General features: G+C 67.2%; 210 protein-coding genes, 5 tRNA genes and 2 pseudogenes (1 of these 217 running past the window's edge). 110 read left to right on the top strand and 107 right to left on the bottom strand.

What is annotated here, in order from left to right:
- The first annotated feature begins 38 nt into the window (after window positions 1–38).
- The 3 genes from ACNQVK_RS22830 to ACNQVK_RS22820 all read left to right on the top strand — a co-directional run bounded on the left by ACNQVK_RS22830 (window position 39) and on the right by ACNQVK_RS22820 (window position 5,192).
- A complete protein-coding gene (locus ACNQVK_RS22830; protein WP_418031334.1) occupies window positions 39–1,457 on the top strand; it encodes an ABC1 kinase family protein in 1,419 nt (472 codons plus the stop codon).
- A complete protein-coding gene (locus tag ACNQVK_RS22825) occupies window positions 1,444–2,625 on the top strand; it encodes a cytochrome P450 (protein WP_418031333.1) in 1,182 nt (393 codons plus the stop codon). Before ACNQVK_RS22830 ends, ACNQVK_RS22825 begins: the two co-directional genes overlap by 14 nt.
- A gap of 149 nt (window positions 2,626–2,774) precedes the next feature.
- Window positions 2,775–5,192, top strand: a complete 2,418-nt coding sequence (locus ACNQVK_RS22820; protein ID WP_418031332.1) for a M4 family metallopeptidase — start codon at window positions 2,775–2,777, stop codon at window positions 5,190–5,192.
- Between the two features lie 5 nt (window positions 5,193–5,197).
- Here the strand turns inward: ACNQVK_RS22820 and ACNQVK_RS22815 are convergent.
- Window positions 5,198–5,270 (bottom strand) — tRNA-Gly (locus ACNQVK_RS22815).
- A gap of 171 nt (window positions 5,271–5,441) precedes the next feature.
- Here ACNQVK_RS22815 and ACNQVK_RS22810 point away from each other — a divergent pair.
- Window positions 5,442–7,160 carry a serine/threonine-protein kinase gene (locus tag ACNQVK_RS22810; RefSeq protein ID WP_418031331.1) on the top strand — a complete coding sequence of 573 codons (1,719 nt, stop codon included), beginning with the start codon at window positions 5,442–5,444 and terminating at the stop codon, window positions 7,158–7,160.
- A 157-nt stretch (window positions 7,161–7,317) separates the two neighbouring features.
- Here the strand turns inward: ACNQVK_RS22810 and ACNQVK_RS22805 are convergent.
- The 4 genes from ACNQVK_RS22805 to ACNQVK_RS22790 form a co-directional block, all read right to left on the bottom strand.
- Window positions 7,318–7,392 (bottom strand) — tRNA-Val (locus tag ACNQVK_RS22805).
- A gap of 17 nt (window positions 7,393–7,409) precedes the next feature.
- Window positions 7,410–7,483, bottom strand: a tRNA-Cys gene (locus tag ACNQVK_RS22800).
- 31 nt (window positions 7,484–7,514) lie between these two features.
- Window positions 7,515–7,587, bottom strand: a tRNA-Gly gene (locus ACNQVK_RS22795).
- 109 nt (window positions 7,588–7,696) lie between these two features.
- Window positions 7,697–8,107 carry a hypothetical protein gene (locus ACNQVK_RS22790; protein ID WP_205263483.1) on the bottom strand — a complete coding sequence of 137 codons (411 nt, stop codon included), beginning with the start codon at window positions 8,105–8,107 and terminating at the stop codon, window positions 7,697–7,699.
- A 211-nt stretch (window positions 8,108–8,318) separates the two neighbouring features.
- Here ACNQVK_RS22790 and ACNQVK_RS22785 point away from each other — a divergent pair.
- A tRNA-Val gene (locus ACNQVK_RS22785) sits at window positions 8,319–8,393 on the top strand.
- Window positions 8,394–8,498: 105 nt separating this feature from the next.
- Window positions 8,499–10,886 carry a Tex family protein gene (locus tag ACNQVK_RS22780; RefSeq protein ID WP_418031330.1) on the top strand — a complete coding sequence of 796 codons (2,388 nt, stop codon included), beginning with the start codon at window positions 8,499–8,501 and terminating at the stop codon, window positions 10,884–10,886.
- A 3-nt stretch (window positions 10,887–10,889) separates the two neighbouring features.
- Here the strand turns inward: ACNQVK_RS22780 and ACNQVK_RS22775 are convergent, their stop codons facing one another.
- On the bottom strand, window positions 10,890–11,606 hold the full coding sequence (locus tag ACNQVK_RS22775) for a TVP38/TMEM64 family protein (protein WP_418031329.1): 717 nt from the start codon (window positions 11,604–11,606) through the stop codon (window positions 10,890–10,892).
- A 90-nt stretch (window positions 11,607–11,696) separates the two neighbouring features.
- Here ACNQVK_RS22775 and ACNQVK_RS22770 point away from each other — a divergent pair, with 90 nt between their 5' ends.
- On the top strand, window positions 11,697–12,101 hold the full coding sequence (locus ACNQVK_RS22770) for a DUF302 domain-containing protein (RefSeq protein ID WP_418031328.1): 405 nt from the start codon (window positions 11,697–11,699) through the stop codon (window positions 12,099–12,101).
- Between the two features lie 8 nt (window positions 12,102–12,109).
- Here ACNQVK_RS22770 and ACNQVK_RS22765 read toward each other — a convergent pair whose 3' ends face one another.
- Window positions 12,110–12,466, bottom strand: coding sequence for a MerR family transcriptional regulator (locus ACNQVK_RS22765; RefSeq protein ID WP_418031327.1), 357 nt, complete (start codon window positions 12,464–12,466; stop codon window positions 12,110–12,112).
- 59 nt (window positions 12,467–12,525) lie between these two features.
- On the opposite strand from ACNQVK_RS22765, the gene ACNQVK_RS22760 reads away from it, so the two are divergent.
- The gene (locus ACNQVK_RS22760; RefSeq protein WP_418031326.1) at window positions 12,526–13,395 is read left to right on the top strand and encodes a polysaccharide deacetylase family protein; all 870 of its coding nucleotides are present in this window, start codon (window positions 12,526–12,528) and stop codon (window positions 13,393–13,395) included.
- A gap of 82 nt (window positions 13,396–13,477) precedes the next feature.
- Window positions 13,478–14,782 carry a cytochrome P450 gene (locus ACNQVK_RS22755; protein WP_418031325.1) on the top strand — a complete coding sequence of 435 codons (1,305 nt, stop codon included), beginning with the start codon at window positions 13,478–13,480 and terminating at the stop codon, window positions 14,780–14,782.
- Here the strand turns inward: ACNQVK_RS22755 and ACNQVK_RS22750 are convergent.
- The 8 genes from ACNQVK_RS22750 to ACNQVK_RS22715 all read right to left on the bottom strand — a co-directional run bounded on the left by ACNQVK_RS22750 (window position 14,772) and on the right by ACNQVK_RS22715 (window position 25,396).
- On the bottom strand, window positions 14,772–16,181 hold the full coding sequence (locus ACNQVK_RS22750; protein ID WP_418031324.1) for an LLM class flavin-dependent oxidoreductase: 1,410 nt from the start codon (window positions 16,179–16,181) through the stop codon (window positions 14,772–14,774). The genes ACNQVK_RS22755 and ACNQVK_RS22750 overlap by 11 nt on opposite strands.
- Window positions 16,182–16,268: 87 nt before the next feature.
- Window positions 16,269–17,564 (bottom strand): NtaA/DmoA family FMN-dependent monooxygenase, encoded by a 1,296-nt coding sequence (locus ACNQVK_RS22745; protein WP_418031323.1) that lies wholly within the window; start codon window positions 17,562–17,564, stop codon window positions 16,269–16,271.
- Between the two features lie 37 nt (window positions 17,565–17,601).
- Entirely contained in the window at window positions 17,602–19,227 is a 1,626-nt protein-coding gene (locus tag ACNQVK_RS22740; protein WP_418031322.1) for an ABC transporter ATP-binding protein, read from the bottom strand.
- A 15-nt stretch (window positions 19,228–19,242) separates the two neighbouring features.
- Window positions 19,243–20,046, bottom strand: coding sequence for an ABC transporter permease (locus tag ACNQVK_RS22735; RefSeq protein WP_418031321.1), 804 nt, complete (start codon window positions 20,044–20,046; stop codon window positions 19,243–19,245).
- A 65-nt stretch (window positions 20,047–20,111) separates the two neighbouring features.
- Complete coding sequence (locus ACNQVK_RS22730; protein ID WP_418031320.1) at window positions 20,112–21,080, bottom strand: ABC transporter permease; 969 nt, start codon at window positions 21,078–21,080, stop codon at window positions 20,112–20,114.
- Window positions 21,081–21,100: 20 nt separating this feature from the next.
- Entirely contained in the window at window positions 21,101–22,693 is a 1,593-nt protein-coding gene (locus ACNQVK_RS22725) for an ABC transporter substrate-binding protein (RefSeq protein WP_418031319.1), read from the bottom strand.
- A gap of 95 nt (window positions 22,694–22,788) precedes the next feature.
- On the bottom strand, window positions 22,789–24,024 hold the full coding sequence (locus tag ACNQVK_RS22720; RefSeq protein WP_418031318.1) for an acyl-CoA dehydrogenase family protein: 1,236 nt from the start codon (window positions 24,022–24,024) through the stop codon (window positions 22,789–22,791).
- Between the two features lie 31 nt (window positions 24,025–24,055).
- Window positions 24,056–25,396, bottom strand: a complete 1,341-nt coding sequence (locus ACNQVK_RS22715) for an NtaA/DmoA family FMN-dependent monooxygenase (RefSeq protein ID WP_418031317.1) — start codon at window positions 25,394–25,396, stop codon at window positions 24,056–24,058.
- A gap of 165 nt (window positions 25,397–25,561) precedes the next feature.
- Between ACNQVK_RS22715 and ACNQVK_RS22710 the strand changes: the two genes are divergently transcribed.
- A complete protein-coding gene (locus tag ACNQVK_RS22710) occupies window positions 25,562–25,984 on the top strand; it encodes a nitroreductase family deazaflavin-dependent oxidoreductase (RefSeq protein ID WP_418031316.1) in 423 nt (140 codons plus the stop codon).
- Between the two features lie 21 nt (window positions 25,985–26,005).
- On the opposite strand, the gene ACNQVK_RS22705 is transcribed toward ACNQVK_RS22710, so the two are convergent.
- From ACNQVK_RS22705 to ACNQVK_RS22690, 4 genes are read right to left on the bottom strand one after another with little or no spacing between them, the layout of a single operon-like run.
- Window positions 26,006–27,682 (bottom strand): dipeptide ABC transporter ATP-binding protein, encoded by a 1,677-nt coding sequence (locus ACNQVK_RS22705; RefSeq protein ID WP_418031315.1) that lies wholly within the window; start codon window positions 27,680–27,682, stop codon window positions 26,006–26,008.
- Between the two features lie 13 nt (window positions 27,683–27,695).
- A complete protein-coding gene (locus ACNQVK_RS22700) occupies window positions 27,696–28,553 on the bottom strand; it encodes an ABC transporter permease (RefSeq protein ID WP_418031314.1) in 858 nt (285 codons plus the stop codon).
- Entirely contained in the window at window positions 28,550–29,581 is a 1,032-nt protein-coding gene (locus tag ACNQVK_RS22695) for an ABC transporter permease (RefSeq protein WP_418031313.1), read from the bottom strand. The genes ACNQVK_RS22700 and ACNQVK_RS22695 overlap by 4 nt, the downstream gene beginning before the upstream one ends.
- Window positions 29,578–31,209, bottom strand: a complete 1,632-nt coding sequence (locus tag ACNQVK_RS22690) for an ABC transporter substrate-binding protein (protein ID WP_418031312.1) — start codon at window positions 31,207–31,209, stop codon at window positions 29,578–29,580. Before ACNQVK_RS22690 ends, ACNQVK_RS22695 begins: the two co-directional genes overlap by 4 nt.
- A 244-nt stretch (window positions 31,210–31,453) precedes the next feature.
- On the opposite strand from ACNQVK_RS22690, the gene ACNQVK_RS22685 reads away from it, so the two are divergent.
- Entirely contained in the window at window positions 31,454–32,740 is a 1,287-nt protein-coding gene (locus ACNQVK_RS22685; protein ID WP_418031311.1) for an NtaA/DmoA family FMN-dependent monooxygenase, read from the top strand.
- 4 nt (window positions 32,741–32,744) lie between these two features.
- Here the strand turns inward: ACNQVK_RS22685 and ACNQVK_RS22680 are convergent, their stop codons facing one another.
- Window positions 32,745–33,563: an ABC transporter permease gene (locus ACNQVK_RS22680; RefSeq protein WP_418031310.1), complete on the bottom strand. Its 819-nt coding sequence runs from the start codon at window positions 33,561–33,563 to the stop codon at window positions 32,745–32,747.
- On the bottom strand, window positions 33,556–34,302 hold the full coding sequence (locus ACNQVK_RS22675; protein ID WP_418031309.1) for an ABC transporter ATP-binding protein: 747 nt from the start codon (window positions 34,300–34,302) through the stop codon (window positions 33,556–33,558). The genes ACNQVK_RS22680 and ACNQVK_RS22675 overlap by 8 nt, the downstream gene beginning before the upstream one ends.
- Window positions 34,303–34,408: 106 nt before the next feature.
- Here ACNQVK_RS22675 and ACNQVK_RS22670 point away from each other — a divergent pair, with 106 nt between their 5' ends.
- From ACNQVK_RS22670 to ACNQVK_RS22660, 3 genes are read left to right on the top strand one after another with little or no spacing between them, the layout of a single operon-like run.
- Window positions 34,409–36,013 carry a rhodanese-like domain-containing protein gene (locus tag ACNQVK_RS22670; protein WP_418031308.1) on the top strand — a complete coding sequence of 535 codons (1,605 nt, stop codon included), beginning with the start codon at window positions 34,409–34,411 and terminating at the stop codon, window positions 36,011–36,013.
- 14 nt (window positions 36,014–36,027) lie between these two features.
- A complete protein-coding gene (locus ACNQVK_RS22665; RefSeq protein WP_418031307.1) occupies window positions 36,028–37,242 on the top strand; it encodes an acyl-CoA dehydrogenase family protein in 1,215 nt (404 codons plus the stop codon).
- Window positions 37,242–38,573 (top strand): NtaA/DmoA family FMN-dependent monooxygenase, encoded by a 1,332-nt coding sequence (locus ACNQVK_RS22660; RefSeq protein ID WP_418031306.1) that lies wholly within the window; start codon window positions 37,242–37,244, stop codon window positions 38,571–38,573. Before ACNQVK_RS22665 ends, ACNQVK_RS22660 begins: the two co-directional genes overlap by 1 nt.
- 11 nt (window positions 38,574–38,584) lie before the next feature.
- Here ACNQVK_RS22660 and ACNQVK_RS22655 read toward each other — a convergent pair whose 3' ends face one another.
- The 6 genes from ACNQVK_RS22655 to ACNQVK_RS22630 all read right to left on the bottom strand — a co-directional run bounded on the left by ACNQVK_RS22655 (window position 38,585) and on the right by ACNQVK_RS22630 (window position 44,226).
- Window positions 38,585–39,499 carry a 2-hydroxyacid dehydrogenase gene (locus ACNQVK_RS22655; protein WP_418031305.1) on the bottom strand — a complete coding sequence of 305 codons (915 nt, stop codon included), beginning with the start codon at window positions 39,497–39,499 and terminating at the stop codon, window positions 38,585–38,587.
- 4 nt (window positions 39,500–39,503) lie between these two features.
- Complete coding sequence (locus tag ACNQVK_RS22650; protein WP_418031304.1) at window positions 39,504–40,265, bottom strand: DUF1684 domain-containing protein; 762 nt, start codon at window positions 40,263–40,265, stop codon at window positions 39,504–39,506.
- Window positions 40,262–41,335, bottom strand: coding sequence for an LLM class flavin-dependent oxidoreductase (locus ACNQVK_RS22645; protein WP_418031303.1), 1,074 nt, complete (start codon window positions 41,333–41,335; stop codon window positions 40,262–40,264). Before ACNQVK_RS22645 ends, ACNQVK_RS22650 begins: the two co-directional genes overlap by 4 nt.
- A gap of 219 nt (window positions 41,336–41,554) precedes the next feature.
- The gene (locus tag ACNQVK_RS22640; protein ID WP_418031301.1) at window positions 41,555–42,394 is read right to left on the bottom strand and encodes an ABC transporter permease; all 840 of its coding nucleotides are present in this window, start codon (window positions 42,392–42,394) and stop codon (window positions 41,555–41,557) included.
- Window positions 42,375–43,238, bottom strand: coding sequence for an ABC transporter ATP-binding protein (locus ACNQVK_RS22635; protein WP_418031299.1), 864 nt, complete (start codon window positions 43,236–43,238; stop codon window positions 42,375–42,377). The genes ACNQVK_RS22640 and ACNQVK_RS22635 overlap by 20 nt, the downstream gene beginning before the upstream one ends.
- A 25-nt stretch (window positions 43,239–43,263) precedes the next feature.
- A complete protein-coding gene (locus ACNQVK_RS22630) occupies window positions 43,264–44,226 on the bottom strand; it encodes an ABC transporter substrate-binding protein (protein ID WP_418034266.1) in 963 nt (320 codons plus the stop codon).
- 315 nt (window positions 44,227–44,541) lie between these two features.
- Here ACNQVK_RS22630 and ACNQVK_RS22625 point away from each other — a divergent pair, with 315 nt between their 5' ends.
- Entirely contained in the window at window positions 44,542–44,952 is a 411-nt protein-coding gene (locus tag ACNQVK_RS22625) for a Dabb family protein (protein ID WP_418031298.1), read from the top strand.
- A 10-nt stretch (window positions 44,953–44,962) separates the two neighbouring features.
- On the opposite strand, the gene ACNQVK_RS22620 is transcribed toward ACNQVK_RS22625, so the two are convergent.
- The 16 genes from ACNQVK_RS22620 to ACNQVK_RS22545 form a co-directional block, all read right to left on the bottom strand.
- Complete coding sequence (locus ACNQVK_RS22620) at window positions 44,963–45,760, bottom strand: SDR family NAD(P)-dependent oxidoreductase (RefSeq protein ID WP_418031297.1); 798 nt, start codon at window positions 45,758–45,760, stop codon at window positions 44,963–44,965.
- A gap of 35 nt (window positions 45,761–45,795) precedes the next feature.
- The gene (locus ACNQVK_RS22615) at window positions 45,796–47,211 is read right to left on the bottom strand and encodes an NtaA/DmoA family FMN-dependent monooxygenase (protein WP_418031296.1); all 1,416 of its coding nucleotides are present in this window, start codon (window positions 47,209–47,211) and stop codon (window positions 45,796–45,798) included.
- A complete protein-coding gene (locus ACNQVK_RS22610; RefSeq protein ID WP_418031295.1) occupies window positions 47,100–48,311 on the bottom strand; it encodes an acyl-CoA dehydrogenase family protein in 1,212 nt (403 codons plus the stop codon). The genes ACNQVK_RS22615 and ACNQVK_RS22610 overlap by 112 nt, the downstream gene beginning before the upstream one ends.
- A gap of 31 nt (window positions 48,312–48,342) precedes the next feature.
- The gene (locus ACNQVK_RS22605) at window positions 48,343–49,260 is read right to left on the bottom strand and encodes a MetQ/NlpA family ABC transporter substrate-binding protein (RefSeq protein ID WP_418031294.1); all 918 of its coding nucleotides are present in this window, start codon (window positions 49,258–49,260) and stop codon (window positions 48,343–48,345) included.
- Window positions 49,261–49,268: 8 nt separating this feature from the next.
- Complete coding sequence (locus ACNQVK_RS22600) at window positions 49,269–50,798, bottom strand: copper resistance protein CopC (RefSeq protein WP_418031293.1); 1,530 nt, start codon at window positions 50,796–50,798, stop codon at window positions 49,269–49,271.
- A gap of 4 nt (window positions 50,799–50,802) precedes the next feature.
- Entirely contained in the window at window positions 50,803–51,492 is a 690-nt protein-coding gene (locus ACNQVK_RS22595; protein ID WP_418031292.1) for a YcnI family protein, read from the bottom strand.
- Window positions 51,493–51,497: 5 nt separating this feature from the next.
- Window positions 51,498–52,595, bottom strand: coding sequence for an LLM class flavin-dependent oxidoreductase (locus ACNQVK_RS22590; RefSeq protein ID WP_418031291.1), 1,098 nt, complete (start codon window positions 52,593–52,595; stop codon window positions 51,498–51,500).
- Window positions 52,596–52,607: 12 nt separating this feature from the next.
- Window positions 52,608–53,480: an ABC transporter permease gene (locus ACNQVK_RS22585; RefSeq protein ID WP_418031290.1), complete on the bottom strand. Its 873-nt coding sequence runs from the start codon at window positions 53,478–53,480 to the stop codon at window positions 52,608–52,610.
- The gene (locus ACNQVK_RS22580) at window positions 53,467–54,309 is read right to left on the bottom strand and encodes an ABC transporter ATP-binding protein (protein WP_418031289.1); all 843 of its coding nucleotides are present in this window, start codon (window positions 54,307–54,309) and stop codon (window positions 53,467–53,469) included. Before ACNQVK_RS22580 ends, ACNQVK_RS22585 begins: the two co-directional genes overlap by 14 nt.
- A gap of 1 nt (window position 54,310) precedes the next feature.
- Window positions 54,311–55,420, bottom strand: a complete 1,110-nt coding sequence (locus tag ACNQVK_RS22575; protein ID WP_418031288.1) for an ABC transporter substrate-binding protein — start codon at window positions 55,418–55,420, stop codon at window positions 54,311–54,313.
- A 145-nt stretch (window positions 55,421–55,565) separates the two neighbouring features.
- Window positions 55,566–56,573, bottom strand: coding sequence for a ketopantoate reductase family protein (locus ACNQVK_RS22570; RefSeq protein ID WP_418031287.1), 1,008 nt, complete (start codon window positions 56,571–56,573; stop codon window positions 55,566–55,568).
- A 24-nt stretch (window positions 56,574–56,597) separates the two neighbouring features.
- Entirely contained in the window at window positions 56,598–57,704 is a 1,107-nt protein-coding gene (locus tag ACNQVK_RS22565) for an LLM class flavin-dependent oxidoreductase (protein WP_418031286.1), read from the bottom strand.
- Window positions 57,701–59,065: an NAD(P)-binding domain-containing protein gene (locus tag ACNQVK_RS22560; protein ID WP_418031285.1), complete on the bottom strand. Its 1,365-nt coding sequence runs from the start codon at window positions 59,063–59,065 to the stop codon at window positions 57,701–57,703. Before ACNQVK_RS22560 ends, ACNQVK_RS22565 begins: the two co-directional genes overlap by 4 nt.
- Window positions 59,062–60,402: an LLM class flavin-dependent oxidoreductase gene (locus ACNQVK_RS22555; RefSeq protein WP_409552121.1), complete on the bottom strand. Its 1,341-nt coding sequence runs from the start codon at window positions 60,400–60,402 to the stop codon at window positions 59,062–59,064. Before ACNQVK_RS22555 ends, ACNQVK_RS22560 begins: the two co-directional genes overlap by 4 nt.
- Before the next feature lie 126 nt (window positions 60,403–60,528).
- The gene (locus ACNQVK_RS22550) at window positions 60,529–61,461 is read right to left on the bottom strand and encodes a LysR family transcriptional regulator (RefSeq protein ID WP_409552120.1); all 933 of its coding nucleotides are present in this window, start codon (window positions 61,459–61,461) and stop codon (window positions 60,529–60,531) included.
- A gap of 326 nt (window positions 61,462–61,787) precedes the next feature.
- The gene (locus ACNQVK_RS22545; protein ID WP_418031284.1) at window positions 61,788–62,729 is read right to left on the bottom strand and encodes an aldo/keto reductase; all 942 of its coding nucleotides are present in this window, start codon (window positions 62,727–62,729) and stop codon (window positions 61,788–61,790) included.
- A 249-nt stretch (window positions 62,730–62,978) separates the two neighbouring features.
- On the opposite strand from ACNQVK_RS22545, the gene ACNQVK_RS22540 reads away from it, so the two are divergent.
- Genes ACNQVK_RS22540 through ACNQVK_RS22530 form a run of 3 tightly spaced genes read left to right on the top strand, consistent with a single transcriptional unit; the run spans window position 62,979 to window position 65,762 of the window.
- A complete protein-coding gene (locus ACNQVK_RS22540; RefSeq protein WP_418031283.1) occupies window positions 62,979–63,932 on the top strand; it encodes a TauD/TfdA dioxygenase family protein in 954 nt (317 codons plus the stop codon).
- Window positions 63,933–63,948: 16 nt separating this feature from the next.
- Window positions 63,949–64,968 (top strand): aldo/keto reductase, encoded by a 1,020-nt coding sequence (locus ACNQVK_RS22535; RefSeq protein ID WP_418031282.1) that lies wholly within the window; start codon window positions 63,949–63,951, stop codon window positions 64,966–64,968.
- Window positions 64,965–65,762, top strand: a complete 798-nt coding sequence (locus tag ACNQVK_RS22530; protein ID WP_418031281.1) for an NADPH-dependent oxidoreductase — start codon at window positions 64,965–64,967, stop codon at window positions 65,760–65,762. Before ACNQVK_RS22535 ends, ACNQVK_RS22530 begins: the two co-directional genes overlap by 4 nt.
- 66 nt (window positions 65,763–65,828) lie before the next feature.
- Here the strand turns inward: ACNQVK_RS22530 and ACNQVK_RS22525 are convergent, their stop codons facing one another.
- From ACNQVK_RS22525 to ACNQVK_RS22505, 5 genes are read right to left on the bottom strand one after another with little or no spacing between them, the layout of a single operon-like run.
- Complete coding sequence (locus tag ACNQVK_RS22525; RefSeq protein ID WP_418031280.1) at window positions 65,829–67,043, bottom strand: acyl-CoA dehydrogenase; 1,215 nt, start codon at window positions 67,041–67,043, stop codon at window positions 65,829–65,831.
- A gap of 5 nt (window positions 67,044–67,048) precedes the next feature.
- Window positions 67,049–68,677, bottom strand: coding sequence for an ABC transporter substrate-binding protein (locus ACNQVK_RS22520; RefSeq protein WP_418031279.1), 1,629 nt, complete (start codon window positions 68,675–68,677; stop codon window positions 67,049–67,051).
- Window positions 68,677–70,275 carry a dipeptide ABC transporter ATP-binding protein gene (locus ACNQVK_RS22515; protein WP_418031278.1) on the bottom strand — a complete coding sequence of 533 codons (1,599 nt, stop codon included), beginning with the start codon at window positions 70,273–70,275 and terminating at the stop codon, window positions 68,677–68,679. The genes ACNQVK_RS22520 and ACNQVK_RS22515 overlap by 1 nt, the downstream gene beginning before the upstream one ends.
- Window positions 70,276–70,277: 2 nt before the next feature.
- A complete protein-coding gene (locus tag ACNQVK_RS22510; protein WP_418031277.1) occupies window positions 70,278–71,126 on the bottom strand; it encodes an ABC transporter permease in 849 nt (282 codons plus the stop codon).
- Complete coding sequence (locus ACNQVK_RS22505) at window positions 71,123–72,082, bottom strand: ABC transporter permease (RefSeq protein WP_418031276.1); 960 nt, start codon at window positions 72,080–72,082, stop codon at window positions 71,123–71,125. Before ACNQVK_RS22505 ends, ACNQVK_RS22510 begins: the two co-directional genes overlap by 4 nt.
- A gap of 163 nt (window positions 72,083–72,245) precedes the next feature.
- Here ACNQVK_RS22505 and ACNQVK_RS22500 point away from each other — a divergent pair, with 163 nt between their 5' ends.
- From ACNQVK_RS22500 to ACNQVK_RS22490, 3 genes are read left to right on the top strand one after another with little or no spacing between them, the layout of a single operon-like run.
- Complete coding sequence (locus ACNQVK_RS22500) at window positions 72,246–73,205, top strand: LLM class flavin-dependent oxidoreductase (RefSeq protein WP_418031275.1); 960 nt, start codon at window positions 72,246–72,248, stop codon at window positions 73,203–73,205.
- Window positions 73,206–73,237: 32 nt separating this feature from the next.
- The gene (locus ACNQVK_RS22495; RefSeq protein ID WP_418034264.1) at window positions 73,238–74,512 is read left to right on the top strand and encodes an NtaA/DmoA family FMN-dependent monooxygenase; all 1,275 of its coding nucleotides are present in this window, start codon (window positions 73,238–73,240) and stop codon (window positions 74,510–74,512) included.
- 11 nt (window positions 74,513–74,523) lie between these two features.
- Window positions 74,524–75,324 (top strand): SDR family NAD(P)-dependent oxidoreductase, encoded by an 801-nt coding sequence (locus tag ACNQVK_RS22490; RefSeq protein WP_418031274.1) that lies wholly within the window; start codon window positions 74,524–74,526, stop codon window positions 75,322–75,324.
- A gap of 6 nt (window positions 75,325–75,330) precedes the next feature.
- Here the strand turns inward: ACNQVK_RS22490 and ACNQVK_RS22485 are convergent, their stop codons facing one another.
- From ACNQVK_RS22485 to ACNQVK_RS22475, 3 genes are all read right to left on the bottom strand, one after another.
- Entirely contained in the window at window positions 75,331–76,398 is a 1,068-nt protein-coding gene (locus ACNQVK_RS22485) for a dihydrodipicolinate reductase (protein ID WP_418031273.1), read from the bottom strand.
- Window positions 76,399–76,408: 10 nt separating this feature from the next.
- Window positions 76,409–78,898 (bottom strand): glycogen/starch/alpha-glucan phosphorylase, encoded by a 2,490-nt coding sequence (locus ACNQVK_RS22480; RefSeq protein WP_418031272.1) that lies wholly within the window; start codon window positions 78,896–78,898, stop codon window positions 76,409–76,411.
- Between the two features lie 82 nt (window positions 78,899–78,980).
- A complete protein-coding gene (locus tag ACNQVK_RS22475; RefSeq protein ID WP_418031271.1) occupies window positions 78,981–79,478 on the bottom strand; it encodes a DUF1990 domain-containing protein in 498 nt (165 codons plus the stop codon).
- 31 nt (window positions 79,479–79,509) lie between these two features.
- Between ACNQVK_RS22475 and ACNQVK_RS22470 the strand changes: the two genes are divergently transcribed.
- The 13 genes from ACNQVK_RS22470 to ACNQVK_RS22410 all read left to right on the top strand — a co-directional run bounded on the left by ACNQVK_RS22470 (window position 79,510) and on the right by ACNQVK_RS22410 (window position 92,228).
- A complete protein-coding gene (locus ACNQVK_RS22470; protein WP_211154095.1) occupies window positions 79,510–80,142 on the top strand; it encodes a PaaI family thioesterase in 633 nt (210 codons plus the stop codon).
- Window positions 80,139–80,570: a TIGR02611 family protein gene (locus tag ACNQVK_RS22465; RefSeq protein ID WP_418031270.1), complete on the top strand. Its 432-nt coding sequence runs from the start codon at window positions 80,139–80,141 to the stop codon at window positions 80,568–80,570. Before ACNQVK_RS22470 ends, ACNQVK_RS22465 begins: the two co-directional genes overlap by 4 nt.
- Window positions 80,571–80,631: 61 nt before the next feature.
- Window positions 80,632–82,686: a threonine--tRNA ligase gene (gene thrS / locus ACNQVK_RS22460; protein ID WP_418031269.1), complete on the top strand. Its 2,055-nt coding sequence runs from the start codon at window positions 80,632–80,634 to the stop codon at window positions 82,684–82,686.
- The gene (locus ACNQVK_RS22455; RefSeq protein WP_418031268.1) at window positions 82,683–83,300 is read left to right on the top strand and encodes an HIT family protein; all 618 of its coding nucleotides are present in this window, start codon (window positions 82,683–82,685) and stop codon (window positions 83,298–83,300) included. Before thrS ends, ACNQVK_RS22455 begins: the two co-directional genes overlap by 4 nt.
- Window positions 83,297–83,944, top strand: coding sequence for a phosphatidylinositol phosphate synthase (gene pgsA / locus ACNQVK_RS22450; RefSeq protein ID WP_044519450.1), 648 nt, complete (start codon window positions 83,297–83,299; stop codon window positions 83,942–83,944). The genes ACNQVK_RS22455 and pgsA overlap by 4 nt, the downstream gene beginning before the upstream one ends.
- A complete protein-coding gene (locus tag ACNQVK_RS22445; protein ID WP_418031267.1) occupies window positions 83,941–84,852 on the top strand; it encodes a phosphatidylinositol mannoside acyltransferase in 912 nt (303 codons plus the stop codon). The genes pgsA and ACNQVK_RS22445 overlap by 4 nt, the downstream gene beginning before the upstream one ends.
- Before the next feature lie 34 nt (window positions 84,853–84,886).
- On the top strand, window positions 84,887–86,011 hold the full coding sequence (locus ACNQVK_RS22440) for a glycosyltransferase family 4 protein (RefSeq protein ID WP_418031266.1): 1,125 nt from the start codon (window positions 84,887–84,889) through the stop codon (window positions 86,009–86,011).
- 2 nt (window positions 86,012–86,013) lie between these two features.
- The gene (locus ACNQVK_RS22435; protein WP_418031265.1) at window positions 86,014–87,072 is read left to right on the top strand and encodes an NUDIX hydrolase; all 1,059 of its coding nucleotides are present in this window, start codon (window positions 86,014–86,016) and stop codon (window positions 87,070–87,072) included.
- A gap of 64 nt (window positions 87,073–87,136) precedes the next feature.
- Window positions 87,137–88,048 carry a pyridoxal 5'-phosphate synthase lyase subunit PdxS gene (gene pdxS, locus ACNQVK_RS22430; protein ID WP_418031264.1) on the top strand — a complete coding sequence of 304 codons (912 nt, stop codon included), beginning with the start codon at window positions 87,137–87,139 and terminating at the stop codon, window positions 88,046–88,048.
- A 9-nt stretch (window positions 88,049–88,057) separates the two neighbouring features.
- On the top strand, window positions 88,058–88,906 hold the full coding sequence (gene tesB, locus ACNQVK_RS22425; protein WP_418031263.1) for an acyl-CoA thioesterase II: 849 nt from the start codon (window positions 88,058–88,060) through the stop codon (window positions 88,904–88,906).
- The gene (gene pdxT / locus ACNQVK_RS22420) at window positions 88,903–89,481 is read left to right on the top strand and encodes a pyridoxal 5'-phosphate synthase glutaminase subunit PdxT (RefSeq protein WP_418031262.1); all 579 of its coding nucleotides are present in this window, start codon (window positions 88,903–88,905) and stop codon (window positions 89,479–89,481) included. Before tesB ends, pdxT begins: the two co-directional genes overlap by 4 nt.
- Window positions 89,482–89,498: 17 nt before the next feature.
- Entirely contained in the window at window positions 89,499–90,254 is a 756-nt protein-coding gene (locus ACNQVK_RS22415; protein WP_418031261.1) for a hypothetical protein, read from the top strand.
- 129 nt (window positions 90,255–90,383) lie between these two features.
- The gene (locus ACNQVK_RS22410) at window positions 90,384–92,228 is read left to right on the top strand and encodes an ArnT family glycosyltransferase (protein WP_418034262.1); all 1,845 of its coding nucleotides are present in this window, start codon (window positions 90,384–90,386) and stop codon (window positions 92,226–92,228) included.
- Here ACNQVK_RS22410 and ACNQVK_RS22405 read toward each other — a convergent pair.
- The 5 genes from ACNQVK_RS22405 to ACNQVK_RS22385 are packed head-to-tail and all read right to left on the bottom strand — an operon-like array spanning window position 92,218 to window position 96,453.
- A complete protein-coding gene (locus tag ACNQVK_RS22405) occupies window positions 92,218–93,081 on the bottom strand; it encodes an SDR family NAD(P)-dependent oxidoreductase (protein WP_418031260.1) in 864 nt (287 codons plus the stop codon). The two genes, ACNQVK_RS22410 and ACNQVK_RS22405, sit on opposite strands and share 11 nt — an antisense overlap.
- Window positions 93,078–93,968, bottom strand: coding sequence for an NAD(P)-dependent oxidoreductase (locus ACNQVK_RS22400; RefSeq protein ID WP_418031259.1), 891 nt, complete (start codon window positions 93,966–93,968; stop codon window positions 93,078–93,080). The genes ACNQVK_RS22405 and ACNQVK_RS22400 overlap by 4 nt, the downstream gene beginning before the upstream one ends.
- Window positions 93,965–94,351 (bottom strand): carboxymuconolactone decarboxylase family protein, encoded by a 387-nt coding sequence (locus ACNQVK_RS22395; protein WP_418031258.1) that lies wholly within the window; start codon window positions 94,349–94,351, stop codon window positions 93,965–93,967. The genes ACNQVK_RS22400 and ACNQVK_RS22395 overlap by 4 nt, the downstream gene beginning before the upstream one ends.
- Before the next feature lie 45 nt (window positions 94,352–94,396).
- On the bottom strand, window positions 94,397–95,815 hold the full coding sequence (locus ACNQVK_RS22390; protein ID WP_418031256.1) for an aldehyde dehydrogenase family protein: 1,419 nt from the start codon (window positions 95,813–95,815) through the stop codon (window positions 94,397–94,399).
- A complete protein-coding gene (locus ACNQVK_RS22385; RefSeq protein WP_418031255.1) occupies window positions 95,812–96,453 on the bottom strand; it encodes a TetR/AcrR family transcriptional regulator in 642 nt (213 codons plus the stop codon). The genes ACNQVK_RS22390 and ACNQVK_RS22385 overlap by 4 nt, the downstream gene beginning before the upstream one ends.
- A 76-nt stretch (window positions 96,454–96,529) precedes the next feature.
- Here ACNQVK_RS22385 and ACNQVK_RS22380 point away from each other — a divergent pair, with 76 nt between their 5' ends.
- The 6 genes from ACNQVK_RS22380 to ACNQVK_RS22355 are packed head-to-tail and all read left to right on the top strand — an operon-like array spanning window position 96,530 to window position 100,883.
- Window positions 96,530–97,711, top strand: a complete 1,182-nt coding sequence (locus tag ACNQVK_RS22380; RefSeq protein ID WP_418031254.1) for a hypothetical protein — start codon at window positions 96,530–96,532, stop codon at window positions 97,709–97,711.
- On the top strand, window positions 97,654–97,866 hold the full coding sequence (locus ACNQVK_RS22375) for a hypothetical protein (protein WP_418031253.1): 213 nt from the start codon (window positions 97,654–97,656) through the stop codon (window positions 97,864–97,866). The genes ACNQVK_RS22380 and ACNQVK_RS22375 overlap by 58 nt, the downstream gene beginning before the upstream one ends.
- Window positions 97,863–99,299 carry an acyl-CoA reductase gene (locus tag ACNQVK_RS22370; RefSeq protein WP_418031251.1) on the top strand — a complete coding sequence of 479 codons (1,437 nt, stop codon included), beginning with the start codon at window positions 97,863–97,865 and terminating at the stop codon, window positions 99,297–99,299. Before ACNQVK_RS22375 ends, ACNQVK_RS22370 begins: the two co-directional genes overlap by 4 nt.
- Window positions 99,300–99,353: 54 nt before the next feature.
- Window positions 99,354–100,109, top strand: coding sequence for a YebC/PmpR family DNA-binding transcriptional regulator (locus ACNQVK_RS22365; protein ID WP_418031250.1), 756 nt, complete (start codon window positions 99,354–99,356; stop codon window positions 100,107–100,109).
- Window positions 100,110–100,112: 3 nt separating this feature from the next.
- Window positions 100,113–100,532 (top strand): MarR family winged helix-turn-helix transcriptional regulator, encoded by a 420-nt coding sequence (locus ACNQVK_RS22360; RefSeq protein WP_418034260.1) that lies wholly within the window; start codon window positions 100,113–100,115, stop codon window positions 100,530–100,532.
- A gap of 21 nt (window positions 100,533–100,553) precedes the next feature.
- Window positions 100,554–100,883: a rhodanese-like domain-containing protein gene (locus ACNQVK_RS22355; protein ID WP_044518029.1), complete on the top strand. Its 330-nt coding sequence runs from the start codon at window positions 100,554–100,556 to the stop codon at window positions 100,881–100,883.
- A gap of 12 nt (window positions 100,884–100,895) precedes the next feature.
- Here the strand turns inward: ACNQVK_RS22355 and ACNQVK_RS22350 are convergent, their stop codons facing one another.
- The gene (locus ACNQVK_RS22350; protein WP_418031249.1) at window positions 100,896–101,546 is read right to left on the bottom strand and encodes an SDR family oxidoreductase; all 651 of its coding nucleotides are present in this window, start codon (window positions 101,544–101,546) and stop codon (window positions 100,896–100,898) included.
- A gap of 37 nt (window positions 101,547–101,583) precedes the next feature.
- The gene (locus tag ACNQVK_RS22345) at window positions 101,584–102,417 is read right to left on the bottom strand and encodes an alpha/beta fold hydrolase (RefSeq protein ID WP_418031248.1); all 834 of its coding nucleotides are present in this window, start codon (window positions 102,415–102,417) and stop codon (window positions 101,584–101,586) included.
- 68 nt (window positions 102,418–102,485) lie between these two features.
- Between ACNQVK_RS22345 and ACNQVK_RS22340 the strand changes: the two genes are divergently transcribed.
- The 6 genes from ACNQVK_RS22340 to ACNQVK_RS22315 all read left to right on the top strand — a co-directional run bounded on the left by ACNQVK_RS22340 (window position 102,486) and on the right by ACNQVK_RS22315 (window position 106,170).
- A complete protein-coding gene (locus tag ACNQVK_RS22340; RefSeq protein ID WP_418031247.1) occupies window positions 102,486–103,088 on the top strand; it encodes a TetR/AcrR family transcriptional regulator in 603 nt (200 codons plus the stop codon).
- Between the two features lie 37 nt (window positions 103,089–103,125).
- Entirely contained in the window at window positions 103,126–103,494 is a 369-nt protein-coding gene (locus tag ACNQVK_RS22335; RefSeq protein WP_418031246.1) for a hypothetical protein, read from the top strand.
- Between the two features lie 75 nt (window positions 103,495–103,569).
- Window positions 103,570–104,139, top strand: a complete 570-nt coding sequence (ruvC, locus tag ACNQVK_RS22330) for a crossover junction endodeoxyribonuclease RuvC (protein WP_044518035.1) — start codon at window positions 103,570–103,572, stop codon at window positions 104,137–104,139.
- On the top strand, window positions 104,136–104,723 hold the full coding sequence (ruvA, locus tag ACNQVK_RS22325; protein WP_418031245.1) for a Holliday junction branch migration protein RuvA: 588 nt from the start codon (window positions 104,136–104,138) through the stop codon (window positions 104,721–104,723). The genes ruvC and ruvA overlap by 4 nt, the downstream gene beginning before the upstream one ends.
- Window positions 104,723–105,778 (top strand): Holliday junction branch migration DNA helicase RuvB, encoded by a 1,056-nt coding sequence (ruvB, locus tag ACNQVK_RS22320; protein WP_418031244.1) that lies wholly within the window; start codon window positions 104,723–104,725, stop codon window positions 105,776–105,778. The genes ruvA and ruvB overlap by 1 nt, the downstream gene beginning before the upstream one ends.
- 5 nt (window positions 105,779–105,783) lie before the next feature.
- Window positions 105,784–106,170, top strand: a complete 387-nt coding sequence (locus tag ACNQVK_RS22315) for a DUF1304 domain-containing protein (protein ID WP_418031243.1) — start codon at window positions 105,784–105,786, stop codon at window positions 106,168–106,170.
- On the opposite strand, the gene ACNQVK_RS22310 is transcribed toward ACNQVK_RS22315, so the two are convergent.
- The 5 genes and pseudogenes from ACNQVK_RS22310 to ACNQVK_RS22290 form a co-directional block, all read right to left on the bottom strand.
- Window positions 106,167–107,435, bottom strand: a complete 1,269-nt coding sequence (locus ACNQVK_RS22310) for an HNH endonuclease (RefSeq protein WP_418031242.1) — start codon at window positions 107,433–107,435, stop codon at window positions 106,167–106,169. The genes ACNQVK_RS22315 and ACNQVK_RS22310 overlap by 4 nt on opposite strands.
- Window positions 107,436–107,471: 36 nt before the next feature.
- Window positions 107,472–107,933 (bottom strand): SRPBCC family protein, encoded by a 462-nt coding sequence (locus ACNQVK_RS22305; RefSeq protein WP_418031241.1) that lies wholly within the window; start codon window positions 107,931–107,933, stop codon window positions 107,472–107,474.
- Between the two features lie 84 nt (window positions 107,934–108,017).
- The gene (car, locus tag ACNQVK_RS22300) at window positions 108,018–111,485 is read right to left on the bottom strand and encodes a carboxylic acid reductase (protein ID WP_418031240.1); all 3,468 of its coding nucleotides are present in this window, start codon (window positions 111,483–111,485) and stop codon (window positions 108,018–108,020) included.
- 174 nt (window positions 111,486–111,659) lie between these two features.
- A pseudogene (car, locus tag ACNQVK_RS22295) lies at window positions 111,660–115,150 on the bottom strand (carboxylic acid reductase).
- A gap of 170 nt (window positions 115,151–115,320) precedes the next feature.
- Entirely contained in the window at window positions 115,321–115,956 is a 636-nt protein-coding gene (locus ACNQVK_RS22290) for a maleylpyruvate isomerase N-terminal domain-containing protein (RefSeq protein ID WP_418031239.1), read from the bottom strand.
- A 67-nt stretch (window positions 115,957–116,023) separates the two neighbouring features.
- Between ACNQVK_RS22290 and ACNQVK_RS22285 the strand changes: the two genes are divergently transcribed.
- On the top strand, window positions 116,024–116,635 hold the full coding sequence (locus tag ACNQVK_RS22285) for a hypothetical protein (RefSeq protein WP_418031237.1): 612 nt from the start codon (window positions 116,024–116,026) through the stop codon (window positions 116,633–116,635).
- 4 nt (window positions 116,636–116,639) lie between these two features.
- On the opposite strand, the gene gabT is transcribed toward ACNQVK_RS22285, so the two are convergent.
- Window positions 116,640–117,980 carry a 4-aminobutyrate--2-oxoglutarate transaminase gene (gene gabT, locus ACNQVK_RS22280; protein WP_418031236.1) on the bottom strand — a complete coding sequence of 447 codons (1,341 nt, stop codon included), beginning with the start codon at window positions 117,978–117,980 and terminating at the stop codon, window positions 116,640–116,642.
- Between the two features lie 160 nt (window positions 117,981–118,140).
- Here gabT and yajC point away from each other — a divergent pair, with 160 nt between their 5' ends.
- From yajC to ACNQVK_RS22250, 6 genes are all read left to right on the top strand, one after another.
- The gene (yajC, locus tag ACNQVK_RS22275) at window positions 118,141–118,494 is read left to right on the top strand and encodes a preprotein translocase subunit YajC (RefSeq protein ID WP_409552074.1); all 354 of its coding nucleotides are present in this window, start codon (window positions 118,141–118,143) and stop codon (window positions 118,492–118,494) included.
- Between the two features lie 72 nt (window positions 118,495–118,566).
- Complete coding sequence (gene secD / locus ACNQVK_RS22270) at window positions 118,567–120,414, top strand: protein translocase subunit SecD (protein ID WP_418031235.1); 1,848 nt, start codon at window positions 118,567–118,569, stop codon at window positions 120,412–120,414.
- A 4-nt stretch (window positions 120,415–120,418) separates the two neighbouring features.
- Window positions 120,419–121,705, top strand: coding sequence for a protein translocase subunit SecF (gene secF / locus ACNQVK_RS22265; RefSeq protein WP_418031234.1), 1,287 nt, complete (start codon window positions 120,419–120,421; stop codon window positions 121,703–121,705).
- Window positions 121,706–121,710: 5 nt separating this feature from the next.
- Window positions 121,711–123,378: an ABC transporter substrate-binding protein gene (locus ACNQVK_RS22260; protein ID WP_418031233.1), complete on the top strand. Its 1,668-nt coding sequence runs from the start codon at window positions 121,711–121,713 to the stop codon at window positions 123,376–123,378.
- A complete protein-coding gene (locus ACNQVK_RS22255) occupies window positions 123,333–123,911 on the top strand; it encodes an adenine phosphoribosyltransferase (RefSeq protein ID WP_418031232.1) in 579 nt (192 codons plus the stop codon). The genes ACNQVK_RS22260 and ACNQVK_RS22255 overlap by 46 nt, the downstream gene beginning before the upstream one ends.
- Window positions 123,912–123,954: 43 nt before the next feature.
- Window positions 123,955–126,306, top strand: a complete 2,352-nt coding sequence (locus tag ACNQVK_RS22250; protein WP_418031231.1) for a RelA/SpoT family protein — start codon at window positions 123,955–123,957, stop codon at window positions 126,304–126,306.
- Here ACNQVK_RS22250 and ACNQVK_RS22245 read toward each other — a convergent pair.
- From ACNQVK_RS22245 to ACNQVK_RS22215, 7 genes are all read right to left on the bottom strand, one after another.
- Window positions 126,290–127,015, bottom strand: coding sequence for a hypothetical protein (locus tag ACNQVK_RS22245; protein WP_418031230.1), 726 nt, complete (start codon window positions 127,013–127,015; stop codon window positions 126,290–126,292). The genes ACNQVK_RS22250 and ACNQVK_RS22245 overlap by 17 nt on opposite strands.
- A gap of 5 nt (window positions 127,016–127,020) precedes the next feature.
- Window positions 127,021–127,386, bottom strand: coding sequence for a DsrE family protein (locus ACNQVK_RS22240; protein WP_418031229.1), 366 nt, complete (start codon window positions 127,384–127,386; stop codon window positions 127,021–127,023).
- Between the two features lie 80 nt (window positions 127,387–127,466).
- Window positions 127,467–127,928, bottom strand: coding sequence for a LuxR C-terminal-related transcriptional regulator (locus ACNQVK_RS22235; protein WP_418031228.1), 462 nt, complete (start codon window positions 127,926–127,928; stop codon window positions 127,467–127,469).
- Window positions 127,877–129,064, bottom strand: coding sequence for an HD domain-containing protein (locus ACNQVK_RS22230; RefSeq protein WP_418031227.1), 1,188 nt, complete (start codon window positions 129,062–129,064; stop codon window positions 127,877–127,879). Before ACNQVK_RS22230 ends, ACNQVK_RS22235 begins: the two co-directional genes overlap by 52 nt.
- Window positions 129,061–130,155: a SecDF P1 head subdomain-containing protein gene (locus tag ACNQVK_RS22225; protein WP_418031226.1), complete on the bottom strand. Its 1,095-nt coding sequence runs from the start codon at window positions 130,153–130,155 to the stop codon at window positions 129,061–129,063. Before ACNQVK_RS22225 ends, ACNQVK_RS22230 begins: the two co-directional genes overlap by 4 nt.
- A gap of 58 nt (window positions 130,156–130,213) precedes the next feature.
- Complete coding sequence (locus tag ACNQVK_RS22220) at window positions 130,214–131,185, bottom strand: peptidylprolyl isomerase (RefSeq protein WP_418031225.1); 972 nt, start codon at window positions 131,183–131,185, stop codon at window positions 130,214–130,216.
- 13 nt (window positions 131,186–131,198) lie between these two features.
- Window positions 131,199–132,074 (bottom strand): peptidylprolyl isomerase, encoded by an 876-nt coding sequence (locus tag ACNQVK_RS22215; protein ID WP_418031224.1) that lies wholly within the window; start codon window positions 132,072–132,074, stop codon window positions 131,199–131,201.
- 120 nt (window positions 132,075–132,194) lie between these two features.
- On the opposite strand from ACNQVK_RS22215, the gene ACNQVK_RS22210 reads away from it, so the two are divergent.
- Together ACNQVK_RS22210 and hisS are read left to right on the top strand one after the other, a co-directional pair.
- On the top strand, window positions 132,195–132,884 hold the full coding sequence (locus ACNQVK_RS22210) for an MBL fold metallo-hydrolase (protein ID WP_418031223.1): 690 nt from the start codon (window positions 132,195–132,197) through the stop codon (window positions 132,882–132,884).
- Entirely contained in the window at window positions 132,881–134,146 is a 1,266-nt protein-coding gene (hisS, locus tag ACNQVK_RS22205; protein ID WP_418031222.1) for a histidine--tRNA ligase, read from the top strand. Before ACNQVK_RS22210 ends, hisS begins: the two co-directional genes overlap by 4 nt.
- A gap of 15 nt (window positions 134,147–134,161) precedes the next feature.
- Here hisS and ACNQVK_RS22200 read toward each other — a convergent pair whose 3' ends face one another.
- From ACNQVK_RS22200 to urtA, 6 genes are read right to left on the bottom strand one after another with little or no spacing between them, the layout of a single operon-like run.
- The gene (locus ACNQVK_RS22200) at window positions 134,162–134,704 is read right to left on the bottom strand and encodes a hypothetical protein (RefSeq protein ID WP_418031221.1); all 543 of its coding nucleotides are present in this window, start codon (window positions 134,702–134,704) and stop codon (window positions 134,162–134,164) included.
- A 59-nt stretch (window positions 134,705–134,763) separates the two neighbouring features.
- Window positions 134,764–135,456 (bottom strand): urea ABC transporter ATP-binding subunit UrtE, encoded by a 693-nt coding sequence (gene urtE, locus ACNQVK_RS22195; RefSeq protein ID WP_044518067.1) that lies wholly within the window; start codon window positions 135,454–135,456, stop codon window positions 134,764–134,766.
- Window positions 135,456–136,211, bottom strand: coding sequence for an urea ABC transporter ATP-binding protein UrtD (urtD, locus tag ACNQVK_RS22190; RefSeq protein WP_418034259.1), 756 nt, complete (start codon window positions 136,209–136,211; stop codon window positions 135,456–135,458). The genes urtE and urtD overlap by 1 nt, the downstream gene beginning before the upstream one ends.
- Before the next feature lie 56 nt (window positions 136,212–136,267).
- Entirely contained in the window at window positions 136,268–137,395 is a 1,128-nt protein-coding gene (gene urtC / locus ACNQVK_RS22185) for an urea ABC transporter permease subunit UrtC (RefSeq protein WP_418031220.1), read from the bottom strand.
- Window positions 137,392–138,276, bottom strand: a complete 885-nt coding sequence (gene urtB / locus ACNQVK_RS22180) for an urea ABC transporter permease subunit UrtB (protein WP_090425456.1) — start codon at window positions 138,274–138,276, stop codon at window positions 137,392–137,394. Before urtB ends, urtC begins: the two co-directional genes overlap by 4 nt.
- 32 nt (window positions 138,277–138,308) lie before the next feature.
- A complete protein-coding gene (urtA, locus tag ACNQVK_RS22175; protein ID WP_124711952.1) occupies window positions 138,309–139,577 on the bottom strand; it encodes an urea ABC transporter substrate-binding protein in 1,269 nt (422 codons plus the stop codon).
- 235 nt (window positions 139,578–139,812) lie between these two features.
- Here urtA and ACNQVK_RS22170 point away from each other — a divergent pair, with 235 nt between their 5' ends.
- Window positions 139,813–140,247, top strand: coding sequence for a hypothetical protein (locus ACNQVK_RS22170; protein ID WP_036444621.1), 435 nt, complete (start codon window positions 139,813–139,815; stop codon window positions 140,245–140,247).
- A 177-nt stretch (window positions 140,248–140,424) separates the two neighbouring features.
- On the opposite strand, the gene ACNQVK_RS22165 is transcribed toward ACNQVK_RS22170, so the two are convergent.
- Window positions 140,425–141,243, bottom strand: coding sequence for an alpha/beta fold hydrolase (locus ACNQVK_RS22165; protein ID WP_418031217.1), 819 nt, complete (start codon window positions 141,241–141,243; stop codon window positions 140,425–140,427).
- Between the two features lie 171 nt (window positions 141,244–141,414).
- Here ACNQVK_RS22165 and ACNQVK_RS22160 point away from each other — a divergent pair, with 171 nt between their 5' ends.
- Window positions 141,415–142,425, top strand: coding sequence for an Rv2578c family radical SAM protein (locus ACNQVK_RS22160; protein ID WP_418034258.1), 1,011 nt, complete (start codon window positions 141,415–141,417; stop codon window positions 142,423–142,425).
- Window positions 142,426–142,443: 18 nt separating this feature from the next.
- Here ACNQVK_RS22160 and ACNQVK_RS22155 read toward each other — a convergent pair whose 3' ends face one another.
- On the bottom strand, window positions 142,444–142,911 hold the full coding sequence (locus ACNQVK_RS22155) for a MarR family winged helix-turn-helix transcriptional regulator (protein ID WP_044518078.1): 468 nt from the start codon (window positions 142,909–142,911) through the stop codon (window positions 142,444–142,446).
- A gap of 78 nt (window positions 142,912–142,989) precedes the next feature.
- Between ACNQVK_RS22155 and ACNQVK_RS22150 the strand changes: the two genes are divergently transcribed.
- Window positions 142,990–144,273 (top strand): multidrug effflux MFS transporter, encoded by a 1,284-nt coding sequence (locus ACNQVK_RS22150; protein ID WP_418031216.1) that lies wholly within the window; start codon window positions 142,990–142,992, stop codon window positions 144,271–144,273.
- On the opposite strand, the gene ACNQVK_RS22145 is transcribed toward ACNQVK_RS22150, so the two are convergent.
- The 6 genes from ACNQVK_RS22145 to ACNQVK_RS22120 form a co-directional block, all read right to left on the bottom strand.
- The gene (locus ACNQVK_RS22145) at window positions 144,270–145,163 is read right to left on the bottom strand and encodes a haloalkane dehalogenase (protein WP_418031215.1); all 894 of its coding nucleotides are present in this window, start codon (window positions 145,161–145,163) and stop codon (window positions 144,270–144,272) included. The two genes, ACNQVK_RS22150 and ACNQVK_RS22145, sit on opposite strands and share 4 nt — an antisense overlap.
- Window positions 145,150–145,767 carry a TetR/AcrR family transcriptional regulator gene (locus tag ACNQVK_RS22140; RefSeq protein WP_418031214.1) on the bottom strand — a complete coding sequence of 206 codons (618 nt, stop codon included), beginning with the start codon at window positions 145,765–145,767 and terminating at the stop codon, window positions 145,150–145,152. The genes ACNQVK_RS22145 and ACNQVK_RS22140 overlap by 14 nt, the downstream gene beginning before the upstream one ends.
- Before the next feature lie 64 nt (window positions 145,768–145,831).
- Complete coding sequence (locus tag ACNQVK_RS22135; RefSeq protein ID WP_418031213.1) at window positions 145,832–147,097, bottom strand: acyl-CoA dehydrogenase family protein; 1,266 nt, start codon at window positions 147,095–147,097, stop codon at window positions 145,832–145,834.
- The gene (locus tag ACNQVK_RS22130) at window positions 147,094–148,254 is read right to left on the bottom strand and encodes an acyl-CoA dehydrogenase family protein (protein WP_418031212.1); all 1,161 of its coding nucleotides are present in this window, start codon (window positions 148,252–148,254) and stop codon (window positions 147,094–147,096) included. The genes ACNQVK_RS22135 and ACNQVK_RS22130 overlap by 4 nt, the downstream gene beginning before the upstream one ends.
- A gap of 38 nt (window positions 148,255–148,292) precedes the next feature.
- Window positions 148,293–149,522: an amidohydrolase family protein gene (locus ACNQVK_RS22125; RefSeq protein ID WP_418031211.1), complete on the bottom strand. Its 1,230-nt coding sequence runs from the start codon at window positions 149,520–149,522 to the stop codon at window positions 148,293–148,295.
- Window positions 149,523–149,634: 112 nt separating this feature from the next.
- Entirely contained in the window at window positions 149,635–150,273 is a 639-nt protein-coding gene (locus tag ACNQVK_RS22120; RefSeq protein ID WP_418031210.1) for a TetR/AcrR family transcriptional regulator, read from the bottom strand.
- A gap of 76 nt (window positions 150,274–150,349) precedes the next feature.
- Here ACNQVK_RS22120 and ACNQVK_RS22115 point away from each other — a divergent pair, with 76 nt between their 5' ends.
- Both ACNQVK_RS22115 and ACNQVK_RS22110 read left to right on the top strand, forming a co-directional pair.
- Entirely contained in the window at window positions 150,350–151,186 is an 837-nt protein-coding gene (locus tag ACNQVK_RS22115; protein WP_418031209.1) for an LLM class flavin-dependent oxidoreductase, read from the top strand.
- 14 nt (window positions 151,187–151,200) lie between these two features.
- Window positions 151,201–152,109 (top strand): acyl-CoA thioesterase, encoded by a 909-nt coding sequence (locus ACNQVK_RS22110; RefSeq protein ID WP_418031208.1) that lies wholly within the window; start codon window positions 151,201–151,203, stop codon window positions 152,107–152,109.
- 14 nt (window positions 152,110–152,123) lie between these two features.
- On the opposite strand, the gene ACNQVK_RS22105 is transcribed toward ACNQVK_RS22110, so the two are convergent.
- The 8 genes from ACNQVK_RS22105 to ACNQVK_RS22070 form a co-directional block, all read right to left on the bottom strand.
- Complete coding sequence (locus ACNQVK_RS22105; RefSeq protein ID WP_418031207.1) at window positions 152,124–152,981, bottom strand: mycofactocin-coupled SDR family oxidoreductase; 858 nt, start codon at window positions 152,979–152,981, stop codon at window positions 152,124–152,126.
- The gene (locus ACNQVK_RS22100) at window positions 152,978–154,537 is read right to left on the bottom strand and encodes a flavin-containing monooxygenase (RefSeq protein WP_418031206.1); all 1,560 of its coding nucleotides are present in this window, start codon (window positions 154,535–154,537) and stop codon (window positions 152,978–152,980) included. Before ACNQVK_RS22100 ends, ACNQVK_RS22105 begins: the two co-directional genes overlap by 4 nt.
- Window positions 154,537–155,124 (bottom strand): TetR/AcrR family transcriptional regulator, encoded by a 588-nt coding sequence (locus ACNQVK_RS22095; RefSeq protein WP_418031205.1) that lies wholly within the window; start codon window positions 155,122–155,124, stop codon window positions 154,537–154,539. The genes ACNQVK_RS22100 and ACNQVK_RS22095 overlap by 1 nt, the downstream gene beginning before the upstream one ends.
- 32 nt (window positions 155,125–155,156) lie before the next feature.
- Window positions 155,157–155,603, bottom strand: a complete 447-nt coding sequence (locus tag ACNQVK_RS22090) for an SRPBCC family protein (RefSeq protein WP_418031204.1) — start codon at window positions 155,601–155,603, stop codon at window positions 155,157–155,159.
- Entirely contained in the window at window positions 155,603–156,484 is an 882-nt protein-coding gene (locus tag ACNQVK_RS22085) for an RNA polymerase sigma-70 factor (RefSeq protein WP_418034257.1), read from the bottom strand. Before ACNQVK_RS22085 ends, ACNQVK_RS22090 begins: the two co-directional genes overlap by 1 nt.
- 83 nt (window positions 156,485–156,567) lie before the next feature.
- Window positions 156,568–157,095, bottom strand: coding sequence for a DinB family protein (locus tag ACNQVK_RS22080; RefSeq protein WP_418031203.1), 528 nt, complete (start codon window positions 157,093–157,095; stop codon window positions 156,568–156,570).
- Window positions 157,096–157,116: 21 nt separating this feature from the next.
- The gene (locus ACNQVK_RS22075; protein WP_418031202.1) at window positions 157,117–158,751 is read right to left on the bottom strand and encodes a DUF885 domain-containing protein; all 1,635 of its coding nucleotides are present in this window, start codon (window positions 158,749–158,751) and stop codon (window positions 157,117–157,119) included.
- Window positions 158,744–159,634: a neutral zinc metallopeptidase gene (locus ACNQVK_RS22070; RefSeq protein WP_418031201.1), complete on the bottom strand. Its 891-nt coding sequence runs from the start codon at window positions 159,632–159,634 to the stop codon at window positions 158,744–158,746. Before ACNQVK_RS22070 ends, ACNQVK_RS22075 begins: the two co-directional genes overlap by 8 nt.
- A 74-nt stretch (window positions 159,635–159,708) precedes the next feature.
- Here ACNQVK_RS22070 and ACNQVK_RS22065 point away from each other — a divergent pair, with 74 nt between their 5' ends.
- Entirely contained in the window at window positions 159,709–161,184 is a 1,476-nt protein-coding gene (locus tag ACNQVK_RS22065; RefSeq protein WP_418031200.1) for a carboxylesterase/lipase family protein, read from the top strand.
- Between the two features lie 4 nt (window positions 161,185–161,188).
- Here ACNQVK_RS22065 and ACNQVK_RS22060 read toward each other — a convergent pair whose 3' ends face one another.
- Together ACNQVK_RS22060 and ACNQVK_RS22055 are read right to left on the bottom strand one after the other, a co-directional pair.
- Window positions 161,189–161,692: an SRPBCC family protein gene (locus ACNQVK_RS22060; RefSeq protein ID WP_418031199.1), complete on the bottom strand. Its 504-nt coding sequence runs from the start codon at window positions 161,690–161,692 to the stop codon at window positions 161,189–161,191.
- Window positions 161,693–161,728: 36 nt separating this feature from the next.
- Window positions 161,729–162,658 carry an oxidoreductase gene (locus ACNQVK_RS22055; RefSeq protein WP_418031198.1) on the bottom strand — a complete coding sequence of 310 codons (930 nt, stop codon included), beginning with the start codon at window positions 162,656–162,658 and terminating at the stop codon, window positions 161,729–161,731.
- A gap of 86 nt (window positions 162,659–162,744) precedes the next feature.
- Here ACNQVK_RS22055 and aspS point away from each other — a divergent pair, with 86 nt between their 5' ends.
- Window positions 162,745–164,520, top strand: a complete 1,776-nt coding sequence (gene aspS, locus ACNQVK_RS22050; RefSeq protein ID WP_418031197.1) for an aspartate--tRNA ligase — start codon at window positions 162,745–162,747, stop codon at window positions 164,518–164,520.
- Window positions 164,517–164,978, top strand: coding sequence for a nitroreductase family deazaflavin-dependent oxidoreductase (locus tag ACNQVK_RS22045; protein WP_044518111.1), 462 nt, complete (start codon window positions 164,517–164,519; stop codon window positions 164,976–164,978). The genes aspS and ACNQVK_RS22045 overlap by 4 nt, the downstream gene beginning before the upstream one ends.
- 64 nt (window positions 164,979–165,042) lie before the next feature.
- Here the strand turns inward: ACNQVK_RS22045 and ACNQVK_RS22040 are convergent, their stop codons facing one another.
- Window positions 165,043–166,227: a thiolase family protein gene (locus ACNQVK_RS22040; protein WP_418031196.1), complete on the bottom strand. Its 1,185-nt coding sequence runs from the start codon at window positions 166,225–166,227 to the stop codon at window positions 165,043–165,045.
- A 97-nt stretch (window positions 166,228–166,324) separates the two neighbouring features.
- Between ACNQVK_RS22040 and ACNQVK_RS22035 the strand changes: the two genes are divergently transcribed.
- Complete coding sequence (locus ACNQVK_RS22035) at window positions 166,325–166,795, top strand: winged helix-turn-helix transcriptional regulator (RefSeq protein ID WP_418031195.1); 471 nt, start codon at window positions 166,325–166,327, stop codon at window positions 166,793–166,795.
- A 90-nt stretch (window positions 166,796–166,885) separates the two neighbouring features.
- Window positions 166,886–167,815: a DUF389 domain-containing protein gene (locus ACNQVK_RS22030; RefSeq protein WP_418031194.1), complete on the top strand. Its 930-nt coding sequence runs from the start codon at window positions 166,886–166,888 to the stop codon at window positions 167,813–167,815.
- Here ACNQVK_RS22030 and ACNQVK_RS22025 read toward each other — a convergent pair.
- Window positions 167,802–168,542 (bottom strand): GAP family protein, encoded by a 741-nt coding sequence (locus ACNQVK_RS22025; RefSeq protein ID WP_418031193.1) that lies wholly within the window; start codon window positions 168,540–168,542, stop codon window positions 167,802–167,804. The genes ACNQVK_RS22030 and ACNQVK_RS22025 overlap by 14 nt on opposite strands.
- Window positions 168,543–168,671: 129 nt before the next feature.
- Here ACNQVK_RS22025 and ACNQVK_RS22020 point away from each other — a divergent pair, with 129 nt between their 5' ends.
- Genes ACNQVK_RS22020 through ACNQVK_RS22005 form a run of 4 tightly spaced genes read left to right on the top strand, consistent with a single transcriptional unit; the run spans window position 168,672 to window position 176,599 of the window.
- Window positions 168,672–171,977, top strand: coding sequence for a DUF2126 domain-containing protein (locus ACNQVK_RS22020; protein ID WP_418031192.1), 3,306 nt, complete (start codon window positions 168,672–168,674; stop codon window positions 171,975–171,977).
- Window positions 171,977–174,667, top strand: a complete 2,691-nt coding sequence (locus tag ACNQVK_RS22015) for a circularly permuted type 2 ATP-grasp protein (RefSeq protein WP_418031191.1) — start codon at window positions 171,977–171,979, stop codon at window positions 174,665–174,667. The genes ACNQVK_RS22020 and ACNQVK_RS22015 overlap by 1 nt, the downstream gene beginning before the upstream one ends.
- Complete coding sequence (locus ACNQVK_RS22010; protein ID WP_418031190.1) at window positions 174,664–175,581, top strand: transglutaminase family protein; 918 nt, start codon at window positions 174,664–174,666, stop codon at window positions 175,579–175,581. The genes ACNQVK_RS22015 and ACNQVK_RS22010 overlap by 4 nt, the downstream gene beginning before the upstream one ends.
- Entirely contained in the window at window positions 175,574–176,599 is a 1,026-nt protein-coding gene (locus tag ACNQVK_RS22005) for a zinc-binding metallopeptidase family protein (protein WP_418031189.1), read from the top strand. The genes ACNQVK_RS22010 and ACNQVK_RS22005 overlap by 8 nt, the downstream gene beginning before the upstream one ends.
- Before the next feature lie 12 nt (window positions 176,600–176,611).
- Here the strand turns inward: ACNQVK_RS22005 and ACNQVK_RS22000 are convergent, their stop codons facing one another.
- Window positions 176,612–177,223, bottom strand: coding sequence for a TetR/AcrR family transcriptional regulator (locus ACNQVK_RS22000; protein WP_418031188.1), 612 nt, complete (start codon window positions 177,221–177,223; stop codon window positions 176,612–176,614).
- A 96-nt stretch (window positions 177,224–177,319) separates the two neighbouring features.
- Between ACNQVK_RS22000 and ACNQVK_RS21995 the strand changes: the two genes are divergently transcribed.
- Both ACNQVK_RS21995 and ACNQVK_RS21990 read left to right on the top strand, forming a co-directional pair.
- Window positions 177,320–177,973: an FMN-dependent NADH-azoreductase gene (locus tag ACNQVK_RS21995; protein WP_418031187.1), complete on the top strand. Its 654-nt coding sequence runs from the start codon at window positions 177,320–177,322 to the stop codon at window positions 177,971–177,973.
- Window positions 177,970–178,290, top strand: coding sequence for a DMT family transporter (locus ACNQVK_RS21990; RefSeq protein WP_044518127.1), 321 nt, complete (start codon window positions 177,970–177,972; stop codon window positions 178,288–178,290). Before ACNQVK_RS21995 ends, ACNQVK_RS21990 begins: the two co-directional genes overlap by 4 nt.
- Here ACNQVK_RS21990 and ACNQVK_RS21985 read toward each other — a convergent pair.
- The gene (locus ACNQVK_RS21985; protein WP_418031186.1) at window positions 178,274–178,864 is read right to left on the bottom strand and encodes a hypothetical protein; all 591 of its coding nucleotides are present in this window, start codon (window positions 178,862–178,864) and stop codon (window positions 178,274–178,276) included. The genes ACNQVK_RS21990 and ACNQVK_RS21985 overlap by 17 nt on opposite strands.
- A gap of 57 nt (window positions 178,865–178,921) precedes the next feature.
- On the opposite strand from ACNQVK_RS21985, the gene ACNQVK_RS21980 reads away from it, so the two are divergent.
- Together ACNQVK_RS21980 and ACNQVK_RS21975 are read left to right on the top strand one after the other, a co-directional pair.
- Complete coding sequence (locus tag ACNQVK_RS21980; RefSeq protein ID WP_418031185.1) at window positions 178,922–179,755, top strand: DUF3097 domain-containing protein; 834 nt, start codon at window positions 178,922–178,924, stop codon at window positions 179,753–179,755.
- 30 nt (window positions 179,756–179,785) lie between these two features.
- Window positions 179,786–181,117, top strand: a complete 1,332-nt coding sequence (locus ACNQVK_RS21975) for a replication-associated recombination protein A (RefSeq protein ID WP_418031184.1) — start codon at window positions 179,786–179,788, stop codon at window positions 181,115–181,117.
- A 72-nt stretch (window positions 181,118–181,189) separates the two neighbouring features.
- Here ACNQVK_RS21975 and ACNQVK_RS21970 read toward each other — a convergent pair whose 3' ends face one another.
- Together ACNQVK_RS21970 and ACNQVK_RS21965 are read right to left on the bottom strand one after the other, a co-directional pair.
- Window positions 181,190–181,498 carry a GlsB/YeaQ/YmgE family stress response membrane protein gene (locus ACNQVK_RS21970; RefSeq protein ID WP_044518133.1) on the bottom strand — a complete coding sequence of 103 codons (309 nt, stop codon included), beginning with the start codon at window positions 181,496–181,498 and terminating at the stop codon, window positions 181,190–181,192.
- 106 nt (window positions 181,499–181,604) lie between these two features.
- Window positions 181,605–182,225 carry an antibiotic biosynthesis monooxygenase gene (locus tag ACNQVK_RS21965; RefSeq protein ID WP_418031183.1) on the bottom strand — a complete coding sequence of 207 codons (621 nt, stop codon included), beginning with the start codon at window positions 182,223–182,225 and terminating at the stop codon, window positions 181,605–181,607.
- 128 nt (window positions 182,226–182,353) lie between these two features.
- Between ACNQVK_RS21965 and ACNQVK_RS21960 the strand changes: the two genes are divergently transcribed.
- The 5 genes from ACNQVK_RS21960 to ACNQVK_RS21940 all read left to right on the top strand — a co-directional run bounded on the left by ACNQVK_RS21960 (window position 182,354) and on the right by ACNQVK_RS21940 (window position 188,129).
- Window positions 182,354–182,743, top strand: a complete 390-nt coding sequence (locus tag ACNQVK_RS21960) for a secondary thiamine-phosphate synthase enzyme YjbQ (RefSeq protein WP_170856270.1) — start codon at window positions 182,354–182,356, stop codon at window positions 182,741–182,743.
- 109 nt (window positions 182,744–182,852) lie between these two features.
- Entirely contained in the window at window positions 182,853–185,543 is a 2,691-nt protein-coding gene (alaS, locus tag ACNQVK_RS21955) for an alanine--tRNA ligase (protein WP_418031182.1), read from the top strand.
- Window positions 185,544–185,547: 4 nt separating this feature from the next.
- On the top strand, window positions 185,548–186,066 hold the full coding sequence (gene ruvX / locus ACNQVK_RS21950) for a Holliday junction resolvase RuvX (RefSeq protein ID WP_276125604.1): 519 nt from the start codon (window positions 185,548–185,550) through the stop codon (window positions 186,064–186,066).
- Entirely contained in the window at window positions 186,059–187,303 is a 1,245-nt protein-coding gene (locus ACNQVK_RS21945) for an endolytic transglycosylase MltG (RefSeq protein WP_418031181.1), read from the top strand. Before ruvX ends, ACNQVK_RS21945 begins: the two co-directional genes overlap by 8 nt.
- Window positions 187,293–188,129, top strand: coding sequence for a shikimate dehydrogenase (locus tag ACNQVK_RS21940; RefSeq protein ID WP_418031180.1), 837 nt, complete (start codon window positions 187,293–187,295; stop codon window positions 188,127–188,129). The genes ACNQVK_RS21945 and ACNQVK_RS21940 overlap by 11 nt, the downstream gene beginning before the upstream one ends.
- A 4-nt stretch (window positions 188,130–188,133) precedes the next feature.
- On the opposite strand, the gene ACNQVK_RS21935 is transcribed toward ACNQVK_RS21940, so the two are convergent.
- Window positions 188,134–189,114 carry an NAD-dependent epimerase/dehydratase family protein gene (locus tag ACNQVK_RS21935; protein ID WP_418031179.1) on the bottom strand — a complete coding sequence of 327 codons (981 nt, stop codon included), beginning with the start codon at window positions 189,112–189,114 and terminating at the stop codon, window positions 188,134–188,136.
- Between the two features lie 69 nt (window positions 189,115–189,183).
- Here ACNQVK_RS21935 and ACNQVK_RS21930 point away from each other — a divergent pair, with 69 nt between their 5' ends.
- The 5 genes and pseudogenes from ACNQVK_RS21930 to aroB all read left to right on the top strand — a co-directional run bounded on the left by ACNQVK_RS21930 (window position 189,184) and on the right by aroB (window position 193,581).
- Window positions 189,184–190,062: an LLM class flavin-dependent oxidoreductase gene (locus ACNQVK_RS21930; RefSeq protein WP_418031178.1), complete on the top strand. Its 879-nt coding sequence runs from the start codon at window positions 189,184–189,186 to the stop codon at window positions 190,060–190,062.
- A gap of 50 nt (window positions 190,063–190,112) precedes the next feature.
- The gene (locus ACNQVK_RS21925; protein ID WP_418031177.1) at window positions 190,113–190,538 is read left to right on the top strand and encodes an A24 family peptidase; all 426 of its coding nucleotides are present in this window, start codon (window positions 190,113–190,115) and stop codon (window positions 190,536–190,538) included.
- A gap of 46 nt (window positions 190,539–190,584) precedes the next feature.
- Window positions 190,585–191,784 carry a chorismate synthase gene (gene aroC / locus ACNQVK_RS21920; RefSeq protein ID WP_418034256.1) on the top strand — a complete coding sequence of 400 codons (1,200 nt, stop codon included), beginning with the start codon at window positions 190,585–190,587 and terminating at the stop codon, window positions 191,782–191,784.
- Window positions 191,784–192,290: pseudogene (locus ACNQVK_RS21915) on the top strand (shikimate kinase); the annotation flags it as partial. The gene aroC and the pseudogene ACNQVK_RS21915, both read left to right, overlap by 1 nt.
- 211 nt (window positions 192,291–192,501) lie before the next feature.
- Window positions 192,502–193,581 (top strand): 3-dehydroquinate synthase, encoded by a 1,080-nt coding sequence (gene aroB / locus ACNQVK_RS21910; RefSeq protein ID WP_418031176.1) that lies wholly within the window; start codon window positions 192,502–192,504, stop codon window positions 193,579–193,581.
- A gap of 52 nt (window positions 193,582–193,633) precedes the next feature.
- Here aroB and ACNQVK_RS21905 read toward each other — a convergent pair whose 3' ends face one another.
- Window positions 193,634–194,200, bottom strand: coding sequence for a B-4DMT family transporter (locus tag ACNQVK_RS21905; RefSeq protein WP_418031175.1), 567 nt, complete (start codon window positions 194,198–194,200; stop codon window positions 193,634–193,636).
- Between the two features lie 33 nt (window positions 194,201–194,233).
- Between ACNQVK_RS21905 and ACNQVK_RS21900 the strand changes: the two genes are divergently transcribed.
- The 4 genes from ACNQVK_RS21900 (at window position 194,234) to ACNQVK_RS21885 (ending at window position 198,741) form a co-directional block, all read left to right on the top strand.
- On the top strand, window positions 194,234–195,319 hold the full coding sequence (locus ACNQVK_RS21900) for a M24 family metallopeptidase (RefSeq protein ID WP_418031173.1): 1,086 nt from the start codon (window positions 194,234–194,236) through the stop codon (window positions 195,317–195,319).
- Window positions 195,320–195,343: 24 nt separating this feature from the next.
- Window positions 195,344–195,907 (top strand): elongation factor P, encoded by a 564-nt coding sequence (gene efp / locus ACNQVK_RS21895; protein WP_044518154.1) that lies wholly within the window; start codon window positions 195,344–195,346, stop codon window positions 195,905–195,907.
- Between the two features lie 2 nt (window positions 195,908–195,909).
- A complete protein-coding gene (nusB, locus tag ACNQVK_RS21890; protein WP_044518156.1) occupies window positions 195,910–196,398 on the top strand; it encodes a transcription antitermination factor NusB in 489 nt (162 codons plus the stop codon).
- Window positions 196,399–196,491: 93 nt separating this feature from the next.
- Window positions 196,492–198,741 (top strand): molybdopterin-dependent oxidoreductase, encoded by a 2,250-nt coding sequence (locus tag ACNQVK_RS21885; protein ID WP_418031172.1) that lies wholly within the window; start codon window positions 196,492–196,494, stop codon window positions 198,739–198,741.
- An 8-nt stretch (window positions 198,742–198,749) separates the two neighbouring features.
- Here the strand turns inward: ACNQVK_RS21885 and ACNQVK_RS21880 are convergent, their stop codons facing one another.
- Window positions 198,750–200,192 (bottom strand): DUF222 domain-containing protein, encoded by a 1,443-nt coding sequence (locus ACNQVK_RS21880; protein ID WP_418031171.1) that lies wholly within the window; start codon window positions 200,190–200,192, stop codon window positions 198,750–198,752.
- A 267-nt stretch (window positions 200,193–200,459) separates the two neighbouring features.
- On the opposite strand from ACNQVK_RS21880, the gene ACNQVK_RS21875 reads away from it, so the two are divergent.
- From ACNQVK_RS21875 to ACNQVK_RS21835, 9 genes are all read left to right on the top strand, one after another.
- Window positions 200,460–201,215: a GntR family transcriptional regulator gene (locus ACNQVK_RS21875; protein WP_418031170.1), complete on the top strand. Its 756-nt coding sequence runs from the start codon at window positions 200,460–200,462 to the stop codon at window positions 201,213–201,215.
- 13 nt (window positions 201,216–201,228) lie between these two features.
- The gene (locus tag ACNQVK_RS21870) at window positions 201,229–201,456 is read left to right on the top strand and encodes a 4Fe-4S dicluster domain-containing protein (RefSeq protein ID WP_003880761.1); all 228 of its coding nucleotides are present in this window, start codon (window positions 201,229–201,231) and stop codon (window positions 201,454–201,456) included.
- Window positions 201,457–201,466: 10 nt separating this feature from the next.
- Entirely contained in the window at window positions 201,467–202,897 is a 1,431-nt protein-coding gene (locus tag ACNQVK_RS21865) for an ABC transporter substrate-binding protein (RefSeq protein WP_418031169.1), read from the top strand.
- The gene (locus tag ACNQVK_RS21860) at window positions 202,894–203,757 is read left to right on the top strand and encodes an ABC transporter permease (protein WP_418031168.1); all 864 of its coding nucleotides are present in this window, start codon (window positions 202,894–202,896) and stop codon (window positions 203,755–203,757) included. Before ACNQVK_RS21865 ends, ACNQVK_RS21860 begins: the two co-directional genes overlap by 4 nt.
- Window positions 203,758–203,819: 62 nt before the next feature.
- Complete coding sequence (locus tag ACNQVK_RS21855; protein WP_418034255.1) at window positions 203,820–204,566, top strand: ABC transporter ATP-binding protein; 747 nt, start codon at window positions 203,820–203,822, stop codon at window positions 204,564–204,566.
- Window positions 204,563–207,250, top strand: coding sequence for a fumarate reductase/succinate dehydrogenase flavoprotein subunit (locus ACNQVK_RS21850; RefSeq protein WP_418031167.1), 2,688 nt, complete (start codon window positions 204,563–204,565; stop codon window positions 207,248–207,250). Before ACNQVK_RS21855 ends, ACNQVK_RS21850 begins: the two co-directional genes overlap by 4 nt.
- Window positions 207,251–207,314: 64 nt before the next feature.
- Window positions 207,315–207,809 (top strand): DinB family protein, encoded by a 495-nt coding sequence (locus ACNQVK_RS21845; protein ID WP_418031166.1) that lies wholly within the window; start codon window positions 207,315–207,317, stop codon window positions 207,807–207,809.
- 87 nt (window positions 207,810–207,896) lie between these two features.
- Window positions 207,897–210,503, top strand: a complete 2,607-nt coding sequence (locus ACNQVK_RS21840; RefSeq protein ID WP_418031165.1) for a LuxR C-terminal-related transcriptional regulator — start codon at window positions 207,897–207,899, stop codon at window positions 210,501–210,503.
- Window positions 210,504–210,558: 55 nt separating this feature from the next.
- A complete protein-coding gene (locus ACNQVK_RS21835) occupies window positions 210,559–210,750 on the top strand; it encodes a hypothetical protein (RefSeq protein ID WP_044519471.1) in 192 nt (63 codons plus the stop codon).
- Between the two features lies 1 nt (window position 210,751).
- On the opposite strand, the gene ACNQVK_RS21830 is transcribed toward ACNQVK_RS21835, so the two are convergent.
- The gene (locus tag ACNQVK_RS21830) at window positions 210,752–211,954 is read right to left on the bottom strand and encodes a serine hydrolase domain-containing protein (RefSeq protein WP_418031164.1); all 1,203 of its coding nucleotides are present in this window, start codon (window positions 211,952–211,954) and stop codon (window positions 210,752–210,754) included.
- Between the two features lie 38 nt (window positions 211,955–211,992).
- Window positions 211,993–213,078 carry an AraC family transcriptional regulator ligand-binding domain-containing protein gene (locus ACNQVK_RS21825; protein ID WP_418031163.1) on the bottom strand — a complete coding sequence of 362 codons (1,086 nt, stop codon included), beginning with the start codon at window positions 213,076–213,078 and terminating at the stop codon, window positions 211,993–211,995.
- A gap of 177 nt (window positions 213,079–213,255) precedes the next feature.
- Between ACNQVK_RS21825 and ACNQVK_RS21820 the strand changes: the two genes are divergently transcribed.
- From ACNQVK_RS21820 to pyrF, 12 genes are all read left to right on the top strand, one after another.
- Window positions 213,256–214,383: an NDMA-dependent alcohol dehydrogenase gene (locus ACNQVK_RS21820; protein WP_409552006.1), complete on the top strand. Its 1,128-nt coding sequence runs from the start codon at window positions 213,256–213,258 to the stop codon at window positions 214,381–214,383.
- Between the two features lie 19 nt (window positions 214,384–214,402).
- Window positions 214,403–215,815 (top strand): aldehyde dehydrogenase family protein, encoded by a 1,413-nt coding sequence (locus ACNQVK_RS21815; RefSeq protein WP_418031162.1) that lies wholly within the window; start codon window positions 214,403–214,405, stop codon window positions 215,813–215,815.
- Between the two features lie 24 nt (window positions 215,816–215,839).
- Entirely contained in the window at window positions 215,840–216,799 is a 960-nt protein-coding gene (locus ACNQVK_RS21810) for an alpha/beta hydrolase (protein WP_418031161.1), read from the top strand.
- Window positions 216,800–216,802: 3 nt separating this feature from the next.
- Window positions 216,803–218,410 (top strand): flavin-containing monooxygenase, encoded by a 1,608-nt coding sequence (locus ACNQVK_RS21805; RefSeq protein ID WP_418031160.1) that lies wholly within the window; start codon window positions 216,803–216,805, stop codon window positions 218,408–218,410.
- A gap of 53 nt (window positions 218,411–218,463) precedes the next feature.
- On the top strand, window positions 218,464–219,798 hold the full coding sequence (locus ACNQVK_RS21800; RefSeq protein WP_418031159.1) for an MFS transporter: 1,335 nt from the start codon (window positions 218,464–218,466) through the stop codon (window positions 219,796–219,798).
- Window positions 219,799–219,899: 101 nt separating this feature from the next.
- The gene (gene pyrR / locus ACNQVK_RS21795; RefSeq protein ID WP_418031158.1) at window positions 219,900–220,457 is read left to right on the top strand and encodes a bifunctional pyr operon transcriptional regulator/uracil phosphoribosyltransferase PyrR; all 558 of its coding nucleotides are present in this window, start codon (window positions 219,900–219,902) and stop codon (window positions 220,455–220,457) included.
- The gene (locus ACNQVK_RS21790) at window positions 220,454–221,410 is read left to right on the top strand and encodes an aspartate carbamoyltransferase catalytic subunit (RefSeq protein WP_418031157.1); all 957 of its coding nucleotides are present in this window, start codon (window positions 220,454–220,456) and stop codon (window positions 221,408–221,410) included. Before pyrR ends, ACNQVK_RS21790 begins: the two co-directional genes overlap by 4 nt.
- A complete protein-coding gene (locus ACNQVK_RS21785; RefSeq protein ID WP_418031156.1) occupies window positions 221,407–222,741 on the top strand; it encodes a dihydroorotase in 1,335 nt (444 codons plus the stop codon). Before ACNQVK_RS21790 ends, ACNQVK_RS21785 begins: the two co-directional genes overlap by 4 nt.
- Window positions 222,738–223,238 carry a hypothetical protein gene (locus ACNQVK_RS21780; protein WP_044518183.1) on the top strand — a complete coding sequence of 167 codons (501 nt, stop codon included), beginning with the start codon at window positions 222,738–222,740 and terminating at the stop codon, window positions 223,236–223,238. The genes ACNQVK_RS21785 and ACNQVK_RS21780 overlap by 4 nt, the downstream gene beginning before the upstream one ends.
- On the top strand, window positions 223,235–224,371 hold the full coding sequence (gene carA / locus ACNQVK_RS21775) for a glutamine-hydrolyzing carbamoyl-phosphate synthase small subunit (RefSeq protein ID WP_418031155.1): 1,137 nt from the start codon (window positions 223,235–223,237) through the stop codon (window positions 224,369–224,371). Before ACNQVK_RS21780 ends, carA begins: the two co-directional genes overlap by 4 nt.
- Entirely contained in the window at window positions 224,372–227,725 is a 3,354-nt protein-coding gene (gene carB / locus ACNQVK_RS21770) for a carbamoyl-phosphate synthase large subunit (protein ID WP_418031154.1), read from the top strand.
- A 2-nt stretch (window positions 227,726–227,727) separates the two neighbouring features.
- Window positions 227,728–228,540 carry an orotidine-5'-phosphate decarboxylase gene (pyrF, locus tag ACNQVK_RS21765; RefSeq protein ID WP_418031153.1) on the top strand — a complete coding sequence of 271 codons (813 nt, stop codon included), beginning with the start codon at window positions 227,728–227,730 and terminating at the stop codon, window positions 228,538–228,540.
- Window positions 228,541–228,714: 174 nt separating this feature from the next.
- Here the strand turns inward: pyrF and ACNQVK_RS21760 are convergent, their stop codons facing one another.
- Window positions 228,715–229,272, bottom strand: coding sequence for a hypothetical protein (locus tag ACNQVK_RS21760; protein ID WP_418031152.1), 558 nt, complete (start codon window positions 229,270–229,272; stop codon window positions 228,715–228,717).
- Between the two features lie 500 nt (window positions 229,273–229,772).
- Between ACNQVK_RS21760 and mihF the strand changes: the two genes are divergently transcribed.
- Together mihF and gmk are read left to right on the top strand one after the other, a co-directional pair.
- Window positions 229,773–230,087 carry an integration host factor, actinobacterial type gene (mihF, locus tag ACNQVK_RS21755; RefSeq protein ID WP_003880790.1) on the top strand — a complete coding sequence of 105 codons (315 nt, stop codon included), beginning with the start codon at window positions 229,773–229,775 and terminating at the stop codon, window positions 230,085–230,087.
- 11 nt (window positions 230,088–230,098) lie between these two features.
- Window positions 230,099–230,686 carry the 5' portion of a guanylate kinase gene (gene gmk / locus ACNQVK_RS21750; RefSeq protein ID WP_418031151.1) on the top strand. It continues 6 nt past the right edge of the window, so 588 of the gene's 594 nt are visible here — the first part of the coding sequence; its start codon is at window positions 230,099–230,101; its stop codon lies off the right edge, out of view.

Raw genomic sequence — 230,686 nt, 5'->3', positions numbered from 1 at the left:
TTGCCAAGTGAACACTTTATCAGGGTGAGGAGGGGGCGATGGCCGATTCGGATCGAGCTGTCCCGCGGGGTCGGGTTCGTCGCACGATGCCGCTGGCCGGGTTCACCGCGCGGGCCGCCGGGGGGCGGGTCGTGGCGGCATTGCGCAAGCAGGCCGGCGACGCCGCAGCAGTCGACCGTTTCCATGAGCGCACGGCTGAGCGCTACGCCGATCTGCTCGGGCACTCCAAGGGTGTCCTGATGAAAGCCGGGCAGATGGTGTCGATGGTCGACCCCAGTGCTGTCGGTTTCGGCGAATTGTCGCCCTATCAGCGGGCTCTGGTCCGGTTGCAGGGGGATGCCCCGCCGATGGGGCCGCGACTGGCGCACGAGGTGGTGCACGCCGAACTGGGACGTCCGGTAACAGAGGTGTTCACCGAGTTCTCAGATGAGCCGATGGCTGCCGCCTCGATCGGCCAGGTGCATCGGGCCACGATGCCCGACGGGCGCCGGGTCGCCGTCAAGGTTCAGTACCCCGGTGTGGCGCAGGCGATCCGTGACGATCTGGCGAATACCGAACTGCTTACCACCTTCGTTCGCTTCATGAACTCGACCGTGCCGGGCTCGATACCGGATCTGCGCCGGGCCAGCCAGGAACTCACCGAGCGGATCTCCGAGGAACTCGACTACCGGCACGAGGCCGCCAACATCGCGGCGTTCAGCGAGCTCTACGGGGATCACCCATTCATCCGCGTCCCCGAGGTGGTCGCCGAAGCCTCGGCCGACCGGGTGCTGACCATGACTTATGTCGAGGGTATGGACTGGGCCGAGGCGCTGGATGCCGACCAGGATCTGAAAAACACCTGGGCCGAGGTGATCTCACGGATGCTGACCGGCTCCTACCGGCACGCGAACCTGTTTCACGCCGATCCGCATCCCGGCAACTACCGATTCGGGCCGGACGGCACCGTGGGATTCGTCGACTTCGGGTGCGTCAAGGTGCTGTCCGAACCGCGCCGTTGGGAGATCGTGCGAATGGCCCGGGCGGTCCTCGAAGGGCGCAAGGATGAGCTCCGTGAAGTGATGGCCGAATCCGGCTTTCTCACAAAGGATTCCACGCTGACCGCCGACGAGGCCTACGGTTGGTGGTCGACACTGATGTACGAGTTGCTGGGGCCCCAGCCCGCGAACTACACGCAGGAAGCCTCCGAGCGCACGGTCCGGTCCCTGATCGATGTGCGCTCCAACAACCACCCGATTCGCCGCATGTCGGTTCCACCTGACTTCGTCTTCTTCTCCCGGCTCAACCTGTCGATGAACGCGATCTTCACCGCGTTGGGGGCGACGTTCCAGGCCCGTGCGTCCTTGGAGGATATGGACGGTCGGGCCGAACCGGTCTCGGACCTGGGCAAGCAGCACATCGCCTGGGTGCGCGAACGGGGGTTGCCGTTCGGGATGGATCGACATGACCCGCAGTGAGGTTTCGGCACCGCGCCTGCCGTGGGGTGCGGCCGATCCGTATCCGTTCTACGAAGACCGCCGACGCGGCGGTGACGTCGTGTGGGACGACATCGCCCAGGCGTGGCTGGTTCTCGGCTACGAGGCGGCCCGACAGGTGCTCGGCGGTGCCGAGTGGACGAGCGACCCGATGGCCAACCCAGCCGCGCGCGCCGGGATGGATCCGATCAACCTGCAATTCTCCGGGCAGTCCATGTTGGTTACCGATGGTCCGAACCACCGAAGGCTGCGCGGGTCGGTGCGGGATGTGTTCACCCGCTCTTTTATCGGTCGGCTGGCCGAAGGGGTGGAGGCGATTGCCGACGCCGTGATCGGCGGGCCACCTGCGAACACCGAGTTCGACTTCATGTCAGAGATCGCGCTGCCGCTCCCGATGGGAGTGATCGCGGAGTGGCTACATTTGGCACCTGGAACCGCGGACCTGCTGGCTACCTTGTCTCCGACGATCATTCGGATGCTGGGCACTCTGGCAGACAACGAGGAGACCCGCGCGGGCACTGCGGCGGCGGCCGAATTGATGGGGGAGTTCCTTCCGCTGGCGGCTGATCGCAGGCAGCATCCCGGAGACGATCTGCTCAGCTTCATCGCCGGCGACCCGGACCTTGAGCTCGAAGATGTGGTCATCACCGCGATCCTCATCGCGGTGGCCGGACACGAAACCACCGCCAATCTATTGGGCGCCGGCCTTGTTCGTCTTCTGGACGAGCGTGCCGACGGTACCCGCCTGGCCGACGAGATCGACCCCGCCGACCCTGCAGTGATGACCGAACTGCTGAGGCTGGACAGCCCGGTGCAGGCGGCGCTGCGGACCGCGACACGCGACGCCAGGGTGGGCGAGGTGGATATCGCCGAGGGCGCGACGGCGCTCGTGGTGGTGGCAGCAGCCAACCGTGACCCGTCGGTGTTCAAGAACCCCGGTACGTTTCAGCTCGGCCGCACCGGACCCGCACCCCTCACTTTTGGGTACGGCGCACATCACTGCCTGGGTGCCAGCCTGGCCAGACTCGAGATCGCCACCGCACTGCCCAAGATCCTTGCCCGCCGGCCGATGTTGGTCGGTGCACCTCTTTGGCGTGACACCCCGGCGATTCGCGGCGCGGTCAGCATCCCGGCCTTGTTTGCGGTCTAGGCGAGCGGGCGGCCACATCCATCACTCCAGCCCGTCGCCGCTCGTCAATCGTGAGGCGGATTGTTGACGCAGCTGATAATTTGCTGCTGGCACGCCGCGAGGCGCGGGACAACTGAGCCCTGGCCAACGGGTATGACCAGGGGGTCCAGATGGCTCGGCATCGTCGTCACCGCACCGATCCATGGGTGCACTGGCTGCGCGTCGGCGCGGTGGCCGCTGGCGTGAGCGCGGCACTGGGCACCGGCTCGGCGATCGCGTCGGCCGCTCCCTCGGAGACGACCGACGCCGGGGCGCACGCCGACAGCAGCCGCGCGGCATCCGACGGCTTGGCATCTCGCCCAGGTCCGCGACAGCGCCATCGTGACGTCCGAGCCGCACTCAGCGACATCGCCTCGCGGGTGAACAACCGGGAGATCCGCGTTCGCCGAACCCTCGACGAGGCCGTTGCCGCGCTAAGCACCCCGTTCGATCCTCCGAACGCGAGCGCGCGGGATGCCCGCACGCGTGCCAAGACGCGGGCGGTCCTCATCGCCGCGCCAAAGCGCCGGCTGACTCCGCCCGCCGGGACAGCGGCTACCGTCACCCGGTCTGCTCAGCAGGCCAGGACAGTCCTCGAATCGCCATCGACCGCCCAAGCACCCGCGCCGGTCGTTCACGCCCTGGTGGCGGCGCTGCCGCCGGTGCGCCCGGTGGCCGATCTCCCTGCCCCGCAGACGCTGACGCGCAGCGTCATCAGCCCTGTGTGGTCGCGACTGGGCTTCGCCGGGACCCGTACGCCGAGCCCCGCGGTTCCGGTCAGCGACCTCGTCGCGTCGATCTGGGTGGCCGTGCGGGAGGCCGGCGGCCAGCGAACCGCCCGGACCGACACGAATCAGGTGGTTTCCGCTGCGCCGCCCAGCGGTGCGACGCCCTCCCTCGACGACGTGACAGGGCGCCCGGGCGTCACCGCCAGTGTCGGCGACGACGGCGCCGTCCGCGTCATCAGCGGGACATTCACCGATACCAAGGTAAACGATGCCGACGGCGCTGCCCAGGTGCTCAACGATATGTCCGGATTGATCGGCGCCCCAGCGGGATTCGCTGATCCCGGCAACATCACTGTGCAGCAGGTCGATACCGCGAGCGGCTACTCCCGGACCATCTATCGGGTTCATCACAGCGTCGACGGCATCCAGGTGGCCGGCAGCGACGTCGTCCTGGTGACAGATTCCGATGGCAAAGTGACCGGGCTGTTCAACTACTACGACGCCCGCGCCGACGCCATGGTCACCACCCCGGACCGCCGCGTCGACACCGAGACCGAAGCCGCGGCAGCAGCACTCGCCGCATACGCCGGAACGCCGAATTCGCCGCTGTACCTGCTGGCCGCGGCTCCTCTGGTCGCCGCCGGGGTGGTGAACCCCGAGTTGGTCATCGACGCCACCGACGACACCGCTGGACCGCAACTGGTGTGGAAGGTCTCGATCGACCCGCCCGACACCGATCTCACCGGAGCTCCAACGGTGGATCCCGGTTCGACGTACTACATCTCGGCGGGCGGCGCCGAAGCCGGCACCGTCACCCGCACCACGTCGAACGCCCAGCCGCTGGCCATCGGTTCGCCGACCAGTACCACCGCCGACGATGTGCTCGGCAACATCCGCGACATCGGGATCACCCGGCTCTCACTGGTGATCTTCGATCTGGACAGCCTCAACGACGTCGAACGCGACATCTCGACCTACGAGACGGCGTACCTGCTGGTGTTCGTCGGCCCGCCACTGACTCCGGGCATCCCGGTGTTCCGCGGCCTCCTCGGGTGGGACACATCGGCGGTGTCGGCCCACGCCAACATGGCCACGGTCTACGACTACTACGCGACCCAGCTAGGCGTGACGTCCTTCGACGACGACGGCGCCGCGATCGTGGTGAGCACGGAATACAACCCGCACGAGACTCTGGCCGACTACACCGACGGATACGAGAACGCGTTCTGGGATTCGTCCGGTCAGCAGTTCGCGTTCGGCGACTCCGGCGACTTCGAGGCCGCGGTGGACGTTGTCGGCCACGAGTACACCCACGCGGTGATGGAGCATCAGGGCGGCACGCTCGATTACGGCGAATCCGGCGCCCTCAACGAGGCCTACGCCGACATCATGGGCGTGCTGATCGAGGGCAAGGCCCGCGACGACGAGGGGCGCTGGCTGATCGGCGAGGATTCCAGCGCCGGTGCGATCCGCAGCCTGGCTGACCCGGAGTCGACGCCCGGGTACCTCTCGGACTACGACGATCTCTACACGGGCGACGCCGACGAGGGCGGCGAACACTACAACAGCACGATCTTCAGCCACGCCGCGTACCGGATGATGACCGACGAACGGACCGCGGATGTCACCGATCAGCAGTGGGCCGAGCTCTACTACGTCTCGATGACGATGCTCGACGACGGCGCGAAATTCTCCGACGGGCGCGCCGCGATCGTGGCCACAGCCCATGACCAAGGCTTCAGTGAGGACGAGATCGCGGCGATCGAGGATGCCTTCGACTACGTGCACATCGATGCGGGAGGCACGGTCGTGTCGGTGTGACCTTGAGCGGATGACGGGATTCGAACCCGCGACCCTCACCTTGGCAAGGTGATGCGCTACCAACTGCGCTACATCCGCGCGCCACGAGCGAGATCGTCGCCCGTCGCGAAGGCGAACACTAGCCGACCGATGCGTGCAGACACAAATCGCTCGTTCTGACTTGCATTGTGGGGCAACGTAAACAATCTGCGCCGGCGAACTGGCGGATACCGGCTATCGGCGTCACCGGGTAGTTCGTAGGATTCGTGGATGCCGCTCAACGTCGGTGAGACGTTCAACGTGTTCCGGATCGCCCGACTGCTGGGCTCAGGCGGGACGGGCGAGATCTACCTCGCTCAGCATCCCCGGCGTCCCGGCCGTGACGCGCTGACGGTGCTGCGCGAGGACTGGTCCGCCGAACCCGGGTACCGGGAGCGGTTCGCCCGGGAGGCGGATGTGGCCGCGAGGTTGTGGCATCCCAGCATCGCCAGGGTCCGTGACCGCGGGGAAAGCGACGGTCAGCTCTGGATATCGACGGACTTCGTCGACGGCACGGATCTAGCGGGTCTCCTCGATCAGCGATACCCCAACGGCCTGCCGCGCGAACAGGTTTTCACAATCATCGTCGCGGTTGCCGGTGCGCTCGACTACGCACACAAACATGGCGTGCTGCATCGCGACGTCAGACCGGCCAACATCATCGTCGCCGACGGCGATGGTGATGCGGTGCCGCGCGCAGTTCTCACCGACCTCGGTATCGCTCGCAATGACGAGGCCGTGGACAGGCCCGGCTATGCGGCGCCGGAACAACTGGTGGGGGAGGACGTCGACGGCCGCGCGGACCAGTACGCCCTGGCCTGCACCGCGTACCACCTGCTGACCGGGGTGCAGCTGTTCGAGCACTCCAATCCCGCTGTCGTGGTGAGCCGCCACGTCAATTCGAAGCCGCCGCTGTTGGCTGACACACGGCCCGAGTTGGCCGGCCTCGACCCGGTGCTGGCCAAGGCCCTCGCCAAGAACCCGGCTGACCGGTTCGTCAGCTGCGGCGCCTTCGCGCACGCCCTGGCCGATGAAACCCCGATGCCCGCATTGACTTTGGCGCCGCCGCCGGCCGCACCGGAATCCGCTCAACCGACCGCCGGGTACCGGTTACCCGTAGCGGCGATCGCCGCGGTTGGCCTGGTCGCCAGTGTCGGTCTGTGGCAGCTGTGGCCATCCGCTGACGCCGCGGCGAGCGAGCAGCCGAGCCAACCGCCGAGCGCCGTCACTGCGAGCGTCACGAACGCGGCGGTCACTCCAGCGCCCAGCGGGCCGGTCTTTGACGGTCTCTACCGCCTCGACTACGACAACCCCCACGCAACCCTCAACGGCAACCCCTGGCCGGCGGCGGGCAACCAAATCGCCAGCTATTGGTGGGCATTCCGATCGAACTGCAAACCCACGGGATGTGCGGCGACGTCGACGCGCATGGACGCCACCAACCATGCCGTGCCCTCCCTGGAGGGCGGCGGCATGACAGCCGTGTTCCGGTTCATCAACAATTCTTGGCAGGGCGAGCCGGGGAGAGGTTCACTGCCCTGCGAGGCGCCGATCGTCGGGCAGGCGCAGGCGATGGACACGGCGTTGGCGTTGACGCCGCAGCCGGACGGCGGACTGGCCGGCGCTCAGACCACCACCATCCAATCCAACGAGTGCGGGCTGCAAGGTGCGGTGATCACCGTGCCCGTTCTCGCCACCCGGCTCGAAGACGTGCCGCCGGGGAGCCCGGTCGTCGACCCTGCCACGGTCGCGGACCCGCTGCCGCCCGCTCCTGTGCTGCCCCCGCCGCCGCTCGGGCCTCCCGCACCTCCGCCGCCGCCGCCGGCTCCGCTGGTGCCCCCGCCGCCGTCGATCGGCACGGTCGTGCCAAACCCCGTCCCGCCAGCCGCTCCACTGGCACCGCCACCGCCACCGCCACCGGCGCCCGTGCCGCCTCCTGGTATCAATTGACGATTCGAGCGGCGTCACCGAAAAGTGCCACCCGGCAGCCACTTACGTATGCCGAGCCCGCTGCGGCGGGTTCGGCGTAGCCGAGTAAGGCGTCGCGTCAGTCCTCGAACAACAGAAAAGGCCCGGTTCGAAAACCGGGCCTGAGCTGTTCTTTACGTGGTGCGCGATACTGGGATTGAACCAGTGACCTCTTCCGTGTCAGGGAAGCGCTCTCCCGCTGAGCTAATCGCGCGGGTCGAAACTCTTTCTTGGAGGTGGAGACGGGAATCGAACCCGTGTGCACGGCTTTGCAGGCCGTTGCCTCACCACTCGGCCACTCCACCACTGGGGTTGATGCCACAAATCGCACCTTCGAGCGGATGACGGGATTCGAACCCGCGACCCTCACCTTGGCAAGGTGATGCGCTACCAACTGCGCTACATCCGCGCGCCACGAGCGAGATCGTCGCCCGTCGCGATGCAGAACATTAGTCCACCGACGTGCGCGGACACAAATCCCCATTACGCGGGGGCAAAGTGCAGCTGAAAACCGTGTTTCAGAACAGGTGATAGGCCTCACGGGAGAGGACGAATCCGTGCCGGGTCTTCGTGTCGCGGCATGTGATCCCCGTCGCAGCGCTTTCGCAGCGCAGCGCCCCGGCGGTGATCGAGTCGCGGTCTCCCAGTTGGGTGCTCGCGCGAGGGGTGTCGCCGCCGGCGCAGATGAACTCGGCGGGCCGGCCCTGGCGCAGGGTGATCCCGTGGCCGTAATCGAACGCGCAACTGGCCGGTCGCAGCGGCGGGGCCCAGCTACGTTCGGAGATGTCGCAGCGCGCTGTCGTGGTGTCGAGGTAACACCGCACGTTTCCCGAGGGGGAGGTGAACGCCGTCGGCTCCTTGACCTGCCGGTTCACCACATCGGAGATGCTGCGGATGCTGGGCGTTACGGCAGGGGCTCGATCTGTCATCGGGGCCGGGGTGCTGTGGCAGCCGGAAAATAGCGCGCTAGCAGCAAAAACCGCGCCGCCGACCCCTGGCCAGCGGACCCGCAGGTGAACCATGACGGGTGACCATACGCCCACGTCGGCGTGCATATTTGGCAAATCAAACAAGTCGATCCGGCGGATACCGATTCGGGTCTGGCCGGGTATGCGTGCTAGTGTTCGACGTCGTTCCCACGGTCTCGTAGCTCAGTGGGAGAGCGTCCGCCTCACACGCGGAAGGTCGCTGGTTCGAACCCAGCCGGGACCACCATCACCACCAACGGCTTCGGAGATATCCGGGGCCGTTTTTTCGTGGCGGGACACACACTTCACCGTGACCGGGTGTTGCCAGTCCGATTCGGTAGGGTCCTCCGACGTGACTCAGAGCGTGACCGTCGGAACCATCAAATCCGTAACCGCCCGTCTGGCCGAGGAACTCGGCGTGGCCGAGAGGCAGGTAACCGCAACCGTCCAGCTGCTGGACGAGGGCTCGACGGTCCCGTTCATCGCCCGGTACCGCAAGGAGGTCACCGGCAGCCTCGACGACGGCCAGCTGCGCACGCTGGAGGAGCGCCTGGGCTACCTGCGTGAGCTCGACCAGCGTCGTGAGGCCGTGCTGGCCTCCATCGAGGAGCAGGGCAAGCTCACCGACGAGCTGCGGGCAGCCCTGATGGCCGCCGAGACCAAGGCCCGGGTCGAGGACATCTACCTGCCCTACAAGCCCAAGCGGCGCACCAAGGCCCAGATCGCCAAGGAGGCCGGTCTGGAACCGCTCGCGGTCCGGCTGCTGGCCGATCCGACGCTGGTGCCCGACGAGGTCGCCGGTGAATTCCTCAACGACGATGTCGCCGATGCCGCCGCCGCGCTCGAAGGTGCTCGCCACATCATCATCGAGCGGGCCTCCGAGGACGCCGAGCTGGTCGGCGCGACCCGAGAGAAGTTCTGGTCCGACGGTTCGCTGCGCACCGGCCCGTGGTCGGAGGAAGCCGCGAAAAGCCCTGCCGCTCAGAAGTTCCGCGATTACTTCGAGTTCAGCGAGCCGTTGGAGAACATGCCATCGCACCGGGTGCTCGCGGTGCTGCGCGGCGAGAAGGAACAGGCGCTGTCACTGAACTTCGACGGCGGCGAGGATGAGCTGTACCAGGCGATGATCGCCCAGTCACTCGGCATCGACATGTCCGTCAAGGCGCCGGCCACCCCCTGGTTGGCCACCACCGTGCGGCTGGCCTGGCGCGCCAAGCTGATGATCTCGGCCGCCGTCGACGCGCGAATCCGGCTGCGTCAGCGTGCCGAGGACGAGGCGGTCGCGGTGTTCGCCCGCAATCTCAAGGACCTGCTCCTGGCCGCCCCGGCCGGCACCCGCGCCACCCTCGGCCTGGACCCGGGCTTCCGCACCGGGGTCAAGGTCGCCGTCGTCGACGCCACCGGCAAGGTCGTCGATACCTGCGCGATCTTCCCGCACCAGCCGCAGAAGCAGTGGGACCAGTCGAAAGCCGTCCTGGCGGCCCTGATCGCCCGGCACAACGTCGAGCTGATCGCCGTGGGCAACGGCACCGCCTCGCGTGAGACCGATGCCCTGGCCAGCGAGCTGATCGCCGACATCCGGTCGGCCGGGGCCAAGGCGCCGGTGACGGCCATGGTCAGCGAGGCCGGTGCCTCGGTGTACTCGGCCTCCGAGTACGCGGCCCGGGAGATGCCGAACCTCGACGTGACGCTGCGCGGCGCGGTCTCGATCGCGCGCCGGCTGCAGGATCCGCTGGCCGAGCTGGTCAAGATCGATCCCAAGTCGATCGGCGTCGGGCAGTACCAGCACGACGTGACGCCGGGCTCGCTGGCGCGCAGCCTCGACGCGGTGGTCGAAGACGCGGTGAACGCGGTCGGTGTGGACCTCAACACCGCCTCGGTGCCACTGCTGGCCCGGGTGTCCGGGGTTACCGAATCACTGGCCGAAGCCATCGTGGCGCACCGCGAGAGCGCGGGCGCGTTCCGGAGCCGAAAGGCGCTGCTGGACGTTCCGCGCCTGGGTCCCAAGGCCTTCGAACAGTGCGCGGGCTTCCTGCGGATCCGGGACGGGGAGGACCCGCTGGACGCTTCCGGGGTGCACCCCGAGTCCTACCCGGTGGTGCGGCGCATCCTGGACCGCTCCGGCGTGACGCTGGCCGAGCTGATCGGTGACGAGCGCACCCTGCGGGGGCTCAAGCCCGCCGACTTCGCCGACGAACGGTTCGGCGTCCCGACGGTGACCGACATCCTGGGCGAACTGGAGAAGCCGGGCCGCGACCCGCGCCCGGCGTTCTCCACCGCCACCTTCGCCGCCGGCGTCGAGAAGGTCGCCGACCTGAAGGTGGGCATGGTGTTGGAGGGCGTGGTGACCAATGTGGCCGCCTTCGGTGCCTTCGTCGACGTGGGCGTGCACCAGGACGGTCTCGTGCACGTCTCGGCGATGGCTGACCGGTTCATCTCCGACCCGCACGAGGTGGTGAAGTCCGGCCAGGTCGTCAAAGTCAAGGTCGTCGACGTCGATGTGGAACGGCAGCGGATCGGACTGACCCTGCGGCTCAACGACACCCCCCAGCGTGAGCAGGGCAAGCGGCCGGACCGGGGCGGTCAGGGTGGCCAGAACCGTCGTGACGGCGGCGGCAACCAGGGTCGTGGCGGGGACCGGCGAAACCAGAACCGCGGCAACAACTCCGGTCGCCGGGAGTCCAACCAGCCCATGGGCTCGATGGCCGAGGCGCTGCGCAACGCGGGTTTCGGAAAGTAGCGGTCAGGAGGACTGCTCCGGGGCCTGACCGGCCTCGGAGTGGTGGCGGCGCCAGGACCGGTAGCCGCGGTGGGCGGCGAACGCGCCGATGACGGCGGTGACGCACCACACCCCGATCGCCGTGTAGGCCAGCGGGGCCGACAGATCGCCGATCGACGCACCCAGCGCGGTGTAGACGAACGCGCGCGGCACGGAGCCGATGAACGCACCGGCCGCCATCTGCCACAACGGCACCCCGAACGCTCCGAAGGCATAGGACGCCAGGGCGTCGGACAGGCCGGGCACGAAACGCTGCCCGACCACCGCCCACAGGCCGCCCCGCTGGATCTGGTGGTCCAGCCGGTCGGCCCGCTGTGCCCCGAGCAGGGCCCGGGCACTGTCGCGGCCCGCGCGCCGGCCGATCAGGCTGGCCACCACCGCGGTGCCCACCGTCGCGCCCAAAGTCACGAAGGTGCCCAACACCGGCCCGAACAACACCCCGCTGCCCGCGGCCAGGATCGGACCCGGCACGAACAGCGCGCCGAGGCAGGCCGACACCACGACATACGCCAGCGGTGCGGCGGGACCCGTCGAGGTGACCAGGCTGCGGATCTCGTCGACATTGATGACCCGCGCGACGGCCACCAGATAGAACAGGCCGAACAGAAACGCCGCGAAGGCGACGAGCCGCAGGATGTGCGGTCGCCGGTTGGTGGCGGGCGGATCGTCGTCGTCAGTCATGGCGCCCACGATTGTTCCCTACCGTGCGACGCCTCGGCGCGTAGCGTGAGGTCAATCGTGGTTGCGACGACGGGACGAAAGGAATGAGAGATGGACATCGCGTTGGTGGCCACCACAAGGGGTCCGTTCGACGAGGCGGTCGCTCGCACGCGAGATGCGCTGGCCGATCAGGGGTTCGGTGTGTTGACCGAGATCGACATCCGGGCGACGCTCAACGCCAAACTCGGCGGTGGTGCCGGTGACGAGGTCGGCGACTACCTGATCCTGGGTGCGTGCAACCCTCAGTTCGCCCAGCAGGCGCTCAACGCGTTCCCGCCGATCGGCGTGCTGCTGCCGTGCAACGTGGTGTTGCGCACCGGTCGCGGCGATGGCGCGGTGGTCGTCGTCGAGGCGATGAACCCCAACCTGATGGCCGAGGTGACCGACGAACCCGCGCTGGTCGATATCGCAGCCGAGGTCGGCCGGCGCCTGCAGGCAGCGCTCGACAGTCTGTAGTAGCTGCGTCAGCTCGACGCCGCGTCGATCACGCCGTCGAGGATCTCGCGTGAGGTCGACAGGTCGCGGATGGCCTGTTCGAGCCGGTCGCGTTCGGCCGAAAGCTCGGTGAGCAGGCGGGGCGTGGCCTGAGGTGCGGGTCCGCCGTCGGCGTCGCGCATACAGGGAAGCAGCGTCGAGATGGTGCGGCTGTGCAAGCCGGCCGCGTAGAGCTCCTGGATGCGGATCACCCGGTCGACGGCCTTCTCCGCATATTCGCGTTGCCCACCGGGTGTGCGGTCGGACACCAGCAGGCCCTGCTGTTCGTAGTAGCGCAGCGACCGCTGGCTGACCCCGGTGCGGCGTGCGAGTTCGCCTATACGCATATGCCAGTTATACCCACGCGGCTTGACCCTGACATTGATGTCACCTCCTACCGTTCGTCATGACCACGTTGCAGCCACCGTTCACTTACAGCCCGATCACCGAACGCGCGCCGATCCATTGGCCCGGCGGCGCGCGAGTCGCGGTGTACATCGGGCTCAACGTCGAGCACTTCCTCCCCGATCGACCCTCGACGAGCATCTGGCCGGGTACCGCGGAGCTGACTCCCGATGCGCTCAACTACGGCTGGCGGGATTACGGCGCCCGAGTGGGGATCTGGCGCACGATCGAGGCTCTCGACCGGCACGGCATCCGTCCCAGTGTGCTGCTCAATTCGGCTGTCATCAGGCACCATCCGCAGATCGTGGCCGCCGGTGTGGAACGGAACTGGACGTGGCTGGCGCACGGGCAGACCAACTCGATCCTGCACACCGGGTTCGAGGTCGACGAGGAGCGCCGGATTCTCGCCGAGATCGCCGACGACATCGCCGGCGCGACGGGCCGGCGCCCACGCGGGTGGATGGGCCCCGGCCTGACCGAAACGGCGCACACTCCGGAACTGTTGGCCGAGATCGGTTTTCACTATGTCCTCGACTGGACCAACGATGACCAGCCCTACCCGCTGACCGTTCCCGGCATGCTCAGTGTGCCGTACTCGGTGGAACTCAACGACCTCCTGATCTTCGGAAAGGGCTTCACCGGAAGCGAGTTCGTGCAGATGGTGATCGACCAGTACGAGCAGCTGCGTGCGGATTCGGCCGAGAGCGGCCGGGTGATGGCGTTGGCGTTGCACCCGTTCGTGATCGGGCAACCGTTCCGGCACAAGTACCTCGAGCAGGTTCTGGAGTATCTTGCCGCGCAACCTGATGCGTGGTTGACGACCAGCGACGAGATCGCGGCGGCCCGGCGAACTGATTGCGAACGCCAATAGCTGCAGCACTATTGGGCTCACAATGCTGGACCGTTGCTGTGATGGGTGTCACACTGCGGGTAGGACGTCGGGGAGGACCACGATGACAGCAATCACCGGCATCGCCCACCGCAGCAATGGCGCAGCGCCACCGTCGGTGCCACTTGCCGACATCGACCTGGGAACGCTCGACTTCTGGGGGCGTGACGACGACGCGCGTGACGGGGCTTTCGCCACACTTCGTCACGATGCGCCCGTCTCATTTTTCGGAGTGGCGGACTTCGCCGGATTCCCCGCCGGCGCCGGGCACTGGGCACTGACCCGCTACGAGGACGTGCACTTCGCCAGCCGGCACCCCGAGCTGTTCAGCTCAAGTCCGACCAGCACATCGCTCAACGAGGTCCCCGCCGATATCGCCGAGTTCTTCGGGTCGATGATCACGCTGGACGACCCTCGCCACACCCGGCTGCGGTGCATCGTCAACCGGGCGTTCACGCCCAAGGTGATCGCGCGGATCGAGCAGAGCGTGCGGGACCGTGCGCATCGCCTGGTGGCGGAGATGGTCGACGCACATCCGGATGGCACCGCGGACTTCGTCGACGAGGTGGCTTCGCCACTGCCACTACAGATCATCTGCGACATGATGGGCGTTCCCGAAGAAGACCGGGCCAAGCTCTTCCACTGGACCTCGGTGCTGATGGGGGCCGGCGACGACGAGGTGTCCACTGCCGAGTACGGCGAGTATCTGCAGGTGGCCACCGAACTCGCCGGTTATGGCGTCGCCCTGGCCGAACAGCGCCGCGAGCATCCCGCCAACGACCTGACAACCAGCCTGATCGAGGCCGAAGTCGACGGAGAACGACTGTCGTCCAATGAGATCGCGTCGTTCTTCATCCTGCTGACGGCAGCGGGCAACGACACGACCCGCAATGCGATCAGCCACGGGATGGTGGCGCTGAGCCGCTATCCCGACGAACGTGCCACGTGGTGGGACGACTTCGACCGGGTGACGCCGACTGCCGTCGAGGAGATCGTGCGGTGGGCGTCACCGATCATCTTCATGCGGCGCACGCTCACCGAGGACGTGGAGCGCAGCGGCGTTCAGATGAAAGCGGGCGACAAGGTCTCGATGTGGTACAACTCGGCCAATCGGGACGAGCAGACCTTCGCCGACCCATGGCGGTTCGACGTGTTGCGAGACCCCAATCCGCATGTCGGATACGGGGGCGGCGGAGTGCACTTCTGCCTGGGAGCCAACCTCGCTCGCCGGGAGATCCGGGTGGCCTTCGACGAACTGCGTCGCCAGGTTCCCGACATCGTGGCGATCGGTGAACCGGCAATCCTGCGTTCGGCGTTCGTGCACGGTGTCAAACATCTGCCGGTTGCGTGGACCGCGGCTACGCGCTGACCGCGTTTGACGAGCGTCCCGCCTGCGCCGAGCCGAACTTGCCCCGCCAATGCCGGGCCGGATGCCGCTCGGGCAGGGCCGGGCCCTCGCCGAAGAGCTTGTCCCGCAAGGTTCCTGGTGTGTATTCGGTCTGGGCCAGGCCGCGGGCCTGCAGTTCGGGCACCACGTGGTCGATGAAATCCTCGAAGGTGCCCGGTGTGGTGATGTAGCGGATGTTCACCCCGTCGACCCCGGCGTCCTGCCACTCTTCGAGCGCATCGGCGATCTGCTCGGGAGTGCCGACGATCCGGGTGGACTCCTGCTGCTGTCGGACCAGGTCGGCGATGGTCGGATTGGTGCCCGGGGGCGCCGCGGCGATGAGCGCCTCGATGGTGCTGCGGGTGCCCTGAATGGTCGGGGCCAGATCACCGATGGGGGTGTGGTGGTCAAGCCCGCCCAGATCCACGCCGATGCCGCCACTGCGGTGCGCGATCAGACCGTCGACGCTCAGGTATTCGTCGAGTTCGGTCGCCCGCGTCCGCGCCTCGGCCTCGGTGGATCCGACCACGAACGACAGGCCCTGGAAGAACTTGATGTCCTCGCGCCGGCGCCCGGCCGCCACGGCACGGTCACGGGTGTCGTCGATGACAACGGCGGCGCCCTTGGGCGAGGCCGCGTTGATGAACACGCCCTCGGCGTGGCGCGCGGCGAATGTCCGTCCGGCGGTGGAGGTGCCGGCCTGGAAGATCACCGGTGTGCGTTGCGGCGACGGGAAACTCAGATGGGGTCCCTCCACCCGGTAGCGCTTGCCTGCGTGATGAATCTTGTGCACCTTGTCCGGGTCGGCGTGGATGCCGCTCCGCCGGTCCCGCACCAGCGCTCCGTCCTCCCACGATCCTTCCCACAGCTTGTAGACGACCTCGGTGTACTCCTCGGCCCACTGGTAGCGCTCGTCGTGTTCCTCGCGTTCGGTCAGCCCGAAATTGCGCGCCGAGTTCTGCAGCGCGCTGGTGACGACGTTCCAGCCGATGCGTCCCTTCGATGCGTGATCGAGGGTGGAGATCTTGCGGGCGAACGAGAACGGATGGTCCTGCAGCACCGAACTCGTGATCACCAGGCCGAGGTGTTCGGTGGACAGGGCGAGGGCCGAGACGATCGCGGACGGATCGTGATTGGGGATCTGCAGGCCTTCGCGCAGATAGGTATCCCACCCGCCGCGGTAGTCGTCGTAGAGGCCGACGACGTCGGCGAAGAACACCGAGTCGAACTTGCCCCGTTCGAGCAACTTGACCAGATCGACCCAGACATCGAGCTGATCGAATTCGAGGCTGCGGGTCTGTGGGTTTCGCCACGACCCGTAGGAGACGTGAGTGGCGGTGTTCATGGTGAACGCGTTGAGGATCAGCCGCGGGCGGGTCATGGTGCCGACCCTAGAAACAGCCGTTGACGGGAACAACCGTTTACCTCACTCAGCGTGAAACCACACGGTGATGTGGTGTCTTTGAGCTCAGCCGGCGAGGTGATCGCGCAACGTCGACCCGGTGTACTCGCGGCGAAAAATGCCGCGCCGCTGCAGGATCGGCACTACATGGTCCACGAACGCTGTCAGCCCGTCCGGTAGCCGATCGATGTTCAGGTTGAATCCGTCGGCGGCGCGTTCACGGAACCACAACTCCAGATTGTCTGCGATGGATTCGGGTGAGCCCACCAGATAGCGATGCCCGCCCGGATTGCGGGTCAACAGGTCGCGTACCGTCAGGTTCTCATTTTGCGATTGTGCGACAAGAGCTCTGGCGAACGCGGGGCTCACCGATCTGGCGGCGCGCGGGGCGTCGAGGACAGCGGCGGGAACCGGTTTGTCGAGGATCAGCATCTCGGGGTCTGCGCCGATACGTTGAGCCAGCAGCTCACGTTCGGAGACCACATCGACGTGGGCGTCGATCTCGGCCTTACGGGCCAGTGCTTCGGTCTCCGTGCCGGCCGTCACCACGTACAAGCCGGGCAGAATCTTCAGGTCGTCGGGGGAGCGGCCCTTCTTGCGCGCGCGCCGTTTGGCGTCTCGGGCGAACTGACTTGCTGACCGGATGTCTTGCTGGACTGTGAAGATCGCATCCGCCCATTGACCGGCCATGGCGCGCAACTGTTCGGAGTCGCCGGCCTGCACGATGACCGGACGCCCCTGGGGCGTCGGCGGAAGCACGAACGGGCCGGTCACCGAGAAGAACTCTCCGGTGTGGTCGATCGGATGGACCTTGTCGGCATCCAGGTAGATGCCTGCCAGCGGGTCTCGACGCATGGCGCCGGGTTCGAAGCTCTCCCACAAGGCGTGCACCACCTGTACCGCTTCGTGCGCCTTGCGGTAGCGGTCGTCGTGGCCGATCGCGGCCACCTGCGAATAGTTCGCCTGCGCTGCGGGATTCAGGCTGGTGACGATGTTCCAGCCTGCACGTCCGCCACTGATGTGGTCCAGGCTCGACACTTGTCGCGCGATGGTGAACGGTTCGGTGAACAGCGCGTTCACCGTGGCGATCAACCCGATTCGCTCGGTTGCCTGTGACAGCGCGGTGAACAAGACGATCGGGTCGAATGCGCGCCACGGCCGGCGGTACGCCTCGCCCTCCAACGCCAGACTGTCGGCGAGGAACAGCGAGTCGAACAGACCACGTTCGGCGATGCCGGCGATCTCGCGATAGTGCGAGATGTCGACGGGGTCGACGACATCGGCCTGTGAACGCCAGGCGTGATCGTGGCGACCGGTGGCCAGCAGGTTCAGGTTGAGGTGGAGATGACCGGGTTCGGTCATCGGGCGGAGCGGTCTGTGACAACACGGCCGTGCCGTTTCATGAGGCCAGGGCCAACTGGGCGAGACGGCGGCCGGGCACCGCGTCGATGAGGGTTCGGGTGTAGGGCGACGTGGGCGAGGAGAACACGGTCGCGGTATCGCCGGTTTCCACCACCTGTCCTGACTTCAGTACGACGACGCGGTGCGACACCTGCTGCACCACCGACAGGTCATGTGAGATGAACAGATACGTCAGCCCGAGGCTGTCCTGTAGTTCGAGCAGCAGACGCAGGATCTGCTCCTGCGTCACGACATCGAGTGCTGACAGCGGTTCGTCGAGCAGGATGATCTCTGGTTGCACCACAAGCGCCCTGGCGATCGCAACCCGTTGACGTTCGCCACCTGAGAGTTCGCCGGTGCGCCGTGCGAGTTTCTCGCGGGTGAGGTGGACGTTGTCGAGCACCGCGGCGACCCGCTGTGCGCGACCGGCGCGGTCTCCCAGATGGTAGGAGTGCAGGGGGCTTTCGAGGATCTCGCTCACCGTCCAGCGCGGATCCAACGCGGAATCGGGGTTCTGGTACACGAATTGGATGTTCTTCCAGTGTGAACGGCGTGCCCGGTGATCGAGTTTGGTGACGTCGCGACCGAGCACCTCGACCGACCCGCGCGTGGGCTTGGTCAGGCCGATGATCAACTTGGCGGTCGTCGACTTGCCCGATCCCGATTCGCCGACCAGCGCCACTGTCTCGCCGCGCCGGACCACCAGGCTCACGTCGTCGACCGCGGTGTGCCGGTTGCGGCGGCTGATCCGGAAATCCTTGGACACGTCGGTGACGCGGATGACCTCCTCGGCCTCCGACCGCTCGGGTGCCGCGGACGGGCGCGACACGGTCGAGATACGGCGCATCAGGGTGGCTGTGTAATCCGACTTGGGCCGGTCGATGATGTCATCGACCGGGGCGTCCTCGACGATTGTGCCGTTGCGCATCACCACCACTCGCGATGCGTGGTCGGTGGCGACACCGATGTCGTGGGTGACGAACAGGACAGTGGTGCCGTGTTCGGCCACCAGGCGGTCGAACACCCGCAGGATCTGACTCTGCACCGTCACGTCGAGGGCCGACGTCGGCTCGTCGGCCACGAGCAGTGCGGGGTTCAGCCCGAACGCGATCGCGATGAGCACCCGTTGGCGCATGCCGCCCGAGAGTTCCCCGGGGTACTGGTTCAGGCGGCGCTCGGGATGGTCGATCTCCACCTGTTCGAGCAAGTCGATGCAGCGCTGCCTGCGCTCACGTCGGCTGGGCTTCTCTCCCTTGAGGTCGAAGATCTCGCCGATCTGGGATCCGATGGTGCGCACCGGATTCAGTGACGCACCAGGGTCTTGGGGAACCAATCCGACGGTCGTGCCTCTGATACGACTCCACTCACGCTCGGTCAGGCCGAGGGTGCTGCTGCCGCGGAGGGTGAGCCTTGTGGCGCTCACCGTCGCCGTGGCGGGCAGCAATCCGATCACGGTGTTGGCCAGTGTCGTTTTTCCTGAACCTGATTCGCCGACGACGGCGACGAACTCACCCGCGGACAGGCTCAGGTCGATGTGGTCGAGAGCGACCTTGGGCTCGGCGACAGCGCTATCGCCCGGATACGTCACAGTGAGGTCGGACAATTCGAGCAGGGGTTCAGACATGTCGGATACTCCTGGTCAGATGTTGTTGGACTTCAGGACGCGTCTGCTGACCACGCCGAGAGCGACGATGACCACGAGGATGACCGCGCCGGGCAGGGAGGTCAGCCACCAGGCGGTGGCGAGATAGCTGCGTCCCTCGGCGACCAGCAGGCCCCACTCCGGTGTGGGCGGCGGGGCGCTGTACCCGAGGTAGCCCAGCGCCGAGATCGCGAGAATCGCGGCACTCAGGTCGATGACGGCCAGAGCCACCACCGCACCGACGGCGTTGGGGACGATGTGACGCCGGATCACCGACCATCGGCTCTCGCCCGACAGGAACGCCGCTTCCACATAGTCGAGTGCTCGCACCCGCATCACCTCGGCGCGAAACACCCTGGCGAATATGGCGATCGATCCGATGCCGACACCGATGCCTACCGACAGTGGGCCGGCGCCGTAGGCCGTGACGATCCACACCGACACCAGGAACCCGGGCAGCGACAACAGCACGTCGCTGAACCGCATTCCGACGGCGTCGGCGAACGGTCCCGCAACGCCCGCGATGATGCCGACAATGCTGCCGACGACCAGACCGACGGCCACCGCCAGGCCCGCGGTGAGGATCGTGTGCGAGGTGCCATAGATGACGCGGGTCAGCACGTCCCGGCCGAGATGATCGGTGCCGAACCAGTGTGCCCAGCTTGGCGGCTGGAACTTCTCCAGGCGATTGCCGTTGAGCGGGTCCTGGTTGGTGAACAGTCCAGGAGCAATGGCCCATACGGCGACGAGGATCAGTATCGCGCCGGATAGGCGCGCCGACCACGGCGCCGCTGTGATCACCGAGAGGGACTTGGTCCATACGGCTTTCGGTTGAAGTGTATGTGGGGGAGACGAGACATCGGCAGTCACGCGAACCTTCCCAACCGGGTGTTGAAGCCCTGTCGCTGCAATTTGGTGACGCGGGGGTCGAGGATCGGGTAGATCAGGTCCACCAGGAGGTTGACCCCGACGATGACGAAGGTCGTGAGCAGCACCAGGCCCTGAATCAGGGAAATGTCCTGGTTGGACACCGCCTGCAACAGCACGGTGCCCAAGCCGGACCGCGAGAACACGGTCTCGGTGACCACCGAACCGCCGAGTAGTGCGCCGATGGTGGTCGCCGTGACCGTCAGTGCGGGACCGGCTGCGTTCTTCAGCACGTGTTTGCGTACCACCCAGGCCGGGCTGCCGCCCTTGGCGCGTGCGGTGTTGATGTGCGGAAGGGCAAGCGTCGCTTCGGCATTCTTCAGCAGCACCTGCGCGATCGGTGCTGAGATCGGCACGGCGAGGACCACCGCGGGAACCAGGAGCGAGGCAAGGGATCCATCCGGGAACAACGAGAACAAGCCGAGCTGAACCGAGAAGATCTGCAGGATGACCAGCCCCAGCCAGAATGTCGGAACGGCACTGAACAGTGGGGGAATGCTGCGGATGAAGGTCCGCAGCCAGCCGAACCGGGTGGTCGAGGACACCAGCAGAATCCCCAGCGCGAACACGAGCGCCAGTACGGTGGCTGTCGCGGCCAGCTTGAGCGTCTCGCCGATCACGCTGCCGATCCGGTCGGTGACCGACTGCCCACTGGACAGTGAGAACCCGAACTGGCCGTGCAGCAGCTGATCGAGTTGTGAGAAGTACTGCACGTAGACCGGCCGGTCATAGCCATAGAACTCCTTGACCTGCGCGACGATGTCCGGGTTGAAGTAACCGTCGCCTTTCGCGACGAATATCGACACCGGGTCGGTAGGCAGGATGCTGACACCCCAGAAGATCACGGTGAAAGCCAGCAGTAGTACCAGGACTGACTGGCCGATTCGGGCGGCGGCGTATTTGATCACGGCTGGGTATCCCTGTGCGGTCAGTTCTTCCAGGCGCTCTGGAACAGCGGCTCGGTGTAGTTGGTGAACTCGACGTGCACGTTCGGCGCGGCGGCGTGCACCTGCACCTCATCCCAGAGGATCAATGCCAGCTGGTCCTCGATGACCTTCTTCTGGATCCGCCCGACGGCGTCCTTGACCTGGGCCGCATCGGTCGCCCGCAGCTCCTCTTTGGACAGGGAGATGAGCTCATCGTCCTTGGCGAACGTCAAGTTGCCGTTATCGCGTCCGAACAACAGGCCCAGGCCGTTGTTGTATCCGGTGCGGGTGCCCAGCAAGGGAGTCGATCCGTCGGCGTTGGCGGCGTTGAACAACGTGGTGTCACCGGCCCGGTTTTGTAGTGCGACGCCGAGTTTCCGCCAACCCGATTCGATGAACTCGAACGCCGGCCGGAACACCACACTCTGGTTGGATGCGGCGAGGGTGAGGTTGAGCTTCTTGCCGTCTTTCTCGCGGATGCCGTCGTTACCGACCTTCCAGCCGGCCTCATCGAGCAGGCTCGCCGCCTTCTCAGGGTCGTAGTCGAGGCCGGCGCTTTCGTCGGAGAACAGCGGGTCATCGTGTCCGAGAACGGAATCGGCGGCGTGATAGCTGGGTGACAGCACGGTGTCGACCACGGCTTGGCGGTCGATGCCAAGTTGCAGGGCGCGGCGCACCCGCTGGTCACTCACCAGATCGTTGTTGATCCTGAAGCCGACGATGTTGGCGGTCAGCACCGGTGCTGCGACGGGGATCACCTGGAGGCCGCCCTGATGCAGCACCGGTTCGTCGGTCGGCTGGATTCCGCGGGCCAGGTCGACCTGTTTGGACTGCACGGCGCCGGCCCGCAGGCCGGGCTCGCCGATGACCCGTACGACGAGTTTGTCGAGGTAGGCCGCGCCCTGGTTGGGTGAGGACGTCGGTGGCCAGGCGTAGTCCGGGCGCTTCTTGAGGACCACTTCCTGGTCGGGTGTCTGCGATTCGTAGATGAAAGGCCCTGAGCCGACGACGTTCTCGATCTTGGCCTGGCCGTCGTAGTCGAGTGCCAACGTCTTCAATCCGCGGATCGCGGCCCGACCGTTGGCCGCGACCCGGTAGAAATTGCTGTTGGGCTCGCTGAGGAAAACCGTGATGGTGTTGCCGTTCACCGCGCTGTGGTCGTAACCGACGAAATCGCTGAACGGTGGGATCTTCTTGCTCGGATCTCCCTTGCCGAGTTGGTCGAAATTCGCCTTCACCACATCGGCAGTCAGCGGTGTCCCGTCACTGAACGTGACGCCGTCGCGGATTGCGAAGGTGTATTGCGTGGCGTCCTCGTTGCGGGAGAACTCACCCGCCAGCCAGCCCTGCACCTCGCCGGTCTTGGGATCGAGATAGACGAGTCGGTCGACCACCTGGAACAGCAGGTTGGCGGTCGTGTAATTGGTGCTCAATGCATCGGTGACGAACTGGACGTCGGAGAAGGTCAGCGTTCCACCAGGAGTCGGCCCGCCGGTGGGGCCGGAACTTGCCGCGTGTTGCTGTTTTGAGGAGCAGCCGGCCAGCAGCAGGGCCACCAGCACGGCACCGGCCATCAGTTTGTACCCTCGGCGCATGGCCATCCTTCGCTGTGTGGATCGCGGTGACGATCGGTTGTATTGAGGGGAAGCGAAATTCGCATCAGTGAACACCGGGACCGGGTATCGGCTGCTCATCCGGAGATGTTCGTGGTCGTCGCAGCGCGCTCACGGTCATAGTTGGACTTCGGGGTGGTTCCGTTCAGAATGAAGTCCCCGATGATCCTCGGTTTGTAGACGACCGGGTTGTGGGAGGCCAGGGTTCGCGCATTCCGCCAGTGCCGGTCCAGACTTGTGCCCTCACGGATCGTCGATGCTCCGCCGGCGTTGAAGATCCGGGCACCGGCGTCGAGCACCGCCTCGATGATCGTGACCTGCGCCGCCGACACGTCGATGAAGTTCCGCGCATAGTCCTCCTCGGCATCCAACCCGGCCGCGGCCACCTGGTTCGCGCGTTCCAGGCTCGCGGCGACCGAGACCAGCAGCGAATCGGCGGTCTGCGCGTGGCGGTAGAGGTGGCCGAGGACGGCAAGCACCTCGGGATCGTCGGTGGGGCGTTCTGACAGTGCATGCAGGTTGGTGCGGACACGTGACCTGATCAACGCGGCCGCGTCGTCGACGACATTGCGTGCGATGCCGGCGAGGTTGGCCAGGTGCACGAGTTGCACGAATGCCTGAATCGAGCGCAGATGCTCTTTGGAACGGCCCAGATCGCCGTTGTCCTGAACCGGAACTGTATCGAAATGCGTTGTACCGCTTCCGGTAAGGCGCTGCCCGATTCCGTCCCAGTCGTCGTCGTGGGTGACGCCCGCGTCGCGGGCTGCCACGATCGCGAAGGTGACCTTGCCGTCATTGGCGGTGTCACCGGGGTCGTCCACGGTTGCCGCTACGCGGATGTAGTCGGCGTAGAGGGCTCCGGTCGAGTAGTACTTCACTCCAGAGATCACCGGGCGGCCGCCGACCCGGTGCAGCCGGGTCGTGGGCAGGAAGTCTGGGCTCTCGGCCGCCGGTTCGGATTGTGCATTGCCGAAGATCGCGCCGTTGGCAATTCGGCGTAACCAGCGCGTCCGGAGTTCGGCCGACGGGGATTGCCGGAGAATCTCGACCGTGGTGAAATGGCCGCGCAGAATCTGTGGCACGTTGGAATCGGCCCGGCCCGCCTCGGCGAGCAGCTCGAACAGCGTCGGTAGGTCGACGCCGAACCCGCCGTGCTCGACCGGAACACGCAACCGCCCGAAACCGGCCGCGGCGAGCGCCTGAATCTCCTCGTGGACCGATTCATGGGTTTGATGCCGCTCGCCGGCCTTGCCCGCCAATTGATCGAAGATCCGGCGGAACTGGGCCAAGCTGGACTGAAATGCTGCGGACACGTGTGCCTTTCGGTGGTCTGCCGGTGCCGGGTCAGGCGACGACGGATGCGCCGGTTGCGGGCCGGGGATCGCGCAAACCGAGTCGTTCGCGGATCGTGGAGCCGTCGTAGGCGGTGGGAAAGGCGCCTGATGCCTGCAAGAGCGGAATCACGTCGCGGTTGAACTCTGCGATGCCCTCCGGCAGCACCGGGATATGGATGTTGAAGCCGTCGACAGCGCCCTCGCTCCACCACTCCAGAATGGTTGCCGCCACCTCTTCGGGAGTGCCGATCGCCAGCCGGTGCCCGCCCTCGACGCGCCGCACCAATTGTCGTGGGGTGACTTCCTCGGCGGCGGTCAGCTCTGCGAACGACCGTACGAAGCCCACGGGCCGGGTCTGATCTTCGTTGTAGGAGAACAGATTCGGATCGAGCGGTCGGTCCGGGTCGAGGCGGTCTGGGATGTCGAACAGCGCTGCGCGCTTGAAGAAGTCCGCGATCAGGCCGTCCTCGCCGTTGAATCCGTGAAGGGCTTCGTGCTTGCGGTAGGCCTCCTCGCGGGTGTCGCCGACGATCACGGTCAGCCCGGGCATCAGGCGGATCTCGTCGTGACCCCGACCGTGGTGGGTGGCCCGGGCGCGCAGCTGAGCCCGGTAATCGAAAGCCGCTTGTTTGTGCAGCAGCGAGGCGTAGACGATGTCGGCGTGTTTGGCGGCGAGATCGACTCCAGCCTGTGATGCACCGGCTTGGGAGATCACCGGGTGGCCCTGGGGCCCGATCGGCACGTTCAACGGGCCCGCCACGTCGAAGAACTCGCCGTGATGATCGATGCGGCGGGCGGTCGTCTCATTCCACACCAAATCGGACGGTGCCGGGCCCTGCGGAGTATCCCAACTGAGCCAAAGCTCTTTGACCACTTCAAGGAATTCGTCGGCCCGGCGGTATCGCTCGTTCCGCGCCGGCAGCGGGGCTGCAGAGAAGTTCGCCGCGATGTCCGGGTTGAAACTGGACACCACATTCCAGATCACCCGTCCGCCGGAGATGTGGTCCAGGGTCGCGAGGCGGCGTGCGAGGTTGTAGGGGGAGTTGTAGGACGAGGAGGCAGTGAGCAGGAACCCGATATCGGGTACCGTCGCGGCGATCGCCGAGAACAACACCGTCGGGTCGAAGCTGTGCAGCGGACGCGCGGAATTGTCCCGCTGTAGCGCGGGATGGTCGGAGACGAAGACGATGTCGAAGACACCGTCGTGCGCCAATTGGGCCGAGCGCAGGTAGTGATCCCAATCGCTGAACCGATTCCACCTCGTCCCGGGCCAGGTCCAGGACCGGGCGGCGGATCCGGTGCTGTTGACGGCGACGCTCAAGAACAATCGCCGGTGCTCGGACGTGGTCACGATCCGAGTGTCTCGGCCTGCCCGACATCGAACAACGTGGTGGGGCTACGTGAACCGTTGACAACAACTTAAGAGTGCGTGAGGCGCCGGCTTTTCACGGAATCTATGGCGTCATCGGTTGGTTGGTAGCAAGGGACTCATCAAGACAAGCAAGGAACTGTTGACATGGCAGACGCTATCGACTTCGACGAGATGAACCGCACCGTGATCCGTGAGTTCCACGAGTCAGGCGGCAAGGCAGGCGGCGTGTTCGAGGGCAAGCCTCTGGTGCTGGTCCACCACACCGGCGCCAAGTCCGGAACTGAACGGATCGCGCCTCTCGTGCCGTTGCTGGATGGTGACCGGATCTTCATTTTCGCCAGCAAGGGCGGTGCCGACACGAACCCGGACTGGTACCACAATCTGGTGGCCCATCCCGATACCGTCGTCGAGCTCGGGACCGAGAGCTTCCCCGTAACCGCCCGGGTGCTCGCCGGGGCAGAGCGCGACGATGTCTATGCCAGGCAGACTGTGGTGCAGCCCCAGTTCGGTGATTATCAACGCAAGACGAAACGCCTGATCCCGGTCATCGAGTTGCAGCGCCCCTGAGCCAAACCAACGCGACCCTACCTACGACGTCAGCTGCGCGAGCTGGTTACGCAGCCGGTGCCCGGGGGCGGCGTCGAGCAGCGCGCGAGTGTACTCAGAACCAGGCTCGTCGAAGATCCTTTCAGTGGGCCCTGTTTCGACGACCCTGCCGCGTCGCATCACCGCGACGTGATCGGAGATCGAGCGCACCAGATCGAGGTCGTGGGAGATGAACAGGTACGTCAGTTGGAGCTCTCGCTGGACGTCGTGCAGCAGGTCGAGAATGCGGCGCTGGGTTACGACATCGAGCGCGGACAGCGCTTCGTCGAGCACCACGATGGGAGATCGAGGTGCCAGCGCCCGGGCGATCGCCACCCGTTGCTGCTGGCCGCCGGACAGCTCACGGGGTTTACGGGTCGCAAAGGAGCCCGCCAGACCCACCTGATCTAGCAGTTCGGCGACCCGTCGCCGGCGGTCAGTGCGATCACCCAGTCCGAACGACCGCAGCGGCTCGTCGATGATCTGTTCGACGGTGAGCCGTGGATCCAACGCAACCTGTGGGTTCTGTTGCACCAGCTGGATTTTTCGCCATACGTCGCGTCTGGCCTGTCGCCGCAGGCCGGTGGTGTTCGTGCCCTCGATGCTTACCTGACCAGAGTCCGGGCGGGTGAGCCCGAGGATCAGGCGGGCCGTGGTGGATTTTCCCGATCCGGACTCGCCGACCAGCGCGAAGGTGCTGTTGCGGGTGAGGTTGAAGGTGACGTCGTCGACGGCCTTGAAATGCCCGTTGGGGCCGTGGGTGAAGACCTTCGCCAGACCCTTCACCTCGACGACGGGATCCGCAGGCGCGGCGGCAGCGCGGGAAACCCGTGCACCGCGATCGCCGAGACCGAAAGCGCTGCTGATGAGTTGGCGGGTGTAGCCGTGTTCCGGCCGCAACACCAGGTCGTCGATCGGTCCGTTGTCGAGTACCTCGCCGTTGCGCATCACGATCGCCCTGGTGGCGTGATCAGAGGCCACCGCGAGGTTGTGTGTCACGAACAGGACGGCCACTCCCGTCTGCCCGGTGAGCCGGTCGAAGACCTCGAGCACCTGCTTCTGCACGGTGACGTCGAGAGCCGACGTGGGTTCGTCGGCGATCAGGAGTGTGGGGTGCAGCCCGAATGCGACGGCGATGAGTACCCGTTGCTTCATGCCCCCCGACAGTTCATGGGGGTACTGGCGCAGGCGCTGCTCGGGGTGATCGATGCCGACCACATCGAGCAGCTCGACAGCCTTGGCCCGTAATTCATCCCGCGACAACCGCTTTCCACCGGGATGCAGCCGGAAGACCTCCATGAGCTGGCGGCCGATCGGCTGCACGGGATCCAGCGATGTCGCCGGATCCTGGGGGACCAGCGCGACCACCTTGCCCCGGAGCTTGACCACCTCCCGTTCGCTCATCCTGGTGAGCTCATGGCCTGCCACCCGGATGGATCCGCTGTCGATCCGTGCACTGCTGGGCAGCAGGCCGATGGCGGCCTTGCTCAAAGTCGATTTGCCCGAACCGGATTCACCGATCACAGCGACGACTTCGCCGGGCCGGATGGTGAGGTTGACTCCGCGCACCGCGGCCTGGGCACCTCCGCGGTACGAGACGGTCAGGTTCTGGATCTCGAGCACCGGAGGGGTGGCGGACTGGGCGGTGTCCTCGGCGGCGGCCGGCAGGGTGGTGGTCATCGAATACTCCTCGTCAGATCCTGAAGCGGCGCTGTAGCAGCCGGCCGGCGCGGGACACCGCCAGCACCGCGATCAACACGACGATCCCGGGCAGGGTCGTCAGCCACCAGGCGTTGGCGAGGTAGTCCCGGCCCTCCGAGAGCAGGGTGCCCCACTCCGGTGTGGGTGGTGGTGCGCCATAACCGAGGAATCCCAGGCCCGCGATGTTGAGAATCGTCGCCCCGAGTTCGGTGGGAATCAGGGCCACGATGGGTCCCGCCGAGTTCGGCAGGACATGACGGAACAGCACCGCTGTCGGCCCTGCCCCGGAAACCCGTGCGGCGTCGATATATTCGAGCTGGACCACGCGTAGTGCCTCCCCGCGGGCCACCCGTGCGAAAGGGGCCACGGCGGCGATGCCGACACCGATGGCGACATGGGTGGTCCCGGGACCGAATGCCGCGACGATGCACAGCGCCAGCAGGAATCCCGGCAGTGCCAGCAGGACGTCGACCAGTCGCATGATGACCGCGTCGACGGCTCCACGGAGCACGCCTGCGGTCACGCCGAGGAGCGTGCCGACGACGAGCCCGATCGAGGTCCCGATCACGGCGCCGTACACCGTGTTGCGGGTGCCGTGCACCACGCGGGTGAACGTGTCCCTACCGGCTCGGTCGGTACCGAACCAGTGGTCGAGGCTCGGCGGCAGGAACCTCCGGGCGCCCTCACCGATGAGTGGGTCGTGGCTGGTGAACCACGACGGGAAGAGCGTCCAGAGCGCGACGGACACGAGCACCAACACGGCCAGGGTAGTGGCAATACCACTGGGGTTGAACCGAATCCGGTCGGGGTTCGCCGGTCGCGGTACCGATGGGGTGAGCGTTGTCGTCATGATCGTGCCTCACCGGTGCTCAGCAGAATCCGCCGGTCCAGCGCGGGGTAGAGCAGGTCGATCAGCAGGTTCACCACGACGTAGACCCCTGCGATGATCAGAATGAAGCCCTGCACCAGCGAAACATCCTGCTGGGACACCGCGGTCTGCAGTACGCGCCCGATTCCTGCCCTGGCGAACACGGTTTCGGTGACCACGGTGCCGCCCACCAGGGTGCCCAGCACCGTGCCCGCCACCGTCAACCCGGGACCCGCGGCGTTACGGACCACATGTCGCCAGAACACCCAGTGCTTGCCTGCGCCTTTCGCGCGCACCACGTCGATGAAGTCGCTTTCCAGCACGGTGTCCACGCTTTTGAGCAACACCTGTGCCATCGCGGCCGACAGCGGCAGCCCCAGTACCAGTGAGGGCACCAGAATCGACCAGAACGTGCCGTCGGGGAATGCCGAGATCCAGCCGAGCCGGAACGACAGGACGTTCAGCACCACGATGCCCACCCAGAACACCGGGGCCGCGGCGAACAGCGGAGGCAGAACCACGACCGATGAGCGCAACCAGCGCCGGTTCGCCAGCGCCGCGGTCGACACGATCGTCCCGGCGATGAGTACGGCGACGACGAACGCGGTGAACGCCAGTCGCAACGTGGGCAGTGCGGCGTCGCCGATCGCCTGTGTCACTGTCTGGCCGGTGCTCATCGAGTAGCCGAGGCCTCCGCGCGCTACCTGGCTCAACTCGATGAAGTACCGCTGCAGGACACCGTGGTCGTAGCCGTAGTACAGCTTCATCTGCGCCACGGTCTGCGGGTCGATCACCCCGGTGTCGTCCGCGGCGAACATCTCGATCGGGTTGGACGGCAACAGGGTGATCGCGATGAATGTCAGGGTGTAGGCCAACCACAGCACCACCACGGCCTGCGTGACGCGACCGGCGAGGTACTGGACGACCCGGCGCGACCCGGGAGTACCCCAGCCGGCAAGCGTGCCCCGGCCGCGGCCGAATGCCGTCCGAACGTCCGGAATCGCCGTCATCCGGCTTTCCAGGCGTTGTAGAAGTCCGGATATGTCTGTGTCTGGAACGTCACGTGCACCTTGGGCGAGGCCCCGAACGTCTGCGCCTCTTCGAAGTAAGCGATGACATAGGACCCTTTGACCAGAGCCTTCTGTTGTTCGGCCTGAACAGCTTTGAACTCGGCATCGTCGCGGGCCTCGAGCTCACGGGTGTAGAGCGCGGTGAGCTCCGGCGCAGATCCGAGCAATGCGACGTTGCCCTCACCGCCGAAGCTCTGTCCTAGCGAGATGATCGAAGTTCGGCTGACCATGATCGGGACATTCACGTCATTGTTCGCCGCGGCGGCGAACGACGGATCGTTGCGCACGTCCAGCACGATGCCGAGTTCCTTGCGCCACTGCTGCGCGATGTACTCCCAGGCGGGGCCCAGCGCCACCTGCTGGGCACTTTGCGGAACCGTCAGATGAAGCTGCTTGCCGCCCTTTTCGCGGATTCCGTCGGAACTCTGCTGCCAGCCTGCCTGCTCCAACAGATCGCGGGCCTTGTCCGGGTCATAGGAGAACTCTCCGGCCACATCGATCACGTTGGCGTTGTTGACATTCAGTATCGAGATCGGTGGGGGATAGCTCGGCGTGAGCGCGTCGCGGGTCAGGCCCTCCCGGTCGATGCCCAGCACCAGTGCTCGGCGCACCAGGGGATCGCTGGTGAACTCGTTGTCGACCCGAAGGCCCGCGTAGTTCGATGTGCCCAGCGGTGGACGGTAGAGCAGCAGCTGATACCCCGCGGCCTGGATCGTCGCCTCGTCGGACGGCTGGATTCCACGGGCCACGTCCACCTGGTTGGAGGTCAAAGCACCGGTACGCAAACCGCTTTCGGGCAGAACCTTCCAGACGATCTCGTCGAGATAGGCTTCGCCCTGATTCGGCGAACTGGCGGGTGCCCACCTATAGCCGGTCCGACGCTTCAGGACGGCGGACTGGTTGGGTACCTGCGACTTAAACACGAACGGGCCGGCACCAACATGGTTTTCGGGCCGGCCGGCCTCTTCGAGCTCCAATCCGATGGTCTTCGCACCGAGAATGGGGGAGTTCAGCCGCGTGGTGTCGACGAGGAATTGCTGGTTGGGTTTGGACAGCACCACCGTCACGGTGTCGCCGTCGACTTCGACGTGGTCGTAGCCGCGGGAGATCTGCGGGTGCACCGGGATCCGCAGTTTCTCGTTGCCGCGGCCGAAGAGCTCGTAGTTCTGGGCGACGATCTGCGGGGTCAGCTGGGTGCCGTCGCTGAACGTGATGCCCTTGCGGATCTTGAAGCTGAACCGGGTGTTCTCGTCATTCTTGGTCCACGATTCCGCGACCCATGGCTGCAGCTTCTTCTGGTACGGGTCGAAATAGAGCAGGAACACGTTGGTGTGGAACGTCAGGTTCCCCGCGCTGTAGGTACCGAGCTTCTGCGCCTGCCAGCTGGTCACCGATTCGGTGTCCGAAAACGTCAGTGTTCCACCGCGAACCGGATCTCCGGCCGGTCCTGTGGGTCCGAACGCTGCTCGATTCGGTTGTGCTCCGGGACTGCACGCGGCAAGCAGACCGGATCCGAGCATTACGGCGCCGAACCCCAGGAATGCGCGGCGATCGAGGAAGTTGGTCATGTACGGGCTTTCTGGGTGTGACGACGACGGACGGACGCTTCCGGGCGGGTCACCGGACGCAGGCATCACAACATCGACTCGTCACGTTGGACAGTTTCGCGGCCGGTCGTCGGGTAACCAACGCATTGGGACTACGTGATTGGTTAAGGAGCACTGAAGCGTTCCCGTAGTCGTCCGGTGTTGTTCCGCGGCAGACGGGCGGACAGCCTGATTGGGCGACCTGGTCGACGGAGGGACATGACGGATGGCGGAACTGGTGCTGAACTCGGTGATTCGCGCGATCGGATTCACGCAGGGGGGATGGCGCCATCCCGACGCGACGCCACAACGGGCACTGGACCTGAGCTATTACCAGGAGTACGCCCGGACCTCGGAGCGGGGCCTGTTCGACGGTCTGTTCGTCGCGAACACCCCGGCCGCCAGGAGTAATGACTGGACGACGTTGTTCTCGCCGCTGGAACCCGTCGCGCTGTTGTCGGCGCTGGCGCCGACAACGAACCATATCGGTTTGATCGCGACCCTCTCGTCGACGTTCAACCACCCCTACAACGTGGCTCGGCAGATCGCGACCCTGGACCACCTCAGCGGTGGGCGCGCCGGCGTCAACATCGTCACCTCCGGATCATTGGATGCGGCGCGCAACTTCGGCTACGACGAGCTACCGGAACACGATGAGCGATACGAGCGGGCTCACGAGTTCCTCGATGTCCTTCACCAGCTGTGGGACAGCTGGGATGCTGATGCGTTGATCGTCGACAAGGACGCAGGGGTGCAGTCGAAACCTGGCAGTGTCCGCCCGATCGGACATCGGGGCAGGTACTTCGCGGTTCACGGCGCGTTGGATGTTCCCAGGCCCCTGCAGGACCGGCCCCTGGTGTTCCAGTCCGGTTCCTCGGCACCGGGGCGGCGCCTGGCAGCGGCCTACGCCGATGCTGTCTACACCGCACAACGAACGATCCCGGAGTCCAGAGCGTTCCGCGACGATCTTCATCGCGCTCAGAAGCGGTTGGGCCGCAGCGGACCGCTGGTGAAGGTGCTGCCCGGGCTCATCCCCATCGTGGCCGGCACCGACGCCGAGGCGCACGCACTGCATGACGAGATCAGCGCATTGAATCCGCCGGAGCGTTCCGTCGGAATCCTCGAAGAGCGGTTGAAGGTCGATCTGACCGGCATCGAACTCGACGAGCCGTTCCCGGTGACGCGGCTTCCACCGGTGCAGAGCCTGGCCGGTGAGCGTAGCTTCCACGAGATCGTGCGTAGCCACGCCGGCGCCGGAGCAACCCTGCGGGGCATCCTGCGGATCACCGACTCGGGCAACGGTCACCTGCGCTTCGTCGGTTCGGCCGAGCGCGTTGCCGACGAGATCGAACAATGGTTCACCGCAGGTGCGGTCGATGGGTTCAACATCAACCCCGCGATCACGCCGACCGGTCTCACCGACTTCATCGACCAGGTGATCCCGCTGTTGCAGGCCAAGGGGATCTACAAACGCGAATACGCCGGCGCAGGGTCACGGGCGGCGTTCGCGTAACGCACTACGGCTTGAGGCGGGACCCGGTCCGGAACTTGGATGCGAGGAACACGCCGACGGCGATGGCGGCGACGATGACCGCGAGCAGAGCCGGCCCCGCCGGGATGTCTGCGGTACCCAGCATGCCGTGGCGCATCGCCTGCACCGCGTAGAAAACCGGATTGAGGTAGCTCAGCGCCCGCCAGGTCGGTGCCAGATCGTGAACGGAGTAGAACACACCACCCAGGAAGCACAGCGGTTGCACGATCAGCACCTGGATGGCCGCGACATGTTCCTGGGTCTGGTTGTACATCCCGGCGACCATCCCGGCCTGCGCGACGAAGATCAGCACCGCGGCGAAGGCGATGATCGTGTATCCCGGCCTGGCGATGTGCGAACCGGTCAACGGCATGGCGATGAGCAGGATCGCCGACGAGATCAGAATCCCGCGCACGATAGACCCGAGGACCAGGGCGAGGTTGATTTCCCACCAGCGCAGTGGACTGGCGAGGACGGCATTGATGAAGCGGTCCTTGCGGGCCTCGAACAGGGACGCGGACCCTTGGATGTAGCCGGCCGTGACCACCGCGAGTACCACGAGTCCCGGAAGGATGAACTGGTCGTAGGGCGCCCCGCGCACCGGCGAGACGCGACTGCCCAACGCCAGCCCGAAGACGAAGACGAAGAGCAGCGCCGCAAGGACCTGACCGGCGACGGTGTAATACCAGACTTTCAGGTAGCGGACGATCTCGCGCTGCAGCAGCCACGTGAACGCCGGTCGCTGGGGCAGATAAGGACGGTCGTAGGGCGTCAGTGGTGCTGAGGACAGCCAGCTTTCACTCACCGAGCACCTCCGCCAGTGGTGCCGCCATCGCCCGGTTGTACACCTCGGTCAGGTCGGTGGCACCGAACTCGGCACGCAAACCCGCGGCGGTGTCGCGCGATATCAGGCGGCCCGCTCTGATCAGTGCCACTTCGTCGCACAGCGCCTCGGCTTCCTCCAGGTAGTGGGTGGTGAGCAGGATCGTGTGCCCGATCCGATGCAGATCGCGCATATAACTCCACAGGTCCGATCGCAGTTCGACGTCGACGCCCGCGGTCGGCTCGTCGAGAATCAGCAGGCGCGGGCGGTGGATCAGTGCTCGCGCCACCAGCAGCCGGCGCTGCATACCCCCGGACAACGAGAGCGGACGCCCGTGCGCCTTGTCTGCGAGACCGAGCAGCTCGAGCAGCTCGTGTGCGCGCCGGGTGGCTTCGCGCCGACCGAGACCGTAATAGCCGGCGTGATAGATGAGCACCTCGATGTTGGTCAGGAAGCGATCCAGGTTCACCTCCTGCTCGGCCAGGCCCACCAGTGCGCGCGCGGTGCGAGAGTTGTTCGGGTGCCCGAAGATCCGGATCTCACCCGATGTCGGGCGCAGCAGGTTGCAGGTCGCCGAGATGAGAGTGGATTTGCCTGCGCCGTTGGGCCCCAACAATCCGAAGAACGCGCCGTCGGGGATTTCCAGATCCAGGGCATGCAAGGCGGTGAACCCCGAACGGTATGTCTTGCGCAGGTTTCGGACTTCGAGAGCAGGTGGCACACGAGCAAGCTACCTCCATCCGCATGCTGAACAGTTAAGTCAGGACGCCGCATTCCGGTAGCCAAAGCTGCTTGTTCACGGCCCGGACCGGGTCGATACTCGGCGGATGACGACAGTCGCGACCGCCACGATCACCGCCGAGCAGCTCCACGAATTGCTCACCGCCGGAGCTGAATACGCGCTCATCGATGTGCGTGAGGCCGGTGTGACCGCCGCACAGGGTTCGATCCTGCTTGCGGTCTCGATTCCCCTCAGTGTGCTGGAGCTGCGGGTACAGACGAGAATTCCTCGGGTGTCCACGCCGGTGGTCGTCTACGACGGCGGCGAGGGGCAGCTCGCCGAGCGGGCGGCCGGGCGGCTGGTGGCACTGGGGTACAACGACGTTCGCGTCCTCGGCGGTGGTTTGCGTGCATGGGCGGATGCCGGATACAAGGTGCAGTCCGGCGGTGACCATGTCATCGGACAAGCTTTCGGGGAGTGGATCGAGGAGGTCTACGAAACCCCGCACATCACGGTCAGTGAGTTCCGCGACCGGGTTGCGGCCGGGGAGGACATCGTTCTGCTCGACAGCAGACCGATCGGCGAGTTCGAGAATCACAGCCTGCCGGGCGGCACCTCCATCCCCGGCGCCGAACTCGTCTACCGGGCCGCCGAGGCGGTCAAGTCTCCCGATTCCCTGGTGGTGGTGAACTGCGCGGGGCGCACCCGCAGCATTCTCGGTGCCCAGGTGCTGATCAACGCCGGGTTGCCCAACCGGGTGGTCTCGCTCGAAGGGGGTACTCAATCCTGGGTGCTTGAGGGCCATGACCTCGACCACGGAAAGGCCGTCGCGGTTCCACTGCCCGCCGACGACGCCGTCGCCTCGGCGAAAGCGGCGGCGGCCCGGTTCGCCGACCGCTTCGCTATCGCCCACATCGACAAGGCCACCCTGCGGCGGTTCCGCGACGAGACGGATGTCAGGTCGTTGTACGTGCTGGACGTGCGTACGCCGCAGGAGTACGAGACAGGGCATCTGGCGGGTTCGCGCTCAGCTCCCAGCTGGGACGTTGCGCCGTGGACATTCCGGCATGTCGGCACCCACAACGCCCGCATCGTGCTGGTCGACAACGACACCGTCCGCGCGACTGTCGCCGCGTCGTGGATCACACAGATCGGCTGGGGCGAGGTGTTCGTGCTGGACGGTGCGTTCGATGGTGAGGAACTCAAAACCGGTGCCGCGCCAGTGCTTTTCGACGTCCCGGACAACGGGTACCACGTGATCGGCGCCGACGACCTGAAGTCCGCCATCGATGACGCCGTGGTGCTCGACCTGGCGGCCAGTCCTGCTTACCGCGCCGGCCACATTCCCGGTGCACGGTTTGCCATCCGGTCCCGCCTGGCTGCAACGGACATCCCCGGCACCGGACCGATCGTGCTGACGTCCGAGGATTCGGTGCTGGCCCGGTTCGCCGCAGTTGAGCTGGCCGGCGCCACGGACCGCCCGGTCCAGGTTCTCGACGGCGGCACGAAGTCCTGGACAGACTCCGGTCACGTGTTGGAAACCGGGATCGAACACTGGCTGCACGAGCCCGACGACGTGGTGCCGTCGGGCTGGCGCGAAACAGATCCGGAGCGGCGCAAGGCCGGTTTCCGTCGCTACCTGGCATGGGAGTTGGGGCTCGTGGCAGAACTGGCGCAGGACGACACCGTGCCGTTCAAGAAATACGACTAGGGCGGGTGCAGCGAATGACCATCGATACCCGGATTGATTCCGCACCGGTTGCTTTCGGCTCACCGGAACTGGCTGACCTGATCGCCCAGATCGGTGACGGCGTCATCGACCGCGATGACCGTGGCGAGCCGCCCTTCGCCAAGTTCGACCTGATTCGCCGGGCCCGGCTCGGTGCACTGCGCCTTCCGGTCGCCTCCGGGGGTGGCGGTGCCACCCTGCGAGAGTTGTTCGAGGTGATCATCTCCCTGGGCGCGGCCGATCCGAATGTGGCACACAGCGTGCGCAACCACCTGGGCACTGTCGAGAATCTCATCCGGCGCCCACGCACCGAGGATGCGCGTTGGTTCGACCGCATCCGCAACGGCGACCTGTTCGGAATATCGGCGACCGAATTGGGCACTGCCCATGCTGGAAGTCCCGATTACCGGTACACCACCGCGATCACCGAGACACCGGACGGTTTGCGGTTGTCAGGGGAGAAGTTCTACAGCACCGGCAACCTCTATGTGGACTGGCTCGTGGTCGTGGCGACCGACCAGCACGGCGAGACCGTCCGGCTCATCGTCCCGGCCGACCGGCCCGGCGTCGTCATCGAGGATGACTGGGACGGCATCGGTCAGCGGTTCACCGGCAGCGGGACAACGCGTTTCGTAGATGTCGCGGTGTCGGATGACGACTTCTTCGCGCCCGGCGGGTTCGGGGGCGACGTGCCATACAAGGGCACTTTCCCGCAGCTGTATCTCACGGCCGTCATCGCCGGAATCCTGCGCCGCGTCGTTCGTGATGCCACCGAGCTGGTGCGCGCCAAGCGGCGGACCTTCTATCACGCGGCGGCCGAAAATCCGGTCGAGGATCCCATCCTGCAGCAGAGCGTCGGCGTGCTCTCCAGTCAGGCGTTCGCTGCCGAAGCGCTCGTCCTGTCGGCGGCGGAGTCGCTCGGGGCGGCCACTGAGGCACACGGTCGGCGGGAGGAGGAAGAGGCGTTGTCGCTGGAGGCGACCCTGCGGGCGGCCAAGGCGAAAGTGGTGATCGACGAACTGGCGAACCGGGCGGCCTCGGAGTTGTTCGACGTCGGCGGCGGATCCACCGTCCGGCGCAGCGCCCACCTGGATCGCCACTGGCGCAACATCCGGACCCTTGCCGCGCACAATCCCAAGACATACAAGGCGAAAGCCATTGGAGCCCACGAGATCACCGGTGAGCCGCTCCCGCGCGGCGGATTCTTCTGATGGCGCCGCGGCGGGAATACCTGAACCTGGTCCTGTTCGACCGCCCGAGCGGCTGGTCGGACAAGCAGCAGGCCCACGGCTCGTCGCCAGGTTCGGCTTTCAGACGGATCGTCGACTTCGCGCAGCAGGCCGAGCACGCCAAGATCGATGCGTTCTTCAAGGCGGATTTTCTGGGGTTCGACAAGGACAACATCATCAACGACCCGAGCCTGCTCGGCGAACCGCTGGCGGTGACAGCGGCACTGGCTTCGGTGACCGAACGGATCGGGCTGGTGGTCACGGCCTCGACCTCGTTCTTCGAGCCGTACAACGTGGCCCGCCAGATTGCCACGCTGCACAACGTCAGCGGGGGACGGGCCGGGTGGAATGCCGTCACCTCGTTCAATGGTGAAGTGAACTTCGGGCCGACGACGTTGCTTCCACCTGCCGAACGCTACGAACGGGCAGCCGAGTTCATCGAAGTGGTCGTGAAGCTGTGGGACAGTTGGGCTCCCGATGCGCTGTCGTTCACCGATGGTCGCGCACCGACCGTGGATGCCGCCAGAATTCGCGACATCGACCACGTGGGACCGTACTACTCGGTCGAACAGGCGCTCGACGTGTCTCGTCTCGTCGAGGACTTGCCTGTCGTATTCCAGGCCGGAGCCTCGGAGGACGGCATCCGATTCGCGGCGCGATTCGGTGAAGCCGTGTTCGTCGCCACCCCGGACCTGGCTCACGCCCGGTCCTACTACGACACCATCAAGGGCTTGGTGGAGGCAGGTGGCCGCCACCCCGACGCACTCCGCGTGCTGCCCGGGATCCGTACCTACATCGCCGACACCGAGAAGGCAGCGCGCGACGAGTACCGGCAGGTGTTCGCCGAGCCCAATTTCTACGCCGACCGGCTCAAGTTCCTCGCACGTGAGGCGCCGTTCTTCGATTTCGCGGATCTGGATCTCGACGATGTCATTCCGGGCGAACGGATTCCGCCCCGGGAGACGTTCGCCACCAGCCAACGCCGGGTCAGCCGTGGGCTGCTGTTGCGCGATCTGGTGACCGAGGTGGAGAACATCACGCTGCGTCAGTTCCTCCAACGGATCCGGGGCAGTGGGCATCTGGATGTCATCGGCACACCAGAACAGGTGGCCGACGTGTTCGCCGAATGGTTCACCGTGCGTGCCAGCGACGGATTCACGCTGCACGGGGGCAACTCGTTCGACCGGCTCACCGACCAGGTCATCCCGCTGCTACGCGGCAGAGGACTCGTCCGTCAGGAGTATGAGGCCCAGACGTTGCGGGAGAATCTCGGTCTGGAGCAATACCACTTGACAGCCAGTCGGACGAGTTAGGGCGCGCAGTGTCACCGCGGGCCGGTGCCTGGCACCAGGTTGGGGGGCAGGTCGCCGCCGGCGTAGACGTCGATCTGGTGGTGCGCGATCTCCCACGCCCTCTCCCAGGCGCCGGTTGTGCTCCCGGCGACGTGCGGGGTCAGCAACACACCAGGTGCAGACCACAGTGGATGACCCTGCGGTAGCGGCTCGGGTTCGGTGACATCGAGTGCCGCGCGGAGGCGGCCGGAGGTCAGTTCCACCAGTAGGGCATCGGTGTCGACGGCGCTGCCCCGGCCCACGTTGACGATCAACGCCCCATCGCGCAGGTTGGCCAGGAACGTGGAATCGATGATGTGGCGCGTGGATTCGTCCGCGGGCAGCATCGCGACCACCACGTCCGCACCGGGCAGCAGCCGGTCGATGTCGTCGAACCCGTGGACGCCCGGCCGGGGTCGCCTGCCGACGAGTATCACCTCGGCCTCGAACGGTGCGAGCCGCGAAGCTAGGTTGACCGCCAGATCACCGGCGCCCAGGACGACGACCCGCTTACCGATCAAGGTCTCGGTGTTTCCGGCCAGCCACACACCCCTGGATTGCTGTTCGTCGAACAGTTTCAGGTTTCGGTAGACGGCGAGGAGTACGGCCACCACCCATTCCGCGGACGAGCCACCATGTGCTCCTCGCGCGTTGGAAAGGATGACCCCGTCAGGTAGATACGGCAGCCACTGTTCGTATCCGGCGTTGAGGGTCTGCACGAGGCGCAGATCCGGTAAGTCGACAAACTGTGCGCCCACGGCCGCCGCGGATTCGTAGCCGACCACCACCACGGTGGCGTCCCGATGACCGGCCGGCCAAGGTTGGCCGGGCTCGTAGCGGATCGCCTCCAGGTTCGTGGAGGTCTCCAGCGTCTTGACGCCGAGGTCGTCTGGGACAAGGACTTTCACCGGCTCATCGCGGATTCTTCTCGCCGGCCTCGACGGGGACGGGCAACCTGTTCTCGGCCGGTGCCACCGGGCATGTTGCGTAGTCGGTGAACGAGCACGGCAGATTCGACGCCCGGTTGAAGTCGAGTGTCACCGTTCCTGCGAGACCGGGAGCGGCGATCGACAAGGACCTGGCGGCAGGATAGGTCGTCACTCCGCTGGTGGCGTCGGTGAACAACACTTGCAATTCGCCATCAGGACGACCGAAGGCAACGAGTTGCAGTGCGGCGCCATCAAGTTCGAAGGCGATGGTGCCGACGGCATCGTGGTGGTGCTCGAGGCCCTCCACGACCGCGCCCGTCGTGACCGTCTGTGGCCGCTCGTAGGGTGTGAACGTGCCTGTGACGCGCCAGCGTTCGCTGGCCGGGTAGGCCGGAATCCCCTTGTACGCCTGAAGGTGTGGTGACTTGGGGTCATGCACCCGCAGGGCCACGGACCCGGTGCGCCGAATGACCTCGATGCGCCGATCCCCATCCTCGACGAGGAGTCCAGGCGCGCCCTCCACCGGTTCCAGGCGTTCGGCCGTTCCTGACACTTCGAGATACGCCGCGTCGGCGTCCGCGCGCCAGCGTCCGGGTAGGTCGGCGATGGCCTCGAACTCGTCCGTCAGCCAATACAAGCCGGTCAGGCTCACCCAGCCCAGTGGGTCTCCGTAATAGTGTTCGCGCCCCGCGTGCCATTCGTTCCAGGCTCGGCCGAATGCCGCGGTGTCTTCGATCGTGGTCACGGTCCGACTACTCCTTCCAACTGACTTTGTGCGGCCAGCGGCCGACTCGGAAACTCCTCGCGCAGAACGGGCGCGACATCGGACTGAAACAGCTCAAGACTGCGGCGTTTCTGGCCGGCCGTCACACCGTCGGTGTCGGCGCTGAGATGAATCACCTCGTGGCCGAGTTCCTGGTGGTAACGGCCCACCTTGTCGATCACCTGCTGGGGGCTGCCCACCAATGCCGAGCTGCGGTCGACGAAATCCTCGATCGACTCGAACACCACCGGAAGACCGACCCGCCGGGCAAAGCCGAGGCGGGTTTCGAACGACAACCGGTACTCCTCGATCGCCTGCTGCGACGTCGGCGCAATGTGGAAACCGGCAGTCCCGGCCCCCACCAACGCGTCTTCGGGCCGGTGGCCGTAGAACTCCCACCGCTGCCGGTAGTGCCGCACGAGGTCGGCATAGGGTTCGATCGGATACGTCACGTTGGCGGAGAAGATGGGATCTCCGTGGCGTGCCGCGAGGTCGACCGAATCCTTACTGGTTGCACTGCCATGCCAGATACGAATCCGCTTCTGCAGAGGTCTGGGGAGCGCCTTGGCGTCGACGAGGGACGGCCGGAACCGACCGGACCACGTCACGTGGTCGTGGTCCCACAGCGCGCGGAACAACTCGTAGCCCTCCCGGTTGCGGTCCCACTGATCGGCGGTCGTGACCTGGAACAGCTCGGCCTGCGCCGCACCGTTGCCCTTTCCGATGATCAACTCGAGCCGCCCGCCGGACAGGTTGTCCAACGTCGAGTAGTCCTCGAATGCGCGTACCGGGTCGAGCAGGCTCAACGTGGTCACGGCGGTGAACAGCCCGATCCGCGAGGTGCGCGCCGCGATGTTGCTCAGCACCACGGGTGGGGAGGACGAGATGAACGGGTCCTCGTGACGCTCGCCGACCGCGAATCCGTCAAAGCCCAGCTGGTCGGCGAGTTGGGCAGCGTCGACGACTTCGCGTAGCCGGTCGGCCGGACTGCTCTTCTCGCCCGTCACGGGATCGGGATGATGCGCGATGAGGGTCAGCAGTAGGAACTTCACAGTCGGCCTCCACGAATCACGGCACTGCGAAGCCACTCCGCGTCGGCGAATCGCACGCACATGCGTGGTTCAACGCTCGTCGGCACCGTCTTAATTCGCAACGATCGACCTGCGTGCCGATAGATCGTCACAACCAGCGACGTCACCAGCGGTAATGCCGGCGGGTCGAAGCGTTGGCCGTTCGAATCGGGCTGACGAAAACCGCAGATGCTGCGTCTGTCATTTGTTGGTCAGCCCGCGTTGCCAGCCGGTGACGCGCCATTCGATGCCGGTCATCACCGCGTTGACGAGCACTCCGATCAGGCCGAGGGCGAGAATTCCGGCATACATCTGCGGGGTCTGGTACCGCAGGGCGGCGTTGTTGATGTAGATGCCGATACCCTGCGCGCCGCCGACCAGTTCAGCGGCAACGAGTGCGGTGAACGCGTTGGCCGAGGCCAGCCGGATACCCGGAAAGATCGCCGGGATCGCGGCAGGCAGGATGACATGAACGAAGGTGTACCAGCGCCCAGCGCCCAGCGCGCGGGCCGAGTTCAACAGTTGGCGCTCCACGCCGCCGACCGCGCCGACCGCGTTGACGAAGATCGGCCAGAAGCACGCCCAGACGACGATCGCGATCTTGGACTCCTCACCGATGCCCAGGAACACGACGAACACCGGTAGCAGCGCCAGCAGCGAGAGGTTCCGGAAGAACACCAGGACCGGTTCGGCGAGGGTCTGAAAGACCGTGAACGATCCCACCACGATTCCGAGCGAGATCCCGGCTGCGAGTGCGATCAGAAAGCCGATCAGCGCGCGCTGTACGCTGGGCCAGATCTGCGAGCTCAACGTGCCGTCCAGCAGTCCGTCGACAAACGCCGTGAAGGTGTCCTGTGGTGTCGCCAGGTACATGTCGCTGACGTAGCCGGTCGCCACGACCAGCCACCAGATGGCCAGGAAGCCTGCCAGCCCGATCGCTCCGCCGAGGAACCTGCCGTACTTGGCGAGCCACGGACCGGGTGTGTCGAGGGCGTCGTCGCGGTCCTCCGCTTCCGTGTGGTCATCGAGCGTGATGGCCAATTCGGACCTCCTCTTGAAGAACTCGCGCCACGTGTGCCCGGATATGGACGAAGTCCTCCGAGCTTCGGACGTCGCTGTCCCGGGGGCGCGGCAGATCGACATCGACGAGCGCCTTGACCGTGCCGGGCGCCTGGGTCATGACGGCGATGCGGTCGGACAGGAAGATGGCCTCATCGATCGAGTGGGTGACGAACAGGATCGTCTTCTTCGTCTCGCCGGCCTCCCAGATCCGGAGCAGTTCGCCCTGCAGAAACTCACGGGTTTGGGCGTCCAAGGCCGCGAACGGCTCGTCGAACACGAGGATCTCGGGCTCGTAGGCGAGTACACGTGCGATCGCGACCCGTTGCCGCATGCCACCGGAGAGTTGATGGGGGAGCCGGTTCGCAGCATCCTCGAGCCCCACTGTCCGCAGAACGGCGGCAGCGCGCTCGCGTCGCTGTGCTTTGGGTACCCCGCGGATCTTGAGGCCGGCCTCGACGTTCTTCTGCGCGGTCAGCCACGGGAACAGTCCGTAACCTTGGAACACGACCCCGACGTTCTTACTGACGCCGTCGACGGGCTCGCCGTCAATCGAGACGGTTCCCCTGTCGTAGGTGTCCAGGCCCGCAAGGATATTGAGGAACGTGGACTTTCCACAACCGCTCGGGCCGAGCAGCGAAACGAACTCGCCGGCCCTGATCTTGAGATCGAATCCCGACAGCACCGTGGTCGCGCCCTGGGCTGATCGGGACCGAGGTTTGGGGTAGCGCTTGGTGATTCGACTTGCTTCGATCTTCCAGGCCGGGTCGGCAACTTGCGGAGCGCCCGCGTGGCTTTCCGGCTCGGTGAGCACGTGTTGGGTCATGTCAGTTGACTTTCATGCGGACGGATCACTTCTGGTCTTCGAGCCCGGAGATGTCGACCAGATGCGTTTTGAAGATGCCGTTGTTCTGCTCTCGGTCGAGGATCGTGGTGTTGCGATCCTGGGACTCCAGCAGATCGGCGGACTTCGCAAACGGATTGAACGCGTTGGTGGCGATGTCTTCGGGCTTGAGGTCATCAGAACCGGGTAGCGGATTGCCCACGTCCTTGACCAGATCCCACCACAGCCGCAGACTTGCCTTGTCCAGCAGTGCATTTGGTGCGTAGTGCCAGTTGGTGGTCTGCTCGACCGGATAGCCCGTGGTTTTGCCTGCGATCTCGGCGGATTCCCGGGGGTGCGCGTTCGCCCAATTCGCGGTCTTGGCGATGATGCCGACGAACTCCCGTGCGGCCTTCGGATGCTTCTGAAGCCAGGCATTGCTCGCGACAAACGGCGCCTGGCCACCGAGCGGGCCCCATTCGTCATAGGACGTGAAGGCCTGGGTGAACTTGTCGTGCTGGCTCAGCAGCACACCCACGAGTGGTGGGTGGAACACGCCGAGATCGACTTCGCCGCGTTCGATTGCGGGCGCTATGAGCTCGGGCTTGAGTTGCAGGAAATTGACCCGGTTCAGGTCCACGCCGTTCTTCTTCAGGTAGCGCTTGATCACCAGATCGGTGCAACTGTTGAAGTCCGAAAGACCAATCGTCTTACCCTCGACGGCTTTCAGATTGGCCTTGGTGATATCGGAACCGGCCTTGGTGAAATAGGCCATATGGGGTTCGTTGGGGAGGTCGAGCATGCTCGACGCGATGGCCGTGAACTTGAAACCCTTGACCTTTCCGTCGATGTCGTTGTTGAACATGCCCGTCGCGATATCGATGGCGCCTTGATCGAGCAACTGCACCGCGGGCACGGCGGTGGCGGGCCCGACGTATTCGGGGCGGACTCCGGCGTTGTCCCAGTACCCCAACTCGTCAGCGATGCGCACCAGCGACAGCGCTGTCGGCGAATTGGCGAATCGGAACGTGACAACGCCATCGTCGTTCTTGCCGCTACAGCCCGCCAGCAACACCGGCGTGACCAGGGCAGCCAACCCGAGCGCAATCGACGATTTCCGGAAATGTCGCACACGGCTGGAGGTCACCTTTTCCACCTTCTCCACGGATCGAGCCTTCGGCCGATTCAATTGCGACGCTAAACTTCCCGCCAATTGCCGGCCACCGATTAATTCAGCGTGAGCAGAGTTGTGCCGGACTGTCCGGTCGTGACGGTGTATTTGATGTGACGAGTGGAAAGGGTCCGCATGATCATCACTGCACAGCGATTCAGCTTCAAACCCGGTGTCGGCGAAGCAGACAAGTCCCGGGCGATCGCGGCGGTAGCCGCATTGACGGGGGCGGAACCGGTCGCGTTCGCGTTCGTCGGTCAGGATCTGGGTGATCCTGCCGACGGTTTCACCCATGGGTTCAGCATCGGGCTGGCCGATCTCGACGCGCTCGAACGCTATTTCGACGATCCGCTTCACGCCGCAGCCGACCGGGCACTGCTGCCACTGCTTCAGAAGGCCGTCGGAACTGGAGTATCCGACGACGACGATCCCGAGTTGCGGAGCAAGATCGTCGCGTTGCATCAACGCAGAGCCCAACGAGACCCGGAGTATCTCGCACTCCTTGAGGCAATTCCCGAGACTGCGTTGCTCGACGAAACGCGGTGAGGGCGGTCAACTAGTAGTTGACCGTGCCCAGCAGTCCGCCACCGGCAGCGACGGCGTCGCCGGTGATGCTGACGCTGCGCGGTGAGGCCAGGAATGCCACCACGTCCGCCACCTCGCTGGCCTCGACGACCCGGCCGATCGCGTTGTTGGCGATCTGTTTCTCGTACTCGGCGACGTCGAGTCCCGCGGCGTCGGCGGCGGCCTGATATTGGGGTGTCTTGGTCTCTGTGCGGGTCTGGCCGGGGTGCACCACCGTGACATTGATCCCGTGAGGTCCGAGCTCGTCGGCGAGATTCTTCGTCAACGCGGCCACACTGACGTTGCGGATACTGCGCACGATCGAATGCGTCTGACGGTAGCCAAGGCCGCTGATGTTGATGATCCGGCCCCAGCCCTGTGTGACCAGATGCGGTGCGACGGCCCGTGTGGTGCGCAGGTAGCCGACCACCTTGATGTTGACATCGGCCCAGAAATCTTCGTCACTGGTGCCGGCCAGGCCGGGAAAGCCGGACCCCACAGCCTGATTCGATGCGTTGTTGACCAGGATGTCGACGCCGCCGAGTTCCTCGACGGCGCGAGCCACCAGCGCCTTGACCGATTCGTCATCGCCGGTGTCGGTGACCACCGGAATCGCCCGCCGGCCGCTGCGTTCGGCGACCTCGGCGGCGGCCTTTTCCAGCGTGGCCCGGGTGCGTGCGGCGAGCACCACGTCGACGCCTTCGGCGGCCAGCGCGTGTGCGATCGCCAGCCCGATGCCCTTGCTGCCACCGGTGATGATCGAGCGCTTGCCCGTCAGTTGTAGATCCACGTCCATTCTCCTCGTGTTGTTGGGGTGTGGGTGTTTCACCACCGGGGCCGGGGCAGGCCCAGGTGGTCACGCAGTGTCGTGCCCTCGTACTTGCGCCGGAACAGTCCGCGATCCTGAAGTAGCGGAACCACCTCGTCGACGAACAGCGGCAGGCTTTCCTCGATGACGTCGAACATCAGGTTGAAACCGTCGACTGCCGAAGTGGCGAACCATGTTTCGAAGGTGTCGGCGACTGTGCCGGGAGACCCGACGACGGTGAGGTGGCCGGTCCCGTCGCGCAGCAGCTCACGCAACGGCTTGCCGGATTCGGCGAGCCCGATGATCGACCGCAGGAAGCCTTCGGAATTGACCTCCTTGCGCTCCTCGAGGTCCACCTTGTGCAGGGGAAGTGGTGCGTCGAGATCGAGCTCGTCGGGGGACAGACCGAGCCGGCCTGCCAGGTACTGGCGTCCCGAGAGTGACCCGTCGATTCCGTCGAGCTCCGTCCGGCGCCGTGCGGCCTCATCGTCGGTCGAGGCGAGGGTCAACGCGGCCCCGGGCAGTACCAGTACCGGAGCCCGGGTCGGGGCGCGCACGGATGCGGCGGCGTCAAGTCTGCGCCGAAAGTCCAGTGCCACATCCAATGTCATCGCCGAGGCGAAAACCGCGTCGGCGTAGCGACTCGCCAGGTCGAGCCCGGCGTCTGAACCACCGGCCTGAAAGATCACCGGCAGGCCCTGCTCTGACGGCGGCACCGTGGATCCGCCGTCGACCGAGAAGAACTCACCGGTATGGGTGATCGGGTTGACCGCATCCGGTCGTGTGAAGACTCCAGACTCCTTGTCAGCCACGATCGCGTCCGGTGACCAGGTGCGCCAAAGTGATTCGACGATTCCGGTGAATTCGCGAGCCCGTGCGTAGCGTTCGGCCTTGGGCGGTGGCGAGTCCAGACCGTAGCTCCGCGCGATACGCGGGTTGTAGCTCGTGACGACGTTCCAGCCGGCCCGCCCGTGTGACACCCGGTCGAGGCTCTGGATCGACCGGGCCAGGTTGTAGGGGTGATGCCAGGTGCTGGATACCGTGGCGACGAGCCCGACGTACTCGGTGTGGGCCGCGGCCGTCGTCAGGGCAATGACCGGATCAAGCCTGGCCGCCGATGCATTGCGATCCCAGCCACCGTCCAGCGCGGGCTGATCGGCGAGAAAGAACGCGTCGAACAGCCCTTGCTCGGCCAATTGCGCCAGGCGGACGTAGAACTCGCCGGTCGCGGTCGACTCGGGGTCGATGCCGTCGCGTCGCCAGGCCGACTTGTAGGTGCCCAGGCCCGGAGCGTTGAGCCCGAGGTGCAGTTCGCGGGTACTCAGAAGAACGCTCCGTTCGGAAGTGGCGCCCCGGTCAGTTCGTGCGCGCCGATGGCCCGGGCCTTGTAGGTCCTCGGGTTGTGCGCGGCCAACGTGCGGATGTTGCGCCAATGCCGGTCCAGGTGTGAGCTGCGCCGTGCCGCGGTGCCACCGCCGACATCGAACAGGTCACCCGCGGCGCGTAAGGCGAGTTCGTCGACGACGACCTTCGCCTTGGCGGCACCCAGCGCCGCCCGCAGTGACAGGTCGGGTTCATCTGAGGTGCCGTGAGCCGCATAGGCATTCGAGAGCGCGTCGGCGGCCGACGTCACCAACGCTTCCGCCGCGAAAGCCTGGCTGGACAGCAGTCCCACCGTTTGTTGCAGGATCGGATCGTCGACCGGGCGCTCGGAGGCGGCGTGATAGAACGTGCGTTGCTTGCCCTGCACGAGCGCCGCCGCGTCCCGGGTCACCCGGCGCAGGATCCCCGCGATGACCGCGGTGAGGTACAGCTGCGGGAAGGTCGCCGAGTAGGGCAGCTCGCCGTAGAGGGTTCCGCGGCTCAGGAAGCTCTCGCGTTCGACAGCGGCATTGTCGTAGCTGGTTGTCCCACTCCCGGTGAAACGCTGACCGATTCCGTCCCAGTCCCGCGCGACGTGCACGCCCGGGCGGTCGGCCGGCACCACGACCCGGACCGGATCGCCGTCGGGACCGGTCGCGCTCACGACGAGGTAGTCGGCGTACAGGTTGCCGGTGCTGTAGAACTTGGTCCCCGTCAAACGCAGGCCGTCGGAACCGTCCGTGATTGTGGTCTCGAACTCTCTGTTACGTCTGCCCGCCTGCTTACCGCTCAACTCGGTCGTCGATGTCCCGAACAGCTTGCCTGCCTTGACCTCGTCGAGCCACCGGCGGTCGGCGTTGTCACGTTGGCGCAAAAGGCTTTCGGTGAAGTTGAAATGATTGCGGAGGCTGTGTGCGATGTTGGGATCGACCTCGCCCAGGGCGATGACCGTCCGGAACAGCTCGGTCAGGGTCGCGCCGCCGCCACCGTCGGCGACAGGAATCCGCAGTGCGCCGAGGCGGGCGGACCGGATCACATCGAACTCCTCGAACGGGTGGCGGTCGGCGTCGTCACGATCGACGACGCCGGCGTCGATGTAGGCGAGCAGCGCGTCGAGGTCGGTGGAGCCGATGGTCACGGGCTCGTCATTGGCGGGTGCGGTAATCGTCATGCGTGGTCTCCTCGGTCGGGTCGGGTCGGTATCACGGTTCGAATGGCACCTGCGCCGAGATGAACTTCCCGCGGTAAGTGGTGGTGAGGTACTGCGCTATCTCCTTGCCTTCCAGGGCGTGTGCGAGTGCGGACACCCGCGCATCACCCGCCAGCCTCGCCGGCGCCACCAGGACGCGGGAGTACGGATTGCCAGGTCCGGGCTCGATGGCCAACGCGTCATTGGCGGGGACGAGTCCGATGGACGACGCGGTGGTCGGGTCCAGGACCACCGCGTCGTAATTGTGATAGATGTCCCCGGCGTATTCGGTGAAGTCGATCCCGCGGATGGCCAGATGTCGTTGCGATTCCAGCACATTGGCGTCTGATACCGAAAGATCGGCCACCGTCAGGCCGCCGAACGCACGGTCGAGTTTCACCAGGTCGACGGTCTGCAACAGGTACAGGCTGCGCGCGAAGCCGGCCTTGGTCTCCGGTACGGCCACCTCGGCACCGTGCGGCAGACTCGTGCCGGTGATCTTGTCCGCAACCAGGCCCGAGTTGACCCAGTCCTCGGTGGGCTTGAGATCCCTCCACTTCGACGAGTACAAGGCGTATGGAGCCACGTCGACCTTGGAGACGATGCTCAAGGTGCTGTGGTCGTCGGCCTGCTGATTGCCGAGGAACGCGGGTTGGGTCTGATAGAAGGCTAGGTCGGACTTACCTTCTGCCACCTGGGAATTGGCATCAGCGGCGGCATCCACCAATTCCAGTTTCAGGTCGCCGGCCAGATGGTTCTTCAGCACGTGCTCCAACACATCGCGGTAGCCTTCGCCGCCCACCTGGATTCGCAGGACATCGCTTGAAGCCTTCTCGGAGTACGTGACCGGCACATCATCGGTGCAACCTGCCATCGCCGCGGCGACCGATACCGCGGCGACCATGGTTGAAATGATGCGTACCAATGTCATTGAACCTCCTACAGCACCTGGTAGAAGAACGACGCCAACCTCGGTCCGCTGCCGTTGTCGAACCGGATGGTCGCCTTCCATCGCCCCGGCGCGGGCACGATGAGTCCGGTGCTCCGCCACGTCACTGCGTCGTCGGTGATCCGGTCCCGCGAAAGCTCCACCGGCAGCCGTGCGACGTTGGCCTGGGCTGAGGACAATTCGAGACCCACCTCGGCACCGGGCGAGCCGTCAGGGTCGCGGACCGTGACGACCTGGCTGCCGCGGCGGACCGTGTCGATATCGACGTCGAGCACGTCGGGGCCGCCGAAATCCAGTCGAATCGCCACGTTCGTGGTGTAACTGGCGCGAGCCGGCGTCAGTGAAGACAGCGACGATGTCACCCCGACGATCGACAGGGCCAGCACGGTCTCGACGAGGACGGCCAGGCCCGGAATATGCGTTCGCGCAGCGCGGTAGCCGACGTACCCGGCGACGGCCGCGGCCGCCACCAGGCTGATCTTCGCCAGGAGCGTGACGCCATATGGCGTGGTGGTCAATGCGGCGAGCGGGCGGATCTGCAGTACCGCCAGGAGCACGCCCGCAGCAGCCGCCAACCCCACATGCGCGACAGCAACCCTGTGCCAGCGCTGCGGAACGGACCTGTGCACCAAGGCGATCAGGGTCACCCCGCCCAACCACACGGCAACCGCGTAGATGTGGACGAAGGTGGCCACGAACGACCAGACGGATGAGCCGCCGTGCCCGCCCAGCGTGACCGCGGCAATTGCGGCTGCGGCCTGCACGAGCCCGAGGACCGCCGGACGGAGCAACGCGACCAGGCTGAGGACCACGGTGACCAGCAGGGCGATCCCGAACGGCGTGCCGGCGATCGTTGTCGCCGCCTCCCACGAGATGTCGGCGACGGACCCGGACTGCTCGACCGCCAGCACGAGGAGCCTGCCGAGCAGGCCCAGACTCAGCAGAACCGCCCCGATCCGGTAGATGATCCGGAACCGGTGTGTTCCCTGGGTGTCCGGCCACGCCCAGCGGGCAGCCAGCAACAGGCCTGCCGATCCGATCGTGCCCAGGTACACCACGATCTTCACCGGAAGAAGCACTGCCCGGTCCACTACCGACGCACTGTCGGCCTGCGACCAGTGCCCCTGCTCGGTGACCGAGCCGACCGTGAAACGTGTCGAGAGGGACACGACATGGGTGTCTGCGGAGACCACCCGAGCGGTCGCCAGATAAGCACCGTCGGGCAGCTTCTCGGTCAGCGGCAACACGATCCGTTGTCGTCCGGCCTCCAGGTGTTGACCCGTCAGCGGGTACCGGGTGCCGTCGACGTCGATCAACTGAGCCGACCCGTCGACCAGTGTGACGGGCTCGTTGAGGTCGAAGGCCACCTGGGTGGGGGAGGCCTCCAGGCGTGTGCCGTCGACCGGCGCGGTGGACACGACGGTGGCGTGGGCGGCGGCCGGGGCCGCTGTCCACAGCAGACCTGCGGCTGCGGCGGCGATCATCATGAGCCCCCACAGCACGGCACGTGTCCGAGCCACACCTCTAGGACCTGCGCCGCAGCGTGACTGCCAGGGCTGCGGAACTGCCGAGCGCGAACACCAGCGCGACAACCGAGGTCGCACGCCAGAGCCACGACTCGTCACCCGGCGATTCGGCTGCTACCAGCGGGGGCGCGCCGTGGCCGGCATGCGTATGGTGCGCTTCCGCCGATCCCAAGGTCACGACCGGTGCCGGATGCTCGGATTCGCTGTCTTTGTCGACCGCGATCTCGTTCCACGACACCACCGAACCGTCGCTGTAGGACTGATCGGACGGGAGCGATACGGTTTCGGTGTTCTCGGGCCAAGGCCCCGCGGAGAAGGCGAACTCGCCGTATTCCGTGGGTTTGAGCCCGCCGGCCTTGTCGATCGCGCGCCAGATGATCCGGGACACCCGTTGTCCGTCGGAGGTTGGCTCGATCTCCACACTCGCCGTCCACCCGGGAATCGGCAGGGTGCGGGCCGAGGTCAGCTCGACGTTGTCGGGCAGGGTCACGGTCACGCCGACCGTGGACGCCTGCTCGGATTCGGTCGGCACGATGAGCCGCACGATCCCATAGCCGCCCCGCGGCGGTTGCTGTCCTGCATCCACCCGGACGTGGGCGGCCGCTGGTGCTGCCGCCGTGACGATGATGCCCGCTACCACCACGGTGGGAACACCGAGTATGCGAAGGGATTTCGAGGTTGTGGTCATGCGATCTAGTCCCAGTTCTCGGCGATCAGGCGATAGGAAGCGCGGCGGTCCTCAAGGGCGTAGACGACGGTGCTGACCAGAATCTCGTCGGCCGACACGCTGTCGGTCAGGGCGCGCAGCTTGTCGACCACGAATCCCGGCGAACCGGCGAAACTCAACGCGCGGGAGTCGGCGAACTTCTGGCTGTCGGGCTCGATGAATCTGCCGCCGGTGACCGGTTCGGACGGCAGATAAGTCCCGCGGGCCCGCAGACTGGCCAGTGTTCGCAGATACGTTTCTTCCAAACGCCTTCCCAACTCATCGGTTTCAGCCGCGATGGCGTGTGCGGATACACCGACATAGGGAGAGTCCAGCCGCTTGGACGGCTGGAAATCTTCCCGGTAGCGCTGCACCGTGCCGACGATGTCGTTCTTGACGCTGTGCGCATTGACGTAGAGCGGAAGACCGTACTTCGCGGCAATCGTCGCACTCCAGCCTGATTCACCACCGAACACGGCCAGCCCGAGATCCTCCTGATAGCCGGGGGACACCCGGTACTCTTCGCCACCGACGACTGCGACCGGACGCTCGAGGTAGTTGAGGATCTCGCGGATGCGCGACTCATCGTCAGGCACCGTGAGTGGAGCATTGGACAGATACCCGAGCAACTCGAACAGGAAGTCACTGCCGTTGGCCGCCAGGGCGATATCACCGTCCTGGCTCCCCGGGTGCGCCGTGACCGCCGCCAGGATCTCGCTGATCTCCCGGTAGGGCGCCGACTTGCCGTAGCCCTGCTTGGAACGGCCGAGTCCGAGCACGACACGGCCCGGTGCCACCGCTGCCAGCGAACCGAATTCCTCGGCGACTTCCAAACTGGTGTGAAAAGGCAGGACTGTCGCAGCAGAACCCAGCTTGATCCGGTTGGTGGCCGCGATGGCGAGGGCGATCAGGATCGCCGGTGCCGACGAGGCTCGGCCGTGGTCCAGATGATGTTCAGCGAACCAGTACGAGGCGTATCCGAGATCCTCGACCTCGCGGGCGAGTTCGACGCTGCTGCGGATCGCGGTGCCACTGCTCGTCCCCCTGGGGACGGGCACCTGATCGAGTACCGATAGTTGTGTCATGTGCCGCCCCGTCTACTTGTTGGTCAGGCCGAGTTGCCAGGCAGTCAGGCGCTTTTCGACCCCAGCGAGCAGGAGGTTGAGGGTGACACCGATGATGCCGAGCACCACGATGCCCGAATACATCGCCGGGATCTGGTAGCTCTCCTGGCTGGACCGGATGTAGATGCCGATTCCCTCTGTGGCACCGAGGTATTCGGCTGCCACCAAGGCTGTGAAGGCGTAGGACGCCGCGAGCCGCACCCCCGGAAAGATGTTCGGGACGGAGGCCGGCAGTACCACCCTGGTGAAGATGTAGGCGCGTCCGGCCCCGAGCGTGCGCGCCGCATTGAGCAGAATCTTCTCGACTCCCTTGACCGCATTCACGGTGCTGACGAAGACCGGCCAGAACGCCGCCCACGTGACGATTGCCACCTTGGACTGTTCACCGAGTCCGAAGAACAACAGGAACACCGGGAACAACGCGAGGATCGACAGGCTGCGAAAGAACAGCAGCACCGGGTCGAATGCTTTCTCCAGTACTCGGACCGAGCCCACCAGGATGCCGAGAACCACACCGAGGCCTGTCCCGACCAGGAAGCCCGACAGGCCGCGGCGCAAGCTGGGCCATACCTGTTGACGCAGATCACCCCCGGCGGCCAGTCCGTCGGCGAGCTTGCCCAGCACGGTCTGTGGCGGCGTCAGGAACTTCGGGTCGAGCACCCCGGTGGCCGTCGCCGACCACCATGCAAACACCACCAGGGTGACGCCGACAGCCCCGTAGAGATACTTGTCGTACTTGGCCAGCCGCGCCCGCCACAGGGGAGTTCGCGACGTCGCAACGGTGGTCGGCTCGACGGTCGGTCTCGGCTGCGCGGTTGTTCCAGTAGTCGCTTCAGTTGTTACCAACTTCGACCTCCTCCTTGAGGATCTGCGCCACCTGACCACGGATGCGGCCGAATTCCGCGCTGGCGCGCGAGTCGTCGTCGCGTGGTCTCGGCAGGCTCACGTCGATGAGGTCTTTGACCGAACCCGGCCGTTTTGTCATCACCGCGATCCGGTCCGACAGAAAGATCGCCTCATCGATGGAGTGGGTCACGAACAAGATCGTCTTCTTGCGCGCACCCGACTCCCAGATCCGCAACAGTTCGTTCTGAAGGAACTCCCTGGTCTGGGCGTCCAACGCGGCAAACGGTTCGTCGAGGACCAGGACCTCGGGGTCGTAGGCCAACGATCGCGCGATCGCGACCCGCTGCCGCATACCACCGGAGAGACGATGGGGAAGTTGATGTGCGAAGTTCTCCAGGCCAACGGTTTTGAGGATCCGCTGCGATATCTCGTGGCGTTCGTCCGACGGGATGGACCGGACCTTCAGCCCGACTTCGACGTTCTTCCGTACTGACAACCACGGGAACAGGGCGTAACTCTGAAAGACCACCCCGACGTTCTTGCTCACCCCGCGTACGGGTGAGCCGTCCAGCAGTAGCTCACCGCCGTCGTAGCGCTCCAGACCCGCCAGGATGTTGAGAAAAGTGGACTTGCCACACCCGCTGGGGCCGAGCAATGCCAGGAATTCACCCTCACGGATGTCGAGGTCGAAGGTTCGCAGTACCTCGGTCACGGTGGGCGCGCCTTTGACGCCTTTGCCGATATGGGGGAACTCCTTGTGCAGGCCTCGGGCGCGGATCTTGACGCCGGCGGTATCGGCGGGAGATTCGGCGATGCTTGCCTGGGTCATGTCAGATTTCCCCGTCGGTCAAGATCTCGGTGTTGTCGGCCTGGGAATCGATCAGGGCGGGAGATTTTGCGTACGGGTTGAATTCGTTGGTGGCGATGTCTTCCGGCTTGAGCTTGGATTCTTCGGGTGTGAGGGTTCCGACGCGTTCGGCCAGGCCCCACCAGAAACCGGTCTGTTCCTTGTCGAGGATCAGATTGTTCGCGTAGTAGTACTTGGTGATCTGCTCCTTGGGCAGACCGGTGAGCTTGGCGACGATGTCGCGGTACTCCTCGGGATGGGCGTTGCCCCAGTTGGCGACCTTGGCGAGAATCCCGATGAACTCCCGGGTCTGCTCGGGATATTTCCGGATGAACTTGCCGCTGGCACTGATCGGAGCGAGCCCACCGTCGTTTCCGGAATTGTTGAAGTCGGAGAACGCGACCTTGACGTCGGGATCGGTGCGCAGCACGCCGTTGAGCGGCGGATGGATCACCGCCAGATCCACGCCGCCCTGCTGAAGTGATTGCGGCAGAAGACTTTCGGACTGGGTCAGAAATTTGACCTTGCCGATGTCGACACCGTTCTTGACGAGGTAGTCCTTGAGGATGAACTCTGCGCAGCCCTTGAGCGAGGCCAGCCCGACCGTCTTTCCTTCCAACTGCTTGAGGTTGGTCTCGTCGAGATCGGAGTCCTTGCGTACGAAGTACTCCATGTGCGGCTCGTCCTTGGTCGTGTAGGTGCGCGAGGCGATGACCTTCAGGTCGACCCCGGCCGCCACGGCCGACAACGAGCGGTTGAACATGAACGACGCGAACGTGATGTCACCCGTCCCGAGCAGGGCGGGCAGCTGGCCGGAATCGACCGCACCCACATACTCGGGACGGATGCTGGCTTTGTCCCACAGGCCGAATTCGTCGGCGATCTTCACCAGCGACGGCGCCTTGGGATCTTCGGACCACTTGAAGTGGACCGGATTGTTCGGGTCGGCGGGAACAACCTTGTCATCTTGCGCCAGGTCGGAGGAACCGCCCGATGAACACCCGGCGAACGTGGTCGCCGCGAAGGCCACCGCGATGAGGGTGACGGCACCGCGGCGGAATCGACTGGGTATCTTGCTCCGCGAATCGAGCATGAGGTACCTTCCCTGGGCTGACGGATTGCGTTGGTTCATGGTCAAGCGGATAACGCTGCGCGACAAGGAATATCGGCTACCAGAACGGTTAAGCTCAGCTACATCGGGGATGGGACGCGGCGGGGCCGCGCGCAAGCCTGTTCGGTCAGACCGATGCGGCCGCGGGAGTGCCGGAATCGGCCCCGAGCTTGGCGAGTGCCGCCGCGGCGTCCAATGAACGCACTGGGCGGCCGACCCTGGCGTGTTCGGCGGTGACGCGTTGGATCAGCTCGTTGACAGGTGCCTGCTGACCGTGAAGGCGGGCCTGCAAGACGATTTCGCCGTTGAACCAGTCCGTTTCGACCTGGCTGTGCCCGCGGGCCACGCTCTGCCAGGTGGAGCTGAAGTAGTCGTCATGCACCCGGCCCTGAAGCAGATCGCCACGACGTTGCGCGTCCTGTTCGGCGGTCACGAAAGGGATCCGGGCCGCTGTGAGGACCTGTTCGGCTTCGGTACGTGCGCGCGCGACCAGTTCGTCGGCCTGGAGGCCGGGACAGTACACGGCAGCCACACCGTTGCCGAGATTCGCGATCAGCTTGCGGTGCTTCCACGCCATCACATCGTCGCGGACCTGGGAATGGAAGCCGGCGGCACGCAGGGTCGCCGCAACGAGGTCCGCCTGCTGGTCGTGCCCGCTCGGGTAGGCGCCCAGGTCGAGAATTCCCGCCACCGGATAGCTTTGTTGCACAACGACTCCCGGTTCCAGATGGGCGGCAGGGAGCATCACGGTGATGCCGTACACGTGAGCGAACCTCCGCAGCGCCGCAGCCTCGTTGGCCACTCCGTTCTGGGCGACGAACACCCGCGTCGCCGCGGGCGCGTGGGCGCTGAGATCATCCAGGGCCGCGGCCGTCTGGTGGCTCTTGACAGCCAGAATCACCACCGGGTCGTCGGACCAGTCGACCTGGCCGGCGTGGGGGGCGACCGGCAGGTTCACGGTATCGGCGCCGGCCTGCGTGACCAGCGTGAGACCGCCGGCGCGGATCGCTTCGAGGTGCGCACCGCGGGCCACTGCGGTCACCTCGAATCCGGCCAGCCGTAGCCGCGCGGCGATCACCCCGCCGATGGCCCCCACGCCGTACACCACCACCGGGCGGGTCAGAGTTGTCGCCATTGGGGAGCCTCGATTCTGGGTTGCTCAGTAGGCCAATGGCGCCGGATTGCGCAACAACGGCAGCAGTTGATCGCCGACCCGGGCGACCTCGGACTGGTAGGGAGTGTCGGACAGGACGAAATGCCGGATACCGAGGTCGGCATAGCGCGCGAGGGCGGCGGCGACCTCGGCGGCCGAACCGACCAGCCACGTCGTGCCCGCGCCACCACCGCCGTAGCGGCCGGGGGCGGTGTACAGACATGAGTCGAGCACTTCACCACGACTCGTGAGGTCGAGCAGGCGCTGTTGCCCGACCGCGGGGCCCTGCCCGTACCCGTGCAGGTCCGGTTTGCCTGCGATGGAAGCGATCTTGGCCTCGGCGGCGCGCCATGCCTCTGCGGAGCTGTCCCGGATCAGGGTGGTCACCCGCAATCCGAATTCCAGCGGGGGATGTGCCCGGCCGAGCTTGTCGGATAACGTTGTGAGCCGGTCGATCCGCTCTGCGATCCCGTCCAGGGGTTCACCCCAGAACAGTTGCACGTCGGCTTCGGCCGCGGCGACCTCCTCGGCCGCCGCAGAAGCTCCGCCGAAGTACAGCCTGGGGTGGCGTCCACGCTCGGCGCCGAATGTTCGCGGAGCCACGGTCGAATGCTCGACATGGAAGTGTTCACCGGAATAGGTGACGTCTTCGTCGCGCCAGAGCCGGCGCACCACCTGTAGGAATTCCCGGGTTCGGTCGTAGCGCCGGGACTTGTCGAACTCGCCGTCCCCGTAAGCCGCAAGATTGTCGGTGCCGCTGACGATGTTGATGAACAGACGGCCTCCACTGAGCTGGTCGAGGGTGGCTGCCGCACTGGCGAAGTGGGCGGGGTGCCAATAGCCGGGTCGAACCGCGACCAGTGGGGTGAATGCCGTGGTCCGCGCGGCGACTGCGGTCGCCACGGTGAACGTGTCCGGTCGGCCCCACCCGGTGCCGATGAGTGCACCGCCCCAACCGTGTCGTTCGGCCCGCAGGGCCAGATCCACGGAATAGTCCAGGGTGCCCCAGCCCTCGACGGTGTCGTCTCCGCGGTGGCCGGGGTCGACGGTGTTCGGTATGTACCAGAGGAATTCGCGATCGGTCGCACTGAGTGGTTCCGCGGGGAGTGTCATCGGGGATCCCCGGCGGCACGAAGGTCGGCCAGCACCAGATCGCGGGTGATCGCCTCGGCTAGGCGCGGAACCCCGATCCGCAGGCTCGGGATGTCGCCGACCGGTCGACCGAAACTGACGTTGGCGCCAATGCTGAACACGTGGATGTCGGCCAACCACGGTGCCGATCCCGGCTCCTTCTCGGCGAGTTGGTAGCCCGGGCCCAGATAGGGTGCCACGCCGAGGATCTCGTTCCCCAGTCCGGCCGGGGCGGGGTATACGTCCTGCCAGCGCGCGATGTAGGGCGCGATGGTGGCCAGTTCGGGACGGGTGGCCGGATCTTGCTGGTAGCCGGTGCCTGCGATGACGAAGTCGAACGTCCGCGCCCCGTCGCCTGCCTGGACCAGGACCCTGCCGTCCCGTTCGGACGCCGACGACCAGGGCGCCGAAACATGCAAGTGGTAGTTGGGAAAAGCGGCGGCGCGGGCAACAGAGTCGTCGGGCACGTTGGCCCCCTGCCGGGCCGCCCTGACCCGTTGCTCCCACCGTTCGGCATCGCTGAGCAGGTGAAACACGTCCTGAACCAGTGGATTGGGGCGGTTGGCGAGATTGGCGACCACGACGGCAGGTCGGCGCGTGTAGACATGCACCTCGGTCGCGCCGGCCTCCAGGGCGGTGGCGGCCGCATCGTAGGCCGACGCCGCCGCTCCGAGGACGGCAACGGTCTTCCCGTGCAGGGCGCCGAAGTCGATCAGGTCCGCGGTGTGCGCCCACAGCCGATTCGAGAGTCCCCGTAGCTCGGCGGGGATGTGCGGCCCTCCGGTGCCCGAGACGCCACCGGCCAGAACCAGCTTGCGGGTGTGCTCGGTCCACTGGCGTCCGTCCTGCTCCAGGGTCAGCCGAAGGCCGGCGGTGCCGGGTGCGATGTCGGTGACCCGGATTCCCCGGCGTACCGCTATCCCGGTCTGCTCCCGAAACCAGCTCAGGTAGTCGGCCCAATCCGATGTCGGGATCCGATCGATGTCATCGAAAGCATTTGCGCCGTGGTTGCTTTCGTACCAGGCACGGAAGCTGAGCGCAGGATTGCCGAGCTCGGGTCCCGAGATCGATTTGGCGGTCCGCAGGGTGCGCATCCTGGCCCGGGACTGCCAGGCCAGATCGGCATCCTGCTGACCGGAATCGATCACCGTCACATTGGCCACTCCCGCCCGCAACAGCGCATGCGCGGTGGTGATACCGCTCTGGCCGGCACCGATGATCGCCACATCGTGATCCACGTCGTCGCGCGGCGCGATCCAGTTGTTGCCGTCGAGCCCGAGCAGACGAAGAGACTCCCGGGCGGCGAGATCGGCCGTGTTGATGTCGAGGTCCTGAGTGGTCATCGAAGTGTTGCCTCCGTGAGCAGGTGAGAGTTGGCCGGCCTGGCCAACCCGTAGTGGCCGCGCAGCGTGGATGCGGTGTATTCGGTACGGAACAGCCCGCGGGCCCGCAGGATCGGCACCACATGGTCGACGAACAGCTCAAGGCTGGACGGCAGTGTCGGCGGCATGATGTTGAAACCGTCGGCGACGCCACCGCGGAACCACGCCTCGATGGTGTCGGCGACCTGCTCCGGGGTACCGGTGAACGTCCGGTGCCCGCGGCCCCCGCCGAGGCGGCCGATCAACTGGCGCACGGTGAGACGTTCGCGCCGGGCCAGTTCGACGATGAGCGTGTAGCGGCTCTTGGCGCCTTCGATGGCGTCTTCGGGCAGCAGATCGTCGGGCAACTCGCGATCCAGATTCAGTTGTTCCAGCGGTATCCGCAGGGTTGAGGCGAGCTGTCGGTGCGCGTACTCCGGGACGATGGCCTCGTCGAGTTCACGGTCTTTGGCGGCGGCCTCGGCTTCGGTGCTGCCGATGACCGGGACGATGCCCGGCAGGATCTTGATCGTGTCCGGGTCGCGGCCGCCGGCGATGGTGCGAGCCTTGAGCTCGGTGTAGAACGCTCGCGCCTCCTCGAAGGTCTGTTGCGCGGTGAACACCGCCTCGGCGTAGCGGGCTGCCAGTGCCTTGCCGTCCTCGGACGAGCCGGCCTGAACCAGCAGGGGATAGCCCTGCGGGGACCGTGGGATGTTCAGCGGGCCCTCCACGGAGAAGTGCTCACCGCGGTGAGCGGGTGGGTGGATCTTTGATCGATCACCCCACACTCCGGCGGCCTTGTCCGCGATCACTGCGTCGTCTTGCCAACTGTCCCAGAGCTTCTGGGCGACCTCGACGAACTCGTCGGCGCGCGCATAGCGTGACGTGTGGTCGGGTAGCTCGTCGAGGCCGAAATTGCGGGCCGCGTCGACGGTGGCGGTGGTGACGATGTTCCAGCCGGCGCGCCCGCCGCTGACGTGATCCAGCGACGCGAAGCGTCGGGCCAGGTTGTAGGGCGAGTTGTACGAGGTTGACGCGGTGGCGATGAGTCCGATGCGTTCGGTGACCGCGACCAGCGCCGTCAACAACGTCAACGGCTCGAGCACCCCGAGCGGACGGCGGCCCACGTCGCCGTTGAGCTGCGGGCTGTCGGCCAGGAACAGTGAGTCGAAGGTGCCGCGCTCGGCGATCCTGGCGAGTTCGGCGTAATGGTTGACGTCCGTCGCCGCGAACGGATTGCTTTCGGGCAGGCGCCACGACGCCTCATGGTGCCCCGTGCTCATGAGGAACGCGTTCAGGTGCAGTTGACGAGCGCTCACCTACCTGGCCTCCTGGGTGTGTGCGAAACCTGTTGATGTATCAGGTCGCAACGTATCCGCACCGCCCGGATTAATCTGCAAACCCCCGCTACGGGAATGCTGAAGCCGAACTGCGACGTCCGGGCGTCACGATGCGACACCGAGCGATTCGGAGGGCTGCCCGGGTAGGGCCTCGTCTGCGATCGCCCGCAATATCCGCAGGATCAGCGCGATGTTCGGGTCGCGCTGGCGCCCGGCGCGGACGACGGCGCTGATGGCCCGGCCGCCGAGCTCGATCCCTCCGACGAGGAGACTCTCCAGGTTGGCAGGGACCGACAGCCGGGGCACGATGGCCGACGCGATCTCGGTTGCGGCCAGCTCGCAGATGTTCTGTGCCCCGATCAGCCGGTGCTTGACCTGTGGCGTGAAACCGGCGCTCTCGCAGGCATGTATGGCGGCGATACCCAGCCCTGAATTCTGCGGACCGGTAACCCAGAACCCGTCGGCGAGCGCTGACAGGCCCTGCTTGCGGATTCTCAGATGAGAATGCGTCGGGGCCAACAGCACGAGCGGCTCGAACAGCAGTGGGACGGTGGTCAGTCCGCCGGTCGATTCCGCGCCGAGGAAGTCGTACTGGCAGGTGATGGCGACATCGACCTCGCCCTGGCGAAGCAACCGCAGCGCTGCTGCGCTCGTGTCCTGCTGGACCTGCACACGCAGGTTCGGCTCCTCTGTGCTGAGGCGCTGCATCAAGGGCACGGCCAGGGTCGGAATGCCCATGTTGAATGTGGCGATGGCGACCTGGCCGGACACCCGGTCCCGGGTTTCGGCCACCGCGCTCATGGCCTCGTCGACGGCGACGAGAACGCGGCGCACGTGCTCGGCGAGGACCTGGCCGCTGCGGGTCAAACCGAGAGTTCGGCCATCCCGTCTGAACAGGACGGCGCCTGCTTCTTCTTCGAGCACACGAAGTTGTTGGGATACCGCCGAACTGGTGATGCTGCGCCGCTCGGCCACAGCGGTCACCGATCCCAGGTCGGCCAGATCGGACAAGAGCATCATCCGGCGGAGGTCCAGCATCAGACACCCCCGGTGCTGCGATGGGCGGTGGTAGACAGGAGAGACATGGTGGACCTCATCAGCTCGGTGTGAATATGCGGCTGACACCCCACGGACGGCAGCGGCGTCGATCGGTGTTTGTCGATGGTCGTGCAGAACAGCGCGACGGGCAGCGGCCCGAAGCAGCTTCAGCGACAACAGATCGCGCTACAGTCGCGCATGAGATCGACGTGTAGCGAAGTGGTGAAGTCCGTCGAATTCACAGAATCGATGATGGCAGAAGGACCCGGGTGGGCGCATTGGTGTCGCGCCCACCACGGGTCCAGGCAATGGCCCTGAGCAGGGCTTTACACAGGGCTGCCGGCAGGAATCACCGCGGTTGTAATTCCCGCGTCATCAAGGCGACGTTGGGCCTCGGCATACACGTCGGCGGGCAGCGGACCACGGCGCGCGGCAACCGCGTTCTGCCGCACGTGGTCCGGATCGGCCGTTCCGGCGATGATTGTCGTGACGCCCGGAGTGGTGATCGCATACCGCAGCAGGAATCCCTGCTGGCTGTCCTGGTCGCGAAGCTCGTCGAGGCCGGTGTCGGCCCAGGTGACCGGACGTCCGTCGACAGTGGTCTTCTCGCGCTTGCCCGCCTGGGCCACACCGCCTCGCACGATGATGCCGAAGCCGCGTTCACCGGCGATCTGGATACGCGTCTCCAGATCGCGTTCGAGGGCGGAGAACGGCACCTGAAACGCCGAGAACTCTTCGATCTGCAGGTGATCGTCGATCTCGGGGAGCGTGGAGGACACTCCGAATGCCAGGATCTTGCCTTCCGCACGCAGCTCGGTCAGGGTCTCGACCGCACCGTCACGCCGTAGCACCTGCAGAGACGGGCTGATGTGCAGTTGCACCAGGTCGAGGCGGTCGGTGCGAAGCCGTCGCAGACTCTGCTCGACGCCGGCGCGGATGTTGGCCGGCGAGTAATCGTGTGGAAGCGGTCCAGGCGGGGCATCAGGGTGGAAGTCCAGCGGGCATCCCGCTTTGGAAGCCAGGAAGTACTCATCGCGCCGGGCACCGATATGCCGGCCGATGCGCTCCTCGCTGAGGGCGTAGTCCACCGAGGTATCGATGAAGTTGATGCCTTCGTCGAGCACGGTGTTGAGCACCTCTGCGGCCACCGACTCATCCAGCGGTCTCGGGTTGCGGTGGGGTTCTCCTCGTAGTTCCATCGCTCCGAAACCGAGGACGGTCACCTGCGGTCCGCTGTCCCCGAGCCGGCGCCGTTCCAGATCACTCACGTGTGTATGCCTCCCATGCGTTGTGGTCGTAAGCGATGGTGATCGGCCCCGAGGACCTCATCAAGGGCCGCACGCTACGCGATCCGTTAATCAGATCTGTCCGGTCGTGCCAGACATTAAGCGGCTCTGAAAGGTTCCGGTAGCCAAAGATTGTTGTTCGAGCCAACCCGGACGCTGACGCTAGCGAGTGCGAGATCCGGCCCGCCGGCTCGCCAGCCCAACGCCGAGTCAAGACAAGGGAGTCAGCACATGACCGACCTCACCGAAAAAGTCAGGGAAAGCGGCCCTCTCACCGACGCCGGTCTGGATATCGTGCCGGTCGCCGGGTACATCGGCGCCGAGATCCACGGTGTCGACCTGCGCGGCGAGCTGGAGTCCGGCGTCGTGGACGAGATCCGCAACGCGCTGCACACCTACAAGGTGATCTTCTTCCGCGATCAGGAGATCGGCCATGCCGAACAGATCGCGTTCGCCCGGAACTTCGGCAAGGTGACGCCAGCCCATCCGCACGAGGAGGAGCCGCCGGAGGGGTTCCCCGAGATCCTGCCGATCGACAGCCGCCGCTATGAGCGTCATCTGGGCCGCAAGCGCACCTCGTACGACAACAGCTGGCACACCGATGTCACGGCATTGGTGAACCCGCCCGCGGCGTCGATCCTGCGCGCACACATCCTGCCGCCCTATGGCGGTGACACGGCGTGGACCAATCTCGTTGCGGCGTACGAGAACCTGCCCAAGGAGCTGCGTGACTTCGCCGACAAGCTCGACATCAAGCATCAGTTCAACGCCCGTGCGGTGGCAGGCAGTCAGCGGGACCGCAAGGTGCGGGAGGCGAACCTGGTGACCTATCACCCCGCCGTCCGGGTGCATCCGGTCACGGGGGAGCGCGCCCTGTTCGTCAGTCCCGGTTTCACCCGTGGCGCCCGCGAGATCCGGGGTTACTCGCCGACACAGAGCGAGGCCATCCTCAAGCTGCTGTGGGACGAGGCGACCCGCACCGAGTACACCGTCCGGTTCCGTTGGGCTCCGGGCAGCATCGCGTTCTGGGACAACCGGGCCACCGCGCACCTGGCGATCGCCGACGCCGGCCACCTCGACTACGACCGGGTGCTCTACCGCGTCACCCTTGAGGGAGATGTCCCCACAGGCGTCGACGGACGAGTCTCCGAGTCCGTTTCCGGTGAACCATTTCTCGGATCCTGAAGGAAGAAGACAACTTATGACAGAGGAACCAACACCGATCGAGCATCGCCGGCTGGGCACCGGCGGGCCGGAAGTATCGGCAATCGGACTGGGGTTCATGAGCTTTCGGACCTCAGCCGGCGCCGACGACGAAAAGCAGGCGACCGAGCTGGTCGCCGAGGCGATCGATCTGGGTGTCACGTTGTTCGATACCGCCGACGTGTACGGCCCCGAGTTCAGCGAGATCCTTCTGGGCAAGGCGATCCGGGGCCGCCGTGATGCGCTGACCATCGCCACGAAGTTCGGCAATGCGCTGGATCGCGACACCAACCCCGACGCGCGTGCCCTGGACGGTCGGCCCGAATATGTCCGCACTGCGATCGAGGGTTCGCTGCGCCGCCTCGGGGTGGACCATGTCGATCTGTATTACCAGCACCGCGTCGATCCGGAGGTGCCCATCGAAGACACCGTCGGGGCATTGGCGGAACTGGTTGCCGCGGGCAAGGTCCGCCACATCGGCCTGTCCGAACCCGGTCCGCAGACCCTGCGCCGCGCCCACGCGGTCCATCCGATCGCCGCGATCCAGAACGAATGGTCGCTGTTCACCAGGGACATCGAAGTCGATACGGTGCCGGTCGCCCGCGAACTCGGCATCGGCATCGTGCCCTACTCGCCGTTGGGACGCGGCTGGCTGACCGGCAGCGTGCGTACCGCCGAGGACGTCAAGGGGGTGCAGAGCCGTCATCCGCGTTTCGGTGCCGACGTGTTCGACCACAACCGGGCGCTGGCCGACACCGTGACCGAGATCGCGGCTCAGATCGGGGTCCGGCCCAGCCAGGTCGCGCTGGCCTGGGTGCTCTCGCGTGGTCGGGATGTGGTGCCGATCCCGGGAACTCGCCATCCGGAGTACCTGCGGGAGAACCTCGGTGCATTGGCCGTGGATCTCGGCGCTGAGCACCTCGGCGAACTGGAAGCCATCGCCGATCAGGTTGGTGGCCATCGGTCGATCCGTCCGGAGCACCTCGGTGTCGAGGCTCCACTGGCGGCGGCCTCGTGACCGTCATCGCCCGTTACGGCGACATCGACGCGGTGCTCGGGGTGCACAGCGAGACGCTGGCACTGCAGCTCGCGCATCGGTCGGTGCGCAAGTTCACCGCGGAACCGGTGACCGATGAGCAACTTTCGGCGCTGGTCGCCGCCGCCCAGTCGGCGGCGACCAGCTCGAATCTGCAACCGTGGAGCGTGATCGCCATCCGCGATCCGCAGCGCAAGGCCCGGCTGGCGACGCTGGCCAACAACCAGCAGTTCATCAACGAGGCACCGCTGTTTCTGGTCTGGGTAGCCGATCTGGGGCGGGCCCGCCGGCTGGCGCAGCGGTCGGGGGCCGCGCTGGATGGTGCGGACTACCTGGAGACCACGATCATCGGTTTCGTCGATACCGCACTGGCCGCGCAGAACGCGGTCGTGGCCGCCGAATCATTGGGGCTGGGTACGGTTTTCGTCGGGGCGATCCGCAACCACCCCGAAGAGGTGGCAGCCGAGCTGGGACTGCCGCCACACGCCGTGGCGACGTTCGGCCTGGCGGTCGGCACCCCGGACCCCACGGAGAACGCGGGAATCAAGCCGCGGTTGCCCCAGCATGCGGTGCTGCACCGGGAGCGGTATGACGCCCAGACCGCCGATTCGCACCTGCCCGCCTATGACGAACGGCTTGCGGTCTACAACAACCGCTATGGTCTGTCGGGCAGCTGGAGTGAGCGGGTGCTGAGCCGGCTGGCCGGCCCGCATTCGCTGTCCGGGCGACACCGGCTGCGTGAGCAACTGGAACGCCTGGGCCTGCCATCGCGCTGACCGGGCGACACGAAACGGGCCGCTGAGCAGAAATGCTCAGCGGCCCGTTCCGCGTTGGCCTCGTGATCAGAAGAAGCCGGTGTCGGGCAGCCCCGCCCCGTTGACCGCGACATCGCCGAGTACCCGTGCCTTGTAGACGGTCGGGTTGTGGGAGAAGAGGGTTCGAAGATTGCGCCAGTGCCGGTCCAGGTGCGACGCCGACCGCACCGACGATGCGCCACCGGCATCGAAGATGCGCGAGGCGGCCCGTAGTGCGGGCTGTTCGATCGCCACCTTGACCCGGGCGGCGGCTACTGCGCCATGATCCTCCAGGCGGGCATCGATCCCGCTGACCCGGGCGGTGTCGAGGGCCGGAGCCAACTCGGTCGCCGCCCGCAGCACCAACGCTTCGGCGGTGTAGGCCACCGCATCGATCTCGCCGACGATCTCCAGCAGTTGTGGGTCGGCCGAGGGGGTGTCGGTGGTGGCAAAGGTGTAGGTGCGGTGGCGATCACGGACCAGCGTCGCGGCGTCGGCGGTCAGCGTCTTCAGGATTCCGGCCGCGATCGCGTGCAGGTACAGCTGCACCAACGCGCCGCGCGCCCGGTCCACTCCGACATTCGTGCCGATCGCCAACACTTCGTCGTCGTGCACCGCGACGTTCTCGAATAGAGTTGTCCCGCTGCCGGTGTGGCGTTGGCCGATGCCATCCCAGTCGTCCGCGTGGACGACGCCGGTCCGGTCGGCCGGAATCACCGCGGCGACCGGCGCACCGTCCTCGTTCTCGGCGGTGGCGCGCACGTAGTCGGAGAACTGGGCGCCTGTGCTGTAGAACTTGCGGCCGGTCAGGCGCAGGCCGTCCGCGGTGCGCACGAGCTTCGTGTCGTAGGCCTGGCCGCCCACTCGGGCAGTGGTCAGCTCAGAACTCACTCCTCCGATCAGATGACCTTCGGCCACCACGGACAGCCACCGATCCTTGGCCGGGCTGCCCGGGACACGCTGCAGTTCCTCGACTGTCGCGTAGTGCACCCGCAGGATGTGGGTCAGGTCGGGGTCGGCCTCGGCCAGGCCGATCACCAGTTGGAAGAACTCGGGGACGGTGAAGTCACCGCCGCCGAGTTCGCCCGCCAGACGTGCCGCGCCCAGTCGATGCTCACGCACCAGGCTCAGCCCGTGCCCGGGTGGTTCGTGCCCGCCTTCGTCCAGGCGCCGGCGGTAGTCGGTGGCGATCGCGTCGAGCACCTCCTGCAGCTGTCGTCCCCGCGGAACGGCACGCGCCGTCAGTACCGAGTCGGTGGTCATCGGTGTCAATCCTTTCCGGTGGTTGCGGCCGAGGTGTCGTCGATCCAGGCGTTGTAGAACCAGGGCACCGAGTTGGCCGCGTTTGCGAATCCCCGCACCCGTGGGGCGACGGCGAAAATCTGGGTGTCTTCGAGCAGCGGAACGGAGTACGCGTTGTCGATGACGTAGTTGTTGTACTCCTCAAGCACTTTCAGCCGCTGGGCCGGATCGGTGGCTTCGATCTGGGCATGCAGCATGCGGTCGATCGCCGGGTCCGCGCCGTCGAGGGCGTACAGATCGCCGCCCTTGCTGTCGTAGTTCTGCCACAACCGCACCGGGTCGGCGGTGGGCCAGCCGTTGCGCCGCAGGCCCACCGAGTCCTCGATGCTGGCGGTGGGGTAGTTGGCGAAGTCGGTCTGGCGGATGACCAACCGGATGCCGATGCGCCGCAGTTGTCGCTGGATCAGTTCGTACATCGGCTTGGCGGTGTGGTCGTACACATCCACATAGATCTTCACCGCCAACTCGTGGCCGTCCTTGACCCGGTAGCCGTCGGCGTTGACGTGGGTCCATCCGGAGGCTTCCAGCCGCCGGATGGCCTCGTTCGGGTCGAAGCGGACCGCGTCACTGCGATCGGTATAGCCGGGGAAGTTCTTCGTGACGATGTTCTGGGCGGGTTTCCAGTTGTCGGTGTAGAGGGTGTGCAGGATCTCGTCGCGGTCGATTCCGAAGCCGATCGCCTTGCGCACGTTGATGTCCCGCATGAAAGGAGCGGTCTGCCGGACATCGAGCGTGTTGGCCAGACCAGGAGTGCGCAGTCCGCGCACGTCGAAGCCCTCACGGGCCAGCAGGCGCTCATCCGGGGGCTGGGAGTAGCGGACGGCGTCGGCCTGCCCGGCCCGTAGCGCCCCCACCCGGACACTGTCCTCGGTGACGGGGATGACGGTGACGGTGTCCAGATACGCCTCACCCTGGTGCGGAGCGGACGCCGGCGCCCAGTTGTAGCCCCGGCGCTTGGACAGCACGATCTGCTTGTCCGGGATCTCCGAGGTGGCGACGAACGGCCCGGACCCGATCAGGTTGGTGACGACGGACTGCTGTTCCTTGGTGGCGTCGATCGTGGCGTCGGCGACCAGGCCTGAGGTGTTCAACGACAGCACCGCGATGAACGGCGCGTACGGCTTGCGCAGCGTGACGCGGACGGCGCGGCGTGCGGGGTCTGCCGTGATCGAGTCCACCTCCGGGAAATAGGTGTTGCGCGTGATTCCTTTGTCCTTGTCTCCGTTGGCTTCCCATTCCAGGTTGCGGCGTACCGACTCGGCGTCGACCGGTTGGCCGTTGCTGTAGCTGGCTCCGTCGCGGATGGTGAATTCGTAGATGCGCTTGGACGGGTCGACGGTCCACTTCTGTGCGATCCACGGCACGAAGTCGAATGTCTTGGGATCCTGGTAAACCAGGCGATCCAACATCTGGTCCTTGAGCAGGCTGTTCTGCCAATAGCTGACCTGGATCTGCAGGGAGGCGGGCGCCTCCGCGTCCAGGTAGGTCAGGTCGCCACCCCGGGCACCGGCCGCCCCGGTGGGGGACGGGTTCTCGGAGCAGGCGCTGACCGAGCCGGCGACGATCAGGATCGCGGCCACCGCACGTCGGATCATCACGCCGCACGCGCCGGAACGCCGGGGACCGCGTCGAGCAGGCGGCGGGTATATGCCGCCGAGGGAGCGGTGAAAACATCTACCGTGGAACCTGTTTCGACCAGCCTGCCGTGTTCGAGCACGCTCACGTGGTCGGCGATCTGGCGGACCAGGCTGAGGTCATGGGAGATGAACAGGTAGGTCAGTGCCAGTTCCTGTTGCAGATCGATCAGCAGGTCCACCACTTGTGCCTGCACGTGGACGTCCAGCGCGGAGGTCGGTTCGTCGAGCACCAGGATCGCCGGGTGCAGTACCAGGGCACGGGCCAAACCCACCCGCTGGCGCTGGCCACCGGAGATCTCGCGCGGCCTGCGGTCGGCCAGGTCTGCTGGCAACCCGACGCGGTCCAGTGCCTCGGTGACCTCGAGGTGGCGCTGAGCGGGGGATCCGATGCGGTTGATCCGCAACGGCTCGGCGATCGCCTCGCCGATGGTGAACCGGGGATCGAGGGCGGCGAGCGGATTCTGGTGTACCAACTGCAGTATCCGGGCCTGCGCGCGCTGCTGCGCGGCACGCAGCGGTGTTTGTGCGGCTCGGAGGGATCCGTTCACCCGGACCTCGCCCGCGTCGAAGTCGGTGAGTCCGGCCAGTACCCGGGCAGCGGTGGTCTTGCCCGAGCCGGATTCACCCACCAGGGCATGGATCGACCCCGTCCGGACCTCGAACGATACGGCGTCCAGCGCACGCGTCTCGCCATAGCGTTTCACCAGCCGGTCCACCCGCAGGATCGGCTCGGCGGCCGCGGCCGCTGTCGGCCGGTGTGCGTACTTGTCCGGCGACAGTGCGGGAGCCGCGGCGATCAGCTGCCGGGTGTAGTCGTCCTGTGGCGCGGTGAGCACGCTTGCGGTGGGGCCGGTCTCACGCACGTCGCCGTCGTGCAACACCACCACGGTGTCACTGTGCTGCTCGGCCAGCGCGAGGTCGTGGGTGATGAACAGGACACCGAGACCGTGCTCGACGCGCAACTCGTCGAGCAGCTGCAGGATGCGCCGCTGCACGGTGACATCGAGTGCGGACGTGGGCTCGTCGGCGATCAGAAGCCGGGGTTCGCCGGCAATGGCGATCGCGATGAGCACGCGCTGCAACTGCCCGCCGGAGAGTTGGTGAGGGTAGTGGCCGGCCCGGCGGCCCGCGTCGGCGATCCCGACGTGCTCGAGCAGCTCGACGGCCCGCCGGCGGGCACCGGATCGATCGGCGATCCGGTGCACCCGCAGGACTTCGGAGATCTGGTCGCCGACCGGTTTGAGGGGATCCAGTGAACCCAGTGGGTCCTGCGGCACGAAACCGATGGTGCTGCCGCGAAGCTCGCGCCACCGGCGTTGCGACAGTGACGTGACCACGCGCCCCTCGACGGCGATGTCCCCGGCGGTGATCCGGCCGTTGGCGGGCAGCAGGCCCTGCACCGCGCGCGCGATGGTGGACTTGCCGGACCCGGACTGGCCGACCAGGGCCACCACCTCGCCCGCTCCGACGTCGAACGAGACATCGCGGACGACCTCGCCACGGCTCGCATATTCGATGGTCAGGCCGGAAAGCGACAGCAGGGCAGGGGAGTTCATGTTCAGCCGACCTTCTCTCGGATGATATGGGCGAGCCGCGACAGGCTCATCACGGTCAACACGATGGCCACGGCCGGGAAGAACACGAGGCCCGGCGCGGAGTTGATGTAGTTGCGTCCCTCCGAGATGAGCAGTCCCCATTCGGGTTCGGGCGGCTGCGCGCCGTAGCCCAGGAAGCTCAGTGACGCGATCGCCAGGATCGCCGCGCCGAACTGCAGGGCTGCCAGGGCCAGCACGGAGGAGTAGGAATTGGGCAGGATGTGCCGGAACAACAGGGTGAGATGGCCTGCGCCCAGGTGCGCGCTGGCTTCAACGAAAGGCAGGTTTCGCACCGCCAGCACCTCGGATCGCGCCAGTCGCGCGAATACCGCGATGGACGAGATGCCCACGGCGATGGCGGCATTCACCGTGCCGAAGCCGAGGGCCACGATGATGGTTATCGACAGCAGCAGCGTCGGGATCGACAGCAGCACATCGATGATCCGGCCGATGATGCTGTCGGTGATGCGGCCGAAGTAGGCTGCCAGCAACCCGAGAACCGTTCCCACGAGCAGTCCGATCACCACGGCGATGAACGACCCGGCGATGGTGGCGCCGGTGCCGGCGATCACCCGGCTGAGCAGATCGCGGCCGATGTAGTCGGTACCGAACGGGTGCGAGAAACTCGGACCGGCCAGGGGCAGATCCGGATTCTCCTGGAGCGGATCGTAGGGAGCGATCGCCGTGGGCGCGACGATCATCGCGGCGATCAGCAGCAGTAGCAAGACTGGTGGGATGTCCCACGGATTGACGCTGACCCGGCGGGGCAGCCTGGGAAGGGGCACCGCGGACAGTGCGTCGGTCAGGATCATGCGGGTACCAGCGCCCCTCTCGTGGTGGTCGATCTGTCGATACGTGGGTCGATCAGCGGGTAGACGACATCCACCACGAGATTGACCAGGACGAACGTGACCGACACCGTGATGACCACCGCCTGGATGATCGGTGTGTCCTGGTTGCGGACCGCGGTTTCGGTGAGATAGCCGATCCCGGTGCGGTTGAAGATCGTTTCGGTGATGACCGATCCGGCCAGCAGCTCACCGACCGTGATGGCCACGATCGTCACGGTGGGGATCGAGCCGTTCTTGACCAGATGGCCGAAGATGATGCGCCCGTCGTCGAGCCCTTTGGCGCGCAGCACTTCCACATATGGCTGGGCCGCGGCGTTGCTCAGGCCTTGGATCAGCACCTGGGCGATCGGCGCGGCGACCGGGAGCGCCAGTGGCAGGGCGGCCAGGACCGTCGACCGCACTCCCTCATCGCGGACGGCCGATACCCATCCGAGGCTGAACGACAGCCATTGAAGAGCCACGAGCCCGGTGACGAACACCGGAATGGACAGGAATGCCGGTGGCAGAATCCGCGCGAACTCGCGCACCGGTGACCATGGCGCGAACACCGCGGCCAAGGCGATGACGAAGCCCATCAGTGCGGCCAGCACGAACGCCACACCGGCCAGAGCCAGCGTCGAGGGCAGAGCGTGCGCCATCAGCCGCGCCACGGATTGTCCGCTGTTGAGCGAGTATCCGAGATCCCCGGTGAACAACCGCTCCACCGATACGCCGAACTGCACGATCGCCGGTTCGCTGAGCCGGTAGTAGTCCCGAAGGACCTGCGCGTCATGATCGGAGATGGGGTTCTCGGGATTGGAGATCTGCGTCTCGATCGGATCTCCCGGTAGCACATTGAGCACGAAAAACACTGCAGTGTAGGCCAATACGATCACGATGATCGACTGGCCGATTCGCCGCAGGGTGAAGTTCAACACCGGTCGAACGCTAAGGTGGCGCTGCGGGTCCAGCAATCATTCGCACCTTTAAGAACTTTAAGCCGACTGTTCAGTTCGACTTAACTGTTGCCTCCGTGGGCAATTGGAGTATCCGTGATCCCAACCGTTGTGCCGCGCGCGTCGTTGGATCACCGTGGTGCTCATGGGGGCATCACTCACAGTTGGGGTTGAGGTGGCCGGCGACGGTCTCGGCCGGCTCGATGTCGGGGTTGCCGGTATCGCCGGACTGGCCGGGCGGCTGGAGACGGCCGGGGTGTCGTACTGGGTGATCGGTGCCGACCGCGGTGAGGCCAACGACGTCACGGTAGAGGGTCTCGACCCGTCCCTGCTGGCCACGATCGCGGCGCGGCACACCAGCCATCTCGGGTTGGTGGTCGCGGCCGCCGCGCACCGGGACCACCCGTACAACCTGGCCCGGAGGCTGGTTTCGGTGGATCACGCCGCGCACGGCCGGGTCGGCTGGCTGGCGCTGGACTTCGACCACAGCATCGCGCTCAACGCCACCGCCGACACCTGGACCGGTGCCGACCTCGACGCGGCGCACACCGACGACGCCGTCGTCGCGGTGCGGGCGCTGTGGCGGACCTGGCCGCTGGATTCGGTGGTGGGGGATCTGGACACCGGGGTGTTCTCCGACGTGTCGAGAATCCGACGGGCCGACGTGCACAACGCATACGACATAGCCGGTCCGCTCAACGTGCCCGGATCGGTGCAGGGCGATCTCCCGGTGTGGCGGCAGGCCGGATCCGCTCGCGACAGTGTCGCAGGTGCTGCCGACCACCTCATCGTGGAGGACGGTGACCCGATCCCGGTGACCGGCAAGGTGGTGGTGCGGCTGAGGTCGGCCGGCTCGATCGGCGCCGCGCTCGAGCGGGTCGCCGGCCGCCCCGAGGTATCCGGGGTGCTGCTGAGGCTGGACCCGTCCGAGTTGGACCACGTACTGCACGAGATTCTGCCGGCCGCCCGCAAGCGGGGCCTCCTGAGCGATCGGGGGACCGGGACATTGCGTGAGCGACTCGGTGTGCCGGTACCCGTGGCGCCCGACCTGACCCGCAATCCGACGGTGTTCGAGACCGTGCCCAACCCGGGAGGACGACTGTGACCCGTGCAGTTCAGCTGATCCTGAACGTGAACGTGCTCAACCTCGGTATCCACACCGGCGCATGGCGGCGCACCAGCGAGCCGCCGACCGCGTTCGCCGACCCCGGTTACTACGTGCGGATGGCAAAGCTCGCCGAGCGGGGAAAACTGGACGCACTGTTCCTGGCCGACGGACCGGCATTGCGTGAGCATCCCGCACTGCGTCCGTCACAGGCCCTGGAGCCGAGCGTCATCCTGGCATCGGTGGCCGCCGAGACCGAGCACCTGGGCCTGATCGGGACGTTGTCCTCCACCTTCAACGATCCGGTCGAGCTGGCACATCGTCTGCTCACCCTCGACCGGCTCTCCGGGGGCCGCCTGGCCTGGAACATCGTCACTACGTACTCGGTTCCGGCCGGCGCGAACTTCGGCCTCGCCGACTATCCGGACCGGCATGTCAGGTACCGGCGGGCCGCCGAATTCGTCGACGTGGTCCGTGCGCTGTGGCGCGATGCGGCAGACCCCAGCGGTCGCGGAATCGATCACCACGGCGAGTTCTTCACCGTGGTGGGGGGACTTCCGCAGGGGCCGTCGCCACAGGGCTATCCGCTGCTGGTGCAGGCCGGTGGATCACCTCAGGGGCGCGAGCTCGCCGGTCGCGTCGGTGATGCGGTTTTCAGCGCCGAACTCGACCTGGGTGCCGGGATCGACCACTACCGGTATGTGAAGGACGTCGCGGTGGCCTATGGGCGCCGGCGGCATGACGTCAAGATCCTGCCCGGCCTGATCACCACGATCGGCAACACCAGGGCCGAGGCCGAGCGGCGGTTCTCCGACCAGAATGCCCTGCTGCCGCCCGGTCACGACCTGGAGCGGCTGTCGCAGGTGCTCGGCGAGGACTTGGCCGACTATCCGCTGGACGAACCGGTACCCGCGCACCTCCTGGGAGAGGTCGCCGATCCGGCCAAATTCGGTGCATCCCTGGGATTCCGGGAATCGGTCGTGCGATTGATCGAGAGCCGTGAACTGACGCTGCGGCAGGCCGTGCGGGAATTCAGCGGGGCCGGCCACCGCGTCGTCGTCGGGTCACCGGTCGATGTCGCCGACACCATCGAGCGGTGGTTCCTGGCCGGCGCGGCCGACGGATTCAACCTGATGCCCGATGTGTTCCCCGACGGTCTGGAGATCTTCGTCGACGAGGTGGTGCCGCTGCTGCAGGAGCGCGGCCTGTTCCGTACCAACTACGCCGAGTCGACGTTGCGCGAGAGATTCACCGGCCGTGCTCATTCCGGTGGTGTCCCCACCCTGGTGAGGGCCCGGCTCGCCTAAGGTTGATACCCGTGGACACCCCGATCGCCGTCGTCACCGGAGCGAGCCGCGGCGCGGGCCGTGGCATCGCCGCGGCCCTGCTCGCCTCGGGTTGGCGGGTTTATGTCACCGGACGGACGGTGACCGATCCGGGGGAGGGCGGCATCGCCGTCCCGCTCGACCACTCCGACGACGCTGCCGTGGCCGCGCTGTTCGACCGCATCGGCGAGCAGGAGGGCCGGCTGGACCTTCTGGTCAACAATGCCGCGGCGGTCCACGACGACCTGGTCAACCCGAAACCCTTCTGGCAGAAACCGATCGAGCTGGCCGATGTCCTGGACGTGGGGTTGCGCTCGGCCTACGTGGCATCCTGGCATGCCGCGCCGCTGCTGCTCGCCGGTGAACGTGGCCTGATCGCGTTCACCTCTTCGCCCGGATCGGTCTGCTACATGCACGGTCCGGCCTACGGCGCGCAGAAGGCGGGGGTGGACAAATTGGCCGCGGACATGGCTGTCGACTTCGCCGATACCGGGGTGTCGACGGTGTCCATCTGGATGGGCATCCTGCTGACCGAGAAATTCAAGGCCGCGTTCGCCGGGCATCCCGACGCCCTCGCCAAGACCGCCGAGCATGCCGAGACCCCGGAGTTCACCGGGTATCTGATCGACGCGCTGTACCGGGATCCGGAGCTGGCGCTGCTGTCCGGCCACACCGTGATCGGTGCCGAACTGGCGACCCGCTACGGCATCACCGACGAAGGCGGACGGGTGCCGCCGTCGCACCGCGGCATGCTGGGTTCACCGCGGGAACCCAGCTCGGCCATCGTCAGGTAGCCGCGGTCACGCCCGGCGAAAACCGGTGTGGCTGCGGATCAGTGGCAGCGTCGCGAGCGTGGCGAACCCGGGTTCGGCCTCACACACCTCGGGCACCGCGTTGAGGATCTGCATCGCCGTGGCGACGTTGGCCGCCCGCACGTGCTCGGCCATCGTGGCCTCGCGGGTGAAGCTGGCCAGGCTGAAGAAGTGGGTCTGCATGGACGGATCACCCTCGATGGTCAGCGTCCAGCCGTGCTTGGGCCTCGGCCAGTGATCGGGGTACTCGTTGCCCACCGTCCACAGGGTCTCGATCTCGATGAGCGGTTCGCCGTCGCGCACCCCCACCCAGTTCCACCGCTGCCCGGCAGTGGTTCCCGCAGCCAGCAGGTGGTCGAAGATCTGATGGTCGTGGCGGGCGGCGACCGCCTCCACGGTCGAGGTCACCTCGTCGATGTCAGCGCCCAGCGCATCGGCCAGCAGCCACACCTGTTCGGTGAATATTTCGTTGTTGAACGCCAGAAACTCGGACGCGTCGACACGGATCTCGTCGGTGGGTCGGCCGAACGACATGTTGTCGAAGGTGATGTGCGTGCTGTCGTAGTCCGACCAGTCGGCGCGCTCCTGCAGGGTGATCTTGTCGATCCGCCGGCTCATCCCGGACAGCACCAACGGCAGGGCGCCCGACAGGTTTCCGGGGTTCAGACCGCTGCCGTGCACCGTGGTCCCGCCCGCGGCGCACGCCGCCAGCAGCCGCTCGCGGTCGGCCTCGGGCAGCCGGCGCGGGTGGAACAGGAACGCCGTCGTCACCACGTTCTTGCCGGAGGCCAGAAGCGCGCACACGTCATCCAGATTCGTGATCCGCGGCGTGTAGACGACGCATTCCGCGTCGAGATCCAGGATGGTCTGCACGTCGGTGGTGGCCCGTACGCCGATCGGCGCCCGGCCCAGTAGTTCACCGACGTCGGCCCCGTCCTTGGCGTCGGAGTACACCCGCACCCCAACCAGCTCAAGGTCGGGACGGTCGTCCAGGGCCGCCGCCAGTGTCTCGACCCCGACCGCTCCGGTACCCCACTGAATCACCCGATATGGCATTCCGCCGAGGCTAGTCAACCTGGACGTTGACCGGGCCCACATTCCAGATGTCGTCGCAGTACTCGGTGATCGCGCGGTCCGACGAGAACTTGCCGCTGCGGGCGGTGTTGAGGATCGACATCCGCGTCCACCCTTCGGGGTTCTGCCACGCCTCCGAAACCCTTTGCTGGCATTGCATATACGACGCGTAGTCGGCAAGCACCAGGAACGGATCGGTATAGCGCAGGGTGTCGACGATGGGCCGGAACACCTCGGTGTCGCCCCGGGAGAACCGGCCGGCCGAGATCAGGTCGAGCACAGCGGACAGTTCGGAGTCGGCTGCGATGTAGTCGGCCGGCCGGTACCCGCCGGCCTTGACCGCCTCGACCTCCGACTCGGTCAGGCCGAACAGGAAGAAGTTCTCGGGTCCCACCTCGTCGCGCATCTCGACGTTGGCTCCGTCGAGGGTGCCGATGGTCAAGGCACCGTTGAGCATGAACTTCATGTTCCCGGTGCCGGAAGCCTCCTTGCCCGCCGTGGAGACCTGTTCCGACAGGTCCGCCGCCGGATAGATGAACTCCGCGTTCTGCACGTTGAAGTCCGGCACGAACGCCACCTTGAGGAACCGGTTGACGTCGGGATCGGCGTTGACGGTCTCGCCGACGGCGTTGATCAGCTTGATGATTCGCTTGGCCATGAAATCGCCGGGCGCCGCCTTGCCGCCGAAGATGAACGCGCGCGGGGGAATGGTCAGCCCCGGGTCACTCTTGAGCCGGTGATAGAGCGCGATGATGTGCAGGACGTTGAGGTGCTGACGCTTGTACTCGTGAATGCGCTTGACCTGGACATCGAACATCCAGTCCGGATCTAGTTCGACGCCCGTGGTGGCGCGCACGAAACCGGCCAGCCGCACCTTGTTGGCGCGCTTGACCGCCCGCCAGCGGCCTCGGAACACCGCGTCGTCGGCGAACGGCTCCAGGTCGCGCAACCGGTTGAGGTCGGTCAGCCAGCCCTCACCCACGGTCTCGTCGAGCAGGCCTCGCAGCCCCGGGTTGGACAGCGCCACGAACCGGCGCGGGGTCACCCCGTTGGTCTTGTTGGAGAACCGCTGCGGCCACAGCTCGTAGAAGTCCTTGAGCACACTGGATTTGAGCAGCTCGGAGTGCAGCGCCGCGACCCCGTTGACGGCGTGGCTGCCCACGGTCGCCAGGTGCGCCATCCGCACGGTCTTGCCGCCTTCCTCGCCGATCAGCGACATCCGCCGGGCCCGGTCCTCGTCGCCGGGGAACTCTGCCCGGACCTCGTCGAGGAAGCGCCGGTTGATCTCGTAGATGATCTCCAGATGCCGGGGCAGGGATTCGGCGAACAACGCCAGCGGCCAGGTCTCCAGCGCCTCCGGCAGCAGGGTGTGGTTGGTGTAGCCGAAGGCCGCCACCGTGATCGCCCAGGCCTCGTCCCAGCCGAGCTGGCGCTCGTCGATGAGCAGGCGCATCAATTCGGCAACGCCGATCGAGGGGTGAGTGTCGTTGAGCTGCAACGCGAATTGCTCGGCCAGGGCCGTGACGGGCAGGCAGGCGAGGTCCTCCAGGATGTGCAGGATGTCCTGCAGCGAGCAGGACACGAAGAAGTACTGCTGCAGCAGTCGCAGCCGTTTGCCGGCTTCGGGTTCGTCGTTGGGGTAGAGCACCTTGGTCACCGTCTCGGAGGTGACCTCGTCCTCGACCGCGCGGTAGTAGTCCCCGGTGTTGAACGCGTCCAGGGCGAAGGATTCGACGGCTCGCGCGCTCCACAGCGTCAGCGTGTTGCAGGTGTTGACGCCGTAGCCCTGGATCGGGGTGTCGTAGGAGACGCCCTTGATCGTGCGTTGTGGCACCCACCGCACGCGGTAGACACCCGCCGCGTCCCGGTACGGCTCGGTGTGCCCGCCCCAGTTCACCCGGTAGTTCACGTCGGGTTTTGCGATCTCCCAAGGGTTCCCGTTCGCCAACCAGTTGTCGGTCTTCTCGACCTGCCAGCCGTCGCGGATCTCCTGGTCGAAGATCCCGAACTCGTAGCGGATGCCGTACCCGATCGCGGGCCGCTCCAGGGTGGCCAGCGAGTCGAGATAGCAGGCCGCCAGGCGGCCCAGGCCGCCGTTGCCCAGCCCGGGCTCCTGTTCGCAGGTCAGGACCTCGTCGAGGTCCTGACCGAGCGCGGCCAGCGCTTCGCGGGCGGCGGACTCGATCTGCAGGTTGAGCAGGTTGTTCCCGAGCTGCGGGCCCATCAGGAACTCGGCCGACAGGTAGCAGGTCACCTTGCGCGACAAGTCGAGAAAGGTCTGCGTGCTGGCGATCCACCGCTGTTGCATCCGGTCGCGGACGGCCAGCGACAGCGCGCGGTAGTAGTGCTCGGGGGTCAGTACTGTCGCCGGGCGGCCGATCGAATACCTCAGGTGATCGGTGATGGCGCGGCGCAGCGCGTCGGCCGACAACCCGGTGCGGCTGTGTTCATCAGTGGACGAGCTCAACGCGACGTCGGTCATCGCTGCAATCTCGCATTGCCAGGTGCACACCGACCCTGTTTCGGGCGTCCGGCAAATGAAGCGCGGACAGACCCCGGGCGCTTCAGATGCCGGTGAGATACCGGCGCGTGACCACTCTCTGCAGCAGCCGCGTCACCGGCCCGCCCAACCGGCTCCACCAGGTGGCGGGCCGGGAGAACGCGACCACCTCGGCGTGTACCTCATCCGTCGCCGGGTCGTAGCGCACCGAGAACAACTCCTCGCCCGATTCGGGATGCCCGGCCAGGGTGCCGTAGGCGAAGCCGCGGCGGTCGGCTTCGTCGAGCACATAGACCACGCGGCACGGTGCCGGAATGGGTCCGAGCCACACCATCAGCTCGGTGCCCGCCGTGGCGGCCTCGGTGGTGGCCTGCACCCGCAGACCGGCGCCCCGCTGCATGCCCCACCGCAGCACGTCGGCTCCCGCCTGTTCGAAGCGGTCGCGGCCGGTGCCGATCACCGCCGAGGCCCGGGTGTGGTGGTACCCGGCGGGCAACTCGCCGGCCGTGGCGCCCACCTCGGAATAGGTGAAGGAGCGCTGCTCCAGGTCGTGCAGTTTCACCTCACCACCATGGCACTAATACGGTGGCGGTGTGGCCCCAGAAATCGACACCGCCAGCGCGCACCCCGGCGGTGGGTTCAATCCGCCCGAACCCACCGATCGCGGCGGGCCCGATTACGGCCGTTTCATCGAAGCGGTGCGCACCCTGCAGGACCACGCGCGCGGTGCCGACGCCCCTGACGAGGTCATCACCGAGGCCGCGGATCTGATCGAAAAGGTGTCGGCGCTGCTGGCACCGTACGAGGCCGACGAGTGGAATTCACCGTCCGGCCGGCGAATGGACCTGCCCAACCGTGGCAACGTCAACAACGTGCCGGTGCATCTGGAACGGACCGCCGACGACCGGATCGCCGGGACCGCCCACTTCCGGCGGTTTCACCTCGGTCGCAACGGCGCGGTACACGGCGGCTCGCTGGCGCTTCTGTTCGATTCGCTGCTCGGCTACACAGCGGCCAAACTGACCGGCAGCATGTATCAGCGCACCGCGTACCTTCATGTCAACTACCGCAAGATCGCCCCGATCGACAAGGACTTACAGGTGCAGGCAGGCATCGACCGCATCGAGGGACGCAAGATCTTCGTCGAGGGACGCCTGCTCGACGGCGACGACGTGCTCGCCGACGCCGAGGCGTTGTTCGTCCGGCTCAAGCCGGGGCAGCCATGAGTCTGGCGACCAACCTTGCCGAGGTGAAGCAGCGCTGGACCAGTTGGCGGGAACGCCTTCGCTCGCGCCGGGCCGCCGATTTCACCTACCGGATCGTCGTCGGCGTCGTCGGCACGATCGTGCTGGCGGTCGGCATCGTGGCCATCCCGTACCCCGGTCCCGGCTGGGCGATCGTCTTCCTCGGGCTGGCGATCCTGGCCAGCGAATTCGACTTCGCCAAGCGGGCGCTGCGCTACGTCCGGGCCCGCTATGACGCCGTGATGGCCTGGTTCGACCGCCAGCACATCGCGGTCAAAGGGGTCAGTGCGGCGTTCACCGGACTGGTGGTGGTCGGCACGCTGTGGCTGTTCGGAGTGATCGGGTGGAGCGCCGGACTGGTCGGGCTGGAGCAACAGTGGCTCAAGAGCCCTATCGGGCTGGGGTCCTGATCAGGCCCACCGATAGCATGACAGCGTTCGCATTAGTCCTCGCATGGTAGGAGACTCCCCGATGAGCGCCGCCCCCAGCCCAGCCCCCGCTGCCCCGATCCGGGTCGCGGCCGGGACTACCGCCGGCGCGGCGGTGCGCGAGGCGGATCTGCCCAGTCGCGGAACCCCCGACGCGATCGTCGTGGTGCGCGACGCCGACGGGCGTCTTCGCGATCTGTCCTGGACCCCGGACACCGATGTCGAGGTGACGCCGGTGGCCGCCAACACCGACGACGGCCGCAGCGTGATCCGGCACTCGTGCGCCCACGTGCTGGCACAGGCCGTGCAGGACATGTTCCCGCAGGCCAAGCTGGGTATCGGGCCACCGATCACCGACGGCTTCTACTACGACTTCGACGTTGCCGAGCCGTTCACCCCGGAGGACCTGCAAAAGCTCGAAAAGCGGATGCAGAAGATCGTCAAGGACGGTCAGCTGTTCTCCCGGCGCGTCTACGAATCCAAGGATCAGGCGCGCGAGGAACTGGCCGGTGAGCCCTACAAGCTCGAGCTGGTCGACGACAAGTCCGGCGATCCGGACGTGATGGAGGTCGGTGGCGACGAGCTCACCGCCTACGACAACCTCAACGCCCGCACCAAGGAGCGGGTCTGGGGTGACCTGTGCCGCGGCCCGCACATCCCGACCACCAAGTACATCCCGGCGTTCAAGCTGACCCGCAGCAGCGCCGCCTACTGGCGCGGTGACCAGAACAACGCCAGCCTGCAGCGCGTCTACGGCACGGCCTGGGAATCGCAAGAGGCCCTCGACAAGCACCTCGAGCTCATCGAAGAGGCGCAGCGTCGCGACCACCGCAAGCTCGGCGTCGAGCTGGACCTCTTCAGCTTCCCGGACGAGCTCGGCTCGGGCCTGCCGGTGTTCCACCCCAAGGGCGGCGTCATCCGCAAGGAACTCGAGGACTACTCGCGGCGCAAGCATTCCGAGGCCGGCTACGAGTTCGTCAACACCCCGCACATCACCAAGGAACACCTCTACATCACCTCGGGCCACCTGGAGTGGTACGCCGACGGCATGTACCCGCCGATGCACATCGACGCCGAGTACAACGAGGACGGCACGGTGCGCAAGCCCGGGCAGGACTACTACCTCAAGCCGATGAACTGCCCCATGCACCACCTGATCTACCGGGCGCGGGGCCGCTCCTACCGCGAACTCCCGTTGCGGCTCTTCGAATTCGGCTCGGTGTACCGCTACGAGAAGTCCGGCGTGGTGCACGGGCTGACCCGCGTGCGCGGCATGACCCAGGACGACGCGCACATCTACACCACGCGTGAGCAGATGCGCGACGAGCTGACCTCGCTGCTGCAGTTCGTGCTCGACCTGCTCTCCGATTACGGCCTGGACGACTACTACCTGGAGCTGTCCACCAAGGATCCCGACAAGTACGTGGGCTCCGACGAGATGTGGGACGAGGCCACCGAGACCCTGCGGTCGGTCGCCGAAGCCTCGGGCCTGGACCTGGTGCCGGACCCGGGCGGCGCGGCGTTCTACGGACCCAAGATCTCCGTCCAGGTCAAGGACGCGCTGGGCCGCAACTGGCAGATGTCGACGATCCAGCTCGACTTCAACATGCCCGACCGCTTCGAGCTGGAGTACACCTCCCAGGATGGATCGCGTCGACGGCCCGTTTTGATCCACCGCGCCCTGTTCGGCTCGATCGAACGGTTCTTCGGAGTGCTCACCGAGCACTACGCGGGCGCGTTCCCGGCCTGGCTGGCACCGGTCCAGGTGGTCGGTATCCCGGTCGCCGACGCCCACCTGGACTACCTGTACGACGTTGCCGCGCAACTGAAGTCCCGCGGCGTGCGGGTCGAGGTCGACGGCAGCGACGACCGGATGGCGAAGAAGATCGTCAACCACACCAACCTGAAGGTGCCGTTCATGCTGCTGGCGGGGGACAAGGACATCGAGGCCGGTGCCATTTCCTTCCGGTTCGGTGACCGCACCCAGATCAACGGCGTGCCCGTCGACGAGGCCGTCGAGGCGATCGTGAAGTGGATCGCCGAGCGCAACAACGCGGTGCCGACGGCGGATCTGGTCAAGGTGGGCACCGGCGAATGACGGGGGATGAGCGGTCCATCATCGACCACGGCGGCGGAGACGCCATCATCGACCACGGCGGCGGAGACGCCATCATCGACCGTGGCGTGGGCGAGCCGGACCATCTGCAGCGGTTGTGGACGCCGCACCGGATGAGCTACATCGTCGATGCGGTCAAGAGCGACAACAAGATCGGCTCGGCCGGTTCGTCGCAGCCGTTCACCGACATCCCCGAGATGTCCGACGAGGACGGGCTCATGGTGGCCCGCGGCGAACTCGTGTACGCCGTGCTCAACCTCTACCCGTACAACCCGGGCCATCTCATGGTCGTGCCCTACCGCCGGGTGTCCGAGCTGGAGGACCTGACCGAAGCCGAGAGCGCTGAGCTGATGGCGTTCACACAGAAGGCGATCCGCGTCATCAAGGCCGTCTCGCGCCCGCACGGGTTCAACGTCGGCCTGAACCTCGGCACCTCGGCCGGCGGATCGCTGGCCGAGCACCTGCACATGCACGTGGTGCCGCGCTGGGGTGGCGACGCGAACTTCATCACGATCATCGGCGGCGCCAAGGTCATTCCGCAGCTGCTGAGCGAGACCCGGGAGCTGCTGGCCACGGAATGGGCCCGCCAGCCGTGAGCAACCTCTTCCTGATGAGCAGGGCGGCCTACGCCAAGCTGTCGCGGCCGGTGGCCAAGGCGGCGTTGCGCGCGGGCCTGACTCCCGACATCGTCACCATCGTCGGCACCGCCGGGACCGTCACCGCCGCGTTGACCCTCTTCCCGATGGGTCAGCTGTGGTGGGGCGCGTTCGCCGTGTTCGTCTTCGTGCTCGCCGACATGCTCGACGGGGCGATGGCCCGGGAACGTGGCGGCGGTACCCGGTTCGGTGCCGTGCTGGACGCGGCGTGTGACCGCATCGCCGACGGCGCCATCTTCGCCGGCCTGCTGTGGTGGGCGGCGTTCGGCCTGGACAACCCGACGCTGGTGGTGGCGCTCCTCATCTGCCTGGTCACCTCCCAGGTCATCTCGTACATCAAGGCCCGTGCCGAGGCCAGCGGGTTACGCGGCGACGGCGGCATCATCGAGCGCCCCGAGCGCCTGGTGATCGTGCTGGTCGGCGCGGGGCTCTCGGGTGTGCCGTTCCTGCACGTCCCGTGGCTGCTGCACGTCGCGGCATGGCTGCTGGCGGTGGCCAGCGTCATCACCGTGGCACAGCGGATACACGCGGTGCGCACCTCGCCGGGCGCCATGGACCTGCTGCAACCCCCGGGAGCCTCGTGAACATTCCGCTGTCGGGACAGGTGACCGATCTGGGTTACGCGGCAGGCTGGCAGCTGGTCCGGGCGATGCCGGAGCTGGTGGCGCGCAACCTGTTCGATGCGGGTGCCTTCTATGCCTCCCGCGGCGGTGGGCCAGAGCAGTTGCGCAAGAACCTGGCCCGGGTGATCGGGGTGCCGCCGGCCGAGGTGCCGGACGACCTGATGCGTGCTTCACTGGCCTCGTACGCCCGGTACTGGCGGGAGGCGTTCCGGTTGCCGTCGATGGATCTGACTGCTGTGGCCAAGCGTCTCGACGAGGTGTTCGTCGGCGCGGACAAACTGCGGGCCGCTCGCGAGGCGGGCCGCGGCGCGGTGCTGGCGCTGCCGCACAGCGGCAACTGGGACATGGCCGGGGTGTGGCTGGCCCAGCAGTTCGGCACCTTCGCCACCGTCGCCGAACGGCTCAAACCCGAATCGCTGTACCGGCGCTTCATCGACTACCGGGAGAGCCTGGGATTCGAGGTGTTCCCGCTGTCCGGCGGAGAACGTCCTCCGTTCGAGGTGCTCTCGGAACGGTTGCGGGACAACAAGTTCGTCTGCCTGATGGCCGATCGGGACCTCACCCGCAACGGTGTGGAGGTCGACTTCTTCGGCGAACCCACCCGGATGCCCGCCGGCCCGGCCAAGCTGGCGATCGAAACCGGGGCCCCGCTGCATCCGACGCACGTCCACTATGACGGGGAGGATTGCGTGGTCGAGATCTTCGACGCGCTCGACACCTCGTCGGGCGACGTGTCCGTGGTGATCCAGCAATTGGCCGACCGGTTCGCCGCGAACATCGCCGCCCACCCGGCTGACTGGCACATGCTGCAGCCGCAGTGGCTGGCCGACCTGTCCGCCGAACGTCGCGCCCGGTTAGGTACCACCTGATGAGCGCTTGCGCGAAGAGGCGACGGAGCTAGCCATGCGTATCGGGATGGTCTGCCCGTACTCGTTCGATGTGCCGGGCGGTGTGCAATCCCATGTGCTGCAACTGGCCGAGGTGATGCGCGCGGCCGGGCACCATGTCAGCGTCCTGGCACCGTCGTCGCCGCATGTGAAGCTGCCGGACTATGTGGTGTCGGGCGGCAAGGCCGTCCCGATTCCGTACAACGGCTCGGTGGCCCGCCTGCGGTTCGGCCCGGCCACCCACCGCAAGGTGAAGAAGTGGATCGCCGAGGGCGACTTCGATGTGCTGCACCTCCACGAGCCCAATGCGCCCAGCCTGTCCATGCTGGCGCTGCAGGCCGCCGAGGGGCCGATCGTGGCGACGTTTCACACCTCGACGACAAAGTCGTTGACGCTCAGCGTGTTCCAGGGGATCCTGCGCCCGTTCCACGAGAAGATCGTCGGCCGCATCGCGGTGTCGGACCTGGCCCGGCGCTGGCAGATGGAGGCGCTCGGCTCGGATGCCGTCGAGATCCCCAACGGTGTCGACGTACCGTCGTTCGCGAATGCGCCTCGGCTGGAAGGGTATCCGCGGCCTGGCCGCACCGTGCTGTTCCTGGGGCGGTTCGATGAACCCCGAAAGGGTATGGCGGTACTGCTGGGTGCGCTCCCGAAGCTGGCACGGCGGTTCGGTGACATCGAGATCCTGATCGTGGGTCGCGGGGACGAGGACGCGCTGCGGGAGGAGGCCGGCGAGCTCGCCGGGCATCTCCGTTTCCTGGGCCAGGTCGACGACGACGCCAAGGCCGCGGCCATGCGCAGCGCCGATGTCTACTGCGCACCCAACCTCGGCGGCGAGAGCTTCGGCATCGTGCTGGTCGAGGCGATGGCGGCCCGAACGGCCGTGGTGGCCAGTGAATTGGACGCGTTCAGCCGCGTTCTCGATCAGGGGCAGGCCGGCCGGCTGGTTCCGGTCGGCGATGCCGACGCCTTGGCTGACGCGCTGATCGAGGTGCTCGATGACGACGCGCTGCGCGAGCGGTATATCGAGGCGGCCACCGAGCGGGTCGCCCGCTACGACTGGTCGGTGGTGGCCGGCCAGATCATGCGGGTGTACGAGACCGTGGCCGGCGCCGGGATCAAAGTTCAGGTGGGTGACTAGACGTGCCTACCTGGTTGGTGATCACCGCACTGGCCCTCCTGGTGGTCCTCCTGCTCATCGGCGGATGGGCCTACCAGACCGCCAACCGGCTCGACCGGCTCCACGTGCGCTACGACCTGTCCTGGCAGGCGCTTGACGGTGCACTGGCCCGCCGGGCCGTCGTCGCCCGTGCCGTCGCGGTCGACGCCTACGCGGGTGCTCCGCAGGGCAAACGCCTGGCGGCGCTGGCCGACGTCGCCGAGCGAGCTCCCCGTCCGGCGCGTGAAGCCGCCGAAAACGACCTGTCGGGCGCACTGGCGATCGTCGACCCGGCCGGGCTGCCGGTGCCGCTGGTCGCCGAACTCGCCGATGCCGAAGCCCGGGTGCTGCTGGCCCGGCGCTTCCACAACGACGCCGTCCGCGACACCCTGGCCCTGCGGGAACGTCGCTTTGTGCGGCTGCTGCGACTGGGCGGAACCGCGGCACTGCCAACCTATTTCGAGATCGTCGAACGGCCGGATTCGCAAGCCGAGGTCAACCCGGTGAGCCGCCGGACCTCGGCACGTGTGGTGCTGCTCGACGAGACCGGCGCGGTGTTGCTGCTGCGCGGCTCCGACCCCGCGATCGACGACCCGGAGCGGCCCGCGCCACGGTGGTGGTTCACCGTCGGGGGCGCGGTCCAGCCCGGTGAGGATCTGGCGACCGCAGCGGCGCGCGAGCTCGTCGAGGAGACCGGGTTGCGGGCGGCACCCGCCGACCTCGTCGGGCCGGTGTGGCGGCGCGATGCCGTCATCGACTTCAACGCCTCGGTGATCCGCAGCGAGGAGTACTTCTTCATCCACCGCACCGCCCGGTTCGAGCCGTCGGCGACGGGTCGCACGACCCTGGAACGGCACTACATTCACGGGCACCGATGGTGCGATGCGAGAATGATCGCCGAGTTGGTTGCCGGCGGGGAGGCCGTGTATCCGCTTCAACTGGGTGAGCTGCTGGCTCAGGCCAACGAACTGGCCGAACAGCCTGCAGCGACGCTGGCGAATACGCAGGGATCTGCGAATCGCGAGCTTCAAGCCATCCGGTGATGCGGATTTAATGGATTTGGCGGCTCCACTAGACTGAATCAGTAGGACTTTGGAGGAGATTGCAGTGGATACCGCGGCGCAGAACGGCTCTAGCAACCAGACCGGCACCGCGCGCGTGAAGCGCGGGATGGCTGAGATGCTCAAGGGCGGCGTGATCATGGATGTCGTCACCCCGGAACAGGCGAAGATCGCCGAGGCCGCGGGTGCCGTTGCTGTCATGGCACTGGAGCGGGTCCCCGCAGACATCCGCGCCCAGGGCGGGGTGTCGCGCATGAGTGATCCCGACATGATCGAGGGCATCATCTCCGCGGTCACCATCCCGGTCATGGCCAAGGCGCGCATCGGGCATTTCGTCGAGGCACAGATCCTGCAGAGCCTGGGTGTGGATTACATCGACGAGTCCGAGGTGCTCACCCCGGCCGACTACACCAACCACATCGACAAGTGGCGCTTCACCGTGCCGTTCGTGTGCGGTGCCACCAACCTCGGCGAGGCCCTGCGCCGGATCACCGAAGGCGCGGCGATGATCCGCTCCAAGGGTGAGGCCGGCACCGGCGACGTCTCCAACGCCACCACCCACATGCGCAAGATCGGCGGCGAGATCCGTCGGCTCACCTCGCTGAGCGAGGACGAGCTGTACGTGGCGGCCAAGGAGCTGCAGGCGCCCTACGACCTGGTGGCCGAGGTGGCCCGGGCCGGCAAGCTGCCCGTCACGCTGTTCACCGCGGGCGGCATCGCCACCCCGGCGGATGCGGCGATGATGATGCAGCTCGGCGCCGAGGGCGTGTTCGTGGGTTCGGGCATCTTCAAGTCGGGCAACCCGGCGGAGCGCGCCGCGGCGATCGTGAAGGCCACCACGTTCTACGACGATCCCGACGTGTTGGCCAAGGTGTCGCGCGGTCTGGGTGAGGCCATGGTCGGTATCAACGTCGAGGAGATCGCCCAGCCGCACCGGCTCGCCGAGCGCGGCTGGTAAACACCTCCTATGGCGATTGAAGAGATCCTCGATCTGGAGCAGCTCGAGGTCAACATCTATCGCGGTGGGGTGTTCAGCCCGGAGTCGGGTTTCCTGCAGCGGACCTTCGGCGGCCACGTCGCCGGTCAGTCCCTCGTGTCGGCGGTTCGGACGGTGGAGCCGACCTTCCAGGTGCACTCCCTGCACGGCTACTTCCTCCGTCCGGGCGATGCCCGGGCACCGTCGGTGTACATCGTCGAGCGCATCCGCGACGGTGGCTCGTTCTGCACCCGCCGGGTGAGCGCGATCCAGCACGGCGAGACGATCTTCACGATGTCGGCGTCATTCCAGACCGACCAGACCGGCATCGAACATCAGGACGTGATGCCCGAGGCCCCCGGGCCCGACGACCTGCCCGGGTTCCGGTCCGGGGGAGCCTTCGACGATGCCGGGTTCGCCCAGTTCGCCGAGTGGGACGTCCGGATCGTGCCTCGGGACCTGGTGGCGCGGATTCCCGGCAAGGCCTCTCAGCAGCAGGTGTGGTTCCGCCACCGCGACCCGCTGCCCGACGATCACGTGCTGCACATCTGCGCGCTGGCCTACATGAGCGATCTGACCCTGCTGGGCTCGGCCCAGGTCAACCATCTCGATGTGCGCAAGCAACTGATGGTGGCGTCGCTGGACCACGCCATGTGGTTCATGCGGCCATTCCGGGCCGACGAGTGGCTGCTCTACGACCAGTCCTCGCCATCGGCGTGCGGCGGGCGGTCGCTGACCCAGGGCAAGATCTTCAACCGCTACGGCGAGATGGTGGCCGCGGTGATGCAAGAGGGACTGACCCGCTTCAAGCGCGACCTCGCACCGCGAGAGGGCACGTGAGCCCCCGCGTCGGGGTGCTCGCGCTGCAGGGCGACACTCGCGAGCACCTGGCTGCGCTGCGTGAGGCAGGCGCCGAGGCGGGCACGGTGCGGCGGCTTTCCGAGCTCGACGCGGTCGACGCCCTGGTGATCCCCGGTGGGGAATCCACCGCGATGAGCCACCTGCTGCGCGAATTCGAACTGCTCGAACCGCTGCGGGCGCGCATCGCCGCGGGTTTGCCCTGTTACGGCTCGTGCGCCGGCATGATCCTGCTGGCCACCGAGATCAAGGACGCCGGCGTGCCGCGGGCCGCGGTGCCGTTGAAGGGCATCGATATGACAGTGCGGCGCAACGCCTTTGGTCGTCAGGTCGATTCCTTCGAAGGGGACATCGACTTCGAGGGGCTCGACACCCCGGTACATGCGGTCTTCATCCGGGCACCGTGGGTCGAGCGGGTCGGTGCCGACGTCAAGGTGCTGGCACGCGCGGCCGACCATATCGTCGCGGTGCGTCAGGGTTCCATGCTGGCCACGTCGTTTCACCCCGAGATGACCGGGGACCGGCGTATTCACAAGCTGTTCGTCGACTCGCTCTGAGTCGATAGGATCCGGCGGTGAACTGGCTGGGCGCCTGGTGGCAACACGACGTGGTCGACGGCTACAAAGGGCCGCTGCTGCTGAGTTTCGTGGCTTTTGTGGTGACGTTCCTGACCACCCGAACGATCACGCGGCTGATCCGTGACGGCAGAGGGCCGTTCCACAACGTCAGTGCGGGCGGTGTGCACATGCACCACTCGACACCCGGCATCATCCTGCTGATCGGGGGTGCCTTCACCGCCGTGGGTTGCCCGCCGTTGTCGGGCTGGGCCTATCTGGCAGCGCTCCTCGTGGGTGTCGGAGCCTCACTGGTGCTCGACGAGTTCGCGATGATCTTCCGGCTGCAGGACGTGTACTGGAGCCAGGAGGGCCAACTGTCGGTCAACATCGTCACGCTGGCCGGGGCTTGCGTCGGCCTGGCCGCCGCCGGGGTGTCTCCCATCCACACCGACGATCTTCCCGCCGGGGTGGCGGCCCTGCGCTACACGGCCGTGGTGGCTCTGCTGCTGCACTTCCTGGTGGTCGCGGTGGTCGCGCTCAAGGGCAAGTACCCGACCGCGTTGATCGGCCTGTTCGTGTCGCCCGTGGCCTGGGTGGCCGCGGTGCGGCTGGCCAGGCCGACCTCGCCGTGGGCGCGCCGGCGGTACGGCCCGAAGCGGCTGGAGCACGCCCGCCGGCGGGCCGCCGAGTTCGACGAGCGGTGGGCACCGGTGCGGCGGCATTGGGACGACCTGGTCGGCGGCACCCCGACGGCGCCCGACCCGGGTCAGTAGTTCTCGAACGCCCCCGTACGCAGGAACTACCCGGCTGGCACTCAGCTCGGTCAAATCTGGGCACGCCTTAATTGTGTGGTGACATCGACTCTTGACCAACCGTCGGCGGCGGACCCGGATCTGGCACCGATGGAGGCCGCCCAGCCGGTGCGATGGGATTTCTCCCGGGCCGAACGCCTGGCGCTGCCCGCCCTGCTGACAGTCACCGCCCTGGTCTACCTGTGGAACATCACCGTGAACGGCATGGGCAACCAGTTCTACGCGGCCTCGGCCTGGGCCGGTTCGCTCAACTGGGAGGCGCTGCTGTTCGGATCGCTGGACCCGGCCAACTTCATCACCGTGGACAAGCCGCCGGTGTCGCAGTGGGTGATGGGCCTGTCCGGTCAGCTGTTCGGGTTCAGCAGCGCCAGCATGCTCATCCCCGAAGCGTTGATGGCCGTCGGTTCGGTCGCGCTGCTCTACGGTGCGGTCCGCCGCATCAGCGGGCCCCGTGCCGCGCTGCTGGCCGGCGCCGCGCTGGCCCTCATGCCGGTGGCCGCGCTGATGTTCCGGTTCAACAATCCCGACGCGGTCATGGTGTTGCTGATGACGGCCGCCGCCTACTGCGCGGTGCGCGCCCTGGAGCGCAATGGCGCCCGTTGGATGGCTCTGGCCGGCGTCGCGCTCGGGTTCGCCTTCCTGGCCAAGATGCTCGAGGGACTGATGGTGATGCCGGCCATCGGGCTGGTCTACCTGATCGCCGCGCCGGTCCCGGTGCGCCGGCGCCTGCTGCACCTGGCCGGCTCGCTCGGGGCGTTTCTCGTCTCGGCCGGATGGTTCGTGGTGCTCACCCTGGTGTGGCCCGCCTCGTCGCGGCCGTACCTCGCCGGGTCAACCGACAACAACTTCATGAACCTGGTGCTCGGCTACAACGGATTCGGTCGGGTTCTCGGCCACAACCACTACGGCACGCACGTCGACGTCGATCCGGTGGCCCCTGCAACACCGCACCACGGCGGCTGGGGCGATCAGGTCCAGGGCCTGCCGCGGCTGTTCACCGGCGAGTTCGGTTTCGAGATCGGTTGGCTGGTGCCCTCGGCACTGCTGGCGGTGGTCCTGGTACTGATCTCGCGTGGCCGGGCACCGCGCACCGACATCGTGCGGGCCGGGACCATCCTGTTCGGCACCTGGCTGGTGATCGACGGTCTGGTGCTGAGTTTCATGAAGACCAACGTGCATCCGTACTACTGCATGTCGCTGGCACCGGCCGTGGCGGCGATGTTCGCCATCGGCCTCCACGAGATGTGGCGCCGACGCGACGACCGTCTGGGTCAGATCGGCTTGGCAACAATGCTTCTGGGTACCGCGGCGTGGAGTTTCTGGATCCTGGCCCGTAATGCGGCGTGGCTGCCGCCGCTGCGGTGGTCGATCCTGGCGGTGACGGTCGCGGCCACCGTCGCGCTGCTCTGGGCGTTGCGGTCGGGCACCCGCGGAATGGCGGCCGCCGCACTGGCGGTGGCGATCATCGGCGGACTGGCCGGATCCACCGCCTACACCGTGGCCACCCTGGGCCAGTCGCACACCGGGGGCGGTCCGAGCGTGGGACCCGCCGATCCCGACGACGATCACGGGCACGGATGGAACTCCGACAATCCCGAGGTGAACGCGATGCTGCGGGGAACCGACACCGAATGGTCAGCGGCCATCAACCGGTCCGGCGCCGCGTCCGGTCTCGAATTATCCACCGACACAGCGGTAATGGCGATCGGCGGCTTCACCGGAAGCGATCCGGCCCCGACGCTGGAGCAATTCCAGACCTACGTCGCCGACCGGAAGATCACCTACTACATCCTGCCCGATTCCAAGAACGACCACGGCGGCTTCTTCGGCAACAACTCCCACACCGACATCTCCGACTGGGTGAAGGCGAACTTCGCCTCGACCAAGGCGGGTTCGGACACGGTCTACGACCTGCGCGCGCCGCTCAGGAAATAGCCGCGGCGCACAGCGATTCCGAAATCTCCCAGAGCTTCTCGGCCCGGTCCGGATTCGTCGCATAGGGCTCGGCGTCGGTGCACACCGCGCAGTCCGCCAGGTACAGTCCGCCCTTGCCGTCGAGGTCGGTGCTGACCGCCGCCCACACCTGGGTGGCCGCACCCTGCTCGGGGGTCAACACCTCGATGGCTCGGGAGCGCGCCCGACCGCTGACGGTCGCCACATCCTCGCGGGACATGTGCCGGGCCAGATTGGTGGCCACCATGCCCGGATGTACGGCGAACGCGCGGATGCCCCGGTCGCGCAACCGCCGGTCGAGTGCGACGGTGTGCAGGATGTTGGCGGTCTTGGCCGCGCCGTATGCGGCGAACTTGTCATAGGCGCGGTGCTGCCAGTTGGGATCGTCCAGATCGATGTCACCGAGACGGTGCCCCTCCGAGGACAGGTTGACGATGCGGGTGCCCGCGATGAACTGTCTCCGCAGCAGGATGGTCAGCGTAAAATGGCCCAGATGGTTTGTCCCGAACTGTGTTTCGAATCCGTCCTGAGTGCGGCCGAACGGGGTGAACATCACCCCGGCGTTGTTCATCAGCACATCGATGACCGGGGCGGCATCGGCGATCTGCGCTGCCGCGGCCCGAACGCTCGCCAGCGAGGCGAGGTCGACCACGACGGTGGACAGCCGCGCTCCGGGCTGATCCGCCTGAATCGCGTCGCGGGCCTGCCCGACCGCGCCGGAGTTGCGCGCCGCCAGGACCACGTGCGCACCCGCCGCCGCCAGGGCCCGGGCGGACTCCCGGCCCAGTCCCGATGAGGCTCCGGTGATCACACACGTCTTGCCGCGCATGCTCATCGGTGTCCGCCCTCGACGATCACGCCCGCGGTTCTCTCCATCGGCTTGATGACGGAGGTGAAGTCGGATTCGGGGCCTTCGGCGCGCAGCGTCTGCTCCCAGATTCGTTGTACCGTCTCGGCCACCTCCACCGGCAGGCCCAGGGTCGTGGCTTCCTGCAGGTAGAGCCGGACGTCCTTGGCCATCAGGCCGGTCGCGAACCCGTAGTCGAACGTGCGGGGGAGTACCGCACGCGGGAACTTGTCCCGGCTGGCGTGAGTGCCGCCGGATCCGGCATTGAGCACGTCGATCATCACGTCTGCGCTGAGCCCGGCCTTGACGCCCATGACCATCACCTCGGCGGTCGCGGCCAGGGTGGTGGCGGCCATCAAGTTGTTGATCAGCTTCATGGTCTGCGCCGCGCCGGGTTGTTCGGAGACGAAGATCGCCCGGCCGAGCACCTCGAAAATCGGGGCGAGCGAATCGAATTCAGAGCGCGGTCCGGACACCATGATGGCCAGGGTGCCGGCCTGGGCGCCGTGCATTCCACCGCTGACCGGGCTGTCCAGCGCGGCGATACCCTGCGCGTCGAGAGCCGCGTGGTTGCGTTGTGCTGCTTGACCTCCCACTGTCGACAGGTCGACGAAACGCCGGACCCGGGAACCGGCCGCGACGTCGACCACCACGGACTCGCAGATCTGCGGGGTGGGCAGACTGGCCAGTATCGTCTCGGTGCGGTCGGCCACATCGCGCACCGAGTCGGCCCGCATGGCGCCCAGCGCAGCCGCCTTGGCCAGGACATCCTCGCGGACATCGAAGGCCACCATCGGAAATCCCGCCGTCAGCAGCCGATCCATCATCGGCCACCCCATGTTGCCCAGGCCGACGAAACCGATCTGGGAGTTCACGAACGCTCCTCGTCGAGGTCGGCGAACACGGCGCGGGCCAGCCGGAAGCTGTCGACCGCGGCCGGGATGCCCGCGTAGATGCCCACCTGAAGGAAGATCTCGCAGATCTCTTCGCGGGTGACGCCGTTGGTCAGGGCGCCGCGGATGTGGGTGCTCAGCTCGTTCGGCCGGTTCAGCACCGCGATCATCGCCAGGTTCAGCATGCTGCGGGTCTTCAGTTCCAGGCCTTCACGACCCCACACCGCGCCCCAGCAGTATTCGGTCACCAGGTCCTGCAGCGGCTTGGAGAACGCGTCGACGTTCCCGGCCGCCTTGCGGACGTACTCCTCACCGAGGACCGCTGTCCGGATCGCCATTCCCTTGTCGTACGTGTCTTGATCCATGGCGCCTCTTTCAGTAGTTCCTGCGGATCGAACGATTCGGATGGCTCACAGGGCCACCACGACGGTCTTGGTTGCCGTCACGGCATCAAGTGCCTCATAACCCTTCTCGCGGCCGTACCCGGACTTCTTGAATCCGCCGAACGGCAGCTCGACGCCGCCACCGGCGCCGTAGGTGTTGACGTAGACCTGACCGGCGATCACGTCGGCGGCCAGGCGGTGCGCCCGGGACAGGTCCCGTGTCCAAAGGGCCGCCAGCAGGGCATAGTCCGTCCCGTTGGCCAGCGCGACCGCTTCCTGCTCGTCGTGAAAGCTGTTGACGGTCAGTACCGGACCGAAGATCTCCTGCTGGGCGATCGCTGAGGCCGGGTCGACGGCATCGATCAGAGTGGGGGCGAAGTACGTGCCGTCGCCGAGTTCGTCATTGTCGGGTGTACTTCCACCGCACAGGATCTCACCGGTGGTGTTGCCCGACACCAGATCGGTCACCCGTTGCTGCTGCTTGCGGGAGATCAGCGGGCCCAGATCGCGGTCGGCGATCCCGGGTCCGATGCTGACCTGGCGGAACCGGTCGAGCACCAGATCCAGTAGTTCGTCGTGGACGGCTGCGTCGACGAGCAATCGTGATCCGGCCGAGCAGGTCTGGCCGGCATTCTGCAGGATCGCCTTGGTGATGAAGTCGGCCGCGCGGGGCAGGTCGGCGTCGGCGAAGACGATCTGCGGGGATTTGCCGCCCAACTCCAGCACGACCGGAACCACGCGGTCGGCGGCCGCGTGGGCGATCTCCGAGCCGATCCGGGTGGATCCCACGAACCCGATGGCGTCCACCCCCGGATGCGCGGCCAGCGCGGCGCCGGCCTCGGCGCCGATACCGGTCACCACGTTGACGACCCCGGCCGGCAATCCCGCGTCGACCGCCAGCCGGGCGAATTCCACTGCGGTGCGGGGGGTTTCGTCGGCGGGTTTGAGTGTCACGGTGTTGCCCGCGGCGATCGCCGGCGCCACCGCCCGGGAGAGCAGCTGCATGGGATAGTTCCACGCGATGATGTGCCCCGTGACGCCCAGCGGCTCCCGCCGGGTGTAGACGTGCAAGTCCTCGCTCAGCGGAATGCTCTGGCCGTAATAGCAGTCGATGGCGTGGGCGTAGAACCGGAAATACCGTGCGGCCACGATGATGTCGGCGCGGGCCTGGCTCAACGGCTTGCCGGTGTCCTCACACTCCAGCAGCGCCAGTCTTTCCCGATGACCGTCGATCGCTTCGGCGATCGCGGTGAGTGCGTCGGATCGCTGAGCGGGAGCCGTTTTGCGCCATCCCGGGAATGCCTGCCGTGCGGCGGTGACTGCCCGGTCGATCTCGTCGGCGCCACCGCGTGCCACCGCGCCGATGGACCGGCCCGTGGCGGGATCGACGTTGTCGTACTGCTGGGGAGACGGCACCGACACACCGTCGATGAACGATTCGGTCATCGCGGGCGTACCCCGTCGAGGAACAGTCTTACGTAGGCGCGCATGCGTTTGTCTAGGTCGTCGGGGTCCCAGTTGACGCCCCAGAGTGCGCCGGTGGCGGGGCCGCCGACGGCCATGCTCAGGAACGCGCTCCCGACCAGGGTAGGATCGTCGATCTCGATGATCCCGGCCTCGGCGTGGCGGGTGAGAACCTCGCTGATGAACGTCAGCGCGGGCAGGGTGCCCTGTTCGTAGACGAGCCGGAACAGCTGGGGAAAGCGGTTGCCCTCGGCGTTGAGGATGCGCTGCAGCGCGATACCGGCGGGGCTCGTGATGCCGGCCAACCGGATCTGGGCGATGGCCAGCAGGGTCTCCTCCAGATCGTCGGTCTCGGCCGCGCGCAACGTCTCGATCGGGGCCAGCCACCGGTCCACGGCACGTTGCACCGAAGCTTCGAACAGCGCCGCCTTGTCGGGGTAGAGGCCGTAGATGGTGCGCTTGGCCATACCGGCGGCCGCCGCGATGCCCTCGACGGTGGAACGTTCGAATCCGTTCTCCAGGAACACTTCCAGGGCGCAGTCGAGCAGTTCCCGGTGCCGTTGCTCGGCTTGCTCCCGGGTTGGCCGGCCGGCGCGCGGCCTTGACGAACTCTGGGGCATGAGCGCATATTAGCAGTAATGAAACGCGCTAGGTGCTATTAATCGCGAGATCTCCCATTCATGTCAGGAGTCATCCATGACCGCAGTCGACCAACTGCTCGCCCTGCAGACCGCGCCGGATCGCTACGACATCGCGCCCGCCGAGGTCGAGCGGCTGCAGATTGCCGCCGTCAATGAGCGGTTCGGCGCGCACCTCGATCAGATTCCGTTGCTGCGCAATCGCTCTCAGTTCGCGGAGATCACCAAGGTCTGCGAGCGGGACGACCTGGTGCCGCTGCTGTTCGCACACGGCGCCTACAAAAGCTACGCGCAGAACTGGCTGGCCGATGGCCGGTGGGACCGGATGGCCAAGTGGGTGGGCACGGTTTCCACGTGTGATCCGACGGGCGCGGACGTCGACGGTATCGACGGACTCGACGAATTCGTCAGCCGGATGGAGTCGGTCGGGTGCTACCTGACCTGCTCCAGCGGTACCACCGGAAAGCCCGCCATGATCGCCTGCTCGGAATCCGACCTGGATGTCGCCTCGCGGGCCAACGTCACTGGATTGACCTGGGCCACCGGCATACCGGCCGACGGCAGGCGCAAGCTGTTCGGTCTGGGTCCGCGCACCAAGGTCGAGCGCAACGAACGCACCCGCGTCGCCCTCGTGGAGGCGTTCTCCAGCGAGTCCGACAGCTATCAGTTGCCCGTCGACCCCATCTCTGTCGGCTCGATCATGCAGATGATCGAACTCCGTCGCCGTATCGCCGACGGTACGGCCGGCCCCTCGGAGATCTCGGCGTTCGAAACCATCAGTGCCGGGCGGCAGGACGCGATGGACGCCGCGAGCGCCGGAGCTGTCGATGAGCTCGTCGCTAGCCGCGACCGCCAACTGCTCCTGACCGGAATGTTCGCCTCGCTGTACCAGGTGGCCCAGGGAGTGCGGGAGAAAGGGTTCTCCGGTAACGATTTTCGCGATGACACCGCGTTGCTGGTGGCCGGCGGTCTCAAGGGCGCCGCACTGCCGCCGGATTACCGGGAGTTCATCTTCGACACGTTCAACATCGCCGATGAGCGGGTGTACCACTTCTACACCATGCAGGAGTTGAACACCCCGTTCCCCAAATGCCGGGCCGGCGCTACCACGTGCCGCCGTGGGTGTTGTTGCTGCCGCTGGACGAACCCGGCGAGAAGCTGGTCGATACCTCCTCGGGCCCGGTGCAAGCGCGCGGCGCGTTCTTCGATCTGTCTCTGGAGGGCCGCTGGGGCGGCGTAATCTCCGGTGACCGCATCGACGCCGATTTCGGGGAATGCCACTGCGGACACCAGGGGCCGACGGTCGGCCCGGACATCACCCGCTACGCCGATCTGGGTGGGGACAAGATCACCTGTTCGGGCACCATCGATGCCTACGTGCGGGGTGAGGCATGACCACGCTGCGCGCCCCGTTCATGATTCGCGGTGTGCTGGTGGATCCGCCGGAAAGCGGTGCCGTGACGCACAGGTCCCGCGATCTCGGTGCCGACTTCGCCACGCCGGTAGTCGATCTCGATGCCCTCGTCACCCCGCGCCCGGAACTATCGCCACTGCTTGAGGTACCGCTGGCCGAAATCATCGACTTCCTCGTCGAGACCGGCGAACGCCTGGCGCTCGATGTCAACCCGCACCTGCGGCGTTGCCTGGATCTGGTCGCCGAGACGAATCCGTTGCCGCGCAGGGTGGTGGAGAATCTCTACCGCAGCGCACCGGCCCTGCTGACCCGCGACAGTCTCTGGGCCCAGGTGGAATCCAACTTCGCCGATCCGTCCGTGCTCGACGGCTGGGTCAGCCGTACCGACGGCGCAGGCAACACCGGGGCCATCCGTGCTTTCCCGCCGCGCATGGTCCACATGCTCGCCGGTAACGCCCCGGCCGGCTGCATCGCCTCGATCGCCCAGGGTGCCCTGGTCAAGGCCATCAGCCTGTTCAAGATGCCGTCCTCGGACCCGTTCACCACCGTGGCGGTGCTGCGGACGATGGCCGAGATCGATCCGGATCACCCAGTCGTGCAGTCGATGTCGGCGGTGTACTGGGCCGGTGGCGATGAGGCGATCGAACGGGCGCTGTACCGTCCGCAGTACTTCGACAAGATCGTGGCCTGGGGCGGCGGACCGGCGATCAACAACGTCATCAAATACCTGGGCCCGGGCATACAGCTGGTGTCCTTCGACCCCAAGTCGTCGATTTCGATGATCGGGCGTGAGGTGTTCGACTCCGGCGAGGTCCTCGCCGAGGTGGCCGAGCGAGTGGCGGCCGACACCTGCGTCTTCAACCAGGAGGCGTGCCTGGCGAGCCGATTCGTGTTCCTGGAGACCGCCGACCGGGCCGAGGCCCGGCGGTTCTGTGCGGCGCTGTTGCCGCGACTGGGTGCAGACCGGCTGTTCGGTTCGGCGGTGGCGCCGCTCCCGCCCAGCGACATCCGCGACGAGATCGAGGTGATGGGCGCAATGGGCGACGAACTCGAGGTGTTCGGCCGCTTCGACGGCCGCGGCATGGTGGTGCTGTCCGACGAGCCGGTGGACTTTCATCCGTCGAACAAGATCTCCAACGTGGTCATGGTGGCGTCGCTCGATGACGCGGTGCGCCACGTCAACGTCGCGACCCAGACCATCGGCGTCTACCCGTATGCGCGCAAGGTCCGGCTGCGCGATGCACTGGCCGGTGCGGGCGCCCAGCGGGTGTGCCGGGTGGGCACCGCCAACGGTCACGTCGCAGGCGGCCCGCACGACGCCATGTACCCGTTGGCCCGGTTCGTGCACTGGATGGGTGACGACGACATCCTCACCGCCGACGCCAATGCGGCGCTGCCGATAGGTGCCGGGTAACGGCCCACGTAGACTGGAGAGCCGGAGTTTTAACCGGAAAAGGGGCGTACCTGCATGAGCGGCCATTCCAAGTGGGCCACCACCAAGCACAAGAAGGCCGTCATCGACGCCAAGCGCGGCAAGATGTTCGCCAAGTTGATCAAGAACATCGAGGTCGCGGCACGTGTCGGCGGGGGCGACCCGGCCGGTAACCCCACCCTCTACGACGCCATCCAGAAGGCCAAGAAGAGCTCGGTTCCCAACGACAACATCGAGCGGGCCCGCAAGCGTGGTGGCGGTGAAGAGGCCGGTGGCGCCGACTGGCAGAACATCACCTACGAGGGCTATGGCCCCAACGGTGTCGCGGTGCTCATCGAATGCCTGACCGACAACCGCAACCGCGCCGCCGGTGAAGTCCGCGTCGCGATGACCCGCAACGGCGGCAACATGGCCGACCCGGGTTCGGTGGCCTACCTGTTCTCCCGCAAGGGTGTGGTGACGCTGGAGAAGAACGGCCTGTCCGAGGACGACGTGCTGATGGCCGTCCTGGAGGCCGGTGCCGAGGAGGTCAACGACCTCGGCGACTCCTTCGAGATCATCTCCGAGCCGACCGACCTGGTCGCGGTTCGCACGGCGCTGCAGGACGCCGGTATCGACTACGACTCGGCCGAGGCCAGCTTCCAGCCGTCGGTGAGCGTGCCGGTCGACCTGGAAGGCGCCCGCAAGGTGCTCAAGCTCGTCGACGCGCTGGAGGACAGCGACGACGTGCAAGAGGTCTACACCAACATCGACATCCCCGACGATGTCGCCGCGCAGCTCGACGAGGAGTAGCCGCTGCCCGAGCCGCCACCATTCAGCCCGACCATCGCGCTGCTCACGATCAGCCGGGTCTGGGAATCCGCGTTCGTCGACGCCCTCAAACCGCTCGGGCTGACCACGCGCAAATTCGGATTGCTGGGGCACGTCCGCGGAAATCCGGGCATCTCGTTCAGTGAGCTGGCTCGGCGCTCGCGCATCACCGTGCAGAGTGCGCATGCGGCGGTCGCCTCGTTCGTGGAGGCAGGCCTGGTCGAGGACGCGACGGCGCACGCCGGCGCCGCGTCGACATTGCAGGTCACGGCCGCGGGTGAGGCGCTACTGGATCGGGCCGCCGGCGTGGTGACCGAGCTGGATGCGAGGTTCGCCCTGCAGTACCCCGAACTGACCGAAGCGCTGCGCGCATGTATGACGCGGGTCATGTCGGGTTCCCCCTAGCCTTCAGTTAGCCTGAAGGTTATGAGTTTCCGGCACTACCTCCGTCGGCCGCCGGCCGTCAGCGCCGCCGAGGCGGTCCGCCTCGTCGACGAGGGCGCGTTGGTGATCGACGTCCGTCGCGCGTTCGAGTGGAACCGGGTTCACATTCCCGTCGCGGTGCACATGCCGCTCGAGGAACTGCCCAAGCGCTGCCTGGAGCTTCCCGACGACCGTCTGCTCATCACCTTCTGTACCGGCGGCATCCGGTCCGCCGGGGCGGCAAATCTATTGGTGGAGAACGGTTTCGAGGCGGTCAACATGAGCGGTGGCCTGATCCACTGGCGTGCGGCGGGTGGACCGCTGACCCCCTGAGGTGGAGAACGATCAGTGCAGCGCGGCGTCGATGGGCGTCTCGCCGGCGATCACCTCGAAGGTCCGGCCCACGGTCTCCGGCTCGTGCAGCACGGCAAGCAGCACGCCGGCGACATCCTCGCGGGGAATGCTCCCACGGCCGGTGGATTCGGCGACGGTCACGTTTCCGGTGCCGGGCTGATCGGTGAGCCCACCCGGACGCACGATGGTGGTCCGCAATCCGGAGCGGGCCCGCACGTCGGCGTCCGCTTCGGACTTGGCGTGCATGTAGGCCAGGAACACCTCGTCGTAGTTCTCGTCGAGCGAGCGGTCGTCTGCGGAGAGCGCCGAGACCATCACATAGCGGCCCACGCCCGCGGCCTCGGCCGCGTCGGCCAGCAGAATCGCCGCATCGCGATCCACGGTCTGCTTGCGGGCCGCTCCGCTGCCCGGCCCCGCGCCGGCCGCGAACACCACGGCGTCGGCGCCGCGCACGGCGTCGGCGACCTCGGCGACCGATGCGTTCTCCAGGTCCAGTACGACCGCGGTCGCGCCGGCCGCCTCCAGGTCCGCCGCCTGGGCGGGGTTGCGGATGAGACCGACCGCCTCGTCGCCTCGCGCCGACAACAACCGTTCGAGGATCAGGGCGATCTTTCCGTGTCCGCCGGCAATAACCACGCGCATATCCGTACCTCCCGCGACCACGTTATCGCCGGGCCGCTCACTGGGTCAGGAAGCGGCCGATCTCCTCGGCGGTCCGTTCGGGTTGATCGAGCATGATCAGCACCCGGGCGTCCTCGATCTGGCGCAGCTGCCCGTTCGGCAGCAGGTCGGCCAGGCGTTGCCCGTGCGCGGGCGGCATCACCGTATTGTCGCTCCACAACACCAGCGCCGGGCCGGTGAAATCGGCGAGGGCGTTGGTGGCCCGGATCAGCTCGGCCTTGTCGAACCGGCTGCGGCAGTAGCCGATGAGGTCGCGGCGGACGCGCCGATCGGCCAGTGCGGCTTCGGTCCAGCCCTCGAAAATGTCTTGTGGAATCGACTTTTTCGACATCTCGCCCCACAGCATCGGCTGCCTGCGCAGCCAGCTGATCCGCATCTGGCGCAGCGCGAAGGAGACGGTGGCGGTGGTGCGGCTGGCGAGCCACAGCACCTTGGCGTAGGGGGCGGGCGGGAAGTTGTCGAAGGCCTCGGACGGGCAGATCACCAATCGCGCGATCCGTTTGTCGCGGCCGGTGTCGGTCAGGAACAGCGGGCCGCCCCAGTCGCTCACGATCAAGGTGACGTCGGCCAGATCCAGGGCGTCGAGGAAGTCGGCGATGATGCCGAGCATCCCGTCCATCTTCAGGTCGGCATCCTCCCGCATCGGTATGCGGTGTCCGCCCATTGGAAGTACGGGCAGCAGATAGCGGAAGCCGGCGGGCAGCAGGGGCAGCGTCGTACTCCACTGCGTGTCGTTCATCAGCAACCCGTGCAGCAGCACCACCGGCGGGCCGGACGGGTCGCCTTCTTCTCGGTATTCGATGGTTCCCGCGGGCAGTTCGACTGTTTTCATGGTGACCTTCCCAGCATTAGAACGTTGATTCTAGAATTTATGCTCTAGTGTGTCGGTAGGAGGTTCGGATGGCAAGGTCCACGAGGGAGACGATCCTGACCGCGACGGCCGAGTTGATGCGGCACAAGGGCTATGCGGCGGTCGGCATGAAGGACATCGTTGCGGCCTCCGGGGCCCCCATCGGATCGCTCTACCACCACTTCCGCGGCGGGAAGCTGCAGATCGCCCGTGAGGCGCTGATCGACGCGGGGGCCGCCTACGGGCTGCTCATTCCGACCATCGTCGACGAGTACGACGACCTGGGGCAGGCGGTCGAAGGCGTGTTCAGCCAGGCCGCGGAGGACATGTCGGCGAGTGGGTTCGCGAACATGTGCCCGGTCGGCACCGTGGCGGCCGAAACCTCCGACACCGTCGAGGAGTTGCGAGTCGCGGCGGCAGGGGTGTTCACCGCGTGGCTCGACGGCGGTGCGGCCTACTTCGCCCAGCGCGGTGTGGAACCCGCGAAGGCCCGCGAGGTGACGGTGGCAATGGTCGCCGCCCTCGAGGGCGCGTTCATCCTGGCGCGCACGTTGCGTGACGTCGAACCGCTGCTGGCTGCCGGCCGGGCATTGGCTCCGCAATACCGCGGAGTCGCCCTCGGGGCGAGAGTGCTCACCGATGCGGCAAACTGACCGGGCGGTGTGCGCCGCTGAAGGGGGTCGGGGGCTCATGGAGATCGGGCAAGAGGCGGTGACCGTCGGCTGGACGGTGCGGCGCAAGTGGATGTACGCACCGGACATGGCGGGGGATTCCGACGGAGTGGTCGGGGGGATTTTCACCGCCGTCGTGCTGCTGGTCTTCCTGGCCTGGCCGTTCTGGTTCGTGGCGAAATTCCTCGGGGTGCCCTGGACGATCGTCATCGAGCGGGATGGCAGGGAAGTCGGTACCGAACGCGTCAGGGGGTGGCGAGCATCGGAGCGGCGAATGGATGAGATCCGCCGGAACATCCTCACCGCCGGTGTCCCGCAGCAAAACCCGTCATACCCGACGTCGCGTCAGGCGGATCGGCAAAACTCATCGGACTACTGGTACCGCTGATTGGCGTGTCCCTGCGGCAACCCGTCGGTGCGGCCCGCTACGCTATCGAACAGATGTTCTGACGAAGGGGTTCGTGTGCGGGTGATGGGAGTGGATCCCGGGTTGACGCGCTGCGGCCTGTCTGTGGTCGAGAGCGGCAAGGGTCGGCAGGTCACCGCGCTGGATGTGGACGTGGTCCGCACCCCGGCTGATGCACCGCTCCAGAAGCGGCTGCTGGAGATCAGCGATGTGGCCGAGCACTGGATGGACACCCACCGGCCCGACGTGATCGCGATCGAGCGGGTATTCGCCCAGCAGAACGTGTCGACGGTGATGGGCACGGCCCAGGCCGGCGGTGTGATCGCACTGGCCGCGGCCCGCCGCGACATCGAGGTTCATTTTCACACCCCGTCGGAGGTGAAGGCGGCCGTCACCGGAAACGGCCGCGCCGACAAGGCCCAGGTGACCGAGATGATCACCAGAATTCTTGCCCTGCAAGCCAAGCCGACCCCGGCTGACGCCGCCGACGCGCTGGCGCTGGCCATCTGCCACTGCTGGCGCGCCCCGATGATCGCGCGGATGGCAGCCGCCGAGGCGATGGCCGCCGAACAACGCCGCAAGTATCAGGCCCGCCTGAAATCCACCGCGAAGGCGGCCCGGACATGATCGCCTCGGTGCGTGGTGAGGTCATCGACATCGCCCTCGACCATGCCGTGATCGAGGCCGCCGGCGTCGGCTACAAGGTGATGGCGACGCCTTCGACGCTGGCCAACCTGCGCCGGGGTGCCGAGTCGCGGCTGATCACCGCGATGATCGTGCGCGAGGACTCGATGACGCTCTACGGGTTCGCCGATGGCGATGCCCGCGACCTTTTCCTGACGCTGCTGGGAGTGTCGGGAGTCGGGCCGAAGATCGCGCTGGCGACGCTGGCGGTCTACGACCCGCAGGCCCTGCGGCAGGCACTGGCCGACGGGGACGTGACAGCCCTGACCCGAGTTCCCGGCATCGGTAAGCGTGGCGCAGAGCGGATGGTGCTCGAACTGCGCGACAAGATCGGTCCGGTCACCCCGGGGGCGATCGGCGGGGCCATGGGTCATGCGGTGCGCGCCCCGGTGGTGGAAGCCCTTATCGGACTTGGCTTTGCGGCCAAGCAGGCCGAAGAGGCCACCGACAAGGTCCTGGCCAACGACCCCGAGGCGACGACGGCTTCCGCGCTGCGGTCGGCGCTTTCCATGTTGGGTAAGAAGTAGTGGGCCGTTTCGACGATGACGACGAACCCGACGAGCGGGACGTCTCTCCGGCCCTGACGGTCGGTGAAGGCGATGTCGACGCCAGCCTGCGACCGCGCTCACTGGGCGAGTTCATCGGTCAGCCCCGGGTGCGCGAGCAACTGCAGCTGGTCATCGAGGGCGCCAAGAACCGCGGTGGCACACCGGATCACATCCTGCTGTCCGGCCCTCCCGGGTTGGGCAAGACCTCGCTGGCGATGATCATCGCTGCCGAGTTGGGTTCCTCGCTGCGGCTCACCTCGGGTCCCGCGCTGGAGCGGGCCGGTGACCTGGCGGCGATGCTGTCCAACCTCGTCGAGCACGATGTGCTGTTCATCGACGAGATTCACCGCATCGCCCGGCCCGCCGAGGAAATGCTGTATCTGGCGATGGAGGACTTCCGTGTCGACGTGGTGGTCGGCAAAGGCCCTGGCGCCACATCGATCCCACTTGAGGTCGCGCCTTTCACGTTGGTGGGGGCGACCACCCGGTCCGGGGCGCTGACCGGTCCGCTGCGGGACCGGTTCGGGTTCACCGCGCACATGGACTTCTACGAGCCGGTCGAACTCGAGCGGGTGCTGGCCCGCTCGGCAGGCATCCTCGGCATCGAGTTGGGCGTCGAGGCGGGCACGGAGATCGCCCGGCGCTCCCGTGGCACGCCCCGCATCGCCAACCGGCTGTTGCGCCGGGTCCGGGACTACGCCGAGGTCCGCGCCGACGGCGTGATCACCAGCGATATCGCCAAGGCCGCGTTGGAGGTCTACGACGTCGACGAACTCGGCCTCGACCGCCTGGACCGCGCCGTGCTCTCGGCGCTCACCCGCAGCTTCGGCGGCGGCCCGGTCGGGGTGTCGACCCTGGCGGTGGCGGTGGGCGAAGAATCCACCACGGTCGAGGAGGTTTGCGAGCCCTTCCTGGTGCGTGCCGGCATGGTGGCCCGCACCCCGCGGGGCCGGGTGGCCACGCCGCTGGCGTGGACGCACCTGGGCATGCAACCGCCGGTTACCGGACTGGGGCAGCCCGGCCTGTTTGAATAGACGGCATGGTCATCGCCGGTTTGGTGTTTGCCGCGCTCGCCGCGGTCCTGCATATCTACATCTTCGTGATGGAGTCGCTGACCTGGACTTCACCGCGTACCCGCGCCACCTTCGGCATCAGCGAGGAGGAGGCGCAGGCCACCAAGGAGCTCGCGTTCAACCAGGGCTTCTACAACCTGTTCCTCGCGATCGTCACGGTCATCGGCATTGTCGCGGTCGGTGTGGGGCACAACGGGGTTGGGTTCGCTCTGGTGTTCGCGGGGGTCGGGTCGATGCTGGCCGCCGCCGCGGTCCTGCTGACCAGCTCGCCGGACAAGGCGCGCGCCGCGATCACCCAGGGTGCCTTCCCTCTGATCGCGGTCGTTCTTCTGGTCGTGGCATTGCTGGTCTAGGCCGCGCGCTTGTTGATCACGAGGTGGATTTCTCGGGTCAGCACCCGCAGGCCACCGGCCAACGGTGGCGCGGTCGACCGATAGGTGGCACCGGTGGGGGTGATGAATTCTGTCGTGTGCCGGCCTGATTCGTCGACACCGGCCACCACTTGCCAGCCGGGGCTCTCTTTGACGTAATTGCAGCGCTCGCACTGCCCCTGACCGTTGGCCGCGGACGTTGGCCCGTTCCGGTGATGTGGCGTCACGTGGTCGATGTGCCGGATCGGGGCATCGCAATAGGGCGTGCGGCAGGTTTGATCTCGGGTGGCGATGAAGCGGGCGAGGCCCTTCGGGAATCGCCGGGACCGGGATTCCATTGCGACCAGTGCTCCGGTATCGGGGGCCGCGTAGAGGCGTCGCAGGGTGGCCCAGGAGTTGTCGTCCGCGAGGGCGGTTCCGATCATGCGTCGGGCCGCCGCTGCGGGAATGGGCCCATGGCCCTGGAGGTATGCGGGCTGCGTGCTGCCCGCGAACAGGGTGTCGTCGGAGAGCACCAGGTTGACCGCGACAGGGATGGGTTTGGTGACATCGCGGCCGGTGATGCGGGCGGTCAGGGTGTCGGCCATGACCTGACCGCGGTTGCGGCCGTCGGCGCAGCGGTCGGCCACGTCGGTGAGTGCCGAGCGCACGGATGCCGCGTCGGTCGCGGGCAGCAGGGCCGTGACGATGGCCATGGCGTCAGGGGCGGGCCGGAAGGTGACGTTGCGATCCTCGGGGGCGCGGGTGGCCCGTTCGATGACGGCTACCGGATCGAGTTGGTAGGCGATGGTTTTGGCGTCCGCAGTCAGCCGCGCATCGCCCAGAGCGATCAGCGTGGTGTGGTCCGCGCAGAGTTGTTCGTCGAGGCGACGGCGGTCAACGGGGGATAGGCAGGCGGCCTCCCGCACGATCAACCGGGCGCGGGACTCGGTGAGCACCCCGGATTCCAGGGCGGCCAGCGTGCACGGCATGTCGCGCACGAGGATGCGGGCATCGGCGAGGTGATGGCTGCCGCGGGTGGGCGAATCCATGCGGGCCAATCCGATTTCCGAACCCAGTCCGCGGCCGCGCCGCGCGGCGGGTATCCCGGCGGCGGCTTCCGCGGCACGGCGGGCGGCCTCCAGGGCGGCGGTGGCGCGGGCCTGCCCGGCGGCGGCGGCGGACTTGAGCCGTTCGAGCTCGGCGATGCGATCCCGCAGCGCCGCCTCACCGGCACCGGGATCGATCCGCGAAAATTGTTCGAACACGTGTTCGATACTAGGCCGAGGGTCCGACAAGTTCGCCTAGCTGCGGCTTTCCACCCAGTCGGCGAGCGCGGCCAGCGCCATTCGCGTGCCGGTCTCGTTGTCGGCCGGGTTCACCGCGTCGGGAATCCCGTGGTGCTCGATGAGGACGTCGGTGCCGTCTCCGGACTCGCGCAACGTCGTCGTCATCGTCATCACGCCGGCCACGGCGGGATCGTCGCTCTCGAACTCGATCGCCTCGACGACCCGCTCGTCCGGCACCAGCTCGACGAAATGACCGTGATACGTGTCGGTGTGGGCGCTGGACTTCCCGACGGCGTCGGGCGAGTCGTAGTGCAGTGAGATGCGAAATGTCCCGCCCTCGCGCGCGTCGAATTCGTGTACCTCGCTGCGCATTCCGGCCGGAACCCGCCACGCCGCGATCGCGTCGGTGTCGACGAGCGCCCGATAGACCGCGACGCGGGGTGCGTTGACGTGGCCGGAGACCCGGGTGCTGGTCATCTCGCCACGCTACATACTGATTGGCCGCGGTCCTTTGTAGGGACCGCGGCCGCTCAGGGGATTCTTCCCTTGTGGGGAAGTCTTTTACAGCAACCCGAGCATCTGCAGGTTGGTGATGTACTTGACGATCACGGCCGGGCTGACATGGGGGATGTCCTTGTCGGGCCCGATCTTGGCTTCCTGCACCGCCGCCCGGAACCGGTCGGTCGGCGCGGCCGCGCCCAGCAGCGGATACGACGGCTGCTGGTAGTTGTGCAGCAGCGGCAGCAGTGAGGCTTGGCGCTGCCTGTCCGGCAGCGTGCGCAACGCAGTGTCGAAGCGCTGCAACCACTGGCCGTAGTCGTCGATGCGGTGCACGGGGTAACCAGCTTCGATCAGCCAGTCGGTGAACTCGTCGAGACCGAGGCCGTCGTCGTACGGGTTCATCACGTGATACGTCTCGAACCCTTCGGTCACGTGCACGCCCAGCGTCGAGATCGCCTCGGCGATGAACTCGACCGGAAGCCCGTCGTAGTGAGCCCGCTGGCGGTTGCCGTCCGCGTCGAGCTCGTAGAACGATCCGGGTGCGATGCCGGTGGCCACCAGGCTCAGCATCAACCGGGTGAACATGTCGGGCAGGTTGAGCTGGCCCGAGTAGGTGGTGTCGGCCAGGATCATGTCGCAACGGAACACCGAGACCGGCAGACCGCAGAGATCGTGGGCCTCACGCAGCAGGACCTCGCCGGCCCACTTGCTGTTGCCGTAGCCGTTGGCGTAGGAATCGTCGACCTGCCGGGTCGGGCTGATCACCCGGATATCGGCATCCTCGACGAACTCGCCGGGCTTGATGCCCCCGGCCACGCCGATCGTCGAAACGTAGACGAACGGCTTGATCTTCGTGGTGAGCGCGATGCGGATGAGCTCGGCGGTGCCCAGGGCGTTCGCGTCGAACATCTGGCTGTACGGCAGCACGTGGTTGACCAGAGCGGCCGGGTCGACGATCAGGTCGACGTCATCGGCGAGTCGCTGCCAGGTGTCGCGGTCGAGACCAAGGTCGGCCTCGCCCTTGTCGCCGGCGATCACTTCGAGGTGCTCGGCGGCCAGATCCTGGTAGTGCGCAAGCAGTTTCGGGTCACCCACGTCGAAGGTGGCGTCGAGCCGGGCACGGGCCTCGGCGTCGCTCTTGGCGCGGACCAGGGCGATGACCTTGCCGTCGACCAGGTCCATGCGCTCCAGCCATTCCAGGGCCAGATAGCGGCCGAGGAAGCCGGTGGCGCCGGTGAGCAGCACCGTGCGGACCTCGGTCGGGGCCTTGGGCAGCGTCGGTGCCGCGGCCAGGGTGTCCGCGTCGAGGAACTTGTCCAGCGTCAGGTCACTTGCGTGCACCTCGGTGGCGTCACGTCCGTGCACCGACGCATACGTCGGGCGCTTGGATCCGTGGCGCTGCGCCTCGATGTAGCCGGCGATGCCGGCCAGATCGGTGGCCGGACTGACGATCACGCCGACCGGCACGTCCACGTCGAAGATCTCGTGCAACAAGTTGGAGAATGTCAACGCCGACAACGAGTCTCCGCCCAGATCGGTGAAGTGGGCGTCGGGTGCGAGGTCGGATGCCGCGGCGCCCAGCAGGGCCCCGGCGGCACGGCTCACGGTGTCGAGAACGGGTGCGTCGCCACCGCTGCGGCGCAGTTCACTCAGCTCGTTGGCCTGTCCCTCGGCCAGTTCGGTGTAGAGCTGCTCCAACCGCTCGCCGTAGTGGGTCTTCAGATTGGGCCGGGCCAGCTTGCGGATGCCGGTCAGTAGGCCGTTCTCCAGGCTGAACGGTGTTGTCTCCACGATAAAATCGCGGGGCACCTCGTAGGACTGCAATCCGGCGGCACGGGCCGCGTCCTGAAGCGAATCGTTGATCGCCTGCTTGGACACAGAAGGATCGGTGGGCACGACCACGGCCAGCAGGTAGGAACGCGCGCTGTTGCCGTAGACGAAGATCTGTCGCACCAGCGGGCTGTCGCCGAAGACGGCTTCCAGCTTGGAGACGGCGACGAACTCGCCCTGCGAAAGCTTGAGCACGTTGTTGCGGCGGTCCAGGTACTCGACGTGATCGGGACCGAGCTCGGCGACGATGTCGCCGGTGCGGTAGTAGCCGTCCTCGTCGAACATCTCGGCGGTGATCTCCGGACGCTTGTAGTACCCGGGGAACATCTGCTCGGACTTCACCAGCAGCTCACCACGCGGGTGGGGCTGGTCGGTGCGGAAGTAGCCCAGGTCCGGGACGTCGACCAGCTTGTAGTCGATCACCGGCGGACGCTGGATGTGGCCGTCGACGAAGACCGAACCGGCCTCGGTCGAGCCGTACCCCTCCAGCAGGTGCATATCCAGCAGGCGCTCCACCCAGCTGTGCATCTCGGCGGAGATCGGCGCGGAGCCGGTCATGGCGGAGACGAACCGCCCACCCAGCAGGCCCTCGCGGACTTCGGCGAGCACCTCGTCCTCGCTGCCACCGGAGCGGTCCAGGCGGCTCTGGTACTCCTGGAACAGCATGTCCCAGATCCGCGGCACGAAGCTGAGCTGCGTGGGCCGGACCAGGGCCAGATCGTCCAGGAAGGTCGACAGGTCGCTGCGTGCGGCGAAGTACGCGGTGCCGCCCGAGCTCAGCGTGCCGATCAGGATGCCGCGGCCCATGACGTGGCTCATCGGCATGAAGTTGAGGGTGATGGCGGGCAGCACGGCCTGGTTTTCGTCCCAGGTGGCCTTCGACGCGAGCTGCCACATGTTGGCGACCTTGCTCTCCGGGTACATCGCGCCCTTGGGGGTGCCGGTGCTGCCCGAGGTGTAGATCAGCATGGTCAGCGGGTCGGCCTGACCCGGGGTGTAGAGCGGTGCGTCGGCCAGTGAGCGGCCGCGATCGAGGACGTCGGACAGCGGCTCGACGACCACGTCGGTATCGGCGAGCGCGGCCTTGGCGGCCTGGAAGGTCTCACGTTGCGCGTCGACCTGGGGGCGGTAGTCGAAGACCACCAGGCGGCGGGGTGCGGGTCCGGAGCGGACCAATTCGACTGCGTCGTCGAGGAAGTCGATGCTCGCCGCGATCACGGTCGGTTCGGTCTCGGCGACGATGGGCCGCAGCGTGGCGACCGGGGCGCTGGTCTGCATCGGCACCGACACGGCGCCGAGTTCGATGAGTGCGGTGTCGATGGTGGTGTAGTCGACGCTGGTGAACCCGAGGATGGCGACGCGGTCGCCGGGCTTCACCGGGTGGTTGTGCCATGCGTTGGTGACGGCCTGGATGCGGTCGCCCAGCTGGCGGTAGGTGATGGTGTCAAAACGGGGCTGAAGCTCCGCGGTCGTGCGGCCGTCGGCATCGGTGACGAGTTCCACGGCGCGCTGTCCGAGCGCGGGGCGGTCGGCGTAACCGGCGAGCACGCCTTTGACGATGGCCGGTAGCCGTAGTTCAGGCTGGGCGACGGCGGCGTTGACGGCGTCGCTGGGGCGGGCATCGGCGAACTGTGAATCGGTTTCGTACAGCGTGGCGATCCGGCGTTGGAGCCGGTCCTCGCGTGTTTCGGTGGTCATATCGGTCCCCTGAGCAAATCAAAATAACTATCGTCGGCACGTTTTCCGTGCCTACTGATTACTACGTTAGTAAAACTAATTATATTTCGAGATGCCAGCTCCGGTGGTGCGAGATGCGTCACCCCGAACGACGTGCGCTCGCCCCACGCCGGTGTGGGACGAGCGCACGGGTTCTTACAGGAGGCCCAGCTGCTGCAGGTCGGTGATGTACTTGACGATCACTGCCGGGCTGACATGGGGAATGTCCTTGTCGGGCCCGATCTTGGCTTCCTGCACTGCGGCCCGGAAGTGGTCCGTCGGGGCCAGGGCGCCCAACATCGGCCGCTCGGGCTGCTGGTAGTTGTGCAGCAGCGGCAGCAGTGAGGCCTGGCGCTGCTTGTCCGGCAGCGCGCGCAGGGTGCTCTCGAAGCGCTGGATCCACTGCGAGTACTCGGCGATGCGCTCGATCGCGTAGCCGGCCTCGATCAGCCAGTCGGTGAACTCGTCCATGCCGAGGCCGTCGTCGTAGGGGTTCATCACGTGGTAGGTCTCGAAGCTCTCCACGGATTGCCCACCCAGCGTCGAGATCGACTCGGCGATGAACTCCACCGGCAGCCGTCGTAGTGCGAGCGCTGCCGCTTGCCGTCAGCATCGAGCTCGTAGAACGAGCCCGGCGCGATACCGCTGGCGACGAGGCTGAACATCATCCGGGTGAACATGTCCGGCAGGTTCAGCTGGCCCGAGTACGTCGTGTCGGCCAGGATCATGTCGCAACGGAACACCGCCACCGGCAGCCCGCACAGGTCGTTGGCCTCGCGCAGCAGGACCTCACCGGCCCACTTGCTGTTGCCGTAGCCGTTGGCGTAACCGTCGTTGATCTTGCGGACCGCGCTCATCTGGCGGACGTCGACGTTCTCGACGAACTTGCCCGGCTCGATCTGATCGCCCACGCCGATGGTCGACACGTAGGTGTACGGCTTGATCTTCGTGGTGAGCGCGATCTTGATCAGCTCGGCGGTGCCGAGGGCGTTGGGCCCGAACAGCTCGCTGTACGGCAGCACGTGGTTGACCAGTGCGGCCGGATCGACGATCAGGTCGACGTCATCGGCCAGTCGCTGCCAGGTCTGCTGATCCAGGCCGAGGTTCTCCTCGCCCTTGTCGCCGGCGATCACCTCGAGGTGGTCGGCGGCCAGATCTTGATAGTGCGCAAGGAGTTTCGCATCGCCGCTGTCGAAGGTGGCGTCGAGCCGGGCTCGGGCCTCCTCGTCGGACTTGGCCCGCACCAGGGCGATGACCTTGCCGTCGACCAGGTCCATGCGCTCCAGCCATTCCAGGGCGAGGTAACGGCCGAGGAAGCCGGTGGCGCCGGTCAGCAGCACGGTGCGCACCTCGCTGCTCGCCTTGGGCAGGTTCGGCGCCGCGGCCAGGGTGTCCGCGTCGAGGAACTTGTCCAGCGTCAGATCGGCGGCACTGACTTCGGCGGCGTGCCGTCCGTGCACCGAGGCGAAGGTCGGGCGCTTGGATCCGCTGCGCTGCGTTTCGATGTAGCCGGCGATACCGGCCAGATCGTTGGCCGGGCTGACGATCACGCCCACGGGCACGTCCACATCGAAGATCTCGCGCAGGAGATTGCCGAAGGTCAACGCCGACAATGAATCTCCACCGAGGTCGGTGAAGTGGGCATCGGGTCCCAGATCCGACGCGGCAGCGCCCAGCAGGGCGCCGGCAGCCCGGCTCACGGTCTCCAGCACCGGGGCGTCGGCGCTCAGGGACCGCAATGCTCGAAGCTCACCGGCCTGCGTCTCGGCCAGCTCGGTGTACAGCTGCTCCAGCCGCTCGCCGTAGTGCGCCTTCAGCTTCGGCCAGGCCAGCTTGCGGATACCGGTCAGCAGACCGTTCTCCAGCGTGAAAGGTGTTGTCTCGACGATGAAATCGCGCGGGATCTCATAGGACTGCAGGTCGGCTTCCCTGGCGACGTCTTGCAGGGATTCGCTGATCGCCTCTTTCGAAACGCCGGCGTCGGTGGGCACCACCACGGCCAGCAGATAGGGCTGCGCGCTGTTTCCGTAGACGTAGATCTGTTGCACCAGAGGGCTGTTGCCGAACACTGCCTCCAGCTTGGCCAGCGTGACGAACTCGCCCTGGGCGAGCTTGAGCACGTTGTTGCGCCGGTCGACGTAGCGCAGCTGGTCCGGGCCGATCTCCGCGACGACGTCGCCGGTGCGGTAGAAGCCGTCCTCGTCGAACACCGACGCGGTGACTTCGGGGCGCTTGTAGTAGCCGGGGAACAGATTCTCGGTCTTGATCAGCAACTCGCCGCGCGGGTACGGCTGATCGGTGGCGAAGTACCCCAGGTCCGGGACGTCGACCAGCTTGTAGTCGAGCACCGGCGGACGCTGGGCGACACCGTCGAAGAGCGCCATCCCGGCCTCGGTCGAGCCGTAGCCCTCCAGCAGGTGGATACCGAGCATGTCCTGGGTCCAGGCCTTGAGTTCGGCGGAGATGGGCGCCGAGCCGGTCATCGCCGCGACGAACCGTCCACCGAGGACCTTGTCCCGCACCTCGGCCAGCACCTCGGCCTCGACCGCATCCCGGTCCTGACCGGCATCGGCCAGGCGGTGATCGACCCGGCTCTGGAACTCGCTGTGGATCATCTCCCACACGCGCGGAACGAAATTCAGCTCGGTGGGCCGCGTCAGAGCGAGGTCCTCCAGGAGTGTCGAAAGGTCGCTGCGGGCCGCGAAGTAGCAGGTGCCGCCTGCGGCGAGAGAGGCGTAGAGAATGCCGCGGCCCATCACATGGCTCATCGGCATGAAGCTCAGATTGATTGCCGAGCTGACCGGTCCGAGCCACGCCTTGCTGTTGCGCCGCCAGAACTTGCCGACCGAGCTCTGCAGGTACATCGCGCCCTTGGGGGCGCCGGTGCTGCCGGAGGTGTAGATCAGCAACGCGAGCGGGTCGGTGCCGTCGGTCTCGGGTGCCGGGGGTGTCGGCAACTCGCTGCCGCGGGCCACCAGGTCGGCCAGGGTGTCGACCGCGATGGCGCGGTCGGCTGCGGTCAGTCGCTCGGTGGCCGATGCCACCGCGTCGCGATGGTCGTCGACCTCGGGGTGGTAGTCGAAGACGAGCACCTGGGCCGGAGCGTGGGCGGTGAGCGCCAGCTCGACGGCATCGGCGAGGTGGTCGACACTCGCGGCGATCACTCGGGGCTCGGTCTCGGTCACGATCGGTGCCAGCGACTCGGGCGAGGAGCTGGTCTGCAGGGGGACCGACACCGCGCCGATCTGGCTCAGTGCGGTGTCGATCACGGTGTAGTCGGCGCTGGTGAATCCCAGGATGGCGATCCGGTCGCCGGCTGCGACGCCGGACGCGTGCAAGGCGGCCGCGAGGGCGCGGAGCCGGTCCCAGAGCTCGCCGTAGCTGATGGTGTCGAACCGGGGGAGAAGGTGCGCGGTGGTCCGTCCGGTGGCCGGGTCGGCGACGAATTCGAGGGCGCGTTCTCCGAGCGCGGGCCGCTCGGCGTAGCCCTGCAGGACGGTCTGGACGATTTCGGGCAGGAGCAGGCCGGGGACGTCGACGGCGGCGGTGACGGTGTCGCTGGGAATCGCGGCGGCGAACTGTGGATCGGTGGCAGTCAGATCGGCGATACGGCTCGCCAGTTGCTCATCACGAGTATCAAACGACATCAAAAAACCCTCTTTACAGATAGCTGAAATAATCACCGGCGCGACGTTGCGCTCACCAACTACTACGTTAGTGAAACTAAACTTATTTCCGGAAAACCAGCTTCTGAGCTGTCAATGTGCTGTGAGTCTGGCCGTTCCCGCGTGCGAGCCGGGGAGCGCCTGATAGCCGGTCATCGGATTGCTGGAACGGCCACCCGCGCGGGTATCCGCCCGGCGAGCGCCTCCACCGCGGCAGCGGGATCGGGGACCGCGATCAGTAGGTCGCGAGTGGCGGCCAGGGCGCGATCCGATGGGGTGACGCCGCCGACGGCATCGGCCAGATCGAGTAGGTGCACGGTGGCCTCCAGCAGCGCGACCTCGGCAACCACGCCGAGCGTGGTGCTGCCGACGACGGGGTAGCGGATCACCGTCTCGTCGGCACGCGCCATCTCGGGCAGGCGGCGCAGTTGGACGGCTGCCGCGAAGAAACGGGCCGTCGCTGCCGCGGGACTCAGCGTCGAGGCCTCGTTCACGGCCTGAGCGGCGATCCGGTCCGCCGTGGTGGTGGCGACACCGTCGGGCCGGTTGAAGACGCGCAGCATCTCGGCGGCGTCGGTCACCGCGGGCGGCCCGTCCGCCCTGGCCCCGGCCAGTTCGTCGAACGTCGTGGCCTCCGGGCACACATGGGCGACCAGGGACTGGACGTCCCAGGCCTCGCAGCGGGTGGTGTTGCGCCACTGCGTTGCGGTGAGGCCGGCGCACCGGTTGCCCCATCGTTCCCAGGCGGCGGCCAACTCATCGCGCAGGGCGTTCCCAACGAGACGCATCCCCTCAGGGTAGGGGCGTTACTGCCACGGAGTTTGGGGTACCCACCGGGGTGTCAAAGGAGGCATCATGACCGAATTCGATACCCGCGGCAGTCGTCTGCGCATGGAGCGCAGTCGCGGAGCCGCCAGCGGGTTCCTGCTGGTCCTGCTCGGAATCTGGGGTGCACTGATCCCGTTCATCGGGCCGTACTTCGACTTCGCCTTCACCCCGGACCAAGCCTGGGTGTGGACGTCGGCGCGCGGCTGGCTGGAGGTGCTTCCTGGCGCAGTCACGGCGCTGGGCGGTCTGCTCCTTCTCGTTTCGGGTAACCGGGCCACGGCCCACCTCGGCGGATGGCTGGCAGTGCTGGGCGGGGCCTGGTTCGTGGTGGGCCGGGCGCTCGCAGGGCCGCTGGGCATCGGTGATGCCGGGATGCCGATCGCGGTGACCGACGCCAAGCGCGTGTCACTGGAGCTGGCCTACTTCTCCGGGCTGGGAGCGCTGATCGTGTTCCTCGGCGCGATGGCGGTCGGCCGGTTGTCGGTCCGCAGTGTGCGTGATGTCGAGTACGCGCAACGCCCCGTCGTCCCCGCAGAGCCCGTCGCGGTCGCCGACGCGCCGCCCGCCGAAGTCACGGCCGCGCCCAAACGCCGGAGCTGGGGCGGACTGTTCGGTGGACGTCACACCCACGCGCACTAGCGCGTCAGAGGTCCCGCAGGATCAGCTCGAGCACGTCGAGTCCCTCGACGAGCAGTTCGTCGCTGATCGTCAAAGGCGGCAGGAAGCGCAGCACGTTGCCGTAGGTACCGCAGGACAGCACGATCACCCCGGCCGCATGGGCACCGGCGCACAGCGCCTTGGTGAGATCCGGGTCGGGTGTGGTCGTGCCTGCCTTGACCAGTTCGACGGCGATCATCGCGCCACGGCCGCGCACGTCGCCGATCCGGTCGTCCTCGGCCTGCAACCGGCCCAGCCGGTCCTTCATCAGCAGTTCGATGTGCTGGGCGCGGGCTACCAGACCGTCGGCCTCGATGGTCTCGATGGTGGCCAGCGCCGCCGCGCACGCGATCGGGTTGCCGCCGTAGGTGCCGCCCAGCCCGGACACGTGCGGCGAGTCCATGATCTCGGCGCGTCCGGTCACCCCGGACAGCGGCAGACCGTCGGCGATGCCCTTGGCGGTGACGATGAGGTCGGGATCGATGCCCTCGTGCTCACACGCGAACATCGCGCCGGTCCGGGCGAACCCGGTCTGCACCTCGTCGGCGATGAACACCACGTTGTTGTCGCGGCACCACCCCAGCAGCGCGGGCAGGAACCCGTCGGCCGGGACGATGAACCCGCCCTCGCCCTGGATGGGTTCGATGATGACCGCGGCCAGGTTGTCGGCCCCGATCTGCTTCTCCATCACGTCGATGGCCCGCTTGGCCGCGAGCGCGCCGTCGGTGGCCAGCTCCTTGCCGAACTCGGCATCGCGGAACGGGTAGGACAGCGGCGCCCGGTAGATCTCGGGCGCGAACGGGCCGAAGCCGTGCTTGTAGGGCATCGACTTCGCGGTCAGCGCCATCGTGAGGTTGGTGCGTCCGTGATACGCGTGGTCGAAGGCGACGACGGCAGACTTGTGGGTATAGGACCGGGCGATCTTGACCGCGTTCTCCACAGCCTCCGAACCGGAGTTGAACAAGGCCGAACGCTTCTCGCCGCGGACCGGCGTCAGCCGGTTGAGGTGCTCGCAGACCGCCACGTACTGCTCATACGGCGTCACCATGAAGCACGTATGGGTGAACTCGGCGGCCTGTGCGGCCACCGCCTCGACCACGCGCGGCGACGAATTGCCGATGGTGGTGACAGCAATGCCCGAGCCCAGGTCGATGAGCCGGTTGCCGTCGACGTCCTCGACGATGCCGCCCCCGGCGCGGGCGGCATACACGGGCATGGTGTTACCCACGCCCCGCGCCACCGCCGCCGTTTTTCGGCCGATCAACGCCTCAGATTTGGGGCCGGGGATGGTGGTGGCCAGATGGCGACTCTGCTCGGGATGACTCAACACTGCCTCCTCGACAGGGAAGGGCGGCGCCGGAAAGAACGCGTATCGAGCCTAGTCGCGCGGACCGCCAGTCGGCGGCGAATGGGGTGGTCCGGGTCGGCGGCGGTATCGTGGCCTCGGTCGCCCTGACATCTGACACAACACGAAAGACATAACTGACATGGATCTCGTCATTTTCCTGCCCCTGCTGATCGTCATGGGCGCGTTTATGTTCTTCGCGTCGCGTCGTCAGCGCAAGGCCATGCAGGCGACCATCGACCTGCACAACTCGCTGCAGATCGGTGATCGGGTACACACCACCTCGGGCCTGCAGGCCACGATCACCGGTATCACCGACGACAACGTCGACCTGGAGATCGCCCCCGGCGTCGTCACCACCTGGATGAAGCTCGCCGTGCGCGACCGCATCGAGGAGGACACCGACGACGAGGCCGGCACCGACGTCCCGGCGGCGGCGACCGAACTGACCGAGAGCACCGGTGTCACCGACACCGACGGCCTCAAGAAAGACTGACCGCAGAGCACCCAGGACAAGCACGTACCCTTTGCGGTGCTGACGAACTGATCTCGAGGAGACCCTAGAAACGTGGCATCGTCTTCGGCGCCGGTGCATCCTGCGCGCTACCTGACACTTTTCCTGGTCCTTCTGATCGGCGTATATCTGCTGGTGTTCCTCACCGGCGACAAGCAGGCCAAGCCAAAACTCGGCATTGACCTGCAGGGCGGTACCCGGGTGACGCTGACAGCGCGCACCCCGGACGGCTCGACGCCGACCAGAGAGGCTCTCAACCAGGCCCAACAAATCATCAGTGCCCGCGTCGACGGTCTCGGAGTCTCGGGCTCGGAGGTCGTCATCGACGGCGACAACCTGGTGATCACCGTTCCCGGTAACGACGGCAGCGAGGCCCGCAACCTGGGCCAGACCGCGCGTCTGTACATCCGGCCCGTCGTGCATGCGATGCCTGCCAAGCCGCCGGCCCAGCAGGGGCAGCAGCCCGGCGCTCCGGGCGCTCCTGGGGCCCCCGCGGCACCGGGTGCCCCCGCGGCACCTGGCGTTGTACCGGGTGCGCCCGGCGCAGTACCGGGCATGCCGGGTGCGATTCCGGGCCTGGCACCGGGTGCACCGGGCGAGGCCCCGGTGGCGCCGCCCGCGGGTGAGCCGGTCCCGGCGCCCCAGCCGCGGCCCTACCCGCTGGACCCCGCGCCGACTCCCGGCGAACCGACTCCGGCCCCAGCCCCGGCCCCGGGTGAGCCCGGCCCGGCGCCTGCCCCGGCCCCCGCGCCGGCTCCGGCACCGCCCAAGCCGGGTGACGCCAAGGCCGCCCTGGCCCAGCGCATCTCCGATGAGAAGGAACTGCGGCAGAGCACCAACCCGTCGATCCAGATCCTGGCGCTGCAGTACCAGGCCACCCGGTGCGGCGAGGAAGACGTGCTCGCAGGCAACGACGATCCGAACCTGCCGCTGATCACCTGCTCCCAGGACGGCCAGACGGTCTACCTGCTGAGCAAGTCGATCATGAGCGGCGAGGAGATCGCCGACGCCACCTCCGGGCTGAACCAGCAGCAGGGCCAGTACGTCGTCGACGTGACGTTCAAGAGTGGGGGCGCCAAGACCTGGGCCGACTTCACCGCCGCGAACGTGGGCACGCAGACGGCGTTCACCCTCGACTCACAGGTGGTCAGCGCGCCCGAGATCCGGGAACCCATCCCCGGCGGCAACACCCAGATCACCGGCCAGTTCACTTCGGACTCGGCCAAGGAACTGGCCAATGTGCTGAAGTACGGCTCACTGCCGCTGTCGTTCGAATCCTCTGAAGCCGAGACCGTTTCGGCGACGCTGGGCCTGTCCTCGATGCGGGCCGGCCTGATCGCGGGCGCGGTCGGCCTGGCCGCGGTGCTGTTGTACTCGCTGCTGTACTACCGCGTGCTCGGCCTGCTGGTGGCGCTGTCCCTGGTGGCTGCCGGCGCAATGGTTTTCGCCATCCTCGTGCTGCTCGGCAGATACATCGGCTACACGCTGGACCTGGCCGGTATCGCCGGTCTGATCATCGGTATAGGCACCACCGCGGACTCGTTCGTGGTGTTCTTCGAGCGAATAAAGGACGAGATCCGCGAAGGCCGGTCCTTCCGGTCGGCTGTGCCACGAGGCTGGGCGCGCGCCCGCAAGACGATCGTGTCGGGCAACGCCGTGACCTTCCTGGCCGCCGCGGTGCTGTACTTCCTGGCGATCGGCCAGGTCAAGGGCTTCGCGTTCACGCTGGGTCTGACCACGATCCTCGACATCGTGGTCGTGTTCCTGGTGACCTGGCCGCTGGTGTACCTGGCGTCCAAGTCCCCGACGATGGCAAAACCTGCCCTCAACGGTCTCGGCGCGGTGCAACAGATCGCGCGGGAACGCCGGGAGGCTTCGCATGCGACCGCGGGACGGGGATAAGCACATGGCTGCAAAGAGCAAGACCACCGACGACACGGCCGCCGAGGACGTCAAGGACACCGCAGTGGAGGCGCCGAACATCGAATCCTCCTCTGCGGCACTGCCCAAGCACGGATTCTTCGTCCGCCTCTACACCGGTACCGGCGCCTTCGAGGTGATCGGCCGCCGCAAGCTCTGGTATTCGGTCAGCGGCATCATCGTCGCGATCTGCATCGCCAGCATGGTGCTTCGCGGGTTCACCTTCGGGATCGACTTCGAGGGCGGCACGAAGGTGTCGATGCCGTCGGCCGGTTCCGAGGGGATCGTCACCGTCCAGCAGGTCGAGGATGTCTTCAACAAGACCCTGAACAAGGCGCCCGAGGCCGTCGTGCTGGTCGGCAGCGGTGCCTCGGCGACGGTGCAGATCCGTTCGGAGACGCTGTCCAACGACGAGACCGAAAAGCTGCGCACCGCACTGTTCGACGCGTTCCACCCCAAGGGCAGCGACGGCCAGCCCAGCAAGCAGGTGATCAGCGACTCGGCGGTGTCCGAGACCTGGGGCGGTCAGATCACCCAGAAGGCGTTGATCGCGCTGGTGGTCTTTGTCGTGCTGGCCTCGATCTACATCGCCTGGCGCTATGAGCGCTACATGGCGATGGCCGCGATGGCCACCCTGGTCTTCGACCTCGTCGTGACGGCCGGCGTCTATTCGCTGGTCGGGTTCGAGGTCACCCCGGCCACCGTCATCGGTCTGCTGACGATTCTGGGCTTCTCGCTGTACGACACGGTGATCGTGTTCGACAAGGTCGAGGAGAACACCCACGGGTTCGAGCACACCACTCGCCGAACATTCGCCGAGCAGGCCAACCTCGCGGTGAACCAGACCTTCATGCGCTCGATCAACACCAGCCTCATCTCGGTGTTGCCGATCCTGGCGCTGATGGTGATCGCGGTGTGGCTGCTGGGCGTCGGGACCCTGATGGATCTGGCCCTGGTTCAGCTGGTCGGCGTCATCGTCGGCACCTACTCGTCGATCTACTTCGCGACGCCGCTGCTCGTGACGCTGCGTGAGCGCACGGAACTGGTGCGCAAGCACACCAAGCGGGTGCTCAACCGGCGCGAGAAGGGCGCCAAGGCGTCGACGGCCACCAAGGAGACGGCAGGCACCTCCGACGCCGAGGTCACCGAGTCCGGTGCCCAGACGGTATCGGCGTCGGTGGCCACCGAGCCTGCTCCGGCCAAACCGGCACCGGGTGCACGTCCCGGCCCACGGACCGGACGTCCGTCGGGCAAGCGAAACACCCGGCGGTAAACCGCATGGTTCAGTGGCGGACCATCGCCCGCGCACGAACAGCGGTGACAGCGGCCACGCTGTCCGTGGTCACCGCGATGGGTCTGGCGGCGTGTTCGAACAGTTCGGCCGACGAGATCGCCTACGCCGTCGACGGCACGCTGACCACCTACAACACCAACACGGTGGCCGGGGCCGCCTCGGCCGGGCCGCAGGCGTTCGCCCGGGCGTTGACCGGATTCGCCTATCACGGCCCCGAAGGCCAGGTGGTCGCCGACAACGACTTCGGTTCGGTGTCGGTCGTGGGCCGGGCCCCGCTGGTGCTCGACTACGTGATCAGCGACAAGGCGGTCTACTCCGACGGCAAGCCGATCACCTGTGACGACCTGGTCCTGGCCTGGGGCGCACAATCCGGCCGGTTTCCCGGGTTCGACGCCGCCAGCCGCGCGGGCTACCGCGACATCGGCTCGGTGGACTGCGCACCGGGCCAGAAGCGGGCCCGGGTGTCGTTCGCCCAGGATCGCGGATTCCTCGACTACGGGCACCTGTTCGCGGCGACCTCGCTGATGCCCGCGCACGTCATCGCCGACGAACTCGGCCTCGACGACGGGGGCGTGGCGCTGGCGCTGCAGGACGGCGACCAGCCGACCATCGACCGAATCGCCAAGGCGTGGAACACCGTCTGGGATCTCAAGCCCGACCTCGACCTCAAGAAGTTCCCGTCATCGGGTCCGTACCGGATCGACTCGGTGTCCAAGGACGGGGTGGTGACCCTGGTCGCCAACGACAAGTGGTGGGGCACGCCGGCGATCACGAACCGGATCGAGGTGTGGCCGCGCGGGGCCGACATCCAGGAACGGGTCAACGAAGGGTCGTTCGATGTCGTCGACATCGAGTCCGGGTCCTCGGGCCTGCTGAACCTGCCCGACGACTACGTCAGCACGGAGACCCCGTCGGCCGGGATCGAACAGTTGATCTTCGCGCCCGGTGGTCCGCTGGCCGCCACGCCGGCGCGGCGGGCCGTCGCACTGTGCACCCCGCGGGACGTGATCGCCCGCAACGCCGCGACGCCGATCATCAATTCCCGGCTCAGCCCGGTCGCCGACGACGCGTTCAGCGCGGCCGAGAACGTCGGTGAGGCCGCCCAGTTCGGGGTGGCCAACCCCGACGCCGCCCGGGCCGCCCTCAACAACAAGCCGCTGACCGTGCGCATCGGGTATCAGACGCCCAACGCCCGGCTGGCGGCGACCGTGGGCGCCATCGCGAAATCGTGCGCCGCGGCGGGCATCACCGTTCAGGACGCCGGATCGGCCACGGCCGGTCCGGTGGCACTGCGGAACAACGAGTTCGACGGGCTGCTGGCCGGCACCGGCGGGGCCGCGGGCAGCGGCTCCTCGGGCTCGTCGGCCATCGACGCCTACGCATTCCACTCCGGCAACGGCAACAACCTGCCCGGCTACGACAACGAGCGCGTCGACGGAATCATCGACGCGCAGGCCGTCACGACAGATCCGAAGGAACTGGCCCGGCTGGCAGGGGAGGGCGCACCGATCCTGTGGAACGACATGCCGACCCTGCCGCTGTACCGCCAGCAGCGCACCGTGCTGACATCGACCAAGATGTACGCCGTGAGCAGCAATCCGACCCGATGGGGCGCAGGCTGGAACATGGACCGTTGGAAGCTGTCCACGTGAGCGGCGACATCGCCGGGATCTCGGAGCTGGTCAGGAAACTGATCCGGGAAGTTCCCGATTTTCCCGAGCCCGGAGTGCAGTTCAAGGACCTGACCCCGTTGCTGGCCGACGCCGAGGGGCTGGGGGCGGTGACCGATGCGCTGGCCGCCACCGCGGCCGACGCCGATCTGGTCGCAGGCCTGGACGCGCGGGGATTCCTGCTGGGCGCCGCGGTGGCGACCCGGCTCGGCACCGGTGTGCTGGCCGTGCGCAAGGGCGGGAAACTGCCGCCTCCGGTGCACAGCGTCACCTATCAGCTCGAGTACGGCAGCGCGACGCTGGAGATCCCGGCCGACGGGATTGATATCGCCGGGCGCAACGTTGTGATCATCGACGATGTCCTTGCCACCGGCGGGACGCTGGCCGCGGCGACTCAGCTGCTGCAGGCCGGCGGTGCCAATGTGCTGAGCGCTGCCGTGGTGCTGGAATTGACGGCGCTGGGCGGCCGGGATGTGGTGGCACCGCTGAGGGTCAGCAGCCTGCACACGGTGTGAGGGATATCCTCGGATTCTGAAGCGTTAACTCCGGGAGGTGACGATGGCCGGCGATACGGGTACGGACGCGACGGCGGGCCAGGCGGTGCAGTCGCCTCCGGTATTGCCGGGCGCCGCGGGACCCGACGCCACGAAGACCAGCGCCTCACGCCGGGTACGGGCCCGGTTGGCCCGCCGGATGACCGCGCAGCGCAGTGCCGTCAACCCGGTTCTGGAGCCTCTGGTCGCGGTACACCGGGAGATCTACCCGAAGGCCGACCTGCAGTTGCTGCAGCGCGCCTACGATGTCGCCGAGCAGCGGCACGCCGACCAGCTCCGCAAATCCGGTGATCCGTACATCACCCATCCGCTGGCGGTGGCCAACATCCTGGCCGAGCTCGGTATGGACACCACCACGCTGGTGGCCGCGCTGCTGCACGACACGGTGGAGGACACCGGGTACACGCTGGAGGCGTTGACCGCCGAGTTCGGGGCCGAGGTGGGCCACCTCGTCGACGGGGTGACCAAGCTGGACAAGGTCGTCCTCGGCTCGGCCGCCGAGGGCGAGACGATCCGCAAGATGATCATCGCGATGGCCCGCGACCCGCGGGTGCTGGTCATCAAGGTGGCGGACCGGTTGCACAACATGCGCACCATGCGGTTCCTGCCGCCGGAGAAGCAGGCCCGCAAGGCCCGCGAGACGCTGGAAGTGATTGCGCCGCTGGCGCATCGGCTCGGCATGGCGACGGTCAAGTGGGAGCTGGAGGATCTGTCGTTCGCGATCCTGCACCCGAAGAAGTACGAGGAGATCGTGCGGCTGGTCGCCGACCGGGCGCCGTCACGCGACACCTACCTGGCCAAGGTGCGCGCCGAGATCGGCGTGGCGCTGAGCGCCATGAAGATCAACGCGGTCGTCGAGGGCCGGCCCAAGCATTACTGGTCGATCTACCAGAAGATGATCGTCAAGGGCCGCGACTTCGACGACATCCACGATCTGGTCGGCGTTCGGATCCTGTGCGACGAGATCCGTGACTGCTATGCGGCCGTCGGCGTCGTGCACTCGCTCTGGCAACCGATGGCGGGGCGGTTCAAGGACTACATCGCCCAGCCGCGCTACGGCGTGTACCAGTCGCTGCACACCACGGTCGTCGGCCCCGAGGGCAAGCCGCTGGAGGTGCAGATCCGCACCCGGGACATGCACCGCACCGCCGAGTACGGCATCGCGGCGCACTGGCGCTACAAAGAAGCCAAGGGCCGCAACGGGGTTCCGCACAGTCACGCCGCCACCGAGATCGACGACATGGCCTGGATGCGCCAGCTGCTGGACTGGCAGCGGGAGGCCGCCGACCCCGGCGAGTTCCTCGAGTCGTTGCGTTACGACCTTGCGGTACAAGAGATCTTCGTCTTCACCCCCAAGGGTGACGTGATCAACCTGCCGACCGGCTCGACCCCGGTCGACTTCGCCTACGCGGTGCACACCGAGGTGGGACACCGCTGTATCGGGGCCCGGGTCAACGGCCGGCTCGTCGCCTTGGAACGCAAGCTCGAGAACGGCGAGGTCGTCGAGGTGTTCACCTCGAAGGCCCCCAACGCCGGCCCGTCGCGCGACTGGCAGACCTTCGTGGTGTCGCCGCGGGCGAAGGCCAAGATCCGGCAGTGGTTCGCAAAGGAGCGCCGCGAAGAGGCCCTGGAGTCCGGGAAAGACGCCATCGCCCGGGAAGTCCGCCGAGGCGGACTTCCGTTGCAGCGCTTGATCAATGCCGACTCGATGGGCGCACTGGCGCGGGAACTGCGTTACGCCGACGTCTCGGCGCTCTACACCGCGGTCGGTGAGGGCCACGTCTCGGCACGCCATGTCGTGCAGCGTCTGCTCGCCCAGTTCGGCGGCGACGATGCGGCCGAGGACGAACTCGCCGAGCGCTCCACCCCGCTGACCATGCCGGTGCGGCAGCGCAGCACCGACGACACCGGCGTCGCGGTGCCGGGTGCGCCCGGAACCCTGACCAAGCTGGCCAAGTGCTGCACCCCGGTGCCCGGCGACACCATCATGGGCTTCGTGACCCGCGGTGGTGGGGTCAGCGTGCACCGCACCGACTGCACGAATGCGGCTTCTCTGCAACAACAGTCGGAACGCATCATCGAGGTGAACTGGGCGCCCTCGCCGTCGTCGGTGTTCCTGGTGGCCATCCAGGTCGAGGCTCTGGACCGGCACCGTCTGCTCTCCGATGTCACACGGGTACTGGCCGACGAGAAGGTGAACATCCTCTCGGCGTCGGTCACCACCTCCAACGACCGGGTGGCGATCAGCCGGTTCACCTTCGAGATGGGCGATCCCAAACATCTTGGCCACCTGCTGAGCGTCGTGCGCAACGTGGAGGGCGTGTACGACGTCTACCGCGTCACGTCGGCGGCCTGACGCCCAACCGGTCAGATACCGGGATCTGCCACATCGCCTGGCCGATGGCCAGCACACCGCGTGCGGGCAGTGTCACGTCACCGATCACGGGGTTGGTGGCCAGCTGTGCCGGCCGACCCAGATCAACCCCGCCGAGGGTGGCAGACGCCTCCTCGATGAGGTACATCTGTTGTGGCATAAGGGTTCCCACGTGGCCGCTGGGCATGACGCCCGTCATCCGCACCTGGCCCATCCCCAGTCCGGCGGCCAGCATCTCGCGCGCCCGCACCAGTGGGCGCGGCCGCCAGGTGCTCAGCGGCAGACGCCGGCTGATCGCGTTCATGGTGCGCAGCACCGGACCCGCGGTGGCGGTCAGCGTCCAGTCCAGTCCCGGGCCGTCGACCCTGACGCGCAGCGATGCGGGCCCGGTCCAATCCAGGGTGATCTCGGCGAACCCGGTGTACGCACACGCCGGTCCGTAGTAGCGGGGGCATGCCGTGTCGAGGTGGTCGCCGTGCACGAGGATCGACCACCGGCCGGACGGGTCACGGTGCCACACCGTGCGGTACGGCCCGAAGTCGTTCTCCGGGAACACCCTCAAGGCCAGCACGTGTCCGCTGTCGAAAGGCAGGCCGAAAACTCCCCAGCCTTTGACGTATTCGTGGCCGGGCCACGGCGCCTGCCCGCACCGTTCCGGCAGATTCGACAGGGCAGAAGCGAGATTCAGCATGATCGTCAGTAGCTGAACGTGGTGGCGGGCTCGTCACCGATCCACTGCCACATCGGGATGGTGCCCTGCAGTTCGGCCCCGGCGATGAGGGCATCGCTGTCGAGTTGCTTGGCGTTGAAGCAGATCGGGCAGACGAAGTACCGGCCACCGGCCGCCTCGTAGCGTTTGAGCAGTTCCGCCAAGGGCGGGCAGCCGTTGCAGGCCACCGCGACAGCGGTTCCGTCGAGCGCGATTCGCACGGCTTCCTTGGACAGGAACATCAGGGTTTCGCGGCCGGTCTCGGCCGCGCCGACGGCGACCAGGTAGGCGACGGTTACCTTCTCGGGGTCTTCCAGGCCTGTGGACAGGCTGATCACGGCTTTCGACATCACGGATCCTCACTTCGCGTTTTCGTTCAGGTTGTGAGGTGAACGCTAGGAGCGCGCGAGCCCGGTGTCGTCGGGCATTCGCCCTACATTTCGGCTTCGGTCAGGGTGTCGAGCAGGCCGTGCGTGATGGCGTACAGCGTTGCGGTGCTGCGGGTCGACGAACCGGTCTTGGTGTAGATGCGCTCGATGTGGGTGCCGGCCGTCTTCGGGCTGATTCCCAGGGTGCTCGCCACCTGCCTGGTGGATGCGCCACGGGCGATCAGCCCCAGCACTTCGATTTCCCGCGGCGTCAGCCCGTCCGGGCCCACGCGGCGTCGATGCCGGGGGCCGCCCGCCGCTTCGAGGACAGCGTCGACCGCGGCGGCATCCAGCCGTCCGCGGCGGACCTCGGCCCGCAGTTCGGCGGCGGCGGCCTTGGCGGACAACGCCGGTCGGTACGGCCGTGGCTCGGTCATGGCGCGATGGCAGTCCGCGGCGGCCAGGATGCGTCCGGTCACCGGGATCGACGGTCCCGACAGGCCGCGGTGCGCCCCCGAGCCGTCCATGCGTTCATAGGCCAGCGCCGCCACCGCACCGATGCGCGCCACCGGGCCTGGGCCAGAACCCGTTCGGTGTAGTACGAACTCAGCCGCAATCGCTCATGATCGGAGGCACTGAGCTTCCCGGGCTTGTCCATGATGGTGGCGGGTACGCCGTGCAGGCCGATGTCGTGCAACAAGGCCGCGCGACGCACCAGGGCGGCGTCGCCCTCGGTCAGCCCGGCGATCTTCGCGGCCCGCGCCGCGAGTTCGGCAACGCCACGGGAATGCCCGGCGCGGTGCGGCGACCGCAGGTCGGTGAAATCGGCGAATACCTCCAGTGCCGAGTCGAGTTGGTCCTCGGTGAGACGCCGCTGCAGCGCAGGTTCGGCGGCGATCAGTGCGTGGCAATCCGACTCGTCATCGTCGTCGGACAGCAGATCGCCCGCCGCCGCGCAGAACGCGTCGACCACGGCCGGGTCGAACTGGGTGCCGCGCCGCGACGTCGCGACGTGGACCGCGGCGGCCACCCCGGCGTCACGGTGCACCACCTCGGCCACGTCGGCGAGGTGAAAGAGTCTCATCGGCAAGGCAATCGCCTCCCCGCCGATGCCTGCGGGAACTCCGTTGCCGTCCCACCGCGCGAAGAACTGGCGCAGTGCGTCACCGACGGCCGCGTCGAGACCGAGCCGCTCGGCCATCGTCGAGGTGTTCAGGCAATGCGACATCAGCCCTTGCTCGATATCGCGGCCACCGGTCGCGATGAGCGTGGCGGTCTTGCGCACCCGGTTCAGCAGGGGACCGGCCGAACCGGCATGTGACAGCATGAAAGTCGCGCCGCCCAGCCCGCGGAGATCGACGCGGTAGCTGTCGGCGCGAAACGCGATGTCGTCGCCGAACCAGGCCGACACCTCGGGTGCGTCGGCGATGCAGCCCACCCAGGCCAGCACCGCCGTGTAGTAGAGATCGGCCCGCTGCTCGGCCACCAGGCCGACGCGCTCACCCAGGCGCGCGGCGAGCCGCCAGGACCGCAATACGTGCTCCATCGGCTGGCCCAGCCCGAGATCCATCGCGAACGAGAAAGCGGCCAGCAGCTCGGCCAGGGAGATCCCCGAGTCCCGACTGCCGCCATCCTTTCCGGTGCGCACCGCTTCCTGCCTCACACCGGGCGGCTGCGCCGAGTACGCAGGAGATACACCAGGGCACCGATCACCACGACCGTCACGCCCAGGCCCGAGACGATCACGGCGCCGCGGATCAGCATGGAAAGCATTGTCGCCGGAAGCTTTTCGTCACTGGATGCTGAGTACGTCAGGGCCACCGGCGAGGCGCCGCGATTGATCCCACCGGCCAGATCGCGCGCTGAACTCTCATCGAAGTCGCCACTGATCTGGGTGCCGCCGTTGGGAATCCGCTCCCGGATCACGGGTGCGCTCAGGACGCGGGTGTCGATGGTGAACGCCGCCTGGGTGCCGATGTTGGCCGCGGTGAAGTCCGACCATGCCTGCGCGGCATCGTTGTCGAACTGCAGATCGATGACGTGCCGGCCCGCCGAGTCGGTGCCGGGTTCGGCGCTCTCGATCTGATCGCCGCCGAGAATCGACTTGGCGAGTAGGTACACCGTCTCCCCGTCGGCGGAGCAGGTGACCAGCGGCAGGTTCGGATCGTCGTGCCCGGCGAGCACGTCGTCGTCGCGGCACCGGGTGGCCTGGTACTGGAGCGCCAGGATCTGGATCGACGGATTGGTGCCTTGGCGCAGTTCCTTCTCGTCGGCGATGCGTTGCGCCGGTTGAACCGCGGGCGTCGGATTGATGCCGGACGGCGGCGACGCCTTGGCCGGTATCGCATGGATCACCGGTCGGACGTACAACGTCTTCGTCTCGCCGGTTCCGAACATCTCCTTCAGCGCCTCGGCGTCGAGCCCGTGCCGGGGAAAGGTGGCGACCACGTCGTTGCCGTCGGACCCGATCTCGGCGTCGGCGACCCCGTAGTCGTCCAACCGGGCCTCGGTGGCGGCGATCGCCTGTTCGATGGTGTCGGCGGACAGCGCCCATCCGTCCTTCGCCTGGACACTGAGCGTCAGGCGGATACCGTCCCGGTCGGCCCAGACCCCTCTGGTGAGGAACACCGCCAGCGCATAGCCGGCGATCAACACCGCCAGTATCAGCAGCACCAGGAACTTGGCCAGGGGTGTCAGGCCACCGCGCGGCGGGGCGTAGGGCGGGACAGCGGGCGCGGGCTGTGCGAACGACACCGGCATCTCCTCACCGCCGCAGGCACTGTGCTGCGATGGGCCAACCCTATGTCTGGGCTCAGCCCATGCTCGCCGATTTGATCGTCACCGGTGTGGCGGGTTCGCCGTCGTCGCTGCCGTCGGCGACTCCGCCGTCGGCAATCGCGTCCAGGGTGGCCAGTCCGGTCTTGTCGACGGTGCCGAAGACGGTGTAGGTCGGTGGCAGCAGGGAATCCTCGTACACCAGGAAGAACTGGCTGCCGTTGGTACCGGACCCGGAGTTCGCCATCGCCACGGTGCCGCGCGGATAGACGACCGGCTGCCGCAGCGCGGGGTCGGAGAGCCGGTACTGGTTGGTCGGGTACTCGTTGGGGAATCGGTAACCGGGCCCACCGGTTCCGCTGCCCGACGGGTCACCGCACTGCAGTGCCGCGAGGTCTCCGGTGGTCAGCCGGTGGCACTGGGTGCCGTCGAAGAATCCCTGCGAGGCCAGGGACGCGAAGTTGTTCACCGTGCAGGGCGCTTTGCCGTTGGCCAGCTTGAGCCCGATGCTTCCGCGATCGGTGACGATCCCGGCTTCCACCGTGGCCGGCTCGGTCGGCACCGTGCCGGTGCGCGGTGGCCTGGCCGGTTTGGTCGCCGGTTCGGTGGTCGCCGGGTACTGGCAGTTGGTGCCGAGGTTGGCCGGCGCCGCGAACGCGGGCAGTTGTTGCTCCGAACCCGGCGAGGCCGTGTAGCGGTCCCGGCGGGGCATGTCCTCGGCAGCCTTGACGACGATAAAGGCGAACACGACGGCAAGCACCGTCGCGACGATCGCCAGCGCCGTCATCACATAGCCGATGATCAGGCCCGCGATCGCGATACCACGGCCCTGCTCGCCGGTGCGTTTGAGCTGGGACAGCGAGATGTGTCCGAAGACGATGCCCAGCGGCGCGAACAGGACCGCGCACACCAGTGACGCGACCGCCATGCCGTTGGTGTGGGCAGGTGGGGGATAGCCGGCCGGATATCCCACCGGCTGGTAACCGCCGTAAGGGGGCGGGGCAGTCAAATTGCTCCCGTACCTAGTCCAGGGCCACAGACTTCAGCTCGACGTCGAGGGCCGGCTTGCCGTCCGGTCCGCCGCCGGCGACACCGGCAGCGGCGATCTTGTCGAGGGTGGCCAGGCCGGTGTCGTCGATCTTGCCGAACACGGTGTAGCCCGGGGGCAGCTGCGAGTCCTGGTACACCAGGAAGAACTGGCTGCCGTTGGTGTTCGGCCCGGCGTTGGCCATGGCCACGGTGCCGCGCGGGTAGAGCACCGGCTGCTGCAGCGCCGGGTTGTCCGGCTGGTACTGGTTGGTCGGGTACTCGTTGGCGAACTGGTAGCCGGGGCCACCGGTGCCCTGGCCGGTCGGGTCACCGCACTGCAGCACCGACAGGCCGCCCGAGGTCAGCCGGTGGCACGGGGTGTCGTTGAAGTAGTTCTGCCCTGCCAGGCTGGCGAAGCTGTTGACCGTGCACGGTGCCTTGGCGTTGTCGAGCTGCAGCCCGATGTTGCCCTGGGTGGTGACCATGCTGACGCTGACCGTGGCCGGATCGGTCGGAACCTTGCCGGTGTGTGGCGGGGTGGTCGGCTTGCTGGCCGCGCCTGCGGCCGGGTACTGGCAGTTGGCGCCGAGGTCGGCGGCCGCGACGAAGGCCGGCAGCTGACCGTTGGCGGCGGGCTGGGCCGGCGCTCCGGAGGTTGCCGTCGTGGTGTCTGCCGAGGCGGTGGTGCTGCCCGAGTCCTTGCTGGTGAACACGAACGTGGCCACGACGGCCCCGATGACCACGATGGCCGCGGCGACCGAGCCCGCGATGGTCACGATGCGTCGTTTGCGTTCCTGGGCGGCGCGGCGCTCCAGCTGTTCCTCCAGCTTGCGCTTGGCGGTCTCACGCCGTTCTTTGTTGGTCGGCACCGCAGCAGTCCTCCTTGTGGGCGGTCGGGATTGGTGACGAGTCTGCCAGGCGGACCTGGGTACCGGGCCTGCGACCCGCGGGAACCGCAGGTGGCGGCGTGGCCGTGGGAAACTGGGGCCGTGTTCATTACCGGATTTCCGGCCGGGATGCTGGCGTGCAACTGCTATGTCCTGGCCGAGCGGCCAGGGGCCGACGCGATCGTCGTCGACCCCGGCCAGCGGGCCATGGACCGGCTGCGCCGGATTCTCGACGAGAACCGCCTCACCCCGGCAGCGGTCCTGCTGACGCACGGTCACATCGATCACATCTGGTCGGCCCAGAAGGTGGCCGACACCTATGGCTGCCCCGTCTACATCCACCCCGAGGACCGGTTCATGCTGACCGATCCGATCAAGGGGTTCGGCCCGCGGCTTGCCCAACTTGCCCTCGGGATGCTGTTCTCCGAGCCCAAACAACTGGTCGAGCTGGACAAAGACGGCCAGATACTCGATTTCGGCGACGTCTCGGTCACCGTCGACCACACGCCGGGACACACCAGGGGATCGGTGGTGTTCCGGGTCTACGGCGGGCAGGAGCGGAGCGACCGGGGAGTGAGCACAGGGACTGTGTTCACGGGCGATACGCTGTTCCGGTCCTCGGTGGGCCGCACCGACCTGCCCGGTGGCAGCGGACGCGACCTGCTCGAGTCGATCGTGACAAAGCTGTTGGTACTCGACGACGACACCGTGGTATTACCAGGACACGGCCCGCGCACGACCATCGGGCTCGAACGCCGCACCAACCCGTTTCTCGAAGGTTTGACTCTGTGACATCTGCATTCCAGGCGCCCAAGGGCGTGCCCGATTACCTCCCGCCGGAGTCGGCGCAGTTCGTTGCGGTCCGGGACGGACTGCTGGCTGCCGCGCGCCGCGCCGGCTACGGCGACATCGAGCTGCCGATCTTCGAGGACACCGCGCTGTTCGCCCGCGGCGTGGGCGAGTCCACCGATGTGGTGTCCAAGGAGATGTACACGTTCGCCGACCGCGGTGACCGCTCGGTGACGCTGCGCCCGGAAGGCACCGCCGGGGTGATCCGCGCGGTGATCCAGCACCGCCTCGACCGCGGGGCACTGCCGGTCAAGCTGTGCTATTCGGGACCGTTCTTCCGTTACGAACGCCCGCAGGCCGGGCGCTACCGGCAGCTGCAGCAGGTCGGGGTCGAGGCCATCGGGATCGACGACCCGGCGCTGGACGCCGAGGTGATCGCGGTGGCCGATGCCGGCTTCCGGTCCCTGGGCCTGGACGGGTTCCGCCTCGAGCTCACCTCGCTGGGCGATGACACCTGCCGGCCGGCGTACCGGGAGCTGCTGCAGGATTTCCTGTTCAAGCTCGACCTCGACGAGGACACCCGGCGACGCGCCGAGATCAACCCGCTTCGGGTCCTCGACGACAAGCGGCCCCACGTGCGGGAGATGACCGCGGACGCGCCGCTGATGCTCGACCACCTCTCGGACAGCGCCAAGGCCCACTTCGAGGTCGTGCAGGCGCACCTCGACGCGCTCGGCGTGCCGTACGTGATCAACCCGCGGATGGTGCGCGGGCTGGACTACTACACCAAGACCACGTTCGAGTTCGTGCACGACGGTCTGGGCGCACAGTCCGGCATCGGCGGCGGTGGCCGCTACGACGGCCTGATGAGCCAGCTCGGCGGGCAGGACATGTCGGGGATCGGATTCGGCCTCGGTGTCGACCGGACCCTGCTCGCCCTGCAGGCCGAGGGCAAGACGGTGACCGGTGCCGGCGGCGTCGAGGTGTTCGGCGTGCCGCTGGGCGACGCCGCCAAGCTGGAGTTGGCCAAGCTGGCCGCGCGGCTGCGGGCCGGCGGGGTGCGGGTTGACCTGGCCTACGGCGATCGCGGGCTCAAGGGCGCGATGAAAGCGGCCGACCGTTCGGGCGCCAAGTACGCGCTGGTGGCGGGCGACCGTGACATCGAGGCCGGCACCGTCGGGCTCAAGGACCTCTCGACCGGCGAGCAGGTGGATGTCGCCGCCGATTCCGTTGTCGCCGAGGTGCTTTCCCGCCTGGCCCGGTAGCGGGTAGCGCACCGTTCAGCGGCCGTGCACCACGACGGTGAGCACTTCGTCGAGGTTGCCGATGCCGCCGGTGAACGGGTTGCCGCGCTTCAGAATTCGATCGCCGTTCGGCGTACTCGCGACGAGCTTGGGTGAGCTGGAGCCCAGCTGCATGCGGTTGTGGAACTGCACCTGCGACAGCGGGGCCAGCACTGTGCCGTCGGCGTCGGCGAGCACTCCGCGCGCCCTGTCGAGTACGGCCACGGGCCGGTAGTCGGCCAGGGGTCGCCGGTTGTTGGCCTTGATCCGGCGCACCGTGGCGGCCGTTGCGACGCCGAAAGCCAGCCCGACGGCGAGGAACGCCGCGCTCACCGCCGGGGGAACGCCGGCCCCCTGGCCAGCGATCGCCAGCGTCACGGCGCCGAACCCGCCGAACACGACGGCGAGCACGCCGAGGACGAAGGCCGCTGTCGCGAGCGGTCCCGTACCCCGGTCGACGACGACCACCAGCGGGCCCTGCTCGGCCACCACCGTTCCGCCGATATCGGCCAGGACCCGGTGCTGCGCGGGTGGGGTCATGGTCGAAGTGTGCCTGTGCCACGGCGCGAGCGTGCGGGAAACGCCGACGTCCGGCGAGATCAGATGGCCATGGCGGCGCGGACGTCGGCCTCCGAGGTCGAGCCGCCGGTGCCGCTTGAGGTGATGCGGCCGGCCTCCAGGATGTAGTAGCGCTGAGCGGATTCCAGCGCGAACCCGATGTGTTGTTCCACCAGCAGCACACCCAGATCGCCGCGTGCGGTCAACGAGGTGATCGCGGCCTCGATCTCGGCCACCACGGACGGCTGGATGCCCTCGGTCGGCTCGTCGAGGATCAGGCACCTGGGGCTGGTGATCAATGCCCTGGCAATCGCGAGCTGTTGCCGCTGCCCGCCCGACAGCAGGCCGGCCCGCCGGTTGAGCAGCTCCTTCAAGGCGGGGAACAGGTCCAGCTGCTCGTCGATGAGGGCCTTGCCGTTCCGGCGGCCGTCGGCGACCACCTGAAGATTCTCCGCGGTGGTCAGCTGGCCGAAGGACTGCTGCCCCTGGGGCACATATGCCAGGCCGCGGGCCACCCTCGCGCTCGGGCGCAGTTTGGTGATGTCCTCACCGTCGAAAAGTACTTTGCCCGCAGTGCATTTGAGCAGGCCGACGGCCGCTCTCAACAGGGTCGTCTTGCCGGCGCCGTTGTGACCCATCACCGCGGCGACTCCGTCGGACGGCACCGCGATGCTCGCGCCATGGACCACTTCGGACCGGCCGTAACCGGTTCGGACATCGAGCAGTTCGAGCATCAGGAGATTCCTTCCACGCCGGCCGCGGCAGTGCCGAGGTAGACCTCTTGGACCTTCGGATTGGCCTGCACCTCGGCCACCGAACCCTCGGCGATCACCTGGCCGCGGGCCAGCACCGTCACCGAGGTGGCGAACGCCCGCATGAAATCCATGTCGTGCTCGACGACCACCACGGTGCGGGTTCCGCCGATGCGGCGCAACAGGTTTCCGGTCTCTTCACGTTCTTCGTGGCTCATCCCGGCCACCGGTTCGTCGAGCAACAGGACATCGGCGTTCTGCACCAGCAGCATGCCGATCTCCAGCCATTGCTTCTGGCCGTGGGCCAGCACGCCCGCCGGCTGCTCGGCCAGATCGGACAGCCCGGTGGTTTCCAGGGCTTCCTCGATGGCCGGCAGGATGCCGCGCCGCCGGCGCAGCAGGGTCCAGGGCGAACGGCTCGCGCCCGCGGCGATGTCGAGGTTCTGTACCACCGTCAGTTGTTCGAACACGCTCGCGGTCTGAAAGGTGCGTCCCACGCCGAGGCGCGCGATCTGGTGCACCTTCTTACCGAGCAGTTCCACACCCGACTTGTTCACCGAGCCGGTGGCCCCCACCAGGCCGGTGATGGCGTCGATCACCGTCGTCTTTCCCGCCCCGTTGGGTCCGATCAGGAAGCGCAGATCTCCCTGGAACAGGGTGAGATCGACTTCGCTGACGGCCTTGAAGCCGTCGAAATCGACTGTGAGACCGCGGACTTCCAGATACTCGGCACCCATGCCGGCGTTGCCGCCGGCCACCGGCTCGGGCGCCTCGGTGGCCTGCTCGGTTCCGGTCACGATGCGGCACCTACTTTCTCGGTATCAGGATCGGCGTCTGACGCGGTCTCGGGCCGGGACTGCTCGGCATCCGATGCGGCAGACCGGGAGCGCCGCCACCGGGAGAACAGCACACCGAGGCCGGCCAGGCCGGCGGGGAAGAACCCGACCACGACGATGAACAACAGACCCTGGGCGTAGATCCACCCTGACGGAAACCGTTCGGAGAACAGGGTTTGCGCCCAGGCCACGCCGATGGCGCCGAGGACCGGGCCGAGCAGCGTGGTGCGCCCGCCGATCGCGACCCCGATCAGGAAGGCGATGGACGGCACGATGCCGACCTGTGATGGCGCGATGAATCCGACGATCGGCACGAACAACGCACCGGCGATGCTGGCGAACAAGGCGGCCAGGGTGTAGGCCACGACCTTGATGTTGGCCGGGTCGTAGCCGAGGAACCGTACGCGTTCCTCACCGTCGCGCACGGCGACCAACAACTCGCCATAGCGGCTGTACATCAGTTGGCGCACCACGGCGACCACGACCAGCAGAGTGGCTGCCGCGATGAAATAGACCATCCGTTTGTTGGCCGGGTCGTTGAGGTTGAACCCGAAGAAGGTTCGGAAATTGGTCAACCCGTTGCTGCCGCCGAGGCTGGTCTGGCCGACGAGCAGGATCGCCAGCGCCGCGGCCAGCGCCTGCGACAGAATCGCGAAATAGGCGCCCTTTACCCGGCGCTTGAACACGCCGAAGCCGAGCAGGGCCGCGATTCCCGTCGGCAGTAGCAGGATTGCCAGCAACGCGAACGCGGGGGAGGCGAACGGTTCCCAGTAACCGGGCAGGTGGCGTACCCCGGCGATCTGCATGAAGTCCGGCACATCGTGCCCGCGGATCTCGGCGTCGGCGATCTTGAGGTGCATGCCCATCATGTAGCCGCCGAGGCCGAAGAACACGCCCTGACCCAACACCAGCATTCCGCCACGGCCCCAGGCCAATCCGATGCCGACCGCGACGATGGCGAAGCACAGGAACTTGCCCAGCAGACTGAGCCGGAAGTCCGACAGAACCGCGGGTGCCACGCCGAACAGCACCACCGCGGCGGCGCCGAAGCCGGCCCACGTCTGCCAGCGGCCGAGAATGGTCATACGAGACTCCTGGTCCGAACCGTGAACAATCCCTGGGGGCGCACCTGCAGGAAGATCACGATGATGGCGAAGACGATCACCTTGGCGAGCGACGCTGTCGTGCTGTATTCGATGAACGAGTTCAGGAAGCCCAACGCCAGCGCGGCGATCACGGTGCCCTTGATCTGGCCGAGGCCGCCGACCACCACCACCAGGAACGCATCGATCAGGAAGCTCTGACCGATGGTCGGACTCGTGGAGCCGATGAGCGTCAGGGCCACACCGGCCACGGCGGCCAGCCCGGATCCGATGAAGAAGGTGGTGATATCGGTTCTGCGGGATGAGATACCGCTGGTCTCGGCCAGATCGCGATTCTGGACCACCGCCCGGATCCGCCGCCCCATCGGGCTGGTCTTGAGCACGGTCGCGAGCACCGCGACGCACACGACGGCCAGCACCAGGATGAATATGCGGGTCTTGGGCACCACAGCGCCGAGGATCTCGACACCACCCGAGAGCCAATCCGGGGCAACGACGTTGACCGCCGGCGCACCGAAGATGTCGCGGGCCACCTGTTGCAGGATCAGGCCGACGCCGAAGGTGACGAGCAGCGTGTCCAGCGGACGGTGGTACATCCGCCGGATCAGCGTCACCTCCAGCAGCGCGCCCATGGCGCCGCCGACGAGGAATCCGACCAGTAGCGAGATCAACAGTGAGGCACCGGCATTGGTGATGACCTGCTGCACCACGTAGGCGGTGTAGCAGCCGGCCATGATGAATTCGCCGTGCGCCATGTTGATGACGCCCATCTGGCCGAAGGTCAGGGACAGGCCGAGTGCGGCCAGCAACAGGATTGAGCCGAGGCTCAATCCTGTTGCCAGCTGGCCGATGAGGATGTCCATGCTGTGTTTGATTCCCCGTCGCTTCGCTCGTCTCAGCCGGACAGCCCGGCCGCCCACGGGTAGGACTTCAGGTACGGGTCGGGGTCGATCGGACCCTTGGACTCCCAGATCGTGTAAATCAGGCCGTCGGGCCGGATCTCACCGATCCGGGCGGTCTTGGTGATGTGGTGGTTCTCGCCGTCGATCGTGACCTTGCCTTCTGGGGCGTCGAAGCTGACGCCGTCGGCGTTCTCCTGAATCGCGGCGACGTCGAACGACTTGGCCTTCTCGACGGTGTTCTTCCACAGATAGACCGAGACGTAGGCGGCCTCCATGGGATCCGAGGTGGGCTTCTTGGGATCCTTGACGAAGTCCTTGTAGGCCTTCACGAAGGCGTTGTTCACCGGGGTGTCGATCGTCTGGTAGTAGTTCCATGCCGTCAGCTGGCCGGTGACGTTCTGCACACCGATGCCACCGACCTCTTCCTCGGCGATCGAGACCGAGACCACGGGCATCTCCTGCGGGGTCAGGCCGACGTTCTTGTACTCGCGGAAGAACGCCACGTTCGAGTCGCCGTTGAGGGTGTTGAACACGGCATCGGCGTCGGCACTGCGGACCTTGTTGACGATGGTGGAGAAGTCTGTCGAGCCCAGCGGGGTGTAGTCCTCGCCCTTGATCTCGATACCGTTCTCCTTGGCGTAGGCCTTGATGATCCGGTTGGCGGTCTGCGGGAACACATAGTCACTTCCCACGAGGTAGAGCGACTTGACGCCCTTTTCCTTGAGGTAGTCCAGCGCCGGGACGATCTGCTGGTTGGTGGTGGCGCCGGTGTAGAAGATGTTCTTGCTCGACTCCAGGCCCTCGTATTGCACGGGGTAGTAGAGCAGGGCGTTGGCGCTCTCGAAGACGGGGAGCATGGCCTTGCGGCTCGACGAGGTCCAGCCGCCGAACACCGCCGCGACACAGTCGCTGCTGATCAGCTTCTCGGCCTTCTCGGCGAACACCGTGGGTTCGGAGGCCCCGTCCTCACCGATGAGCTCGATCTGTTTGCCCAGAACGCCGCCCTTGGCGTTGATCTCCTCGACCGCGAGCTTGATCGAGTCGCGGACCGTCACCTCGGAAATGGCCATCGTGCCCGACAGAGAGTTCAACGATCCGACCTTGATCTTCGGGCCGGATGTGTCCACACAGGATGCCGCGTTTGCTGTGTCGGTGTCGCTCGCCCGGCTGCCGCAGCCCGCCAGTAGCAAGCCGGCGACTGCGATCAAACTCCCTGCGGCTAGCGTCGACCGGCGCAACGGGGCACGTCCTGGATCTCGCATGGGCGACCTTTCCCTTTGATTGCAGCGCTTCTCGGCCGATCAGGGTCGGCGGCGTGCAAGAGGTTAAACACCCTGTGCGGGTGTCGAATCGGGACGTTAGAGCGCCGCTGTTACTGGGAAATGTCTGTGTGTGACAAACAAATTAACCTCAAGCTAGGCCCAGTTGGTTTGCCGTTGGCGCGGTGTCACGAGACCCGTTAGTCGCACCTGTAACAAGGCGGTAGCCTGCGTCGATATGAGGAACATGCGAAAAGCGACAACCACGGTCGGTGCGGCGCTGGTTCTAGCGGCTGCGGGTATGGCGGTCTCCAACGCAACGTCGTATGCGGAACCGGACGCCCAGGGCCACAAGGTCAAGTACACGCTGACCTCCGGCGCACCCTACGAATTCGACCTCTACTACCTGACGACGCAGCCTGCGAGTAAAGACGCCTACAACGCGGACGCGTACAAGTACCTGCAGAAGGCGACGGTCAACGTCGGACCCGACGCGCCGTGGGTGTTCGAGACCACGCTCGCCGATCCGCAGTGGGCCATCTTCACCGTCGCGAGCACCACGCACGGAGGCCGCGCCGAGCCCAACGCGCACTGCGAGATCGCGGTCGACGGTCAGATCGCCGTCCAGAACGATCACCCGTACAGCCCGCGCTGCCAGCTCGGCCAGTGGTAGTCGGCCCCGAGATTCCCACGAACTGAGATCCGCCTTGACGGCGCACTCGAACTGTTGTTCGATAGTCATGTGCGCGTCGGGCGGTTCCGCTTCCGATCCGATGCGCGATTGACTGGGCAAGCGCCCACGGCGCGCGCCGATGCCGTACCCGAAACCGCGGCATCGGCGCACCCAGTCTCATCTGCCGGCTTCGGCTCCGCGTACGGCAGCCGTGATGGCACGCGCCAGGTCGGTCGGAGCTTCGACATGTGCCAGGTGGCCCTGCCCTGGCAGTCGAACGAGATCCGCCTGAGGTAACGCGGCCGCGAACGGGGCAAAGGCGGTGCCGTACGGCGCGCGGTTTTCGTTCAGTGCGCCGAGGACGAGCGTCACCGGGATGTCCAGGTGCCGATAGCGGTCCAGGGCCGGTTGGTGTGAATTGATCGCGGCGAGCTCGGCCGCCAACGGGGCGGCGAGCGTGCGGAGGACCGGCCACGCCGGACCGCGGCGTAGGTCGGCGACGTACTCGGCCGAGAACCCGGAGACCTCGATATTGATCAGGGTGACAGCCCGGTCGAGGTCCCCGTCGGCGATGGCGCGGCGAAGCCGGGGGACGACGTCCGGGCCGAAGGGGCGGCCGACCGGTTCGTAGGCGGTCACCGACCGGAGGTGGGTGGTGTCCAGCGCGGCCTCCAGTGCGATGAGCGCGCCGTAGCTCCACCCGAACAGGTGGGCATGGCCGAGCTCTTCGAGGACGTGCCGTAGGTCGGCGATCTCGACGTCCACCGAATAGTCGGCGCCCAGGGCGCCACTGGGGGCTCGGCCACGGCGATTGAGGGTGATCACCGGATTGGGGAGCTCGATGGCGTCGGCCACCGGGTGCCACGTCGCCGCGTCGGCCATGACTCCCGGGACGAGCACCACGGGAGTACCGGTGCCGGGGCGGACCTGATGGCTCAGCGTCGTGCCGGCGCGGTGATACTCGGCCGTGTCGGGCTGCGGTTGCGTGAATGTCATTCTGGCGCAGGTCCAATCGTGACGTGTCGGGGATGCGTGGGGTGGCCGGGCCGTTCGCGGGCCCACTGCTACGAACCCGCCTGGGGCGGACGGTGTTCCCCATACGGATCGGAACCTCGACACGGGTGGAATTACCTTGACATCGATATCGAACGGATGTTCGATGATGGGGTGCGCTGGGATGGGCAGGCGATTGGAGTCGACGACGGTGCGTTGCCCGGCCTGCAGCGGGTCGGTTTCGTCCGGAGCGTGCGCTCGCCGCAGTTCGAGGGGATGACCTTCCACGAGGTGCTGTGCAAATCGGCCCTGAACAAGGTGCCTGCCGCATCCGCGCTGCCGTTCTGCTTCACCGTCAACGGCTACCGCGGCTGTAGTCACGCCTGCCGCTACTGCTTCGCCCGTCCCACCCACGAGTACCTCGATCTCGATTGCGGCTCGGATTTCGACACGCAGGTGGTGGTCAAGACCAATGTCGCCGAGGTGTTGCGCCGTGAACTTCGCCGCCCGTCCTGGAGCCGGGAGACGGTTGCGCTGGGCACCAACACCGACCCGTATCAGCGCGCAGAAGGCCGGTATGCGCTGATGCCCGGAATCATCGAGGCGCTGGCGGAATCCGGCACTCCGTTTTCCATCCTCACCAAGGGCACACTGCTGCGCCGGGACCTGGGTCTGATCGCTGAGGCATCCGACCGGGTGCCGGTCAGCGTGGCGGTGTCGCTGGCGATCGGCGACGACGATCTGCACCGCGATATCGAACCGGGTACGCCTTCACCGCAAGCGCGCCTCGGCCTGATCTCGGCGATCCGTGGAGCGGGCCTGGAATGTCACGTCATGGTCGCCCCGGTGTTGCCGTACCTCACCGATTCCGTGGAGCATCTCGACGCGTTGCTCGGCCGGATCGCGGCGGCCGGCGCGAGCGGGGTCACCGTTTTCGGTCTGCATCTGCGGGGTTCCACGCGGGGCTGGTTCATGGATTGGCTGGGACGTTCGCGTCCTGGCCTGGTCGCCGAGTATCAGCGGCTCTATCGGCGCGGGGCATACCTGCCCGCGGATTACCGCGACATGCTCCGGTCCCGGGTGCGGCCTTTGGTCGCCAGGCATGGGTTGGCGGGCGCACCCCGGTTCGTCGGCGCCGGTGCGGCCACGGCTGCCGCGCCACCCGAGCAGCCCACACTGTTCTGAGCGGGCATTCGTCAGCGGTCACCACGTGTGGGGCCCGACTTGGTGGGTCAGTGCCTCCAGGGCGGGTGCGGCTTTCTGTAGCGCGCTGAGCTGACTTCTCGGGATGGCGTCGAGGGCTGCCGAGACTGTCGCCGCAATCGCGTTTTCGATCTGGTCGCGCTCACGAAGGGCCCGGGGTGTGGGGGAGAGCAGGTAAACGCGCCGGTCGTTGTCGGCGACCCGTTTGCCGACCAGTCCTCGTTCGGTCAATGCACGAATCGCAGTGCTCACGTTGCTGGTCTGCATCGACAGGGAGTCGGCGACCTCGGACACGCTGCGGTCCGGTTGCTCCATGATCGAGCGCAGCACTGCGAGTTCAGATGCCGGAAGTGGATCCACCCCGACCTGGGCCGGCCCCAACCGTGCGATACGCCAAGACAGGTCGTGCAGCACGAGTGCGAGTTCGCGGAGTCGGCCGCCGTCGGCGGGAGGCGAAGTGTCGTCCATATCACCCTTCAATACTTATGGGCTAATAAGTATATTGATATAAGTAATCTTAACGCTCATAAATGAAGTAAGGGGCTCATGGCCTTTCGTTCGGCAACTCCGGCTACCACACCACCTTCAGTTGCGCTGATCATCGTGCTGGCCCTACTCACCGCCGTGACACCGTTCTCGGTCGACATGTACATGTCGGCGTTTCCCGGCATGGCCGATGAGTTCGGGACGTCGGCGTCGATGGTTCAGCTGACCCTCACCACGTTTTTGGTGGGCCTGGCGGTCGGGCAGTTGTTCATCGGCCAACTCTCGGATCGGCTGGGGCGGCGGAGTCCGCTTCTGATCGGGGTTGTCGCCTGCCTGACGGCGAGTGTGTTGTGCGCGTTCAGCCCGTCGGTCGAGGTTCTGATCGCATTACGGTTCGTGCAGGGATTCGCCGGCGCCGCGGGGGTGGTGATCGCCCGGGCCATCATCACCGACCGCACCCGCGGTTCCCAGGCAGCGCAGCTGTATTCGGTGATGATGGTCATCGGCGTGCTGGCACCGATCCTGGCGCCCGTGCTGGGCGGTCAAGTGGTCGCCGGCCTGGGCTGGCGGGCGGTGTTCTTCGCACTCGCGGGTTTGAACCTGCTGATGCTGATCGGTGCATTCTTCCTGGCGGGAGAATCGCTGCCCGTCGATAATCGCCGTCCCGCCGGAATCAACGCCTTTGCCCGAAGCGCTGTTTCGGTGCTCGGCAACCGCCGGTTCATGGGCTACACGCTGACGCTCGGCTTCGCCGCGGCGGCGATGTTCTCCTACATCTCGGCCTCGCCGTTTGTGCTCCAGAACATCATCGGTATGTCGCCACGCGCGTACTCGCTGACCTTCGGTGCCTGCGCCCTGGCGGTAGCCGTGTCGGGTGTGGTGTCGGCCCGGCTGGTTCGCACCACCTCGCCACGCAAGCTTCTGTTGTGCGGTGTCTCGGCGATGGTCATCGTCACGCTGCTGATGCTGCTCGATGTCACTGTCGGTGGGGTGTTGCCATGGGCGACGGTGGCACTGATGGCCGGCTTCATGGCCACCGTCGGCTTCACCTTCGCCAACGCGACCACTCTGGCGATCGGGGAGGTCCGGTACGCGGCCGGAACCGGCTCGGCGATCATCGGATTCGTGCAATACGGCCTCGGCGCCGTGGCGTCGCCGTTGGTCGGTCTGGCCGGTGAGCACAGCGCGGTGCCGATGGGGACGGTGATGTTCAGCTGCGCCGCGCTGGCCGCGACAGCGTTGTTCGTGTTGACCCGGGGTCATCTTCCCGGTGATGAAAGCGACTGGGATGACTGCGAAGTCGAGTCACTCGTTCCCGAGGCCGTGGGTAGCTCCGCGGACTAGCCGGCGAGCCCGCGAACGAAGTCCGCAATGGCCGCACCGATCTCGTCGGGGCTGTCCTCCTGAATGAAATGCGAACCGGCAACCGTCACCTCGGTCTGGTTCGGCCAGGTCCGGACGAATTCACGGATGCGCCCGCGCATGATCGCACCGGGTTCGGCGTTGACGAAGAGTTTGGGGATATCGCTGGTCTTGAGCCAGTCGCCGTAGTCCTCGACGATCGCGACGACGTCGGCCGGCTCGCCGTCGACCGGGATGTTCCGCGGCCACGAGAGCGTGGGCCGGCGGCCTTCACCCGGTTCGCGGAACGGCGCGCGGTAGTGGTCCATCTCCTCGTCGGTCAGTGTGCGCCGGATCGCCCCCGGCAGAACGCCTTCGACGAACATGTTCTGTTCCAGCACCATTGACTCGCCGTTGGGGGAACGGAAGCCCTGAAAGACCTCCCGCACCGGGTCGGGCCAATCCGCCCACGTCATCGGCGACGCGATGGCCTCCATATAGGCGATCCCGGCCACCCGGTCGCGATGCTGATTGGCCCAGTCGAAGCCCAGTGCCGATCCCCAGTCGTGCAGGACGAGCACCACGCGGTCTCCCAGATCCAGTGAGTCCCAGAGCTTGAACAGGTAGTCGCGCTGCTCCGCATAGTGGTAGCGGCCCGGTCCGGAATCGTCGAACTTGTCGGAGCCACCCATGCCGATCAGATCGCACGCCACCAGCCGGCCGAGGCCTTCCAGGTGCGGCATCACGTTGCGCCACAGGTAAGACGAGGTGGGATTGCCGTGCTGGAACACGATTGCCGAAGCGGCCGCGGCGTCACCCTGGTCGATGTAGGCCATCTGCTTGCCGTCGATTTCCTTGTACTGAAGCTTTCCGTACGGTTCAGCGCTGACCATGACGTTCTCCTCGATGTGGTTGGTCGTCGGCAACTTTGGCGGCGGCGGTCCGGGCGCAGTGCAGGATGCGCGCGGAGAATTCGGGGTCGGCCACTGCCCGGGACAGCGTCATGCCGCCGACGCAGAGCGCCATCAGTGCGATGGCCTCATCGAGCCGTTGGTCATCGGTCTCGTCGCCGCAGATCGCGGACAGCGACGTGCGCAGCTCACGCTCGTACGCGGCACGGAACTCGTCGGATCCACGGGCCGCCTCGGAGCCCAGGGTGGCGAAGGCGCAGCTGGTCGCCAGGTCGTCGCGATGTGCCGGGGTGAGATAGCGCTTGGCCAGGCTGGTCAGGCGGGCCCGCCAGGACTCGCCGCGCGACGGCTTGATCCAGCGGGGGCGACCGGTGCCGATGGCGTGGGCGAAGGCCGCCCCCGCCAGCTCGTCCTTGGTGTCGAAGTGGGAGTAGAAGGCGCCGTGGGTGAGCCCGGCATCGCGCATCACCGCGGCGATGCCCGCGCCGGTCAGTCCCTCTTCGCGGAGCCTGCGCGCGGCGGCATCGAGGATCCGGTCCTGAGACTCCTGCTTGCTGTCCGCACGTTTCGTCGGTGCATTTCGCATGATGGCCATCATGCTAATCGCATGACGGCCATCATGTGAAGGCCTCCGGGGAGGCTCGTGTAGATCAGCTCTTGTTGCGCTTGACCTGATTGAAAGGCACGCCGCGGTCGGCCGCTTGTTCGCGCGGGAAGCCCAGGATCCGCTCGCCGATCACATTGCGCGCCATCTCCGAGCTGCCGCCGCCCAGTGATCCGGTCTGGCGGGACAGATAGCGGACCCCGATGTCGAGAAGGCCGGGGGCATCGTCGGTGCCTTCGTCGATCACACCGGCCGTGCCGGCGATGGCCAACGCGGTGTCCACCTCGAGTTCGGTGGTCTCGGCGTGGAAGAGCCGGATCAAGGTGCCCGCGTTCGGCGGCAGCGATCCGTTGCCGATGGACTTGCCGACGTGGTCGATGAGCTGGTGCTTGACGATGCGCCGCACCAGGGCGCGGCCCGCCAGATCCTGGATCCGGGCGTCGTCACCCTGCCCGGTGGCCTCGGCGATCCCGATGTGGTCGGGCGGCATCTCGTTGGCGTTCTCGGCCCCGGTTCCGCTGGCGAACTCCGAACCACCGCCGACAGCGCGACGTTCGTGGTGCAGCTGGCGCGAGGCGACGGTCCAGCCGTCGTTGACCTCGCCCACCACGGCATCCGCGGGAAGTTCCAGGTTGTCGAAGAACTCCTCGCAGAACTCCTCGTTGCCGTTCACCTCGGTGATCCGGCGCATCGTGATACCCGGTGCGTTCAGCGGCACCAGGAACATGCTCAGGCCCTCGTGTTTGGGCACGGTCCAATCGGTGCGGGCCAGCATCAACCCGTAGTCGGCGGCAAACGCACTGGTGCTCCAGGTCTTGGCGCCGTTGATGATCCACGTGTCGCCCTTGAGCTCCGCGCGGGTGATCACACCGGCCAGGTCCGACCCGCCGCTGGGCTCGGACAACAACTGGCAGAGCACCTCGTCGCCGCGGATCGCGGCTGAGATGCGCTCGCGCTTCTGCTTTTCACTGCCCATGTCGAGAATCGTCGCGCCGCAGATGGTGAACGAGGGGGTGTTGAGGATCAACGGCATCTCGTAGGCCGTGCACTCATCGTTGAATGCCTTCTGGTACGCGTAATCCAAACCCAGGCCGCCGTACTCGCGCGGGAAGCAGATGCCCGCAAATCCACCTTCGTAGAGGCGCTTCTGCAGTTCCTTTGCGCGCTCCCAGGATTCGGTTTCGGCACGTACCGCGAACGGCGGGTCCTCCGGATCGATGGGCGGCATGTTCTCGGCCAGCCAGGTCCGGGCACGCAGGGCGAACTCTTCCACGGACTCTGTGGTCGTGGGGGTGCTCACGGTGTCGGTCATGCCCCAACCTCCTCGGCTGCGCGGGTCTTGCGGCTCAGGGCGTACACCGCGCGATGGTGATCTTCGGGTGAGCCGTACATGGCCCGGTACAGGGCGACCCTGCGCAGGTACAGATGCAGGTCGTGTTCCCAGGTCACACCGATGCCGCCGTGCAACTGCACGCAGTCCTGCAGCATCACGGGAGCACGTTCGGCCACATAGGCTTTCGCGACACTGACGAGCTTCGGCGCTTCCGGGGAACGTTCGGCCACCGCGGCCACCGCGCCCGCCGTGGTGGCGCGCGCGGCCTCGAACCACATCTTCATGTCGGCCGCGCGATGCTTGAGGGCCTGGTAGGAGGCCAACGGACGACCGAAGCTGTGCCGGTCTCCGAGCCACTGATTGGTCATCGTGAGCACCGCGTCGAGGATTCCGACGATCTCGGCGCACTGCAGCAGCAGGGCCACCTGGCGCTGGCGTTCGATGATGGCCGGCGTCTGCTCGGCGGACCCCACCACGGCGGACTCGCCCACCTCGACACCCTCGAATCGCACTCGGGCGTAATGCTTGACCAGGTCCACCGACTTCTGAACGCTGACCGTGACCCCGGCCGCGTCGGTGGGCACTGCGAACTGCCGGACCTGGCCGTCACACACGGCCACCACAAGTACCGTGGCGCTCTGATCGCCCGCTTCGACGCGGTCCTTGACACCGTCGATCCGGTACCCCGATGCGGTGCGGGTGGCCGTGGTGCCGATGCCGGTGGCGGACTGCAGGGCCCCGAACGGCCGGTTGGGCTCATAGGCCGCCCAGGACGCCACGGTCTCGCCGGACACCAGGGCCTCGATCAGTTCCTCATGCCCGCTGGATGCTTCGACCAGGCCGGCCAGCACGACGCTGACCGGGTGCAACGGGCCAGGCGCCACCGTGCGGCCGCCCTGCTCGGCGAGCAGGGCCAGGTCGGTGACGCCGTCCCCGGACGGGCTGCCGCCGCCCAGCTCCTCGGGCACCAGCAAGCTGGCCCAACCCAATTCCGCTGCGCGTCCCCACCATTGGGAGTCGAACGAGACCCCCTCGGCGTGCAGCTGGCGCACTCGGGTCAGCGGCACCTCCTTTTCCAGGAATGCCTGCGCGGTGGACGTGAACAGCATCTGTTCGGGATTTGCCACATCGGTCATGGAGTCGGCCCAGCTTCTTAGGTGTGAGGAGGACTAGATCAGGTCAGGACGAGCGCCGGGACATCGGGCCGGTACACCTTCTTGTTCTCGACCTTGAACAGGTCGACCAGGTTGCCGCCCATGACCTTTCGGACACCCTCTTCGTCGAGGCCGTGTGCCTGCAGGTCGTCGACCAGGTTGATCGGATCGGCCAGCCCCTCGGGGTGCGGCCAGTCGGACCCGAAGATGATGCGGTCGATGCCGCACAGGTCGGCCATCTTCTTGAAATCGTCCTCCCAGAACGGCGCGACGTAGATGGCGCGTTTGAACGCCTCGATCGGGTCCTCGGGGAACTCCTGCGGCATCTTCGAGTAGACGTCCTTGAATTGGTAGAACAGGTACGGCACCCAGGACGCGCCGTTCTCCACCGACAGGATGCGCAGATCGGGGTTGCGGGTCAGCGCACCGTGGCAGACCAGCGCGGCCATGGTGTCTTCGATGGGCCGCTTGCCCATCGCGACCATCCGGAACGAGGTCGGCTTGAACGGTGTGAACTCCTCGGCCGGCTCCCAGTCGTTGAGGTACTGGGAATAGCCGCTGTCCGAGGCGTGCATGCACACCGGGATACCGGCTCTGACGCAGGCGTCCCAGAACGGATCGAATTCGGGCAGACCCAGCGAACGGCTGCCGCGGTAGCCGGGCACCGGCGCCGGGCGGACCAGCACGGTCTTCGCCCCGCGTTCCAGGCACCACTGAAGTTCTTCGAGGGCGCGGTCGACGACGCCCAGATTGATGACCGGGGTGGAGAATATGCGGTCGGAGTAGTTGAACTGCCAGGTCTCGTACATCCACTCGTTGAGCGCGTGAATGATGTCGAGGATCAGGTCCGGGTCGTCCTTGAGGCGCTCCTCGACCAGGCTGGCCAACGTCGGGAACATGATCGTGTAATCCAGGCCGAGGCTGTCCAGAACCTCAAGGCGCGCTTCGGGATTGCGGAAGGCGGGGATGGCCTTCATGGGCTTGCCCATCACCTCGCGGTAGCTCTTGCCACCGCTGCCGTGACGGAAGTACTCCTCCTGGGCACCGGGTCGCGCGACGACCTCGAACGTGGGGTTCGGGATGTAGTCGCTGATGTGGTTGCGCACCACGATCTTCGTGCGGCCGTGCACGTCGATGTAGTCGATGACGCCCTTGCGGTGGTCGGGCAGGAATTTGGTGAGCGCTTCCTTGGGCTCATAGAAGTGGTTGTCGGCGTCGAACACCGGGTAGGGAAGCTCGCGTGAGGGCATGTTCGCCTCCTGGAAGAGTCTGATTTTCGAAACTGGTAATGACGTTACCACGTGATGACCAGCCCGGACGAACACATTCGGGCGATCGCTCAAAACCTCGGAAAAGCGCTGTTCAGGCGGGGGATTCGGGCATCAGAAGGCCACGTGCGCAGAACTGGTAGATGTGCTCGCCTTCGATCGGCGTTCCGTTGAGTTCCACGCCCAGTGAACGCAGGCGCATCGCACCCAGCACCGACTGCATGATGAGGGCCGCGGTGCTCTGGACATCGATGTCGGGCCGGAAGGCTCCCGAGTCCATTCCGCGCCGCAGGATGTCGCCGATGAGATCGTGCAATGGCGTCAGCACCCGGGCGTATTCACGGGGCAGCGACTCGGCGAGATGGTCGTTGTAGAAGGTCAGGCCACGGTTGATGCTGTCCTGGGTGCTCGACGATGCCGGCGTGGTGATGCGCTCGATGAGCGACCGCAGGGCCTCGGGGCCCGCGAGCCCGTCGGTATCGGAGCGCCAGCGCTGCGTGGACTCGGCCATGATCTTGTCGATGAGGGCGAGCAGCAGCTCGTCCTTGGTGGAAAAGTGCTGGTAGAACGACCTCAGTGAGGTCTTGGAGCGCTCCACCACCTCCAGCACGGTGAAGTCGGTGCGTCCTGTCTCGCCCAGGATGGCCAGCGCCGATTTCATGAAGCGGCGGGCCCGGTCGGCGTGCGCTTCGGCGCGTGCGCCGTCGGACGGTCGTTCGGCCGGCCTAACCATTGCGCCATCACCTCCGTCATGCTGCACTTGCGAGAATGACGTTACCGTTTTTGTAGAAGCAATAGGCAGGCAACGATTGAGCGAGTGGTTTCTGTTCCTACCCCAGGTGCGATTGGGCGTCGACGACATCGTCGAGCGTGCGCGGGTGGCCGAGGGCAGCGGATTCGACGGCATCGCGTTCATCGACCATCTGGAGGCCCCTGGTGCCACGCATCAAAGCATCTGGGAGGCAATGACTGTCGCCACCTGGGTGGCGGCCCGCACCGAGCGGCTGCGGATCGGTCACCTGGTGCTGTGTGACGCCTTCCGGCATCCGGCGGTGCTGGCCAAGCAGGCCGTCACGTTGTCGGCGGCCAGCGGCGGCCGGTTCGAGCTCGGGCTGGGCTCGGGCTCGTGGCCGCAGGAGTTCGAGCGGTTCGGTGTCGAGACCGGTGACGCCGCGGCCCGCGTACACCGGCTCGGTGAGAATCTGGAGCTGCTGCAGCGGTATTGGGACGGCGACGACGACCGGGCGCAGACCCCGCGTCCTGACCATCCAATTCCGTTGGTACTGGGCGGAACCGGCAAGCGCATGATGGAACTGGTTCGCGCCCACGCCGACTGGTGGAACATTCCGTCGCATCAGCTGGATCGGTTACCCGCATTGCTGCCCACCGTGGGTTCGGCACGGGTCTCCCTGCAACAGATGGTCGGCTTCGTGGGGCGCGGTGCCGATCGCTCGGCGGTGACCGAACGCAGCACCCGGTTGTTCGGGCACCTCGGCGGCGGGCTGGTGTGCGGCGACGCTGCCGAACTCACCGCGCATTTCGCCGGACTGTCGGCCCAGGGCGTCGAACGCTTCTACGTGTGGTTCGCCGATTTCGCGGCACCCCAGACGATTTCCGAATTCGCCGAGACAGTCATCAACACGTGACAGAGAGGAACGACATGACCGCTGGAACCAACGAGGCACCCGCCGAGGCCGGGGCCGAGCCTGCGCAGTGGACGCTGCAGATGCTGCTGGATCTGTTCGACGCGGAACCCGCGGGGGAGAACCGCTTCACCGTGCAGACCGGCCTCGCCGGTGTCGACGAGCGTCAGGTGGTGGAGGGAACCCAGATCGTGGGCGCCGCCATCGTCGCAGCGGCCAAACGCTTTCCGGACAAGTCGATCCGCTCGGTGCACGCGGTGTTCGCCCGCGCGGTCATGGTCGGACCCCCGGTCGAGCTCGACATCGACGTGATCAGTGAGGGCCGGTCCACGGCCACCGCGGTGGTCGCCGCATCGCAGAACGGCAAGCGTTGCATCACCATCACGGTGTTCACCGACGTGCCGTCCGGTGACGTGATCCGTCATCACCTGCCACGGCCCGAGGTCGCGGGCCCGGCCGACTCGAATGTCTCGCACATGCCGATGATCGGTCGCGAGCTCCGGCTCGTCGACGTCGTGGACGTCAACAGCCCCGACGAGGTCGGTCCGCCCGAGCTGTACGCGTGGCTGCACTACGAACCCGTCCCGGCCCGCGACGACCTGGCCAAGGCGCTGATCGCGTACTTCACCGGGCACCTGGGTATCTCGACCACCATGCGGGCCCACGAGGGCATCGGCACCGCCCAGGCTCATCTGACCGTCTCGACGGCGCCGATGACCGTCACCGTGAGCTTCCACGAGCCGGTCCGCTGGGACGGCTGGCTGCTCTACAGCCACGAGAGCACCCAGGTCGGCTCGGGGATGTCGTATGTGCGCGGCGCCGTGCACACAGAAGAGGGTGAACTCCTCGCGTCGTTCAGCCAGGATGCGCTGATCCGTCCGCTGCGCACCACCGATACCAACATCTCGGCCCACTCGCGGCTGTAGGCCGGCGCCGCCGCTCAGATCTTCAGATACCCCTTGTCTGCCGGGATCTGAGCGGCGGTGACCAATGACGACGCATCGCCGGCCAGCCAGACCACGATGTCGGAGATGTTGTCCGGCGCGATGAGTGAATCCGTCGGCAGCGCGCCGGGGGAGAAGCTGTGGATGTAGTTCGGATGGTCCTGCAGCACCTGGTACATAGACAGGTCGTTGCCCATCGGGGTGTCGGTGCCGTAGGGGTGGATCGAATTGACCCGGATGCCGAACTCGCCCAGCTCGACCGCGAGTGAGTTGGTGAGCCCGACGACGCCGAACTTGCTGGCGCAGTAATGCGCACAACCCGGCACGGCCTTGATGCCCGCGGCCGAGCTGATGGTGATGATCGAACCGCCGTTGCCCGCCTCGATCATCGGGGGCACCACCGCCTGCACCGTGTGGAAGAGTCCGGTGAGATTGACGTCGATGATGTCCTGCCACTGCTGTGCCGGAATCTCCCACAGCCGGCCCCAGTTGAGCACAGCGGCATTGGCGACGACGATATCGAGGCGGCCGAACTGTTCGACCGCGTCGGCCACCAGGCGGCGTTGACCTTCTGCATCGCGCACATCGACCTCGCGGGCCAGGATCTTGCGGCCCTCGCCCTCGACCAGTGCCACGGTCTCGGCGAGATCCTCCGGGGTGGCGGCGGCATACCCGTTGTGCTCGGCGACGGGGGCGCAGGCGTCGAGCGCGATGATGTCGGCTCCGGCGCGGGCCAGTCGCACGCAGTGCGAGCGGCCCTGCCCGCGCGCGGCTCCGGTGACGTAGGCGACCCGCCCGGCCAGTGGGGTGTCGGCTGTCGGCTCCTTGCGCAAGCGCTCGTCGGTGGGGCTCATGCGGGTTGCTCCTCGGGTAGCGCGGTGACACGGACATCGGTGAACTCGTAATCGGACAGTGGGGAGCGGCGGGCGAACTGCCGGGATCCGGTGATGGTCTGCGGCCGGTAGTACGGGGTTTCGTACTGGGAGTTGACGAAATAGGAGTTCAGGCCCGATGCCGCGGTGTAGTACAGATGCGCGACGCGGCCATCGCGGCGCATCCGTTCATTCCAGAGGTTGAAAGCGTCCTGGCTGACGGTGGCTACCTGGGCGCCGCGGTGGCGCGTCTCATCGATGATCCGCACGGCGTGTGCGGCCACGGTTTCGACATAGTCCAGCCAGGCGAAGCCGACGAAGCCGAGTGGCCCGACGATCTCCCAGCGGTTGGGCAGGCGGGGGTGGGCGGTGCCCGCGTAGCTGTGCAGGCCGTGCGCCCGGTAATACTGGGCGAGGTCGAAACCGTTGGGGCCGAGGATGGTGTCCGGGCGGTAGGTCTCCGGGTCGATCCACAGTTCGTAGCCTGTGGCCAGTACCAGCAGTTCGGCCGGGTGCTCGACGCCGTCGGTGGTGCGGATCCCGGTGGCGGTGATCCGCTCGATCGGCGTGGTGATCAGGTTGGTGTTCGGATTGTTCAGCGCAGGCAGGAACGCGCTGGAGATCACCGGCCGCTTGGCCAGGATGCCATAGCGCGGCACCAGCTTTCGCCGGGTCGAAGGGTCGTCGACGACCGCGCGCAGCAGCAGCCGGTACAGCAGCCGGGACCAGCCGTCGTAGAGCGGCATCAGGCGGCGCAGCCATTTGTCCGGCAGCCGGGAGAACACGTGGACGATGGGCGCCACCATGAAGATGTCCATCGCCAGCCGGCCCGCCGCGTTGACGGCCGGGACGACCCCCGGCAGCCGGAACAGCCGGCGCATCCCCGGCGAGATGTCGAAGTCGATCTTCGGTAGCACCCACGCCGGGGTGCGTTGGTAGACATCGAGATTGGCCGCTTTTGCGGACAGGGCCGCGGTGATCTGGACGCCCGACGATCCGGTCCCGATCACGGCGATGCGCTTGCCGTCGGTGTCGTAGCTGTCGTCCCAGGCGTTGGGGCGCAGGATGGTTCCGGTGAAGTCCTCGACACCCTCGATGTCGACGGTGTTCTTGGCGTTGATGTAGCCGCCGACGGAACTGACCAGGAAACGTGCGGTCACCGGCGCTCGGTCGCGGATCTCCAGTCGCCACAGGCCGCGTTCGTCGTCCCACTGCTGGCGGATCACCTCGGAGTCGGGACGCAGGTGTTCGTAGAGTCCGAGATGGGTGGCCGTGTCCTGCAGGTAGCGGTGGATCTCCGGCCCGGGTGCGAAGAATCTGCTCCAGTTCGGGTTGGGGGCGAACGACAGCTGGTACCACAGGGTGGGGATGTCGACGGCCAGGCCGGGGTAGTGGTTGTCGCGCCAGGTGCCGCCGAAGTCGTTGCCGCGTTCGATGATGACGAAATCGCGGATACCCTTCTGGCGCAACATGTGTGCGGTGGCGATGCCACCGGGTCCGGCGCCGATGATCGCCACCTCGTAGTCGGGTTCGGTCATTACTGCCTTCCGGTAAGGCCGACGACGATGTGGTCGGACACGAATCGTTTCACCGCACGTGGACTGTCGAGGTTCACGCCGATCGGTGGGAGAAGTTCGAAGCTCAGCAGCAGGCGCACGATCCACTCGCTGGCCCGCGCCGGCGCAACACCAGGCCCGACCTCCCCGCGCTCCTGGGCCGCCCGCACGAACGGCTTCCACAGTTCGATCGACCGCCGCATCAGGTCGTCACCCGTATTGCGCAGCAGCAGTACCAGGATGCTCTCGTTGATGCCGCGCGGTGCCACGGAATCCGACTGCCGGCGGTGCGCGCAGATGACGACCGCCGCCGCGGCGACCTGATCGGCCAGGGTGTCGTGCCGGCCCACCTCTGCCGCAATGGTCTCGATGAACGCGGCGGCCAGGTGGTCGAGCCCGACCCTGATGGCGTTGTCGCGGCTGCCCAGAGCGTTGTGGACGGTACCGCGGGATACTCCCGCGTTTTCTGCGACTGCGGTGAGGCTGAATTGCCTTGGGCCCAAAAGCCGCAGCGTCGCGGCAGTGGCAGCGAGCAGCGTGGGTGACACCGCTCGGTCCGCATCGCGCATTTGAACAGATTAACGAAATCTGTTCAATGTGGTCAGCGTTTTGGCAGATCTGCCGCCGCCGCGTCCAACACGTCGTTGAAGACCCTGGTCAGCATCGGTCGGCCCACCCATCGGGTCAGGGCCCCGCCGATGAGTGGGAACTTCACCCGGAACGTCGTGCTCCATGTGACACGGGTGCCGCCGTCCACCGCCGCGAAGCCGACTCGACCGTGCCGGTGTTCGGAGGGCGGGAAACTGCGTTCGACGGAGTAGTCGAAGGAATGTGGCGCGTCGTAGGCGGTGATGCGTTCCCGGAACCACCCGATGGTCCAGAGCAGGATGCGTACCGCTCCCTGTCCGTAGGGGGCCTGCAGGCCGGGTTCGGCCAGTCGCTGCCGAAGCACCAGTGGAGAGCGCGTGAAATTGGCTGCGTTGCTCATGAAGTCGAACACCTCGTCCTGCGGTGCTGCGATGGTCCGTTCGACGGTGATGGTCTGCATCAGTCCTCCTGCTGCCTGGTCAGGGTGCGCGCCGCGGCGGCGTCGCGCAGTTTGTCGGGGTTGCGGATCGCGTAGAGCGCGGTGATGAGGCCGTCGGTCACCTCGATGAGCAGGACCGAGTCCAGCGTTCCGTCCTGGCGGAACAAGACGGCCGGCATCGAGTTGTAGCTGCCGAACGAGATGTCGAACCCGGCCATGCCGCCCTGGGCGAGTCCTGCCATGAACTGCGCGACCCGTTGTGGTCCGACGACCGGGCGACGCGCCGCCGATACCTGCCCGCCGCCGTCGGACAACGCCACGATCTCGGGCGCCATCACCGCGACGAGGCCGTCGATGTCCCCGGTGCGCGCGGCGCGCAGGAACTTCGTGACGGTGGCACGCGCCAGTTGCCTGTCCGGCCTGAAACGGCGGCGTCGGGCTTGCACGTGTTCGCGTGCGCGATGGGCGATCTGGCGCACCGTCGTATCCGACTTGCCGACCACGAGCGCTATCTCGGGATGGCTGTAGCCGAACACCTCGTTGAGGACGAACACCACGCGTTCGTCGGGGCTGAGGGTCTCCAGGATCAGCAGCATCGCGATGGACACGGACTCGGCGAGGACGGCGTCCTCGCTCACGTCCGCCGTGGTCTGGATCGGTTCGGGCAGCCAATTGCCGACGTAGTCTTCGCGCCGGCGCCGGCTCGTGCGTAGTGCATTCAGGGCCTGGCGCGTGACGATCTGCACGAGATACGCGTGCGGATGGGTGACCTCGCCGGCGGTGATCCAGCGCAGGTAGCTTTCCTGCACCACATCTTCGGCGTCGGCGGCGCTACCCAGAATCTCGTACGCCAGCGTGAAGAGCAGCGGGCGGTGCCCGGCGAATACCTCGGTCGCGTTCAGATGAGTCCCCTATGCCTGTGGTCGTCACACTCTCAGACACCGCTCGACGGCCGAACCGTGACAGCCTTCGGCTGTGAACCGCGTCACATGGCGGAGACGTCGTGCGCGTGGTGGACGATGTCGTGCAGGTGATAGATCGCGATCGTCGCGACGGTGAACTCGCTGCCGTTGCTGCGCAGCCCGCGACGTGACCAGGCGCCGGCCGGGACGTGATCGTAGGTGTGGGCGACGACGCTCGCCGCCCCGAACAGTTCGGTGGCGACGGTGACCGGATCCTGCGATCCGTAGTCGTCGGCGATCGCGGTGGCATCCTGATCCCAGTTGGGGAACCGCGGATCGTCCTCGGTCAGCATCAACCGCACCCGGTGCTCGAAGATCCGGTGCACGTCACGGATGTGGCAGCCGTATTCCAGGATCGACCAGCGGTCCGCACGCGTCCGGGCGCCTACCCCGGGGCGGTGCAGGCGGGGTACCCATTGCGCGGCATCGTCGCGGATCAGGCCGGCCACCTCGCTCCGCTGCACCGCCGTCGGGTCGAACCCGCACTCAAGGCAGGTGCGGGACAGTACCCAGGTCCAGTCCTTGTCGTCGGGTTCCAGTGCGGGGTCCATGGCACCAGTGTCCGTCACCGGTCAGCCGGACGACAACGCCGATCTGAGCACATCGAGTGGCAGCCCACCCAGATCCAGTGCGCGGCTGTGGAATTCTCGCAACGACGATCCCCGGCGCAGGGTCTCGTCGCGCAGTTCGTGCCAGATCCGCTGGCCGATGGCGTACGACGGTGCCTGTCCCGGCCAGCCCAGGTAGCGATCCAGCTCGAAGCGCAGGTTCTCCTCGGCCATTGCCGAATGCGAGGTCAGGAAGTTCCATGCCCGCTCGGCATCCCACACCTCACCGTCGGGGGCGGTCAGGCCGCAGTGCACGCCGATGTCGATCACCACGCGGGCGGCGCGGAATCGTTGCGCGTCAAGCATTCCCATCCGGTCACCGGCATCGTCGAGCCAGCCGAGCTCAGCCATCAACCGCTCGGCGTACAGGGCCCAGCCCTCACCGTGGCCCGACACCCAGCAGCCCAGCCGGCGCCACCGGTTGAGCTGGTCGGCCAGGGCAACGGCGCGACCGATCTGCAGGTGATGGCCGGGGACACCTTCGTGGAAGACCGTGGTGGTTTCCTGCCAGGTGTGGAACTGCTCGACCCCGGGCGGCACCGACCACCACATGCGTCCGGGGCGCGACCAGTCCTCGGACGGCCCGGTGTAGTAGATGCCGCCGGTCTGGGTCGGTGCGATCCGGCATTCGAGGGTGCGAAGCGGCCCCTCGATGTCGAAGTGGGTGCCGGCCAGGGAATCCACCGCGCGATCGGAGAGCTGCTGCATCCACGCCTGCAGGGCGTCCGTCCCGCTGATGACGTATCGCGGCTCCTCGTCGAGCCGGCGCAGCGTCTCGGCGACCGTGGCACCGGGATAGAGCTCTTGGGCGATCGATTCCTGCTCGGCGACAACGGCATCGAGCAGGCCCAGGCCCCACTCGTAGGCCTCGTCGAGATCGACGGAGGTGCCCAGGAACAGCCGTGACATGAGTCTGTAGGCGTCGCGCCCGCAGGCATCGGTTTGACGGGCACGCGGGGCGATTTCCTCACGCAGCACCTCGCCCAGGTGCCGGTAGGCGTCGGCCGCGGCCTCGCCGTGCTGCCGCAACTCCGCCTGAAGTCGCGGGTGTTCCGGTGCCGCGCCGGCGCACATCTCGGCGAACAACTCGGCGATCTGGCGGGACTGGGCGACCCCTCGGGTGACCTGGCGCAGCGCGGGGGCGTGGCCGGTGCCCGACGCTTCGCGCAACGCGTCCGCGTAACCTGCGACCCGCTCGGGTACTTTCGCCAACCTCGCGGCGATCAGCGCCCAATCATCCTCGGTTTCGGTGGGCATCAGGTCGAACACGTCGCGCATGGTCTGCAGCGGCGACGCGATGACGTTGAGCTCGCCCAGGTCCAGCCCGGCATCATGCACGTCGACGATCGCGCCGAGGCGCTCGCGCAGGGCGGCCACGGTGACCACGTCGATGTCATCCACGGGCTCGGCCCCGTCGAGCTCGGCCAAGGTGGCACGGGCCGCTTCGGCGCGTGCGGTCACCCCCTGCGGGGAGTAGTCGGTGACGTCGTCGTCGTGACCGGTGATACCCATTTCTGTTGCGGCGCACGGGTCGAGGCGCGCATAGGTGTCCAGGTAGCGCTCGGCCACCGAGTCGACGGCGGTGGCGGCCCTAGCCAAGGTTGTTCGCGGCGAAGGTGTCGCACTTGTTCGGATCACCGGTCTGGTAACCGATGGTGAACCACTTCTGGCGCTGTTCGGAGGAGCCGTGGGTCCAGGCCTCGGGGTTGATCCGGCCGGTGGCCTGCTTCTGGATCCGGTCGTCGCCCACCGAGGAGGCCGCCGACAGCGCGTCGGTGATGTCCTTGTCGCTCAACGGTTCCAGGAAAGGCACGTCAGTGCCCTCCTGCCGGGTGATCGACGCGTAGTGCGCCCACACCCCGGCATAGCAGTCGGCCTGAAGCTCGGTGCGCACGCCCGCGCCGGTGGCGCCCTCGGGGTCACGCTGGGCCCGGCCGAGAACTCCGAGCAGGTCCTGCACGTGGTGACCGAACTCGTGGGCCACCACGTACTCCTGCGCGAGCGGGCCTCCGCTGGAACCGAACTGGTCGACGAGCACCTGGAAGAAGTCGGTGTCGAAGTAGGCCGTCTTGTCCACCGGGCAGTAGAACGGCCCGACATCACTGGTGGCCGGACCGCAGCCGGTCTGAACCTGGCCCTTGAACAGCCGCACGTGCGGACGGGTATAGCCCTTGAGCAGTTGCTGCCACACACCGTCCACGGAGTTCCCGGTGGCGACCACCCGGCATTCGACCTTGGAGTTGGCGTCGGCGCCGGTCTTGCACTGGCTCAGATCGAATCCCTCGGCCTCGACACCGTTGGTGGAGATCTCCTGCTGCTGGGGGAGCACGGTGCCGGGGTCCACACCGAGGAACAACGCGAGCACCACGATCAACAGACCGCCCATCCCGCCGCCGATCGCGATGCCACGGCCGGGGCCACGGCCACCGCCGGTACTGGAGGTGGTGCTCGTGTCGATCTGCATACCCTCGTTGAAGGTCATCGCGTCACTCCATCGCATTCGCCGGTAGGTGCGTGCTCAACAGCCCGTTCAGCTTGCCACATTAGGATTCACACGTGTCCGTCGTTGCGGAACATACGACCATCGCCCACACCTCGCTCGGGCGGCTACGCGGCACCCGCGAAGGCGGGGTCAGCGTATGGCGGGGTGTCGAGTACGCCCAGCAGCCCATCGGCGCATTGCGTTTTGTTGCGCCGCGGCCTGTGGTGCCCTGGACCGGGGTGCGCGACGCCGTCGAGCACGGCCCGTTGCCACCCCAAGGCCGCTCGTTCGTCGGGGGAGGCCGCGACGACCCCAAGATCCGCGACGAGGCTTGCCTGACCGTCACGGTGTGGTCGCCCGACACGGGTGGATCGCTGCCGGTGATGGTGTGGATCCCCGGCGGGGCCTTCGTCTACGGCGCCGGTCAGTTGCAGCTGTACAACGGTTCGCGGCTGGCCGCCAACGGCAACGTGGTCGTCGTCAATGTCACGTACCGGCTCGGCGTGTTCGGCGGATTCGAACTCGGTGACCTGGGCGAGGGGTTCGACGACAACCTGTGCCTGCGCGACCAGATCGCCGCGCTGCATTGGGTGCGCGACAACATCGCCGCATTCGGCGGCGATCCCGAACAGGTGACGGTGTTCGGTGAATCGGCCGGTGCCACATCGGTGTTGGCACTGTTGGCCAGCCCGGCGGCCGACGGTCTGTTCGCCAGGGCCATCGCCCAGAGCCCGGCGCTGCCGCTGATCGCCGACCGTGAAGACCGGGCCCGCCAGTCGCGGCGCTTCATGCAACTGCTCGGGGTCGGCGCCGAGCAGCTCAAAGTGCTACCGCAGCGCCAGTTGCGCCGGGCCGCAGGTCAGCTGCAGCTCGAGAGTGTGCAGCAGACACCGACGTTGGCCTACGGGCTGACCCACGGCGTCGACCTGCTGCCGCTGCACCCGACCGAAGCCGCACGCGCGGGTGCGGTGTCCGCGGTGCCGTTGATCATCGGCACCAACAGCCACGAGGCGTCGATGTTCGCGTGGGGTAAGCCACCGATGCTGCCGACCACGCCGGCCGGCGTCGAGGACTATCTGCGCCGTCGCGCTCCGCAGGACCGCGATCGGGTGTTGAGCGCCTATCCCGATCTCCCGCGCCGCCGGGCGTTGATCGCTTTCGGGTCCGACGTCATGTTCGGGGCGCCGACCTGGGCGTTCGCCGATGCCTACAGCGGGCACGCGCCGACTCACGTGTACCGGTTCGACCACACCACATGGACGTTGAAGGTGTTGGGCCTTGGCGCCACCCACGGCAGCGAGATCGTGCACATCCAGCACAGCTACGGGTCGTATCTCGGGCGGAAGTTGCACCCGCTGGGCAGGCGGGTGCAGCCGTCGGTCGGCCGGCGGATGCAACGTACCTGGCTGGATTTCGCCCGGGCCGAGGTCGCCGACTGGCCGGAGTACGACATCGAGCGGCGGCTGACCCGGGTGATCCGTTCCACGCGCGACGAAACCGTCGCCGATCCCGACGCGGCGCGCCGCGTGGCGTGGGAAGGGCTGGACTGACGCCCTACTTGCCGTAACGCTCGTCGCTGTAGCGGCGCAAGTTGTGTAGGAACCGCTGGAACAGCCACGCCATCACCGGCTGGCCCATGGTCATCCCGAGTCGCCCGGCCAGCCCGCTGGGCTTCATGGCCATCACCCAGGTCAGGTGGCAGCCGTCGGCTGTCTCCACCACGCGGTAGTCCTCGGCGAAGGCCGAGATCGCGTTCGAGGTGCTGGTGTTGAAACGGAAAGCCATGTGGGAGAAAGGTTCCCAGGCCAGGAATTCCTCATCGCCGACGATGTGCCCGCGCATCGTGACCGTGCGGGTGGTGCCGACACCGCGGGGTTCGGGGCTGGTCCACTCCACATTTGTGATGACGGTGGCCCAGTGCGGCCAGGAGGTCTCATCGCTGAGCACCTCGAACAACTGCTCGGGGGTGATGGCGAGATCGACGGTGCTGACGAAGCGGAACGGCGCACGGTCGATGAAGTCCAACTCGACACGTTCGCACTGGTAGGTCCGGGCCATGGGTAGACACCCTAGGGGAGAGTGTCTAGTGGCGGGTCAGCCCGGCCCGTCGCCGGCCGCCGCCAGCAGTGGGACCACCACGTCGCTGATGGGGGTGGGCAGGCCATGCGCGGCTGCCTTGCGGGCGATGACGCCGTTGCGGATGTCCCACTCCAGCGGCCGGCCGACCCGATGGTCGGTCAGCATCGAGGTGGTGAGGTCCTCGGGTGCGGCGGCCAGCATGGTGACGATCTCGTCGACCACCGCATCGGCCAGATCGGCGCCGTCGGCCCGGGCCACGGCCAGGCACTCGGTCAGATAGCGCCGCGCCAGCGCGGCCACGTCGTCGCGGCGGAACATGCCCGCGCGCCGGTCTGCCAGCACCATGAACCCGACCACGGCGTTGACCAGCAACTTGCGCCAGGCCGCGCTGCGGAAATCGGGGTCGTGTTCGACGGTGATGGCGGTGCCGCGCACCGCGCCGGCCACTGTCGTCGCCGCCGGGGACTCGGGCAGCACCAGCCGGGCCTCACTGCGCAGGCGCACCCAGCCCCCGGGCTGCATCTCCGACGAGATCCACACCGCCGCGGGCACGACGTGCGCCTCGTCGGTGTGCCGGCTCATCGCACTGACCCGCTCGACCTGCTCGACGCCGTTCTGCAGCGCGCACACCACGGTGTTCTCGTCGCACAGCCTGTCCAGCCACACGGCGGCCTGGCCGTTCTGGGTGTCCTTGACGGCGAGAAACACCACGTCGAGCGGGCCGTCGACCGTGGCCGGATCGGTGTGCACCGGGCCCGGCACCCGAATGGGCTCCGCGTCGTCGGGCCGGACCTCGACACCGTCGCGCGGGGTCCGTCCGCACAGCAGGACCGGTCGACCGGCGGCATACAGGAGGGCGGCGACGGTGGACCCGATGGCGCCCGGGCCGATGACGGCGATGGGGGAGTTCGGTGTTCTCGGGTCTTCGCGCGAGCGCTCATCCACATCGCCAAGTTACCGCCGCAGACCGACTCTCTAGACTGGTCAATCGTCACCACCAGTCTCTCTCGACTCAACATTCAGGAGTTTTCGTGCTGCGCAGTCATGGCGCCGGTTCATTGCGGGCCGCGGATGCCGGTCAAACGGTCACCTTGGCGGGATGGGTGGCGCGTCGCCGTGACCACGGCGGGGTCATCTTCATCGACTTGCGCGACGCTTCGGGGGTGTCTCAGGTGGTGTTCCGCGAAGGCGATGTGCTCGCCGCCGCGCACCGGCTGCGCGCCGAGTTCTGCATCGCCGTCACCGGAGTGGTCGAGGTCCGTCCCGAGGGCAACGAGAACCCCGACATCCCCACCGGCAAGATCGAGGTGAACGCCACCTCGCTGACCGTGCTGTCCGAAAGCGCCCCGCTGCCGTTCCAGCTCGATGAGACCGCCGGCGAGGAAGCCCGGCTCAAGTACCGCTACCTGGATCTGCGCCGTGAAGGCCCGGGCCACGCAATCCGGTTGCGGTCCAAGGTCAATGCGGCCGCCCGCAGTGTGCTGTCCGAGCACGACTTCGTCGAGATCGAAACTCCGACGTTGACCCGTTCGACCCCGGAGGGCGCCCGCGACTTCCTGGTGCCCGCGCGCCTACAGCCCGGCTCGTTCTACGCGCTGCCGCAGAGCCCGCAGCTGTTCAAGCAGCTGCTCATGGTCGCGGGCATGGAGCGCTACTACCAGATTGCGCGCTGCTACCGCGACGAGGATTTCCGCGCCGACCGCCAGCCGGAGTTCACCCAGCTGGACATGGAGCTCAGCTTCGTCGACGCCGACGACGTCATCGCGATCTCCGAGCAGATCCTGAAGGCGTTGTGGGCGCTTGTCGGCTACGACCTGCCGCTGCCCCTGCCGCGGATCAGCTACGCCGACGCGATGCGTCGCTTCGGTTCGGACAAGCCCGACCTGCGCTTCGGCGTCGAACTGATCGAGTGCACCGAGTACTTCAAGGACACCCCGTTCCGGGTGTTCCAGGCCCCCTATGTGGGTGCCGTCGTCATGAAGGGCGGGGCCTCGCAGCCGCGTCGCACCCTCGACGGCTGGCAGGAATTCGCCAAGCAGCGCGGCCACAAGGGACTGGCCTACGTGCTGGTGGCCGAGGACGGCACGCTGGGCGGCCCGGTGGCCAAGAACCTCACCGACGCCGAGCGCGACGGCCTGGCCGCCCACGTCGGCGCCGAGCCCGGTGACTGCGTGTTCTTCGCGGCGGGCCCGGCCAGGTCGGCGCGAGCGCTGCTGGGCGCCACCCGCATCGAGATCGCCAAGCGCCTCAACCTGATCGACCCGGCCGCGTGGGCGTTCACCTGGGTGGTGGACTTCCCGATGTTCGAACCCGCCGACGTGGCGACGGCCTCGGGCGACGTGGCCGTGGGTTCGGGGGCCTGGACGGCCGTGCACCACGCCTTCACCGCGCCGAAGGCCGAATCGGAGGGCACCTTCGACACCGATCCAGGCAGTGCGTTGTCCGACGCCTACGACATCGTGTGCAACGGCAACGAGATCGGCGGCGGCTCGATCCGTATCCATCGGCGCGACATCCAGGAGCGGGTGTTCGCCATGATGGGCATCGACCACGATGAGGCCCAGGACAAGTTCGGATTCCTGTTGGACGCCTTCGCCTTCGGGGCGCCGCCGCACGGCGGCATCGCGTTCGGCTGGGACCGCATCACCGCGCTGCTGGCCGGGGTGGACTCGATCCGCGAGGTCATCGCGTTCCCCAAGTCGGGTGGTGGCGTCGACCCGCTGACCGATGCGCCCGCGCCGATCACCCCGCAGCAGCGCAAGGAATCGGGAATAGACGCCAAGCCCGAGGAGCTCAAGAAGTCATGAGCGATATCGACCCTGACTTCGACAAGAGCGAATTGGTCGCCGACGCGGCGGCTCTCGATGACTTCAACCGCAACGTGGTCGAGGAATTCCGCGCCAATGGCGGCAAGGTGGGCGGACCGTTCGAGGGCGGCACGCTGCTGCTGTTGCACACCACCGGGGCCAAATCCGGGCAGCCCCGGCTATCGCCGCTGGCCTACCTGGATGTCGACGACCGGATGCTGATCGTGGGCTCCTACGCCGGTGCGCCGAAAGACCCGGCGTGGGTGCACAATCTGCGGGCCAACCCGAAGGTGCGCGTCGAGGTGGGCACCGAGGCCTACGACGCGACGGCCCGGGAGCTGCCCGCCGACGAGCGCGACGCGGCGTACCCGAAGATAATCGAGCGCGCCCCTGTGTTCGCCGAGTATCAGTCCAAGACCACCCGGGCCATCCCGCTGTTCGAGTTGGTCCGCGCTTAACCCGTGAGTCGAGACGGTGTTCCGGCAGCTCGGCTGCCGGAATACCGTCTCGCGGGGATCGGGGTTACAGCCGCTCGATGATGGTGGCGTTGGCCATGCCGCCGCCCTCACACATGGTCTGCAGGCCGTAGCGCCCACCGCGCTGCTCGAGCGCATTGACCAGGGTGGTCATGATGCGCGCCCCGCTGGCACCCAGCGGGTGCCCGATCGCGATCGCCCCGCCGTTGACATTCGTCTTGCCCAGATCGGCACCGGTGTCGTGCGCCCAGGCCAGCACCACGGGTGCGAACGCCTCGTTGACTTCGAACAGGTCGATGTCCGCCAGTGTCAGACCCGCACGTGCCAGGACCTTTTCGGTGGCCGGGATGACGCCGGTCAACATGTAGAGCGGATCGGACCCCACCACGGTGGTGGTGTGAATACGGGCCAGCGGCTTGAGCCCGAGCTTCCTGGCCGTCGCACCGCTGGTGATCATCACCGCCGCGCTACCGTCGGACAGAGGTGACGAGTTGCCGGGGGTGATCTCCCAGTTGATCTGCGGGAACCGGGCGGCATATGCCTCGTTGTAGAACGCCGGCTTCAGCCCGGACAGGGTGTCGACCGTGGTGCCCGGCCGGATGATCTCGTCGGTGCTCAGACCGGCGATCGGCGCGAGTTCGGCCTCGAACGATCCGTCCTTGGTGGCCCGGGCGGCCTTCTCGTGGCTGCCCGCCGAGAATTCGTCGAGCTGGGCACGGGAGAAGCCCCATTTCGCTGCGATCAACTCAGCGCTGATCCCTTGTGGGACAAGGCCTTCGGAGTAGCGTTCGGCAAAGGACAGGCCGAACGGGTCGCTGCCCGGCAGCACCGAGCTGCCCATCGGCACTCGCGACATGGACTCCACACCCGCGGCGATCACGATGTCGTAGGCGCCGGCCAGCACGCCTTGGGCGGCGAAGCTGATCGCCTGCTGGCTGCTGCCGCACTGGCGGTCGACGGTGGTGCCCGGTACCGATTCGGGGAACCCGGCGCCCAGCAGGGCGTTGCGAGCGATGTTGACGGCTTGATCGCCGACCTGGGTCACGGCGCCGGCGATGACGTCGTCGACGAGCACCGGGTCGACACCGGTCCGGCTGATCAGCTCCCGCAGGCTGTGGGCCAAAAGATCCGCGGGCAGCACGCCGTGCAGTGCGCCGTTGGCCTTGCCTTTGCCGATCGGGGTCCGGACCGCTCCGACGATGACTGCGTCCCGGTCTGCATATCCGGTCATTCCGTGCCTCCTGATGCTCGACGCTGAGTATTGTTATGGCTACCCAGATATAGCACCTGGGTATAGTAAGAACAACTCAGGGATGGGGTTTGATTCCGTGGGAATGCTGCAGGGCAAGCTCGCCGACCGGGACAGTTGGTCGGCGGTGGGTCATTGCCCGATCGAGAGGACCATGGCGTTCGCCGGCACCAAGTCGGCGATGCTGATCATGCGCGAGGCCTTCTACGGCACAACCCGCTTCGACGACTTCGCCCGCCGGGTCGGGATCACCAAGGCGGCAACCTCGGCGCGGTTGTCCGACCTGGTGGCGGCCGGACTCCTGGCAAAGCGGCCCTATCGCGAGCCCGGTCAGCGGGAGCGCGACGAGTACGTGCTCACCGAATCCGGAACCGACTTCATGCCGGTGGTGTGGGCCATGTTCGAGTGGGGCCGCAAGCACCTCAACGACACCGGCCTGCGGCTCGCGCACGACGGGTGTGGTGCGCTGGCTGGAGTCGAGATCCGTTGTGAGGAAGGACACCACGTGCCGCCCGACGAACTCGTCGTACGCGTCGAGCGTCGACTTTGAATCTGCGCACACCGCTACTCACACAAATGCGGCGCCAGTTCCAAGTCAACGCTGGCCGGTTGGTGGGACTGAAACCGTTAGTCTCGGCGCGTGCTGCACTTACGCGTCATAGCGCCGGCCGACCTGCGGGAGCCGATTCTCCGTGTCCTGCGCGAGCAGCCCGGCGTCGCCCACATCGTGTTGTTGGCCGGTGCCGCGGTAGATCCCGCCGGTGACCAGATCACCGCCGACGTCGCCCGTGAAGCGGCCGATGAGATCGTCCAGCGGTTGAAATCCCTTGATGTGCAGCACTTCGGCGCCATAACCCTCGAGCCGCTCGACACCGTGCTGTCGAGCGCGGCCCATCACGCGGAGGACGTTGCCGGCGGTGACGGAGCCGATGCGGTGATCTGGGATGAGCTGGTGTCGCGCACCCGCGAGGAGTCGAGCCTCAGCGTGACGTTCCTGATGTTCCTGTGCATCGCGTGCCTGCTCGCCGCCATCGGTGTGGTGACCGATTCGGCGATCACCGTGGTCGGGGCGATGGTCGTGGGGCCGGAGTTCGGCCCGCTCGCGGCACTCGCGGTGGCGCTCGTCCAGCGCCGGATGTCGCTGGCGCGGCGGGCCGGCGCGGCACTGCTGGTGGGCTTCCCGCTGGCCATGATCGTCACCGGCGTCGCGACGCTGGGATTCGAGGCGCTGGGATGGGTGCGACTGACCACATTCAGTCAGCTCACCGAAGTCGACTTCATCTTCCAGGTGGGGCCCTTCTCGTTCGTCGTCGCACTTCTGGCCGGCGCCGCCGGAATGCTGTCGCTGGTGTCGTCGAAATCCGAGGCGCTGGTGGGGGTCTTCATCTCGGTGACGACGGTGCCCGCCGCCGGTTTCGCCGTGGTGGCGGCCACCGTGGGCGATTGGGGCGTCGCTGCTGAATCCGTGCTGCAACTGCTGGTGAACCTGGTGGGGATCACGCTGGCCGGCGTCCTGACGCTCGCGGTCTACCGCCGCGCGAAGGTCGGCCGGGCCGTCACAAGTGGCTGATACCCGAGGCGAGGAAGAACACTCCGACTGCGCCGGCGATCACGGCCACCACCAGTCGATGGTGCCGCCCCATCCAGGCATACAGCCGCTCGACACCTGAGCGGGTGGCTTCCGGGGCGACCCAGAAGCTGATGATCGGGATCAGCGCCGCCAGGAAACCGACCAGGTTGAACACGACCATTGCGGCCATCTGCTCGGCCACTGCCGCGCCCGAGGTGAGGGCCGCTGCCATCGCCGCCAGGTAGTAGGGCGTGGGGAAACCGTTGATGAGGCCCAGCAGGGCGGCCGCCCACGGTGCCTCTCCACGCAGCGCGGCCTGCATCCCTGCCGGCAGCTTCGACAGTCCCGGCACCGCGTCCTCGGTGGGCTGCGCATCGGTGCCGTCGCCCACCGCGGCCGGTACGGCCCGGCGCGCGCGCACTCGGTTGACCAGGCGTTCGAGCTGTCCTGTCGCCGAGAGGACAGCGATCACCAGCGCCACGGCGCCGATGCCGAGCTCCAGTCCCGGTGGCATCGTGCTTCCGCCGCCCGTGGCGTTCTTGAACACGAACACCACCGCTGCACCCACTGCGACGTTGGCGGTGAAGGCGAAGAGGAAGAACGGGAGCAGCAACCGCACCGGCCGCGACCGCGACAGCATGAAGGCAACGACCCCGATTCTCAGCGGGTCGATTGCCGCCACGGCGGCCATCACCAGCACGGTGCTCCACATCGCGGGCGGCCACATCCCTTCACCTCAGTCACTCCACCGCTGAATTCAACCAGCGCCGACCGAATCCGGCCGAATCCGGCGTGTCGGCGCGGGCCGCCTGTCGCACACAGTGCGGGGGAGTGAACCTTGTGGTGGGATTTGCAGATGGGGATCAAAGTGGCGCTGGAGCACCGCACCAGCTACACCTTCGACCGGTTGGTGGAGCTGCATCCACACGTCATCCGGTTGCGTCCGGCGCCGCACTCGCGCACCCCCATCGAGGCGTACTCGCTGACCGTCGAGCCGGCCGGCCATTTCATCAACTGGCAGCAGGACGCGTTCGGGAACTTCCTGGCCCGCCTGGTGTTCCCGGACCGGGCGCGCACGCTGACCATCACTGTCGGGCTCATCGCCGATCTCAAGGTGATCAACCCGTTCGACTTCTTCATCGAGGACTACGCGGAGACCTTCGGCTTCGAGTACCCCAAGGCCCTGCTCGAGGATCTGAAGCCCTACCTGCGCCCGGTCGACGAGGAGGATGAGGGATCCGGTCCGGGCGAACTCGTGAAGGCGTGGGTGAGCAATTTCACCGTGCCGCCGGGCACCCGCACGATCGATTACCTGGTGGCGCTCAACCGGGCCGTCAACGCCGATGTCGGTTACTCCGTCCGGATGGAACCGGGTGTGCAGACCCCTGACGTCACGCTGCGCACCGGAATCGGCTCGTGCCGCGACTCGGCGTGGCTGTTGGTGTCGATCCTGCGGCAGCTGGGGCTGGCGGCCCGCTTCGTCTCGGGTTACCTGGTCCAGCTGACCTCGGATGTTCAGGCCCTCGACGGGCCGTCCGGCCCCGCCGCGGATTTCACCGACCTCCACGCCTGGGCCGAGGCCTACATTCCGGGGGCGGGCTGGATCGGCCTCGACCCGACTTCGGGACTGTTCGCCGGGGAGGGCCACATCCCGCTCTCGGCAACCCCGCACCCGGAATCGGCGGCCCCGATCACCGGCGCCACCGGACCGTGCGAATCCACGCTGGAGTTCTCCAACGTGGTCACCCGGATCCACGAGGACCCGCGGGTGACGCTTCCGTACACCGACGCCGCCTGGACGGCGATCACGAAACTGGGTGCGGAGGTGGATCAGCGCCTGGCCGACGGTGACGTGCGGCTCACCGTCGGCGGCGAGCCGACCTTCGTCTCGATCGACAACCAGGTCGATCCGGAATGGACCACCGATGCCGACGGCGAGCACAAGCGCGAACGGGCCTCGGTGCTCGCGGCGCGCCTCAAGGCGGTGTGGGCCCCGGCCGGGCTGATCCAGCGCAGCCAGGGCAAGTGGTATCCGGGAGAACCCCTGCCGCGCTGGCAGATCGGCCTGTTCTGGCGCACCGACGACCAGCCACTGTGGAACGACGCGGCGCTGCTGGCCGATCCGTGGGGTGGTGCCGTGCCCGCCCTGGCCGACGACGCAGGTCAGCGCATCCTCGCCGCGGTCGCCGCCGATTTCGGGCTGCCCGCCGGTCAGGTACGCCCGGCATATGAGGACGCGCTGAGCCGCTTGGCGGCCGCTGCACGTCAGCCGGCCGGCGACCCGGTGGCCGCCGCCGACGATCTGGGCGATGACACCCCCGACGCCCGGGCCGAGCTGCTGGCCCGGCTCGATACCCCGGTCGATCAGCCCGCCGCCTACGTCCTGCCCCTGCACCGCCGCGCCGACGGCTCCGGCTGGGCCAGCGCGGACTGGCAGCTGCGGCGCGGGCGGATCGTGCTCACGGATGGCGATTCGCCGGCCGGGCTGCGGCTGCCGCTGAGTGCGATCAGCTGGCGTCCGCCGCGCCCTGCCTACGACGCCGACCCGCTGTCGGGGCGCACCGGCGTGCGCACCGAACCCGACGAGGCCACGCTCGAGCCCGCCGACGACGCACCCACCACGGCGCTGGTCGCCGAGATCCGTTCCGGGTTCCTCTACGTCTACCTGCCGCCGACCGAGGAGCTCGACGATTTCGTCGACCTGGTGGCCCGCGTCGAATCCGCGGCCGCCAAGCTGGACACGCCTGTGGTGATCGAGGGGTACGGGCCGCCGCCGGACCCCCGCATCGCGTCCATGTCGATCACTCCGGATCCCGGCGTCATCGAGGTCAACGTCGCGCCGACCGCCGGCTTCGCCGAACAGCAGGCCCAGCTGGAGACCCTCTACGAGCAGGCCCGGCAGGCCCGGCTGTCGACCGAATCGTTCGACGTGGACGGAACTCACGGCGGTACCGGCGGCGGCAACCACATCACCCTCGGCGGCATGACTCCGGCCGACTCGCCACTGTTGCGCCGGCCCGATCTGCTGGTGTCGCTGCTCACCTATTGGCAGCGGCACCCCTCGTTGTCCTACCTGTTCGCCGGCCGGTTCATCGGTACCACCTCACAGGCGCCGCGGGTGGACGAGGGCCGCTCCGAATCGCTCTACGAGCTGGAGATCGCCTTCGCCGAGATCGCGCGCCTTTCCGAGGGCGGGGGGTCTGCACAGGCATGGGTCACCGACAGGGCACTCCGCCATCTACTCACCGATATCACCGGCAACACCCACCGCGCCGAATTCTGCATCGACAAGCTCTACAGCCCCGACAGCGCGCGGGGTCGTCTCGGGTTGTTGGAGTTGCGCGGTTTCGAGATGCCGCCCCACTTCCAGATGGCGATGGTGCAGTCACTGTTGGTGCGCGCACTGGTCGCCAGGTTCTGGGACGAGCCGTTGCGGGCCCCGCTGATCCGGCACGGTGCCAATCTTCACGGCCGATACCTGTTGCCGCACTTCCTGATTCAGGACATCGCCGAGGTCGCGGCCGATCTGCGGGCGCACGGCGTCGACTTCGACACCAGTTGGCTGGATCCCTTCACCGAGTTCCGGTTCCCGCGGGTGGGGACCACGGTCTGCGACGGCGTGGAGATCGAGCTGCGCGGCGCGATCGAACCGTGGAATGTGTTGGGGGAGGAGTCGACTGCCGGGGGCACCTCCCGTTACGTGGACTCGTCGGTGGAGCGGGTCCAGGTGCGGCTGGTCGGGGCGGACCGGCACCGCTACATCGTGACCGCCAACGGCTACCCGATCCCGTTGCTGGCCACCGACAATCCCGACATCCAGGTGGGCGGCGTGCGGTTCCGTGCCTGGCAGCCGCCCAGCGCGCTTCACCCGACCATCACCGTGGACTCCCCGCTGCGGTTCGAACTCGTCGACACCGCGACGGGCACCTCCCGCGGTGGCTGCACCTACCACGTCGCTCACCCGGGTGGGCGGTCCTACGACACCCCGCCCGTCAATGCGGTCGAGGCCGAGTCGCGGCGTGGCCGTCGATTCGAAGCGACCGGATTCACCCCGGGCACCATCGACCTGTCGGATCTGAGGGAGAAGCAGGCCCGCCAATCCACCGATGTCGGCGCGCCCGGAATTCTGGATCTTCGCCGGGTGCGTACCGTTCTTCACTGATGGTTCTACGTGCGAATGGCTCACCGGAGTCCGCCCAAGCCACCGGTGTAGCCGCGGACACCGGTGTGGATGTCGACGGCGTGCTGGCCGCCTATCGCAGCTCCCGGGCGCAGCAGGCGTTGTTCGATGTGCGCGATGACGGTGGCGGTGCCGGTTACGACGAGTTGGTCGACGGCTCGGGCGATGTCCGGCCGGCCTGGCGGGAGCTGGCCGAGGGGGTCGGTGAGCGCGGCCGCGACGGACTGGACCGGCTGCGTGCCGTGGTGCGCGGCCTCGTCGACAACGACGGCATCACCTACATCCAGGTGGACCGCCACGGGGAGGTGGTCACCGACGGCGACGGGACCGCGGTGCCGGGTCCCTGGCGTCTCGACGCCCTACCGCTGGTTGTCTCGGCCGAGGACTGGGACGGCCTGGAATCGGGTCTGGTGCAGCGTTCCCGGCTGCTGGACGCGGTTCTCGCCGATCTGTATGGGGCCCGTCGCTCGATCACCAGCGGGGTGCTGCCCGCCCAACTGCTGTTCGCCCATCCCGGATACGTGCGCGCCGCCCGCGGCATCGTTGTGCCCGGGCGTCATCAACTGTTCCTGCACGGCTGTGACATCAGCCGCGACGACGAGGGTGCCTTCGTCGTCAACGCGGACTGGACGCAGGCGCCCTCGGGCGCCGGCTACGCGCTGGCCGACCGACGCGTCATCGCCCATGCGGCACCTGACCTCTACGAGCGGATCGGGCCGCGGCCGGCCTCGCCCTGGGCGCAGGCGCTGCGCCTGGCGCTGCTCGACGCGGCCCCCGAGGCCGCCGAGGAGCCCGTGGTGGTGGTGCTCAGCCCCGGTATCCATTCCGAGACGGCCTTCGACCAGGCGTACCTGGCCGGAGTGCTCGGCTTCCCACTCGTGGAGAGTGCCGATCTCGTGGTCCGCGACGGCACGCTGTGGATGCGGTCGCTGGGCACCCTCAAACGCGTCGATGTGGTGTTGCGCCGCGTCGACGCCGATTACATGGACCCGCTCGATCTGCGCCCCGACTCCCGGCTCGGCGTGGTCGGCCTGGTCGAGGTGTTGCGCCGCGGTGCGGTGACGGTGGTCAACACGCTCGGCAGCGGAGTCCTGGAAAGTCCGGGCCTGGCACGGTTTCTGCCGCAATTGGCCGAGCTGCTGCTCGACGAGACGCCACAACTGACGACCGCTCCGATGTACTGGGGCGGCATCGACATCGAGCGCTCCCATCTGCTCACCAAGCTGTCCTCGCTGTTGATCAGACCGGTGAGCGGCGGTGAGACCATCGTCGGGCCGACGCTGTCGGCGGCAGCCCGCGAGAACCTGGCGGCCCGTATCGAGGCAGAACCGGGTGAGTGGATCGGGCAGGAACTCCCTCAGTTCTCCACCGCACCAACCGATTACCGGTCCAGGGGGTTGTCCGCCGGTAACGTCGGCATGCGATTGTTCACGGTGGCCCAACGCGGTGGGTACGCCCCGATGATCGGCGGGCTCGGCTACGTGGTCGCCCCGGGACACGCCGCATACCGGATGAACACCCTTGCCGCCAAGGATGTCTGGGTGCGTACACCGCAGCGGGTCACCGCCGAGCGCGCCCCGGTGGTGTCGGTCGAGCTGGTGGCTCCCGGCACGATCCCCAGCTCGACTCGGGCGGTCAGCTCGCCCCGTGTGCTCTCGGACCTGTTCTGGATGGGACGCTACGCCGAACGCGCCGAGGGCACGGCCCGGTTGCTCACCGTCACCCGGGAGCGCTACCACGAGTTCCGCTATCGCCCGGATCTCGAAGAGAGCCAGTGTGTTCCGGTGCTGCTGGCGGCACTCGGCTCGATCACGGGCACCGATACCGGCGACACCGACGACGACCACGAGATGATCGCGATCGCCCCGGCCACCCTGTGGTCGGCCACCGCGGACCGGCACCGGCCGGGCTCGCTCGCCCAATCGGTCGAGCGCCTCGCGCTGGCCGCACGGTCGGTGCGCGACCAGATGTCCAACGACACCTGGATGGTGTTGGCCGGAGTTGAACGCGCGGTGCTGCGGCCGTCGGCCGCTCCGCCGGAGTCGCCCACCGCCGCGGACCTCTACCTCGCCAACGCGCACAGCCAGACTTTGGCCGGAATGCTGGCGCTGTCCGGGGTGGCCGCGGAGTCGATGGTGCAGGACATCGGCTGGACCATGATGGATCTCGGCAAGCGCATCGAGCGGGGCCTGGCGCTGACCGCGCTGCTGCGCGCCACCCTGACGACGATGCGCGGCGCCGACGCCGAGCGCGCGGTGACCGAGTCGGCCCTGGTGGCCTGCGAGTCGTCGGTGATCTACCGGCGGCGCAATCCCGGCCAGATCAAGATCGCGGCGATCGCCGAGCTGGTGTTGTTCGATGCGGAGAACCCCAGATCGTTGATCTACCAACTGGAGCGGATTCGGACCGGTCTCAAGACCCTGCCCGGATCGTCGGGCTCGTCGCGTTCGGAACGTCTGGTCGACGAACTGGCCACCCGGTTGCGCCGGCTCGACCCGGCCGATCTTGAGGAGGTCACCGGCGAGGGGACCCGCGCCGAGTTGGCTGCCCTGCTCGACGGCATGCATGTCGGCCTGCGGGACCTGTCCGGCGTGATCACCGCGGCTCACCTGTCTCTGCCCGGCGGCATGCAACCGCTGTGGGGACCTGACGAACGGCGGGTGGTGCCGTGACCGAACCCGGCACGCGCTGCTACGAGATCACCCATCGCACCGTCTACCGCTACTCCGACGATGTCACCAGCTCCTACGGTCGCGGCTTTCTCACGCCCCGCGACCTGGACTGGCAGCGTTGCCTGTCCCACGAGCTGGTGATCGAACCCGAGGCGGCCGATCGTTCCACCGGCCGCGACGCGTACGGCAACATCAGCTCGTACTTTCACATCACCGAACGTCACCGCACGTTGCGGATCACCAGCCACTCCGTGGTGGAGGTGGATCCGCCTGAACCCGAACGCTATTCAGGGGCATCGGCGCGTGCGCCGTGGGAGCTGGCCCGCCCGGTCGGCGGGGACGGCGCGCTGGCCGCCGAGTTCACCCTGGACCTGTCGCCGCCCGAGATCACCGATGCCGTGCGCGAGTACGCCGCGCCGAGTTTTGTGCCCGGAAGGCCGCTGATCGAGGTGCTGCGCGAACTGACGTCGAGGATCTACTCCGACTTCACCTACAAGTCCGGTTCGACGACGGTGTCCACCCAGGTGGCCGAGGTGCTGGCGGCGCGCGAGGGGGTGTGCCAGGACTTCGCCCGGCTGGCCATCGCCTGCCTGCGCGCCAACGGCCTGGCGGCCAGTTACGTCTCGGGTTATCTGGCCACCGATCCGCCGCCCGGCAAGGAACGCATGATCGGGGTGGACGCCACCCATGCCTGGGCGTCGGTGTGGACGCCGCAGAACGTTTGGCTGGGAATGGATCCCACCAACGACCAGATGGTGGATGAGCGCTACATCGCGGCCGGATTCGGCCGCGATTACGCCGACGTGCCCCCGTTGCGCGGCATCATCTACACGGATTCGGACAGTAGTGTGATCGAGGTATCGGTCGATGTGGCGCCGTACCCGCCGGATCGAGGAGGGTTGCTTCATGCGTGATTTCAACTGCCCCAACTGCGGCCAGCACCTGGCGTTCGAGAACTCCCTGTGCCTTTCGTGCGGCAGTGCGCTGGGGTTCTCGGTCGATGACATGGCGCTGCTGGTGATCACCGACACCGACCAGAACGGCCACGCCGGTGCGGTCGACGAGGACCAGTTTCAGCTGTGCGCCAATCTGCATCTGGCCGAGTGCAATTGGCTCGTCCGGATCGGGCAGGGCGACCAGCTGTGCGCCTCGTGCGCGCTCACCCGCACCCGGCCGGCCGACACCGATACCGCGGCGATGGCGTCGTTCGCCGAGGCGGAGCAGGCCAAGCGTCGGTTGATCGCCGAACTGCACGAACTGAAGCTGCCGATCGTCGGCCGGGATCAGGATCCTGAGTTCGGGCTGGCGTTCGACCTGCTCTCCAGTGCAACGGACAAGGTGTTCACCGGCCACCACAACGGGGTCATCACGCTGGACCTCGCCGAAGGCGACGATGTGCACCGCGAGCAGCTGCGGATCGCGATGGACGAGCCGTACCGCACCTTGCTGGGCCACTTCCGCCACGAGATCGGCCACTACTACTTCTATCGGTTGGTTGCCCCGTCGGAGGGATACTCGGCGCGGTTCCGGGAGTTGTTCGGGGATCCGGACGCCGACTATCAGGCCGCGCTGGATCGGCACTACCAGGAAGGCCCGCCTGCGGGCTGGGAAGACGAATTCGTCTCGTCGTACGCCACGATGCACGCGGCGGAGGACTGGGCCGAGACCTTTGCGCACTACCTGCACATCCGGGACACGTTGGACACCGCGGCGGCCTTCGGGTTCGCCGCAGCCGGGGCGACGTTCGAGCGGAAAATACTGGGGCCCAGTGGTTTCGACACCATCATTGAGATGTGGCTGCCACTGGCGTGGTCGCTGAACATGGTGAACCGGTCGATGGGCCACGTTGATCTGTACCCGTTCGTATTGCCCCCGGCGGTGCTGGAGAAGATGCGGTTCGTTCACACCGTCATCGACGAGGTCACCGCCTAGGTCCCGGCCGGGCTAGCGGGGATCGAGTATCCCGTGGGCGAGGCGGGTGAGCGCCCCCTTGATCTGCTCGACGCTCAGTCCACGCGCCCGCTGGTGGGTGAAGCTCTCCGCCGCCAAGGGAGCCAGTAGCACATCCACCAGCGGATCCGGTTCGGCCACAACGGCTTCCGTCAACAGGGCGCGCACATGCGCGGCCCAGAAACCGTAGGCGCCGGTGGCGAACCGGGCGCCCCCGGTCTCGGCGCCCAGTGCCAGGTCGGCATGCGTATCCAGGAGTTCGGCCATCGCCGCGTAGAACGCGGAGAGTCGCTCGGCCGGTGGCGCGCCCGGGCCCAGCGGTGGTTCGCCGGACAACAACTGCTGCTGCAGCGCGCGTTCGTGTTCGTCGAGCAGCGCCTCGGCAATGGCGGCGGTGCTGGGGTAGCGGCGATAGAGCGTGCCGCGCCCGACGTGGGCCGCCGTGGCGATGTGGTCCATCGTGACTGTTCGCGGGTCGCGACCGGCGAACACCGTGGCGGCTGCCGCAAGGATTTTCGCGCGGTTGCGGGCGGCGTCCGCCCGCTCCGCGCCGACCCGTCCGGTGCCGGCGTAGTCGGCCGCCAAGAGGTCTGCGCCGATGTCCATCACTGCACTGTAGCCGATCCGGGAAATAATTGGACATAATGTCCGGTTATCTGAAACGCTGAAACGGACGTAATGTCCACTTACCTGGAGGCTGTCATGACCACACTTCTTCACATCGACGCCAGTGCCCGCAATCGCTCCGTGAGTCGCCGGATCGGCGCGGAGTTCGCCCGGTCCTGGCGGGCTGCCCGTCCGGATGGCCGGTACCTCTACCGCGATGTCGCAGCCGATCCGGTGCCGTTCATCGGGGAGGGCTGGACGGAACTCTGTGACGCGGTGCTGGCCGCAGGCAGTACCGATCTGGACCGGCTCGAGGAGTTGGCGCGCACGCCCGAGCAGGCCGCGGCCTGGGCCATCGTGGAACCGCTGCTGGGTGAACTGCGCTCGGCCGACATCGTGCTGATCGCCACGCCGATGTACAACTACTCCATCCCGGCCTCGCTCAAGGCCTGGCTGGACCAGGTGACATTTCCGCGAATGTCCCTGGCGCCGAGACGGTTTGTCGTGGCCACGGCTCGAGGCGGCGCGTACTCACCCGGCTCGCCGAAGGCGCAGTTCGACTACCAGGAACGGTTCCTGCGGGATTTCGTCGCCGGACACTACGGTGTGGCCGACACCGCGTTCATCAACGCCGAGATGGCCAACGCGCGGGTGGATCCCGCGTTGGCGCGGTTTCGGTCCATGCACGACGATTCGACCGCGCAGGCCCTTGCGGCGGCTCGCACTCTCGGCGTCGAGTACGCGAAATGAGCTGGCTGGTACTGGGTTTGGCCGGTCTGGTGGAGATCGCCTGGTCGCAGAGCATCAAGCCGACCGAAGGATTCACCCGTCCGCTGCCCACGGTGGTGTGCGTCGCGGTCGGGGCGTTGTCGGTGTACCTGCTGTCGTTGGCCATGCGCGGTCTGCCCGTCGGCACCGCGTACGCGGTCTTCACCGGCATCGGCGCGGTAGGTGCCATCGCGCTCGGCGTGCTCATCCACCGTGACCCGTTGAGCGTCGGTCGGGCCCTGGCCCTGTCGATGATCGTGGGAGGCATCGCGCTGGCCCGGTTCACGAATCCGGATTGACCCCGGTGGCCGCCAGGTAGGCGCGCCCCCGCGGGGCGAGTCGGTAGCCGACATCGAGGCTGATGGTCAGGCCCAATCCCTTGAGCTGGCGCACCCGTCGCTTGAATCGCGGCACTTCGAGGCCGACGCGCGCCGCCAGATCCGGTGCGCGGACGGCCTCGTTGGTCGCGATCAGCGCCAGGTACCGACGCGTCCACGGTTCGGTGGCCGCGTCCCAGCGGTCCAGCCGTTCATCGATCAGCCGGATATCGGCGTCGGAGAGCGTGTCGTCGGCAGCCAGGTCGGGCCGCTCGTCGGGAGCCAGGTACGAGACCGCGATGAGGTAGGTGTGCGCGGCGGGCCTCCGGTCGAGCTGGGCCTGCGCCGTCGCGGCATCCGGATATCCGGCGGCGCGGGCCTGCGCGGCACTGACTCGGTAATCGCCCGGGTGTTCGGTGACCGAACCGATTCGGATCGTGCCGGCCTGGGTGCGTTGGGTTCCGCCGGGCTTGGCCCGGGGCTTGTCCCAGCGACGCAGCACCAGCGAGATGGTCCCGTCGGCAATGCCATCGGCGGTCGGCCGATCTAACAGCACGATCACGATCGTATGTCGCAACCCTGCTTTCGCCGCAGGCGTTCCTAGGATCGCCGCGTGACTGATCGCTACGGTTCCGACATCCTGGCCCGAAATCCGCACACCCCGAAGCTGACTCGATCGACGGAGCAGCCCGCGGAGAAGGGCCTGGTCGTCGAGGATGCCCAGAGCGGTTACGTGGGCGCGGTGGTGCGGATCGAGGGCGGCCGGGTCGAACTCGAAGACCGCAGGGGCAAGGTGCGGACCTTCCCGATGGGGCCGGGTTTCCTGATCGACGGTAAGCCGGTGAGTCTCGTGGTGCCCAAGCGGACCGCCGCGCCGGCCCGCACGGCGTCGGGATCGGTCGCGGTGCCGAATGCCAAGGCCCGGGTCGCGCTGGCCAGCCGGATCTATGTGGAAGGCCGCCACGACGCCGAGCTAGTCGAGCAGGTCTGGGGCGCCGATCTACGTATCGAAGGCGTCGTCGTCGAATACCTCGGTGGCGTCGACGACCTGACCGACATCGTGGCCGAGTTCGCGCCGGGACCGGGCCGCCGGCTGGGTGTTCTGGTCGATCACCTGGTGACCGGTTCCAAGGAGGCACGCATCGCCGAGGCGGTGCGCCGTGGCCCCGGCGGTGAGCACACCCTGGTGGTCGGTCACCCGTTCGTCGACATCTGGCAGTCCGTCAAACCGGCCAGGCTCGGCATGAAAGCCTGGCCGACCATCCCGCGCAGCGTCGAGTGGAAACACGGCATCTGTGCGGCGCTGGGCTGGCCGCACCACGACCAGGCCGACATCGCGCGGGCGTGGCAGCGGATCCGCGGCCGGGTCCGGGACTGGAACGACCTGGAGCCCGCGCTGATCGGCCGGGTCGAGGAACTGATCGACTTCGTCACCGCGCCCGCGTAGTCCGTCGTGTCGGCGTGGTATCCCTGAGGTGTGTCCGACAGCCTGTTCGACGTCCCCGGGGAGCCCGCCTCCGCGGGCCCTGGTGCGCCGGTCCCGGCCTCGGCGCCGCTGGCGGTGCGGATGCGCCCGGCCGGCCTCGACGAGGTCGTCGGCCAGACCCATCTGTTGCAGGCCGGTTCGCCGTTGCGCCGCCTCGTGGAGGGGTCGGGCGCGGCGTCGGTCATCCTCTACGGCCCGCCCGGCACCGGCAAGACCACCCTGGCCTCGCTCATCTCGCAGGCCACCGGCCGCCGGTTCGAGGCGCTCTCGGCGCTGAGCGCCGGCGTCAAAGAGGTCCGTGCCGTGATCGATGTTGCCCGGCGCGCGGCCGTCCACGGCGAACAGACGGTGCTGTTCATCGACGAGGTGCACCGCTTCTCCAAGACTCAGCAGGACGCGCTGCTGGCGGCCGTGGAGAACCGGGTCGTGCTGTTGGTGGCGGCCACCACGGAAAACCCGTCGTTCTCGGTGGTGGCGCCACTGTTGTCGCGCTCGTTGATCCTGCAGCTGCAGCCGCTGACCCCGCAGGACGTCGAGATCGTGCTGCGTCGCGCGATCACCGACCCGCGCGGGCTCGGTGGTGCGGTCGAGGTCACCGACGAGGCCGTCGACCTCATGGTGCAGCTCTCCGCCGGTGATGCGCGGCGGGCACTGACCGCGCTGGAGGTGGCAGCCGAGCCCCGTGAACGGGTCACGGTCGAGACCATCGAGCAGTCGTTGGACAAGGCCGCGGTGCGGTACGACCGTGACGGCGATCAGCACTACGACGTGGTCAGCGCCTTCATCAAATCGGTCCGGGGCTCCGATGTCGACGCGGCCTTGCACTACCTGGCCCGGATGCTGGTGGCGGGGGAGGACCCGCGCTTCGTGGCGCGCCGGCTGATGATCCTGGCGAGCGAGGACATCGGGATGGCCGATCCCACCGCCTTGCAGACCGCCGTCGCCGCGGCCCAGACCGTGCAGCTGATCGGGATGCCCGAGGCGCAGCTGACGCTGGCGCATGCCACGGTGCATCTGGCCACCGCGCCCAAGTCCAACGCGGTGACCACGGCGCTGGGTGCGGCGATGAACGACATCCGGGCCGGAAAGGCCGGGTTGGTTCCCCCGCACCTGCGGGACGGCCACTATTCGGGAGCGCAGAAACTCGGCAACGCCGTGGGATACAAGTACGCCCACGACCATCCTGACGGTGTTGTGCCGCAACAGTATCCACCGGACGATCTGGTGGGGGTGGACTACTACCAGCCGACCGGCCGCGGTTTCGAACGCGAGCTGGTCACCCGGCTGGACAAGCTGCGGGCCATCATCCGCCGCAGACGCTGATACCGCTGGGGCAACCGAAAACCACGGTCCCGGTTGAATATTCAACCGAGACCGTGGCGCGGGGGTAGGTGGTCAGCGCAGCAGGCCGGACCGTCGGGTTCCGAGGATGCCGGTCCTTCTGCGCCCCATCAGGGCGGATATCAGGGCCACCCCGAGCGCGGCCACGATGACCTGGACGAGGAGCTCGAGCCAGTCGACGCCGCTGGTCGCCGTCGGGATGCCCATTGCGCGGGCGAGTGCGGTACCGATGAACGCGGAGACGATACCGACGAGGATCGTCACCAAGATGCCGATGGGTTGTCTGCCGGGAACGATCAAGCGGCCGATCACGCCGATGGCAATGCCGATCAGAATCGCGCTGATGATGCCGGTGATGGTCATGGTCTCCTCCGAGGCCGAGGCTGGATTGGGCTGACCATCAAGTACCCCGCACCGTCGCGACGTAAACGGTGCCGTCAATTCGTTTTTGTCTCGGTTCGTCGGCGGGTCAGGCCATCTCAGGCACTCGCAGGTGGGCCAGCACGAGTTCGAACTCTCCGACATCGATCTGGTCGGCACTCAGGTCGCGTAGCCGGGCGGTGCGCAATGCCCGGGCCTGATCGCGGTTGCTGTCCATCGCCTCTGCGCTGTCGAAGGTGGCCGAGGACACCGCGCGGCCGGACCCGCGGTCGAGCATGAGGCTCGCGCTGCAGAACCCTTCGAGGTCTTCCATCGCGGGCAACACCGAGGTGCGGTAGAACTCCACGGCCCGGTCGAACAGCTCGGGGCGGGTTCGCAGCCACGTCGCCCGTACGCAGGCGCCGGGTCCGGAGTACTGCTCGCGGTGAACCACCGCGATCTCCCATTCGTCGACAGTGGCGGTGCCTTCGAATGCCTCCACCACGCGATGGCGCATCGGCGCTACCGCGTCGGCGCTGGCACGCATTGCCTCTTCGGACCGCCAGGCCGTGGTGAGGACACACTCGCCAGATTCCCGGTTCACCATCAGGGACAGGCCCACGCAACCATCGATGGTGTCGATGGCGGGCATGACCTCGTCGCGGACATGGGCGATACCGGCGTTAACGGCCCGGGTGCGCGCCGCAATCGTGGTTGAACGTGCGAACACGGTCCACCCCTTCCTGCCAGGGCGGCGCCCCGGTGGCGCCACCGGTTCCACCCCCAACCATCCTCCGCTGCGTCGCAGGTGGCAATGGTGTGGCGCGAGGCTCGTAGGCTGGGCCGATGGACACCGACGTGATCGACGTGGACACCTCACGGCGCCGCATCGTCGATCTCACCGACTCGGTACGCAGGTTCTGCGGCGCGCACCGCGACGGCCTGTGCAACGTGTTCGTCCCGCACGCGACGGCGGGTGTGGCCATCATCGAGACCGGCGCCGGCTCCGACGACGACCTGCTCGATACCCTGGAACGGTTGTTGCCGCGCGACGACCGCTACCGGCACAGCCACGGATCGTTCGGCCATGGCGCAGATCACGTGCTGCCGGCCCTGGTGTCGCCGTCGGTCACCTTGCCGGTCCAGGCGGGCCGACCGTTGCTGGGCACCTGGCAGAGTGTGGTCCTGGTCGATCTCAACCGCGACAACCCGCAGCGTTCGGTGCGGCTGAGCTTTCTGGGGGCGTGACGCTTGTCGCCCTTTTCGGGGTGAACGCGCAGAACGGTAATGTAAAGCGGTCGAACTGATGGTTGCCTGCGCAACCCCAGCCACCCACGAACACGAGGACACGAGCAACGTGCAGACACACGAGATCAGGAAGCGCTTCCTCGATCATTTCGTGAAGGCGGGCCACACCGAGGTGCCCAGCGCCTCGGTGATCCTCGACGACCCCAACCTGTTGTTCGTCAACGCCGGCATGGTGCAGTTCGTGCCCTACTTCCTCGGTGCCCGTACGCCGCCGTGGGACCGCGCCACCAGCGTGCAGAAGTGCATCCGCACACCTGACATCGACGAGGTGGGCATCACCACCCGGCACAACACCTTCTTCCAGATGGCCGGCAACTTCTCGTTCGGCGACTACTTCAAGAAGGGCGCCATCGAGCTGGCCTGGACCCTGCTGACCAACCCGGTCAGCGAGGGCGGCTACGGATTCGACCCGGAAAGGCTGTGGGCAACGGTCTATCTGGACGACGACGAGGCCATCGCGCTGTGGCAGGAAGTCGCCGGGTTGCCGCTGTCGCGCATCCAGCGCCGCGGCATGGCCGACAACTACTGGTCGATGGGCATCCCCGGGCCGTGCGGCCCATGTTCGGAGATCTACTACGACCGCGGCCCCGAATACGGGATCGAGGGCGGCCCGGAGGCCAACGAGGACCGCTACATCGAGATCTGGAATCTCGTGTTCATGCAGAACGAGCGCGGTGAGGGCACCTCGAAGGACGACTTCGAGATCCTCGGCCCGCTGCCGCGCAAGAACATCGACACCGGTATGGGCGTCGAACGCATCGCCTGCCTGTTGCAGGACGTGGACAACGTCTACGAGACCGACCTGGTGCGTCCGGTGATCGATCTGGTCGCCGGGATCGCCCCGCGCGGATACGGCGCAGGCAACCACGAGGACGACGTCCGCTATCGCATCATCGGCGACCACAGCCGCACCGCGGCCATCATCATCGGCGACGGGGTCAGCCCCGGCAACGAGGGCCGCGGTTACGTGCTGCGCCGCCTGCTGCGCCGCATCATCCGCGCGGCCAAACTGCTCGGCGTCGAGGAGCCCATCATGGGCCGGCTGATGTCCACGGTGCGCGACGAGATGGGCCCGTCGTACCCGGAACTGGTCACCGACTTCGAGCGCATCAACCGGATCGCCGTCGCCGAGGAGACCGCGTTCAACCGGACCCTCGTCGCCGGCTCGAAGCTGTTCGACGACGCCGCAGCCAAGACGAAGCGCGCGGGAGCCTCCAAGCTGTCCGGTGACGACGCGTTCACCCTGCACGACACCTACGGCTTCCCGATCGACCTCACGCTGGAGATGGCGGCCGAGGCCGGCCTCGCGGTCGACGAGCAGGGCTTCCGGACGCTGATGGCCGAGCAGCGACAGCGCGCCAAGGCCGATGCCGCAGCGCGCAAGCAGGCCCACACCGATCTGTCCGCATACCGCGAGCTGGTCGACGCCGGGCCCACCGAGTTCACCGGCTTCGACGAATTGTCCACTGAAGCAAGGATTCTCGGCATCTTCGTGGACGGCAAGCGGGTGCCCGTGGTGACCCACGAAGGCCTGGAGGCCGATCGCGTGGAGCTGATCCTGGACCGCACCCCGTTCTACGCCGAGTCCGGTGGCCAGATCGCCGACGAAGGAACGATTTCCGGCACGGGTGCCTCGGTCGCCGCCAAGGCCGCCGTCACCGATGTCCAGAAGATCGCCAAAACCCTGTGGGCGCACCGGATCAACGTCGAGTCCGGCGAGTTCGTCGAGGGCGACACCGTCACCGCCGCAGTGGATCCCAAGTGGCGCCACGGCGCCACCCAGGGGCACTCCGGCACCCACATGGTGCACGCCGCGCTGCGACAGGTGCTGGGCCCCACCGCCGTTCAGGCCGGTTCGCTGAACCGCCCGGGCTACCTGCGGTTCGATTTCAACTGGCAGGGCGCGCTCACCGACGATCAGCGCTCGCAGATAGAAGAAGTCACCAACGAGGCCGTCGAGGCCGACTACCAGGTGAACACCTTCCTCACCGCACTGGACAAGGCCAAGGCGATGGGCGCGATGGCGATGTTCGGCGAGAACTATCCCGACCAGGTTCGCGTGGTCGACATCGGCGGGCCGTTCTCGCTGGAACTCTGCGGTGGCACCCACGTGCGCAACTCGGCCCAGATCGGCCCGGTGACCATCCTCGGCGAGTCGTCGGTCGGATCCGGTATCCGCCGTGTCGAGGCCTACGTCGGTCTCGAATCCTTCCGCCACCTGGCCAAGGAACGCGCCCTGATGGCAGGCCTGGCCTCGTCGCTCAAGGTGCCCTCCGAAGAGGTGCCCGCCCGGGTGGCCAACCTGGTCGAGCGTCTCAAGGCCGCCGAGAAGGAACTGGACAAGGCCCGCCTGGCCAACGCCCGGGCCGCGGCAGCCAACGCGGCCGCCGGCGCCGAGACCATCGGCAAGGTCCGGGTCGTCGCCCAGCGGATGGCCGGCGGCATGTCGGGCGGCGATCTGCGCACCCTGGTCGGCGACATCAAGGGCAAGCTCGGCAGCGACCCGGCGGTGATCGCGCTGATCGCCGAGGGCGAGGACGACGCGGTGCCCTTCGTGGTCGCGGTCAACCCGGCCGCTCAGGATCTGGGGCTGCGCGCCAATGAGCTGGTGAAGCCGTTCAGCGCGGCAGTCAACGGCCGCGGCGGCGGCAAAGTGGACATGGCACAAGGTTCCGGTAAGGGGGCGGCGGGTATCGACGCGGCATTGGCCGCGCTGCGCGCCGAGATCGGCCGGGGCTAGCTTCGTGTCCGACACGGTCGACGACCGGCTACCGGACCGCCCAGGGGATGACGACCCCGGACGTGGGCGGCGCATCGGCATCGACGTCGGAACCGTGCGGATAGGCGTGGCCAGTTGCGATCCCGACGGGATATTGGCCACTCCGGTCGAGACCGTTCAGCGGGACAAGCGTGACCGGTCGGGCAGACATCTGCGCAGACTGGTGACGCTGATCGGCGAGTACGAGGCCGTGGAGGTCGTCGTCGGCCTGCCGCGCACGCTCGCCGATCGCGCCGGCAGCTCAGCCGTCGACGCCATCGAACTGGCCGATCTGCTGGCTCGCCGAATCGCCCCGATACCGGTGCGACTGGCCGACGAGCGGCTCACTACTGTTTCGGCTCAGCGGTCGTTGCGTGAAGCGGGAGTCCGGGCAAAGGGACAGAAGGCGATGATCGACCAGGCCGCTGCGGTTGGCATTCTGCAGAGCTGGCTGGATCAGCGGCGTGCGGCTCTGGCTGCGCGCGGAGAGGGCATGGATGGCTGAGAAGTGGGGCGCCCACAAAGCGAAGCCCGAGGTGGTCGGACCACCGCGGCGCGGGCTGAGCAAGGCCGAGCGGGCCCGCAAGGCCCGCAACGACCGGAAGCGCCGTGTCACCAGGGGCTTCTCCATCGCAGCTCTCATCGTGGTGTTGATCGGAGCGGTGTTCCTCGGTTCCAGGCTGTGGCACGGCATGTCGGGCTCCTCCGGCGACTACGCGGGTGACGGTGTCGCCGATGTCGTCATCCAGGTCCACGACGGCGATTCCACGACGGCCATCGCCAAGACGCTGCAGGACAAGAAAGTGGTCGCGACGGTCAAGGCCTTCGTCGACGCGGCCCACAAGAACGAGGCGATCTCGGCGATCCAGCCCGGCTTCTACAAGGTGCGCACCGAGATCCCGGCAGCCAACGCCGTTGAGCGACTGGCAGATCCGGACAGTCGGGTGGGCAAGCTGACAATCCCGGAGGGGCGCCAGCTCGACGACACCGCCGACGTCAAGACCAAGGCCGTCACCGAAGGCATCTTCACGCTGATCTCCCAGGCCTCGTGCGTCGAACTGGACGGCGAGAAGCGTTGCGTACCGGTCGATGAGCTACGTACGGCTGCACAGACCGCACCCGCTGCCGCGTTGGCGGTACCCGACTGGGCCGCGGCTCCGGTCGCGGCGATGCCCAACGATCACCGCCGGCTGGAAGGGCTGATTGCGCCCGGCACCTGGAATGTGGACCCGGCGGGAACGGCGCAGGACATCCTGTCCACCCTGGTCGCCGGCAGCGCCACCCTCTACACCCAGAGCGGTCTGCTCGACACCGCGGCGGCGATGCAGATGTCGCCCTATCAGATCCTCACGGTCGGATCCCTCGTGCAACGCGAAGCCAAGCCCCAGGACTTCTCCAAGGTGGCGCGGGTGATCTACAACCGGCTCGCCGAACACCGCAAGCTGGAGTTCGACTCGACCGTGAACTATCCGCTGGACCGCCAGGAAGTGGCGACCACGGACGATGACCGCGCCAAGGTCACCCCGTGGAATACCTATATGAGCCAAGGGCTTCCGCAGACGCCGATCTGCTCGCCCGGCACGGATGCGCTGGCCGCGGCCGAGCGTCCGGCCGAGGGGGACTGGCTGTACTTCGTGACCATCGACCTGCAGGGCACCACGCTGTTCACGCGCGACTACGACCAGCACCTGGCCAACATCGAACTGGCCCAGCACAACGGTGTCCTCGACAGTGCCAGATAGGCGGCTCGCCGCCGTGCCAGATAGACCGGACACCGGCCGCAAGGCCGCCGTTCTGGGCTCGCCGATCACGCATTCGCGTTCGCCGCAGCTGCACCTGGCCGCCTACCGGGCGCTCGGGCTGCCGTCGTGGACCTACGACCGCATCGAGTGCACGGCCGAACAGCTGCCCGGCCTCGTCGGCTCGCTGGGCCCGGAATGGGTCGGACTGTCGGTCACCATGCCGGGCAAGTTCGCCGCACTGGAGTTCGCCGATCAGCGCACCGAACGCGCCGAGCTGGTCGGCTCGGCCAACACCCTGCTGCGGCTGCCCACGGGTGGCTGGCGTGCCGACAACACCGATGTCGACGGGGTGGTCGGAGCGCTCGGTGCGGCCGGTGACTCGGCACTGGTGATCGGATCCGGCGGCACCGCCCCGGCCGCCGTGGTGGCCCTGGCCGAACTCGGCGTACAGCGGATCACCATCGTGGCGCGCGATGAGGGCAAGGCATCGCGGCTGGTGGAGTTGGCCGGCCGGTGTGGCGCGCAGGGCAGCTGGTGCGACATCGGCGGCACGGCGCTGACCGGCGCGGTGGCCACCGCCGATGCGGCCGTCAGCACGATCCCGGCCGACGCGGCCGCCGCCTACGCGGGCACGCTGGCAGGCGTGCCGCGCGTGCTCGACGCCATCTACGACCCGTGGCCCACGCCGCTGGCCCAGGCCGTCGAGGCGGCGGGCGGTGAGGCGATCAACGGACTGCAGATGCTGCTGAACCAGGCCTTCGCCCAGGTGGAGCAGTTCACCGGGATGCCCGCTCCCAAAGAGGCGATGCGCGCCGCACTGGGCTGAGCCTTCACGGGGCGAACGTGCCCCGGTGGTAGGAGCTGTAGAGGTATTCCTTGGACCCGACCAGACGCGCCAGCGGGGACTGGACCGTGTTCTCGGTGTCCACCATTTGCGCGATCGAGGCCAGGTCGTATCTCGGGCACCAGCCCAGATCGGTACGCGCGCGGGCGTTGTCGTAGACCCGGTCGACGCGGGTGGGAAAGCGCCAACCGCGCCGTGCCCACACCTCGGCCGCCTGGGGCGCCCGCCGAGCGAACACACCGGCGGCATCGGTCCGCAACTGCGCAAGGTCCGCCGGCAGGAACGGCGTGGTCGCGGAGACGATGTAGCGGCCGAAACCGATCCGGGGGGCGGCGGATGCAGCCAGCAGATGCGCGTCGACGGCGTCGTCCAGTGAGACTCGGCGTGTCGCGTATTCATCGGCCTTGACGTTGGCGTCGGTCCGGCCGTCGTGGGCGTCGGGCCTGTCGTCGGTTTCCGGGAAGAACCGGGCCACCCGCAGCACCACGCAGGGCAACCCGTGGTTTCGGTGCGCCAGCTGACACAAATCCTCGGCCGCGGCCTTGGTGACGCCGTACATGTTCTTGGGCACCGGCGTCACCGACTCGTCGATCCACGCCGCCGGTCGCTCGGCATCGGGCACCAGCGCGTCTCCGAAAACTGTTGTGGAAGAGGACATGACGAAGGCCTGGGCACCGGCCTCCGTGGCCCCCTCCAGTAGTGACAGCGTCCCGCTGACATTCGTGTCGACGAAAGCCTGCCCGGGCACGAACGCCAACTGCGGCTTGTGCAGCGTGGCGGTGTGCAGCACCACGTCGGCGCCCGCCATCGCGGCCCGGACAGCTACGGGATCGGTGATAGAGCCGACCCTGTCGGTCCACGGCGAGGGCCGGATGTCCATACCCGCCACGTCTTCACCGCGGGCACGGAGGGTGCGGACGATCGCCTCACCAAGATGGCCGGAACTACCGGTGACCAGTGTTCGCACGACTCGACCGTGTCATACCGCCGCAAGCGATTTTCCGGGCAGCATCCGGGCGCCCGTAGGGTGGCGACCATGACCCAGTCCGGCCACCGGCCGCGGGTCGGGGTGGTGTTTCGTCCCGACCGCTCACCCGAGACCCTGCCCAGCACCGCAGCTGCCGCGCAACGAGCCGGCATCGACGAACTCTGGTTGTGGGAAGACTGTTTCCTGCAGGGCGGCATCGCGCAGGCGGCCGTCGCACTCGCCGGCAGCGAGACGCTGACCGTGGGCATCGGGGTGCTCCCGGTGCCGTTGCGCAACGTGGTGTCCACGGCGATGGAGATCGCCACCCTGGCCACCATCTATCCGGGCCGGGTCCGGGTCGGGATCGGTCATGGTGTTCAGGCCTGGATGCGCCAGGCCGGGGCCGCGGTGCCGTCCCCGCTCACGCTGCTGCGCGAATATCACGCCGCGCTCAGGCTGTTGCTCTCCGGCAGATCGGTCAGCACCGACGGCCGGTTCGTGCGTCTCGACGGTGTGCAACTGGAATGGGTTCCGCCTCAACCTGTTCCGTTGCTCATCGGCGGTACCGGACCGAAGACCCTGCGGCTCGCCGGCGAGATCGCCGACGGTGTGATCATCGACAGCGTCAACACCCCTGCGTCGGCCCGGGCGGCGCTCGGACATGTCGCCGCCGAGCAGGCTCAGCGGGTCAGCTCTCCACCTTTCGCAACGGTGCAGTACCTGGCGTGCGCACCCGGTGCGGACGGCCGGCAGCTCCTCGATGACGTGGCGGTGGAGCGTGGGCTGGACTCCGGCGGTTACGGCGTCAGCGGCACCGTAGCGGAGATCGTCGCGGCGGCGTCCGCGTATTCGGCCCAGACGTTGGTGTTCCAACCGATCGAGCCGTCGGTCGACATGGACGGATTCACCCGCACCGTTGGCGAAGTGGCGACTGCTCTGCGGCTGTAGCCCGCCAAGAGGCGATGAGGGCCGCCCCATCTGCGCCTTAACCTCGATTGATGGGGGTGGGGGTAACCGTCATCGCGTGCGTCTGGCTGCTGGTGCTCAGCGGCTACGACATCGCCGAGCGCAGGCTGCCGAACTGGCTGACGCTTCCTGGCGCACTGCTGGTTCTGGTGGTGGCGGCAGTGGCGGCCCGCGGCCTCGCCGCACTGGCCGGGGCCGCGGCCCTGTCGGGTCTGTACCTGGCGGTGCATCTGCTCTCGCCGCGCGCCATGGGCGGGGGAGACGTCAAACTCGCCATCGGGCTGGGGGCGATGACCGGTGCGTTCGGCATCGATGTGTGGCTGCTGGCCGCGCTGGCAGCACCCTTGCTCACCGCGGGCCTCGCATCCGGCGCCGCGGTCCGCGGTATCCGCACCGTGCCGCACGGGCCATCGATGTGTACGGCCACTGCCGTCGCGGTCGCCCTGGCGCTGGTGTAGCCGGCGGATTTCAGGAGGCAAACCCCGACGTGGGAGAATGACACCCGTGTTGCGTTGGACCACAGCTGGTGAATCCCATGGCCGCGCCCTGGTGGCCATGCTCGAAGGGATGGTTGCCGGCGTGCCCATCACCTCAGAGGAGATCGGGGCACAGCTCAAGCGTCGTCGTCTCGGCTACGGCCGGGGTGCCCGGATGAAGTTCGAACAGGACCAGGTCACCATGCTGGCCGGGGTGCGTCACGGCACCACCCTGGGCGGGCCGATCGCCATCGAGATCGGCAACACCGAATGGCCCAAGTGGGAGACCGTGATGTCTCCGGACCCCGTGGACCCGGCCGAACTCGACGTAGCCCGTAACGCCCCGCTGACCCGCCCCCGCCCGGGCCATGCCGACTACGCCGGCATGCTCAAGTACGGCTTCGAAGACGCCCGCCCGGTACTCGAACGTGCCAGTGCACGCGAGACCGCTGCGCGGGTGGCGGCCGGCACCGTGGCCCGCGCCTTCCTGCGTGCAGCGCTCGGTGTTGAGGTCGTCTCGCACGTCATCTCCATCGGCGCGTCCAAGCCCTATGACGGTCCGCCGCCGCAGTTCTCCGACCTGGAGGCGATCGACGCGAGTCCCGTTCGGGCGTTTGACGAAGCCGCTGAGTCGTCGATGATCGCCGAGATCGAGGACGCCAAGAAGGACGGCGACACCCTCGGCGGTGTCGTCGAGGTCGTGGTCGACGGTCTGCCGATCGGGTTGGGCTCGTTCACCAGTGGCGACAACCGCCTCGACAGTCAGCTCGCCGCCGCGGTGATGGGCATCCAGGCGATCAAGGGTGTGGAGATCGGCGACGGCTTCGAGACCGCGCGCCGTCGCGGCAGTGTCGCCCACGACGAGATGTACCCGGGCCCCGACGGGGTCCTGCGCTCGACCAACCGGGCCGGTGGCCTGGAAGGCGGCATGACCAACGGCCAGGCGCTGCGGGTCCGGGCCGCGATGAAGCCGATCTCGACCGTGCCGCGCGCGTTGGCCACCGTCGACATGGCGACCGGCGAAGAAGCCGTCGCCATTCACCAGCGTTCCGACGTGTGCGCGGTTCCGGCCGCCGGTGTGGTGGTGGAGACCATGGTCGCCCTGGTGGTGGCCCGGGCCGTGCTGGAGAAGTTCGGTGGGGACTCGCTGGCCGAGACCCGCGCCAACATCGACGCCTACCTGCGGGCTGTCGCCGAGCGCGAGCCCGCGGCGCAGGCCCTGGGCTGATGGCCCCCAAGGCGGTACTGATCGGCCTGCCGGGTTCGGGCAAGTCGACCATCGGCCGCCGGCTGGCCAAGGCGCTGAACCTCACGATGCTCGACACCGACGCCGCGATCGAGGAGACCACCGGCCGCACGATCGCCGACATCTTCGCCACCGACGGCGAGGCGGAGTTCCGCCGCATCGAGGAAGAGGTCATCCGTTCGGCGCTGGCCACCCACGACGGGGTGCTGTCCTTGGGTGGCGGCGCGGTCACCACCGCTGGAGTGCGTTCCGCACTGGCCGGCCACACCGTCGTGTACCTGGAGATCAGCGCGGCCGAGGGGGTGCGCCGCACGGGTGGTTCCACGGTCCGGCCACTGCTGGCCGGTCCCGACCGGGCCGAGAAGTTCCGTGCCCTGATGTCCGAACGGGTGCCGCTCTACCGCCGCGTCGCGACCATGCGGATCAACACCAACCGGCGCAATCCTGGCGCGGTGGTGCGCACCATCGTCACGCGACTGGAAAACCCCCCGGTCCAGAAACAGCCGCAGAAACCGGCGCAACAGCCGCGGACGGCCAAGCGGCGCCGGCGTCGTCCGCCGTGGCGGCGTGGTGCCGCATCCGGATCCTCGTCCGGTTCCGAGGCCAAGGGCGGCAACACTGCGGCTACCTCCTCCAATACAGAATCTGCAGCCATACCCACCCCCGCGGCCCTGGCCGCTCGCAACGCGGAGCGACATGATGACTGACCCGGTAATCGTCGAGGTAATGGTGGACCGGCCCTACCCGGTCATCATCGGAACCGGCCTGCTCGCGGAGTTGGGTAACACGCTCGAAGGCCGCCACAAGGTGGCGATATTGAATCAGCCGGTGTTGACCCAGACCGCCGAAGCTATTCGGCAACACTTGGCCGACAAGGGAATTGAAGCTCACCGTATCGAGATCCCGGATGCCGAGGCGGGCAAGGAGCTGCCCGTCGTCGGCTTCATCTGGGAAGTGCTGGGGCGCATCGGTATTGGTCGCAAAGACGCGGTGGTCAGCCTGGGCGGGGGAGCGGCGACGGACGTTGCGGGCTTTGCTGCGGCCACCTGGCTTCGCGGTGTCGACATCGTCCACGTGCCGACCACCCTGCTGGGCATGGTCGACGCGGCGGTCGGCGGCAAGACCGGGATCAACACCGATGCCGGCAAGAATCTCGTCGGTGCGTTCCATCAGCCGGCCGCGGTACTGGTCGATCTTGCGACACTGGAAACGTTGCCGCGCAACGAGATCGTCGCCGGGATGGCCGAGATCGTGAAGGCCGGCTTCATCGCCGACCCGGTCATCCTCGATCTGATCGAGGCCGATCCGGAGGCCGCGCTTGACCCCACCGGAACCGTCCTGCCCGAACTCATCCGCCGCGCGATCGCGGTCAAGGCCGAGGTGGTTGCTGCCGACGAGCGCGAGTCGCAGTTGCGCGAGATCCTCAACTACGGCCACACTCTCGCGCACGCCATCGAGCGGCGCGAGCGCTACAAGTGGCGCCACGGCGCCGCGGTGTCCGTGGGATTGGTGTTCGCGGCCGAATTGGGCCGGCTGGCCGGACGGCTCGACGACGAGACCGCCGACCGGCACCGTTCGGTGCTGACCGCGCTGGGGCTGCCGGTCAGCTACGACGGCGACGCGCTGCCCCAGCTGATGGACTACATGGCAGGCGACAAGAAGAACCGCTCGGGAGTGCTGCGGTTCGTCGTGCTCGACGGGCTGGCCAAGCCGGGCCGCCTTGAGGGCCCTGACCCGTCGCTGCTGGCGGCCGCATACGCAGAAGTGGCGCGGGCCTGACTGCCCGCGCCACGTGCGCCTGAGTTCTGCTTCGCCCTGGTGGGCGTGCCGGTTACTGCTTGGGTTGCTCGGGGTATTCGACCGGGGCCTCGGCGTCGGCATTTTCCGACGCGCCGTTGGCGCTCACTGCGGCGAACACATCGGTGTCGGCGCGCTCGTCGGCTGCCAGGCCGTGGTGGCGCTGACGCGGCATCGGCGGGGCCTTGCGGTCCACCAGCCAGCGGCCCACGGTTACGCCACCAACGCCGAGCAGGAACACCAGCAGCGCGGTGAACGCCGCGAATGTGGTGACCTCGTTGAGCAGCGCATCGGTGTAGAGGCTCTTGTAGAACAGCCCGATGAACCACGCCACCGCGCCGCTGACGACGCCGGCGAACAGGCCGGCGATCAGCCAGGTCATCGCCATGTCGGCACGACGGTCCGGATCCGGATTGGCCCGTGCGTCGGACTGGCCGTCGAACAGGCCCCAGATCAGTACGCCGATTCCGAACAACGTGACCAGCCCCAAGCTGAACCAGGTGGCGTTACCCGGCGAGGCGTTGATCAGTGCTCCTTGCAGTAAGCGCACGATGACCATCGCTGTTGCGAACACCACTCCGCGCAGTAACCACTTGCTCATGGGGGCACACTGTAGCGAGTAGCGTCACAGACCGTGACTATTTCCCAGCGCAGGGACCGACTGCGGCGTCGGCTGGCCGACTTGGGCCTGGACGCGATGTTGGTAACTGACCTGGTCAACGTGCGTTATCTGTCCGGATTCACGGGTTCCAACGCGGCCCTGTTGATCCTCGCCGAGGACACCACTCCGGTGCTGGCCACCGATGGGCGCTATCGCACGCAGGCCGCGCAGCAGTCCCCGGACGCCGAGGTGGTCATCGAGCGGGCCTGCGGGTCACACCTGGCCGGGCGCGCCGCCCGTACCGGCGCCCTGCGGTTGGGTTTCGAGAGCCATGTGGTGACCGTCGATGCCTATGCGGCCCTGAAGAAGGCGGCCGGCGACACGGTCGAGTGGGTGCGCGCGGCGGGCACCGTGGAGGCGCTGCGCGAGATCAAGGACGCCGGCGAGATCGCGATGCTGCGACTGGCCTGCGAGGCCGCCGACTCGGCACTCATGGATCTGCTGGAGCGTGGCGGCCTGCGTCCGGGCCGGACCGAGCGCGAGGTGCGCAACGAGCTGGAAGCCCTGATGCTCGACCACGGCGCCGACGGGCCGTCCTTCGAGACGATCGTGGCGACCGGCTCGAACTCGGCAATCCCGCACCACCGGCCCACGGAGGCGGTGCTGGCCGCGGGAGACTTCGTCAAGATCGATTTCGGTGCCCTGGTGGAGGGCTATCACTCCGACATGACGCGCACGTTCGTGCTGGGCCCGGCGGCCCAGTGGCAGCTCGACATCTATGACCTGGTGGCCACCGCACAGCAGGCCGGGTGCGACGCGCTGGCGCCCGGGGTTTCGCTGAGCGCGGTGGACGCGGCATCGCGCCAGGTCATCGCCGATGCCGGCTACGGCGACAACTTCGGTCACGGCCTCGGCCACGGTGTCGGACTGCAGATCCACGAAGCGCCGGGAATCAACGCCGCCGCCGCCGGTACACTGCTTGCTGGCTCTGCGGTCACCGTTGAGCCAGGTGTCTACTTGCCCGATCGCGGCGGTGTCCGGATCGAGGACACCCTGGTCGTCGGAGAGGCGGCACCCGACCTGCTTACCCGGTTCCCCAAGGAACTGGCCATTTTGTGACAAAAGCTTAGGAGCTACACCCTCATGGCATCGACTGCCGACTTCAAGAACGGGCTCGTCCTGCAGATCGACGGACAGCTGTGGCAGATCGTCGAATTCCAGCACGTCAAGCCGGGCAAGGGCCCGGCCTTCGTGCGGACGAAGCTGAAGAACGTGGTGTCCGGCAAGGTCGTCGACAAGACCTACAACGCCGGCGTGAAGGTGGAGACCGCCACCGTGGACCGCCGCGACGCCACCTACCTGTACCGCGACGGCAACGACTTCGTCTTCATGGATTCCGAAGACTTCAATCAGCACCCGTTGTCCGAGGCGCTCGTCGGCCGCTTGGCCGACTTCCTGCTGGAGAGCCTGCCGGTGCAGATCGCCTTCCACGAGTCCGCGCCGCTGTACCTGGAACTTCCGGTGTCCGTCGAGCTCGAGGTGTCCCACACCGAGCCCGGTCTGCAGGGTGACCGCTCCAGCGCCGGCACCAAGCCCGCCACCATGGAGACCGGCGCCGAGATCCAGGTGCCGCTGTTCATCAACACCGGTGACAAGCTCAAGGTCGACACCCGCGACGGCAGCTACCTCGGCCGCGTGAATGGCTGACCATGCCTGACCGCCGTGGCGACCGGGGCCGTCACCAGGCCCGCAAGCGCGCCGTGGATCTGCTGTTCGAGGCCGAGGCACGCGGTCTGACGCCGGAGGCGGTGGCCGACGGCCGCACCGCGCTGGCCGAGGATCAGCCCGACGTCACCCCGCTCAATCCGTACACGGTGTCGGTGGCGCGCGGTGTCACCGAACATGCCGCCCACATCGACGACCTCATCTCGGCTCACCTGCAGGGATGGACGTTGGAGCGGCTGCCTGCCGTGGACCGCGCCATCCTCCGGGTGGCGGTCTGGGAGCTGCTGCACGCCGAGGACGTCCCCGAACCCGTCGCCGTGGACGAGGCCGTCGAGCTGGCCAAAGAGCTGTCCACCGATGAGTCGCCCGGATTCGTCAACGGGGTGCTGGGCCAGGTGATGCTGGTGACCCCGCAGATCCGGGCCGCAGCCGCAGCCGTGCAGGGCGCCGTTCAGGACCGGCCCGAGCAGTAGGTTCATATCCCGGAGATCGGGATCGTCGGTGCCGTTCGGTGCCACGATGTTGTTACGTGTGTGACTACACGTACCGACATTCGGAGGCCGCTGATGGGACACGAGTCGAGAAGTATCGCGGGGATCGGCGAGGACGGCCTGCACCTGCACGCCTGCCCGCTGTGTGAGGCAATGTGCGGCTTGGAGATTCAGGTCTCCGACGGCAAGGTTGCGACCGTTCGGCCGAACAAGTCCGACCAGTGGAGCGCGGGTCACATCTGCCCCAAGGGTGCGTCGCTGGCCGGGTTGCACGACGACCCCGACCGGATCCGCCGGCCGATGATCAAGGTGGACGGCGAGTGGCACGAGGTCGACTGGGACACCGCCTTCCGTCGCTGCACCGAACTGCTCGCTCCCGTCATCGAGAAGTACGGCATCGGCGCGGTCGCGGCGTACACCGGAAATCCGCTGGCGCACTCGTTCTCGCTGTCCCGCTACTCGGCGATCCTGCTCGGCCTGTCCGGCATGCCGATCACCTACTCGCCGGGCACCATCGACCAGTGGCCGAAGAACCTGTCGTCGCACCTGATGTACGGCAGCTGGTGGGCCTTCCCGACGCCGGACATCCAGCGCACCGACCTGCTGGTGGTGATGGGGGCCAACCCCGCGGCCTCGCAGGGTTCGCTGCTGGCCGCCCCCGACGTGATGGGCATCATCGCCGGTATCCGTAAGCGCGGCAAGGTGATCGTCATCGACCCGGTGCGCACCGCCACCGCCGTCAAGGCCGACGAGTGGTTGCCGATCACGCCCGGGACTGACGCGGCACTGCTGCTCGGGATCGTCCACACCGTGTTCGACGAAGGGCTGGTCAACCTCGGCGAGTTGGAACGCCACCTCGACGGAGTGTCCACCCTGCAGCAGGCGGTGGCCGACTGGTCGCCCGAAAGGGTCTCTGCTACAACAGGTATCGACGCCGAGCGTATTCGTGGACTGGCCCGCGAGCTGGCCGGCACGCCGCGCGCGGTGGTCTACGGCCGGATCGGCACGTGCAATCAGGAGTTCGGCAGCCTGGCCAGCTGGCTGGTGGATGTGGTCAACATCGTCACCGGTCACTTCGACACCCCCGGCGGCGCGATGTTCGCCAGGCCGACGGCCTGGACGGTCACGAGCCAGCCGATCCCGGGGTTGGAGGACGGGGCGCCGAATTTCGGCCGCTACCGCACCCGGGTGCGCGGGGCCAAGGAGGTGCTCGGGCAGGTGCCGGTGTCATGCATGCTCGAAGAGATCACCACGCCCGGTGAGGGACAGCTCAAGGCCCTGATCACCGTCGCGGGCAACCCGGTGCTGTCCACCCCGGGCGGCGACAAACTCGACGAGGCGCTGCCGCAGCTGGACGCGATGATCTCGGTGGACCTGTGGCTCAACGAGACCACCCGGCACGCCGACGTGATCCTGCCCGGTGCCTCGGCGCTCGAGCAGCCGCACTCGGCGGACCTGCTGCTGGGTGCGGCGATCAACAGCTTCGCCCGGTACTCACCGCCGGTGTTCCACCGCGAGGATCCCGATGCGCCGGAGGAGTGGGAGATCCTGATCCGGCTCACCGGGCTGTGCACCGGCACCCCGGCCGAGGATGTCGACATCGCCGCGCTCGATGACGGCTGGTTCGACTACCTGTGTTTCACCCAGGGGCTCGACGGCGCCGAGATCCGTAAGAAGTACGACCACGGCGGCCCCGAGCGGATGCTCGATCTGACGCTGCGGACCGCCGCGTTCGGCGACCGCTACGGCGACAACCCCGACGGTCTGAACCTGGACAAGCTCAAGGCCCACCCGGACGGAATCAACTACGGCCCCATGGTGCCCCAGGTGCCCGAGGTACTCGGCACCGCCGACCAGAAGATCCGGCTGGCGCCGCAGTATCTGCTCGACGACCTGCCGCGGCTGGCCGAGCGGCTCGATCGAGCCCCCGACGAACTGGTGCTGGTGAGCCGACGCCATCTGCGGTCCAACAACTCCTGGCTGCACAACGTCGGTTCCTTGATGAAGGGACGCGACCGGTGCACCCTGCTGATGCACAGTCAGGATGCGGCGGCACGGAGGATCGCCGATGGCGACAACGCGGAAGTGGCGTCGGCCGGCGGCAAGATCGTGGTCCCGGTCGAGGTGACCGATGCGATCAAGCCCGGAGTGGTCTCGATGCCGCACGGCTGGGGCCACGGTCAGCCCGGTACGCGACTCGGCGTCGCGAACGCGTCGCCCGGGGTGAACACCAACATCCTGTCGCTGCCCGATTTCCTCGACGAGCCGTCGGGAAACGGAGCGCTCAACGGCATTCCGGTCACGGTCAGCGCGACGACGATCTAGTGGTCCCGTCAACCGCCTGGTTCTTCCGGGGGAACCAGTAGTTCCTCGGGGTGGAAGTGGTGGTTGAGGGTGTCTTGTCCGGTGTTCATCAGAGGTGGTGGATGCCAGTGGACCCGGCCGGTGTCTGGATCGATGCTGGTGGTCCAGCCGAGTCCGACGAGGCGGTTGTCGGGTCCGCAGCCCAGCGCGAGGTCGGGGGCGTCGGTCTGCCCGCCGTGCCGCCAGTCGGCCTTGGCGTGGTGCACCTCGCAATAGTCGGCCGGTGCGGTGCATCCGGGGCGGGTACAGCCGCGGTCGCGGTTGTAGAGCAGCAGTCGTTGTGCTTTGGTAGCCAACCGTTTGGTGCGGGCCAGGTACAGCGGTTCGGCGGTGTGGTGCTTGTACACGGTGAGGTAGTGAAAGCTGTGTGATGCCAACCGGATCAGGTCGTTCATCGGCATCCGGATGCCCGCGCCGGTGACAGCGATCCCGGCGCCGGCTTCCAGCTCGGCCAGGGTGGTGGACATGACCACTGTGACCGGAAGGCCGCCGTGCCGGCCGAGCCGTTTGGACATCAGCACTTCGCGCAGCGCCACTTTGAGGGCGTCGTGATTGCGCTGCGCCACGGTGCGGGTGTCCCGGTTGGCGGCCGCCTGCTGGTCTTGAGCGTCCTGTTCCTCGGAGGTGTCGAGTGCGGCCTCAGCGTCATCGAGCGGATTGGGCGAGGGGTTGTGGATCGGTTCGGGATCATCGGGGTTGTTGATGCCCGGTGCACCCCACACGCCGGTGACGGTGGTCAGGTACGCCGCTGTCTCGGGGTCCAGCCAGCCCTGGACGTGCACCAGTCCGTCGGCGTCCTGTGTGCCGATCCGCAGCCCACGCAGGTGGGCCGCGACATCGGGTGAGTCGCCGTCCTGGTTGAGCAGATAGAGCAGTTTGTCCGCTGCGGCCTTGAGCGTTTCAGGAGTGTCGCAGTTCGCCGCGGCTACCAGGTCCGATTCGATCTGGACGAGTTCAGCCGTGCTGACGTACTTTCTCGCCTCCACCAGAGTGTCGCGGATGATCGCGATGTGTTCGGTGTTGATGGTCCCTGACAGCAGCGCCTCGGCGCAGGCGGGCAGTAGCGGCTCCAACACCTCACCGCCGATCGCATACCGGGGCCCCAGCTCGGCGGCTGCGGCGACGCGGCGTGAGGCTTCCTTGCCGCTGATCCGCATCCGGGTGGCCAGCACATCCTTCCAGGACTTGCCGCCGATCTCGTGCGGGGCGGCCTGAGCCATCAGGGCGGCTTGGATTCGGTGATCGATCATCGCCTCGATGCGGGCGTGTTGCTCGCGTTCGGATTGGAGCGCCAGCAGCTCCGCGGTGTCGAGTCCGGTGAAGTCGACATCGACGAGCGACGCGATCGCAGCGCGGTGGCCGGCCAGTGCGGTCTGCACCCCACCCCGGTTCTGCGCCAACTCCACTACCACAATTCGAACACTAGTTCGATGCGCCGACAAGAACCCGTGGAATGGGACTGGCGAGACAAAAGTGGCCAAAGTTTTTTCGGGCCGGCGCGGCGACGTTTCGATCATCGCGATTTGTAAATTCTTGCCGGGATCGAGGTGGCGCAATGCCGGTCGGCAAGGCGGTTTCGCCAGGTACGGATCCTTGGCCGGCGGCGCAATCGGTTAACCTGCGCCGAGGGCTGATTCGTCGCACTGCAGGTGCCTCCAACAGGCCCTTACCTTGAGTGCGTGTCTTCCCAGCCCGAAGCTCATCCCGTATCTCTACCCAACCGCCGTGCGCGCGCCGACCAGGCCCGCCAGGTGGCCGACGTGCTGCGCCATCAGATCTACGAGGGCACCTATGCCGGGGCGCTGCCGGCCGAGGCCGAACTGGCCGCCGAATTCTTCGTCTCCCGCAACACCATCCGTGAAGCCCTGGCCGTCCTCAAGTCCGAGGGCCTGATCGACCGCGGCACCAAGGTGGGCACGCATGTGGCGGGCCGCAAGTACGACCACGGCCTCGATGCGTTGGTGGGGCTGAAGGAGACCTTCAAGGACTACGGCGACGTCCGCAACGAAGTCCGTGCCGTGCAGCGACTCTCGGCCCCGCCCGCGGTGGCCCGCAAGCTGGCGTTGGAGCCCGGCGCCCAGGTGGTCTTCATCGAGCGCCTGCGCTACCTCGCCGATCTGCCGCTGTCGCTGGATCTGACCTACCTGGCTCCCGAGATCGGCGAGCAGGTGATCGGACACGCACTGGAGGACAACGATATCTTCGCGCTCATCGAACGGGTCAGCGGACACCGCCTGGGCGGGGCGAGCCTTGCGCTGGAGGCGGTTTCGGCTGACCCGCACACCGCCGCGACGCTGCAGGTGCCGGCCGGATCGGCGCTGCTGATGGCCGAGCGGCTCACGAGTCTGGACGACGGAACGCCCGTCGACCTGGAGTACATCAGGATGCGTGGTGATCGAATCACCATGCGCGGCAACCTCATCCGAGACACATGATTAGGAACAGCATATGACGCTGGTCAACCAACGCGCCGATGTCCCCGTGACCATCGACGAGTCCCTGTGTATCGAGGGCTGCACGTTGTGCGTCGACGTGTGTCCGCTCGATTCGCTGGCCATCAATCCCGAAAACGGCAAGGCCTTCATGCACGTCGACGAGTGCTGGTACTGCGGGCCGTGCGCGGCCCGCTGTCCCACCGGCGCCGTCACCGTCAACATGCCCTATCTCATCCGTTAGAGGACCCGAAGTGAAAACAGCCCTGATCGCCCTCACCGCCGGTCTCACGCTCGCGACCGCCGGCTGCTCCCTGGACTCGGCGACGAAATCGGCCGATACGGTCGACGTCGTCGTCGGCTACCAGTCCAAGACCATCAACACCGTCACTGCCGGAACCCTGCTGCGCGCCCAGGGTTACCTGGAACGCCGGTTGGCCGACATCACCACCCGCACCGGCACCAAGTACAACGTGACGTGGCAGGACTACGACACCGGCGCCCCGATCACCGCGCAGATGGTGGCCGAGAAGATCGACATCGGCTCGATGGGTGACTATCCGATGCTCATCAACGGGTCCAAGACCCAGGCCAACGAACGCGCCAAGACCGAGATCGTCTCGGTCACCGGGTACAACCCGAAGGGTGCGCTGAACATGGTTGTGGTGGCACCGGATTCGCCGGCCAAGTCGTTGACCGACCTGGCCGGTAAGAAGGTCTCGGCCAGTGTCGGATCGGCCGGTCACGGCATGCTGGTGCAAGCCCTCGGCAAGGCCGGGATCGACGCCAAGACCGGTGTGGAGGTGCTCAACCAGCAGCCGCAGGTCGGTGCATCGTCGCTGGAATCCGGTCAGGTCCAGGCGCTTTCGCAGTTCGTCGCCTGGCCGGGTCTGTTGGTTCACCAGGGCAAGGCCAAGCTGCTCTACGACGGTGCCGAACTGAACTACCCGACCCTGCACGGTGTCGTGGTTCGCCGGGCGTATGCGGCCGATCACCCGGAGGTGCTCGACGCGTTCCTGCAGGCGCAACTCGACGCCACCGACTTCCTCAACACCAAGCCGCTGGAGGCGGCCCGCCTGGTGGCCGAGGGCAGCGGGCTGCCACAGGAGGTCGTGTACCTCTACAACGGGCCGGGCGGCACCTCGTTCGACACCACCCTCAAGCCGTCACTGATCGATGCGCTCAAAGGCGATGTGCCCTACCTGAAGTCGATCGACAACTTCGCAGACCTCGACGTGGCCGGTTTCGTACAGGACGGACCGCTGCGGGCGGCATACTCCGCGCGCGGTCAGGACTACGACAAGGCACTGAACTCGAGCGCCAATCCGTCGGCCCTGAGCGGCACCGACCCGGTGTGCCGCACCGCCGTCGACAATCCCGCCACTGCCGGCGAGCTGTGGCTCGACGGATCGGACACCACCACCGCGGCCGCGACGCCGGTCTGCCTGCTCAAGGCGATTCGGCAGGCAGAAGGTGAGGGCAAGAAGGTCCGCGCCGCCTACGTCTCCGACGCCGAGCTGGGTACCCGGTGGTTCGCCGACAAGGCCGTGTGGGTGCGCCTGCCCGCACCGGGAGCCGAGGGGTACCTACCGTTCGGAACCCAGGCCGGTGCCGAGCGCTATACCGCCGCGCATCCCGGTGCGGTGATCGTCGACTATCGGCAAGCCCTGGCAGGTGCGGTGTGACCACCACCGATACCCCGCCCGTCGCGGTCAGCGACCCTCCGGCACCGTCGGAAACGCAGCATTCCCGGCACACGCCCTCGGCCTGGCCGCATCGCCTGGTGCGGCTGGCGTCGGTGGTTGGCGCGGTCGTCCTCTGGCAACTGCTGACCGCCAACGACGTGCGCCTCGGTCTGCGGTTCGACACCCTGCCGACCGTCACCGAAATCACTGCGGCCCTGGTGAACCGGCTGGGCACGCCCGAGTACTGGCTGGATCTCGGGCAGTCGCTGATCCGGATCCTCACCGGGTTCGGGATCGCCGCGGTGGTCGGCGTGATCACCGGAATCCTGCTCGGGCGCACGGCCTGGTTCGCCGACATCTTCGGTCCGCTCACCGAGCTGGCCCGGCCGATACCGGCGATCGCCATGGTGCCCGTGGCCATCCTGCTGTTCCCCAGCGACGAGGCGGGAATCGTGTTCATCACGTTCCTGGCCGCCTACTTCCCGATCATGGTCAGCGTGCGGCATGCGGTGCGCGCCCTGCCGACCATCTGGGAGGACTCGGTGCGCACCCTCGGTGGCGGTCGCGTCGACGTGCTGCGCCAGGTGGTGCTGCCGGGCATCCTGCCCGGACTGTTCGGCGGGCTCTCGGTCGGCATGGGAGTGGCCTGGATCTGTGTGATCTCGGCCGAGATGATCTCGGGCCGCCTCGGTGTGGGTTACCGCACCTGGCAGGCGTACACGGTGCTGAACTATCCCGACGTGTTCGTCGGCATCATCACGATCGGCGTACTCGGTTTCGTGACCGCCGCGGCGGTTGAGTTGATCGGCCGCCGGGCCACCCGCTGGCTGCCGCGTGGTGAGGAGGAGACGCGGCGATGAGCGCTCGCGCGAAGAGCATGTCGATTAGCCCCACTGACACCGTCACCCGGACGGCCACCGGAATGAGGCTGGAACTCGATCGAATCCGGTTGTCCTACACCGGCGCCCCGGTGATCGACGACCTGAGCCTGACCGTCGAGCCCGGTGAGATCCTGGTGCTCACCGGCCCGTCGGGATGCGGTAAGTCCACGGTGTTGCGCGCGCTGACCGGACTGCTGCGGCCCGACGGCGGCCGGGTGCTGGCCGACGGCGATCCGGTCACCACCACCTCACGGGACCGCGGCATGGTGTTCCAGGACAGTGCGCTGCTGCCGTGGCGCACGGTGCGGTCCAACATCGAACTGGCCCTGCAGCTCCGCGGCGAGCCGCGCAATGGACGCAGTGGGGAGTCCAAGGCCGGGCGCAAGGAGCGGGCCGATCGATGGATCGCCGAGGTCGGCCTGACCGGGTTCGCCGACTTCCTGCCGAAGAACCTGTCCGGCGGTATGCGGCAGCGGGTTCAGCTCGCGCGCGGTCTGGCCGGCGCACCGCGCGCGGTCATGATGGACGAGCCGTTCGCGGCCCTGGACACCCAGACCCGGGCGGCCATGCAGCGGTTGCTGATCGACACCTGGCAGGCCCATCCGACGACGATCGTGTTCGTCACCCACGACGTCGACGAGGCGCTCACGCTCGGTGACCGTGTCGCGGTGCTCGGTCGTGCCGGGCAGCCGTTGCGCGCCCTGATCGAGGTGGCCCAGCCCCGCACCGACCATCCCGAACGATCCGCGCTGCGCGCCGAGATCATTGCCGCACTGGAGCAACCGTGACCGAATTGACCGAGATTCCCGATGTCGATGACGCGATTCGCATCGACTGCGACGTGCTGGTGATCGGCGGTGGCACCGCGGGCACCATGGCGGCGCTGACCGCCGCCGAGAACGGCGCCCAGGTGCTGCTGCTGGAGAAGGCCCACGTGCGCCACTCCGGGGCGCTGGCCATGGGCATGGACGGCGTCAACAACGCCGTCATCCCCGGCAAGGCCGAACCCGAGGACTACGTCGCCGAGATCACCCGGGCCAACGACGGAATCGTCAACCAGCGCACCGTGTATCAGACCGCGACCCGTGGATTCGCCATGGTGCAGCGGCTGGAACGCTACGGGGTCAAATTCGAGAAGGACGAACACGGTGAGTACGCCGTGCGGCGCGTGCACCGATCCGGCTCCTATGTGCTGCCGATGCCCGAGGGCAAGGACGTCAAGAAGGCGCTGTACCGGGTGCTGCGCCAGCGCTCGATGCGCGAGAAGATCCGCATCGAGAACCGGCTCATGCCGGTACGGGTGCTGACGCAGGGCGGACGAGCTGTCGGTGCCGCCGCATTCAACACCCGCACAGGAGAATTCGTGACGGTGGCGGCCAAGGCCGTGATCCTGTCGACCGGGGCGTGCGGCCGCCTCGGACTGCCCGCCTCGGGCTATCTGTACGGCACCTACGAGAACCCCACCAACGCGGGTGACGGGTACGCCATGGCCTACCACGCGGGCGCCGAACTGTCGGGAATCGAGTGCTTCCAGGTCAATCCGCTGATCAAGGACTACAACGGCCCAGCATGCGCCTACGTGGCCAACCCCTTCGGCGGCTATCAGGTCAATGCGCTGGGGGAGCGGTTCGTCGACTCCGACTACTGGTCGGGGCAGATGATGGCGGAGGTCAAAGAGGAGATCGAATCGGCCCGCGGGCCGATCTACCTCAAGGTCAGCCATCTGCCCGATGAAACGCTGACCACGCTTGAGAACATCCTGCACACCACGGAGCGACCCACCCGCGGGACGTTCCACGCCAATCGGGGGCACGACTACCGCACCCACGACATCGAGATGCACATCTCCGAGATCGGTTTGTGCTCAGGGCATTCCGCTTCCGGCGTGTGGGTGGACGAACACGCCCGCACCACCGTGCCCGGGCTGTATGCGGCCGGGGACCTGGCGTGTGTACCGCACAACTACATGATCGGCGCCTTCGTGTACGGCGATCTCGCCGGCGAGCACGCGGCCTCGACCCTGTCGGAAGTGGCTGCACCGGTTGGGCTTCCGGCCGAACAGGTGGCAGCGGCCCACGAGCTCATCTACCGCCCGCTGCGGCACCCGGACGGTCCGCCGCAGCCTCAGGTCGAGTTCAAGCTGCGGCGGTTCGTCAACGACTATGTGGCGCCGCCGAAGACCGCCACCAAGTTGTCGATCGCGGTGCAGACCTTCGAGCGCATGACTACCGAGGTGGAGGGTATCGGCGCGCGCACCCCGCACGAACTGATGCGCGCCGCGGAGGTGTCGTTCATTCGCGACTGCGCGGAGATGGCGGCCCGATCCTCGCTGACCCGCACCGAATCGCGCTGGGGTCTGTACCACGAGCGGGCCGACCTGCCGGAGCGCGACGACGCACAGTGGCGCTACCACCTCAACCTCTACAAGGACGCCGACGGCGCCATGAAATTCGTGAAGCGGCCGGTGGCACCGTACTTCGTCGCCGTGCCCGAGCTGGACCATCTGACTTCCCACGATCCGGTGACCACCGTCGAGCAGCCCGATCTGCACGCCGGCCGGGCTCCCGCAGCCGAACGCTCCAGGGTCCGTCCCACCGGATCCGTGCAACCGCCGTCCCCGCGTATCGCCGCGGTGCTGGCGTTGGAGGAGCCCTCGCTGGAGGATCTGAACACCTACCTGACCGATCCGGACGCCGGCGTGCGCCGCACCGCGGTCGCCACCCTCGTCGAGCATCTGCCCGATGGGTACCAGCCCGCGCTGGTGGCCGCGCTGGCCGATGACGACGCCGAAGTACGGCGCGAAACCGCCGATTCGGTACGGGAACTCGTCGAGGTGCTGCCGGACCCGGGAGCCTTCGCCGACCGACTGGAGTCCGCGGACCCGGTGGTCCGTGCGGTAACGGTGTATCTGCTGAGTTCCCGCCGCGTAGGCAATGCCCAGGCCTACCGGGTCGCATCGACCGATGCCGATCACCGGGTACGGATCGAGGCGGTGCGGGCGCTGGTGTCGGTCGACGACCACACCGGGGTGGCGGCCGCCACGACCGACGAGAACCGGGAGGTGCGGATCGCCGCGGTGGGCGGACTCGCGACCCTGCGTGCCGGTGCCGATGCGGTGCGCGTGGCGCTGGACGACCCAGATCCGCTCGTCCGGGCGGCGGCCCTGGCCTCACTCGGCGCGGTCGGCTGCACCGACGACGACGTGGTGAGCGTCGAGAAGGCGTTCACCGAGTCGGCCTGGCAGATCCGCCAGGGCGCGGCCCGGGCGTTGGCCGGAGCCGTGCCGGAGGTGGCGGTTCCCACCCTGTCGCGGGCGCTGGACGACCAGCATCTCGATGTCCGCAAGGCCGCAGTGCTGAGCCTGAGCCGATGGGCGAGCTCGGAGTCGATCGCCCGGCAGGCCCTCACCGTGGCGCTGGACGACACCGACGCCGACGTGCGCGCGTATGCCCGTCAGGCGCTCGCCGGCTGAGCCGCACCTTGCCCGGACAGCAAGATCCGTGCCCCAGCGCGCCGGCGCGCTGATACTGGACAGGGTGCACACAAGCCAGCAGGGCAGGCAGGACACACCGCCACCGCGGACCGCGAACAGCGAAGCCGAGGTCTTGCGGGGATTTCTCGATTACCTCCGGACGTCGATCGCCGCGAAGGTCGAGGGCGCGCCCGAACCGATGGCGCGCACGTCCTCGGTGCCGTCGGGCACCACGCTGCTCGGCCTGCTGAATCACCTGACCTACGTCGAGAGGTGGATCTTTCTCGGGGACGACGTCTCCGACTGGCAGGCGACCTTCACTGTCGAACCGTCGGACACCATTGCCGATGTGGTGGCCGGCTACCGGAGTGCCGTCGAGCGCGCCAACGAGGTGCTCGACGACTGCTCGGATCTCGCGGAACCGCTACCCCGGTCGCGGCCGGGGCGGCCCGCGGCCAGCGTCCGCTGGTCCCTCACCCACATGATCGAAGAGACCGGCCGCCACGCAGGTCACGCCGACATTCTGCGTGAACTGATCGACGGCACGACCGGTCGGTGACCACGTTCGGCTCGACCCAGGTTTCCGGCAGCATCGAAGTTCGTCGTTAACGCTGCTAACGACCGGGCCTCGGCCTAATCTCGATGCGTGCGACTCGCCTGGCCGCTGACGGGGCGGTTGGAGGAGACCCGGCTGATCGACGCCGCGCTGGCCTCCGCCGAACTGTCCGGAATCGTGATCTATGGAACTGCCGGGGTGGGCAAAAGCCGTATCGCCCGTGAAGCGCTCTCCACAGCGGGTGGCAACGGTCACGAAACCCGCTGGGCGGTGGGCACATCAGCTGCCCGCGCACTGCCGCTGGGGACGTTCGCCCGATGGGTGGGTACCTCCGACGCCGACAGTGTGGCGCTGGTCGGCCGGGTGATCGACGGGCTGACCACGGTGTCCAACGGCCGCCCGGTAATGGTGTGTGTCGATGACGCGCACCTGCTCGACGGGTTGTCGGGTTTTGTGTTGCAGCAGATCGTGCAGCGCGGTGCCGCCAAGCTCCTGCTGACCGTGCGTACCGGTTCACCGGTACCTGTCGAGGTGCTGACGGCGTGCGACCGTGGCAGGTTCGAGCGGCTAGATCTCCAGCCGTTGTCCCGGGACGAGTCGACCCAGTTGCTGACCGCCGCGCTCGGCGGGCCGCTCGATCCCGCAGCAGCGCAGCGGTTATGGCGGCTGACCCGCGGCAACGTGCTGTATCTGCGCAACATCGTGGAACAGGAAGTCGCCCAGGGGCGGCTCGCCTGCCAGGAGGGCGTGTGGCGGTGGACCGGGGATCCGGTGATGCCGCCAGGGTTGGTCGAACTGATCGAGGCGAGGATCGGCGCCCTACCGCCTGCGGTGAGCGAGGTCGTCGATGTCCTGGCGGTGGCCGAGCCGATCCAGCTGGACCGGCTCACCGCGATCACCGATGCCGATTCGGTGGCCGATGCCGAGACACGTGGGTTGATCACGATCGATGCCACCGACCGCGAGGTCCGCGTAGCCCATCCGCTCTACGCCGAGGTGCGGCGCAACCGGGTGCCGGGTTCTCGCTTGCGCCGGCTGCGGGGGCTGGTGGCGACTGCGCTGGGGGACCGGGAAGACCGCGACGCCATGCGGGTGGTGGTACGGCGGGCCGCGCTGATGCTCGATTCGGACCTGCCGTTCGATCCCGAGTTGTTGACCCGGGCGGCACAGGGCGCGGTGTGGCTCTCCGATCTGGCGCTGGCCGACCGGTTGGCCTACGGGGCGATCGAGGCCGGCGCCGACGCGGAGGCGAAATTCATTCGCGCGCACGCCTTGTCGTGGCTCAGCCGAGGTGAGGAATCGGATGCGGTGCTCGACGCCATCGAGCTCGGCGACCTCACCGACGACGGACGGGCCCGGCTGGCCTTCCTGCGGGCGTCCAACATGTTGTGGTCGCTCGCCGATCCGGCCGGCGCCAAGCGGCATGTCGACGATGCGGCGGCGCACATCCCTGCCGCTGCGCGCGCCTGTATCGACGCGTTCTACGCGGTGTACTGGGCCGCGATGGGCGATCCGGGGCAGGCCAGGGCCGCGTTCAGCGGCCTGGATCTGGACGCTCTGCCGGCCATCGTGGGTGCGGTGACCGCGTGGGCCGCGGCCGCGTCGTGCGGCGATGCCGGCCGCGCCGACGAGGCCGTCACTGCCGCCCACGCCGGTTACCGCATCACGGACAGTTCCTTCGATGCCGCGCACACGCGGTTCGTCATCGCCGACGCACACATCGGGGCGCTGCTGCTGGCCGGGAGGATCCGTGAGGCGCGCGAGGAGGCCGAGCAGTTGAACCGACACGCCGCGAACCTGCCCGGAGCGGCACAGTTGTTCGGCGTCGCGCTGACCGGTCGTGTCGCCTCGGGAGCCGGTCAGCTGGGCCTCGCGGCCGAACTGCTGGATCCGGTGGTCGAGATGATGCGGGCCGCGGGGGAGACCAACGGGTTCAGCTACCGATTTCACCTGCCTCGGGTCACGGCACTGGCCATCCGGGGTCTGGCCGACGACGGCACCCTGGCCGAACTCGACGAACGTCGTCATGCCAGCTGGCGCTACCTCGCCTATGAACACACCCTGGTGCGGGCCTGGGTGGCTGCCACCCAGGGTGCGGTATCGGAAGCCATTGCCATCGCGCTCGATGCCGCCGATACCGCCGGGGCACACGGACAACTGGCGGCCGAGGTGTTGTGCCTGCAGACCGCGACGCAGTTCGGCGACCATTCCCGCGCGGACCGGCTCGACGAGTTGACCGGGCTGGTCGAGGGGCCGCGAGTCGGTGCCGCCGCCGCCATGTGCCGCGCCCTCGCCCACGACGACGGCGACGGGTTGGCAAAGGTCTCAATCGAATTCGAGGAACTGGGTGACCTGGTGGCCGCGGCTGACGCCGCCGGCCTCGCGGCGGTGGCCTACCGGCACAGGGACATGCGTGGCTCGGCGATGGCGTCGGCGACGCGGGCCAGGGCTCTGGCCGGCACGTGCGGCGGTGTGGCGACTCCGGCGTTGCTCGCCGCTGCCGAGCGTCTGCCCCTGACCGACAGGGAGCGGGAGATCGCCATGCTGATCGGTGCGGGGCTGTCCAGCCGGGCGATCGCCGACCGGCTACGGCTGTCGGTTCGCACCGTCGAGGGGCACATCTACCGTGCGATGGCGAAAACCGGGGTGTCCACCCGGGCCGAACTGATCGCGCTGCTACCCCGGAGGCACCGCTGATTCGAGTATGGGGTTACTCGCTTCGGTTCGGCTGATCCGTCGCATCCTGGATCGCATGGCCGACGAGGGCGAGACACGCGAACAGGCGCTACGTCAGCTGCCGTTGCCGTACTCGCTGGCACTGCGGCTGCGCGACGCCGGGGTTGCCCGCGACGTCGTCTGTGAGTACCTCAGTATCGAGGAGTCCGCACTCGACGGCCTCTACCGGATCGCCGAGGCCAAACTGGCTGCCGCAGAGTGCCTGTGAGCTAGAGATCGAGTGCCTGATACGTGCGGCGGACGAATCGGGGTTGTGCGGTCTGGAGTTTCGCCGTCGAGGTGTTGCCGCTGATGGCTGCGGCGTCCACGCCCAGGTTCGGATGATTCTGGATCAGGTAGATCAGGATCAGGTCTGCCGAGGGGTCGGCCTGCCACCAGGTGCCGTACGCGCCGGGCCAACTGAAGGCGCCCAGTCCGCCCGGGCCGAACAGCGGTCGTGACTTCGCCTCATCGGTCACCACCGAAAGGTTCAGCCCGAAGCCCCGGCCGACCCAGAACGGCGCACCGAGGAACGGGTACTGCTTCTGTTCGGGGGTGAGCCGGTCGGTGAGCATCACCCGCACCGACTCCTCGGAAAGCACCCGCACGCCGTCGACCGTGCCGCCGCCCAACAACATTCGGGCGAACGTCAAATAGTCGTCGGCCGTGGAGAACAACCCGGCCCCGCCGGTGCAGAACGGGGGATCGGTGATCGGCGCCGGACCCATCACATCGTGGGTCAGCTTGTTGTCGGCGGTCAGCTGATACATCGTCGCCGTGCGCCGCCGGCCCGCCGCGTCGACCGAGAACCCCGTGTCGGACATGCCCAGCGGCGCGAAGATCCGCTCGGCCAGCACCTGGGACAGCGGCTTGCCCTCGATACGGGACAGCGCGATCCCCAGCACATCGGTGGAGTGGCTGTAGGTGAGGCGCTCGCCGGGCTGATGGGCCAGCGGCAGTGCGGCCACCTCGGCCAGCCAGCGGTCCTGGTCCTGGCGCAGCGACAACTTGCCGTAGGCCGACGCCAGCGGGCCCAGCACCGAGAACACGTAGGCCAGACCGCTGCGGTGGGTCATCAGGTCGTCGAAGGTGATGGGCCGTCGCGCGGGCTCCGTGCGGTCGAGCGGACCGCGCGCCTCGCGCAATACCCGCATGTCGGCCAATTCCGGCAGCCATTTCGTCACCGGCTCGTTCAGCCTGAACTTGCCCTCCTCGGCCAGCGCCAGCGCCGCGGCCACGGTGACCGGCTTGGTCATGGAGGCGATCCGGAAGATGGTGTCCCGTTGCATGGGCAGTCGGGCATCGACGTCGCGGTGGCCCAGTGCGTTGACCTGGAGCACTGTGCCTGCCTGCCATACCAGCGTGACCGCACCGGCCAACAGCCCGGCGTCGATCGCCTCATGGATGGACGTCTGATTGCCGTCGAGGTTCATCGGGATCAGCCTATCCAGCGGAGTCGGCAGCCTCGGCGCTACCTCCGGCGCCAGCGCCGGCGCGCCCGGGCCACACTCGACCAGTCCTGATAGCCGAGCCGGTGGGCGATCTCGTAATGCGGAATCGTGCGGTCGCGCAGGAGATTGTCGGCGACACTGCGGCGCACCTCGTCGAGAACCGTCCGGAAGCTGGTGCCCTCGTGCTCGAGGTGACGGCGCAGTGTCCGCGGGGCGTAATGGAGGTGCAGCGCCACATCTTCCAAGGTGAGGTCGAGCGACGACTGGTCGAGCAGATGGGCGCGCACCTGGGCCGCCACACCGGTGTGGTGGAGCCGTTCGGTGCGGATACGGTCGCATTGGGCGACCATCAGCTGGGTCGTGTGGTTGTTCGCCATCGGCGGCACCAGGTCGAGATAGCCTGCGTCGTAGACGATCTCGTTCCGATCGCACCCGAATGACACCGGAACCCGGAAGTAGTCCCGATAGACGTCGGCGGAGCCCGCCTCTGGCGGCGGGAAGGCAAACCTGACCTCGCGCAGTGGCACCGCGTCGAAGTCGGGAAAGGTGTCTCGTTGGATCTGCATTACCGCGGTGAGGTCGCGTTCGATGACGAACCGCCGCGTGCCCTCGGGCATGTCGTCGGCCTCGAAGGCCAGGACGTAGCGTTCGTCGTCGATGCGGGCCGTCATCGTCGAGAAGGCGAAGGTCAGCATCGCGTAATAGAGGCCTCGGTGCACCGTGTCCCGCACGTTGGCCGACGCCGCCAGGAGATAACCCAGATACCCGTATGCGGTCAGGTGGTATTGGCTGCCCAGCTCCACTCCCAGGCCGGGTCGGTCCCTGGCCGCCGCGGCCAGTTTGCGGATCACCGCCAGCTCCTGACTGGCTTCGACGACGGTGTCGATGTCGGCCAACGAGGCGACGTCGAGGTGCGAACCCGCCAGCAACGAATCGGCGGGGATCCCGCGCTGCGCCGCCCATTCGCACATGATCGTGACCGAGACCGCTGTGCGTGGGTGGTCCCAAGGGTCGGTCATGGCCGCTATGACCCGGTTTGTCGACTGGAGCACATTGGACCCGGGCAACGGTTGCTGATCTGCGGATTCAGCGGCTCCCAAGGTCATGGCGGCCAGTTTTGCCGACCCGCGGTGCATGGTCAACGCCTGCGCAGTGGCCGGAAATGTTGCGTTGTGGCCGGGACTGTCCTGTCGAAGATCGGGCCACGGCCTTACGGTGCGGTGAGTGACTCACATCTCAGTTTTGGTGGAAGTGTGTCTGATGCCACGAGAAGAGGGGCTCCGGTGAAAGTAAAGGCTGCGGTCGTCGAGGAGATCGGCGCGCCCTGGACCATCTGTGAGGTCGAGCTCGGTGACCCGGTGGCGGGTGAGGTTCAGGTGCGGCTGGCCGCGTCGGGTCTGTGCCATTCCGACGCTCATGTCGTCGCGGGCAGCAGTCCCGTGCCGTTCATGCCGGTTCTCGGTGGACACGAGGGTGCCGGCGTGATCACCAAGGTCGGTCCTGGTGTGACCGGCCTGCAAGAGGGCGATCACGTGGTGCTCGCCTTCGTCCCGGCGTGCGGCACCTGTCCGTCGTGCGCCACCGGTCTGCAGAACCTGTGCGACGAGGGCGCCGGCCTGTTGACCGGGATGGCCGTCGCCGACAAGACATACCGGGTGACCCGCGACGGCCAACCGGTGATCCAGATGTGCCTGCTCGGCACCTTCGCTCCATACGTCACGGTGAGCGAGGCGTCGGTCGTCAAGATCGAGAAAGACGTGCCGCTGGAGGTCGCCGCACTGCTGGGCTGTGGCGTCTCCACCGGTTGGGGTTCGGCGACCGAGATCGGCGACACCCGCCCGGGCGACACGGTCGTGGTGATGGGGATCGGTGGCGTCGGCATCAACGCCGTGCAGGGTGCACGGTTCGCCGGCGCCCGGTTCGTCGTCGCGATCGACCCGGTCGAATTCAAGCGGAAGCAGGCACTCGAATTCGGCGCCACCCACACGTTCGCCTCCGTGGCGGACGCCGCGGCCGAACTCCCCGACCTGACGTGGGGGAAGATGGCCCAGGTCTCGATCATCACGGTCGGTGAGATCAAAGGCGAACACGTCCAGCAGGCGCTGAGCCTGACCGGCAAGGGCGGGCAGGTAATCGTCACCGGCATGGGCGATTTCACCCAGGCGACCGTCGATCTCAACCTGTTCGAGCTGACCCTGCTTCAGAAGAGGGTCCAAGGTGCGGTATTCGGCGGCGTCGGACCCCGCAACCAGATACCCAAGCTGCTCGATCTCTACCGTTCCGGCAATCTCAAGCTCGACGAGCTCGTCACCACCCGCTATCGGCTGGAGGACATCAATCAGGGCTACCGGGACATGTTCGACGGCAAGAACCTTCGCGGACTCGTCGTCTACTCAGACGCCGACCACTGAACCGAACAAGGGGGCATCAATGCAGAACCACGACAGCAACTACATAGACGGCAAGTGGGCGGTTTCGAGTGGAACCACGCGCATACCCGTCGTCAACCCGGCGAACGACGAAGTGATCGCCGAGGTGGTGGCGGGTACCGCCGCCGATGTCGACGCCGCCGTAGCGGCCGCCCGTGCGGCATTCCCGGCCTGGGCGGCGACGCCGGCCGGAGAACGGGCGGACTACCTCACCGCGATCGCAGCCAAGCTGGCCGAGCGGGCCGAGGATCTGGCCCGAACGATCTCCTCCGAGATGGGTTGTCCCATCTCGATTTCCCGCGCGATCCAGCTGGGACTGCCGCTCAACAGCTTCGCCGAGGCCGCCAATATCGTGCGCGAGTACGAGTTCGAAAGTGAGTACCGGGGATCGACGATCGTGCGGGAGCCGTTCGGCGTGCTGGGCGCGATCACACCCTGGAACTACCCGCTGCACCAGATCGCACTGAAGGTCGCCTACGGTCTGGCGGCCGGAAACACCGTGGTGGTCAAACCCAGCGAGGTGACACCGCTGTGTGCGCTCGGGTTGACCGAAATCATCGATGAGATCGGGCTTCCCCCAGGAGTGTTCAACCTGGTGTTCGGCACCGGTGCGGATGTCGGCGAAGCGATCGCCGGCCATGACGACGTCGACATCGTCAGCTTCACCGGATCCACGCGGGCGGGCCGGCGCGTACAGGAAGTCGCTGCCCGCACCGTCAAGCGAGTCTCGCTGGAGCTCGGCGGCAAGAGCCCCAACATCATTCTCGACGACGCCGACCTGGAATCCGTTGTGCCCGCATCGGTCAAGACCATGATGCTCAACTCGGGTCAGACCTGCTCGGCGCTGACCCGAATGATCGTCCCGCGCGACAGGCTGGCCGAAGTGGAGGCACTCGCGAAGGCGACTGCCGACGCGCTTCCGGTGGGAGATCCCATCGACGAAGGAACCGCACTGGGCCCGCTGTCGTCCCGGGCGCAACAAGAGCGGGTGCTCGGCCATATCCGCACCGCGGTGGCCGAAGGGGCCCGTCTGGTCGCCGGCGGGGACACCGAAACCGGCGCTCCCGGTGCCTTCGTGCGGCCGACGGTCTTCTCCGACGTCACCGAGGACATGACGATCCACCGCGAAGAGGTCTTCGGCCCGGTTCTCGCGATCGAGGCCTACGACTCGGAGGACGATGCGGTACGGATCGCCAATGCCACGGACTACGGGCTGGCCGGTGCGGTCTGGTCCGCCTCACCCGAGCGCGCCGAGAACATCGCGCGCCGGATCCGGGCCGGCCAGGTACAGATCAACGCGGGAGCCTTCAACGCCAACGCTCCCTTCGGCGGATACAAGCAATCGGGCAACGGCCGCGAGGCCGGTGTGTACGGGCTCGAGGAATTCCTCGAGATCAAGTCCATTCAGCGCTGACCGGGGGAGCGAAGGAGAAAAGTCATGCCGCTGGAGCCGGTGAGCCAGGCACTACTGGCGCAACTTGCCGAGACACGCGATCCACCGATGCACGAAGGTACGCCGGCGATGGCGCGGATGGCCGGACCCATCTTCGCGGGCATGAGCGGACGTGGACCCGAGGTGGCCGCCGTGCACAACCTGAAGCTCGCGGGTGAGGACGGGGGATCGTTCCGGGTTCGCCTCCTCGTCCCCGAAGGCGAATCCCGTTCGATGATCGTGTACTTCCACGGCGGTGGTTGGGTGATCGGCGACATCGACCTGCAGTACGACCACCTCGGCCGACACCTGGCGAACCTCACCGGCTCGACAGTGGTCCTGGTCAACTACCGCAAGGCGCCGGAGCATCGGTTCCCGACTGCGCTCGAAGACAGCTGGATCGGTTTGCGCTGGGCCGCAGAGCATTCAGCGGAATTCGTGCCTGCTGATGTCCCGCTGATCGTGGCCGGGGACAGTGCCGGGGGCAACATCGCCGCGGTGATGACACGGTGGGCCAGAGACCGGCAGGGGCCGCGGATCGACTACCAGGCCCTGATCTATCCGGTCACCGACTGCGACTTCGGCCGGCCGTCCTACGTGGCGCCCGAGAACCAGCTGATGCTCAGCAGAGACACCATGATCTGGTTTTGGGCGCACTATCTTCCCGATCAGGCCGCGCGCACGAACCCGGACGCCTCGCCGCTTCGGGCGGCCAGCCTCGCCGGTCTCCCACCTGCGCTCGTCTATGTCGCCGAATGTGACCCGCTTCGCGATGAAGGCGTCGCCTACGCCACCGCGCTGGCCGACGCCGGGGTGAGCGTGACATTGGAAGAGGCCGAGGCGCAGATGCACGGGTACTTCCAGATGGCAAACATCCTGCCCGGATATGACACCGGAATGTCGTTGGTGGCCAAGCACATCGGTTCCTTCATCGATGCCCACCGGTCCGGCCGTAAGGCGGTGTGAGCGGTGGCCGACCATGACGTGATCATCATCGGCGCCGGATTCGCCGGCCTCTACCAGCTCTACAAGTTGCGCGAGCTCGGATTCGACGCGCACATCTTCGAGGCCGGTCCGGAGGTCGGCGGCACCTGGTACTGGAACCGCTATCCCGGCGCCCGCTGCGACATCGAATCGATCGAGTACTCCTATTCATTCGATCCGGAGTTGCAGCAGTCGTGGAACTGGACCGAGCGTTACGCCGCCCAGCCGGAATTGCTGGCCTACGCCAGGTATGTCGCCGACCGCTACCACCTGCGCCCCGACATCAGCTTCGAAACCAAGCTTGTCGCACTGGATTTCGATGACGCCACAACCGAGTGGACACTCACCACCGATTCGGGCACCCGCACCAGCGCAACCTTCGTGATCGCGGCAACCGGTTGCCTGTCCAAACCGCTGGAGCTCTCGTTCGACGGGCAGGCCGATTTCACCGGCGACATCTTCTGGACCTGGAACTGGCCCGCTGACGGAGCGGATCTGGCCGGCAAGCGGGTTGCTGTCGTGGGCACGGGTTCCTCTGGCGTGCAGACGATCACGGCGATCGCGCCGGTCGTCGGGGCTCTGACGGTGTTCCAACGCACGCCACCGTATGCCGTCCCGGCCCAGAACCGCCCGATCGCCGAGGAACTCGCCGAGGTCAAACAGCACTATCCGCAGTTCCGGGACATCAGCCGGCTTTCGCGTGGCGGGGCGCAGTGCGGTGAAGGCCTGACATTGCCCCCCTTTTTCGGCGATCTCGACAGCGACGCCACGCGTGCCGAGCTCGGCAGGCGCTGGGACGACGGCGGATTGTGTTTCCAGCAGTCGTTCTACGATCTGCTGCTCGACGCCGAGGCCAACGAGGCGGCCGCCCAGTACGTACGCGACCGGATCCGGCAGAAGGTCACCGATCCGCAGCTCGCCGAGAAGTTGACGCCGCGGAGCTACCCGATCGCGGCGAAGCGACTGTGCGTCGACACCGGGTACTACGAGGTCTACAACCAGGACAACGTGACGCTGGTCGACCTCAACGAAGAGCCGCTGCGCCGCATCACCGCCCGCGGAATCCTGGCCGGTGACACCGAGCACGAGTTCGACGCGATAGTTCTCGCGACCGGATTCGACGCCATGACAGGGGCGCTGAATGCGATCGACATTCGCGCCGCCGACCACGACGGTGTCATCCGCACGCTCCGGGAGAAGTGGGCCGACGGACCACGGACATATCTGGGACTGATGTCGGCGGGGTTCCCGAACCTGTTCACCGTGACCGGGCCGCAGAGCCCCTCCGTGTTGTCCAACATGCTGACCTCGATCGAATACCACGTCGAGTGGATCAGCGCGGCCCTGGTGCACCTGCGTGAACACGGGCTGAGCCGTATGGAAGCCGACCCCGCGGCCGAGGACAACTGGGTCAACATCACCAATGACACGGCCGATCTCACGCTGTTGCCGCAAGCGGCATCGTGGTACATGGGGGCCAACGTGCCCGGCAAACGGCGGGTGTTCCTGCCCTTCGTCGCCGGGGTGGGCGTCTACAAACAGATCGGTGACGGGGTGGCCGTGGCGGACTATCACGGGTTCGAGATGTCCTGAGCCGAGTCTGGGTGATACTGCTCTGGCGAAGATCGCGGCGTGAGAAGAGGCAGATGACCCAGCAGGACCAGATCGACGGCGTGTCCACCCCCCAGCCCAACCCCATGAGGCGGGTGGCGTTCGCGAGCTTCATCGGCACGGCCATCGAGTTCTACGACTTCTACATCTACGGCACCGCTGCGGCACTGATCTTTCCCCACGTGTTCTTCCCGAACATGGGGCCCACGATGGCCACCATCTCCTCACTCGGCACGTTCGCGGTCGCATTCCTGTCCCGTCCGATCGGCGCCGCCGTCTTCGGCCATTTCGGAGACCGGCTGGGCCGCAAGAAGACTCTCATCGCGACGCTGCTGATCATGGGGTTGTCGACCGTGTGTGTGGGGTTGGTGCCGAGTGCGGCGACCATCGGCGTCGCCGCGCCGATCATCCTGCTGATCCTGCGGCTGCTGCAGGGCTTCGCTGTCGGTGGGGAATGGGCGGGGTCGGCGCTGCTGAGCGCCGAGTACGCGCCCGTCGGCAAGCGCGGAATGTACGGGATGTTCACCCAGCTCGGTGCGGGTGCCGGACTTGCGGTGAGCAACCTTGTGGTCTTCATCGTCAGCCTGACCGTCGGCGAGAAGAGCGCCGTGTTCCTGGACTGGGGCTGGCGGCTGCCGTTCCTGTTCAGCGCGGTGCTGCTGATCGTGGCGCTGTATGTGCGGTTGAGCATCGAGGAGACGCCCGTCTTCGCCAGGGAGCAGGTGACCGGTGGTGTGCCCAAGGCGCCGCTGAGCGAACTGTTCCGGACCCAGACCCGGCAGGTGGCGCTCGCGGCGGGCTGCATGGTCGGCATCTTCACCATGAGTTTCCTGGGTGGCACCTATCTGATGAGCTACGCCAGCACCCGCATCGGACACCCGCGCAGCCTGATCCTCGGTGTCGGGGTGCTGGCCGGCGTCGCGCTCATGGCCTTCTCGGCGATTTCGGCGGTGCTGTGCGACCGGTACGGCCGGAGGCGCGTCATCCTCGCCGGCTTCGGGCTGGCCCTGCCGTGGGCGTTCGTGGTGATGCCGCTGATCGACTCCGGTTCACCAGTGGCCTTCGCGGTGGCGATCGCCGGCATCTTCTGCATCTTCGGCCTGTCCTACGGGCCGATCGGGTCCTTCCTGCCTGAGATCTTCGCCACCCGCTACCGCTATACCGGCGCCGGTCTCTCGTTCAACCTGGCAGGCATCGTGGGCGGGGCCATTCCACCGTTGGTCGCCGGAGTTTTGGTGGCCACGCTGGGTAGCTGGGCTGTTGGGGCGATGATGGCGGCTTTCGTCGTCGTCAGCATCGTCTCGACCGTGCTGCTGCCCGAGACAAAGGGAACAGAACTGGACGCCGTATTGAGTGACTCCGCGAGGTGACCGTGGCGGGCCGGACGTTTGCGGCCTGCTAAGCTACCCCGCAGTTCGACGTCCTTTAACGATCCGTCCCGAGAGGCGGAGAAGGAGGTCAGGGTCACCTTATGGGCTCTTCAAGTGCCGACCGGGAATTGTTGTCTGCGGCGGACGTCGGCCGCACCATTTCCCGGATCGCCCATCAGATCATCGAAAAGACCGCTCTCGACGATCCCGCCGAACGCGAGCGGGTCGTGCTCCTCGGCATCCCCACGCGCGGTGTGACGCTGGCCACCCGCCTGGCCGCCAAGATCAACGAGTTCGCCGATGTGGAGTTGCCCGTCGGTGCGCTTGACATCACGCTCTACCGCGACGATCTCAACTTCAAGCCGCCGCGACCACTGGCGGCCACTTCGATCCCGCCCGGCGGCATCGACGACGCAGTCGTGATCCTCGTAGACGACGTCCTGTACTCCGGGCGCTCGGTGCGCTCGGCGCTGGATGCGTTGCGTGACATCGGCCGCCCCCGGGTGGTGCAGCTGGCGGTACTCGTCGACCGCGGTCACCGGGAACTGCCGGTCCGCGCCGATTACGTCGGCAAGAACGTGCCGACCTCGCGCACCGAGAGTGTCCATGTGCTGCTGTCTGAGGATGACGACCGTGATGGGGTGGTGATTTCGAAATGACGACACGTCATCTTCTGTCGGCTACGGACCTCAGCCGCGATGACGCGACGGCGATCCTCGATGACGCCGACCGGTTCCGTGAGGCACTGCTGGGCCGCGAGATCAAGAAGCTGCCCACACTGCGCGGCCGCACCGTCATCACCATGTTCTACGAGAACTCCACCCGGACCCGGGTGTCGTTCGAGGTCGCGGGCAAGTGGATGAGCGCCGACGTGATCAACGTCAGCTCGTCGGGATCCTCGGTGGCCAAAGGGGAGTCGCTACGCGACACGGCGCTGACCCTGCGCGCCGCCGGGGCCGACGCACTGATCATCCGCCACCCCGCCTCGGGTGCGGCCCAGCAGCTCGCCGAGTGGACGGCCGAGGAGGGCGGCGGCGGGCCCAGCGTCATCAATGCCGGTGACGGGACGCATGAACATCCCACCCAGGCGCTGCTCGACGCCTTGACCATCCGCCAACGGCTCGGCTCGATCGAGGGCAGGCGTGTGGTGATCGTCGGCGACGTGCTGCACAGCCGGGTGGCCCGGTCGAACGTGTCGCTGCTGGCGACCCTGGGCGCCGAGGTGGTGCTGGTGGCGCCGCCGACGCTGCTGCCCGTCGGCGTGTCCGAGTGGCCGGTCGCGGTGTCGCACGACCTGGATGCCGAATTGCCCGCCGCCGACGCGGTGTTGATGCTGCGCGTGCAGGCCGAGCGGATGAACGGTGCGTTCTTCCCTTCGGCCCGTGAGTACTCGGTGCGCTACGGGTTGTCCGAGAAGCGCCAGGCGATGCTGCCCGGTAACGCCGTGGTGCTGCACCCGGGACCGATGCTGCGCGGCATGGAGATCGCGTTCCCGGTCGCCGATTCCTCGCAATCGGCTGTTCTGCAACAGGTTTCAAATGGTGTCCACGTGCGGATGGCGGTGCTGTTCCATCTGCTGGTGGGTGCGGATCGGGAGGCGATCAGCGTATGACGCAGCAGGTACTCATTCGCGGGGTCCGGCTCTACGGCGAGGGCGACCAGCTCGACGTACTGATCGCCGACGGCCAGATCGCCGAGATCGGTTCTGGACTCAAGGCTCCCAAGGGCGCCGAGGTGATCGAGGCTGTCGGCCAGGTGTTGCTGCCGGGCTTCGTCGACCTGCACACCCATCTGCGTGAGCCAGGCCGCGAGTACGCCGAGGACATCGAAACCGGTTCGGCCGCAGCGGCTCTCGGTGGCTACACCGCGGTGTTCGCGATGGCCAACACCGATCCTGTCGCCGATTCCGCGGTGGTCACCGACCACGTGTGGAACCGCGGCCAGCAGGTGGGCCTGGTCGACGTGCACCCGGTGGGTGCGGTCACCGTCGGCCTCAAGGGCAAGCAACTCACCGAGATGGGCCTGATGGCCGACGGTGTGGGTCAGGTGCGGATGTTCTCCGACGACGGTCTGTGCGTGGACGATCCGCTGGTGATGCGGCGGGCACTCGAATACGCCACCGGCCTCGGGGTGCTCATCGCCCAGCACGCCGAGGAGCCGCGGCTGACCGTCGGCGCCGTCGCCCATGAGGGGCCGAACGCGGCCAAGCTCGGGCTGGCCGGTTGGCCGCGGTCGGCAGAGGAGTCGATCGTCGCCCGGGATGCGATCCTGGCCCGTGACGCCGGCGCCCGGGTGCACATCTGCCACGCATCCACGGCGGGCACCGTGGAGTTGCTGAAATGGGCCAAGGCGCAAGGTATTTCCATCACCGCAGAGGTCACGCCGCATCATCTGCTGCTCGATGACGGCCGGTTGGCCAGCTATGACGGACGCAACCGGGTCAACCCGCCGCTGCGGGAAGCCGATGACGCCGTGGCGTTGCGTCAGGCCCTGGCCGATGGCGTCATCGACTGTGTGGCCACCGACCACGCCCCGCACGCCGAGCACGAGAAGTGCTGCGAGTTCTCGGTGGCCCGCCCGGGCATGCTCGGCCTGCAGACCGCGCTGTCGGTGGTGGCCGAAACCATGGTGCGTCCCGGCCTGCTGACCTGGCGCGGCGTCGCCAAGGTGATGAGCGAGGCGCCCGCCGCCATCGTCGGTCTGCCCGATCAGGGCCGGCCGCTTGAGGTGGGGGAGCCCGCCAACCTCACGGTGATCGATCCCGACGCGACCTGGACGGTGGAAGGCGACGAGCTGGCCAGCCGCTCCGACAACACGCCTTTCGAATCGATGACGCTGCCCGCGACCGTGACCGCCACGCTGCTGCGCGGCAAGATCACCGCCCTGGACGGGAAGTGTCCTTCGGCGGGCAGGGGCGCAGCGACCCGGGGATCAAGCGAGTGAATACACCCACGCTGATCGCGTCGCTGGTGCTGGCCGCACTGCTGGCCGTGCTGATCGCGTTCCTGATCCGCCAGATGATGCGCGGCTGGCTGCACCGCGCACAGCGCCAGGCCGAGCTGATCGGCACCCTGCCGCAGCTGCCCGACACCGTCGGTGCGGCGACGATCGCGGCCACCAAGGGGATGTACGTCGGCAGCACGCTGGTACCGCACTGGAACGACAAGGTCGCCGCGGGGGATCTGGGGTTTCGCACCAAGGCGGTGCTGACCCGCTACCCCGAGGGAATCATGATGCAGCGCAGCGGTGCCGGGCCGATCTGGATCCCCGCCGAGTCGGTCACCGCGATCAGGACCGAACGCGGAATCGCAGGCAAGGCACTGACTTACGACGGAATCTTGGCCATCAGGTGGCGGCTGCCCTCGGGCACCGAGATCGACACCGGGTTCCGCGCCGACAATCGCGCAGAGTACGACCGCTGGCTGGAGGAAGAGGCATGACGAGCAACAAGAGCAACGACAAGGCGGTCCTGGTACTCGAGGATGGGCGCGTCTTCACCGGTACGACGTTCGGGGCGGTCGGGCAGACCCTCGGCGAGGCGGTGTTCTCCACCGGCATGTCGGGCTATCAGGAGACGCTCACGGACCCCAGCTACCACGGCCAGATCGTGGTCGCCACCGCGCCGCAGATCGGCAACACGGGCTGGAACGCCGAGGACGGCGAAAGCCGCGACGACAAGATCTGGGTGGCCGGTTACGCCGTGCGCGACCCATCGCCGCGCGCGTCGAACTGGCGTGCCAGCGGAACCCTGGACGACGAGTTGGTCCGGCAGGGCATCGTGGGCATCGCCGGCATCGACACCCGGGCGGTGGTGCGCCACCTGCGCACACGTGGGTCGATGAAGGCGGGGGTGTTCTCCGGCGCCGCGTTGGCGGGGACGGACGAGCTGGTGGCCCGCGTTCTCGACCAGCCCTCGATGCTTGGCGCGGATCTGGCCGGTCAGGTCAGCACCGACAGCACGTACATCGTGGAACCCGAAGGTGGTCACCGGTTTACGGTCGCGGCGATTGACCTGGGAATCAAGACCAACACCCCGCGCAACTTCGCCCGGCGCGGGATCCGCAGCCACGTGCTGCCGTCGTCGGCGACGTTCGACCAGATCGCCGACCTCAAACCCGACGGGGTGTTCCTGTCCAACGGCCCCGGTGATCCGGCCACCGCCGACCACATCGTCGCGGTCACCCGCGAGGTGCTCGGCGCCGGAATCCCGCTGTTCGGCATCTGCTTCGGTAACCAGATCCTGGGCCGTGCGCTGGGCAGGTCCACCTACAAGATGGTGTTCGGCCACCGCGGCATCAACATCCCGGTCATCGACCACGTCACCGGGCGGGTCGCGATCACCGCTCAGAACCACGGGTTCGCTCTTGAGGGCGAGGCGGGGGAGAAGTTCGACACTCCCTTCGGCACCGCCGAGGTCAGCCACACCTGCGCCAACGACGGTGTGGTCGAAGGCATCCGGCTGGCAAACGGCCGGGCGTTCTCGGTGCAGTACCACCCGGAGGCCGCGGCCGGCCCGCACGACGCCGAGTACCTGTTCGACCAGTTCGTAGACCTGATGGCAGGAGAGAAGTAAATGCCACGTCGCTCTGACCTCAACCACGTGCTGGTGATCGGGTCCGGCCCGATCGTCATCGGCCAGGCCTGTGAATTCGACTATTCGGGTACCCAGGCCTGCCGGGTGCTGCGCTCCGAGGGCATCCAGGTCAGCCTGGTCAACTCGAACCCGGCGACGATCATGACCGACCCCGAGTACGCCGACAACACCTACGTCGAGCCGATCACCTGGGAGTTCGTCGAGAAGGTCATCATCCAGCAGGCCGAGCGCGGCAACAAGATCGACGCCGTCCTGGCCACCCTGGGTGGGCAGACCGCGCTGAACACCGCGGTGGCGCTGCACGACAACGGTGTGCTGGAGAAGTACGGCGTCGAGATGATCGGCGCCGATTTCGAGGCCATCCAGCGCGGTGAGGACCGGCAGAAGTTCAAGGACATCGTCGCCAAGGTGGGCGGTGAGTCCGCGCGCAGCCGTGTCTGTTTCACGATGGACGAGGTCCGCGATACCGTCGCCGAGCTGGGACTGCCCGTCGTGGTCCGGCCCAGCTTCACCATGGGTGGCCTCGGATCCGGCATGGCGTACTCGGCCGAGGACGTCGAGCGGATGGCCGGTGACGGTCTGTCCGCCTCACCGACGGCGAACGTGCTGATCGAGGAATCCATCTACGGCTGGAAGGAATTCGAACTCGAGCTGATGCGCGACCACCGCGACAACGTCGTGGTGGTGTGCTCGATCGAGAACTTCGATCCGATGGGCGTGCACACCGGGGACTCGGTGACCGTCGCCCCGGCGATGACGCTGACCGACCGCGAGTACCAGAAGATGCGCGACGTGGGCATCGACATCCTGCGTGAGGTCGGAGTCGACACCGGCGGCTGCAACATCCAGTTCGCGATCAACCCGGCAGACGGACGGCTCATCGTCATCGAGATGAACCCGCGCGTCTCGCGGTCCTCGGCGTTGGCCTCGAAGGCCACCGGGTTCCCGATCGCCAAGATCGCGGCCAAACTGGCCATCGGCTACACGCTCGACGAGATCGTCAACGACATCACAAAGGAAACTCCGGCCTGCTTCGAGCCCACGCTGGACTACGTCGTGGTCAAGGCGCCGCGGTTCGCGTTCGAGAAATTCCCAGGGGCCGACGCCACGCTGACCACCACGATGAAGTCGGTCGGTGAGGCGATGTCGTTGGGCCGCAACTTCATCGAGGCCCTCGGCAAGGTGATGCGGTCGCTGGAGACCAGCCGGGCCGGGTTCTGGACCGGGCCGGACCCCGATCTGACGGTCGAGCAGCTGCTGACCGGCCTGCGCACCGCCGTGGACGGCCGGCTCTACGACATCGAGCACGCACTGCGCCTGGGCGCCAGCGTCGAGCAGGTGGCCGAGGCCTCCGGCGTCGACCCGTGGTTCATCGAGCAGATCGCCGGACTGGTCGCACTGCGCGTCGAACTGCTGGAAGCGCCGGTGCTCGACGCCGAACTGCTGCGGCGGGCCAAGCACAGCGGCCTGTCAGACCGCCAGATCGCAGCGCTGCGACCGGAACTGGCCGGCGAATCCGGGGTGCGCGCGCTGCGCCGCAGGCTCGGCATCCATCCGGTGTACAAGACCGTCGACACCTGCGCGGCCGAGTTCGACGCCAAGACGCCGTACCACTACAGCAGCTACGAGCTCGATCCCGCCGCGGAGACCGAGGTCGCCCCGCAGACCGAGAAGCCCAAGGTGCTGATCCTGGGATCCGGCCCTAACCGCATCGGCCAGGGCATCGAATTCGACTACAGCTGTGTGCATGCCGCGACCACGCTGAGTGGAGTCGGGTTCGAAACCGTGATGGTCAACTGCAACCCAGAGACGGTGTCCACCGACTACGACACCGCCGACCGGCTGTACTTCGAGCCCCTCACTTTCGAGGACGTGCTGGAGGTCTATTACGCCGAGGACATCTCGGGCAAGGGTGAGGACGGAACCGGCGCCGGTGTCGTCGGTGTGATCGTCCAGCTCGGCGGTCAGACACCTCTGGGCCTGGCCAAGCGCCTCGAAGAGGCCGGGGTGCCGATTGTGGGCACCGGGCCCGACGCCATCGACCTGGCCGAGGACCGTGGGCTTTTCGGCGAGGTTCTGGTCAACGCGGGCCTGCCTGCCCCGCGGTTCGGGACCGCCACCAGCTTCGAGCAGGCCCGGCGGATCGCCTCCGACATCGGGTATCCCGTGCTGGTCCGTCCCTCCTACGTCCTGGGCGGGCGTGGCATGGAGATCGTCTACGACGAGGCGACGCTGGAGGGCTACATCGCCCGCGCCACGCAGCTGTCCCCGGAACACCCGGTGCTGGTCGACCGGTTCCTGGAGGACGCGATCGAGATCGACGTCGACGCGCTGTGCGACGGCAACGAGATCTACATCGGCGGCATCATGGAGCACATCGAGGAGGCCGGTATCCACTCCGGTGACTCGGCGTGTGCGCTGCCCCCGGTCACCTTGGGCCGCAGTGACATCGAAGCCGTGCGCCGCGCGACCGAGGCCATCGCGCATGGCATCGGCGTGGTCGGACTGCTCAACGTCCAGTACGCGCTCAAGGATGATGTGCTCTACGTGCTGGAGGCCAACCCGCGCGCCAGCCGTACGGTGCCGTTCGTGTCCAAGGCCACCGCGGTGCCGCTGGCCAAGGCCTGTGCCCGGGTGATGCTGGGTGCCACCATCGCCGAGTTGCGTGCGGAAGGCCTGCTGAACAAGAACGGCGACGGGGCCAACATCGCCCGCAACGCCCCGGTCGCGGTCAAGGAAGCCGTGCTGCCGTTCCACCGGTTCCGCCGTGCCGATGGTGCCCAGGTCGATTCACTGCTGGGACCGGAGATGAAGTCGACCGGCGAGGTGATGGGCATCGACCACGACTTCGGCACCGCCTTCGCCAAGAGCCAGACCGCGGCCTACGGGTCGCTGCCGGCCGAGGGCACGGTCTTCGTCTCGGTCGCCAACCGCGACAAGCGTTCGCTGGTGTTCCCGGTGAAGCGCCTGGCCGATCTCGGATTCCGGGTGCTGGCCACCGAGGGCACCGCGGAGATGCTGCGCCGCAACGGCATTCCCTGCGATGAGGTGCGCAAGCACTCCGAGCAACCCAGTGGAGGCAGCGACCGTCCGTCCGCGGTCGACGTCATCAAGGCCGGCGAGGTCGACATGGTGATCAACACGCCGTACGGAAATTCCGGGCCGCGTGTCGACGGGTACGAGATTCGTTCGGCCGCAGTGTCGATGAACATTCCGTGCGTGACGACGGTCCAGGGAGCCTCGGCCGCGGTGCAGGGCATCGAGGCGGGGATCCGTGGCGATATCGGCGTGATGTCACTGCAGGAACTGCACAGCGAGCTGGAATCGCGCTGACGATGGAGGCTTTCGGGCAACGGCTGGCCGACGCGGTGTCGGAGCGGGGGCCGCTGTGTCCCGGCATCGACCCCCATCCCGAGCTGCTTCAGGCTTGGGGCCTGTCCGCCGATGCCGACGGTCTGGCCGCGTTCAGCGACATCTGCGTGACGGCGTTCGCCGGCTTCGCGATGGTCAAGCCGCAGGTGGCGTTTTTCGAGGCCTACGGCTCAGCGGGTTTCGCGGTGCTGGAGCGCACGATGGCCGCCTTGCGAGAGGCCGGCGTGCTGGTGCTGGCCGATGCCAAGCGTGGAGACATCGGCTCGACCATGGCCGCCTATGCCGCGGCGTGGGCCGGTGACTCGCCGCTGTCGGCGGACGCGGTGACCGCATCGCCGTATCTCGGCTTCGGGTCGCTGCAGCCGCTGCTGGACACCGCCGCGGCCCATGGCCGGGGCGTGTTCGTGCTGGCCGCGACCTCCAACCCGGAGGGGGCGAGTGTGCAGCGCGCCATGACGGGGTCACGCACCGTTGCGCAGTCCGTCGTCGACGATGTGGCCGCCGTGAATCGAGCCGCCGGTGGGCCCACCGGCTCGGTCGGCGTGGTGGTCGGCGCGACCGTGACCGAACTGCCCGATCTGAGCGCGCTGGGCGGACCGGTGCTGGTTCCCGGGGTGGGAGCCCAGGGCGGGCGCGCCGATGCGCTGGACGGATTCGGTGGGGCGCGATTGGTGCTACCCACGGTGTCGCGCGAGGTGCTGCGGGCGGGCCCGGCGGTGGCCGATCTGCGTGCGGCAGCCGAGCGCCTGCGCGACGAAGTCGCCTATCTCGCCTGACGGCGCACCCCGTCGCGTGGGCCGGTTTGCTTGTGCCCCACGCCGTTTTCCACACCTGGGCCGTGATCGCCGCGGTGTCACGACCCAGGCGTGGAAAACAATGACCGATACGAGAAGCGGTCGAGCACAATCAGATTGACTGGTTGCCTGTCAGACCTGTTGCGGCGCAGGCCATCACAGCGGGATCCAGATGCCGAAGAACCAGAAACCCCACGCGTTGTAGCCCGGATCGAAAATGGGTGTCACCCAGCTGCCGTTGTAGTTGAACGGCTGGTGGTCGAACCGGCCCTGGTCCATGCCGCGCCAGGACAGGTCCGGGGGTGGCGGGCCCCAATGCCGGCCATGGTCGTCCGGTCCACCCGGGCCACCGGGTCCTCGGTCGCCCGGCCATCCGGGACCGCCTGGCCCTCCTGGTCCACCGGGCCAGCCGTGGCCATCAGGCCCCCCTGGGCCGCCCGGACGGTCGGGTCCGCCCGGTCCGCCAGGTCCTCCCGGCCCGCCGGGGTGTTCGGGCCCTCCTGGGCCTCCTGGGCCGCCCGGGCGATCGGGACCGCCGGGGCCACCTGGCCCTCCGGGGCCGCCAGGACCGCCAGGTCCTCCGGGTCCCTGGCAGTTGCCGAAGCCGCACGGCGGTCCGGGTTGGGCGGCCGCCACGCCGGCTCCGGCCGCCAAAGTGGCGGTTCCGAGCGCTATCGCGAGGGCAGAAGCGCAGGTCAAGCGCTTGATGTTCATGTCCAGCTTCCCTTCGGGGGGTCATGGATTCCCGACCTGTGAAGGCTATTTAGCCAAGCTGTGTAATCGCTATGCGGCAATTAGGTGGGTGCTGGGCATCGTGAAACGCATCCGCTTGACGTGCGCGTAACCCGTTCCGACACGCCCGACACGCCGTGACCAGCGAAAAGTTTTTCCCATACCCCGCGGTAACCAGGTCCGGTGGCGTCGGAACCGGTGCGCGACACCTGAGTAGTTAGCTATCGGTCGCTCGAAAACCATTGACTTGCAGGAATATCCGGCCCGATGGTGTGTCCGGGACGATGCCGGACGGTGTTTTCGGGGGGAAACCGGGTGTCGCCCGCGCGCACTACACGCTGGGCTTTTAACGCCGTAACCAGGGGGTGGCGTTCGCTTTCGTCAGCCAGCGTGGGTAGGTTCGTCGTCGCTGGCTGGTTTGCACTCCAGCCGTAAAAAACAAGAGATGGCCGAAGAAGAATCGCCAGGAGACGGAGGAACCCGTGGCCCTTCCCCAGTTGACCGACGAACAGCGCGCGGCAGCGTTGGAGAAGGCTGCTGCCGCACGTCGAGCGCGAGCCGAGCTCAAGGATCGACTCAAGCGCGGCGGCACCAACCTCAAGCAGGTGCTCACCGACGCCGAGACCGATGAGGTCTTGGGCAAGATGAAGGTCTCCGCGCTGCTGGAGGCCCTGCCCAAGGTCGGCAAGGTCAAGGCGCAGGAAATCATGACCGAGCTGGAGATCGCCCCGACCCGCCGTCTGCGCGGTCTCGGTGATCGTCAGCGCAAGGCCCTCCTGGAGAAGTTCGACCAGTAGAGGCTTCCGCATTGAGCGCTGGTAGAGGGGCCGGACAACACACAGCAACGGCTCCGGTCGTGGTGTTGGCCGGTCCCTCCGCCGTCGGGAAGTCCACCGTGATCCGCTGTCTGCGGGAGCGGCTTCCCGACCTGTATTTCTCTGTCTCCGTCACGACCAGGGCTCCCCGTCCCGGTGAGGTTGACGGAGTCGATTACACATTCGTGTCCGCTGACCGGTTCCAGCAGCTGATCGATGACGGTGAGCTGCTCGAATGGGCCGATATTCACGGCGGATTGCACCGCTCGGGAACGCCGGCCCAGCCTGTGCGGGACGCCACCCGGGCCGGGCGCCCGGTGCTGATCGAGGTTGATCTGGCCGGCGCGCGAGCCGTCAAGCAGGCCATGCCCGAGGTGGTGTCGGTGTTCCTGGCACCGCCGAGCTGGGACGAACTCGTCAGCCGATTGTCCGGCCGGGGAACCGAGTCGCCCGAGGTGATGGCCAGGCGATTGGAGACGGCGCGGGCCGAAATGGCCGCCAAATCCGACTTTGACCAGGTCGTGGTGAACCGCCAGTTGGAAACTGCATGTGCTGAATTGGTATCCTTGCTGGTGGACAGT

It is taken from the genome of Mycobacterium sp. 134 (assembly GCF_048282715.1).
GTDB classification, from domain to species: Bacteria; Actinomycetota; Actinomycetes; order Mycobacteriales; family Mycobacteriaceae; genus Mycobacterium; species Mycobacterium septicum.
The sequence above is the reverse complement of the archived record's forward strand: the minus strand, read 5'-3'. Positions and strand labels throughout refer to the sequence as shown.

Bases quoted from the DNA above. Each gene is read 5' to 3' on its own strand.
- ACNQVK_RS22110 (WP_418031208.1), top strand. From the start codon at position 151,201: ATGACCGCTGGAACCAACGAGGCACCCGCCGAGGCCGGGGCCGAGCCT.
- ACNQVK_RS22695 (WP_418031313.1), bottom strand. From the start codon at position 29,581: ATGACGGCGATTCCGGACGTTCGGACGGCATTCGGCCGCGGCCGGGGC.
- ACNQVK_RS21835 (WP_044519471.1), top strand. From the start codon at position 210,559: ATGGCCGACGAGGGCGAGACACGCGAACAGGCGCTACGTCAGCTGCCG.
- ACNQVK_RS22570 (WP_418031287.1), bottom strand. From the start codon at position 56,573: ATGGCGACAACTCTGACCCGCCCGGTGGTGGTGTACGGCGTGGGGGCC.
- ACNQVK_RS22235 (WP_418031228.1), bottom strand. From the start codon at position 127,928: ATGGACGGCTCGGGGGCGCACCGCGGCCTGTCGGGACCGTCGATCCCG.
- ACNQVK_RS22370 (WP_418031251.1), top strand. From the start codon at position 97,863: ATGACCACGCTGCGCGCCCCGTTCATGATTCGCGGTGTGCTGGTGGAT.
- ACNQVK_RS22255 (WP_418031232.1), top strand. From the start codon at position 123,333: ATGGGGCGCAGGCTGGAACATGGACCGTTGGAAGCTGTCCACGTGAGC.
- carB (WP_418031154.1), top strand. From the start codon at position 224,372: ATGCCACGTCGCTCTGACCTCAACCACGTGCTGGTGATCGGGTCCGGC.
- ACNQVK_RS22750 (WP_418031324.1), bottom strand. From the start codon at position 16,181: ATGACCCGCCCGCGGCTGATCCTCAACGCGTTCACCATGAACACCGCC.
- ACNQVK_RS22820 (WP_418031332.1), top strand. From the start codon at position 2,775: ATGGCTCGGCATCGTCGTCACCGCACCGATCCATGGGTGCACTGGCTG.
- ACNQVK_RS22550 (WP_409552120.1), bottom strand. From the start codon at position 61,461: ATGCTGGACCTCCGCCGGATGATGCTCTTGTCCGATCTGGCCGACCTG.
- ACNQVK_RS22575 (WP_418031288.1), bottom strand. From the start codon at position 55,420: ATGCTCGATTCGCGGAGCAAGATACCCAGTCGATTCCGCCGCGGTGCC.
- ACNQVK_RS22015 (WP_418031191.1), top strand. From the start codon at position 171,977: ATGGTTCTACGTGCGAATGGCTCACCGGAGTCCGCCCAAGCCACCGGT.
- ACNQVK_RS21815 (WP_418031162.1), top strand. From the start codon at position 214,403: ATGCAGAACCACGACAGCAACTACATAGACGGCAAGTGGGCGGTTTCG.
- ACNQVK_RS22455 (WP_418031268.1), top strand. From the start codon at position 82,683: ATGACGGGGGATGAGCGGTCCATCATCGACCACGGCGGCGGAGACGCC.
- ACNQVK_RS21825 (WP_418031163.1), bottom strand. From the start codon at position 213,078: ATGACCTTGGGAGCCGCTGAATCCGCAGATCAGCAACCGTTGCCCGGG.
- ACNQVK_RS21830 (WP_418031164.1), bottom strand. From the start codon at position 211,954: ATGAACCTCGACGGCAATCAGACGTCCATCCATGAGGCGATCGACGCC.
- urtB (WP_090425456.1), bottom strand. From the start codon at position 138,276: ATGGACATCCTCATCGGCCAGCTGGCAACAGGATTGAGCCTCGGCTCA.
- ACNQVK_RS22605 (WP_418031294.1), bottom strand. From the start codon at position 49,260: ATGACATTGGTACGCATCATTTCAACCATGGTCGCCGCGGTATCGGTC.
- ACNQVK_RS22610 (WP_418031295.1), bottom strand. From the start codon at position 48,311: ATGACGATTACCGCACCCGCCAATGACGAGCCCGTGACCATCGGCTCC.
- ACNQVK_RS21800 (WP_418031159.1), top strand. From the start codon at position 218,464: ATGACCCAGCAGGACCAGATCGACGGCGTGTCCACCCCCCAGCCCAAC.
- efp (WP_044518154.1), top strand. From the start codon at position 195,344: ATGGCATCGACTGCCGACTTCAAGAACGGGCTCGTCCTGCAGATCGAC.
- aroB (WP_418031176.1), top strand. From the start codon at position 192,502: ATGACTGACCCGGTAATCGTCGAGGTAATGGTGGACCGGCCCTACCCG.
- ACNQVK_RS22200 (WP_418031221.1), bottom strand. From the start codon at position 134,704: ATGACCCCACCCGCGCAGCACCGGGTCCTGGCCGATATCGGCGGAACG.
- ACNQVK_RS22125 (WP_418031211.1), bottom strand. From the start codon at position 149,522: ATGCCCTCACGCGAGCTTCCCTACCCGGTGTTCGACGCCGACAACCAC.
- ACNQVK_RS22395 (WP_418031258.1), bottom strand. From the start codon at position 94,351: ATGGATCAAGACACGTACGACAAGGGAATGGCGATCCGGACAGCGGTC.
- ACNQVK_RS22700 (WP_418031314.1), bottom strand. From the start codon at position 28,553: ATGACGACAACGCTCACCCCATCGGTACCGCGACCGGCGAACCCCGAC.
- ACNQVK_RS22710 (WP_418031316.1), top strand. From the start codon at position 25,562: ATGGCAGACGCTATCGACTTCGACGAGATGAACCGCACCGTGATCCGT.
- ACNQVK_RS22355 (WP_044518029.1), top strand. From the start codon at position 100,554: ATGAGTTTCCGGCACTACCTCCGTCGGCCGCCGGCCGTCAGCGCCGCC.
- pyrF (WP_418031153.1), top strand. From the start codon at position 227,728: ATGGAGGCTTTCGGGCAACGGCTGGCCGACGCGGTGTCGGAGCGGGGG.
- ACNQVK_RS22410 (WP_418034262.1), top strand. From the start codon at position 90,384: ATGGAGGCCGCCCAGCCGGTGCGATGGGATTTCTCCCGGGCCGAACGC.
- ACNQVK_RS22775 (WP_418031329.1), bottom strand. From the start codon at position 11,606: ATGACTGACGACGACGATCCGCCCGCCACCAACCGGCGACCGCACATC.
- ACNQVK_RS22285 (WP_418031237.1), top strand. From the start codon at position 116,024: ATGACCGAATTCGATACCCGCGGCAGTCGTCTGCGCATGGAGCGCAGT.
- ACNQVK_RS22020 (WP_418031192.1), top strand. From the start codon at position 168,672: ATGGGGATCAAAGTGGCGCTGGAGCACCGCACCAGCTACACCTTCGAC.
- ACNQVK_RS22090 (WP_418031204.1), bottom strand. From the start codon at position 155,603: ATGCAGACCATCACCGTCGAACGGACCATCGCAGCACCGCAGGACGAG.
- ACNQVK_RS22440 (WP_418031266.1), top strand. From the start codon at position 84,887: ATGCGTATCGGGATGGTCTGCCCGTACTCGTTCGATGTGCCGGGCGGT.
- ACNQVK_RS22080 (WP_418031203.1), bottom strand. From the start codon at position 157,095: ATGGACCCCGCACTGGAACCCGACGACAAGGACTGGACCTGGGTACTG.
- ACNQVK_RS22405 (WP_418031260.1), bottom strand. From the start codon at position 93,081: ATGAGCATGCGCGGCAAGACGTGTGTGATCACCGGAGCCTCATCGGGA.
- ACNQVK_RS22170 (WP_036444621.1), top strand. From the start codon at position 139,813: ATGAGGAACATGCGAAAAGCGACAACCACGGTCGGTGCGGCGCTGGTT.
- ACNQVK_RS22340 (WP_418031247.1), top strand. From the start codon at position 102,486: ATGGCAAGGTCCACGAGGGAGACGATCCTGACCGCGACGGCCGAGTTG.
- ACNQVK_RS22165 (WP_418031217.1), bottom strand. From the start codon at position 141,243: ATGACATTCACGCAACCGCAGCCCGACACGGCCGAGTATCACCGCGCC.
- ACNQVK_RS22535 (WP_418031282.1), top strand. From the start codon at position 63,949: ATGACAGAGGAACCAACACCGATCGAGCATCGCCGGCTGGGCACCGGC.
- ACNQVK_RS22155 (WP_044518078.1), bottom strand. From the start codon at position 142,911: ATGGACGACACTTCGCCTCCCGCCGACGGCGGCCGACTCCGCGAACTC.
- ACNQVK_RS22590 (WP_418031291.1), bottom strand. From the start codon at position 52,595: ATGACACAACTATCGGTACTCGATCAGGTGCCCGTCCCCAGGGGGACG.
- ACNQVK_RS22705 (WP_418031315.1), bottom strand. From the start codon at position 27,682: ATGACCACCACCCTGCCGGCCGCCGCCGAGGACACCGCCCAGTCCGCC.
- ACNQVK_RS22520 (WP_418031279.1), bottom strand. From the start codon at position 68,677: ATGATCCGACGTGCGGTGGCCGCGATCCTGATCGTCGCCGGCTCGGTC.
- ACNQVK_RS22810 (WP_418031331.1), top strand. From the start codon at position 5,442: ATGCCGCTCAACGTCGGTGAGACGTTCAACGTGTTCCGGATCGCCCGA.
- ACNQVK_RS22660 (WP_418031306.1), top strand. From the start codon at position 37,242: ATGGCGCCGCGGCGGGAATACCTGAACCTGGTCCTGTTCGACCGCCCG.
- ACNQVK_RS22145 (WP_418031215.1), bottom strand. From the start codon at position 145,163: ATGGTCAGCGCTGAACCGTACGGAAAGCTTCAGTACAAGGAAATCGAC.
- ACNQVK_RS22540 (WP_418031283.1), top strand. From the start codon at position 62,979: ATGACCGACCTCACCGAAAAAGTCAGGGAAAGCGGCCCTCTCACCGAC.
- urtE (WP_044518067.1), bottom strand. From the start codon at position 135,456: ATGCTCGAACTGCTCGATGTCCGAACCGGTTACGGCCGGTCCGAAGTG.
- ACNQVK_RS22245 (WP_418031230.1), bottom strand. From the start codon at position 127,015: ATGCTGAATCTCGCTTCTGCCCTGTCGAATCTGCCGGAACGGTGCGGG.
- ACNQVK_RS22825 (WP_418031333.1), top strand. From the start codon at position 1,444: ATGACCCGCAGTGAGGTTTCGGCACCGCGCCTGCCGTGGGGTGCGGCC.
- ACNQVK_RS22040 (WP_418031196.1), bottom strand. From the start codon at position 166,227: ATGACCGGATATGCAGACCGGGACGCAGTCATCGTCGGAGCGGTCCGG.
- ACNQVK_RS22140 (WP_418031214.1), bottom strand. From the start codon at position 145,767: ATGCGAAATGCACCGACGAAACGTGCGGACAGCAAGCAGGAGTCTCAG.
- ACNQVK_RS21930 (WP_418031178.1), top strand. From the start codon at position 189,184: ATGACCCAGTCCGGCCACCGGCCGCGGGTCGGGGTGGTGTTTCGTCCC.
- ACNQVK_RS22060 (WP_418031199.1), bottom strand. From the start codon at position 161,692: ATGGCCCGGACCTACCAGTGCGAACGTGTCGAGTTGGACTTCATCGAC.
- ACNQVK_RS22150 (WP_418031216.1), top strand. From the start codon at position 142,990: ATGGCCTTTCGTTCGGCAACTCCGGCTACCACACCACCTTCAGTTGCG.
- ACNQVK_RS22740 (WP_418031322.1), bottom strand. From the start codon at position 19,227: ATGTCTGAACCCCTGCTCGAATTGTCCGACCTCACTGTGACGTATCCG.
- ACNQVK_RS22765 (WP_418031327.1), bottom strand. From the start codon at position 12,466: ATGCGTATAGGCGAACTCGCACGCCGCACCGGGGTCAGCCAGCGGTCG.
- ACNQVK_RS21810 (WP_418031161.1), top strand. From the start codon at position 215,840: ATGCCGCTGGAGCCGGTGAGCCAGGCACTACTGGCGCAACTTGCCGAG.
- ACNQVK_RS22385 (WP_418031255.1), bottom strand. From the start codon at position 96,453: ATGCCCCAGAGTTCGTCAAGGCCGCGCGCCGGCCGGCCAACCCGGGAG.
- ACNQVK_RS21885 (WP_418031172.1), top strand. From the start codon at position 196,492: ATGGGACACGAGTCGAGAAGTATCGCGGGGATCGGCGAGGACGGCCTG.
- ACNQVK_RS22335 (WP_418031246.1), top strand. From the start codon at position 103,126: ATGGAGATCGGGCAAGAGGCGGTGACCGTCGGCTGGACGGTGCGGCGC.
- ACNQVK_RS22485 (WP_418031273.1), bottom strand. From the start codon at position 76,398: ATGCCATATCGGGTGATTCAGTGGGGTACCGGAGCGGTCGGGGTCGAG.
- ACNQVK_RS22100 (WP_418031206.1), bottom strand. From the start codon at position 154,537: ATGACCGAACCCGACTACGAGGTGGCGATCATCGGCGCCGGACCCGGT.
- nusB (WP_044518156.1), top strand. From the start codon at position 195,910: ATGCCTGACCGCCGTGGCGACCGGGGCCGTCACCAGGCCCGCAAGCGC.
- thrS (WP_418031269.1), top strand. From the start codon at position 80,632: ATGAGCGCCGCCCCCAGCCCAGCCCCCGCTGCCCCGATCCGGGTCGCG.
- ACNQVK_RS22830 (WP_418031334.1), top strand. From the start codon at position 39: ATGGCCGATTCGGATCGAGCTGTCCCGCGGGGTCGGGTTCGTCGCACG.
- ACNQVK_RS22005 (WP_418031189.1), top strand. From the start codon at position 175,574: ATGCGTGATTTCAACTGCCCCAACTGCGGCCAGCACCTGGCGTTCGAG.
- ACNQVK_RS22745 (WP_418031323.1), bottom strand. From the start codon at position 17,564: ATGACCGAACCCGGTCATCTCCACCTCAACCTGAACCTGCTGGCCACC.
- ACNQVK_RS22525 (WP_418031280.1), bottom strand. From the start codon at position 67,043: ATGACCACCGACTCGGTACTGACGGCGCGTGCCGTTCCGCGGGGACGA.
- ACNQVK_RS21995 (WP_418031187.1), top strand. From the start codon at position 177,320: ATGACCACACTTCTTCACATCGACGCCAGTGCCCGCAATCGCTCCGTG.
- ACNQVK_RS21905 (WP_418031175.1), bottom strand. From the start codon at position 194,200: ATGAGCAAGTGGTTACTGCGCGGAGTGGTGTTCGCAACAGCGATGGTC.
- ACNQVK_RS21855 (WP_418034255.1), top strand. From the start codon at position 203,820: ATGAGGCTGGAACTCGATCGAATCCGGTTGTCCTACACCGGCGCCCCG.
- ACNQVK_RS22290 (WP_418031239.1), bottom strand. From the start codon at position 115,956: ATGCGTCTCGTTGGGAACGCCCTGCGCGATGAGTTGGCCGCCGCCTGG.
- ACNQVK_RS22670 (WP_418031308.1), top strand. From the start codon at position 34,409: ATGACGACAGTCGCGACCGCCACGATCACCGCCGAGCAGCTCCACGAA.
- ACNQVK_RS21990 (WP_044518127.1), top strand. From the start codon at position 177,970: ATGAGCTGGCTGGTACTGGGTTTGGCCGGTCTGGTGGAGATCGCCTGG.
- ACNQVK_RS22130 (WP_418031212.1), bottom strand. From the start codon at position 148,254: ATGACCGATGTGGCAAATCCCGAACAGATGCTGTTCACGTCCACCGCG.
- urtA (WP_124711952.1), bottom strand. From the start codon at position 139,577: ATGCGAGATCCAGGACGTGCCCCGTTGCGCCGGTCGACGCTAGCCGCA.
- ACNQVK_RS22755 (WP_418031325.1), top strand. From the start codon at position 13,478: ATGACAGCAATCACCGGCATCGCCCACCGCAGCAATGGCGCAGCGCCA.
- ACNQVK_RS22515 (WP_418031278.1), bottom strand. From the start codon at position 70,275: ATGAACTCCCCTGCCCTGCTGTCGCTTTCCGGCCTGACCATCGAATAT.
- ACNQVK_RS21870 (WP_003880761.1), top strand. From the start codon at position 201,229: ATGACGCTGGTCAACCAACGCGCCGATGTCCCCGTGACCATCGACGAG.
- ruvA (WP_418031245.1), top strand. From the start codon at position 104,136: ATGATCGCCTCGGTGCGTGGTGAGGTCATCGACATCGCCCTCGACCAT.
- ACNQVK_RS22380 (WP_418031254.1), top strand. From the start codon at position 96,530: ATGACCGCAGTCGACCAACTGCTCGCCCTGCAGACCGCGCCGGATCGC.
- ACNQVK_RS21925 (WP_418031177.1), top strand. From the start codon at position 190,113: ATGGGGGTGGGGGTAACCGTCATCGCGTGCGTCTGGCTGCTGGTGCTC.
- ACNQVK_RS22120 (WP_418031210.1), bottom strand. From the start codon at position 150,273: ATGGTTAGGCCGGCCGAACGACCGTCCGACGGCGCACGCGCCGAAGCG.
- ACNQVK_RS22465 (WP_418031270.1), top strand. From the start codon at position 80,139: ATGAGTCTGGCGACCAACCTTGCCGAGGTGAAGCAGCGCTGGACCAGT.
- ACNQVK_RS22305 (WP_418031241.1), bottom strand. From the start codon at position 107,933: ATGACCAGCACCCGGGTCTCCGGCCACGTCAACGCACCCCGCGTCGCG.
- ACNQVK_RS22365 (WP_418031250.1), top strand. From the start codon at position 99,354: ATGAGCGGCCATTCCAAGTGGGCCACCACCAAGCACAAGAAGGCCGTC.
- ACNQVK_RS22770 (WP_418031328.1), top strand. From the start codon at position 11,697: ATGGACATCGCGTTGGTGGCCACCACAAGGGGTCCGTTCGACGAGGCG.
- car (WP_418031240.1), bottom strand. From the start codon at position 111,485: ATGACCACCGAAACACGCGAGGACCGGCTCCAACGCCGGATCGCCACG.
- ACNQVK_RS22790 (WP_205263483.1), bottom strand. From the start codon at position 8,107: ATGACAGATCGAGCCCCTGCCGTAACGCCCAGCATCCGCAGCATCTCC.
- ACNQVK_RS21785 (WP_418031156.1), top strand. From the start codon at position 221,407: ATGACGCAGCAGGTACTCATTCGCGGGGTCCGGCTCTACGGCGAGGGC.
- ACNQVK_RS22635 (WP_418031299.1), bottom strand. From the start codon at position 43,238: ATGACCCAACACGTGCTCACCGAGCCGGAAAGCCACGCGGGCGCTCCG.
- ACNQVK_RS22665 (WP_418031307.1), top strand. From the start codon at position 36,028: ATGACCATCGATACCCGGATTGATTCCGCACCGGTTGCTTTCGGCTCA.
- ACNQVK_RS22560 (WP_418031285.1), bottom strand. From the start codon at position 59,065: ATGACCACTCAGGACCTCGACATCAACACGGCCGATCTCGCCGCCCGG.
- tesB (WP_418031263.1), top strand. From the start codon at position 88,058: ATGGCGATTGAAGAGATCCTCGATCTGGAGCAGCTCGAGGTCAACATC.
- ACNQVK_RS21760 (WP_418031152.1), bottom strand. From the start codon at position 229,272: ATGAACATCAAGCGCTTGACCTGCGCTTCTGCCCTCGCGATAGCGCTC.
- ACNQVK_RS22315 (WP_418031243.1), top strand. From the start codon at position 105,784: ATGGTCATCGCCGGTTTGGTGTTTGCCGCGCTCGCCGCGGTCCTGCAT.
- ACNQVK_RS22510 (WP_418031277.1), bottom strand. From the start codon at position 71,126: ATGATCCTGACCGACGCACTGTCCGCGGTGCCCCTTCCCAGGCTGCCC.
- ACNQVK_RS22725 (WP_418031319.1), bottom strand. From the start codon at position 22,693: ATGCGCCGAGGGTACAAACTGATGGCCGGTGCCGTGCTGGTGGCCCTG.
- urtC (WP_418031220.1), bottom strand. From the start codon at position 137,395: ATGACCATTCTCGGCCGCTGGCAGACGTGGGCCGGCTTCGGCGCCGCC.
- ACNQVK_RS22580 (WP_418031289.1), bottom strand. From the start codon at position 54,309: ATGACCCAGGCAAGCATCGCCGAATCTCCCGCCGATACCGCCGGCGTC.
- pyrR (WP_418031158.1), top strand. From the start codon at position 219,900: ATGGGCTCTTCAAGTGCCGACCGGGAATTGTTGTCTGCGGCGGACGTC.
- secF (WP_418031234.1), top strand. From the start codon at position 120,419: ATGGCTGCAAAGAGCAAGACCACCGACGACACGGCCGCCGAGGACGTC.
- ACNQVK_RS22685 (WP_418031311.1), top strand. From the start codon at position 31,454: ATGGCGGAACTGGTGCTGAACTCGGTGATTCGCGCGATCGGATTCACG.
- ACNQVK_RS22250 (WP_418031231.1), top strand. From the start codon at position 123,955: ATGGCCGGCGATACGGGTACGGACGCGACGGCGGGCCAGGCGGTGCAG.
- ACNQVK_RS22595 (WP_418031292.1), bottom strand. From the start codon at position 51,492: ATGACCACAACCTCGAAATCCCTTCGCATACTCGGTGTTCCCACCGTG.
- ACNQVK_RS22565 (WP_418031286.1), bottom strand. From the start codon at position 57,704: ATGACACTCCCCGCGGAACCACTCAGTGCGACCGATCGCGAATTCCTC.
- ACNQVK_RS22345 (WP_418031248.1), bottom strand. From the start codon at position 102,417: ATGAAAACAGTCGAACTGCCCGCGGGAACCATCGAATACCGAGAAGAA.
- ACNQVK_RS22690 (WP_418031312.1), bottom strand. From the start codon at position 31,209: ATGACCAACTTCCTCGATCGCCGCGCATTCCTGGGGTTCGGCGCCGTA.
- ACNQVK_RS22070 (WP_418031201.1), bottom strand. From the start codon at position 159,634: ATGACCTTCAACGAGGGTATGCAGATCGACACGAGCACCACCTCCAGT.
- ACNQVK_RS22390 (WP_418031256.1), bottom strand. From the start codon at position 95,815: ATGACCGAATCGTTCATCGACGGTGTGTCGGTGCCGTCTCCCCAGCAG.
- ACNQVK_RS22095 (WP_418031205.1), bottom strand. From the start codon at position 155,124: ATGCGCGATGCGGACCGAGCGGTGTCACCCACGCTGCTCGCTGCCACT.
- ACNQVK_RS22135 (WP_418031213.1), bottom strand. From the start codon at position 147,097: ATGACCGACACCGTGAGCACCCCCACGACCACAGAGTCCGTGGAAGAG.
- ACNQVK_RS22500 (WP_418031275.1), top strand. From the start codon at position 72,246: ATGGGGGCATCACTCACAGTTGGGGTTGAGGTGGCCGGCGACGGTCTC.
- ACNQVK_RS22025 (WP_418031193.1), bottom strand. From the start codon at position 168,542: ATGTGGCCGCCCGCGATGTGGAGCACCGTGCTGGTGATGGCCGCCGTG.
- ACNQVK_RS22105 (WP_418031207.1), bottom strand. From the start codon at position 152,981: ATGAGCCCCACCGACGAGCGCTTGCGCAAGGAGCCGACAGCCGACACC.
- ACNQVK_RS22045 (WP_044518111.1), top strand. From the start codon at position 164,517: ATGAGCGATATCGACCCTGACTTCGACAAGAGCGAATTGGTCGCCGAC.
- ACNQVK_RS21790 (WP_418031157.1), top strand. From the start codon at position 220,454: ATGACGACACGTCATCTTCTGTCGGCTACGGACCTCAGCCGCGATGAC.
- ACNQVK_RS22625 (WP_418031298.1), top strand. From the start codon at position 44,542: ATGATCATCACTGCACAGCGATTCAGCTTCAAACCCGGTGTCGGCGAA.
- yajC (WP_409552074.1), top strand. From the start codon at position 118,141: ATGGATCTCGTCATTTTCCTGCCCCTGCTGATCGTCATGGGCGCGTTT.
- ACNQVK_RS22000 (WP_418031188.1), bottom strand. From the start codon at position 177,223: ATGGACATCGGCGCAGACCTCTTGGCGGCCGACTACGCCGGCACCGGA.
- carA (WP_418031155.1), top strand. From the start codon at position 223,235: ATGACGAGCAACAAGAGCAACGACAAGGCGGTCCTGGTACTCGAGGAT.
- ACNQVK_RS22480 (WP_418031272.1), bottom strand. From the start codon at position 78,898: ATGACCGACGTCGCGTTGAGCTCGTCCACTGATGAACACAGCCGCACC.
- urtD (WP_418034259.1), bottom strand. From the start codon at position 136,211: ATGGGTGCCGAGTATCTGGAAGTCCGCGGTCTCACAGTCGATTTCGAC.
- ACNQVK_RS22350 (WP_418031249.1), bottom strand. From the start codon at position 101,546: ATGCGCGTGGTTATTGCCGGCGGACACGGAAAGATCGCCCTGATCCTC.
- ACNQVK_RS22260 (WP_418031233.1), top strand. From the start codon at position 121,711: ATGGTTCAGTGGCGGACCATCGCCCGCGCACGAACAGCGGTGACAGCG.
- ACNQVK_RS21970 (WP_044518133.1), bottom strand. From the start codon at position 181,498: ATGACCATCACCGGCATCATCAGCGCGATTCTGATCGGCATTGCCATC.
- ACNQVK_RS22760 (WP_418031326.1), top strand. From the start codon at position 12,526: ATGACCACGTTGCAGCCACCGTTCACTTACAGCCCGATCACCGAACGC.
- ACNQVK_RS21945 (WP_418031181.1), top strand. From the start codon at position 186,059: ATGGCTGAGAAGTGGGGCGCCCACAAAGCGAAGCCCGAGGTGGTCGGA.